Source organism: Nonomuraea gerenzanensis (genome assembly GCF_020215645.1).
GTDB classification, from domain to species: Bacteria; Actinomycetota; Actinomycetes; order Streptosporangiales; family Streptosporangiaceae; genus Nonomuraea; species Nonomuraea gerenzanensis.
On record NZ_CP084058.1, the window covers coordinates 10,532,501 to 10,759,678 of the forward strand.

Annotated in this window: 209 protein-coding genes, 3 tRNA genes and 2 pseudogenes (2 of these 214 only partly in view); 101 read left to right on the plus strand and 113 right to left on the minus strand. The window is 71.3% G+C overall.

What is annotated here, in order from left to right; all coding sequences use genetic code 11:
* Both LCN96_RS48995 and LCN96_RS49000 read left to right on the plus strand, forming a co-directional pair.
* A protein-coding gene (locus LCN96_RS48995; protein WP_225269251.1) for a hypothetical protein crosses the window boundary here: on the plus strand, window positions 1-99 show its final stretch. It extends 300 nt beyond the left edge of the window; 99 of the gene's 399 nt are visible here — the last part of the coding sequence; the start codon falls outside the window, past its left edge; it ends in the stop codon at window positions 97-99.
* 107 nt (window positions 100-206) lie between these two features.
* Window positions 207-395: a hypothetical protein gene (locus tag LCN96_RS49000; RefSeq protein ID WP_225269252.1), complete on the plus strand. Its 189-nt coding sequence runs from the start codon at window positions 207-209 to the stop codon at window positions 393-395.
* Between the two features lie 6 nt (window positions 396-401).
* On the opposite strand, the gene LCN96_RS49005 is transcribed toward LCN96_RS49000, so the two are convergent.
* From LCN96_RS49005 to LCN96_RS49045, 9 genes are all read right to left on the minus strand, one after another.
* Window positions 402-1,070 carry a response regulator gene (locus LCN96_RS49005; RefSeq protein WP_225269253.1) on the minus strand — a complete coding sequence of 223 codons (669 nt, stop codon included), beginning with the start codon at window positions 1,068-1,070 and terminating at the stop codon, window positions 402-404.
* Entirely contained in the window at window positions 1,067-3,694 is a 2,628-nt protein-coding gene (locus LCN96_RS49010) for a sensor histidine kinase (RefSeq protein ID WP_225269254.1), read from the minus strand. Before LCN96_RS49010 ends, LCN96_RS49005 begins: the two co-directional genes overlap by 4 nt.
* A gap of 9 nt (window positions 3,695-3,703) precedes the next feature.
* Complete coding sequence (locus LCN96_RS49015; protein ID WP_225269255.1) at window positions 3,704-4,171, minus strand: group II truncated hemoglobin; 468 nt, start codon at window positions 4,169-4,171, stop codon at window positions 3,704-3,706.
* A gap of 83 nt (window positions 4,172-4,254) precedes the next feature.
* Window positions 4,255-4,331 (minus strand) — tRNA-Met (locus tag LCN96_RS49020).
* A gap of 107 nt (window positions 4,332-4,438) precedes the next feature.
* Window positions 4,439-4,515 (minus strand) — tRNA-Met (locus LCN96_RS49025).
* Window positions 4,516-4,571: 56 nt separating this feature from the next.
* Complete coding sequence (locus LCN96_RS49030; RefSeq protein WP_225276224.1) at window positions 4,572-7,544, minus strand: UPF0182 family membrane protein; 2,973 nt, start codon at window positions 7,542-7,544, stop codon at window positions 4,572-4,574.
* A 127-nt stretch (window positions 7,545-7,671) separates the two neighbouring features.
* The gene (locus tag LCN96_RS49035; protein ID WP_225269256.1) at window positions 7,672-8,718 is read right to left on the minus strand and encodes a YlbL family protein; all 1,047 of its coding nucleotides are present in this window, start codon (window positions 8,716-8,718) and stop codon (window positions 7,672-7,674) included.
* 10 nt (window positions 8,719-8,728) lie between these two features.
* Window positions 8,729-9,154 (minus strand): molybdenum cofactor biosynthesis protein MoaE, encoded by a 426-nt coding sequence (locus LCN96_RS49040; RefSeq protein WP_225269257.1) that lies wholly within the window; start codon window positions 9,152-9,154, stop codon window positions 8,729-8,731.
* An 18-nt stretch (window positions 9,155-9,172) separates the two neighbouring features.
* A complete protein-coding gene (locus LCN96_RS49045; protein ID WP_225276225.1) occupies window positions 9,173-10,246 on the minus strand; it encodes an NAD-dependent epimerase/dehydratase family protein in 1,074 nt (357 codons plus the stop codon).
* Window positions 10,247-10,379: 133 nt separating this feature from the next.
* Here LCN96_RS49045 and LCN96_RS49050 point away from each other — a divergent pair, with 133 nt between their 5' ends.
* Genes LCN96_RS49050 through LCN96_RS49060 form a run of 3 tightly spaced genes read left to right on the plus strand, consistent with a single transcriptional unit; the run spans window position 10,380 to window position 13,169 of the window.
* The gene (locus LCN96_RS49050) at window positions 10,380-11,588 is read left to right on the plus strand and encodes a zinc-dependent metalloprotease (protein WP_225269258.1); all 1,209 of its coding nucleotides are present in this window, start codon (window positions 10,380-10,382) and stop codon (window positions 11,586-11,588) included.
* Window positions 11,585-12,148: an NUDIX hydrolase gene (locus LCN96_RS49055; RefSeq protein WP_397351823.1), complete on the plus strand. Its 564-nt coding sequence runs from the start codon at window positions 11,585-11,587 to the stop codon at window positions 12,146-12,148. The genes LCN96_RS49050 and LCN96_RS49055 overlap by 4 nt, the downstream gene beginning before the upstream one ends.
* A 34-nt stretch (window positions 12,149-12,182) precedes the next feature.
* Entirely contained in the window at window positions 12,183-13,169 is a 987-nt protein-coding gene (locus LCN96_RS49060; protein ID WP_225269259.1) for an endonuclease/exonuclease/phosphatase family protein, read from the plus strand.
* Here LCN96_RS49060 and LCN96_RS49065 read toward each other — a convergent pair.
* The 3 genes from LCN96_RS49065 to LCN96_RS49075 form a co-directional block, all read right to left on the minus strand.
* Window positions 13,156-13,749, minus strand: a complete 594-nt coding sequence (locus LCN96_RS49065; protein ID WP_225269260.1) for a DUF2064 domain-containing protein — start codon at window positions 13,747-13,749, stop codon at window positions 13,156-13,158. The two genes, LCN96_RS49060 and LCN96_RS49065, sit on opposite strands and share 14 nt — an antisense overlap.
* Window positions 13,746-14,261, minus strand: a complete 516-nt coding sequence (locus LCN96_RS49070; RefSeq protein ID WP_225269261.1) for a M48 metallopeptidase family protein — start codon at window positions 14,259-14,261, stop codon at window positions 13,746-13,748. Before LCN96_RS49070 ends, LCN96_RS49065 begins: the two co-directional genes overlap by 4 nt.
* Window positions 14,262-14,328: 67 nt before the next feature.
* Window positions 14,329-15,108, minus strand: coding sequence for an enoyl-CoA hydratase/isomerase family protein (locus LCN96_RS49075; protein WP_225269262.1), 780 nt, complete (start codon window positions 15,106-15,108; stop codon window positions 14,329-14,331).
* Window positions 15,109-15,300: 192 nt separating this feature from the next.
* Between LCN96_RS49075 and LCN96_RS49080 the strand changes: the two genes are divergently transcribed.
* Complete coding sequence (locus LCN96_RS49080; protein WP_225269263.1) at window positions 15,301-16,791, plus strand: ThiF family adenylyltransferase; 1,491 nt, start codon at window positions 15,301-15,303, stop codon at window positions 16,789-16,791.
* A 62-nt stretch (window positions 16,792-16,853) separates the two neighbouring features.
* Window positions 16,854-18,188 (plus strand): ABC1 kinase family protein, encoded by a 1,335-nt coding sequence (locus LCN96_RS49085; protein WP_225269264.1) that lies wholly within the window; start codon window positions 16,854-16,856, stop codon window positions 18,186-18,188.
* An 855-nt stretch (window positions 18,189-19,043) separates the two neighbouring features.
* Here LCN96_RS49085 and LCN96_RS49090 read toward each other — a convergent pair.
* A complete protein-coding gene (locus tag LCN96_RS49090) occupies window positions 19,044-19,673 on the minus strand; it encodes a TetR/AcrR family transcriptional regulator (RefSeq protein WP_225269265.1) in 630 nt (209 codons plus the stop codon).
* 199 nt (window positions 19,674-19,872) lie between these two features.
* On the opposite strand from LCN96_RS49090, the gene LCN96_RS49095 reads away from it, so the two are divergent.
* Window positions 19,873-20,394: a hypothetical protein gene (locus LCN96_RS49095; RefSeq protein ID WP_225269266.1), complete on the plus strand. Its 522-nt coding sequence runs from the start codon at window positions 19,873-19,875 to the stop codon at window positions 20,392-20,394.
* A 486-nt stretch (window positions 20,395-20,880) separates the two neighbouring features.
* Here LCN96_RS49095 and LCN96_RS49100 read toward each other — a convergent pair whose 3' ends face one another.
* The 5 genes from LCN96_RS49100 to LCN96_RS49120 all read right to left on the minus strand — a co-directional run bounded on the left by LCN96_RS49100 (window position 20,881) and on the right by LCN96_RS49120 (window position 24,952).
* Window positions 20,881-21,045, minus strand: coding sequence for a hypothetical protein (locus LCN96_RS49100; RefSeq protein ID WP_185100977.1), 165 nt, complete (start codon window positions 21,043-21,045; stop codon window positions 20,881-20,883).
* A gap of 76 nt (window positions 21,046-21,121) precedes the next feature.
* Complete coding sequence (locus LCN96_RS49105; protein WP_103964555.1) at window positions 21,122-21,391, minus strand: WhiB family transcriptional regulator; 270 nt, start codon at window positions 21,389-21,391, stop codon at window positions 21,122-21,124.
* Window positions 21,392-21,520: 129 nt separating this feature from the next.
* The gene (locus LCN96_RS49110) at window positions 21,521-21,793 is read right to left on the minus strand and encodes a hypothetical protein (protein WP_225269267.1); all 273 of its coding nucleotides are present in this window, start codon (window positions 21,791-21,793) and stop codon (window positions 21,521-21,523) included.
* Window positions 21,794-21,907: 114 nt separating this feature from the next.
* Window positions 21,908-22,777 (minus strand): acyl-CoA thioesterase II, encoded by an 870-nt coding sequence (tesB, locus tag LCN96_RS49115; RefSeq protein WP_225269268.1) that lies wholly within the window; start codon window positions 22,775-22,777, stop codon window positions 21,908-21,910.
* Between the two features lie 126 nt (window positions 22,778-22,903).
* Window positions 22,904-24,952, minus strand: a complete 2,049-nt coding sequence (locus tag LCN96_RS49120; protein WP_225269269.1) for an ATP-dependent DNA helicase UvrD2 — start codon at window positions 24,950-24,952, stop codon at window positions 22,904-22,906.
* Window positions 24,953-25,105: 153 nt separating this feature from the next.
* On the opposite strand from LCN96_RS49120, the gene LCN96_RS49125 reads away from it, so the two are divergent.
* On the plus strand, window positions 25,106-26,008 hold the full coding sequence (locus LCN96_RS49125) for an alpha/beta hydrolase (RefSeq protein ID WP_225269270.1): 903 nt from the start codon (window positions 25,106-25,108) through the stop codon (window positions 26,006-26,008).
* Window positions 26,009-26,080: 72 nt separating this feature from the next.
* Window positions 26,081-26,329: a mycoredoxin gene (locus LCN96_RS49130; protein ID WP_225269271.1), complete on the plus strand. Its 249-nt coding sequence runs from the start codon at window positions 26,081-26,083 to the stop codon at window positions 26,327-26,329.
* Between the two features lie 57 nt (window positions 26,330-26,386).
* On the opposite strand, the gene nudC is transcribed toward LCN96_RS49130, so the two are convergent.
* Window positions 26,387-27,358: an NAD(+) diphosphatase gene (gene nudC, locus LCN96_RS49135; RefSeq protein ID WP_225269272.1), complete on the minus strand. Its 972-nt coding sequence runs from the start codon at window positions 27,356-27,358 to the stop codon at window positions 26,387-26,389.
* Window positions 27,359-27,506: 148 nt separating this feature from the next.
* On the opposite strand from nudC, the gene LCN96_RS49140 reads away from it, so the two are divergent.
* The 4 genes from LCN96_RS49140 to LCN96_RS49155 are packed head-to-tail and all read left to right on the plus strand — an operon-like array spanning window position 27,507 to window position 32,774.
* Window positions 27,507-28,646, plus strand: a complete 1,140-nt coding sequence (locus tag LCN96_RS49140) for an ATP-grasp domain-containing protein (RefSeq protein ID WP_225269273.1) — start codon at window positions 27,507-27,509, stop codon at window positions 28,644-28,646.
* A complete protein-coding gene (locus LCN96_RS49145; protein ID WP_225269274.1) occupies window positions 28,643-30,157 on the plus strand; it encodes an IucA/IucC family protein in 1,515 nt (504 codons plus the stop codon). Before LCN96_RS49140 ends, LCN96_RS49145 begins: the two co-directional genes overlap by 4 nt.
* Before the next feature lie 2 nt (window positions 30,158-30,159).
* Window positions 30,160-31,710, plus strand: a complete 1,551-nt coding sequence (locus LCN96_RS49150) for an IucA/IucC family protein (protein WP_225269275.1) — start codon at window positions 30,160-30,162, stop codon at window positions 31,708-31,710.
* Window positions 31,707-32,774, plus strand: a complete 1,068-nt coding sequence (locus LCN96_RS49155; protein WP_225269276.1) for a type III PLP-dependent enzyme domain-containing protein — start codon at window positions 31,707-31,709, stop codon at window positions 32,772-32,774. Before LCN96_RS49150 ends, LCN96_RS49155 begins: the two co-directional genes overlap by 4 nt.
* Here the strand turns inward: LCN96_RS49155 and LCN96_RS49160 are convergent.
* On the minus strand, window positions 32,734-36,015 hold the full coding sequence (locus tag LCN96_RS49160; protein ID WP_225269277.1) for an ATP-dependent helicase: 3,282 nt from the start codon (window positions 36,013-36,015) through the stop codon (window positions 32,734-32,736). The genes LCN96_RS49155 and LCN96_RS49160 overlap by 41 nt on opposite strands.
* Window positions 36,009-39,512, minus strand: a complete 3,504-nt coding sequence (locus tag LCN96_RS49165) for an ATP-dependent helicase (protein WP_225269278.1) — start codon at window positions 39,510-39,512, stop codon at window positions 36,009-36,011. The genes LCN96_RS49160 and LCN96_RS49165 overlap by 7 nt, the downstream gene beginning before the upstream one ends.
* Before the next feature lie 249 nt (window positions 39,513-39,761).
* Here LCN96_RS49165 and LCN96_RS49170 point away from each other — a divergent pair, with 249 nt between their 5' ends.
* Together LCN96_RS49170 and LCN96_RS49175 are read left to right on the plus strand one after the other, a co-directional pair.
* Window positions 39,762-40,415, plus strand: coding sequence for a class I SAM-dependent methyltransferase (locus LCN96_RS49170; protein ID WP_225269279.1), 654 nt, complete (start codon window positions 39,762-39,764; stop codon window positions 40,413-40,415).
* Between the two features lie 77 nt (window positions 40,416-40,492).
* On the plus strand, window positions 40,493-41,119 hold the full coding sequence (locus tag LCN96_RS49175; protein WP_311132116.1) for an NUDIX domain-containing protein: 627 nt from the start codon (window positions 40,493-40,495) through the stop codon (window positions 41,117-41,119).
* 27 nt (window positions 41,120-41,146) lie between these two features.
* Here LCN96_RS49175 and LCN96_RS49180 read toward each other — a convergent pair whose 3' ends face one another.
* From LCN96_RS49180 to LCN96_RS49220, 9 genes are all read right to left on the minus strand, one after another.
* On the minus strand, window positions 41,147-43,894 hold the full coding sequence (locus tag LCN96_RS49180) for a CDP-glycerol glycerophosphotransferase family protein (RefSeq protein ID WP_225269280.1): 2,748 nt from the start codon (window positions 43,892-43,894) through the stop codon (window positions 41,147-41,149).
* A gap of 208 nt (window positions 43,895-44,102) precedes the next feature.
* A complete protein-coding gene (locus LCN96_RS49185; RefSeq protein WP_225269281.1) occupies window positions 44,103-44,417 on the minus strand; it encodes an MGMT family protein in 315 nt (104 codons plus the stop codon).
* A complete protein-coding gene (locus LCN96_RS49190; RefSeq protein ID WP_225269282.1) occupies window positions 44,405-44,764 on the minus strand; it encodes a hypothetical protein in 360 nt (119 codons plus the stop codon). The genes LCN96_RS49185 and LCN96_RS49190 overlap by 13 nt, the downstream gene beginning before the upstream one ends.
* Window positions 44,765-44,837: 73 nt before the next feature.
* Window positions 44,838-45,992, minus strand: a complete 1,155-nt coding sequence (locus tag LCN96_RS49195) for a S8 family serine peptidase (RefSeq protein WP_225269283.1) — start codon at window positions 45,990-45,992, stop codon at window positions 44,838-44,840.
* On the minus strand, window positions 45,986-46,888 hold the full coding sequence (locus LCN96_RS49200) for a hypothetical protein (RefSeq protein ID WP_225269284.1): 903 nt from the start codon (window positions 46,886-46,888) through the stop codon (window positions 45,986-45,988). The genes LCN96_RS49195 and LCN96_RS49200 overlap by 7 nt, the downstream gene beginning before the upstream one ends.
* 56 nt (window positions 46,889-46,944) lie before the next feature.
* Window positions 46,945-48,153, minus strand: a complete 1,209-nt coding sequence (locus LCN96_RS49205) for a S8 family serine peptidase (RefSeq protein WP_225269285.1) — start codon at window positions 48,151-48,153, stop codon at window positions 46,945-46,947.
* Window positions 48,147-48,866, minus strand: coding sequence for a hypothetical protein (locus LCN96_RS49210; RefSeq protein WP_225269286.1), 720 nt, complete (start codon window positions 48,864-48,866; stop codon window positions 48,147-48,149). The genes LCN96_RS49205 and LCN96_RS49210 overlap by 7 nt, the downstream gene beginning before the upstream one ends.
* A gap of 38 nt (window positions 48,867-48,904) precedes the next feature.
* On the minus strand, window positions 48,905-50,086 hold the full coding sequence (gene moeZ, locus LCN96_RS49215) for an adenylyltransferase/sulfurtransferase MoeZ (protein ID WP_225269287.1): 1,182 nt from the start codon (window positions 50,084-50,086) through the stop codon (window positions 48,905-48,907).
* A gap of 44 nt (window positions 50,087-50,130) precedes the next feature.
* Window positions 50,131-51,027 (minus strand): alpha/beta fold hydrolase, encoded by an 897-nt coding sequence (locus tag LCN96_RS49220; RefSeq protein ID WP_225269288.1) that lies wholly within the window; start codon window positions 51,025-51,027, stop codon window positions 50,131-50,133.
* Between the two features lie 148 nt (window positions 51,028-51,175).
* Between LCN96_RS49220 and LCN96_RS49225 the strand changes: the two genes are divergently transcribed.
* The 3 genes from LCN96_RS49225 to LCN96_RS49235 all read left to right on the plus strand — a co-directional run bounded on the left by LCN96_RS49225 (window position 51,176) and on the right by LCN96_RS49235 (window position 53,070).
* Window positions 51,176-51,484, plus strand: coding sequence for a hypothetical protein (locus LCN96_RS49225; RefSeq protein WP_225269289.1), 309 nt, complete (start codon window positions 51,176-51,178; stop codon window positions 51,482-51,484).
* 584 nt (window positions 51,485-52,068) lie between these two features.
* Window positions 52,069-52,407, plus strand: coding sequence for a hypothetical protein (locus LCN96_RS49230; protein WP_225269290.1), 339 nt, complete (start codon window positions 52,069-52,071; stop codon window positions 52,405-52,407).
* 342 nt (window positions 52,408-52,749) lie between these two features.
* Window positions 52,750-53,070, plus strand: a complete 321-nt coding sequence (locus LCN96_RS49235; RefSeq protein ID WP_225269291.1) for a hypothetical protein — start codon at window positions 52,750-52,752, stop codon at window positions 53,068-53,070.
* A gap of 863 nt (window positions 53,071-53,933) precedes the next feature.
* Here LCN96_RS49235 and LCN96_RS49240 read toward each other — a convergent pair.
* Window positions 53,934-54,248, minus strand: a complete 315-nt coding sequence (locus tag LCN96_RS49240; RefSeq protein WP_225269292.1) for a hypothetical protein — start codon at window positions 54,246-54,248, stop codon at window positions 53,934-53,936.
* Between the two features lie 268 nt (window positions 54,249-54,516).
* Here LCN96_RS49240 and LCN96_RS49245 point away from each other — a divergent pair, with 268 nt between their 5' ends.
* On the plus strand, window positions 54,517-55,317 hold the full coding sequence (locus LCN96_RS49245) for a hypothetical protein (RefSeq protein WP_225269293.1): 801 nt from the start codon (window positions 54,517-54,519) through the stop codon (window positions 55,315-55,317).
* Between the two features lie 11 nt (window positions 55,318-55,328).
* Here the strand turns inward: LCN96_RS49245 and ku are convergent, their stop codons facing one another.
* The gene (gene ku / locus LCN96_RS49250) at window positions 55,329-56,240 is read right to left on the minus strand and encodes a non-homologous end joining protein Ku (RefSeq protein WP_225269294.1); all 912 of its coding nucleotides are present in this window, start codon (window positions 56,238-56,240) and stop codon (window positions 55,329-55,331) included.
* A 61-nt stretch (window positions 56,241-56,301) separates the two neighbouring features.
* On the opposite strand from ku, the gene ligD (LCN96_RS49255) reads away from it, so the two are divergent.
* The 5 genes from ligD (LCN96_RS49255) (at window position 56,302) to LCN96_RS49275 (ending at window position 59,448) form a co-directional block, all read left to right on the plus strand.
* On the plus strand, window positions 56,302-57,204 hold the full coding sequence (gene ligD / locus LCN96_RS49255) for a non-homologous end-joining DNA ligase (RefSeq protein WP_225269295.1): 903 nt from the start codon (window positions 56,302-56,304) through the stop codon (window positions 57,202-57,204).
* Complete coding sequence (gene ligD / locus LCN96_RS49260; protein ID WP_225269296.1) at window positions 57,201-58,073, plus strand: non-homologous end-joining DNA ligase; 873 nt, start codon at window positions 57,201-57,203, stop codon at window positions 58,071-58,073. Before ligD (LCN96_RS49255) ends, ligD (LCN96_RS49260) begins: the two co-directional genes overlap by 4 nt.
* A gap of 44 nt (window positions 58,074-58,117) precedes the next feature.
* Complete coding sequence (locus tag LCN96_RS49265) at window positions 58,118-58,324, plus strand: hypothetical protein (RefSeq protein ID WP_225269297.1); 207 nt, start codon at window positions 58,118-58,120, stop codon at window positions 58,322-58,324.
* Window positions 58,325-58,504: 180 nt separating this feature from the next.
* Window positions 58,505-59,125 carry a TetR/AcrR family transcriptional regulator gene (locus tag LCN96_RS49270; protein ID WP_185100948.1) on the plus strand — a complete coding sequence of 207 codons (621 nt, stop codon included), beginning with the start codon at window positions 58,505-58,507 and terminating at the stop codon, window positions 59,123-59,125.
* Between the two features lie 89 nt (window positions 59,126-59,214).
* Window positions 59,215-59,448, plus strand: coding sequence for a DUF3107 domain-containing protein (locus LCN96_RS49275; protein WP_080045270.1), 234 nt, complete (start codon window positions 59,215-59,217; stop codon window positions 59,446-59,448).
* A 292-nt stretch (window positions 59,449-59,740) separates the two neighbouring features.
* Here LCN96_RS49275 and LCN96_RS49280 read toward each other — a convergent pair whose 3' ends face one another.
* On the minus strand, window positions 59,741-60,382 hold the full coding sequence (locus LCN96_RS49280; protein ID WP_225269298.1) for a ferritin-like fold-containing protein: 642 nt from the start codon (window positions 60,380-60,382) through the stop codon (window positions 59,741-59,743).
* A gap of 351 nt (window positions 60,383-60,733) precedes the next feature.
* Between LCN96_RS49280 and LCN96_RS57270 the strand changes: the two genes are divergently transcribed.
* A complete protein-coding gene (locus tag LCN96_RS57270) occupies window positions 60,734-62,737 on the plus strand; it encodes a DEAD/DEAH box helicase (RefSeq protein ID WP_311132118.1) in 2,004 nt (667 codons plus the stop codon).
* Between the two features lie 180 nt (window positions 62,738-62,917).
* Here LCN96_RS57270 and LCN96_RS49290 read toward each other — a convergent pair whose 3' ends face one another.
* A complete protein-coding gene (locus tag LCN96_RS49290) occupies window positions 62,918-63,484 on the minus strand; it encodes a GNAT family N-acetyltransferase (protein ID WP_225269299.1) in 567 nt (188 codons plus the stop codon).
* 82 nt (window positions 63,485-63,566) lie between these two features.
* On the opposite strand from LCN96_RS49290, the gene LCN96_RS49295 reads away from it, so the two are divergent.
* Together LCN96_RS49295 and LCN96_RS49300 are read left to right on the plus strand one after the other, a co-directional pair.
* Complete coding sequence (locus tag LCN96_RS49295; protein ID WP_225269300.1) at window positions 63,567-64,457, plus strand: alpha/beta fold hydrolase; 891 nt, start codon at window positions 63,567-63,569, stop codon at window positions 64,455-64,457.
* 13 nt (window positions 64,458-64,470) lie between these two features.
* Complete coding sequence (locus LCN96_RS49300; protein WP_225269301.1) at window positions 64,471-65,370, plus strand: oxygenase MpaB family protein; 900 nt, start codon at window positions 64,471-64,473, stop codon at window positions 65,368-65,370.
* On the opposite strand, the gene LCN96_RS49305 is transcribed toward LCN96_RS49300, so the two are convergent.
* The 4 genes from LCN96_RS49305 to LCN96_RS49320 form a co-directional block, all read right to left on the minus strand.
* Window positions 65,324-65,548, minus strand: a complete 225-nt coding sequence (locus tag LCN96_RS49305) for a hypothetical protein (protein ID WP_225269302.1) — start codon at window positions 65,546-65,548, stop codon at window positions 65,324-65,326. The two genes, LCN96_RS49300 and LCN96_RS49305, sit on opposite strands and share 47 nt — an antisense overlap.
* A 93-nt stretch (window positions 65,549-65,641) precedes the next feature.
* Window positions 65,642-66,517 carry a RecB family exonuclease gene (locus LCN96_RS49310; protein WP_225276227.1) on the minus strand — a complete coding sequence of 292 codons (876 nt, stop codon included), beginning with the start codon at window positions 66,515-66,517 and terminating at the stop codon, window positions 65,642-65,644.
* A 28-nt stretch (window positions 66,518-66,545) separates the two neighbouring features.
* Window positions 66,546-67,256, minus strand: coding sequence for an MBL fold metallo-hydrolase (locus tag LCN96_RS49315; protein WP_225269303.1), 711 nt, complete (start codon window positions 67,254-67,256; stop codon window positions 66,546-66,548).
* 40 nt (window positions 67,257-67,296) lie between these two features.
* Window positions 67,297-67,956 (minus strand): DUF6758 family protein, encoded by a 660-nt coding sequence (locus LCN96_RS49320; protein WP_311132119.1) that lies wholly within the window; start codon window positions 67,954-67,956, stop codon window positions 67,297-67,299.
* 41 nt (window positions 67,957-67,997) lie between these two features.
* Between LCN96_RS49320 and LCN96_RS49325 the strand changes: the two genes are divergently transcribed.
* Entirely contained in the window at window positions 67,998-68,417 is a 420-nt protein-coding gene (locus tag LCN96_RS49325) for an NUDIX hydrolase (RefSeq protein WP_225269304.1), read from the plus strand.
* Window positions 68,418-68,419: 2 nt separating this feature from the next.
* Here the strand turns inward: LCN96_RS49325 and LCN96_RS49330 are convergent, their stop codons facing one another.
* Window positions 68,420-71,491, minus strand: coding sequence for a hypothetical protein (locus tag LCN96_RS49330; RefSeq protein ID WP_225269305.1), 3,072 nt, complete (start codon window positions 71,489-71,491; stop codon window positions 68,420-68,422).
* 339 nt (window positions 71,492-71,830) lie between these two features.
* Entirely contained in the window at window positions 71,831-72,817 is a 987-nt protein-coding gene (locus LCN96_RS49335; protein ID WP_225269306.1) for a CPBP family intramembrane glutamic endopeptidase, read from the minus strand.
* A gap of 99 nt (window positions 72,818-72,916) precedes the next feature.
* Between LCN96_RS49335 and LCN96_RS49340 the strand changes: the two genes are divergently transcribed.
* The gene (locus tag LCN96_RS49340; RefSeq protein WP_225269307.1) at window positions 72,917-73,606 is read left to right on the plus strand and encodes a hypothetical protein; all 690 of its coding nucleotides are present in this window, start codon (window positions 72,917-72,919) and stop codon (window positions 73,604-73,606) included.
* Complete coding sequence (locus LCN96_RS49345; protein WP_225269308.1) at window positions 73,603-74,151, plus strand: DUF6529 family protein; 549 nt, start codon at window positions 73,603-73,605, stop codon at window positions 74,149-74,151. Before LCN96_RS49340 ends, LCN96_RS49345 begins: the two co-directional genes overlap by 4 nt.
* On the opposite strand, the gene LCN96_RS49350 is transcribed toward LCN96_RS49345, so the two are convergent.
* On the minus strand, window positions 74,141-75,073 hold the full coding sequence (locus LCN96_RS49350; RefSeq protein ID WP_225269309.1) for an HpcH/HpaI aldolase/citrate lyase family protein: 933 nt from the start codon (window positions 75,071-75,073) through the stop codon (window positions 74,141-74,143). The genes LCN96_RS49345 and LCN96_RS49350 overlap by 11 nt on opposite strands.
* Before the next feature lie 78 nt (window positions 75,074-75,151).
* Here LCN96_RS49350 and LCN96_RS49355 point away from each other — a divergent pair, with 78 nt between their 5' ends.
* From LCN96_RS49355 to LCN96_RS49370, 4 genes are all read left to right on the plus strand, one after another.
* Complete coding sequence (locus tag LCN96_RS49355) at window positions 75,152-76,420, plus strand: DUF3696 domain-containing protein (protein WP_225269310.1); 1,269 nt, start codon at window positions 75,152-75,154, stop codon at window positions 76,418-76,420.
* Window positions 76,410-77,375, plus strand: coding sequence for a hypothetical protein (locus LCN96_RS49360; protein ID WP_225269311.1), 966 nt, complete (start codon window positions 76,410-76,412; stop codon window positions 77,373-77,375). Before LCN96_RS49355 ends, LCN96_RS49360 begins: the two co-directional genes overlap by 11 nt.
* 10 nt (window positions 77,376-77,385) lie before the next feature.
* Window positions 77,386-79,116, plus strand: a complete 1,731-nt coding sequence (locus LCN96_RS49365) for a DUF262 domain-containing protein (protein ID WP_225269312.1) — start codon at window positions 77,386-77,388, stop codon at window positions 79,114-79,116.
* A 161-nt stretch (window positions 79,117-79,277) separates the two neighbouring features.
* Complete coding sequence (locus tag LCN96_RS49370; RefSeq protein ID WP_225269313.1) at window positions 79,278-79,646, plus strand: hypothetical protein; 369 nt, start codon at window positions 79,278-79,280, stop codon at window positions 79,644-79,646.
* Between the two features lie 37 nt (window positions 79,647-79,683).
* On the opposite strand, the gene LCN96_RS49375 is transcribed toward LCN96_RS49370, so the two are convergent.
* A complete protein-coding gene (locus LCN96_RS49375) occupies window positions 79,684-80,631 on the minus strand; it encodes an EamA family transporter (RefSeq protein WP_225269314.1) in 948 nt (315 codons plus the stop codon).
* A 96-nt stretch (window positions 80,632-80,727) separates the two neighbouring features.
* Between LCN96_RS49375 and LCN96_RS49380 the strand changes: the two genes are divergently transcribed.
* On the plus strand, window positions 80,728-81,939 hold the full coding sequence (locus LCN96_RS49380) for a magnesium transporter MgtE N-terminal domain-containing protein (RefSeq protein ID WP_225269315.1): 1,212 nt from the start codon (window positions 80,728-80,730) through the stop codon (window positions 81,937-81,939).
* Entirely contained in the window at window positions 81,929-82,411 is a 483-nt protein-coding gene (locus LCN96_RS49385; RefSeq protein WP_225269316.1) for a DUF1003 domain-containing protein, read from the plus strand. The genes LCN96_RS49380 and LCN96_RS49385 overlap by 11 nt, the downstream gene beginning before the upstream one ends.
* Here the strand turns inward: LCN96_RS49385 and LCN96_RS49390 are convergent.
* A complete protein-coding gene (locus LCN96_RS49390; RefSeq protein ID WP_225269317.1) occupies window positions 82,380-82,862 on the minus strand; it encodes a MarR family winged helix-turn-helix transcriptional regulator in 483 nt (160 codons plus the stop codon). The two genes, LCN96_RS49385 and LCN96_RS49390, sit on opposite strands and share 32 nt — an antisense overlap.
* Window positions 82,863-83,019: 157 nt before the next feature.
* Between LCN96_RS49390 and LCN96_RS49395 the strand changes: the two genes are divergently transcribed.
* The gene (locus LCN96_RS49395; RefSeq protein WP_225269318.1) at window positions 83,020-84,156 is read left to right on the plus strand and encodes an Mrp/NBP35 family ATP-binding protein; all 1,137 of its coding nucleotides are present in this window, start codon (window positions 83,020-83,022) and stop codon (window positions 84,154-84,156) included.
* A gap of 96 nt (window positions 84,157-84,252) precedes the next feature.
* On the opposite strand, the gene LCN96_RS49400 is transcribed toward LCN96_RS49395, so the two are convergent.
* The 5 genes and pseudogenes from LCN96_RS49400 to sigE all read right to left on the minus strand — a co-directional run bounded on the left by LCN96_RS49400 (window position 84,253) and on the right by sigE (window position 88,103).
* Window positions 84,253-84,621 (minus strand): sec-independent translocase, encoded by a 369-nt coding sequence (locus LCN96_RS49400; protein ID WP_225269319.1) that lies wholly within the window; start codon window positions 84,619-84,621, stop codon window positions 84,253-84,255.
* A gap of 187 nt (window positions 84,622-84,808) precedes the next feature.
* Window positions 84,809-86,776, minus strand: a complete 1,968-nt coding sequence (locus LCN96_RS49405) for a trypsin-like peptidase domain-containing protein (RefSeq protein WP_225269320.1) — start codon at window positions 86,774-86,776, stop codon at window positions 84,809-84,811.
* A gap of 165 nt (window positions 86,777-86,941) precedes the next feature.
* The gene (locus LCN96_RS49410) at window positions 86,942-87,358 is read right to left on the minus strand and encodes an anti-sigma factor (protein ID WP_225276291.1); all 417 of its coding nucleotides are present in this window, start codon (window positions 87,356-87,358) and stop codon (window positions 86,942-86,944) included.
* A gap of 18 nt (window positions 87,359-87,376) precedes the next feature.
* Window positions 87,377-87,469, minus strand: a pseudogene (locus LCN96_RS49415) (zf-HC2 domain-containing protein); the annotation flags it as partial.
* 1 nt (window position 87,470) lies between these two features.
* Window positions 87,471-88,103, minus strand: coding sequence for an RNA polymerase sigma factor SigE (gene sigE / locus LCN96_RS49420; RefSeq protein WP_225269321.1), 633 nt, complete (start codon window positions 88,101-88,103; stop codon window positions 87,471-87,473).
* A 173-nt stretch (window positions 88,104-88,276) separates the two neighbouring features.
* Here sigE and LCN96_RS49425 point away from each other — a divergent pair, with 173 nt between their 5' ends.
* On the plus strand, window positions 88,277-88,915 hold the full coding sequence (locus LCN96_RS49425) for an O-methyltransferase (protein ID WP_225269322.1): 639 nt from the start codon (window positions 88,277-88,279) through the stop codon (window positions 88,913-88,915).
* A gap of 1 nt (window position 88,916) precedes the next feature.
* Here the strand turns inward: LCN96_RS49425 and LCN96_RS49430 are convergent, their stop codons facing one another.
* On the minus strand, window positions 88,917-90,320 hold the full coding sequence (locus LCN96_RS49430; RefSeq protein ID WP_225269323.1) for a leucyl aminopeptidase: 1,404 nt from the start codon (window positions 90,318-90,320) through the stop codon (window positions 88,917-88,919).
* Window positions 90,321-90,401: 81 nt separating this feature from the next.
* A complete protein-coding gene (locus LCN96_RS49435; protein WP_020545024.1) occupies window positions 90,402-90,569 on the minus strand; it encodes a DUF3117 domain-containing protein in 168 nt (55 codons plus the stop codon).
* 159 nt (window positions 90,570-90,728) lie between these two features.
* On the opposite strand from LCN96_RS49435, the pseudogene LCN96_RS49440 reads away from it, so the two are divergent.
* From LCN96_RS49440 to LCN96_RS49450, 3 genes and pseudogenes are all read left to right on the plus strand, one after another.
* Window positions 90,729-90,944, plus strand: a pseudogene (locus LCN96_RS49440) (PaaX family transcriptional regulator C-terminal domain-containing protein); the annotation flags it as partial.
* 42 nt (window positions 90,945-90,986) lie between these two features.
* Window positions 90,987-91,523: a PaaX family transcriptional regulator gene (locus LCN96_RS49445; RefSeq protein ID WP_225276229.1), complete on the plus strand. Its 537-nt coding sequence runs from the start codon at window positions 90,987-90,989 to the stop codon at window positions 91,521-91,523.
* A gap of 78 nt (window positions 91,524-91,601) precedes the next feature.
* Window positions 91,602-93,893 carry a polysaccharide lyase 8 family protein gene (locus LCN96_RS49450; protein ID WP_225269324.1) on the plus strand — a complete coding sequence of 764 codons (2,292 nt, stop codon included), beginning with the start codon at window positions 91,602-91,604 and terminating at the stop codon, window positions 93,891-93,893.
* On the opposite strand, the gene LCN96_RS49455 is transcribed toward LCN96_RS49450, so the two are convergent.
* The 6 genes from LCN96_RS49455 to LCN96_RS49480 all read right to left on the minus strand — a co-directional run bounded on the left by LCN96_RS49455 (window position 93,850) and on the right by LCN96_RS49480 (window position 98,951).
* Window positions 93,850-94,371 (minus strand): DNA-3-methyladenine glycosylase I, encoded by a 522-nt coding sequence (locus LCN96_RS49455; protein WP_263657558.1) that lies wholly within the window; start codon window positions 94,369-94,371, stop codon window positions 93,850-93,852. The genes LCN96_RS49450 and LCN96_RS49455 overlap by 44 nt on opposite strands.
* A gap of 29 nt (window positions 94,372-94,400) precedes the next feature.
* Entirely contained in the window at window positions 94,401-95,318 is a 918-nt protein-coding gene (locus LCN96_RS49460) for a hypothetical protein (RefSeq protein ID WP_225269326.1), read from the minus strand.
* 94 nt (window positions 95,319-95,412) lie between these two features.
* The gene (locus LCN96_RS49465; protein WP_225269327.1) at window positions 95,413-95,997 is read right to left on the minus strand and encodes an LOG family protein; all 585 of its coding nucleotides are present in this window, start codon (window positions 95,995-95,997) and stop codon (window positions 95,413-95,415) included.
* Between the two features lie 11 nt (window positions 95,998-96,008).
* Window positions 96,009-96,806 carry an LOG family protein gene (locus LCN96_RS49470; protein ID WP_225269328.1) on the minus strand — a complete coding sequence of 266 codons (798 nt, stop codon included), beginning with the start codon at window positions 96,804-96,806 and terminating at the stop codon, window positions 96,009-96,011.
* 256 nt (window positions 96,807-97,062) lie between these two features.
* Entirely contained in the window at window positions 97,063-98,118 is a 1,056-nt protein-coding gene (dapE, locus tag LCN96_RS49475; RefSeq protein WP_225269329.1) for a succinyl-diaminopimelate desuccinylase, read from the minus strand.
* The gene (locus LCN96_RS49480) at window positions 98,118-98,951 is read right to left on the minus strand and encodes a 2,3,4,5-tetrahydropyridine-2,6-dicarboxylate N-succinyltransferase (RefSeq protein ID WP_225269330.1); all 834 of its coding nucleotides are present in this window, start codon (window positions 98,949-98,951) and stop codon (window positions 98,118-98,120) included. Before LCN96_RS49480 ends, dapE begins: the two co-directional genes overlap by 1 nt.
* 37 nt (window positions 98,952-98,988) lie before the next feature.
* On the opposite strand from LCN96_RS49480, the gene LCN96_RS49485 reads away from it, so the two are divergent.
* The gene (locus tag LCN96_RS49485) at window positions 98,989-99,807 is read left to right on the plus strand and encodes a hypothetical protein (RefSeq protein WP_225269331.1); all 819 of its coding nucleotides are present in this window, start codon (window positions 98,989-98,991) and stop codon (window positions 99,805-99,807) included.
* A 122-nt stretch (window positions 99,808-99,929) separates the two neighbouring features.
* Here the strand turns inward: LCN96_RS49485 and LCN96_RS49490 are convergent, their stop codons facing one another.
* From LCN96_RS49490 to fdxA, 3 genes are all read right to left on the minus strand, one after another.
* Window positions 99,930-100,589 carry a DUF4178 domain-containing protein gene (locus tag LCN96_RS49490; RefSeq protein WP_225269332.1) on the minus strand — a complete coding sequence of 220 codons (660 nt, stop codon included), beginning with the start codon at window positions 100,587-100,589 and terminating at the stop codon, window positions 99,930-99,932.
* A gap of 95 nt (window positions 100,590-100,684) precedes the next feature.
* Complete coding sequence (gene dapC / locus LCN96_RS49495; RefSeq protein WP_225269333.1) at window positions 100,685-101,755, minus strand: succinyldiaminopimelate transaminase; 1,071 nt, start codon at window positions 101,753-101,755, stop codon at window positions 100,685-100,687.
* Between the two features lie 167 nt (window positions 101,756-101,922).
* A complete protein-coding gene (gene fdxA, locus LCN96_RS49500) occupies window positions 101,923-102,249 on the minus strand; it encodes a ferredoxin (RefSeq protein ID WP_080047500.1) in 327 nt (108 codons plus the stop codon).
* Between the two features lie 106 nt (window positions 102,250-102,355).
* On the opposite strand from fdxA, the gene LCN96_RS49505 reads away from it, so the two are divergent.
* The 8 genes from LCN96_RS49505 to LCN96_RS49540 all read left to right on the plus strand — a co-directional run bounded on the left by LCN96_RS49505 (window position 102,356) and on the right by LCN96_RS49540 (window position 114,634).
* Window positions 102,356-102,592 carry a putative acetyltransferase gene (locus LCN96_RS49505; protein ID WP_225269334.1) on the plus strand — a complete coding sequence of 79 codons (237 nt, stop codon included), beginning with the start codon at window positions 102,356-102,358 and terminating at the stop codon, window positions 102,590-102,592.
* Between the two features lie 11 nt (window positions 102,593-102,603).
* A complete protein-coding gene (locus LCN96_RS49510) occupies window positions 102,604-103,674 on the plus strand; it encodes an ABC transporter substrate-binding protein (protein WP_225269335.1) in 1,071 nt (356 codons plus the stop codon).
* A 102-nt stretch (window positions 103,675-103,776) separates the two neighbouring features.
* Window positions 103,777-104,553 carry a class I SAM-dependent methyltransferase gene (locus LCN96_RS49515; protein WP_225269336.1) on the plus strand — a complete coding sequence of 259 codons (777 nt, stop codon included), beginning with the start codon at window positions 103,777-103,779 and terminating at the stop codon, window positions 104,551-104,553.
* A 226-nt stretch (window positions 104,554-104,779) separates the two neighbouring features.
* Window positions 104,780-106,936, plus strand: a complete 2,157-nt coding sequence (locus tag LCN96_RS56995; protein WP_263657405.1) for a prolipoprotein diacylglyceryl transferase — start codon at window positions 104,780-104,782, stop codon at window positions 106,934-106,936.
* A 4-nt stretch (window positions 106,937-106,940) separates the two neighbouring features.
* A complete protein-coding gene (locus LCN96_RS49525; protein WP_225269337.1) occupies window positions 106,941-108,761 on the plus strand; it encodes a UvrD-helicase domain-containing protein in 1,821 nt (606 codons plus the stop codon).
* Window positions 108,762-108,809: 48 nt separating this feature from the next.
* A complete protein-coding gene (locus tag LCN96_RS49530) occupies window positions 108,810-110,654 on the plus strand; it encodes a sigma factor-like helix-turn-helix DNA-binding protein (protein WP_225269338.1) in 1,845 nt (614 codons plus the stop codon).
* 20 nt (window positions 110,655-110,674) lie between these two features.
* Window positions 110,675-112,048, plus strand: coding sequence for a cysteine--tRNA ligase (gene cysS / locus LCN96_RS49535; protein ID WP_225269339.1), 1,374 nt, complete (start codon window positions 110,675-110,677; stop codon window positions 112,046-112,048).
* 84 nt (window positions 112,049-112,132) lie between these two features.
* Window positions 112,133-114,634 carry a penicillin acylase family protein gene (locus LCN96_RS49540; protein ID WP_225276230.1) on the plus strand — a complete coding sequence of 834 codons (2,502 nt, stop codon included), beginning with the start codon at window positions 112,133-112,135 and terminating at the stop codon, window positions 114,632-114,634.
* A gap of 9 nt (window positions 114,635-114,643) precedes the next feature.
* Here the strand turns inward: LCN96_RS49540 and LCN96_RS49545 are convergent, their stop codons facing one another.
* Complete coding sequence (locus tag LCN96_RS49545) at window positions 114,644-115,060, minus strand: hypothetical protein (RefSeq protein WP_225269340.1); 417 nt, start codon at window positions 115,058-115,060, stop codon at window positions 114,644-114,646.
* A gap of 75 nt (window positions 115,061-115,135) precedes the next feature.
* On the opposite strand from LCN96_RS49545, the gene LCN96_RS49550 reads away from it, so the two are divergent.
* Window positions 115,136-116,068 (plus strand): hypothetical protein, encoded by a 933-nt coding sequence (locus LCN96_RS49550; RefSeq protein WP_225269341.1) that lies wholly within the window; start codon window positions 115,136-115,138, stop codon window positions 116,066-116,068.
* A gap of 60 nt (window positions 116,069-116,128) precedes the next feature.
* Here LCN96_RS49550 and LCN96_RS49555 read toward each other — a convergent pair whose 3' ends face one another.
* Genes LCN96_RS49555 through mshB form a run of 3 tightly spaced genes read right to left on the minus strand, consistent with a single transcriptional unit; the run spans window position 116,129 to window position 117,975 of the window.
* Window positions 116,129-116,623 carry a flavin reductase family protein gene (locus LCN96_RS49555; RefSeq protein WP_225269342.1) on the minus strand — a complete coding sequence of 165 codons (495 nt, stop codon included), beginning with the start codon at window positions 116,621-116,623 and terminating at the stop codon, window positions 116,129-116,131.
* A 9-nt stretch (window positions 116,624-116,632) separates the two neighbouring features.
* On the minus strand, window positions 116,633-117,058 hold the full coding sequence (locus LCN96_RS49560) for a DUF6113 family protein (protein WP_225269343.1): 426 nt from the start codon (window positions 117,056-117,058) through the stop codon (window positions 116,633-116,635).
* Between the two features lie 11 nt (window positions 117,059-117,069).
* Complete coding sequence (mshB, locus tag LCN96_RS49565; protein ID WP_225269344.1) at window positions 117,070-117,975, minus strand: N-acetyl-1-D-myo-inositol-2-amino-2-deoxy-alpha-D-glucopyranoside deacetylase; 906 nt, start codon at window positions 117,973-117,975, stop codon at window positions 117,070-117,072.
* Window positions 117,976-118,008: 33 nt separating this feature from the next.
* Between mshB and LCN96_RS49570 the strand changes: the two genes are divergently transcribed.
* From LCN96_RS49570 to LCN96_RS49590, 5 genes are all read left to right on the plus strand, one after another.
* Window positions 118,009-120,072, plus strand: coding sequence for a S9 family peptidase (locus LCN96_RS49570; RefSeq protein ID WP_225269345.1), 2,064 nt, complete (start codon window positions 118,009-118,011; stop codon window positions 120,070-120,072).
* 314 nt (window positions 120,073-120,386) lie between these two features.
* The gene (locus tag LCN96_RS49575; RefSeq protein WP_225269346.1) at window positions 120,387-121,241 is read left to right on the plus strand and encodes a helix-turn-helix domain-containing protein; all 855 of its coding nucleotides are present in this window, start codon (window positions 120,387-120,389) and stop codon (window positions 121,239-121,241) included.
* 186 nt (window positions 121,242-121,427) lie between these two features.
* Window positions 121,428-122,372 carry an NADP-dependent oxidoreductase gene (locus tag LCN96_RS49580; protein ID WP_225269347.1) on the plus strand — a complete coding sequence of 315 codons (945 nt, stop codon included), beginning with the start codon at window positions 121,428-121,430 and terminating at the stop codon, window positions 122,370-122,372.
* 23 nt (window positions 122,373-122,395) lie between these two features.
* On the plus strand, window positions 122,396-123,358 hold the full coding sequence (locus tag LCN96_RS49585; RefSeq protein WP_225269348.1) for an alpha/beta hydrolase: 963 nt from the start codon (window positions 122,396-122,398) through the stop codon (window positions 123,356-123,358).
* A 47-nt stretch (window positions 123,359-123,405) separates the two neighbouring features.
* Window positions 123,406-123,564 carry a hypothetical protein gene (locus LCN96_RS49590; protein ID WP_225269349.1) on the plus strand — a complete coding sequence of 53 codons (159 nt, stop codon included), beginning with the start codon at window positions 123,406-123,408 and terminating at the stop codon, window positions 123,562-123,564.
* A 185-nt stretch (window positions 123,565-123,749) separates the two neighbouring features.
* Here LCN96_RS49590 and LCN96_RS49595 read toward each other — a convergent pair whose 3' ends face one another.
* From LCN96_RS49595 to LCN96_RS49605, 3 genes are all read right to left on the minus strand, one after another.
* On the minus strand, window positions 123,750-124,586 hold the full coding sequence (locus tag LCN96_RS49595) for a class I SAM-dependent methyltransferase (RefSeq protein WP_225269350.1): 837 nt from the start codon (window positions 124,584-124,586) through the stop codon (window positions 123,750-123,752).
* 95 nt (window positions 124,587-124,681) lie between these two features.
* Complete coding sequence (locus LCN96_RS49600) at window positions 124,682-126,130, minus strand: alpha/beta fold hydrolase (RefSeq protein ID WP_225269351.1); 1,449 nt, start codon at window positions 126,128-126,130, stop codon at window positions 124,682-124,684.
* Between the two features lie 341 nt (window positions 126,131-126,471).
* Window positions 126,472-127,095 carry a LysE family translocator gene (locus tag LCN96_RS49605; RefSeq protein ID WP_225269352.1) on the minus strand — a complete coding sequence of 208 codons (624 nt, stop codon included), beginning with the start codon at window positions 127,093-127,095 and terminating at the stop codon, window positions 126,472-126,474.
* A gap of 82 nt (window positions 127,096-127,177) precedes the next feature.
* Between LCN96_RS49605 and LCN96_RS49610 the strand changes: the two genes are divergently transcribed.
* The gene (locus LCN96_RS49610) at window positions 127,178-128,515 is read left to right on the plus strand and encodes an aminotransferase-like domain-containing protein (protein ID WP_225269353.1); all 1,338 of its coding nucleotides are present in this window, start codon (window positions 127,178-127,180) and stop codon (window positions 128,513-128,515) included.
* A gap of 107 nt (window positions 128,516-128,622) precedes the next feature.
* Here LCN96_RS49610 and LCN96_RS49615 read toward each other — a convergent pair whose 3' ends face one another.
* Genes LCN96_RS49615 through LCN96_RS49625 form a run of 3 tightly spaced genes read right to left on the minus strand, consistent with a single transcriptional unit; the run spans window position 128,623 to window position 133,296 of the window.
* Complete coding sequence (locus tag LCN96_RS49615) at window positions 128,623-130,377, minus strand: ABC transporter ATP-binding protein (RefSeq protein ID WP_225269354.1); 1,755 nt, start codon at window positions 130,375-130,377, stop codon at window positions 128,623-128,625.
* On the minus strand, window positions 130,377-132,065 hold the full coding sequence (locus LCN96_RS49620) for an ABC transporter ATP-binding protein (protein ID WP_225269355.1): 1,689 nt from the start codon (window positions 132,063-132,065) through the stop codon (window positions 130,377-130,379). Before LCN96_RS49620 ends, LCN96_RS49615 begins: the two co-directional genes overlap by 1 nt.
* A gap of 49 nt (window positions 132,066-132,114) precedes the next feature.
* Window positions 132,115-133,296, minus strand: coding sequence for an MFS transporter (locus LCN96_RS49625; RefSeq protein ID WP_225269356.1), 1,182 nt, complete (start codon window positions 133,294-133,296; stop codon window positions 132,115-132,117).
* A gap of 45 nt (window positions 133,297-133,341) precedes the next feature.
* Here LCN96_RS49625 and LCN96_RS49630 point away from each other — a divergent pair, with 45 nt between their 5' ends.
* The 6 genes from LCN96_RS49630 (at window position 133,342) to LCN96_RS49655 (ending at window position 141,185) form a co-directional block, all read left to right on the plus strand.
* Window positions 133,342-136,806, plus strand: coding sequence for a nitrate reductase subunit alpha (locus LCN96_RS49630; protein WP_225269357.1), 3,465 nt, complete (start codon window positions 133,342-133,344; stop codon window positions 136,804-136,806).
* Window positions 136,806-138,389 (plus strand): nitrate reductase subunit beta, encoded by a 1,584-nt coding sequence (gene narH, locus LCN96_RS49635; protein WP_225269358.1) that lies wholly within the window; start codon window positions 136,806-136,808, stop codon window positions 138,387-138,389. Before LCN96_RS49630 ends, narH begins: the two co-directional genes overlap by 1 nt.
* Window positions 138,386-138,940 (plus strand): nitrate reductase molybdenum cofactor assembly chaperone, encoded by a 555-nt coding sequence (gene narJ, locus LCN96_RS49640; protein ID WP_225269359.1) that lies wholly within the window; start codon window positions 138,386-138,388, stop codon window positions 138,938-138,940. The genes narH and narJ overlap by 4 nt, the downstream gene beginning before the upstream one ends.
* On the plus strand, window positions 138,937-139,668 hold the full coding sequence (gene narI, locus LCN96_RS49645) for a respiratory nitrate reductase subunit gamma (RefSeq protein ID WP_225269360.1): 732 nt from the start codon (window positions 138,937-138,939) through the stop codon (window positions 139,666-139,668). The genes narJ and narI overlap by 4 nt, the downstream gene beginning before the upstream one ends.
* Window positions 139,665-140,285: a phosphotransferase gene (locus LCN96_RS49650; protein WP_225269361.1), complete on the plus strand. Its 621-nt coding sequence runs from the start codon at window positions 139,665-139,667 to the stop codon at window positions 140,283-140,285. The genes narI and LCN96_RS49650 overlap by 4 nt, the downstream gene beginning before the upstream one ends.
* 93 nt (window positions 140,286-140,378) lie before the next feature.
* Window positions 140,379-141,185 (plus strand): NAD(P)H-binding protein, encoded by an 807-nt coding sequence (locus tag LCN96_RS49655; RefSeq protein WP_225269362.1) that lies wholly within the window; start codon window positions 140,379-140,381, stop codon window positions 141,183-141,185.
* Between the two features lie 6 nt (window positions 141,186-141,191).
* Here LCN96_RS49655 and LCN96_RS49660 read toward each other — a convergent pair whose 3' ends face one another.
* The 4 genes from LCN96_RS49660 to LCN96_RS49675 are packed head-to-tail and all read right to left on the minus strand — an operon-like array spanning window position 141,192 to window position 145,048.
* Window positions 141,192-141,872 (minus strand): phosphotransferase, encoded by a 681-nt coding sequence (locus LCN96_RS49660; RefSeq protein WP_225269363.1) that lies wholly within the window; start codon window positions 141,870-141,872, stop codon window positions 141,192-141,194.
* Window positions 141,873-141,881: 9 nt separating this feature from the next.
* Window positions 141,882-142,439 (minus strand): DUF305 domain-containing protein, encoded by a 558-nt coding sequence (locus LCN96_RS49665; protein WP_225269364.1) that lies wholly within the window; start codon window positions 142,437-142,439, stop codon window positions 141,882-141,884.
* A gap of 60 nt (window positions 142,440-142,499) precedes the next feature.
* Window positions 142,500-143,336: a DUF1996 domain-containing protein gene (locus LCN96_RS49670; RefSeq protein ID WP_225269365.1), complete on the minus strand. Its 837-nt coding sequence runs from the start codon at window positions 143,334-143,336 to the stop codon at window positions 142,500-142,502.
* A gap of 20 nt (window positions 143,337-143,356) precedes the next feature.
* Window positions 143,357-145,048: a discoidin domain-containing protein gene (locus tag LCN96_RS49675; protein WP_225269366.1), complete on the minus strand. Its 1,692-nt coding sequence runs from the start codon at window positions 145,046-145,048 to the stop codon at window positions 143,357-143,359.
* A gap of 289 nt (window positions 145,049-145,337) precedes the next feature.
* Here LCN96_RS49675 and LCN96_RS49680 point away from each other — a divergent pair, with 289 nt between their 5' ends.
* On the plus strand, window positions 145,338-146,327 hold the full coding sequence (locus LCN96_RS49680; RefSeq protein WP_225269367.1) for a LacI family DNA-binding transcriptional regulator: 990 nt from the start codon (window positions 145,338-145,340) through the stop codon (window positions 146,325-146,327).
* 121 nt (window positions 146,328-146,448) lie between these two features.
* Complete coding sequence (locus tag LCN96_RS49685) at window positions 146,449-147,435, plus strand: YncE family protein (RefSeq protein ID WP_225269368.1); 987 nt, start codon at window positions 146,449-146,451, stop codon at window positions 147,433-147,435.
* A gap of 60 nt (window positions 147,436-147,495) precedes the next feature.
* Here LCN96_RS49685 and LCN96_RS49690 read toward each other — a convergent pair whose 3' ends face one another.
* The 3 genes from LCN96_RS49690 to LCN96_RS49700 all read right to left on the minus strand — a co-directional run bounded on the left by LCN96_RS49690 (window position 147,496) and on the right by LCN96_RS49700 (window position 150,604).
* Complete coding sequence (locus LCN96_RS49690) at window positions 147,496-148,683, minus strand: RtcB family protein (RefSeq protein WP_225269369.1); 1,188 nt, start codon at window positions 148,681-148,683, stop codon at window positions 147,496-147,498.
* 81 nt (window positions 148,684-148,764) lie between these two features.
* Window positions 148,765-149,088, minus strand: a complete 324-nt coding sequence (locus tag LCN96_RS49695) for a cupin domain-containing protein (RefSeq protein ID WP_225269370.1) — start codon at window positions 149,086-149,088, stop codon at window positions 148,765-148,767.
* 106 nt (window positions 149,089-149,194) lie between these two features.
* The gene (locus LCN96_RS49700; protein WP_225269371.1) at window positions 149,195-150,604 is read right to left on the minus strand and encodes a DHA2 family efflux MFS transporter permease subunit; all 1,410 of its coding nucleotides are present in this window, start codon (window positions 150,602-150,604) and stop codon (window positions 149,195-149,197) included.
* Between the two features lie 57 nt (window positions 150,605-150,661).
* Between LCN96_RS49700 and LCN96_RS49705 the strand changes: the two genes are divergently transcribed.
* From LCN96_RS49705 to LCN96_RS49715, 3 genes are all read left to right on the plus strand, one after another.
* Window positions 150,662-151,279: a TetR/AcrR family transcriptional regulator gene (locus LCN96_RS49705; RefSeq protein WP_225269372.1), complete on the plus strand. Its 618-nt coding sequence runs from the start codon at window positions 150,662-150,664 to the stop codon at window positions 151,277-151,279.
* Window positions 151,280-151,370: 91 nt separating this feature from the next.
* Complete coding sequence (locus LCN96_RS49710; RefSeq protein ID WP_225269373.1) at window positions 151,371-151,616, plus strand: hypothetical protein; 246 nt, start codon at window positions 151,371-151,373, stop codon at window positions 151,614-151,616.
* A gap of 11 nt (window positions 151,617-151,627) precedes the next feature.
* A complete protein-coding gene (locus LCN96_RS49715) occupies window positions 151,628-152,035 on the plus strand; it encodes a hypothetical protein (protein ID WP_225269374.1) in 408 nt (135 codons plus the stop codon).
* 14 nt (window positions 152,036-152,049) lie between these two features.
* Here the strand turns inward: LCN96_RS49715 and LCN96_RS49720 are convergent, their stop codons facing one another.
* The 4 genes from LCN96_RS49720 to LCN96_RS49735 form a co-directional block, all read right to left on the minus strand.
* Window positions 152,050-153,201 carry a CU044_5270 family protein gene (locus tag LCN96_RS49720; protein WP_225269375.1) on the minus strand — a complete coding sequence of 384 codons (1,152 nt, stop codon included), beginning with the start codon at window positions 153,199-153,201 and terminating at the stop codon, window positions 152,050-152,052.
* Window positions 153,198-153,737 carry an RNA polymerase sigma factor gene (locus LCN96_RS49725; RefSeq protein ID WP_225269376.1) on the minus strand — a complete coding sequence of 180 codons (540 nt, stop codon included), beginning with the start codon at window positions 153,735-153,737 and terminating at the stop codon, window positions 153,198-153,200. The genes LCN96_RS49720 and LCN96_RS49725 overlap by 4 nt, the downstream gene beginning before the upstream one ends.
* Window positions 153,727-154,086 (minus strand): hypothetical protein, encoded by a 360-nt coding sequence (locus LCN96_RS49730; RefSeq protein WP_225269377.1) that lies wholly within the window; start codon window positions 154,084-154,086, stop codon window positions 153,727-153,729. The genes LCN96_RS49725 and LCN96_RS49730 overlap by 11 nt, the downstream gene beginning before the upstream one ends.
* A 367-nt stretch (window positions 154,087-154,453) precedes the next feature.
* Entirely contained in the window at window positions 154,454-154,726 is a 273-nt protein-coding gene (locus LCN96_RS49735) for a glutaredoxin domain-containing protein (RefSeq protein ID WP_225276231.1), read from the minus strand.
* 97 nt (window positions 154,727-154,823) lie between these two features.
* Here LCN96_RS49735 and LCN96_RS49740 point away from each other — a divergent pair.
* The 5 genes from LCN96_RS49740 to LCN96_RS49760 all read left to right on the plus strand — a co-directional run bounded on the left by LCN96_RS49740 (window position 154,824) and on the right by LCN96_RS49760 (window position 159,763).
* Window positions 154,824-154,900: transfer RNA gene (locus LCN96_RS49740), tRNA-Pro, on the plus strand.
* 458 nt (window positions 154,901-155,358) lie between these two features.
* On the plus strand, window positions 155,359-155,952 hold the full coding sequence (locus LCN96_RS49745) for a PadR family transcriptional regulator (protein ID WP_225269378.1): 594 nt from the start codon (window positions 155,359-155,361) through the stop codon (window positions 155,950-155,952).
* Window positions 155,949-156,689: an ABC transporter ATP-binding protein gene (locus LCN96_RS49750; RefSeq protein WP_225269379.1), complete on the plus strand. Its 741-nt coding sequence runs from the start codon at window positions 155,949-155,951 to the stop codon at window positions 156,687-156,689. The genes LCN96_RS49745 and LCN96_RS49750 overlap by 4 nt, the downstream gene beginning before the upstream one ends.
* Window positions 156,690-156,724: 35 nt before the next feature.
* Window positions 156,725-158,515, plus strand: a complete 1,791-nt coding sequence (locus LCN96_RS57000; RefSeq protein WP_263657406.1) for an FtsX-like permease family protein — start codon at window positions 156,725-156,727, stop codon at window positions 158,513-158,515.
* A 66-nt stretch (window positions 158,516-158,581) separates the two neighbouring features.
* Window positions 158,582-159,763 (plus strand): low temperature requirement protein A, encoded by a 1,182-nt coding sequence (locus LCN96_RS49760; protein ID WP_225269380.1) that lies wholly within the window; start codon window positions 158,582-158,584, stop codon window positions 159,761-159,763.
* Window position 159,764: 1 nt separating this feature from the next.
* Here LCN96_RS49760 and LCN96_RS49765 read toward each other — a convergent pair whose 3' ends face one another.
* A complete protein-coding gene (locus tag LCN96_RS49765) occupies window positions 159,765-160,205 on the minus strand; it encodes a VOC family protein (RefSeq protein WP_225269381.1) in 441 nt (146 codons plus the stop codon).
* A 184-nt stretch (window positions 160,206-160,389) separates the two neighbouring features.
* Here LCN96_RS49765 and LCN96_RS49770 point away from each other — a divergent pair, with 184 nt between their 5' ends.
* Together LCN96_RS49770 and LCN96_RS49775 are read left to right on the plus strand one after the other, a co-directional pair.
* Window positions 160,390-160,698, plus strand: coding sequence for a hypothetical protein (locus LCN96_RS49770; protein ID WP_225269382.1), 309 nt, complete (start codon window positions 160,390-160,392; stop codon window positions 160,696-160,698).
* A 35-nt stretch (window positions 160,699-160,733) separates the two neighbouring features.
* Entirely contained in the window at window positions 160,734-161,420 is a 687-nt protein-coding gene (locus LCN96_RS49775) for a hypothetical protein (RefSeq protein WP_225269383.1), read from the plus strand.
* A gap of 17 nt (window positions 161,421-161,437) precedes the next feature.
* Here LCN96_RS49775 and LCN96_RS49780 read toward each other — a convergent pair whose 3' ends face one another.
* Entirely contained in the window at window positions 161,438-162,043 is a 606-nt protein-coding gene (locus tag LCN96_RS49780) for a response regulator transcription factor (protein ID WP_225269384.1), read from the minus strand.
* Window positions 162,040-163,137 carry a sensor histidine kinase gene (locus LCN96_RS49785; protein ID WP_225269385.1) on the minus strand — a complete coding sequence of 366 codons (1,098 nt, stop codon included), beginning with the start codon at window positions 163,135-163,137 and terminating at the stop codon, window positions 162,040-162,042. Before LCN96_RS49785 ends, LCN96_RS49780 begins: the two co-directional genes overlap by 4 nt.
* Window positions 163,138-163,476: 339 nt before the next feature.
* Here LCN96_RS49785 and LCN96_RS49790 point away from each other — a divergent pair, with 339 nt between their 5' ends.
* Window positions 163,477-164,190: a CPBP family intramembrane glutamic endopeptidase gene (locus LCN96_RS49790; protein WP_225269386.1), complete on the plus strand. Its 714-nt coding sequence runs from the start codon at window positions 163,477-163,479 to the stop codon at window positions 164,188-164,190.
* A 16-nt stretch (window positions 164,191-164,206) separates the two neighbouring features.
* Here the strand turns inward: LCN96_RS49790 and LCN96_RS49795 are convergent, their stop codons facing one another.
* From LCN96_RS49795 to LCN96_RS49820, 6 genes are all read right to left on the minus strand, one after another.
* The gene (locus LCN96_RS49795) at window positions 164,207-165,805 is read right to left on the minus strand and encodes an ATP-binding protein (RefSeq protein ID WP_225269387.1); all 1,599 of its coding nucleotides are present in this window, start codon (window positions 165,803-165,805) and stop codon (window positions 164,207-164,209) included.
* Window positions 165,806-165,946: 141 nt separating this feature from the next.
* On the minus strand, window positions 165,947-167,596 hold the full coding sequence (locus tag LCN96_RS49800; protein ID WP_225269388.1) for an SGNH/GDSL hydrolase family protein: 1,650 nt from the start codon (window positions 167,594-167,596) through the stop codon (window positions 165,947-165,949).
* A gap of 197 nt (window positions 167,597-167,793) precedes the next feature.
* Window positions 167,794-170,841, minus strand: a complete 3,048-nt coding sequence (locus LCN96_RS49805) for a helix-turn-helix transcriptional regulator (protein ID WP_311132125.1) — start codon at window positions 170,839-170,841, stop codon at window positions 167,794-167,796.
* Window positions 170,842-171,144: 303 nt separating this feature from the next.
* A complete protein-coding gene (locus LCN96_RS49810) occupies window positions 171,145-171,885 on the minus strand; it encodes a succinate dehydrogenase/fumarate reductase iron-sulfur subunit (protein WP_225269389.1) in 741 nt (246 codons plus the stop codon).
* Window positions 171,882-173,804: a fumarate reductase/succinate dehydrogenase flavoprotein subunit gene (locus LCN96_RS49815; RefSeq protein WP_225269390.1), complete on the minus strand. Its 1,923-nt coding sequence runs from the start codon at window positions 173,802-173,804 to the stop codon at window positions 171,882-171,884. The genes LCN96_RS49810 and LCN96_RS49815 overlap by 4 nt, the downstream gene beginning before the upstream one ends.
* Entirely contained in the window at window positions 173,801-174,556 is a 756-nt protein-coding gene (locus LCN96_RS49820) for a succinate dehydrogenase cytochrome b subunit (protein ID WP_225269391.1), read from the minus strand. Before LCN96_RS49820 ends, LCN96_RS49815 begins: the two co-directional genes overlap by 4 nt.
* Before the next feature lie 132 nt (window positions 174,557-174,688).
* On the opposite strand from LCN96_RS49820, the gene LCN96_RS49825 reads away from it, so the two are divergent.
* From LCN96_RS49825 to LCN96_RS49855, 7 genes are all read left to right on the plus strand, one after another.
* Window positions 174,689-175,618, plus strand: a complete 930-nt coding sequence (locus tag LCN96_RS49825) for a LysR family transcriptional regulator (RefSeq protein ID WP_225269392.1) — start codon at window positions 174,689-174,691, stop codon at window positions 175,616-175,618.
* 31 nt (window positions 175,619-175,649) lie between these two features.
* Window positions 175,650-176,786 carry a PP2C family protein-serine/threonine phosphatase gene (locus LCN96_RS49830; protein WP_225269393.1) on the plus strand — a complete coding sequence of 379 codons (1,137 nt, stop codon included), beginning with the start codon at window positions 175,650-175,652 and terminating at the stop codon, window positions 176,784-176,786.
* Window positions 176,783-177,922: a sensor histidine kinase gene (locus LCN96_RS49835; RefSeq protein WP_225269394.1), complete on the plus strand. Its 1,140-nt coding sequence runs from the start codon at window positions 176,783-176,785 to the stop codon at window positions 177,920-177,922. The genes LCN96_RS49830 and LCN96_RS49835 overlap by 4 nt, the downstream gene beginning before the upstream one ends.
* Window positions 177,923-177,925: 3 nt before the next feature.
* A complete protein-coding gene (locus LCN96_RS49840; RefSeq protein ID WP_225269395.1) occupies window positions 177,926-178,366 on the plus strand; it encodes a response regulator in 441 nt (146 codons plus the stop codon).
* 201 nt (window positions 178,367-178,567) lie between these two features.
* Window positions 178,568-179,353 (plus strand): hypothetical protein, encoded by a 786-nt coding sequence (locus LCN96_RS49845; protein ID WP_225269396.1) that lies wholly within the window; start codon window positions 178,568-178,570, stop codon window positions 179,351-179,353.
* 12 nt (window positions 179,354-179,365) lie between these two features.
* A complete protein-coding gene (locus LCN96_RS49850) occupies window positions 179,366-181,267 on the plus strand; it encodes a fumarate reductase/succinate dehydrogenase flavoprotein subunit (RefSeq protein WP_225269397.1) in 1,902 nt (633 codons plus the stop codon).
* Entirely contained in the window at window positions 181,264-182,013 is a 750-nt protein-coding gene (locus LCN96_RS49855; RefSeq protein ID WP_225269398.1) for a succinate dehydrogenase/fumarate reductase iron-sulfur subunit, read from the plus strand. The genes LCN96_RS49850 and LCN96_RS49855 overlap by 4 nt, the downstream gene beginning before the upstream one ends.
* Before the next feature lie 61 nt (window positions 182,014-182,074).
* Here LCN96_RS49855 and LCN96_RS49860 read toward each other — a convergent pair whose 3' ends face one another.
* The gene (locus LCN96_RS49860; RefSeq protein ID WP_225269399.1) at window positions 182,075-183,559 is read right to left on the minus strand and encodes a hypothetical protein; all 1,485 of its coding nucleotides are present in this window, start codon (window positions 183,557-183,559) and stop codon (window positions 182,075-182,077) included.
* A gap of 1,462 nt (window positions 183,560-185,021) precedes the next feature.
* On the opposite strand from LCN96_RS49860, the gene LCN96_RS49865 reads away from it, so the two are divergent.
* Window positions 185,022-185,510, plus strand: coding sequence for a hypothetical protein (locus LCN96_RS49865; RefSeq protein ID WP_225276292.1), 489 nt, complete (start codon window positions 185,022-185,024; stop codon window positions 185,508-185,510).
* A 25-nt stretch (window positions 185,511-185,535) separates the two neighbouring features.
* Here LCN96_RS49865 and LCN96_RS49870 read toward each other — a convergent pair whose 3' ends face one another.
* The 11 genes from LCN96_RS49870 to LCN96_RS49920 all read right to left on the minus strand — a co-directional run bounded on the left by LCN96_RS49870 (window position 185,536) and on the right by LCN96_RS49920 (window position 199,336).
* Window positions 185,536-185,928, minus strand: a complete 393-nt coding sequence (locus LCN96_RS49870) for a (deoxy)nucleoside triphosphate pyrophosphohydrolase (protein WP_225269400.1) — start codon at window positions 185,926-185,928, stop codon at window positions 185,536-185,538.
* Window positions 185,925-187,019 (minus strand): C40 family peptidase, encoded by a 1,095-nt coding sequence (locus LCN96_RS49875; RefSeq protein ID WP_225269401.1) that lies wholly within the window; start codon window positions 187,017-187,019, stop codon window positions 185,925-185,927. The genes LCN96_RS49870 and LCN96_RS49875 overlap by 4 nt, the downstream gene beginning before the upstream one ends.
* The gene (locus LCN96_RS49880) at window positions 187,016-187,636 is read right to left on the minus strand and encodes a hypothetical protein (RefSeq protein ID WP_225269402.1); all 621 of its coding nucleotides are present in this window, start codon (window positions 187,634-187,636) and stop codon (window positions 187,016-187,018) included. Before LCN96_RS49880 ends, LCN96_RS49875 begins: the two co-directional genes overlap by 4 nt.
* A gap of 2 nt (window positions 187,637-187,638) precedes the next feature.
* Window positions 187,639-190,053, minus strand: a complete 2,415-nt coding sequence (locus LCN96_RS49885; RefSeq protein WP_225269403.1) for a type IV secretion system protein — start codon at window positions 190,051-190,053, stop codon at window positions 187,639-187,641.
* Window positions 190,050-192,527 (minus strand): ATP-binding protein, encoded by a 2,478-nt coding sequence (locus LCN96_RS49890; protein WP_225269404.1) that lies wholly within the window; start codon window positions 192,525-192,527, stop codon window positions 190,050-190,052. Before LCN96_RS49890 ends, LCN96_RS49885 begins: the two co-directional genes overlap by 4 nt.
* A 47-nt stretch (window positions 192,528-192,574) precedes the next feature.
* Window positions 192,575-195,274, minus strand: coding sequence for a TcpE family conjugal transfer membrane protein (locus LCN96_RS49895; RefSeq protein WP_225269405.1), 2,700 nt, complete (start codon window positions 195,272-195,274; stop codon window positions 192,575-192,577).
* 54 nt (window positions 195,275-195,328) lie between these two features.
* Window positions 195,329-195,580, minus strand: coding sequence for a hypothetical protein (locus LCN96_RS49900; protein ID WP_225276234.1), 252 nt, complete (start codon window positions 195,578-195,580; stop codon window positions 195,329-195,331).
* A gap of 81 nt (window positions 195,581-195,661) precedes the next feature.
* Window positions 195,662-196,381: a conjugal transfer protein gene (locus tag LCN96_RS49905; protein WP_225269406.1), complete on the minus strand. Its 720-nt coding sequence runs from the start codon at window positions 196,379-196,381 to the stop codon at window positions 195,662-195,664.
* 627 nt (window positions 196,382-197,008) lie between these two features.
* On the minus strand, window positions 197,009-197,308 hold the full coding sequence (locus tag LCN96_RS49910) for a hypothetical protein (RefSeq protein WP_225269407.1): 300 nt from the start codon (window positions 197,306-197,308) through the stop codon (window positions 197,009-197,011).
* A 223-nt stretch (window positions 197,309-197,531) separates the two neighbouring features.
* The gene (gene ychF, locus LCN96_RS49915; RefSeq protein WP_225269408.1) at window positions 197,532-198,608 is read right to left on the minus strand and encodes a redox-regulated ATPase YchF; all 1,077 of its coding nucleotides are present in this window, start codon (window positions 198,606-198,608) and stop codon (window positions 197,532-197,534) included.
* An 11-nt stretch (window positions 198,609-198,619) separates the two neighbouring features.
* A complete protein-coding gene (locus LCN96_RS49920) occupies window positions 198,620-199,336 on the minus strand; it encodes a hypothetical protein (protein WP_225269409.1) in 717 nt (238 codons plus the stop codon).
* Window positions 199,337-199,422: 86 nt separating this feature from the next.
* Here LCN96_RS49920 and rmuC point away from each other — a divergent pair, with 86 nt between their 5' ends.
* Window positions 199,423-200,688: a DNA recombination protein RmuC gene (rmuC, locus tag LCN96_RS49925; RefSeq protein ID WP_225276235.1), complete on the plus strand. Its 1,266-nt coding sequence runs from the start codon at window positions 199,423-199,425 to the stop codon at window positions 200,686-200,688.
* A 14-nt stretch (window positions 200,689-200,702) separates the two neighbouring features.
* A complete protein-coding gene (locus LCN96_RS49930) occupies window positions 200,703-201,215 on the plus strand; it encodes a DUF6542 domain-containing protein (protein WP_225269410.1) in 513 nt (170 codons plus the stop codon).
* Window positions 201,216-201,240: 25 nt separating this feature from the next.
* Here the strand turns inward: LCN96_RS49930 and LCN96_RS49935 are convergent, their stop codons facing one another.
* The gene (locus tag LCN96_RS49935; protein ID WP_225269411.1) at window positions 201,241-202,206 is read right to left on the minus strand and encodes a 4-hydroxy-3-methylbut-2-enyl diphosphate reductase; all 966 of its coding nucleotides are present in this window, start codon (window positions 202,204-202,206) and stop codon (window positions 201,241-201,243) included.
* A gap of 101 nt (window positions 202,207-202,307) precedes the next feature.
* Between LCN96_RS49935 and LCN96_RS57005 the strand changes: the two genes are divergently transcribed.
* The 3 genes from LCN96_RS57005 to LCN96_RS49950 are packed head-to-tail and all read left to right on the plus strand — an operon-like array spanning window position 202,308 to window position 204,971.
* A complete protein-coding gene (locus tag LCN96_RS57005; protein WP_263657407.1) occupies window positions 202,308-203,309 on the plus strand; it encodes a hypothetical protein in 1,002 nt (333 codons plus the stop codon).
* Window positions 203,310-203,336: 27 nt separating this feature from the next.
* A complete protein-coding gene (xseA, locus tag LCN96_RS49945; RefSeq protein WP_225269412.1) occupies window positions 203,337-204,560 on the plus strand; it encodes an exodeoxyribonuclease VII large subunit in 1,224 nt (407 codons plus the stop codon).
* 54 nt (window positions 204,561-204,614) lie between these two features.
* Window positions 204,615-204,971: a VOC family protein gene (locus LCN96_RS49950; protein WP_225269413.1), complete on the plus strand. Its 357-nt coding sequence runs from the start codon at window positions 204,615-204,617 to the stop codon at window positions 204,969-204,971.
* Here LCN96_RS49950 and LCN96_RS49955 read toward each other — a convergent pair.
* Window positions 204,961-205,569: a TetR/AcrR family transcriptional regulator gene (locus tag LCN96_RS49955; RefSeq protein ID WP_225269414.1), complete on the minus strand. Its 609-nt coding sequence runs from the start codon at window positions 205,567-205,569 to the stop codon at window positions 204,961-204,963. The two genes, LCN96_RS49950 and LCN96_RS49955, sit on opposite strands and share 11 nt — an antisense overlap.
* Window positions 205,570-205,656: 87 nt before the next feature.
* Here LCN96_RS49955 and LCN96_RS49960 point away from each other — a divergent pair, with 87 nt between their 5' ends.
* Entirely contained in the window at window positions 205,657-206,070 is a 414-nt protein-coding gene (locus LCN96_RS49960; RefSeq protein ID WP_225269415.1) for a nitroreductase family deazaflavin-dependent oxidoreductase, read from the plus strand.
* A 392-nt stretch (window positions 206,071-206,462) separates the two neighbouring features.
* On the opposite strand, the gene LCN96_RS49965 is transcribed toward LCN96_RS49960, so the two are convergent.
* The 3 genes from LCN96_RS49965 to LCN96_RS49975 are packed head-to-tail and all read right to left on the minus strand — an operon-like array spanning window position 206,463 to window position 207,894.
* Complete coding sequence (locus tag LCN96_RS49965; protein ID WP_225269416.1) at window positions 206,463-206,708, minus strand: exodeoxyribonuclease VII small subunit; 246 nt, start codon at window positions 206,706-206,708, stop codon at window positions 206,463-206,465.
* A 32-nt stretch (window positions 206,709-206,740) separates the two neighbouring features.
* A complete protein-coding gene (locus LCN96_RS49970; RefSeq protein WP_225269417.1) occupies window positions 206,741-207,271 on the minus strand; it encodes a DUF4245 domain-containing protein in 531 nt (176 codons plus the stop codon).
* Window positions 207,272-207,282: 11 nt separating this feature from the next.
* Window positions 207,283-207,894, minus strand: coding sequence for a TetR/AcrR family transcriptional regulator (locus tag LCN96_RS49975; protein ID WP_225269418.1), 612 nt, complete (start codon window positions 207,892-207,894; stop codon window positions 207,283-207,285).
* A gap of 172 nt (window positions 207,895-208,066) precedes the next feature.
* Between LCN96_RS49975 and glpX the strand changes: the two genes are divergently transcribed.
* The gene (glpX, locus tag LCN96_RS49980) at window positions 208,067-209,101 is read left to right on the plus strand and encodes a class II fructose-bisphosphatase (protein ID WP_225269419.1); all 1,035 of its coding nucleotides are present in this window, start codon (window positions 208,067-208,069) and stop codon (window positions 209,099-209,101) included.
* Window positions 209,102-209,191: 90 nt separating this feature from the next.
* On the opposite strand, the gene LCN96_RS49985 is transcribed toward glpX, so the two are convergent.
* A complete protein-coding gene (locus LCN96_RS49985) occupies window positions 209,192-209,842 on the minus strand; it encodes a DUF1707 SHOCT-like domain-containing protein (protein ID WP_225269420.1) in 651 nt (216 codons plus the stop codon).
* Between the two features lie 246 nt (window positions 209,843-210,088).
* On the opposite strand from LCN96_RS49985, the gene LCN96_RS49990 reads away from it, so the two are divergent.
* Window positions 210,089-210,763, plus strand: coding sequence for a DUF998 domain-containing protein (locus tag LCN96_RS49990; RefSeq protein ID WP_225269421.1), 675 nt, complete (start codon window positions 210,089-210,091; stop codon window positions 210,761-210,763).
* Here the strand turns inward: LCN96_RS49990 and LCN96_RS49995 are convergent.
* Entirely contained in the window at window positions 210,727-211,317 is a 591-nt protein-coding gene (locus tag LCN96_RS49995) for a TetR/AcrR family transcriptional regulator (RefSeq protein ID WP_225269422.1), read from the minus strand. The two genes, LCN96_RS49990 and LCN96_RS49995, sit on opposite strands and share 37 nt — an antisense overlap.
* A gap of 94 nt (window positions 211,318-211,411) precedes the next feature.
* Here LCN96_RS49995 and LCN96_RS50000 point away from each other — a divergent pair, with 94 nt between their 5' ends.
* Complete coding sequence (locus LCN96_RS50000) at window positions 211,412-212,572, plus strand: MFS transporter (protein ID WP_225269423.1); 1,161 nt, start codon at window positions 211,412-211,414, stop codon at window positions 212,570-212,572.
* Window positions 212,573-212,673: 101 nt separating this feature from the next.
* Here LCN96_RS50000 and LCN96_RS50005 read toward each other — a convergent pair whose 3' ends face one another.
* Window positions 212,674-213,612, minus strand: a complete 939-nt coding sequence (locus LCN96_RS50005; protein ID WP_225269424.1) for a Gfo/Idh/MocA family protein — start codon at window positions 213,610-213,612, stop codon at window positions 212,674-212,676.
* A 51-nt stretch (window positions 213,613-213,663) separates the two neighbouring features.
* Window positions 213,664-215,151 (minus strand): MocR-like pyridoxine biosynthesis transcription factor PdxR, encoded by a 1,488-nt coding sequence (gene pdxR / locus LCN96_RS50010; protein ID WP_225269425.1) that lies wholly within the window; start codon window positions 215,149-215,151, stop codon window positions 213,664-213,666.
* 68 nt (window positions 215,152-215,219) lie between these two features.
* On the opposite strand from pdxR, the gene LCN96_RS50015 reads away from it, so the two are divergent.
* Together LCN96_RS50015 and LCN96_RS50020 are read left to right on the plus strand one after the other, a co-directional pair.
* Entirely contained in the window at window positions 215,220-216,107 is an 888-nt protein-coding gene (locus LCN96_RS50015; RefSeq protein ID WP_225269426.1) for a DMT family transporter, read from the plus strand.
* 55 nt (window positions 216,108-216,162) lie between these two features.
* Window positions 216,163-217,815 carry a fumarate hydratase gene (locus LCN96_RS50020; RefSeq protein WP_225269427.1) on the plus strand — a complete coding sequence of 551 codons (1,653 nt, stop codon included), beginning with the start codon at window positions 216,163-216,165 and terminating at the stop codon, window positions 217,813-217,815.
* A gap of 65 nt (window positions 217,816-217,880) precedes the next feature.
* Here LCN96_RS50020 and LCN96_RS50025 read toward each other — a convergent pair whose 3' ends face one another.
* Window positions 217,881-218,039, minus strand: coding sequence for a hypothetical protein (locus LCN96_RS50025; RefSeq protein WP_225269428.1), 159 nt, complete (start codon window positions 218,037-218,039; stop codon window positions 217,881-217,883).
* Window positions 218,040-218,401: 362 nt separating this feature from the next.
* Window positions 218,402-218,590, minus strand: a complete 189-nt coding sequence (locus tag LCN96_RS50030; RefSeq protein WP_225269429.1) for a DUF5999 family protein — start codon at window positions 218,588-218,590, stop codon at window positions 218,402-218,404.
* Between the two features lie 734 nt (window positions 218,591-219,324).
* Between LCN96_RS50030 and LCN96_RS50035 the strand changes: the two genes are divergently transcribed.
* From LCN96_RS50035 to LCN96_RS50045, 3 genes are read left to right on the plus strand one after another with little or no spacing between them, the layout of a single operon-like run.
* Window positions 219,325-220,440: a serine/threonine-protein kinase gene (locus tag LCN96_RS50035; protein ID WP_225269430.1), complete on the plus strand. Its 1,116-nt coding sequence runs from the start codon at window positions 219,325-219,327 to the stop codon at window positions 220,438-220,440.
* 35 nt (window positions 220,441-220,475) lie between these two features.
* Window positions 220,476-222,482, plus strand: a complete 2,007-nt coding sequence (locus tag LCN96_RS50040; protein WP_225269431.1) for a serine/threonine-protein kinase — start codon at window positions 220,476-220,478, stop codon at window positions 222,480-222,482.
* 53 nt (window positions 222,483-222,535) lie between these two features.
* A complete protein-coding gene (locus tag LCN96_RS50045) occupies window positions 222,536-223,921 on the plus strand; it encodes a class II fumarate hydratase (RefSeq protein ID WP_225269432.1) in 1,386 nt (461 codons plus the stop codon).
* Here the strand turns inward: LCN96_RS50045 and trpD are convergent.
* Window positions 223,911-224,954, minus strand: a complete 1,044-nt coding sequence (trpD, locus tag LCN96_RS50050; RefSeq protein WP_225269433.1) for an anthranilate phosphoribosyltransferase — start codon at window positions 224,952-224,954, stop codon at window positions 223,911-223,913. The genes LCN96_RS50045 and trpD overlap by 11 nt on opposite strands.
* A 241-nt stretch (window positions 224,955-225,195) precedes the next feature.
* Between trpD and LCN96_RS50055 the strand changes: the two genes are divergently transcribed.
* Together LCN96_RS50055 and LCN96_RS50060 are read left to right on the plus strand one after the other, a co-directional pair.
* The gene (locus tag LCN96_RS50055; RefSeq protein WP_225269434.1) at window positions 225,196-225,948 is read left to right on the plus strand and encodes a 3-hydroxybutyrate dehydrogenase; all 753 of its coding nucleotides are present in this window, start codon (window positions 225,196-225,198) and stop codon (window positions 225,946-225,948) included.
* A protein-coding gene (locus tag LCN96_RS50060) for a helix-turn-helix domain-containing protein (RefSeq protein ID WP_225269435.1) crosses the window boundary here: on the plus strand, window positions 225,948-227,178 show its 5' portion. Its footprint extends 653 nt past the window's final position; the window shows 1,231 of its 1,884 coding nt (coding positions 1-1,231); the start codon lies at window positions 225,948-225,950; its stop codon lies beyond the right edge, outside the window. The genes LCN96_RS50055 and LCN96_RS50060 overlap by 1 nt, the downstream gene beginning before the upstream one ends.

Below are 227,178 nucleotides of genomic sequence, written 5' to 3' on the forward strand. Positions count from 1 at the left end.
GCCGCGTTGCTCGCCTGCCTGGAGGAGACGCCGAAGCCGCGCCCTCGCGGCATGCGGCTGCGCCGCTGCGTCGGCACCGGCCGCGCGCTCCCCCGCTGACAAGAACAAGAGCTGACGAGAACAAAAGGGACGAAGTTGTCGGCCGCTGACGTGGTGACAACTTCGGGCATACCCACCCTTGGCGGGCCACCTGTAAGACTCCGCATATGTGGCAGCGGGGGCTGAACTGGACAGCAATCGTCGTGGTCGGGATATTCGGCCTGATGTGGGTCGGCATCGTGATTTATGCCGACCAAGGCTCGCCCTTGTGGATGCGCGTCGTCCAGGTCATCTTCGGCCTGATGCTGCTGGCCTGGGCCGTACGGAAAGCACTGCACCTGGCCGGCAGGACATAGCGCGCCCTACGGCTGGAACCGGTATCCCATCCCCGGCTCGGTCAGCAGGTGCACCGGATGCGCCGGGTCCCGTTCGAGCTTGCGCCGCAGCTGGGCCAGGTACTGACGTAGGTAGTGCGTCTCCTTCAGGTAGGCGTCGCCCCAGACCTCGGTCAGCAGCTGGCGCTGGCTGATCAGCTTGCCGGGGTTGCGCAGCATGATCTCCAGGATGTGCCACTCCGTCGGCGTGAGGCGTACCCCACCGGAGATCGTCTTGTCGGCGAGGTCCACGACGTGCTCCCCCACCCGCACCGTGGCGTTCTCCTCGCCGTGCTGCGCCGTGCGGCGGGTCACGGCGCGCACCCGCGCGAGCAACTCGTCGATGCTGAACGGCTTGGTCACGTAGTCGTCGGCGCCGGCGTCGAGCGCGTCCACCTTGTCGGTGCTGTCGGCGCGGCCGGAGAGCACGATGATCGGGATCGAGGTCCAGCCGCGCAGCCCCTGGATGACCTCCACCCCGTCGAGGTCCGGCAGGCCCAGGTCGAGGATGACCAGGTCGGGGTGCCAGTCGGCGGCCTGGCGCAGCGCCGTGCCGCCGTCGGGGGCGACCGCGACCTCGTACTGCCTCGCCGCCAGGTTGACGCGCAGGGCGCGCAGAAGCTGGGGCTCGTCGTCCACCACGAGCACGCGGGTCATGGGGCCCGCCGCAGTGAGACGGTCATCGTCAGTCCTCCTCCGGGCGTGTCCTCGGGGACGAGCGTGCCGCCCATCGCCTCGGTCAGCCCGCGCGAGAGCGCCAGCCCGAGCCCCACGCCCGTGTGGTTGTCACGGTCGCCGAGCCGCTGGAATGGCAGGAACACCCTTTCATGCGCTTCGGGCGGAATGCCGGGGCCCCTGTCGATGACGCGGATCTCCACGTGCTCTCCGTGCCAGCTCGCGCCGACCAGCACGGGACGGCCGGGCGGGCTGTAGCGGACGGCGTTCGCCACCAGGTTGCCGAGCACCCGCTCCAGCAGCGCCGGGTCGGCCATGATCTCCGGCGTCCCCGGCGGGATGTCGGTCGCGACGCGGCCGGCCGGTGGGCCGAGGTCGTCCACGGCGTGCGGCAGGACGTCCTCGATGGCCACCGGCTCCAGCTTGACGCCGAGCACGCCGGCCTGGAGGCGGCTCATGTCGAGCAGGTTCGACACGAGCCTGTTCAGCTTGATCAGCGACTCGTCGGCGGTGGCGAGCAGTTCGGCGCGGTCTTCCTCGGACCAGATGACGTCGGTGCCGCGCAGGCTCTCCACCGCGGCAATCGCCGAGGCGAGCGGTGTGCGCAGGTCGTGCCCCACGGCGGCGAGCAGCGCCGTACGCATCCTGTCGGCCTCGGCGAGCGGCCCGGCGCGGTCGGCGGCGGCGCGCAGCCGCTGCTGGCGCAGCGCCACCGCGGCCTCCGCCGCGAACGCCTCCAGCACCCGCCGGTCGCCGGCCTCCAGCGGGCGCCCGCGCGCGGCGAGCACCAGCCGGTCGTCGATCACGACGTCGTGGTCGGCCGTGCCCGGGCACGTGGCCGGCACACCGCCCACCGTGGCCACGACCCGCCAGCCACCACCGTTCCCCGCATCCAAGCCACCACCGTTCCCCGCGTCCAAACCGCCGCCGTTCCCCGCGTCCAAACCGCCGCCGTTCCCGGCATCCCGGGCGCCGGCCACCGTGTCCCGGCCACCGCCGCCTTCCGCGTCCCACCCGCCGCCGCCCGCGTCCTCCCGTTCGAGCAGCGTCACCGCCGTCAGGCCGAACGTCTCGCGCATCCGCGCCAGCAGCGACGGCAGCGCCGACTCGCCCCGCAGCACGTGACCCGCCAGCGTGGACAGCACCTCGGCGTCGGCCCGCGAGCGCGCCGCCTCCCTGCTGCGCCGGGCGGCCAGGTCGACGACCGTGCTCACCATGGCCGCCACCAGCACGAAGATGACCAGCGCGAGCACGTTCTCCGGCTCCGCGATCGTCAGCGTGTGCAGCGGCGGCGTGAAGAACCAGTTGAGCAGCGCGAACCCGAGCACCGCCGCCGTCAGCGCGGGCCACATGCCGCCGGTCAGCGCGACGGCCACGACGAGCAGCAGGAAGAGCAGGATCTCGCTGGGCAGCGTCAGGCCGGCGGGCAGCAGCGCGGCCGCGAGCAGCGGCATGCCGAGCAGCGCCAGCGCCCAGCCGGCCGAGCGCCGCCCGCGGGTCAGCGCGGCCCCCGGCCTGGCGGGGAACCGGCCCTGCCCGGTGGCCTCGTGCGGCACGATGTGCACGTCGATCGAGCCTGCCAGCGCGGCCGTCGTCACGCCCACGCCGCGTGTGAGGGGCCGCCGTCTCCTGGACGCGCCGAGCACGAGCTGGGTGGCGTTCGCGCCGCGGGCGAAGTCGAGCAGCGCCCGTGGCACGTCGTGCCCGACCACCTGGTGGTACGTGCCGCCCAGGCCCTCGACGAGGGCGCGCTGGCGTACGAGCCGGGCCGGGTCCGCCTTCGTGGTCAGCCCGTCGGCGCTGGTGATGTGCACGGCGAGCAGGTCGGCGCCCTTGCTCCTGGCCGCGATGCGCGCGGCCCGCCGGACGAGCGTGTCGCCCTCAGGGCCGCCCGTGAGCGCGACGACCACCCGCTCGCGCGTCTCCCAGGTGCGGGCGATCGCGTGGTCGCTGCGGTAGCGGCCGAGCTGCTCGTCCACCTTGTCGGCGACCCAGAGCAGGGCGAGCTCCCGCAGGGCGGTCAGGTTGCCGACACGGAAGTAGTTGGCGAGCGCGGCGTCGACCCGTTCGGGCAGGTACACGTTGCCGTGGGCCAGTCGGCGGCGCAGCGCCTCGGGCGCCATGTCGACCAGCTCGATCTGCTCGGCCGCGCGCACCACCTCGTCGGGCACGGTCTCGCGCTGAGGCACGCCGGTGATCTGCTCGACGACGTCGTTCAGCGACTCCAGGTGCTGGATGTTGACGGTGGAGACGACGTCGATGCCGGCGTCGAGGATCTCCTCGACGTCCTGCCAGCGCTTGGCGTTGCGGGAGCCGGGGACGTTCGTGTGGGCCAGCTCGTCGATCAGCGCGAGCGCGGGGGCCCGCTCGATGACGGCGTCGGTGTCGAGCTCGGTGAACGTCGTGCCGCGGTACGTCGTGGTGCGCCTCGGGACGGTGTCGAGCCCGTCGAGCAGGGCGGCGGTGCGGGCGCGGCCGTGGGTCTCGACGAAGCCCACGACCACGTCCTTGCCGCGCTCCCTGGCCCGCCGGGCCTCGCTCAGCATGGCGTACGTCTTGCCCACCCCGGGCGCCGCACCGAGGTAGACGCGCAGCCGCCCTCTCATTCCTCCAGGTTACGGCTGGTACGGCGGCGCGACTCCCCACCCCCAGTGCGGCACCGGAGCCTCCTGCGGAGGTGTCGCCCCGGGCTGCGAGTTGAGCCTGGCCAGCCTGGTGCCCCATTCGAGGTAACCGGCGAACGCCGCCCTGAACTCGGGGTCGTCGGGCAGCCCCACCTCGTCGGCGGCGTCCATGAGCAGGTTCACCCAGCGGCGGCGCTGCGGCTCGGTGATCGCCTTGCCGAGGTGGTGGCGGAGCATGTGGGGGTAGCCGCCGCGCTCGGTCGTGTAACGGTCGGGTCCGCCGAAGACCTCGCTCAACCACATCGCCACATATTTGGGGTGCTCGGGGTCCATGTGCGCGAACAGCGGCCCGATCAGGTCGTCCTTGACGACACTGCGGTAGAACACCTCGGTCAGCCGCTCGAATGCCTCGGTGCCGCCTGCCCAGGCGTACAGCGTGGGCACTGCCTCATCGGTCATGTAATGATGTAATCATCGAAGAGGGCTCCTGGACAACAAAAAATCCCCGGCCGCCGGATGAACCGGCGACCGGGGATCTCTCTTGGTAGCGGGGACAGGATTTGAACCTGCGACCTCTGGGTTATGAGCCCAGCGAGCTACCGAACTGCTCCACCCCGCGTCGGTGTGTCAGTACTTACTATACAGGCTGCTCAGCAGTGCGCGAACCACTTACCCGCCCACTCACGCGAAGACCCGATCTCCGTTTCCGAAGACCGGGCCTCAACCTGGTAGCGGGGGCAGGATTTGAACCTGCGACCTCTGGGTTATGAGCCCAGCGAGCTACCGAACTGCTCCACCCCGCGTCGCTTGTGCCTGCTTAGACTACCGGGCGGCGCGGGGTGGGCGCAAATCGAATGCGTCAGGACGTCGTGCCCGTCGGCGACGGCGATGGTGACGCCGCTGGTGTGGCCGCCGGCGAGGCGGCCGGTGAACCGGTCGGTGAAGCGCTCGGCGACGCCGACGGTGAGGCCGTCGGAGAGGCCGTGGGGGCGGGCTGCTGGGCGTTGGCCCCCTCCAGCGCCTGCAGCGCCTCCTCCAGCCGCTTCTGGGCGTCGCCGTAGGCGTCCCAGTCGGGCGGGCTGGCCTGCAGCGCCTTCTGCGCGTCCGAGTAGGCCTTCTTGGCGTTGGCGATCGCCGAGTTGAGAGCCGAGTTGGCCGTGTTCGGCTGGGCCTGTTGCTGCTGATCGCTGGGTTGCTGCTGCTGTTGCTGCTGCTCGCCGCCGAAGACCTCGGCGAGTGCCTCCTCCAGCGTGCGCGCCACACCGATCTTGCTGCCGAACGACACCAGGACGCGCTGCAGGATCGGGTACGGCTCCTGCCCGCCGCCCGCGGTCACCTGGACGTACACCGGCTCGATGTAGACCAGCCCGCCCGCGTACGGAAGCGTCAGGAGGTTGCCGTAACGGACCGCCGAGGCACCCACACCGAGCAGGTTGAGCTCACCGGCGAAGCGGCTCTGGAAGGCGTTCTGCGCCTGCCCGGGGCCTGGGATGGGCGTGCTCGACGGCGGCATCCGCAGGATCCGCATCCGCCCGTAGTCGGGCCCGGCCGTGGAGTTGACCGCCATGAACGCCGCCAGGTTGGGCCCCTGCCGAGGCACGAACGTCGTGGTCAGCGAGAACGCCGGCGTGCTGCTGCCCGGCATCGTGGTGGTCAGGTAGTAGGGCGGCTGCTTGATGTTCTTGTCGCCCTGGGTCGGGTCGCCGGGGACGTTCCACACGTCCTGGCCGCCGTAGAAGGCGCCCGGGTCGGTGATGTGGTAGCGCGACAGGGTGAAGCGCTGCACCTTGAACAGGTCCTCGGGGTAGCGCACGTGCTGGCGCAGGTCGGCGCTCATCTGCGAGGCCGGGCTGATGACGCCGGGGAACGCGTTGCTCCAGGTCTTGAGCAGCGGGTCGTTGGCGTCCCACGCGTAGAGCTTCACCGTGCCGTCGTAGGCGTCGACCGTGGCCTTGACGGAGTTGCGGATGTAGTTGATCTTGTCGCTCGGCTGCTGGGCGATGACGCGGCGGTCGGTGGACGTGTCGCGCGTCATGTCGCCGAGGCTCTGGCTCTGCGAGTACGGGTAGTCGTTGGACGTCGTGTACCCGTCGACGATCCACTGCACGCGCCCGTCGACGATGGCCGGGTAGGGGTTGCCGTCGAGCGTGAGGAACGGCGCCACCTTCTGCACCCTGTCACGCGGGTTGCGGACGTACAGGATCTTGGAGCTGTCGTTGACGTCGCCCGACAGCAGGATGTTCGCCTCGCTGTACTTGGCGGCGTACAGGAGCCGGTTGAAGAACGAGCCGACGGGCACGCCGCCCTTGCCGGTGTAGGTGCTGTTCTTCTGGCCCGTGCCGCCCGTCTCCGGGTAGTCGAGCTCCTGCGGGTTGTTGGGGTCGCCGCCCGCGATCACGTACTCGGAGGCCGACTCGTCCTCGCCGAAGTAGATGCGCGATTCCTTGAGCTTGGTGCTCTCCACCAGCGGGCCGGTGACCGGCATGTCCTTGGCGTCGTACGCGGGCAGACCGCCGGAGTCGACCTGGTTGCCCGGCGCGGCGACGAAGCCGTAGCCGTGGGTGTACTTCAGTACGCGGTTGATCCAGTTGTTCTGCTCGGTCGGCGGGCCGGTCAGCTCACGCACGCCGACGATGTGGTCCACCAGCTTGCCCGTGCTGTCGGGGTAGCGGTCGACGTCGAGCGGATCGGCGAAGCTGTAGAAACCCCTGATGCGCTGCGTCTGCTCGTACGTCGAGCCGAGCAGCGCCGGGTCCAGCAGGCGCACGCCGGAGACGGAGGTGTCGCCGTTGGCCTGCGCCGCGGCGGGGTCGGACTTCGCGTTGTAGGTCTCGACCTCGACCTTGTCGATGTTGTACGCCTCGCGCGTGGCCTCGATGTTGCGCTGGATGTAGGCCGCCTCCTTGCCCTGCTGGTTCGGCTTGACCTGGAACTGCTCGACCAGCGCCGGGTAGACGCCGCCGATCAGGATGGCCGAGAGCACGAGCAGGCCGAAGGAGACGCCCGGCAGCATCCCGCCGGGGCGGAACACGCCGGCGAAGAAGAGCGCGGCGCAGATCAGCGCGATGATCGCGAGGATGGTCTTGGCCGGCAGCACCGCGTTGACGTCGGTGTAGGAAGCGCCGTGCACGTAGCCGCGGTCGGAGAAGACCAGGCCGAAGCGGTCGACCCAGTAGGCGACGGCCTTGAGCAGCACGAAGATGCCCAGCAGCACCGACAGGTGGATCCGGGCCGCCCTGGAGGCGTGCACGCCGGGCGACTGCAGGCGGAAGCCGCCGTACAGGTAGTGCGTGATCGCCGCCAGGACGATCGAGATGATCACGGCGGTGAACAGGAAGTTCAGCACCATCCGGATGAACGGATAGTCGAACATGTAGAACGAGATGTCCATCCCGAACAACTTGTCCGTCTTGCCGAACGACGCGCCGTTGCTGAACTCCAGCCACGTCTTCCACTGGCCCGCGAACGAGGAGCCGGAGAAGATCGCGAGCAGCCCCATGCCGACGATGAAGATCAGCTTTCGGTGGGGATCGAGCGCCATGCGATAGCGGTCGGCGCCGCTGCCGCCACCGAAGATGGCGGGCCCGAACATCGGGCGGGTCTTGAACGCCAGCAGCATGTTGCCGCCGGCGATGCCGACCATGAGCACCGCTCCTACCAGGAACAGCACGATTTGCGTGAGCACCATACCGCTGAAGATCGCCGTGAAACCGGTCGAGTCGTACCAGAGGTAGTCGGTATAGATGCCCGAGAAGAGAAAGAACAGCGCCACGATCGCCACGAGAGCGATCGCCACAGGCAGAAGCAGTCGCGGACGGCGGGGCATGCGCATCGCCCTGCCGGCTCCTGGGGTCCGGAAGCTCAAGGCCAACCCCTCGTCGTAATGAAAACGGTCCGTGTCTGGCAACCTACACCGCTGTGCCAGCCCTACGACTAACGCATGGCGATCGCCAGAAGTTTCATCCGGCCGCGCACGAGGGCACATCGCCCTTGCCCGTGCGCAACGCGTCGAGTGCGAGCACCGCCTGGTGCAGCGTTTCGGCCTTGACCAGGCGCAGGCCGTCGGGCGCGGCGTTCAGCGCCTCGGCGCAGTTGCCGGGAGGGGTCAGGAAGACGGTGGCGCCGGCGTCCTTGGCGCCGATCATCTTCTGCGCGATGCCGCCGATGGCGCCCACCTCGCCCGTCGGCTGGATGGTGCCGGTGCCGGCGATCTTCTTGCCACCGGTCAGCTCGCCGGGCGTCAGCTTGTCGAAGATGCCGAGCGAGAACATCAGGCCGGCGCTCGGCCCGCCGACGTCGCCCACGTTGATGTCCACGTCGAACGGGAAGTTGAACTTGGGCCCCATCGTCAGGCCCACGATGGTCTGGCCCTTGGGGCCGGCCACGGTCTGCAGGGTGACGTCGAGCTTCTTGCCGCCGCGCACGATGCCGAACACGACGCTCTCGCCCGGCTTGTGCGCCTTGACCGCCTTCTGGACGGCGTCGGAGTCCTTGGTCGGCTTGCCGTCGACGGAGGTGATCTCGTCGTCCTTCTGCACCTTGCCGTCGGCGGGCTTGCCCTTCTCCGTGGACAGCACCCCCACGCCCACGGTGTAAGGGATCTTCAGCTCGGTCAGCGCGGCGGCGGTCGCGGAGTCCTGGGAACTGGTCATCTCCACGACGTTCTCCTCCTCGACCTCCTCCGCGTCGCGGCCGGGGGCGAAGATGGTCTCCTGCGGGACCACCGCCACCGTCGGGTCGAGCCAGCCGCGCAGCGCGGTCAGCAGGTCGATCTGGGCGGCGGGGCCGCCCTGGTAGGCCACCGTGACCAGGCTGAGCGCGCCCGAGGTCGGGTAGGTCTGCCTGCCCTGGATGGAGATCACCGGCTTCTTGTCGACCTCGCCGATCGTGTTCTCCGTCGGGCCGGGGCTCAGCACGACGTACGGCACCGGGCGGAACGCGCCGATCACCCCGAGCGCGAGCACGAGGAATCCCGCGAGCAGCAGGGTCAGGGCACGTCGTGACATGTCGATGAGCTTATTCGCCGGCGCCGACCCACTCGGTCTCGCCATCGGCGAACACCTGGTGCTTCCAGATGGGGACCTGCGCCTTGAGGTCGTCGATCAGGCGGCGGGCCGCCTTGAACGCCTCGTCCCTGTGCGGCGCGGCCACGGCGACGATCACGGCGGTGTCGCCCAGCTCCAGCTCGCCCACCCGGTGCACGGCGGCGATCGCCGTCACGGGGAAGTCGGCCGCCACCTTCTCGGCGACCTGGCGCAGCCCGGCCTCCGCCGAGGGGTGAGCGGAGTAGGAGAGCTTGGTGACCGGCTTTCCGTGGTCCTGCTCACGGACGGTGCCCACGAAGAACGCGGTGCCGCCCGCGGCGTGGTCGGCCACGGCTGCCAGCACCTCGTCAACGGAGAGCGAGGTGTCGCGAATGCCGAGCAAGCGGATGACGTCCACGAGAAAGACTCTAACCGTTCAACCGCGCCGCTTCTTACGTACTTGACGGACGATCGCGGCGGTGCCGATCACGGCCACCGTGGCGCCGGCGGCGGTGAGTGTGGCCTCCTTGACGGGCAGGCGCCTGCCGACCACCGTCGTGCGGTTCTCCCGCAGCTCCAGGAGCTGCTCGAAGGCGGCCTCGTTGGTCCACGACGGCTTCCAGCCCGCCTCGCGCAGCGCCGCGCAGTCGACCACCCACGGGTAGACGACATAGTGCAGATCGGTCGCGGGCGCCGGGGTGATGCCGAGGCGGTGCAGGCGCTGCGCCGTGCCGAACGTCAGGCCAGCCGGGAGCTCCAGGCTCCGGATGCCGGACAGCTCCTCGACCTGCTCCTGCTCCAGCCAGCCGTCGCAGCCGACCGCCACCACGCCGCTGACCGCGCCGCGCGCCGCCAGCTCCAGCGCCGAGACCAGGTCGTCGATGTGGCAGAACTGCCAGTGCGGGCTGCAGCCCTTGACGGTCAGCAGCCGCGGCGACTCGAAGTGGCGGGTGATCACCGTGTCGACGCCGGGGCCGACGACGGCGGCCGGGCGCAGCACGGTCAGCTCCAGGCCCGGATGGCTGCGCAGCGACCTGCGCACCAGGGACTCGATCTCCAGGAAGTCGCCCACGACGCCCGTGTCCGGCTCGGCCGCCACGGGGGCGTCCTCGGGCAGCGGCACCTCGTTCTCGGGCGCGGCGCCGTACACCATCGCGCTCGTGACCAGCACCACCCGCCGCACGCGCGCGGCGGCGCAGGCCGTCAGCACGGTCTGGGCGGCCCGCAGGTTGTACGCCCGCCGCTCGGCGGGGTCGGAGTCGACGGCGTAGTCACCGGCCAGATGGACCAGGACGTCGATGTCGGAGATCCGGTTCGCCAAGAGCGGATCTCGTACGTCGATCACTCTCCACGTGGCTTCCTGGACGTCACCGCGTTCCTCGTCGATGGCCACCACTCTGCGGAAATCCGCGGAGGTCACGAGTCTCGCGAGCACCTCCCGGCCGAGGCCGGAGGCCGCCCCCGTTACGGCGACGACGGGTTGACGCGGGCGTTTCGAGGTAGGCACCAGGTCCTCACTTTGCACTGATCCGCCGTCGGACGACTAACGTGGCGGATGTGGATTCCTCCTCCATCCTGCATGAGGTAGACCGGTGACTGACCTGCCAGGTCGCGAAAACGACCCTAACGAGAACCCGTTCGCCATGTTCGGCAACCCTGAGCAGATGGCTCAGGCGATGCGCCAGTTCGCCGACATGTTGTCGGCGCCGCAGGGCTCCGGCCCTGTCAACTGGGACATGGCGAAGAACATCGCCAGGCACGCCGTGGTCGCCGAGGGCGACCCGAGCGTCATGGAAGGCGAGCGCCGCCAGATCGTCGACGCGCTCAGCCTGGCCGACCTGTGGCTCAACGAGGCGACGACGCTGCCCAGCGGCGTGTCGACCCCGCAGGCCTGGAGCCGGTCCGAGTGGATCGAGAACACGATCCCGATTTGGCGCAAGCTTTGCGAACCGATCGCGGAGCGCATGGTCGACACCATGGGCGGCGCGCTCGGCGGCTCGGGGCTGCCCCCCGAGGCCCAGCAGATGGCCGGGCCGCTGATGGGCATGCTGAAGCAGATGGGCGGCATGATGGTCGGCCAGCAGATCGGGCAGGCGCTCGGCTCGCTGGCCCGCGAGGTCGTCGGCACGACCGACATCGGCCTGCCGCTCTCCGACACGGCCGCGCTGCTGCCCGGCGGCATCGCGCACTTCAGCGAGGGCCTGGAGATCCCGGCCGACGAGATCAGGCTGTACCTCGCGCTGCGTGAGGCCGCGCACCACCGCCTGTTCCAGCACGTCCCGTGGCTGCGCTCGCATCTGCTGGGCGCGGTCGAGGAGTACGCCAAGGGCATCACGGTCGACACCTCCGCCCTCGAGGAGCAGATCCGCGGCCTCGACATCAACAACCCCCAGGCCATCCAGGAGGCGCTGAGCGGGGGCAACCTGCTCAAGCCCGAGGAGACCGAGCGGCAGAAGGCCGCGCTGGCCCGGCTGGAGAGGATGCTCGCCCTGGTCGAGGGGTGGGTGGCCACCGTGGTCGACAAGGCCGCGCAGGGCAAGCTGCCCTCCGCAGTGGCGCTCGGGGAGACCGTACGCCGCCGCCGGGCCACCGGCGGGCCGGCCGAGCTGACGTTCGGCACGCTGGTCGGGCTGGAGCTGCGGCCCAGGCGGCTGCGCGAGGCCGCCGCGCTCTGGCAGGCGCTGGAGAGCGCGCGCGGGCTCGACGGCCGCGACGCGGTGTGGGGCCACCCCGACCTCATGCCGACGGCCGAGGACCTCGACGCCCCTGACGCGTTCGTCCGCGGCGAGGCGGCGTGGGACATCTCACAGCTCGACAAGGGTCCCGACGACGACAAGGGCGACGAAGGTTGAGCCTGCTGCACGACGACGCGGTCGAGGTGCTGTCCGCCTGGAGCGCGCCGACACCCGAGGAGGAGGCGCTGCGCGCCGAGTTCCTCGAGCACCTGCGTACGCACGACGACGCGATGCTGCGCGAGTGCGTGCCGGGGCATCTGACGGCGACCACGGCGGTGCTGTCGCACGACGGCTCCAAGGTGCTGCTCACGCTGCATCCGAAGGCCAAGATGTGGCTGCCGATGGGCGGCCACTGCGAGATCTCCGACACGTCACTCGCGGCGGTCGCGCTGCGGGAGGCGTGGGAGGAGTCGGGGATCTCGGGCCTGGAGCTGCTGCCCGGCCCGCTCGCGGTGGACAAGCACGTCGTGTGGTGCCATCCGCCGCACAGCTGGCATCTCGACGTCGAGTACGCCGCCGTGGCGCCCGCCGGAGCTGAGGCCGTGATGAGCGAGGAGTCGCTCGACCTGCGCTGGTTCCCCGTGGACGAGATCCCCGAGCTGTCCGACGAGGCGACACGGAGATTGGCCGCACGCGGACAGGCCGCCCTCGGCTCGGGTTCGCGCATGCTTGGCTAGAGTCTTTTTGCGTCGTTCCAAAAAGGGGGCATGCGTGGAGACCTCTGCCGTCGGCGGCACGATCGTGACACCCGTACGCAAACGGAGGAAGTTTCCCGCAACGGCCCTGACCTGGGTCGCGGTGACACCGTTCGCCGCCTGGGCGGTGGCCAGGGTGGCCGGGCTGGAGCGCGGCTCGCTGCCCACGCAGCTCATGACCGCGACCCCGTACGCGGCGGCGGGCTCGCTCGTCCCCCTCCTGATCGCCGCGGTCGGGCGCAGGCGCGCCGCGACCGCCGTCGCGCTGCTGTCGGCGACGGCGCTCGGCTTCAGCGTGCTGCCCAGGGCCCTGGGCACGGCGGACGCCGCGACCGGCAGGCCGCTCAGGGTCATGACGATCAACATGCTGTACGGCCGCGCCGACATCGCGACGATCATGCAGCTCGTCCGGGAGTTCAGGCCGGACGTGCTGAGCACGCAGGAGCTGACCCCCGGAGCGGTCGCCGACCTCGACGCGGCCGGGCTCAAGGAGATCATGCCGCACCGCGTGCTGCAGGACGAGTGGAGCGCCGGCGGCAGCGGCATCTACTCCGTGCATCCGGCGGAGGCGCTCTGGGACGTCATGCCGCCCGTCGGGCACCAGATGCCCGCGGCGACGATCTCGCTGCCCGGGGGCAAGCCGATCGAGTTCATCGACGCGCATCCGTTCCCGCCGCTGGGGCCGCAGGTGAGCGACTGGAACGCGGCACTCGACGCCTTCCCGTCGGCCTCGGCCGACCGGATCAGGATCATCGCGGGCGACTTCAACGCCTCGCTGGACCACGCCGCCATGCGGGGGCTGCTGTCACGGGGTTACAAGGACGCGGCCGACCAGGTCGGGGCCGGACTGATCCCCACGTGGCCGGCGAACAAGCGGGTGCCGCCGCTCATCACCATCGACCACGTGCTGGTGGATCAGCGGGTCGGGGTGCGGGAGGTCAGCGTGCGCGACGTGCCCGGCACCGACCACCGGGCCGTGCTGGCCGAGCTCACCGTGCCCTGACCAGGGCCCTGGTGTTGTCCCAGCCTTCGAGGCCGGGGTCGAGGCGTTCGACGTCCTGAGGGGTGCGCAGGCGGTGCCAGCCCGGGGTGGTGGCGACCCTGCGGGGGCCGGGGGCCTGGGTGCGCAGCTCCTTGACCACGTCGTGGGCGTCGAGGTCGGGGTCGGCCCAGGTGGGCGGGGGGAGGGCGCAGGCCATGGCGACGGCGCCGCCGTTCTCGGAGGGGCAGATCGTGATCTCGGCCCTGCCGAGTTCTCTGAACAGTTTGCCGATGAGCAGGGGCGGCAGGTCGGGGGCGTCGGCGTTGACGACGGCGACCTGATCGGCCTCATGGTCGTGGAGCCGGGTGAGGACCTGCTTGAGCGGCTCGTCCTCGGCGATGACGATGATCTCGGTACCAGGCCAGACGAGGTCGTCCAGGCCGGGGACGCTGGTGATCAGGACGGGGGTGACGAGCTCCAGGCCCGCGACGACCTCGTAGGTGTCCTCGGCCATCGCCTCCAGGAACCGCTCCGGATCCACGCCGGGGGGCGCGGCCTGCGCCATGCGCTGTCGTACCAGGACCGCGGCGATGCGCGTCAACACTCCTCCGGTGCCGTGTGGGCCGCTGCGGAGAACCCTTCCAGGAAACCGCGGGCCCGCTCCGCCTTCGGATACTGTTCTACCAGCGCCCAGAACTTGGCCCCGTGGCTGGGCACCAGCAGGTGCACCAGCTCATGGATGATCACATAGTTGATGACCCACTCCGGCAGGCCCTTGAGCCTGGTGGAGATCCGGATGGTACCGGTCTCCGGCGTGCACGAGCCCCAGCGGTGCTGCTGGTTGTCGACCCACCGCACGCTCACGGGGTCGGGCTCGCCGCCCAGATACTTCGCCGAAAGCTCCTTGGCCCGCTCCAGCAACGCCTCGTCGGTCGGCCGGCGCCGACGCTCCTTGGCGGCCAGGCGATCCAGCATCCGGCTCACCCATTCATCCGCGTCTTCGCCGCTCAGCCAGGCGGGCAGGAGCACGATCGTCTTGTCGCCGTCGCGGTATGCGGACACCGTACGCCGGCGACGAGAACTGCGACGAACCTCGACTGTCTCGGGGGGCACATATGCACGGTAGCCGAGACTGGCGAAATTCCACAGAGGGTGGACGTTGTTTCTGCTGGTCAGATGATTAAGAGCCGGTGAATTTGGGCATGCGCCTTTCCCGATGTGCGGTCAGGCCCTCGATCATGTCCGGTGAGGCCATGGTCACGGGCTGAGCCAAGGATTCCCACCTCAGAGCGGCTTCCAGGTCTTGATGGTCTTGGTTCAGGGCCACTTTCGTGAGCCTTGTGGCAATCGGTGCGTTCTGGGCGATCTTCGAGGCGATGCCGCTCGCTTCCGACATTAGGTCATTTTTCGGGAAACTTTGATTTACCAGCCCTTTCTCGGCCGCTTCCCGGCCGGACACGGTGCGGCCCACCAGCAGCATCTCCCGCGCGAGGCCGGGCGCCCTCCTGGGCAGCAGGTACGTGGCCGCCATGCCGGGGTGCAGGCCCAGGGACGTGAACGGGGCCAGCAGCTTGGCGTCATCGGCGGCGTACACGAGGTCGCAGGCCAGCGCCACGCACAGGCCCGCCCCCACCGCCGGGCCGTTGACGGCTGCGATGGTGGGCATCTCAAGCTCCGCGATCATCAGCCAGGTGCGGTAGAAGGCCAGCATGCGCTCGCGCAGCCGCGGGACGGTCTCGGTGCCGCGCTCACCGATCCACGACAGGTCGCCACCGGAGGAGAAAGCCGTTCCCGCACCCGTCACGACGACGCAGCGGGCGTCGCGGTCGGTGGCCAGGGCGGTCATGGTTTCGCGCCATTCGGCCGTCATGGTGTCGGTCATGGCGTTGCGCATGTCGGGGCGATTGAGGGTGATGAGTACGACTCCGTCGTCTTTGCGATCAACCGAGAGCTCGTTCATGCGGGGAAGCGTAACGCGCACGCCTTCTTGCCGGCCGGGCATCCGGCGATCACTTGATTCACCCGCGTTTCCCTATTGATCATCACTCCATCCACAGGACAACCAGTCAATTCCGAAGTTGTCCACAGCCACCATCGAACCCGCTCGGGATCTTGCTTCGGCATGGAAGCCTTTCCCGCCATGAGGCCACGTGTGAAGCCCACCCTGCGACGCATCCTCCGCGACGAGCGCACCCTGCAGCTCGGCGTCCATCCTTTCCGGGCGGTCATGCTGAGTGGCCTGACCCAGCCCGTCCTGGAGTGGGTCGAGGGCCTCGACGGCACCCGCGACCTGGAGACCGTCCTGCGTGAGGCGGCCCTCGCCGGCCTCGACGAGCTCCGCGCCCGCTCGTTGCTCGACCAGTTGGCCGCCCAGGGCGCGCTGCACGACGCCGCCACCGGCCCGGGCTCCCTCCGTGACCTCCCCCTGGCGGAACGAGACCGCCTCAAACCGGAGCTCAGCGCCCTCGACCTCGCCTCCACCTCCCCCGACGGCATGATCGCCCTGTTCGAGCGCCGTAGGAGAGCGCGCGTGCGGGTGTACGGCGCCGGTCGCGTCGGCGCCCAGATCGTCGCCCTGCTCGCCGCCGCCGGCGTGGGGCATCTCCGCGTTCTCGACCCGGGCGAGACCCGTCCTCAGGACCTCACTCCTGGGGGTCTCACCTGGGCGGAGGTCGGCCTTTCTCGCGAGGTCGGCGCCGTGGCGGTCGCCCGGCGGTTCACCTCGGCCGGTCATCGGCCTCTGGAGAGCGACGAGCCGACCGCCGCCGAGTACAGGGAAGCTCTCGACGCGGCCGGCGTACCACCCAACCCTCCGGCCCTTCCCGACCCGCCGAGGCCTCCCAGGGTTCCCACCCGTTCCAGCCGGACCGCCGCCAGACCACCCGCGAGAGTCACCGGCACAGCGGCGACCAGCGCCACCCCTCCCCGGCCCTCCCCCGTCCCGCCCGGCACCGGCGCCCGCACCGCTTCGCCACCGAACCCACGCACGCCTTCGCCACCGAACGCCCGCACCACTCCCTCACCGAACCCGCGCGCGCCCTCCCAGCCGAACGCCCGCACCGCTCCTCCCCCGAACGACGCACGTGCGCTGCCCTCACCAGGCGCCGGCACCACCGAGGAGCGATGCCGGCCGACCGTCAAGGCGGTGGCCGGTGGCACCTTCCTCGGGGACAGGTCCGACCGGCCGGACCTCGTCATCCTCGCCCCGGTAGACCCGATGGACCTGCTGCTGGTCAACGACCTCAACTCCCTGCGCATCCCCCACCTCCTGGTCTCCGCCTTCGAAGGGCACGGCACCGTGGGCCCGCTCGTCCTGCCGGGAGACACGGCGTGCCTGCACTGCCTCGACCTCACCCGGCGCGACCGCGACCCGTACTGGCCGATCGTCACGGCCCGGCTGGGCGGGTATCCGCCGGGAGAGATCGCCTGCGACGTCGCCCTCGCGACCGTCGTCGCAGCCCAGGCGACCGGGCACGCGCTGGCGTTCATCGACGGCAAGGAGCCGGCTGTGACCAACGGCACAATGGACGTAACCCCTGATTGGCGCTGGAGAAGGCGGCCGTGGAAGGCCCACCCGCAATGTCGTTGTATGCGAAACAATCCATATTCGCTAAGAATGGTCATGGCACCTGACCGCGACTGACGTGCTCAGAGAACGACCACGAAGGGGGGAAGCGGTATCTCGCCGAGGTTCCGCGCATCAGTGTGAGCGATCTTCCACGCCGTGCTGTCACGCGTTCGGCCAAGCTGGCCACCCTTCCCATCAGCTTCGCAGGTCGCGCCGCCCTGGGGCTGGGCAAGCGCATCGGCGGCAAGTCCGCGGAAATGGTGGCCCAGGAGGTCCAGCAGCGCACCGCCGAGCAGGTCTTCAAGGTCCTCGGCGAGCTCAAGGGCGGCGCCATGAAGCTGGGCCAGGCGCTGTCCATCTTCGAGGCCGCGCTGCCTCAGGAGATCGCCGGCCCCTATCGCGCCACCCTGACCAAGCTCCAGGAAGCGGCCCCGCCGCTGCCCGTCTCGACGGTGCACAAGGTTCTGACGGAGCAGCTGGGCGACGGCTGGCGCGAGCACTTCCTGTCGTTCGACGACCAGCCGACGGCGGCCGCCTCCATCGGCCAGGTGCACAGGGCCGTGTGGCACGACGGCCGGGAGGTGGCCGTCAAGATCCAGTATCCGGGGGCGGGCAAGGCGCTGCTCGGCGACTTCTCCCAGCTCGCCCGCCTCGGCAAGCTCTTCGGCGTGCTGCTGCCGGGCCTCGACATGAAGGCCCTGCTGGGCGAGCTGCGCGAGCGGATCGCGGAGGAGCTCGACTACCTGAGGGAGGCCGAGGCCCAGCACGCCTTCGCCCTCGAGTTCGACGAGGATCCCGACTTCCACGTCCCGGACGTGGTGGCGGCGAACGAGATGGTGCTCGTCACCGAGTGGATGGAGGGCACACCGCTGTCGCGCATCATCTCCGACGGCACCCAGGAGGAGCGCGACCACGCCGGCCTGCTCTTCGTCCGCTTCCTGTTCTGCTCTCCCGCCCGCGTCGGCATGCTCCACGCCGACCCGCACCCGGGCAACTTCCGCATGTTGCCCAACGGCAAGCTGGGCGTGCTCGACTTCGGCGCCGTCAACCGCCTGCCCGACGGCTACCCCAAAGCCTTCGGCCAGCTCACGCGCATCTTCAACCAGGGCGACATGCAGACCGTCATGTCGGGCCTGCGCCAGGAAGGCTTCATCCGCGAGGACATCGACATCGACCCCGACGCCCTGCGCGCCTTCCTCGCGCCGTACGTGGAGCCGACGGCGGTGGAGGAGTTCACGTTCAGCCGGGAGTGGCTCCAGGCCCAGGCCGCCAGCGTCGCCGACCTCCGCCCCACCAACGTCGTGCGCCAGCTCAACCTGCCGCCCTCGTACGTCCTCATCCACCGCGTCCACGCGGCCGGCATCGGCGTGCTCTGCCAACTCGGCACCACGGCCCGCTTCCGCGACGAGGTCATCCGCTGGGTGCCCGGCTTCGCCGACGACCCCGACGACCAGCCCTTGCCGATCGGGTGAACCCACCGGCGCTCCCTGCTGGCGTGGGAGGGCCGGGCACGAGGGCCGGATACGAGGGCCTGCGCGGGATGGCCCGAGTGCGGGGGCTTTGGGGAAGAGCCAGGGCCGGGAGGTCTGCGCAAGGGCGTGCGCGCGGCCGGATGCGAGGACCAGGGCGAGAGGCCAGGGCGAGAGGCCAGGGCGAGAGGCCAGGGCGAGAGGCCAGGGCGGAAGCAGCTGCGTGAGGCATGGGCGCGAGGGAGGGCCAGGGCGAGAGGCATGCGCGAAGCCCGAGCGAGAGGATCTGCGTCCGAGGGACTGGGTGGTGGTGGACGGAGGGAGTTCAAGAAGCCCCTGTCGAGCCATGACTACTCTGTGTAATTATACGAGTGCAAACTGTTACTCTCTCTTGGGAGGATGCTGATGCACCGATCCGTGCGACTGTTGACGGTCGCTGCCCTGGTCACCGCAGGGGTGCTCGCGGCCGCGTCCGCTGCGAGTGCCGTCGTCGATCCGGCTCGGGCCGGGGAGTGCCTGGCCTCCCAGGCGGGCTCCGTGGCGACCACGGTGGATCCGTCGCTCAAGGGGGCGCCTGTTGCGATCACTGCCATGAGCTGCCTCACTTCGCCCTGAGTGCATGCCGCCGTCATGCAATGCGGCCGAATGGTCATGGGTCCTGTGGTGCGATCCGGGGTCGGCCGCGCATGATCGGTGGGTCGGCAGAGCTGTCCGTCCGGCTGGGTGCCCGTCGGGTTTTTGATCTTCCGCACGAGCCTGGTAGGTGACAGGCGGTGGGCGGCTCGTTGGCTGGCTGGCAGGGCTCTGCTCGCACGGGCCCTGCCAGCCAGCGTAGTTTCCGAGGGCGCCTGGCGTTGATCAGGTGAGGCCTGAGAGGAGGGAGTGGAGGCCGTCGGTGAGGATGCGCTCGCCCTCCTCCCGTGAGTTCAGGAACCAGCCCGGTAGCGGGGTGCGGAGTGAGCACGTCAGCTCGATGCTCACGAGGCCGTGGATTGTGGTCCAGATGAGGTAGGCCGAGCGTTCCGGGTTCGAGGAGCGGATCTGGCCGGCCTCGGCGGCTGCCGTGGTGGCTTCGACGAGGAGGCCGAAGCAGCGGCGGAGGGCGTCGTGGCGCTGCTCCGGTGAAGGGTCGAAGTCGGGGAGCGGGCGCTCGAACATCAGGGCGTACAGGGCCGGGTCGGTGAGGGCGAAGCCTCTGTAGCCGTAGGCCACCGCCATGATTCTCGAGAGCGGGTCCGTGTGGCCGCCGAGGGAGCTTGTCATCGCCTCGTGGAGGAGGTGGAAGCCATGCTCGTAGATCGCCTCCAGCAGGCCGGCTCGGCCACCGAAGCAGGTGTAGATGCCCATGGTGGAGGTGGTGGCGGCGTCTGCCACGCGGCGGAGCGTGAGGGAGGGCGCGCCCTGGTCACGCAGGAGGCGCATGGCGGCGTCCAGGAGGTCCTGGCGCAGTGCGCCGAGTTCTTTCGAGGTGCTTACGGCTCTCGGCACCCTCTCACTTTATCGGGCTATAACGCGCATCATAACGAGCGTTATAGGCGTACGGCGCCACCGGGTGGAGGTCGTGGGCCGAGGAAGGCGAGACAGCGAGGAAGGGGTTCCGTTCATGAGTGTGCAACGGGTTGCTGCGGTGGCGGGGTTAGCCTGCGCCGTGTTGCTCGTCGTCAACGCCGCCCGGCGGGGTGGGCTGTTGGCTGAGACAGCGTTCACGCATGCCATCGCGCCGTTCGCGGCGCTGACCGGGCTGCTCGCGATCACCGGCATCTACCTGCACATCCGCGCCCGGGCCGGGACGCTCGGGCTGGTGGGGTACGTGCTCAACTCGGCCGGGCTGGCCGGGGCGTTCGCGGTCGAGTACACGCTGCACTTCGTCTTTCCCTACCTGGGGGGCGGCGTCGTGCGCGGGCTGCTGGCCGGTGGGACGGGGCGGGCGTTTCTGGTGACGTCGGTCGTTCTGCTGATGGGGGTGCTGACGTTCAGCGCGGCGGCGATCAGGAGCGGGGGCATGCCGGTGGTGGGCGTGGTGCTGTACGCGGTGGGCATGGTGCCCGGGTCGTTGCGGAACGCGGTGCCGGAGCCGGTCTATCTGGGTGGGCTGGTGATGGCGGGGGTCGGGGTCGCCTGGATGGCGGTGCGGCTCTGGACGGCGGAGGAAGGTGGCGAGCCGGTGGTGGGGGTTGGGCGGCGGCGAGGGGTGCGGCCCGCCGGGTAGTGAGGTGGGACAACACGGTCGCTCGCGTGGGTGTGTCCGTCGCGGGTCGGCCCGCGAGGGTAAGCCCGTCGGCTCGTGGAGGTAGGACAACGCGGTCGGTCGTGTGGGTATGTCCGTCGGCTCGTGAGGGTGGGCACATCGGGACCGTGAGGGGTGGGCGCATGGCCTGCGGGAGTGGGCGCATGGCTCACCGCAGCAGGCAAACGGCTGGCGAAGGCAGGCACACGACTCACCGCAGCAGGCAAACGGCTGGCGAAGGCGGGCACACGACTCACCGCAGCAGGCAAACGGCTGGCGAGGGTGAGGCGCGTGGCTCGCGGTGGTGGCGCGTCGGCTGCCAGGGCTCATCGGCTGGGGACCGTCCCCTTGCGAGTGGAGTCCGCTGGGCAGCGAGGTGGAAAGCGAAAGAGCCGGGCGCTGGGTGCGCCCGGCTCCAAGGAAGGGATCCGGTCAGGAGATCCTGCGCCGGCGGCAGAATCTCCAGGATCAGATCTGACGGCTCAAGGCCTGGCGAAGGCGGTCGTTCGCCCGCTTGACCTCCCGCCGCGCCCGCTGCACGCGCGTGACGCGCAGGATGAGGCGCTGCTCCTCCGCTTCGCGGTGGAGGGTTTGTATTCGGTCATTGACCAGGTCATGGATGAGATCCGGCACTGCTCGGCTCCTGCTCGGTCGAGTGATCATTGTCTGGTTTCGCTTTCTGATTCGTCGGTGAACGCGGTGGTGGTGGTCAGGCAGCGACCGGGTGCTTGCGGGGACGCCCGCGCGGACGCTTGCGGGGAACAACGGTCCCCCTGAGGATCAGCTCGCCGCCCCAGACGCCCCACGGCTCCTCGCGCTCGAGCGCGCGGGCCAGGCAGGCCTTCTGGATCGGGCAGCCGCCGCAGAGTGCCTTGGCGAACTCGACGTCCTCCGGCGACTCGGCGAACCACAGGTCAGGGTCGGTACGACAGGGGATCTTGGCTTCGTCGATCAGGTCCATGATCGTCTTCGCCCCCATCTGCTTTCTCCTTCGATCGATCTTTTGATCTTTGGTCGGGCACCTCGTAGGTGGTCGGGGATCACGGACAAACAAGAAGGCCGCGGATCCTGTGTGCGGATCCGCGGCCTGGGGGCTGCTATGTGCCGGTCAGGTTATGACCGGAGCATCCCTCCAGGGTTGCGGACCGCACAGTCCACCCTTGGTGAGCTGGTTGGCCGGCAATTCGATACGTCCCGGGTAGACAGGAGCGCCTGCTGCTTCGGCCACACCCGCGTGGACGGGCAGGAAGAAAGCGGCGGCGGCGGCCTGGCTACGGGCAGACTTCTCCTGCCGCAGCTTGGCGAGCCCATCGGCGAGTCTCACCGAGTCACGGCATGCGGAGGCGAGCCACTGCGTGGCCGACATCTGAATGCTGATCACCGGGACTCACCTCCACTCTCTGGATCGTCGGAACAGGGCGCTCCGACTCGCTTGACCATGACCCTAAACCGGGAAGCCGGGAAGGGGCAACATATTTTCTACCTGCGATTTCGCCTATTTCGTGAGGCGAATCATGGCTTCCTGGACGACTGAGACCACGAGGTCACCCGACGCGGTGTACATCTCACCGCGTGCGAGCCCGCGGGCCCCCGCCGACCACGGCGACTCCTGAGCATAGAGGAGCCAGTCGTCGGCCCTGAAGGGGCGGTGGAACCACATGGCGTGGTCGAGGGAGGCGCCCATGACGTTCGAGGCGCCCCAGGCCATGCCGTGGGCCAGCAGTATCGTGTCGACCAGCGTGAAGTCGGAGGCGTAGGCGGCCAGCACCACGTGCAGGAGCGGGTCGTCGGGCAGGTCGGCGTGGTAGCGGAACCACACGTTGGTCTGGGCGCTGCGCAGCTCGGGGTTCTGGAAGGCCTCCCAGGTGAGCGGCGAGGCGTAGCGCGCGTCCACGGGCCGGGGGCGGGTGAACCACTCGCGCAGCTCCGGGTGGTCGCCGACGAGCTCGTACATGCGGTCCTGGAACGTCGGCAGCGTCTCGGGGTCGGGCACCGAGGGCATCACCGACGCCTGGTGCGAGACGCCTTCCTCGAAGACGTGGAAGGAGGCGGACATCGTGAAGATGGCCTTGCCGTGCTGGACCGCCACCACCCGCCGCGTGGTGAAGGAGCGGCCGTCGCGCAGGCGCTCGACGTTGTAGACGATGGGGATGGCCGGGTCGCCCGGCCGGATGAAGTAGGCGTGCAGCGAGTGCACGTTCCGGTCCTTGGGGACCGTGCGGCCGGCCGCCACCAGGGCCTGCGCCGCGACCTGGCCGCCGAAGACGCGCTGGATGCGCTCTTCCGGGCTCCTGCCGCGGAAGATGTCGAGCTCGATCTGCTCCAGGTCGAGCAGGTCGAGCAGCTCCTTCAGCGCCGAGTTCACGTGTCCATCCCCTCCGTGGTCACCATCCCCAGGACGGGCCCCTGGGACAAGTTTGACGTGTCGCCCATTTCACCCCATATGGGGGTCTGGTGTGTCCGATGATGCCCCGGCGCGGTTTCGCCTTCGTTACGACCCTCGGCACAAGCCCAGCACGGCTTCGCCGTACCGGTCGAGCTTGACCCTGCCGACGCCCGCGATCGACAGCAGCTCCTGCTCGGTGACCGGCGCGCGCTCGGCGATGGCCTGCAGCGTCACGTCGGTGAAGACGACGTACGGCGGCAGCTTGGCCTCCTTGGCCGTGGCCGTGCGCCACGCCTTCAGCCGTTCGAGCAGCGCCTCGTCGTAGTCGGCGGGGCAGGTGGAGCAGCGGCCCAGCTTCTGCTCGGTGGCGTTGACCAGCGTCTTGGCGCACACGCGGCAGCTCACCGGCGTGGCCACCTGGCGGCGCTCCCGCGAGGGGGACGGCGCCAGGCGGGGCGGCGCGGAGGCGCGGCCGGTGAGTCCGTCGAGGAAGCGGGACGGGCGGCGGCTCTTGCGGCCCCCCGGCGCGCGGGCCAGGGCCCAGGAGAGCGACAGGTGCTCCCTGGCGCGGGTGACGCCGACGTAGAGCAGGCGGCGCTCCTCCTCGATCTGCTCGGGGCTCTCGGCGTAGATGATCGGCAGCATGCCGTCGGTGACGCCGACGAGGAAGACGGCGTCCCACTCCAGGCCCTTGGCGGCGTGCAGCGAGGCCAGCGTGACGCCCTCGACGGGCGGCGCGTGCTGCTCGGAGGCGCGGCGCTCCAGCTCGGTCACGAACGCGGGCAGGTCGGCCCCCTCGGCCGCCATGTCCTCGGCCAGGTCGGCCAGCGCCTTGAGCGACTCCCACTTCTCCCTGGCCTTGCCGCCGCCGGGCGGGGCCGGGGTCAGGCCGATGCCGCCCAGGATGTGGTGCACCTCGGAGGCCAGCGGCTCGCCCGCGGCGGAGCGGGCCGCGCCGCGCAGCAGGACGACCGCCTGGCGCACCTCCGGCCGCTCGAAGAAACGCTCGGCGCCGCGCAGCACGTACGGGATCTCCGCCTTGGTCAGGGCCTCTTCGTACGCCTCCGACTGGGAGTTGACCCGGAACAGCACGGCGATCTCGCGCGACGGCACCCCCTTGTCGAGGAGCTTCCTGATGCTCCGGGCCACCCCGGCGGCCTCGGCGGGCTCGTCGTCGTACTCGGTGAAGGCCGGCTTGGGCCCGTCGGGCCGCTGGGCGACCAGCTCCAGGCGGTGTGGGGAGCGGCCCTTGGCGATCACCAGGTTGGCCAGGTCGACGACCTGGGGGGTGGAGCGGTAGTCGCGGACCAGCTTGATGACGGCCGCGTCGGGATGCTCGACCCCGAACCCGGTCAGGTAGCGCGGGCTGGCGCCGGTGAAGGAGTAGATCGTCTGATTGGGGTCGCCGACCACGCAGAGGTCGTCGCGCCCGCCGAGCCAGGTGTCGAGCAGCAGCTTCTGCAGCGGGTTGACGTCCTGGTACTCGTCCACCACGAAGTAGCGGTACTGCTGGCGGATCTGCGCCGCCACCTCCTGGTGCTCGGTCATCACGGCCGCGGTCAGCTCCAGGATGGTCTCGAAGTCGACCAGGTGGCGCTCACGCCTGATCCGCTCGTACGCCTCGTAGACGCGGCTCACCTGCTCGGCCGGCATCGGCGGCGTGCGGTGGTACTTGGCGGCGGCGGCCACGTAGTCCTCGGGGGCGATCTGCGTGACCTTGGCCCATTCGACCTCGGAGGCGAGGTCGCGCAGCTCGGAGCGCTCGGGGGTGAGCCGCAGGCTGCGGCACGCCTCGCCCAGGACGGGCAGCTTGGACTCGATGACCGACGGGGCCGCGCCGCCGATCACCCGCGGCCAGAAGAACGTGAGCTGGCGCAGCGCCGCGGCGTGGAAGGTGCGGGCCTGCACGCCGGGCGCGCCGAGCGCGCGCAGGCGCTGGCGCAGCTCACCCGCCGCGCGCGTGGTGAACGTCACAGCGAGCACGCTCTGCGCGTCGACCACCCCGCTGCGCACCGCGTACGCGATGCGGTGCGTGATCGCCCTGGTCTTGCCCGTCCCCGCGCCGGCCAGCACGCACACCGGCCCGCGCACGGCCTCGGCGACAGCGCGCTGCTCGGGGTCGAGTCCGATCAGTACGTCGTCCGCGTCGTTCACCTGTGTATCCTCCCAGCCGCTGGCGGAGAACCACTTTATTCTGGCAACATGCGGGCCGACGTATGCTCGTCAAGGCTGCGTCATGAAGATGCAAAGGACTGGTCTTTTCCCCCACAATGGGGCCCGACCATGTACATGGGGGAAAGGAAGGCCGTGCGAACTGCGGTTTCCGTGAGCGCTCTGGCGCTCGCTGCCGTCGCGCTCACACCTGTCGCCGCGAGCGCGGCCATGGAGCCGACCCCAGCCCCCACGGTGGACACCCCCGTCGACTCCGACGGGCTCAGCGGGTTGTCGGTGGAGACCGTCCAGTACGGCACGCACAAGCGGCAGAGCATGGACGTCTGGTGGACACCCGACGGGCAGCAGCGGCCCGGCATCTTCCTCATCCACGGCGGCTGGTGGTCCAGCGGCGACAAGAGGTACATGAAGGAGATCACCCGCAGCTACGCCGAGCTGGGGTACACCGTCTTCAACCTCAACTACCGCCTGTCCGGCGACGCGGCCTGGCCCGCGCAGCGCACCGACGCGCTGGCCGCCATCGCGCTGGCCCGCAAGCACGCCGACCGCTACGCCTTCGACCCGAACAACTACGTGCTCATGGGCTTCTCCGCCGGTGGGCACATCGCGGCGGCCGTGGGCACGTACGGCGACGGGGTCGGCGGGCTCAAGGGCGTGGTGGGGCTCTCGCCGATCATCTCGCCGCTGCGCGCGTACTCCGACGGCGAGAAGAGCCCCAACGCCCACAAGCGCAAGCTGCGCACGGCCGCGATGAAGCTGGCCGGCGGCTGCGCGCCGAAGGGCAAGTGCTCGCGCGTGTGGGCGAGCATGGAGGTGGCCTGGCACGCCAGCCGCAACGACGCGCCGATGCTGACCATCCACTCCGAGAACGAGTTCGTGCCGCCGGTGCAGAGCCAGTTGCTCAAGCAGATGCTCGGGCAGGTGGGGGTGCAGGTGTCGGTGTTCACCCAGCCGGGCACCAACCACAGCTCGCCGCTCTACCGGGAGCCGGGCGTGGCCGAGCGGGTGCAGGCGTGGATCGCCTCTCGAATCGGGTAATCCGGGATTAGACGGGCACTGCGCGTTGTTGCACGGATCGCCTGTTTCCTGACCTTGGAGGGATGTCCGAAGATGGCGCTCACGGTCTACAGCACCACGTGGTGCGGCCCTTGTAAGCGGCTCAAGGCCCAGCTCACGCGCGAGGGCATCAGCTTCGACGACGTCGACATCGAGCGTGACCCGGCGGCGGCTGAGTTCGTGATGAGCGTCAACAACGGCAACCAGGTCGTGCCGACGGTGGTCATCGAGACGCCCAAGGGGCGCTTCGTCCGGACGAACCCCTCCGCCCGCGAGGTCAAGGCCCTGCTCGAAGCCGCCTGACCGACCGATCGGGCCTGCCTCTCACCGGCGGGCCCGCCGTCTTCCCGGCCTTCTGGTCTACCAGTCGCCGACGAGCTCGCCGCCGTACCAGGTCTCGATCAGACGGCGGGCGATCGAGACGGGCGGCGGCAGGCGCAGCTCACCCGACTCCAGCGCCCGCGCCAGCTCCTCCCGCGAGAACCAGTGCGCCTCGGCGATCTCCTCGGCGTCGGGCGTCAGCGTGGTGGTCGTGGCCTCGGCGAAGAAGCCCAGCATGAGACTGCGCGGGAACGGCCACGGCTGGCTGCCCAGGTAACGCGGATTGTGGACGGCGACGCCGACCTCCTCGGCCACCTCGCGCACGACGGCCGCCTCCAGCGACTCCCCCGGCTCCACGAACCCGGCCAGGATCGACAGCCGCCCCTCCGGCCACTGCGGGCCGCGGGCCAGCAGGCAGCGGTCGGCCTCGTCGCGGACCAGCATGATCACTGCGGGGTCGACGCGCGGGAAGTGCTGGCTGGAGTCCTTCGGGCAGACCCGGATGTGCCCGCCGGCCTGCACCACCGTGTGCGCGCCGCACCGCGGGCAGAACTCGTGCGTGGCGTGCCAGGCCTCCAGCGCCACCGCGTAGACCAGCAGGCCCGCGTCACGGTCGCCGAGCAGGCCGCCGACCTGGCGCAGCCCCGCCGCCACCGGCTCGCCCTCGGGCGCGTCGCGCAGGGACATGGGGATGGTGACGCGGCCGTTGACGTCGCCCTTGGGGATGCCGGGCAGCGCCGCGGCGACCGCGAAGTAGGCGACGCCGTCCTCCACGCCGAGCAGGTAGCGCTGGCCGGCGGGCGCGCCGTCGGGCGTGAACAGCACCGCGTGCACCTCGTCACCCACCCGGCGCACCAGCGTGTGACCGTTGTCGATGACCAGCACCCTGGTCGCGGGATCCGCCCAGGCCCGCTCCAGCCACCGCTCGTCGGCGCGCAGGGCCGAGGAACGGTCGATGGTCCCCCGCGCAAGCAGTAGCGGGCCGATGAGTTGCTCTTGCGCGGTCTCCACTGGTGCCGCCCCCTCCCAAGTCCCATGTCATCCTATGACCTCGCAGTTAGCCGGTGATTACGGTATCCGGGCACCGCGGTGATCTCTCTGGGGTTAAGATTCGTCGGGTTAGGTTAGCCTTACCTGATTCTTCGGGGGTGCCTTCGCGTTGCGGCTCTACCTGACCGCGCTCAAACCAACCGATTCCGTGACGGACGGCTTCCTGCCGGCGGCGCGGGCGCTCGGGTGCGAGGTGACGATCCTGACCGACCGGCCGGAGCGGCATCCGTCGGCGGTGTTGTGCGACGTACGGGACCCGCGCGCGTTGATCGACACCATCGAGCACCTCGGCAGGCCGGACGCGATCTTCTCCAACTCCGACCACCTTCAGACCGAGACGGCGCTGGCCGCGGCCTACTTCGGGCTGCCGGGCAAGGACTGGCGGGCGTGCGCGGCGGCCAAGAACAAGTTCCTGATGCGGCGCGGGCTCAAGGAGGCCGGGGTCGAGCAGGTCTTCTCCGTACGGCTCGGGCCGCTCGATCCGGTGCCCGCGCGGGTGCCGTACCCCGTGGTGCTCAAGCCGCGCGAGGGGGTCGCCAGCGAGGACGTCATGCTGGTCGACGGCGACCTGGAACGTGCCGTGGCCGAGGTCAGGCGGCGGCGGCCTGGCGAGGCGCTGGTCGTGGAGGAGTACCTCGAAGGGCCGTTGCGGACGCTGGAGACGCTGGGGGACGCGGACGGGACGCGGGTGCTCGGCGGGTTCGAGACGACGCTGGGGGCGTTGCCGTACTTCGTCGAGGAGCGGCTCGACTGGGCGCCCGCCGACGACTCCCACGAGCATGTGCTGGCGGCGCTGCGGGCGCTCGGGGTGGGCTTCGGGGCGTGCCACACCGAGTACGTGGTCACCGCCGGCGGGCCGAGGATCGTGGAGGTCAACTACCGGGTGATCGGGGACCACTGCGACTTCCTGCTGGGCGACCTGCTCGGGGTGCCGGTGTTCGAGTGGATCCTGGGGGTGCATCTCGGGGCGCGCGTGCCCGCGCCGCCGGAGACCTCCCGGTTCGGGACGGCGGTCAGCGTGGTCGCGGACCGGGCCGGGGTGATCAAGGACGCGCCGGGGCACGAGTCCGTGACCATCGGCGACGTGCGGCTGTGGCACCGGCCGCTGCGGGCCGTCGGCGAGGTCGTCACGCTGACCCGGACGAACCGTGACTATCTGGGCGTGATCAGGGCCGTGGGGCCCGGCAGGGAGCGGGTGGCCGCCGCCGTCGAGGAGTACCGGGTCGCGCGGCCGTGGGTGGTCGAATGAGCTCCAGGGAGGCCTACCTGGCCGCCCGGGTGCTGGACGCCCTGCTGCGCGAGGACTACGGCGGCCTGGCCTCCCGCGTCACCCGCACCAAGGACGGGGTGGGGATGCTGCTCGCCGACGGGCGGTGGGTGCGGCTCTCACCCGGGGTGCTGTTCCAGGACTTCGTGGTGGCGGCCGACGAGCGGCTGGGGCTGGAGCAGGTGCTGGAGACGATCGTGGAGGTCGCGGCGCCCGAGGACGCCGAGGGGGTGGCGGCCTTCTTCGAGGAGTGCGTGGCGGCGCTCGCCGCGCTGGAGCTGCATGACGAGCGCGGGGGTGTCCCGCGGGCACCGTCGTACGAGACGCTGGCCGCGTCGGTGGACCATCCGGTCTATCCGACCTCGCGGGCCCGGGTGGGGCTGTCGGAGAGCGAGCTGCTGGCCTACGCGCCGGAGTTCGGGCCCTCGTTCGAGCTGCGGTGGGCCGTGGTCCCGCGCCGTGCGCTGGCGCCGGGCTCCGCCGCGCGCCTGCCCGCCGGCCTGGTGCCGGACTGGCCGGGCCACGCGGACGAAGCGCTCCTTTCCGCGCCGGACCATCCGGACGAGGTGCTCTTTCCCGTGCATCCGCTGACCGTGGACGAGGTGCGGAAGATCGACGGGGTGCGGGTGCTGGACGAGGCGGCCGTGACCGTGCGGCCCACGCTGTCCATGCGGACCGTCGAGGTCTTTCCGCGCCTGCATCTGAAGCTGCCGCTGCCGATCAGCACCCTGGGCGCCAGGAACCGGCGCTCGATCAAGGCCGGCACGCTGGCCGACGGCGCCAGGGCGGAGCTGCTGCTGCGGGAGCTGGCCGGCCCCGGCGTGGTGCTCGCCGACGAGCAGACGTGGGCGCACGCCGGGCACGAGCACCTGGCCTGGATGGTACGGCGGCTGCCCGAAGGCGAGATCGTCCCCGTCGCCGCGCTGGGCGCCCCCGGCGTGCTCGAGGAGCTGGGCGACGTGCTGCCCGGCTACCTGCGGCTGCTGCTGCGGTGGAACGTGCGGCTCTTCGTCCGCTACGGCGTCGCGCTGGAGGCGCACCAGCAGAACCTGGCCCTGCTGTTCCGCGGCGACGGGCTCGAACTGCTGGTCAAGGACAACGACGGGCTGCTGGCCTCGCCGTCCAGGCTGCGGGCCGCCGGGGTGGCGGTGCCGGAGTTCGCCGACGAGCGCATGCTGAACGACGACCCGCACGCCCTGGCCGACGTCTTCGTGACCATCACGCTGCACCTGGCCTGCGCCGCCGTGGTGTTCGGCGCGCTGCCGCACGACCGGGCGGCGGCGCTGCTGCGCGACACGCTCGCCGAGGCACTGGACGAGTACGGCGACGACCCCATGGCCAGGCTCCTGCGCGCCAGGACGCTCGACGCGGCCAGGCTGACCGGCAAGTCCATGATCACCGCCGGCACGCTCGTCTCGAAGCGACGTTCGGGGGCGCGCGACGTCAACAAGTTCTACGGCACCAGCGGGCCGAACTACCTGAGGAGAGCCTGAACATGCACGGACTGGCCATCGACGCGTCTGCCGGCTCTGCCGAGCGGGCGACGCTGGCGGCCCTGCTGCGCTGCTGCGTGCGGGAGGTGGCCGGGCCGCGCGGGCTGGTGTGGCCGGCGCCGCCGTACGTGCTGCTGCGGGTGGCGGGCACGCTGCTGCGGGCCCGCACCCACGGCGGGGCGGCGCTGCGCTTCGAGGGCCCGCCCGAGCGGCTGGAGTCGGGCGCCTGGCGGCCGCTGGCGAGCGACGAGCTGGTCCGGTTGGTGGAGACCGAGCTGCAGGGACGGGGCGGGGTGCGGGGGCGCAACGGGGAGTTCGGCGAGCAGGTGGCGGCCAGCAGGGACGCGGTGGCGGCCATCCTGCGGGCCAGGGCCTCGGCCGTGCCGCCCGCCGATCCTTGGCTCGCCTCGGAGCAGGCGCTGGTGTACGGGCATCCGTTCCACCCCAGCCCCAAGGCGCGGGGCGGCGCGGGCTGGCTGGCGTACGCGCCCGAGGCGCACGCCCGCTTCCCCGTCAGGCTGCTCGGCGTGCGCGAGGACGCGCTGGCGCAGGGCGGCGACGCCTCGGTGCTGGACACGATGGGGCGCGCGCCGGACGGCTACCGGGTGCTGCCCGCGCATCCGTGGCAGCTCGACCTGCTCGGGCCGGTGCTCGGCCGCGAGCTGATCGACCTGGGGCCCGGGCCGGTCGTGGTGCCGACCTCGTCCGTGCGGACGGTGTACGTGCCGGAGGCGGAGGTCTGCCTGAAGTTCTCCCTGGACGTGCGGATCACCAACTGCGTACGCAGGCACGCCTGGTACGAGCTGGCCGGAGCCGTGGAGCTGACCGAGCGGCTCACCCCGGTCTTCGACGAGCTGTCGGCTAGGCACCCCGCGACCCGCTGGCTGCCCGAGCCGGGATACCGCTCGGTCTCCCTGGGCAGCGGGCTGCACGAGGGCCTCGGCGTGATCGTCAGGCGCAGCCCCTGGGCCGCCTGCTCCCCCGGCGTCACCCCGATCCTGGCCGGCGCGCTGGCCCAGGAGACGAAGGCGCACGACCCGGTCGCGTGGTGGCGCTCGTACGTGACGGTGGTCGCGCTGCCGGTCCTGGACCTGTACTTCACGCACGGCGTGGTGCTGGAGCCCCACCTGCAGAACGTGCTGGCGGGGCTGGACGGCGACGGCCTGCCCGTCGAGGCCGTCTTCCGCGACCTGGAGGGCACCAAGCTCGTCGCGGGCCGCCACGACCTCGGCGGGCTGCACCCCGAGGTGGCCCGCGCCCTCACCTACGACGCCGAACGCGGCTGGGCCCGCGTGGTCTACTGCCTGCTCGTCAACCACCTCACCGAGATCGCCGCGACGCTCGCGGGCACGGACGACGACCTGCTGCGCGAGCTGTGGCGGACGGCCAGGGACCTGTTCGACCGGCAGTCGGCGCGCCTGGGCCGGCCGCTGCCGCTGCAGGACCTGCTGGCCGGCGCGCCGCTGCCCGCGAAGGCGAACCTGGGCGTGCGCTGGGCCAGGGCGGCCGACCGGGCCGCCGGTTACGTGCCGATCGCGAACCCGCTCGCATGATCGGCTCCCGCGTCCTGGCCGCCGCCGAGGCCCTTCCCCAGGTCCCGGCCTACCTCTACGACCTGCCCGCCCTGGACGAGCACGTCGCGTCCGTACGGCGCGCGCTGGGCCCCGTCGAGCTGTACTACGCGGTCAAGGCCAACCCCGACGCCGAGCTGCTGCGGGTGCTGGCCGGGCACGTGGACGGGTTCGAGGTGTCGTCGGCGGGCGAGCACGCGCACGTCACGAGCCTGTTCCCGGGCGCGCGGGTGGCGCTGGGCGGGCCCGGCAAGACCGACGCCGAGCTGCGGCTGCCGCACCACCGCCTGCACGTCGAGTCGCCGAACGAGCTGCGCCGCCTGCTCGGCACGGGCCTGGAGGCGGACGTGCTGCTCAGGCTCAACCCCGATCTGCCGGTGGAGGGCGCGGCGCTGACGATGAGCGGGCCGTTCGGGATGGACGAGGACGGGATCGCGCGGTGCCTGCCGCTGTTCGGCGACCGGGTACGGCTGCGCGGCCTGCACGCCCACCTGGCCAGCGGGCTCGACGCCGGGCAGTTGCTGGGGCTGGCGCGGCGGCTGCTGGACGGCGACTGGGAGGAGGTCAACCTCGGTGGCGGGATGGCGGTGTCGTACGCGTCGCCGGAGTCGCGCTTCGACTGGGCCGCGTACGGGCAGGGGCTGGCCGGCCTGGCCCGGGGCAGGCGGCTGCGGATCGAGCCCGGCCGGGCGCTGACCGTCTACTGCGGCTACTACGTGACCAGGGTGGTGGACGTGAAGCGGGTGCGCGGCCAGGCGTACGCGATCCTGCTGGGCGGCACCCACCACCTGCGTACGCCGGCGACCAAGGGGCACGACCAGCCGTTCACCGTCCTGCCGGCCGGCAAGCCGGACGTGGCCGACGAACCGGTCACGCTCGTCGGTCAGCTATGCACCCCGAAAGACGTTTTCGCCCGAAATATCGTTACTTCGGTGGGGGTGGGAGACACGGTGGTGTTCGAGCTGGCCGGAGCCTACGCCTGGAACATCTCCCACCACGACTTCCTCATGCACCCGAAGCCGGCTTTCCACCATCTACGAGCCTGACGCTCTCGATCAGCGCCACCAGGCCGTCGGCGTCGAGCAGGTCCACCGGGCGCACGGTGCGGTTGGCGCGGACGTAGTGGAAGGCCGCCCCGACCTCCTCCAGCGGCACCTGCGCCAGGTGCGACCAGGCCAGCCGGTACGCGGCGAGCTGCACGGAGGCGGCCCTGGCTGCCTTCTTGCCCCGCGGCGGCTGCCCGGTCTTCCAGTCGACGACCTCGTAGCCGCCGCCGTCCCGCTCGAAGACGGCGTCCATCCGCCCACGCACCAGCCGGTCGGCGATCATGGTCTCGAACGGGACCTCCAGGTCGACCGGCCGCCGGTCGGCCCACTCGCTCTGCTCGAACCGCTCCTGCAGCTCCGCCAGCCGCACGTCGGCCTCTTCCAGCTCCTCGTCGTACAGCTCCAGGTCGTCGATCAGCCGCTGCTGGTCCCAGCGGGTCTCCAGCCACTTGTGGAAGGAGGTGCCCCGGCGGGCCAGCGGCGCGGGCTTCTTCGGCACGGGGCGGCGGATCCTGCGGGCCAGCTCGCGCGGGTCGGCGGCCAGCGTGACCAGCGCGGACACGGTCAGCTTGGCCGGCAGCTCGACCGTGGTGGCGGGCTTGCGCCGGTGCAGCTCCCGCTCGCGCAGCAGCAGGTCGGTGTCGCGCTGCCAGGCCCGCAGGCGCTCCTCCTCGAACGCCTTGATCGGCTCGTCCTCGTACGGGCCCAGCGTGCCCGCCAGCGCGTCCTCGACCAGGCGGGCGCCGTCGAGCACGGACTCGTAGCGCAGCCCCTCGGGCTCGACCGGCCAGGTGGCCTCGGCCGGCTCGGCCAGCAGCGGGTTCGTGGCGCCCTCCGCGAGGTCGTCGGCCCAGAACGAGATCCGGTCGGCGGTGTCGCGGATCTCCAGCAGGAAGTCGGACGGCTCCAGCGGCTTGGTGGCGCTGCCCCAGCGGTAGCCGGAGGCGATCAGGTGGTAGTGGGCCCGGGTCACGGCCACGTACGCGAGCCTGCGCTCCTCCATCAGGTCCCGCTCGCGGCAGTGCTCGTCGAAGGCCGCCAGCTCCTCCTTGCTCAGCCCGCCCAGCCGGGGCAGGTCGGCGGCGTCGCCACGCAGCGCGTACGGGAGCTTGCGCGGGTTCTCCGTCCACCGGCTGTTCATCACCGGCGTGGCGGGGAAGATGCTGCCCGTCGCGATCGTCCCCTTCGTGCTCACGAGCTGCGACAGGCCGGGCACCACGACGACCGGCCACTCCAGGCCCTTCGAGGCGTGCACGGTCATCAGCTTGACGCTGTTGCTCTCGCCGACCCGGCCCGCCTCCAGGCCGAACTCCTCGCTCTCCGCCGCCTGAAGGTAGGCCAGGAACGCGCCCAGCGTCGGGTCCTCCGCGTCGCCCGCGAACCTGGACGCAGCGTCGAGGAACGCGTCGAGGTCGGCCCGCGCCGCGAACGCCCCCACCGTGCCGCTGCGCGCCGCCACCTCGATGTCCAGGCCGAGCCTGCGCTCCACCTCGCTGATCAGGTCGGGCAGCGGCTGCGCGGTGTGCGCGCGCAGGTGGCGCAGCTCCTGGGCGAGCGCCACCAGCCTGGTGCGGGCCAGCGGCGAGTACGGCTCCAGCCACTCCTCCCGGTCGGGCAGCTCGTCCAGGGCGTCCACCAGGCTGCCGCGCTCCTCGGCCAGGTCGGCCACCACCTGGTCGAGCGGGTCGTCCTCGCGGTGGCTCTCGCTCAGCTCGCGGGCCAGCGTGCGGGCCTGCTCGCCGAGCACCCGCAGGTCAGCGGGGCCGATCCGCCAGCGGGGGCCCGCCAGCAGCCTGGCCAGCGCGTCGCCCGCCGTGGGGTCGTACAGCACGCGCAGAGTGGCCACGATGTCGCTCACCTCGGGCACGGTCAGCAGGCCGCCCAGGCCCACCACCTCGACCGGGATGTCACGCTCCTCCAGCGCCCTGCGCAGCGCGGGGAACTGCGAGCGCTTACGGGCCAGGATGGCGACGTCCTGGGGCTGCAGGGCGAGCGTCTTCTTGCGCTCCTTCTCGCCCCAGGGCAGGCCGTCGGGGGCCGTCTCCTGGCCGAGGAGCCTGGCGACGCCGTCGGCGATCCACTTGGCCTCGTCCTCGGCGGTCTCGTGGAAGGCGCAGGTGACGCGGCCGCGCTCGATCCGGTTCGGGCCGGGGACCAGCACGGGCACCTCGCGGGCCTCCATGCGCAGCGGGAGCTGGACGCGGGCGGCCACGTCGAGCACGCGGTCGCCGTTGCGGAAGCTGACGCTGAGCTGGCGCACCGGGGCCTGGTCGCCGGTGGCCGTGCGGAAGTCCTTGGGGAAGCGGCGCAGGTTGCCCGCCGAGGCGCCGCGCCAGCCGTAGATGGACTGGCACGGGTCGCCCACGGCGGTGACCGGATGGCCGCCGCCGTAGAGCGAGCGCAGCAGGACGAGCTGGGCGTGGCTGGTGTCCTGGTACTCGTCGAGCAGGACCACCGAGTAGCGGCCCCGCTCGATCTCGCCGACCTCCTTGTGGTTGGCGGCGATCCTGGCGGCCAGCGACATCTGGTCGCCGTAGTCGATGACCTCGCGGGCGCGCTTGAGCCGCTCGTACCGCTCCACCAGGGGCAGGAGCTGCTCCCTGGCCGCGTGCACGCTCAGCGGCTTGCGCTGGGCCAGTGTCGTGCGGCCCGGCAGGACGGCGTGCCTGGCCGCCAGCCACTCCCCCACGCCCCGCACGTCGGCGGGCGAGCGCAGGTGCTCCGAGAGCTCGCCTGCCAGCTCCAGCAGGGCGGCCGTGACCGAGGGCGGGCCCAGCTCGATCCTGTCCATCGGCCCGTCGTACATCGCCACCACCCGCGAGGCGAGCTGCCACGACACGGCGGGCCTGACCAGGCGCATGGTCGGCTCCAGCCCCTCGCGCAGCGCGTGGTCGGTGACCAGGCGGGCGGCGTAGGCGTGGTAGGTGGACACGGTGGGCTCGTTGTCGAGCGCGCCCGGCTCGACCAGCCCGGCCTCCGCCAGGCCGTTGAGCCGCTCCCTGACCCGGGTGGCCAGCTCGGCGGCGGCCTTGCGGGTGAACGTCAGGCCCAGCACGTTCTCCGGCTTGACCAGGCCGTTGGCGACCAGCCAGACCACGCGGCCGGCCATGGTCTCGCTCTTGCCGGAGCCGGCGCCCGCCATGACGACCATCGGCTCCAGCGGGGCCTCGATGACCGTCGCCTGCTCGGGGGTGGGCGGGAGGATGCCGAGCTTGCCGGCGAGTTCGGCGGGGGTCAGCACACCTGGCCCCCGTTGTCGTTGACCGGGCAGCTCGCCCTGGCCGCGCAGGTGCGGCAGCCGTCGTTCACCTTGGCCTGGAAGAACGGGCCGGACATGCCGATCGCCACGGTGTCGACCAGGTCCTTGGCCCAGCCCGGGTCCTTGTCGTCGGCCAGCGCGCCCTGCGACTGCTCCAGCGCGTCGTGCTTGCCCGCCGCCTTGCCGAGCTGCACCAGCGCCGCGCCGCCCGGCTCGGTCATGCCGTGCCTGGCGAACGCACCCAGCAGCGCGGCGAGCTGGTAGACGCCGAGCTGCGGGTGACGGTCGAGGTCGCCCGCCTTGGGCTTGGAGCCGCCCGTCTTCAGGTCGATGATCACCGCGCGGTTGTCGGAGTCGCGCTCGACCCGGTCGACGCGGCCCTTGATCTGGACGCCCTCCGACACCATCGCCGTGAACGCCTCCTCCAAAGCCACCAGCTCGCGCGGGTTCTCCTTGTGCCAGCGCAGGAACTTGCCGATCATCTGCTCGGCCACCTGGCGCTGCTTGCGGTTGTACCAGACGCCGCCGAAGTCGAGGTCGTTCCAGATCTGGTCGAGGCGGTCGCCCAGCAGGTCCTCGCTGGGCAGGTCGGTGGCCGCCAGGACGGCCAGGGCGTGGATGATGTTGCCCAGGCCCTGGGCGGTGCTGGTGCCCGCCGCGCCAACCGCCGTCTCCAGCAGCCAGCGCAGGCCGCACTTGGTGAAGCTCTCCACCGCCGACGGGGAGATGCTCACGATCCCGTCCGGCCAGCTCAGGGGGCGGTCGTCGGAGATGGGCGTGAGCGCGTACCAGTCGTTGGGGTGGGCGCCCTGCACCCCGGCGGCGGCCAGCCTGGCGAGCTGCCGCGCCGCCTCGTGCCTGACCCGGCGCGGCTTGGTGGGGTCGGTCACCGCGCTGCGCAGGTCCGCCACCAGGGCGGACAGGTTCAGCCAGCGGGCCCTGTCGTCGACCGTGGCCGACTCGACCGCGCCCGGCATCAGCTCCGACAGGAACCTGGACGGGCGCTCGTCGGTGTCCTCGCCGCCCACGGCCGTGACCACGAGCCTGCGCCTGGCCCGGGTGGCGGCCACGTAGAAGAGCCTGCGCTCCTCGGCCAGCATCTTGGAGACCAGCGAGGTCTTGTTCGGCTCGCCGCCCTCGACCGTCTCGATGAGGTCCTCCACGCCCAGCAGCGAGCCGCGCAGGCGCAGGTCCGGCCAGACGCCCTCCTGGACGCCCGCCACGACCACCACGTCCCATTCGAGGCCCTTGGCGCGGTGCGCGGTCAGCACGCGCACGGCGTCGCCGTCGGGGGCGCGGTCGGCCAGCGTGTCGCCGGGGATCTCCTGGGCGGCCAGGTCGTCGATGAACACCTCCGGGCCCGCCATCGGCATCCGGTCCACGAACCTGGCCGCGTGGTCGAACAGCGCCACCACGGCGTCGAGGTCGCGGTCGGCCTGCGCGCCCCTGGGGCCGCCCGACACGCTCAGCTCGCTCCAGCGGGGGGCCAGGCCGCTGGCGTCCCAGATCGTCCACAGGAGGTCTTCCGCGGTGCCGTCCTGGCGCACGGCGTCGCGGGCGGCGGACAGGAGCTTGGCCACGCGTTCGGCGGGGAGGGCGATGTGCGGTTCTATACGGGTCAGCTCGCGGATGTCCTTGATGGCGGCGACCAGGAGCTCGCCGGACGAGCGCGCCTTGAACGGCAGCCCCTCGACCTCCTCGGCGATCCTGCCGCCGCCCGGCTCCTCGGCCGCGCCCGAGCCGGCGGCCTCGGACGCACTGCCGGACGCGGCCTCGGACGCACTGCCGGACGCCACCTCGGACGCGGCCTCAGGCGCGCTGCCGAACGCGGCCTCGGTCGCAGCCCCGGCACCGGCCTCCGTGACGGCCCCCGCGCCCGCATCCACGGCTCGGTCGCCCGGCTCCACGTCCGGGTCGGCGGTCCGGTCACCCGGCTTTGCGTCCGGGTCGGCGGCGCCCGAGCCAGTGGCGGCGCCCGGGTCGGCGGTGGCGTCCGGGTCGGCGGCCTCGGTGGCGGCCACGCCCATGGCCTCGTTCTCGGCGATTTTGAGGGCGCGCCGCAGGCGCCGCACGCCGATCATGTCGGTGCCCCCCAGCGGCCCCGTCAGCAGCTCCTCCGCCGTCCCCTCGTCGAGCTCGGACGGATCCAGCGCCATCCGCAACATCGTCAGCAGCGGCCGCACCCCCGGCTCCTGCGCGATGGGCACCTCATCACCGGCGATCATCGTCGGCACGCCGGCGTTGGTCAGCGCCCGCCGCAGCAGCGGCACCTGCCGCCTGGCCGAGCGGACCAGCACCGCCATCCGGTGCCAGGGCACCCCGTCGATCAGGTGGGCGCGGCGCAGCGTGTCGGCCACGATCGCGGCCTCCTGGCTGGTGCTGTCGGCCAGCAGCACGCGCACCTCGCCCGGCTCGGTGTCGGGCGGCGCGACGAGGTCACGGTGGCCATGCCGATGATCGGGCCGATCATCGGGCCGATGCTCCGGCCACTCGTCGGAAGCCTGGCCGGGCTCCTGCGTCGGCGCCGGGGCGACGGGCAGCTTGGCGGCCACCCGGCGCGAGGCCTCCAGCAGGTCGGCCCCGCTCCTGCGGCACACGCGCAGCGCCAGCACGGGTGCCTCGCGGCCGTCGAGAGTGCGGAAGCGCTCGGGGAACTTCATGATGCCCTGCACGTCGGCGCCCCTGAACCCGTAGATCGACTGGTCGGGGTCGCCCACCGCGATCAGGTCGCGGCCGTCGCCCGCGAGCTGGGACAGCAGCAGCTCCTGCGCGGGGTCGGTGTCCTGGTACTCGTCGACGAACACCACGTCGTAGGCCGCCCGCTCGCGCTCGCGCACGTCGGCCCCGGCCAGCAGCGCGGTGGCGGCGCCGACCAGCTCGGCGTAGTCGTAGGTCTCCTCGGGGGCCAGGTCGAACCTGTCCTGGTAGCGCTCGGAGAAGCGGCCGGCCGCCACCCAGTCGGCGCGCCCGTGCAGCCGGCCGAGGGCGATCAGCCGCTCGGCGTCGAGGCCGCGCTCGTTGGCGCGGGACAGGAAGTCGCGCAGCTCCTCGGCGAAACCGCGCGTCTTGAGCGGCTCGCGCAGCGACTGGGGCCAGTCGGGCGCGCCGCCCTCCAGCTCGCCGTGCAGCAGCCGCCGGATCTCCAGCAGCTGCTCGGGGCCGGTGAGCAGGCGTGGCGGGGCCTTGCCTGCCAGCACGCACTCGCGGCGCAGCAGCGCGTACGCGTAGGAGTGGAAGGTCATCGCCACCGGCGTGCGCGTGGTGCGGCGCAGCCGGCTGGTCACGCGGCGGCGCAGCTCCTCGGCGGCCTTGCGGCTGAAGGTGAGGATGAGCACGCGCTCGGGGTCGGCACCGCGCCGCTCGATCCTGTCGACCACGCTCTCCACGATCGTGGTGGTCTTGCCGGTGCCTGGACCTGCGAGAACGAGGAGGGGGCCGCGCCGGTGCCCGACGACGGCACGCTGATGCTCATCGAGCACAGGAGGCACATCGGGCCCCCCGCTGCCTCGCCGCACCAACCGCCAGGTCTGAGCACTCACAGCACTAGATTCCACCAGACCACAGGGGTAGATCGTGCCGACTTGCCCGGTCCACCCGAGCGATCCGCCTACCGTATCGAGGCAAAAGTCAGATTTTCCTGCGACACGCCGGACACTTTGTTCGCCAGGAGCTTCACCCGTAGCGCGATATATCTTGACTTCGCAATGACGCGATATATCGTGACTGTCATGACAAAAGGCTACAGAGGCGTCGGCATGGAGGGCGCGATCGCCCGCTGGTACGACGCCAGCAACGGCAAGGCCGCCTCCCGCCACGAGGAGCAGGTCGCCAAGGTCCGGCAGTACGCCAGCAAGGGCGCCAGGATCCTGGAGGTGGCCCCAGGCCCCGGCTACCTGTCGATCGCCCTGGCCGCGACGGGCGACTACACGGTCACGGGGCTCGACATCAGCGAGACGTTCGTCGCGATCGCCCGGGGCAAGGCCCTCGACGCCGGCGTCCCGGTGGACTTCCGGCTCGGCAACGCCTCGGCCATGCCGTTCGACGACGACACCTTCGACTTCCTCGTCTGCTTCGCCGCGTTCAAGAACTTCGCCGACCCGGCGGGCGCGCTGCGCGAGATGCGGCGGGTGCTGCGGCCCGGCGCGACCGGCCTGATCGTCGATCTACGCAGGGACGTGTCCAAGCAGGCCGTGGACGACGACGTGGCGCGGATGCGGATGGGCGTGCTGTCCAGGATGTTCACCAGGTTCGCGCTGCGCTCGTTCCTGCCTCGGCGGGCCTACACCAGGGCCGAGTTCGACGCGCTCGTCCAGGGGGCCGGCTTCGGCTCGTACGAGATCAGGCAGACGCCGCTGACGCTGGAGGCCGAGCTGCGCAAGTGACTTCGGGGATCCGGCCACGTACGGAACGTGCGGGCTTGTAACGTAGGGTCAACGTTCCCTGTGCGGGGGTTGGTCGCATGCGCTGGCAGGTCCACTCCGAGAGGTCGGTCTACCTCGACCCGTGGCTCGACGTGCGGATCGCGGACGTGGAGCTGCCCGACGGGCGCCGGCTCGACCACCGCCTCGTCCGTACGGCGCCGGGCGCGGGCGCCGTCGTCACCGACGACCAGGACCGGGTCCTGCTGATCTGGCGGCATCGCTTCATCACCGACAGCTGGGGGTGGGAGATCCCGCTCGGGCAGGTGGACGAGGGCGAGCCGCCGATGGCCGCGGCGGCGCGGGAGGTCGAGGAGGAGACCGGCTGGCGCCCTGGAGCCCTGCGGCCGCTGCTGGCGGTGCACCCCAGCAACGGGTTCTCCGACGGGCTGAACCACATCTACCGGGCCGACTCCGCCACCCGCATCGGGGCGCCGTCCGACCCCTGGGAGGCCGAGCGGGTCGACTGGGTCCCGCTCGCCACCGTGCGCGAGCTGATCGCGACCGGCGACATCGTCTGCGGCACCAGCATCTCGGCGCTGCTGCACGCCTACGTCGAGAGCCTGCCCGACGGCCTCGCACCGCGCACCATGGATCTGGGCTTCCTGTACGAGTACGACCCGGGCAGGACCTACCCGCTGCCGGGAAACCTGCCCGACCTCTTCTGACCCCGCGAGGCCAGAAGAGGTCGTAGGTCAGGAGAAGAGCCGGTCCACCACGCGGGCCGTGGCCTTGCCGTCGTCCCTGGGCGCGAACGTGGCCCGGAAGGCGTCGTAGCGGTCGGCGTGCGCCGCCGCCACCTCCTCGATCGAGCGCAGCGCCTCCACCACCTCGGCCGACGTCGAGAGCAGCGGCCCCGGCGCCTGCTCGGGCAGGTCGATGTAGAGGCCGCGCTTGCTGGCGTACTTGGCCAGGTCGTAGCCGTACAGGACGATCGGCTTGCCGGTGGCGGCGAAGTCGAACATGACCGAGGAGTAGTCGGTCACCAGGACGTCGGCCACCAGCAGCAGCTCCGCGATGTCGGGATAAGTCGTGACGTCGCGGGCGATGTCGGGGACGGCGGGCATGGCCTGCATCGGGTGCGCGCGGACCAGGATCTCGTGGTCGGCGCCCAGCGCCTCGCGGGCCTTGGCCAGGTCCAGCTTGACCATGGCGTTCTTGCGGTCGTAGTCGCGCCAGGTGGGCGCGTACAGGACCACGCGCTTGCCTTCGGCCAGCCCCAGCCGCTCGCGCACCGCCGCCGCGAGGGCGTCGCGGTCGGGTGAGTTGAGCACGTCGTTGCGGGGCAGGCCGCTCTCCAGGATCTCGCCCTTGTAGCCGAACGCCTTGCGCAGCACCGGCGTGGCCCACGGCGACTGCGACAGCAGCAGGTCCCAGCCGCGCACCTCGGCCGCCTGGCGGTGCCAGATCGGCGGGCGGGGGTCGCGCTGCATGTGCGGCTGGTCGTTGCCGATGAGCTTGGCCGGGGTGCCGTGCCAGGTCTGCAGCACCACCTGGTCCTCGCGCGCCCGGAACCAGGCGGGCAGGAAGGAGTTGGTGACGATGTGGCGGGAGCGGGCCAGCGCCTCGTGGTGCTCGCGGCTGCCGGCGCGCACCACGGTGGCGCCGCCGGGCGGCACGAAGGCGCCGTCCTTGACGATCCAGATGTGCTCACGGTCGTCGCCCCTGCGCAGCCGCTCCTCGTAGATGGCGCGGACGCTGTCGGCGTAGTGGCGGCCGTCGTTGACGACGTAGACGGTCGTGTCGCGCAGCGGCTCGGTGCGCTGGGCCGGGTAGAAGACGCGGCGCAGGACGTGCGTGCCCGCGACACCGCGCTCCTGCGCGGGCCGGTCCTCCTCCACGGTGATCACCGGCACGTCGAAGCGGGTGGAGATCATGCGGAAGACGTGCCCGGCGAGCGTGCGCGGCTCCTCGTCGAGACCGGCCAGGGCCGCGTGGTCCATGCGCAGCGGGACGATCTCGCCGGAGGGGTGCCGCAGCGACAGGTTCCAGGTGCCGGAGGACAGCGGCACGGACTCGCCGAAGCGGTCCATGGCGCCGGGCTCCACCCGTACGGAGAACTCCTCGCCGGAGCGCTCCATGGGCACCCAGTAGGACAACCCGGACCGGTGCCGCAGCGTGAGCGTGCGGGGGCCGGGAGCGTCGGGGTAGTGACCGCGCAGGACCAGCGCCGAGCCCTCCCACACCGCGGAGGTGATCACGGGGCGGATGCGGTGGGCGGAGACGACCACGCGGTCGCGGCGGTCGCCGAGCACGGTGATCTCGCGGTCGCCCACAGGCGTGCGGGTCTCGACCAGGTCGGCCAGCATGACGGAGGCCGCCGGGTCGCCCTTGGGCTCGACCCAGAGCCGCCGGCCGTCCTTCTCCTGCAGCAGGGCGGGCACGGCCAGGCTCACCACGACCTCGGTGCCGCCGCCCGCCGGGGTGAACTCGGCGGCGATGCGGTGACCGCCCAGCCGGGCGTGCCCCTTGGTGACCTGCCGGCCGGGCAGGAAGATCTTCAGCTCCAGCCGCTCGCCGTCGAGCGTCACGCCGGTCAGCTCGGCCCTGTTGGGCTGCAGCACGACCTGCAGCGCGCGGTCGGAGGTCCAGACGGGACGCACCCACCAGCCGGGCTTCAGCTTGAGCCCGGCGGGCCGCTCCGGGCGGCCGATCGAGGAGCCGCGCAGCAGGCCCGTGGCCCGCGCGCCCCGGCTCCAGAAGACGATCTCGGCCCGCCACGTCGTGGCGTCGGGCACGGAGGGGCGGTGCCGCATCCGGCGGCGCACGCCGGACACCACGCCGCGCACGGCGCCGCGCCAGCGCAGCGGCCACGGGCTCAGCTCGGCCGTGAAGCCCGACCAGTCGTAGTTGCAGCCCGGCTCGCGCGCGCCGTGGGTGGCCTCGGGGGCCAGGACGCGGCGGGTGCGCAGGCGGATCGGCGGCAGCCAGCGGGGCCCGCGCAGCACGACGGTGGCCCGGTTGAACCTGCGGCTGCGCACCGACAGGCCGGCGAGGTAGGCGAAGCCGCTGACGCGCAGCTTGCCGCCGACCCAGACGATGTCGTCGATGTGGGTCACCGGCACCAGGTCGGAGCGGCGCAGGCGGTAGAGGTCGGGTGGCAGCTCGTCGCGGAAGGGCAGGTCGGCGTACCAGCTCAGGCCCTTGCGGATGCGCTTGGACGGCTCCGCCGCCGCGGTGACCACCTTGGTGAGCGTCTCGCCCTCGACGAGCTCCTCGTCGGGACGGTGCTCGATCAGGTGGCAGATGACGCGGCGCGCGACCGGCAGGTCGCGTTTGACGCGCGCGTCGACGCCCTTGAGGTAGGGGCGCACGAGGTCGAGCATTTCCCGCCGTCGCGCGGCGCCACGCTTGACCGCGAGGTCGATGCGGGCCCCGAGGGGGCCGCTGAGCACCTCGCTGTCGAACGCCGCGTCGCGACCGCCGGGACCGACCGCTCGCATGACCGCTTCGAAGGGCTCGCCACGATCGCAGAGATCCTGGACAGCCTTCAGGCGGTCGGCGAGCGAATCGCCGCCCTGGCTCTGGGCTGTGACGCCGGTTGCCATAGGGGAGGCACCGCCTTTCGGGCCGCCATCAGTGTTCTGCCCATGGTAATGGGCGTCACATGTCACAGAATCGCCCGTTCGGTGAAACCGCAGGTCAACCGGGTTACTGAAAATCCCCTGAACGCCCGTCCCAGCGAGCGTGGCGCATGTCCACCCGTTCGCCGCGCAGCGGGGTGCCCTCCTCGCGCCAGTGATCGAGGCATCGTCGCAGGTGGTCGGGGGCGGCGGCGGTGCCGTCCGCGTGGACCACGCGCCACCACGGCACGCCGCCTCCCCACGTGCTCATGACCTTGCCGACCTGCCGGGGGCCGCCCTCGCCGAGGTACTCGGCGATGTCGCCGTACGCCATGACCTTGCCGGGCGGGATGCGCTCGACCAGGTCGAGCACCCGCTCGGCGAACGGGTTCACGGGCTCCATGCGGCGGGGCCCGCGTCGATGATCTCCTCGAACTTGCCGATCTCGACCACGCCACCGGCCGCGGAGACCTCGATGACACCCTCGTTCAGCAGGTACTCCTCACCGTCCTCGCCCACCAGCCGGCCGCCGAGCGCGGTGGACAGGCGCAGGAGCTGCGCGACCTGCCAGTCGGAGCCGGGCTCGCCGACGAGCTGGCCCTGCCAGCGGGCCACGGCGTGCGTGCCGCCCGCGTGACCGGCCACGATCTCCTCGGATCCGCGCAGCTCGAAACCGGCCGGCGCGATGGCCTTCGCGAGCTCCGCGAAGGCGAGTGGCGACTCGCGCACCACCCGCAGCTCGTATCCCATGGAGCGGGACCATAGCGGATCTTCCCGCTGGAGGAGAATCGACGTGGTCACTCCTGCTCGCCCTGGTCGGAGGTCACTCTTGCCGGTGCTGGTTGAGCACGATGATCGCGCCGCAGAAGGCGACCAGCGCCACCAGCACCCCGCCCCCGTACAACCACAGCCGCAGCGGGTCGGGCCCGGGGCGCGACGGCACGGGAGAGTCCTCGCCCTGGCCGAAGTGCTCCATGCCGGGCGCGATGCTGCGCTTGGCGCCGGTCAGCCGCTCGGCGGCGTTCAGCGCGGCGACGGCGTCCACGACCCCGAAGCCGGTCTGGTCGTCGTACCCGGCGGCCGGCCTGCCCCTGGCGCTGGACGCCAGGGCCTGGGCGACCTGCTCGGGCGCCAGGCTCGGGTAACGCGACTTGATCAGCGCGGCCACGCCCGCCACCAGCGCGGCGGCCGAGCTGGTGCCCTCCGACAGCTCGTAGCCGCTGTCGCGCTTGAGCACGGGCACCTCGACGCCGGGCGCCGCGACCAGCACCGACAGGTTGTCGCTGCTGAACGTGGCGCGCCTGCCCTGCTTGTCGGTGGCCGCCACGCCGATGACTCCCGGGTAGCCGGCCGGGAAGCTCCAGTAGGAGGTGCCCTTCTCCTTGGCGTACTGGGTCAGGCCGTCGTTGCCCACGGCGGCGACGAGCACGACGCCCTTGCCCAGCGCGTACGAGACGGCCTCGCGCTCCGACCGCAGCGGCCCGTAGGAGCCGATCGACATGCTGACCACCTGCGCGCCGTGGTTGGCGGCGTAGCGCAGGGCGCGCGCGAGCGGGCTCTCCGCCGTCATCCCCTCCCCCTCGACCGGCGGCACGGCGAAGCCGGGCTCGTCGTCGATGACCATGGGCAGCGACAGGATCCGCGCGCCCGGCGCGACACCGATGAGGCCGTCGTCCTCGCCGGACGCCGCGATCAGCCCCGCCATGGCGGTGCCGTGCCTGCCCGGCGGCAGCTCGCGCTCGATCGTGCTGGAGGTCATGTCGGGCCCGCTGGTCACGCGGCCCTTGAGCTCCTTGACGCCGGTGTCCACGGCGCTGTCGACGACGGCGACGGTCACGCCCTCGCCCTTGGTGACCGACCAGGCCTGCTCCACGTTGAGCGCGTCGAGGACCCACTGCTGCTGGTCCCTGACGGGGTCGGGGGCGGTTCCCGAGAACGCGAGTACCGCGGCGGTGAGCACGCGTACGACGGTCAGCACACGTTCCCCTGGGTACAGGGCGGCACCTTGGGCGGGTCCGCCAGGAAGTAGGCGATCTGGTTGCCGATGGACTTGGCCGCCGGCCACAGCTCGCTGTGCAGGATCTCCTCGGGCGGGATCGCGGCCCTGGTGCGCCCGTCGGCGTAGCCGCCCGTGGAGAACACGAGGTACGGCCCCGCGCCCACCCAGCCGGTGCGCTGACGCTGGTCGGGGCCGAAGCGTTCGCTCACCGTGCCGGGGAAGGCCACCGGCAGCACGCCCACGCGGTCGTCCTGGGTGAGCTCCTCGCCCGCCGAGATCCGCGCCGCCTCGTCCTTCAGCACGGCCACGCCGACCGTGAACACGAAGGAGGCCGTCTGGTCCATGTACGTGGCCCGCAACATCGTCACGCAGCCGTGGCTCTGCAGCACCCCGGCCACCGAGGCGTCGGCGGCCTTGCCGCAGTCGGTCTCCGGGGCGATGCCGATCCGCCTGGCGTACTGCTGGGCGCGGTCGAGCCCGAGGTACTTGACCTCTTCGGGGAAGACGCCGGTGGCCGGCCACGCCTGCCAGCGCCGGGCGATCTCCTCCTGCTTGTACTGGTTCTGCTCGTCGGCCGTCAGCGGGCGCGAGCGGGTCTCGGCGAACAGGCCGACGGTGCCGAGCAGCACGACGACGGCCGAGACGGCGATGATGACGCCGAGCAGCGCCACGAACATGCGGCGGTAGCGGATGCCCTGCCGCAGGGCGAGCAGCTCCGCCCGCTCCTTGGCGGCCGTCCGCCTGCGCGAGTTCGCCGCCGGCCACGAGCGCACGCGTGATCGGCGGCCGGTGGAGGCGCCGAGCGGGTTGCTCCGCCCCTGCGTGGCTTCTCCCCCGGCGCGCGGTAGCCCTGAGGTCGACCTACGTGCCTTCACCACCGCCTCGTTCCCGCAATCGCTTCGTGTCTATTTCGTCCCCCTAAGGAGACGGATCATGCCTCTTGTGCGGAGTGCGCCCGTCGTACGCGTCTGACCAGGATGAATATCACCGCCAGAGCGGCGAGCGCGCCCGCGGCGGCTCCGCCGGCGATCGCCGCGTACACCGTGATCCGCCGCTCGTCCCTGGAGACGACCTTGACCGGGCCCGCCGGCCCGCCCGCCACCGGCAGGGCCGGATCCTGGGCCTGGGCGCCCGCGGCGGTCTCGGTGTGCCCGGCCAGCCTGGACGCCTCGGTGAGGGCCCTGGCGGCGTTCACGACGCCGAACCCGGTGGCGGTGTCGTAGCCGCCGGGCGGCCGGTCGGTGGCGCCGGCGGCCAGGGCCCGCGCCACGAGCGGCGGCGACATGCTGGGATATCTCGCCTTGATGAGGGCGGCGACCCCCGACACCAGCGCGGTCGCCTGCGAGGTGCCCCTGCCGACCCAGTACTCGTCACCGGGGCCCGCGCCCATGATGTCCACGCCCGGGGCGGCCACCAGCACCGAGGAGTTCCAGTTGGAGAACGAGGCCCGCCGCAACCGCCGGTCGGTCGCCCCGACCGAGACCACGCCGGGGAAGGCGGCCGGGTAGGAATAGGGCGCGAACTCGCGGTCGATCTGCCGGTCGCCCTCGTTGCCCGCGGCGGCGACGAGCACCACGCCCTTGGAGATGGCGTAGCGGATGGCCGCCCGCTCCTCCCTGGTCGCCAGCTCCTTGGAGATCGACATGTTGATCACGTCCGCCCCCTCGTCCACCGCGTAACGAATGCCCCGGGCCACCACGTCCTCGAAGCGCTCGGCCGAGTTGAACTCGCGGAAACCCGGCTCCTCGTCCTCGAGGATGACCCTTACAGACAGTACGTCCGCCGCGGGCGCGACGCCGATGATCCCCCGTTTTCTCCCGGGGCCGTGGCCGTGGCCGGCGATCAGCGAGGCCATGTACGTGCCGTGCAACCTGCTGGGAGGCGTGCCAGGCGGGTTGGCGCCCTCGGTGAAATCCCTGCCCTCGCGCACCGAGCCAGTCAGGTCGCGATGGCCCGGGTCCACGCCCGAGTCGAGCACGGCCACCGTCACGCCGGCGCCCGTGCTGGTCCGCCACGCCTCGGTCAGCGCCAGCGTCTCGATCACCGCCTCCTGGCCGCCGCGTACGTCGTCGGCCCGCGCGGCAGGCACCGTGAACAGCAGCATCACCGTCACCGCGACCGCCGCGCCGGCTCTCAGCACCGCCACTCCCCTGAGTCGCAGTCGGGCACCGTGGGCGTGCTCAGCTCGGTCAGCACGTGCTCGGCCAGCTCGGTGGCGAAGGCGAAGATGGCCGGGCGCTGCTCGCCGGCCGCCTGCGCCGGCCGGCCGTCCACCTGTCCTGCCGTGGTCAGGACGAGGTACGGGCCCGCCTGCCGTACGGAGCCCGCCTGTCGTACGGCGGCTGTGAACCGGTCGGAAAGCGTGCCCCGGAAGGCCAGCGGACGCAGGCCGGGCTCGGGTTTGCCGGTGTCGGCGAAGGCGGACTTGGCGCGTACGGCGCCCAGCTCGTCGCGCAGCGCGACCACGCCGACGGTGACGAGCACGCCGCGCAGGGCGTCGATGTAGGTGGCCCGCAGCACGCCCCGGCAGCCGGCCTTGCGCAGCGTCTTGACCGCCTTGGTGTCCACCGAACCGGCGCACGAGGTGCGCGGCGAGATGCCGATCCGGCTGGCACGTTCCCGCCCGCCCTGCTCGGCGGAGTACGGCAATGTGGCGGGGAAGATACGGCCGGTGGGCCAGGTGCGCCAGCGGTCGGCCACCTCGCGCTCGGCCGCGGCCCGCAGCTCCGCCGCCGTCGGGCCGCGCGTCAGTTCCGTGCCCGCCGCGCTGCCCGCCACCCCGGCGGCCACCGCGCAGATCAACGTCAGCGCGGAGGCCACCACGAGTGTCGGCCACGGGCGGGCGGAATTCACGGCATCGACCTTAACCGGGAGGTCCCGGCGCAAACCCCTTAATAGCTGGGCAGGCTGGGGTCGACGGTCTTGACCCAGCTCAGCACGCCGCCGCCGACGTGCACGGCGTCGGCGAAGCCCGCGCTCTTGACGACCGCGAGCGCCTCGGCGGAGCGCGCACCGGACTTGCAGTGCAGCACGATCTTCTTGTCCTGCGGCAGCTTCTCCAGGGCGGAGCCATTGAGGAACTCGCCCTTCGGGATCAGCGTGGCGCCGGGAATCGAGACGATCTCGTACTCGTTGGGCTCGCGGACGTCCACGACGTAGATGTTCTCGCCGCGGTCCATCATGCCCTTGAGCTCCAGCGCGGTGATCGTGGAGCCGCTGGCGGCCTCGGCGGCCTCGTCGGAGATCGCGCCGCAGAACGCCTCGTAGTCCTCGAGCAGCTCGGTGACCGTCGGGTTCTTGCCGCACAGCACGCACTCGGGGTCCTTGCGGACCTTGACGTCGCGGTACTTCATCTCCAGGGCGTCGTAGATCATCAGGCGGCCGACCAGCGGGTCACCGATGCCGGTGAGCAGCTTGATGGCCTCGTTCACCTGGATCGAGCCGATCGAGGCGCACAGCACGCCGAGCACGCCGCCCTCGGCGCACGACGGCACCATGCCGGGAGGCGGGGGCTCCGGGTAGAGGCAGCGGTAGCAGGGGCCGTGCTCGGCCCAGAACACGCTCGCCTGGCCGTCGAAGCGGTAGATCGAACCCCAGACGTACGGCTTGCCGAGCAGCACCGCCGCGTCGTTCACCATGTAACGCGTGGCGAAGTTGTCCGTGCCGTCGACGATGAGGTCGTAGCCGGAGAAGATCTCCATCACGTTCTCGGTGGTCAGCGCCGTGTTGTGGATCACGACGTCGACCAGCGGGTTGATCTCGCGGACCGACGCCGCGGCGCTCTCGGCCTTCAGCCTGCCCACGTCGGACTGGCCGTGAATGATCTGGCGCTGCAGGTTGGACTCATCGACCACGTCGAAGTCGATGATGCCGAGGGTGCCGACGCCCGCCGCCGCGAGGTACATCAGCGCGGGCGAGCCCAGGCCCCCGGCGCCCACACACAGCACCTTGGCGTTCTTCAGCCGCTTCTGCCCCGCCATGCCCACGTCGGGAATGATCAGGTGGCGTGAGTAGCGGCGCACTTCGTCGACGGTCAGCTCATCGGCCGGCTCGACCAGCGGTGGCAACGACACTTTTCTACGCTCCCGTTTCAGGGGGTCTCATCTCACAGTGAAACCTAGCTGGGCAGTGGGGCATTCCCCAATCGAGTCTCACCGATCAGACGGCGTGCTTCGGCCGCCACGACCTGGGGCATCTCCATCATCGCCACGTGTCCGGCCGTCGGCAGCAGGACCAGTCTCACCTGCCGGAACGTACGGTACGCCTTCCTGGCCATGGCCGGGCGGACCAGGCGGTCGTGGCGTCCGTGAATGATCAGGGTGCGCGCCCGCACCTTCGCCGCCTGCTCCCAGAGTGTCTGCTTGCGCCGGAAGTACTCGGCCACGATGCCCCGGGCCGAGCGGATCATGGCCTCGCCTGCGTACGGGAGGTCGTCGCGGCGGCGCTGCTCCTCGATGGCGTCGCGCAGGCGTACGGGGTGCACGGAGTCCATGTTCGCCCAGACCACGGCCATGGAGGCGGTGATGCGCTGCTCGGCGGGGATCAGGCGCAGCCGGGAGGCCACCCACTCGCCCAGGACGGGCACGGCGGCCGCGGCCACGCGCAGCGGGCCGTACCTCGGCAGCAGGTCGGGCAGTGCCGGGGAGATGAGCGTGAGTGACCGGACCAGCTCGGGACAGGTGGCGGCGACCTTGACGGCGATGGCGCCGCCGAGCGAGTTGCCGAACAGGTGCGCCGGGCCCGTGTGCTCCAGCAGCCCGATCACGGCCCTTGAGTGGCCCTCCACCGAGTAGTCGCCGTCGGCGGGCGCGGGCGAGAACCCGGCGCCGGGCAGGTCGATGGCGTGGCCGGTGACGGTGTCCTTGAGCTCGCCCATGAGATCGGTCCAGTTGGTGGCGGAGCCCGCCAGCCCGTGCACGAACACCGCCTGGTCGGCGGGGCCGTCCGGGGTGGAACGAACGTGCACCGAGCCGATCGTCCTCCCTGGCCAGTGCGGGATCGGCTCCCCGGTCATCTCGTCTCCTCCTCCATCGCTTTCTTCCCGATCCATCAACGATAACCATCGGCCCCAGAGGGGGTCTGGATTCCGTACAGAGGGTTATTTACCGGAGTTTTCAGGCAGCACGGGATATACGTCTCAAACGAGTACAGGGGGTATCGCCATGCTCACGACCCGTATCGCCGGCGGCCTCCTGGCCGCGGCGCTCGCCGCGGCCGGGCTGATCGCGACCGCTCCCGCTCCCGCCTCGGCTGACGCCCGGCCGGGGTGCACGTATCGCGTCGTGCGGGTGAAGACCCGACTCAACATCAGGACGGAGCCGCAGGGGCGCGTCGTGGACAAGCTGTATCCGGGGGATCGCACCTGGGGCAGTTGCAGGAAGTCCGGGGCGTGGCGGCGGGTCCACGGGACGGAGATCGGCCGTGGCGGGTTCGCCTTCGCGCACTACCTCAAGAAGATCGGCAGGCGATGACGCCCGGAGTCGGCATATGACACCCCAAGAGTGGGACAAAAGGCTTTCTTGATCGTTTAACGTCATCACCCTGGGAAATCAACAGGGCACCTAGCGTGACAACTCCGCTCTTCCGCCGACCGAGGCGGCGAGCCGGCAATTCGTCACCGACGGAAATCACCGCGATGCGGCTCGGGAGCGTCGGCCCTTTTCTGTGATGGCCGCAGCATTTCGCGCGGAAATTCCAGGCGGCTCATTCCGCCCTGCCATTTCCACGCCGGGACACCGCGCCACCGCATGCGCATCGCACCGCCGACACCACCCTGGGCAGCACCCGGATACGGCCGGCGAGCCGGTCATGACCACCCGCGCTCGCCACTCCAAATGCGACACAATCGGACATATCCTCTCATTTCATTTGATAAATGTTTAATGCGAGCAATAAGATTGTTAATGCAGAGCAAAATGGAGTCGTATCTGTTTGCCCGCGCACCGCCCCGGAAATGACTTTCGGTGGATGAGCCTTCAGCAGCCGTCCAAGATCTGTTTCCTGGCAATCCGGAAACGCCGAGAACGGGGCAATCGATCCTTTAGGGGGAAACACAATGCCCAAGCTCAAGAGTGTTATCGCAGGCCTCGCCATCAGCACGGCGCTGACCGGCGGCATGGTGGGCGCGGGCGCGGCGACGACCGCGGCCAGCGCGACCACCCAGTTCAGCACCGGCACGTCCCTTCGCACGGACGACGGCTGGGGCTGGGGCCGTCGTCATCACCACCACCACCGTCACCACAACCACCGCTGCGGCCGGGGTCACCACCACGGCGGCGGCTGGGGCTGGGGCTGGGGCGGCCGGCGTCACCACCGCGGCCACGTCTGCATCGTCATCCGCAACGACAACCACAACGACAACGGCCCTCGGCACCACGAGGACCGGCGCTGGTAATTAACCGTGCGTCAATGGCGCAAGGAGTTCTCGGGGGCGGCCTGATTTTCCGTCGCGGCTGGGCCTGAGGTTCATTTCTCCTCGTCTCCACGGCAACCTTGGTGAGGGCTCTCCCGGCATCGTCCGGGGGGCCCTCGCTGCGTCTTTCTCCCGGCTCGCTCGCGGGCCGGGATTTCGACGTCCGCCGGTGGGGCCGGGGCCTGTCTTATGCGCCGACCTAGTATCGGGAAAAAACGGACAATTCCGGTTTGTCGCCCTTTAGGGAGGAAATATGCACTGTGCGGATGACTTGCTACTCGTTATCCGTAACGGGGCAATCGAATCCTTTAGGGGGAAAACGCAATGCCCAAGCTCAAAAGTGTCATCGCAGGCCTCGCCATCAGCACCGCGCTGACCGGCGGCGTGGTGAGCGCGGGAGCGGCCACCACCGCTGCCAGCGCAGACGCCGCCACACAGGTCAGCACCGGCACATCCACCCTGACCGGGAACCACTGCGGTTGGGGCTGGCGTCGCAGCCGCTGCGGCGGAGGCTGGGGATGGGGCTGGAACCGCGGTAAGCGGTGGGGCCACCGCCACCACGGCCACGGCCGCATCAGGATCGTCATCGTCAACAGGAACTACAACAACAACGGTCACCATCACCGTGATCGCGATCGGTGGTAGAACCTCTGGCTGACGAGCCCGCCGTTGGGCGATGAGCTCGGGCCGTAGCTAGGCGAGTGCCCGTGGTCGCCGGGGAGCGGCATCCGTCCTCTTGTCGAGAACGGAGGTCGTACCGGGGGACACGGGCACTTCGCATGCCCGCCCACTTCCGACCCCGCACTCTTCGACCCCCGCGCTCGCCGGCTCCCACGGATTTGGATCCCGCTCTCCGCCCCCCGCATTCCTTGCCCCAGCGCTCTCCGCCCCCCGCATTCCTTGCCCCAGCGCTCTCCGCTCCCCGCGCTCCTTGCCCCAGCGCTCTCCGGCCCTCGCCCTCTCCGGCCCCGGCGCTGCCCCGCCCTCGCGCTCTGCCGCCTTCGCGCTCTGCCGCCCTCGCGCTCTTCCGCCTCCGCCCCTCCCGTCACCGCATTTTCACGCCCGCCCCAGCCACCACGCGCCAGAGCGCCGTCCGGCAACACGCCCACCGCGCACGATGCACCCACGCCGCCACTGAGCCGCCCGCCACGCCGCGACCGCCATGCCATGCCGCAGTTCCCGCAGCCTGCGACACGCCCACGCCAACTCGCCGCACCGCCGGGCACCGCACGGCACCACGCCACCTGCGCCGGCTACCTCGCCTCGCCTCGCCGCACCCACGCACCGCCCTGCCCACGCCACCGGCCTGCCCACGCCGCGCCCCACGTCACTCCGCCGCGCCCACCACGCGGCCGCCCCGCCCCGGATCCCAGCGCATGCCGCCCCTTTACCCACCACTCAAAAGTCAGCAACGACACAACGAGGGCTCCCCGGAACAAAACCGGAGAGCCCTCGCCGAAAGCGCCATGAGACGAGGAGAAATCCTGCGCCATCAACGCCCGGTCATATCAGTCCGTCCTGGTGTCGTCGGTGTGACGACGCTCCGACCGCGGCTCGTGGTGGTGGTTGCGGTTGTAGTTCCTGTTGTAGACCTTGATCTTCACCCGCATACGCTGGTGGTGGTGACGCCGGTTACCCCAGCCCCAGCCACAGCGGCGCCAGCCCCAACCGCAGTGGTTCCCGGCAAGGACGGAGGCACCGGTGCTGACCTGGGTGGCGGCGTCGGCGCTGGCCGCGGTCGTGGCGGCACCCGCACTCACCACACCACCCGTCAGGGCCGTGCTGATGGCGAGACCGGCGATAACACTTTTGAGCTTGGGCATTGCGTTTTCCCCCTAAAGGATCGATTGCCCCGTTCTCGCGTTTCCGGATTACCCGAAAACAGCTCCCGGATGGCCCCTGAGGGCTCATCCACAATGTGTCATTTCCGGCGGATGGACGGACAAACAGGCACGACTCCATTTTGCACTGCATTAACAATCTTATTGCTCGCATTAAAGATTTATCCAATGAAAAAACACCACTTATCCGCATATGTCCCATTCGGCCGCCACCCCTGCGACACCGGACCCCTGGCTACGATGCACGATCATGGGGACGGACCGGGTGCCTGCGGCCGTGCGTGATCACGCCGATCCCGCCGACCTCGCCCTCCTGGTACGCGCCCACGCCCACCTGTCCCACACCCTCGGCCTCACCCTCCGCACCGACCCCCCACCGGACAAGCTCGACCCCGCCACAGCCCTGCACCGGTGGCAACACCTCGACACCCGCCTGCGCACCCTGCTGACCCTCGCCCCGGAGACCTCCCACCCCAGCCACCGAGTGGCCGTCATCGGCGCCAACCGCCTCTTCCCGCCCGAATGGCGCCAGGCGGCCTGGACGACGCTCCTCCCCGACGACCTCACCGAATGGTCATCCCGCTGGCGCCGCTGGTACGCCGCCATCACCACCGGCCGGTTCCACCACTACCTGGCCCGCCTCCGTACCTGGGACACCGCCCACGACCTCGCCGCAGCCCAAGCCGACCTCACAGCCGCGGCACACGCCACCGAGGCCCGTACGAACGCCTGGACCCGCGAACCGGCCTTCATCCAGGCCCGCCACCTCGTACACACCCTCCCCCCGCCCCCATCACCCCCCGCACCGGGCCCACCCCCGGCCGACGACGCGCCGCCCCCCGGGCAACGAACGGACGAAGAGGCCGTAGCCGGGCACCTGGCGCTGCTGCGGCAAACGGCACGCGAGTTCAGCCGCACAGTGCCGGCCCCGTTCAAGCGCACGATCCGCCCGCCACAGGGCCACCCCTTACCGGACCCGTGGCTGGAGAGCTTCTTCGACTGGCTGGAGCCCGTCGTACGCTCCCGCCACGCCCTCTACCTTTGGGCCTGACCAGGCAAGCCTCAGGCGGACTTGCGAGTCTTCCGCTTGGGCGCGGCCTTCTCCTCGTCCTTGGAGTCCTTGGAGGAGTCCCTGGAGTCCTTGGAATCCTTGGCCGCCGTCTTCCCCGCCGCCTTCTTGGGCCTGGCAGGCTCGCCACCGCGCTCCCGCTTGGCCGCCTCCACGCTCGCCCGCAGCGCCGCCATGAGGTCCACCGCCGGACCGGCCTCTTCCTCCTCGCGGGCCGGGATGACCTCCTTGCCCGCCACCTTGGCCTCGATCACCTGCTGCAGCGCCTCGCGGTAGGTGTCGTGGTACTCGGCGGGGTCGAAGTCGGACTCCATGGTGGTGATCAGCGACTCGGCCATCTTGAGCTCCTGGGCGCGGACCTCGATGTCCTCCTCCAGGAAGGCGAAGTCGGGCGTGCGGATCTCGTCCGGCCAGAGCATGGTCTCCAGGACGAACACGCCGTCCCTGACCCGCAGCGTGGCCAGCGACTCGCGTTGCCGCAGCGCCACCTTGACCACCGCGACCTGCCCCGAGCTCTCCAGCGCGTTGCGCAGCAGCACGTACGGCTTGGCGCCCTGCGCGTCGGGCTCCAGGTAGTACGACTTGGCGAAGTAGATGGGGTCGATCTGCTCGGCAGGGGCGAACTGCAGCACGTCGATCCGCCGGGAGGTGCTCAGCGGCAGGTCCTCGAAGTCCTCGTCGGTGAGCACCACCATCTCGCCCGAGGCCAGCTCGTAGCCCTTGGCGATGTCGGCGTAGGCGACCTCCTCGCCGTCCTGGGTGCACACCCGCTTGTAGCGGATCCGGCCGCCGTCCTCGCGGTGGACCTGGTGGAACGTCACGTCCTTCTGCTCGGTCGCGGAGTAGAGCTTGACCGGGATCGTGACCAGCCCGAAGGAGATCGCACCTTTCCAGATGCTGCGCATGGGGCACCCCTCAGCTCTCAACCAGCCCGGCAATGGGCACATACCCGTCATGGGGCAACCAATGCCATACCCGATCGAACCGATGCTGGCCGTACCTGGGGAACTACCGTCCGATCGGGAGCTGTACGGCTTGGAGGTCAAGTGGGACGGCATCCGTGCCCTCCTCCATCTTGACGGCGGGATGAGGGTGACGGGGAGGCACGGAGCCGAATACACGCGGAGGTATCCGGAAATTTCCGGGTTCGGGCTGAAGAACGCGGTCATAGACGGGGAGGTCGTGGCACTCGACGAGCACGGCAGGCCCAGCTTCGAACGGCTCCAGCGGCGCATGCACCTCACCGACCCCGAGCCGATCTTCCTGGAGCTGTACCCGATCACGTACCTGCCGTTCGACCTGCTCTTCCTCGACGGCACCCCGCTGTTCGACCTGTCCTACCGCGACCGCAGGGCGCTGCTGGACGAGCTGGACATCGGCGCGCCCCCGTACTTCCCCGGCGAGTCGGACCTGCTCTCGGCCACGCACGAGCAGGGACTCGAAGGCGTGATCGCCAAGCGGCTCGACTCCCCCTACCGCTCGGGCGTCCGGTCCCCCTGGTGGATCAAGGTCAAGAACCTGGCCACGCGGGAGGTCGTCATCGGGGGCTGGAAACCCGGCAAGGGGCGGCGGGCGGGCGGGGTCGGCTCGCTGGTCATGGGCGTGTTCACGGGCTCGGGGCTGACGTACGTCGGCCACGTCGGCACGGGCTTCACCGACGCGGTGCTGGACGAGCTGTACCAGCTGCTGCGCCCTCTGGAGATCCCGCGCAGCCCGTTCTGCAACGACGTCCCGTGGAGGAATCGGTGGGTTAGGCCCGATCTGGTCGGGGAGGTGGCCTACACGATGTGGACCGACGAGCAACGGCTGCGGCACCCCGTGTGGCGCGGTCTGCGCCCCGACAAGCTCCCCGCGGAGGTGACGCGATGAAAGTGCCGGTCAAGGTGGACGGGCGCGAGCTCACCCTGAGCAACCTGGACAAGGTCCTCTACCCCGACTACGGCTTCACCAAGGCCGAGGTCATCGACTACTACAGCCGCATCGCGCCCGTCCTGCTGCCTCACCTGCGGGGGCGTCCCCTGACCGTCAAGCGTTACCCGAACGGCGTGACCGGCCAGTCCTTCTTCGAGAAGAACGCCCCCGAGCACACCCCCGGCTGGGTCAGGCGGGTCACCCTGCCCGCCCCCGGCAGCACCAAGAACCGCGAGACCATCGACTTCGCCGTCGTGGAGGACCTGCCCACGCTCGTCTACTACGCGAACCTGGCCGCCCTGGAGCTGCACGTGCCGCAGTGGCGCGTGGACGAGGACGGCCAGGCGCTGCCGCCGGACACGCTCGTGTTCGACCTCGATCCTGGGCCGCCCGCGACGATCGTCGAGTGCACCCGCGTGGCCGTCCTGCTGCGGGACGTGCTCAAGCAGGAGGGCCTGAAGGCCCTGCCGAAGACCAGCGGGAGCAAGGGCATGCAGCTGTACGCGGACTGGGACTGCCGCGAGGAGCCCTCCGTGTACGCCAAGAGGCTGGCCCAGCTCCTGGAGAAGGAGCATCCCGGCCAGATCGTCAGCGTGATGACGAAGAAGCTGCGCCCTGGCAAGGTGTTCATCGACTGGAGCCAGAACAACCCGGCCAAGACCACCGTCGCCCCGTATTCCCTGCGGGCCAGGGAGCAGCCGACGGTCTCGACCCCGCTGACGTGGAAGGAGGTCGAGAGCTGTGAACACCCCGAGGACCTCGTGTTCACCGCGCCCGACGCCCTGGCCAGAGTGGAGAAGCGCGGCGACCTTTTCGGCCGGGCGTAGGCTGGGTTCGTCCGCACCGAGAGGGGGACCTGAACATGTCGGAGATGGACATACGCGGGGACGAAGGCCCGTTCGCCGACGACGAGGGGGAGAGGTCGATCGAGACGCCCGAGGCCGACGCGGCCGAGCAGCAGCGCGAGGTGCTCCAGAGCGTGGGGCGGCTGCGCCGCGAGCTGCCTCTGGACGTCGATCCGGCCGACGCGGCCGACCAGGACCGGGTGGTGGATCTCGACGACGACGACTACCGCTGAGCCTGCCCGGCGCCGGTCCGGTGCCGGGCCAGGCCATGCCGACCTGCGCAGAGGCAACCCTTAGTCGGCGACTGCCGCCGCCACGTAACCTACTCACACGTAGGATTGCCGCTGCGTGCACCGCACAGCCACCGCTGGGCGCGAACGCAAGGCCCGCCTGAGAGAGCAATGGAGACCCGCGTGACCGCAACCCCGGACGCCAAGCCCCGGGGCACCCGGCTGCCCCGACTGGCCCGACGCCGGCAGCTCCTGAGCGCCGCGCAGGAAGTGTTCGTGGAGAACGGCTATCACGCGGCCGCCATGGACGAGATCGCCGAGCGGGCCGGGGTCAGCAAGCCGGTGCTCTACCAGCACTTCCCGGGCAAGCTGGAGCTCTATCTGGCGCTGCTCGACCTGCACGTCGACGACATGGTCAACCGCTGTCGCGAGGCGCTGGCCTCGACCCACGAGAACAAGCTGCGCGTGCAGGCCACCTTCAGCGCGTTCTTCGACTTCGTCTCCTCCCAGGGGGAGGCGTTCCGCCTGGTGTTCGAGTCCGACCTGCGTAACGTCGCGCCGGTGCGGCAGCGGGTGGAGCGCTCGCTGCGCGAGTGCGCCGAGATGGTCAGCGAGCTCATCCAGGAGGACACCGGGTGCACCAGTGACGAGGCGCACCTGCTCGGGGTCGGGCTGGTCGGCATGGCCGAGGTGAGTGCCCGCTACTGGGTCACCACGCAGGGCTCGATCCCGAAGGACGCGGCCGAGCAGCTGATGGCCCGGCTGGCGTGGCGGGGCATCAGCGGTTTTCCGCGTACGGCATAACCCGTTCGCTGGGCGCGATCATTCGCCCCGTTGCGACGTCCGACCGGGGACGATGGGGAGTGAGCCAGCCCGTCGACTAGGGAGCCACCATGGAAGTCAAGATCGGCGTACGCTCCGTACACCGCGAACTCGTTGTCGAGACCGACCTCAGCGCCGAGCAGGTCGAAGAGGAGATCAGAAACGCCCTGTCGGTCGATCGCGGCGGCGTGTTCGCGATCACCGATGTGAAGGGCAGGCGGGTCGTGGTGCCGGTGGCCGCGCTCGGGTTCGTCGAGATCGGCGAGGACGAGGCCAGGCCGGTCGGGTTCGGCGGCACGCTCTAGAGCTCAGCCGGGCGGGGGGTACGGCTGCCGCGTCGTACCCTTCACGAGCCCGCCCTCCCGGGTCAGGGGCGAGATCTCACCAGGTGGCAGCCGCGGGGCCGCCGCGGCCGGTGCACGGCGTCACACCTCGGGTCGGAGGCCGGGCAGCGTGCGCTCTCCCTCCGCAGCACGGCCCGGGTGGTCCAGCGATTCGGTCCACATCTGGTCAAGGAACTGCCGTAGCGGCGCGAGGCCCTCATGTCGGCACGCTACAACCGTTCCGTGCCCGCGCGCCGCCCGATGGCCGGACCGGTCAGATGCCCATCGCGGCCATGCGCTTGTTGTGCGCCTCGGTCAGCTTGGCGAACAGGCGGGAGATGTCCGCGTGGCCCTCGTGCGACTCGATCAGCAGCAGCGCCAGCTCCGGCCGCGCCGAGGCCACCTGCTGGCCCTGGCTGAGCGCCTCCCCCACCAGCCGCCGCGCCCACAGCGCCAGCCGCCCGGCCGCCGCCGGCTCGGCCTCGATCCCGGCCCTGACCCGCTCGACGGCGAACTGCGAACGCTCCTCGTCCACCAGCACCTCGTCCACCAGCTTGACGATCGACGGGTCCAGCAGCCTGGCCGCCTCCCGGTAGAAGTCGAGCGCGATGCCGTCACCCACGTACGTCTTGACCAGCGCCTGGAGCCAGTCGGTCGGCTTCGTCTGCGTGTGCCAGGCGTCCAGCGCGGCCACGAACGGCGACATCGCCTCGTCGGGATCGGCGCCCAGCTCGGCCAGCCGGTCGCGCAGGAGGCGGAAATGGGCGTACTCGGTGACGGCCAGCTCGCTCAGGGCCGCCCTGTCGGCCAGGGAGGGCGCCAGCGTGGCCGCGTCCTCCGTCATGCGCGCGTACGCGCTGAGCTCCGCGTAGGCCAGCACACCGAGCAGGTCGACGACTCCAGGAGACTCCTTCATGACAGGCAGCGTACTTCGCGGAAACTTCGGGAACATACGCAAGCTCGGTCAGCGTTGTGGTATCGAGTACACTGCTCTGTGAAAGTGCGACCGCACTGTGTTAATTCGGGGGAATCCCCCGATTACCCCCCGATTCCCCGGGTGCGCGGTCGCTGATGACGCGAGAGGGCTGGCTCTACCGCGAGGACCCACGAAACGGGGGCGTTTTCCGCCCGTCGGTCCCGGCAGGCCCGCCTTCATTTGAGACTGAGGCAGGCCACGCTGACGACTTTCCGAGACCTCGGAGTCACACCAGAGATCGCCGATGCCCTCGAGACCGAGGGTATCGTCACACCGTTCCCCATCCAGGAGATGGCGCTCCCGCTCGCGCTGAGCGGCCAGGACCTGATCGGCCAGGCGCGCACGGGCACGGGCAAGACCTACGCGTTCGGCATCGCCATGCTGCAGAGCATCGGCAAGCCGCGCAAGAACCGTAAGAAGCCCCGCGGGCTGGTCGTCGTGCCGACCCGCGAGCTGGCCACGCAGGTCAGCGAGGACCTCGTGACCGCGGCGGGCAAGCTCGGCTCGCGGGTCCTCACCGTGTACGGCGGGCGCGCGTACGAACCGCAGGTCGAGGCGCTCAAGGCCGGGGTCGACGTCATCGTCGGCACCCCGGGCCGCCTGCTCGACCTGGTCAAGCAGAAGCACCTCGACCTGAGCCAGATCACCACGCTCGTGCTCGACGAGGCCGACAGGATGCTCGACCTGGGCTTCCTGCCCGACATCGAGCGGATCTTCAGGCTGATCCCCGAGCAGCGGCAGACGATGTTGTTCTCGGCGACCATGCCGGGCGAGATCGTCGCGCTGTCGCGCAAGTACCTCAACCGGCCGACGCACGTCCGCGCCGAGCACGAGAGCGGCGAGGGCGAGACCACGCCGCAGGTGCGCCAGATCGTGTGGCGCACCCACCGCATGGACAAGATCGAGATCCTCGGCCGGCTGCTGCAGGCCGACGGCCGCGGGCTCACCATGGTCTTCTGCGAGACCAAGCGGGCCTGCGACATGGTCGCCGAGCAGCTCGACACGCGCGGCTTCGCCGTCGCGGCCGTGCACGGCGACCTCGGGCAGGGCCAGCGCGAGCAGGCGCTGCGGGCCTTCCGCAACGGCAAGATCGACGTGCTGGTGGCCACCGACGTGGCCGCCCGCGGCATCGACATCGACGACGTCACCCACGTGGTCAACTACGACTGCCCCACCGACGACAAGACCTACGTGCACCGCATCGGCCGCACCGGCCGGGCCGGGCGCACGGGCATCTCGGTCACGTTCGTGGAGTGGGAGGAGCTGACCCGCTGGAAGATGATCAACCAGATGCTCGGGCTCGACTTCGCCGAGCCGGAGGAGACCTACTCCACCTCGCCGCACGTCTACTCCGAGCTGAGCATCCCCGAGGGCACCAAGGGCGTGCTGCCGCACGCCGCGCGTTCGCGCGCGGGCCTGTCGGCGGAGCGCATCGAGGACCTCGGCGAGACCGGCCGCACCCGCACGCGTGGCGGGCGACGCCGTGACGAGCGCGAGGAGCGCCCTGCCCGCACGCCCCGCCAGCGCCGCCGCACCCGCGGCGGGAAGGAGCTGGCGGAGTCCGCATCTGCCGAGAGGCCGGAGGTCGAGCTCGTGGATACCCAGACGGAGGAGACTCCGGCGATCTTCACTACGGACGAGATCCAGGCGGCCGAGTCCCGGCGCACCCGCACCCGGAGGGGCGCCGCCTCCTCGGCCATCGAGCAGGCACTCGCCGACGCCCCCGAGGCGCCGGTCAAGCGCACCCGCTCGCGGCGGGCCGAGGCTTCGCTGGAGGAGGGCGCCGAGACCGGGGCCACCACGCGTACCCGTACGCGGCGGGCCGCGGCTTCCGTCGTCACGGAGGCCGAGTCGATCGGCGAGTCGACCGGCGAGTCGACCGGGGCGGACGCCGGGGTGGACGCCGGTGAGGAGGCAGCGCCGGTGAAGCGCACGCGTACGACGCGCAGGGCCGCGGCGCCTGCCGAGGTGGAGAGCGTCGAGACGGTCGTGAAGCCGTCCGCCGCGCCTGCCGTGCCCGCTTTCGAGCGTCAGACCGCGCCGGCCGCTCAGCCGGTCGCCCAGCCCGCCGCTCAGCCGGTGCCCGAGCCGAGCTTCCTCGCGACGCCGCCTCCGCCGGTGCGCAGGGAGCCGGAGCGGATCATCCCGCCCAGCCCGTTCACGGTGATCTTCCAGTCACCGGACCTGGCCACGGACGACGACGACATCGCGCCGTCGGCGGCCACCGAGCGCAAGCAGCAGCGCCGGCAGCCCCGTGGTGGCGGGGGTGGCGGCAACCGCCGCCGCACCGGCTGATCGTCTGCCGGGCGTAGGCACGTCCTGAGGCGCGCACCCATGCCAGGGTGCGCGCCTTTCGCATGCCCGCCGCAGGCCGGCGCCACGGCGTCAGGTCGGCGGCGTGCGTGCTGCGCCGCGCCGCGCCCTGCCGCGCTGCGCCGGGCTGCTCCGTGCCGTCACGTCACGTCACGTGTCACCTCACGTCAGCGTGCGGCGCATGATCGGCCGGGTGGGTGAGCGGCGTTCGACCTCCTCGAACCCCGCCCCCTCGAAGAGCCCCCGCCACCCGTAATACAGCTCCTCGGCCTTCACCCGCTTGTCCGAGTCCTTCGGATACCCCTCGACCACCCGCGCCCCCTGCGAAGCCGCGTACGAGACGGCCCCTTCGAGCAGGGCGGCGGCCACGCCGTGCCCGCGGCCTTCGCGCCGCACGTAGAAGCACGTCACCGACCACACCCCGGCCTCCTCAGGGGAGGCGGGCCGGACGGCGGGGGACCGGAGCAGCCGTGCGTGCTCCTCACGCGGCGCCACGGCGCACCACCCCACCGGACTGCCCGACAGGTACGCCAGCACCCCAGGCGCCCTCTCAGGGCTCTCCACGAGCCTCTGGAGGCGCTTCCTGCGTCCCTCCGGCGGGGTTTCCCGGAATTCGGGCCCGGCGAGCCGGAACCACATGCACCAGCACCCGGAAGCGGCGCCCCGTGGCCCGAAGACCGTCTGCATGTCGTCCCACGAGGTGGCGGGCCGGATCTCTAGATCGCGCATACCTCACAACTCCTCAGAACTCGCACCAGCGTAGTCGACATGCCGGTGTCGAGGCGCTGACCTCTGGGTATTGTTGCCCCACGTGAGTACGCCGCGATTCCTCGACCTGCCTCCTGGCGTCACACCACAGAAGATCGAGACGGCACAGGGCACGTTCGCGGCCCTGGAGGCCGTTCCGGTCAGTGGTGTGGTTGAGCGCTGGCCCGCGCTCCTGATCCCCGGCCTGACGGGCAGCAAGGAAGACTTCATCGCGGTCCTGATGACCCTGGCCCAGTCGGGCCGCCGGGTGGTGGCGATCGACCTGCGCGGCCAGTACGAGACCCCGGGCCCCGACGACCCCGCCGCCTACACGTGCGCGGCCCTCGGGGCGGATGTGGACCTGCTGTCCCAGGTCATCGGCGCCGGCGACCCCGTTCACCTGGTGGGGCACTCGTTCGGCGGGCTGGTGGGCAGGGAGGCGGTGATCGACGGGCGCACGCGGTTCGCCTCGTTCACGCTGATGGGCTCGGGTCCGGGGGCGATCGAGGGCAGGCGGGCCGGCAACGGCAGGAAGATCATGCAGGAGGTGCCGGAGCTGGGGCTGGAGGCCGTCTGGCACGCCAGGTTCGAGCCTGAGGCGCTGGCCCAGGACGTGTCCGACGAGATCATGGAGTTCCTGCACAGGCGCCTGCTCGCCAACTCCCCCACGGGCCTGTCGTGCATGGCCGAGCAGGTGCTGTCGATGCACGACCGTACCGACGAGTTGCGCGAGATCGAGGTGCCCACCCTCGTGCTGTACGGCGAGCACGACGACGGCTGGCCGCCGGAGGCGCAGTCGGAGATGGCCGCCAGGCTCGGTGCCGACTGCGTGGTCGTGCCCGGTGCGGTGCACTCCCCCGCCGTGGAGGCGCCGGAGACGACCGCTGCGGCGCTGGTGCGGTTCTGGAACGCGGCCGAGAAACACTTCTTGGACATCCGATCCAATACGGTGTAACTCTGTACTTACCATGGAAGACATCGTCGTCCAGCCGCCGCAGACCGTGACCTGGCAGGTGCACCTCGACCGCTCGATGTGGGTGGGCGGGGTGCGCGGCCTCATGCTGCAGGCGCTGCACCCGCTCGCCATGCTGGGTGTCTGGCAGAACTCCGACTTCCAGCGAGACCCGTTCGGCCGCCTGCGCCGCACCGCCGACTTCGTGGGGCGGGTGACGTTCGGCAGCCCCAAGGAGGCCGACGAGATCGGCAGGCGGGTGCGCGCCATCCACCGGGCGCTGCGCGTCCGCGACCCCGAGACCGGCAGGACGCACCGGGTGGACGATCCGGAGCTGCTGCTGTGGGTGCACTGCGCGGAGGTGTCGTCGTACCTGGAGGTGGCCAGGCGCGGCGGGCTGGGGCTGAGTGAGCGCCAGGCCGACCGCTACCTGTACGAGCAGCGCAGGAGTGCCACCTACGTCGGCCTGCACCTCGACGACGTGCCCGGCTCGTGTGCCGAGATGGACGCCTACTTCAAGCAGGTGCGGCCCGTCCTGCGCGTGACGCCCGAGGCGGCCTCGACCGTGCGGTTCCTGCTGTGGCCGCGGCTGCCGCGTGAGCTGCGGATGTTGTCGGCGGGCAAGCCCGCCTACTTCCCGTTCGGCGCGCTGTGCTACTACACGCTGCCCGACTGGGCCAGGCGCATGTACGGCGTGCTGCCCGAGGTGCCGGGCACGGCCGTCACCGCCGGGCTGAAGGCGTTCAGGCTCAGCCTCAACTCGCTGCCCGAGCCCGTGCACGACCGGGCCTTCATGCCCGCCACCCGGCAGATGCTGCGGGCGGCCAGGGAGCGGCTGGGCGCGGCGGGCTACGACGTCGGCAAGGGGCTCAAGGGCCTGAAGGATCCTCGCCGCTGGCCCCGGCGGGCCGCCTGACCGGCAGCAGCACGGCGGCGGCGAGCACGGGCCAGGCCGTACGCGCCGCCAGCATCGTGCAGGAGCCGGCGAGCAGCAGGGCCGAGCCCGACACCAGCACCACGCGCATCCCGGCCCGCCTGGCCAGCGTCACGGCGAGCGGCGTGACGACGATGCCGAGCCCGGCGAGCGGCAGCACGAGCAGCCCCGCGACGTGCGCGGGTTGAACAGCGCACCCAGCGCCACCACAGCCGGTAACCGGCCCACATGCTTCACACAGGGTGCATAACCGCTATTCGGCCAGGCCATCCCAAGGCTGGCGATCGGGACCGGCCGCCTGGCCCTCGGGGCAGTGGCGGCGGAAGTCGCACCAGGAGCAGATCGGCCCGGGGCTGGGCGCGAACAACTTGTCGACGTCGGCGGGGACCTCGGCGGGGCCGATGGCCTGCCGGTCGCCGGCGGGGCGGCGCGGCCCGGGCCGCTCGCCCACGGCGGCCCGGTAGCGGTCGTCGGCCTCCGACGCCTCCATCGCGACCTCTTCGGCGCGGGCCAGGTGACGGGCCAGGGACTCCTCGGTGTGCCGCCACTCGACGACCTCGCCGGTGGGCAGGTGGTGCAGCTCGACCGTGCGGCACGGGGTGCGCATCATGGCCGAGGCCGCCACCGCGTACACCGCCAGGGCCAGCGAGGAGCGGGCGTCGTCCTGCGTGAGCGGGCGGCGGCCGGTCTTGTAGTCGACCACGACCAGCTCGTCGCCGCGCCGGTCGAGCCGGTCGATGCGGCCGGACAGGGCGATGACCCTGGTGCGGGTGGCGACCGTGCGCTCGACGCCGACCGGGTCGTCGGACGGATCCAAAGTCGCGACATATCCGGACACGAGGTCGCGGGCGCGGCCCAGCCAGCGTGCCGACTGCTCGGCGTCCCTGAACCCCTCGGTGATCCACCCGTTCGTCAGGAGGATGGCCGCCGTCAGCGGGGTCCTGCGCTCGTACGGCTCCCGCCACCAGCCCGCCAGCGCGTTGTGCACGCTCGCACCCACGCTGTTGTGCGCCCAGGCGGGCCCCTTGGACGGCTGCGGCCGGTCGAGGTAGGTGAACCGGTAGCGGCGCCGGCAGTCGAGCCAGGTGTTCAACCGCGACGGCGTGCACGAATAGAGCCGCCGCGGCATCCCGTCCAGCGGTAGCTGGCCCTGCACCTCAGTCGTCGCCCAGCTTGATCCCGGAGATCCTGGTGCCGTCGGTCAGCGGGCCCTCGCTCGCCGGCTCCGTCTCGACCCGGGTCAGCGAGCCGGACACCCAGTCGTCGAAGTGCGGCTCCAGGTCGCCGACCGTCACCTCGTCGCCGTGCGCGGCCAGCACCCGTGTGTCGCCGGGGAGCGTGAACAGCCGCCCGCCGATCGAGGTGAGCTGGTCGGCCAGGGCCGGATACTCGCCGCCCAGCTTGCCGGGGCCGTCGGCCTGCAGGGCCTTGCCCGTGAACACGGCCCCGAGCGCCTCGCAGTAGAGCGACACGCCGCCGGGCGTGACGCCGGGCGTCTCCATGACGTCGAGCTGGACGTCGGCCACGCCGAAGATGCCGTCGTCCTCCATGTCGATGTCGGGCCAGGTCTCGCGCCAGGTCTCCCGCCACAGGGGCTTGTCCTTGGGATGCAGGGCGACGACGGCCTCGTCCCGGCTGGCCACCTCGATGGCGGCCCCGACGTGGTCGGGCAGGCCCGCCGTGCAGATGACGGCCAGCACCTCCCGCTCGCCGACCTGCTCCAGGATCTTGTCGGCGTCACGCGAGGCGTCGATGACGATCACCTCGTCGTCGTCACCCACGATCCAGGTGTTGTTCTCGACCTTGTGCTCGGTGCCGTCGATGTCGACGACCCCTTCGGTCACCACTCGCTCGATACGCGCTGTCACGCCTCCGCACTCTAGTCCGTTCGCCTGACAGCGCGAATCGCTAATCTTCGAGTCTCGGTGAAAAGGCCCCGAACGGGACGTCCAGCTCGTGATCACGGGCGTCGAGCAGCGACAGCTCGGCGAGCGCGATCACGCAGCCCGCGTCGGCCGGCCAGGCGATCGCCCACAGCCAGTTGCCCATCGCCTCGCCCGCGTAGACGGCCCGGTCGTCCTGGCCGTCCACGCACCACAGGGCGGTGGGATGGCCCAGCACGGTGATCTTCGCGTTCGGCGGGCCCGAGTCGAAGCCCTCGCCCGGATCGGGCCCGTCGAGCCCGGCGAACGCCGCGCCCAGCCCGATGCCCGGTTCCTCGGCGATCAGCAGCAGGTCCGCCGGCCCCTCCATCAGCGACGGCCCGGTCAGCGCGACCAGGCTGGCGCGCGCGCCGGTGCGCTGGTCGCCCACCTCGCCGAAGCCGGTCACCAGCCAGCCGACGGGCAGCGGCCATGGCAGCCACACGGGCACGACGGAGCTCTTGCGTATCGCATGCAGCGCGGTGCTGGTCGGCGGCCACGGAGGCTGATACGGCAGGACATCTCCGTGCGTGTCACATCGAAACGCACTCGACCAGGCGCTCGGCCCGTGAAGCGGGCCAAAGCACCGTGGACAGGTTGGAGCCGCTCTCACAACTACCCACGGTGCTTTCTCCGGCACGGCCACGTCAAGGCCAGTGTCCGTTATCCCGTCGTAATCTTGGTCACGTGCGCGTAAATTGTGTGGGCGCGATCATCTTCGACGCCGCCGGCCGGCTGCTGCTCGTCCAGCGCGGTCGCCCGCCGGGCCAGGGCCTGTGGTCCGTTCCGGGCGGGCGGCTGGAGCCCGGCGAGAGCGACGAGGCGGGGGTGCGCCGCGAGGTGCTGGAGGAGACCGGGCTGCACGTCGTGGTCGGCCGCCTGGCCGGCACGGTGGACCGGCCGGGGCCCGGCGGGGTCACGTACGTGATCCGCGACTACCTCGCCACCGTGTCCACCGCGTCGTCCCCTGCGTCCGGCGGAGCCCCCGCCGCAGGGGACGACGCGGCGGACGTGCGCTGGTGCGACCGCGAAGACCTCGCCCGGCTGCCCGTGACGGAGGGCCTGCTGGAGGCCCTGGCCGAGTGGGGCGTGCTGCCCGCGCGGTAGTCCTACCGGCTGGAGGTGAGGCTGGACGTCCACAGGATCAGATGGTCGGCGCTGTACGTCGTGGACCGGCCGAGCGCCACGACCTCCGCCCCGTCCACGGCCACCGCCGACAACCACTGCGTGCCCTGGCCCGCCAGGCGGTCCTTGGTGAGCGCCATGCGGTTCCACAACAGGCCGTCCTGGGACGTCCAGGCCGCGCTGTCGCCCTCGCCGGGCACGCCGTGCCAGCCGACCGCCACCAGGCCCTCCTGGGCCGCCGCCAGGTCGTACACGGCCGCCGCCCGGTCCGCGGGCAGCCAGGCCGTCTCCCAGCTCTGGCCGTCGTCCTCCGAGACGGCGGCGAACGCGCGCCGCGCCCCGTTCGTCAGCGCCGTGCCGATGGCCACGAGCTTGCCCTGGTACGTGGTGATCCGCCGCAGCCCTGCCGACGTGGCGTCCGGCGGGGCCACGCTCTCGCGGGCGGCCCAGTTCACGCCGTCCGCCGAGTGCCAGACCACCGTGCGCTCCTGGTCGGCGGTGCCCGAGCCGCCCACGGCCACGTACCCCTCGCCGGCGGCGATCGCGTCGTGCACCCGCACGCCCACGCCGCCCTGCGGCAGCTTGTTGGAGCGGGTGTACTTGCGCATGTCGGGCGTGAACCACATGGCGGCGCTGACGGTGCCCGCCTGGTCCCGCGACTCGCCGGCCAGCACGTAGCCCTCCCGGCCCGCGGTCACCACGTCGGTGCGCAGGTAGGGCTGATCGGGCCGGCGCGCCAGGTCGCCGGTGACGTTGACCCGCTTCCAGCTCTCGCCGTCGGCGGAGGTGACGAGCAGGGGGTCGGTGACGCCGGCGTTCGGCGCGGTGCCGCCGACCGCGAGCCAGCCCCGGCCCCCGTGCGCGACGTCCTCCAGCGTCTGCCTGCCGGTGCCGCCCAGGCTCATGGACTTCCAGCTCTGCCAGTTCTTGATCGTCCACAGGCCGGCGTCGCCCGAGGCGGAGCCGACGGCCACGTACCGGCCGTCGTGGCTGGCCAGCGCGTTCGTCTCGCGGGCCATCCTGGTCAGCCCCTCGACCTCGCCGAGCTGCACCCGCGCGGCGTCACCGCGCGGCGGCGCGGCCATGAGCACGAGCTGGTTGTCCACGTCGGAGGCCGCCTGGTCGCCACCGGCGAACAGGGTGCCGCCGTCGGAGATCGTGAACCCGCGCAGCGTGGCGCCCGTCAGGTTGCCCAGATCGGCGCGCTTGGCCCACGAACGCCCGTCCGTGGTGGTCAGCACCGTGTACGAGCCCATCCCGCCGGGGCTGATCGCGGCCACCCCCGACGGATAGGAGATCATCGACTCCACGCCCACGCTCTCGGGGGCCAGGCCGCCGATGGACCCGCACTGCGACCACTGCGCCCCGGTCGGGGAGCAGTAGACCCGCACGTCGCCCTCGACCGTGCGGCGCCGCGTCGGCACCAGCACGAACTGCTTGGGCAGCACCGCCACCGTCCCCGCGCGCGGGTCGGTGGCCTCGGGGAGCTGGAAGCCGGTCGCCTGCCAGTCGCGCCCGCCGTTCGCCGAGCGCAGCACCCGCGATCCCTCGCCGTCCGCGGGGACTCCGATGGCCACGACCGTGTCGCCCTTGGCGACCACGGCCTTCAGCTCCCGTACTCCCAGCTCCCTGGTCTCGACGCGTTCCCAGGCCCGGCCCTCGTCCGAGCGCCAGGCCGCCGGGCCCGTGCCGCCGTCGTCGCCCGTCGTCCGTCCGACCGCGACGAACCCCGAGCCCGTCCGCGCGATGTCCTCGATGCGGTCACCGGCACGGAACGCGGCCAGCCCCGACGCCTCCACCGCCGTCCAGCTGTAACCGTCGGTGCTGGTCCACAGGCCGCGCTCCCCCGTGCTCTCGTCGCCGCCGCTGGCCAGCCACCTGCCCTCGCCGCCGACCACGCGCCGCACGATGGCCGTGGAGGCGCCGTTGACCTGGCCGAGCCGCCAGGTCTTGCCGCCGTTCGGGGAGAACAGGAAGAGCGGGCGCGGGGTCGGGCTGGTCGTGTCGCTGCCGACCGCCACCACGGCGCGGCCCACCGAGGTCATGTCGTTGAGCTTCTGGTCGGTGCCGACGCCGGCGGCGGGGATCGTGAACAGCTCGTCCCCCGAACGTCCGGTGCCCGCCTCCAGGCGCAGGCCGGTGGCGTCCTCGTCGTTCCACTGCCAGACGAGCACGCCGGTGGCCACCAGGACGGCCGCGGCTACTGTCAGGACGATCGGGATGGCTCTGGTGCCGCGGCGGGCGGGGGTGGATCTGCGGACGGCGGCGGGGGCCGGACCCCTGTGGTGGCGGCCGCCCTGGGTGGCGGGGGTGCTCGCGGCCAGCAGGTCGGGCCTGGTGGGGCGGCCCGCCGGGGGGCGACCGACCCGCCGCACCTCGGGCTCGTCGCCGTCGGGGGCGTCGAGGGCGTCCGGCTCCGGCTCGGGCGCGCGGGGCTCGGCGGCCGGCAAGGGATACACCAGCTTGTACGGCGGCGTGCGGTCCTTGCGCTCCCCGTTGCCGGTCGTGGCGCCTTCGCCCGCCTCGTCGCGCGCTACAGCGTCGCCCTCGGGCCGTGGGCGGGGCACGCGCGGCACGTCGGCCTGCGACGCGGCCACGGCTTCGGAGCCAGGAGCCTCGCCGCGCAGTGCCTCGCCACGGACGGCCTCAGCGCGGGCGGCCTCGCTGCGCGCCGCCTCCGAGCGCGCCGCATCGCTGCGGGCATCCTCGCTGCGGACAGCCTCCGAGCGCGCCGCCTCGGAGCGGGCAGCGTCGGAGCGGGCAGCGTCGGAGCGGGCGGCCTCACTACGGGCGGCCTCGGCTTCGGCGGCTTGGAGTGGCGCGTCAGGCCGGCCCGCCGTGGACGCGGCGGCCTCCGGCCGGGGGTCGCCCGGGGGCGGGCCGCTGTCCGGGCGGGGCGGGCCGCCGGCGACGAGCTTGTCGGGCCGGTTCACCACGCGCCGGGGCCTGCGCCGCGGCTCGTCCTCGGCCTCCGCCGTCGGCGAGCTGTATGGCCTGCGCCCCTTGGGCGGCTCCTGCGGCTCCTCGTCGGGGATCGGGGCGGCGAACGGCGGCATCCCCCACGGGGAGACCAGCGGTAAGCCGCGGGCCCGGTCGTCGGTGGGACCGGGTGGCGAGTGGCTGATCCTGGGCTCTTCAGAAGGGGAATGGGGTTCGGATGCGCCCTCGGGTCGAGGGTCGTCTTCCGGCGGTCGCCGTGGCGGTTCGCTGGGGCCGGAGGCCACGCGCCGTACCTCCTAGTCGAGCTCGTCGTACAGGTCGTTCCCGGCCGCGTACGCGGACCGTTCCAGGGCGGCGCGGAGGGACCCGCGCCGTCCCGACAGCATCCAGACCAGCATGACTCGGCCGGAAATACGAGACCTCTCTAGCGAGATTCCCCCCACCTCACGCCGGTTTTATTCCGAAATAGTCCTGATTGACTGCTTTTTAGCTAGATACATCACACCAAACGCATACACCCCGAGCTGCACCACGGTCCCGGCCAGCGCCTGCCACGGCACCGGCGTCTTCGCCTGATCCAGCGCGTCCTCCAACTCGCCCGCCGCCGCACTGAGCCCGAAGGCCACCACGTTGTTGACCACGTGCAGCGCGATCGGCGCCTCCAGCCCGCCGGTGCGCACCGCCAGCCACGCCATCACGGCCCCGAACGCGAACACGTCCACCAGCCCCGCCCACGAGTACCCGTGCAACGACGCGAACAGCGCGGAGCCGATGAGGATGGACCAGACGGGGTTGCGCACGTGCGCCCCGACGGCCTGCATGAACCAGCCGCGGAAGACGTACTCCTCGGCCGCCGCCTGGAACGGCACCAGCAGCAGGATCACGATGATCAGCGGCAGGAAGGCCGACCACCCGGCCCAGCCGAACATGCCCGAGTCCTGGCCGGAGACCGACAGGGCGAGCCACTGCGCCACCTGCCCGAGCACCAGCGCCAGCACGGCCACCGCCGCGCACCGGGCCATCCAGGACCAGCGCAGCCGCCCCACCACGGACGAGAGCGTCCCCGGGCGGCGCCGCTGGACGAGCGCCGTCGTCCCCCACACGACCAGCAGCACGGGCGCGATGGACAGCAGCGTCATGGCCAGCCCGTACGCGTTGCCCCTGGGCAGCCCCGTCTCCGGGTCCACCGCCTCGGGCAGGCCGAAGAGCTCCGTCCCGAGCATGAACAGGATCACGACCACGATGCCGACCGCCAGGAAGCCGGCGCCGACGATCAGCGTGCCGACGATCGCCCGCCACGGCCGCACCCCGGGGATCGCGGCGAGGTGGTCGAACCGGGCCCCGCGCGGGACGGCCACGAACCACGGCGGCGGCTGCCGCGGGTACGGATACCCGGCCGCCTGCGCGCCGGAAGGAAATTGGGGCCCCGGATTTTCCTGCATATCTCCATTCTGTCCGCTTGATGCGCATTAGTTCACAGACGGTCCACCGTTTTAGGCGGATGCTCGTGGTCGTAGGCAATTCGACCCTGGGAGCAGTCCATGTCAAGGCTGGGACCTGTCATCACCCTCGCGGCGGGAGCAGTGCTCGCCCTGGGGCTCGGTGTCGCCAGCACCATCGCGACGCCGGCGGCCGAGGAAACGGCCGCCAACACCGCTGCGGAAGCACCACCTGTGGAGGAGAACACCGCGGCCGCATCACCCTCCCCCTCTCAGACGGCGCCCAAGAAGATCGCCAAGGCCGACTACGGCGGCCGGGTGAAGGGCAACGGCGCCCTCATCGCCATCTCGATCAGGAACGGCAAGGCCGTCGGCTACTTCTGCGACGGCAGGACCGAGGCCTGGTTCAAGGGCTCGGAGTCCGACGGCCGGCTCCAGCTCAAGGGCGTGGCGAACGCCGGTTCCAAGGTGACGGCCGAGCTGGGCGGCGGCCGGGCCGAGGGCTGGGTCTCCGTCGGCGGCAAGAGGTGGGACTTCACGGCGCCCACCGTGGTCAAGCCGTCCGGCCTGTACCGCGCCACCGCCATGGTCAGGGGCGCCAGGCTGCGCGCCGGCTGGATCGTGATCAAGAACCCGAACGGCGGCTACTACCAGGTCGGCGCCGCCTTCGCCGGAGAGGAGCAGCTCGACATCCCGCAGCTGAACAGCGAGCAGCCCACCGCCCCCGTGACCGTGGACGGCACCACCGTCAACCCCGAGGACGTCGACGGCTTCATCGAGGAGATGCAATGACCGCCACCCACCAGCAGCACCGCTCCCCCAGCGTGACCTCGTTACTGGTGCCGCTGCTCGTCGGCGGGCTCGTGGTGCTCGCGCTCGGCGTGTACGGCCGGGCGCACACGCCGACGGGGTTCGCCGTCGGCGTGGCGGGCTTCTCCGCGGCGCTGCCGATGAAGGTCTGGCTGACCACCGGCGCGTTCGTGCTGGCGTTCGTGCAGGTGGTCTCGGCCCTGTCGATGTGGGGCAAGCTCGGGATCGACATCCCGCCCGCCGTGCACCGCTGGTCGGGCCGGCTGGCGTTCGTGCTCACGATCCCGGTCGCCTTCCACTGCCTGTACGCCCTCGGCCTGCAGTACGACGTCCCGCGCGTGCTCGCGCACTCGTTGCTCGGCTGCTTCTTCTACGGCGTGTTCACCGCGAAGATGCTGGCCCTGCCCAAGCGCGACACGCCGGGCTGGACGCTGCCCGTGCTCGGCGGGCTGGCGTTCACGGCGCTCGTCGGGCTCTGGCTGACCTCGTCGTTCTGGTTCTTCACCGCCGTCGGCTTCAAGGTGTGAAGCTCTTCGTCCTGCTCAGCCCGGCCGCCCGTCCCTTGGCGGCCACGACGAGCGCCATCTTCCTGGAGGCCTCGTCGATCATCTCGTCGCCCAGCATGACCGCGCCGCGCTTCTCGACGGTGGTGTAGTGCTCGTACGCCTCCAGGATGAGCTCGGCGTGGTCATAGTCCTCCTGCGCCGGCGAGAACACCTCGTTGGCGGCGTCCACCTGCGCCGGATGCAGCACCCACTTGCCGTCGAACCCCAGCGCCGCCGCCCGCCGCGCGACCCTCGTGAAGCCCTCGACGTCCTTGATCTGCAGGTAGGGCCCGTCGATCACCTGGAGGTCGTGCATCCTGGCCGCCATGAGCAGCCGCATGAGGATGTAGTGGTAGGCGTCGCCCTCGACGTAGCCGGGCGGCTGCTCGCCGACGACCAGCGTGCGCATGTTGATGGAGGCCATGAAGTCGGCGGGGCCGAACACGAGCGTCTCCAGCCGCTTCGACGACCCGGCGATGGCGTCGGCGTTCACCAGGCCGCGGGCGTTCTCGATCTGCGCCTCGATGCCGATGCGGCCCACCTCGTACCCCATGGTCTTCTCGATCTGCGTGAGCAGCGTGTCGAGCCAGACCACCTCGGTCGGGTCCTGCACCTTGGGCAGCATGAGGCAGTCGAGGAACGCTCCCGCCCCCTCGACGATCTCGATCACGTCGCGGTACGTCCACTGCGTCGTCAGGTCGTTCACCCTGACCACGCGGGTCTTGCCCGTCCAGTCGCCCTCGCGCAGGGCGGTCACGATGTTGGCCCGCGCCTCCTGCTTGGCCAGCGGCGCGACGGAGTCCTCCAGGTCGAGGAAGACCTCGTCCACGGGCAGGGTCTGGGCCTTCTCCAGGAACCGGGGGTTGCTGCCGGGCACGGCCAGCACTGAACGTCGTGAGCGCATGCGGACACGCTACTGGACCAGGCAATGGCGCTTTCCGAAACCCGACGGCACCAGTCGGGACCCAGCTAGAGTTGCGCCATGGTCCTGCTGCGCATGGCGGTTGACAACTATCGTTGCTTCAAGGAGCGGCAGGAAATCGAGCTTCGTCCCATCACCGTGGTGCTCGGCAAGAACAACTCCGGTAAGAGCGCACTCACGCGGCTGCCGCTCCTGCTGGAGACCGGGATTCGCACGGGTTCCACCCTTCCGCTCGATGTCGACGCTCTCGGCGACGACCCGCCCGATTTCCTCGACCTCGTCTACGGCCGGAATGTGCATCGCGCACTGAGACTGGAGTTCGCAGCGGGAGACCTCCGTCATGAGGTACGAGTGAAGGCGACGATCCAGAACATCGCCGAGCGGCGGACTCAGTTCGTCAGTGAACTGGAGATCGACTTTCGGGGCAGACGGGTGAATCTGGAGTGGCTCGGGGCCGACGTCGCGACGTACTCGATGACCGTGAACGACGGCCCCTCAGTCGAGACGCATGTCACCTTCCGCGGGCTGCTCCCCCTCAGAGCCGACCACCCCGATCTCCCCGATGGCGGGCGCGACTGGCTCCAATCGCTCCGCTTCAGCATCAGGCAAGACATCGAGAGCACTCGCTATCTGAGCGCCTACAGGCAACGTCCGGCCAGGCTCACGCGCTTGCCGTCGCGGATGGCGGCAGAGGTCGGCGCTGCCGGCGAGAATGCCACGGGCATGCTGGTCAACGATCACGTCCGCGGGGATCGGACCTTGCTGGGATGCGTCAACGAGCTCCTCGGGGACAGTCTCGCCGGTTGGCGGCTTGAGATCGAGGCGCAGGGGCCGATGTACTCGGTCAACCTCCGGTCGGTGGCCGATCCCGCCCTCAGCGTCAATCTGCTCGATTCAGGCACCGGTGTCGCACAGGTTCTGCCCCTGCTCGTGCAACTGGCGGCCGACAGGAACGCCACGCCTCCTTACCGACGGTTACTGCATGTGATCGAAGAACCCGAACTCCACCTTCATCCGGCCTTTCACGCACTGCTGGCGGACCTGTTCATCGGGGGGGCGAAGCGCGGCAGGGGCCGCTTCCTGATCGAGACCCACAGCGAGACCATGTTGCTGCGGCTCCGCCGCCGCATCGCCGAAGGACGGATATCGTCGGACGACGTGGCCATCCACTTCGTGGATCACAGCGCGGGGTCATCCCAGGTGCGGCGCATCAACATCGATGATCTCGGCAATCTCGACTACTGGCCCAGTGGTGTCTTCTCGGAGGATTTCGAGGAGACCAAGAAGCTGGCGGAGGCCCAGTTCGCCCGCGAGCGCCATGAGAGTTGAGCTGACGAGCGAGGCGTTCACCACCGAGGGCTTCGGCCTGATCGTCACGCTCATGCAGTACTTCGTCGAGAGCCGCCACGATTGGGTGGTGGATCCGGGCCAGCTCGGGGGGGTCGATGACTACTTCCGGGATCACGCGCCGAAGATGGCCCAGACCTACGGTTTGCTCGCGAGCAAGGGCCTGGTCAGCCAGGCATGGACGGGCACGGCGGCGCCACGTTCCCGCCTGGTGTCCATAGGCCGCGAGAGCTTGTCCGACCATGTGTGGGATCTGGGTCGATCGGCGCGGTTCGTCGTGGAGAACCAGGAGGGCGACCGGGCGTTCGTTCTCGCCCTCGCCCACGTCTTCGGCGCCAAGGACATCGTGGAGGCCTGCGAGAAGGGATGGCTCGAGTTCGTCCAGGGCGGCGGCAGCGGCGAGGTGCCCAAGGTCGTCAGACACGAGGAAGCAGCCTTCAGGCAGGTCAAGCGCGTGGCTTTTCTCCTGGACAGTGATCGGCTGATACCCGGCGAGCGCTCCAAGCACGAGGCGGCGGTGACCGAACTGCGGGCACTCGGGATATCCGGCCACATCCTGGACTTCCGCGAGGCGGAGAACTACGTCCCCAACCGTATTTTAGCCGCGATCATCGAACACCCGGAAAGACTGACGGAAAAAATTCGTCATTTGAAAACGCTCACGCCGCCACAGCGAGCCCACTTCGACATCAAAAACGGGTTCTGGGATCGCAAGAAATTCTGTGCGGCCGTCCCTGCCGCGCAGCAGGACCTCTACGGCGATCTGGCCGAAAGCGTTAGGGTCGGACTGCGGCACGGCTTCGGGCATGGCCTCACCTTGGTCCTCCATCGGGAGGCAGAGGCGGGCAACGTGAAGGAAACCGATTTCGCCGCGCTCGGCCCCACGGTGGCCGAAGAACTGAAGACGCTGCTCGCACTGGTACGAGAGATCATCTAGGAACTCAGGCATGGCTGACAGGCAAGACGAACAAGGGCTGAACGGCCCCGAGGAGTACGCGGGGTCCGCCAATGAGATAGGAGTGCGCCCGGATGTCAACCTCCTGGAGACCTTCCTGGAGAACGTCCGCAAGGGTCAGCTTCGGGTTCCGAAGTTCCAGCGCCCTTTCGTCTGGCGCCCCGATCAGATGCTGGACCTGTTCGACAGCATCGAGCGAGGTTATCCCATTGGCAGCATGCTGCTCTGGGAAACTCCCGCAGCGCTCGAAAGCCTGGAGCACGTCGGCGGCCTCGCGATACCGGACGTGCCGCCCGGCCAGAGTGCGACCTACATCCTCGACGGGCACCAGCGCCTGTCCACTCTGTACGCCAGCCTCTATCGTCCCGCCGCCTCCGATCCCAGTGATTCCACGGACTGGATCTGGCACATTTACCGGGCGCTGGGCCAGCGTGACTCCCGCGCCAATCGTTATGTGCATTGGAAACATCCGAGCACACCGCCGGCACACTATCTCCCGATACGCTCGGTGCTCAGAACCCTGGACTTTCTCGCCTACGCCCGCAACCTGGCCAAGACCATGGGCGACGATCCTTTCTATGACGAACTGATCGAGGAGGCGGAGCAGGTCGCGCAACGAATCAAGTCGTACAAGGTCTCGGTCGTGACTCTCCTCGGCGGTAATCTCGCCCAGGCCGTCGAGGTCTTCTCCCGGGTGAACAGCAAGGGCCAGTCGATGAGCCCTGACCAGATGGTGTCCGCCCTCACCTACAAAGGCAGCGGCGAGGAAAGCCTCGCGAACAGCATCGCGGCCATCCTCGACCGGGTCGCGGCCGAAGGGTTCGGGGAGATCAACTCCACGACCGGATTCCGTGCCCTGCTCGCCGTGGCCGGCGAAGAGGAGGTGACCGGTGCCCGATGGGACGTCCTCGCCAGGCGGATGGAGGGGAAGGTCTCCCAAGCGGTTCAGGACACGGACGTCGCCCTGTCCAGAGCGGTCGCCTTCCTCCGCGACGACCTCGGGGTCCCGCTCGCCCGGCTCATCCCCTACAACAACCAGCTCATGCTGCTCACACTGTTCTTCCATCTCCGTCCTGAGCCCTCCGCTGAACAGGTCGAGGTGCTGACCCGATGGTTCTGGATCACAGCATGGTCCGGACGCTTCGCCAGTGTGAACTCGACCACCAGCAGGCAGTCCATCCAGGACATGCGGGCGTTCGCCGACGGGGAGAAGAGCCTGCCCGAGTTCGCCGGGACTCAGGGCATGTTCGACTTCGCCGATCAGCGGGCTCGCCCTTACCCCGACAGGTTCGACCTACGCAGTGCACGCGTCCGGGCCTACCTTCTGTGGGAACTCACGGAATTTCCGCTGAGAACAACTCCCGGAGGAAGGCAGTACTCGGCTGTCGAAGCCATCCGGCGCCTGGACTCTGCGGCGTTCCGGAGAATCTCCAACAAGACCGGCCTGCCCAATGGATCCAATCCCGCGAACCGGTTGGTCCTGGAGGTCAATCCGGGCCTCACGGCGCGCTCGTATCTGCATGACCTGCGCCATTCGCCCTCGGGCCTCGGTGATCTGGGCATACCCGATATGGCCTTCGACTTGCTGGCGGCAGGAGACGACGAAAGGTTCATCGATCTGCGGGCGGCCGAGCTCGCCCGCAGGGAGCGCCGGTTCATCGAGTCAGTGGGCGCCATCGTGCCGCGGACCTACACCGGCGAGGCGGAAATCGATACCGAATGATCCGTCGTGCCTCGCACACGGAGCCGTACGGCTCGGCCCAGCCGGGCACTCGGGGGTGCCGAGCGCTCGGCGGCCCAAGCGGACGGGGCTGCGAGCAATCTTCCGCATGCCCCTCATGACAGGATCGTGGTGGCGGTGCTTCGCGGGCTACAGTCGGATCCGTGAGCGATAACACCACCGCCATCGAGGAGGGCGCCAAGAAGTCCGGCATCCTCTGGCTCACCCTCGACCGTCCCCGCCTGGCCTGGCATGCCTGGCACGACGGCGCGATCTACCTCGTGACGGGCGGCGAGGAGCAGGCCCTGCCCGGGCTCGACGCGCTCGACCGGGTGCGCGTGACGCTGCGCAGCAAGGACAACGGGGCCAGGCTGGTGGAGTTCGAGGCCGCCGTGTCGGCCGTCGACCAGGCCGCGGCGCCCGAGGCCGTGGCGGTGCTGGCCAAGGAGCGGCTCAACGCCCGCGACAGCGAGCACCTGCCCGAGCGCTGGGCCCGCGAGTCCACCGTGTGGCGCCTCGTCCCGCAGCGATGACCTCCTGCGGTCGCCCCGCGGCGATGACCTCCTGCGGTCATCCCGCGGCGGTGACCGCCTCCGGCTGCTCCGCCGCCTGCGGCTGATCGCCGGAGGTGGCGGTCTGGGCGAGCAGCGCGCCCGAGAGCACGAGCAGGCCGCCCACGATCTGGAAGACGCCGAGCGTCTCGCCGACCAGGGCCCAGGCGACGATGGCGCCGCCGATGACCTCCAGCGACGCGACGGTGGCGCCCACCGCGGCCGACAGCCGCCGCACCGCGTTGACCCCCAGGATGTACGCGATCACGGTGGCGATCAGCACCATCCACAGGTAGGCCCCCAGCACCGGCAGCCGCAGCCCGCCCTCCGGCGCGGCGGTGACCGTGAAGGCGTCCCACGGGATGTTCCACGGCCGGGCGAACGGGATCAGCACCACGGCCGCCCCCGCCATGCCCCAGGCGATCAGGCCGAGGGGATCGACGTCGTCGCCGAAGCTATCGTTCATCAGGAAATATCCGGCGCAACACGCTCCGGCCAGCAGCCCGAGCAGCAGGCCCAGCGCGTCCAGGCGGAGGCCCTGCCAGGCCTCCACGACGATGCCGAGGCCGAGGACCGCGACGACGGCGCCCACGTACGCGGCGCGCGCGAGCCGTACCTTGCGGATGACCCGCACCCAGGCCACCACCATCACCGGCGCCATGAACTCCAGCAGCAACGCGATCCCCACCGGCAGCCGCGTGATCGCCACGAAGTACAGCGCCTGCACCCCGGCCACGGCCATGACCGCGTACAGCGCGAAGAACGGCAGCCTGGGCCCGGGGATGCGCAGCGCCCGCGGCCTGACGACGGCCAGCACGGCCAGGAGCAGCAGCCCCGCGCCCGCCATCCGCGTCCAGACGGCCTCGATCGGCGCCAGCCCGGCGGCGATGAGGTACTTGGCCATCGGGCCGGAGAACGCGAAACAACACGAGGAGACGAACGCCAGCGCGAGCCCCGCATACCTCATCGCACACCATCCGTAACGTAATCACCGTTTAGCGGGTTTGATACTGACACGCCGGACGTCCAAGGTGCAATGCCGGGGCACTGTTAGCCTGGCCAGGTGAAGATCTTCGTGGCCCGGCTCCCCGGGACCCCGGTCTTCGACCCGGCGGGAGACCAGATCGGCCGGGTCAGAGACGTCGTGGTCGGGCTGCGCATCGGCGGGCGCCCCCGGGTGCACGGCCTCGTGGTGGAGGTGCAGCCGCGCCGCCGGGTGTTCCTGCCCATCACCCGGGTACGCCGCATCGAGGCGGGATCCGTGGTCTTCACCGGGCGGCTGAACATGCGCAGGTTCGAGCAGCGAGGCACCGAGACGCTGGTCATCGGCCAGATGCTCGACCTCACCGTGAGCGTCGGCGGCGAGCCCATGACGGTCTACGACGTGGCCATGGAGGAGCTGAAGCCGTCCGCCTGGGAGATCACCAAGGTCGCCGTCTACAAGGGCAGGCGGCGCGAGCCGCGCACGGTGTCGTGGGCGGAGGTGTCGGGGTTCGACACGCTGCAGAAGGACCAGGGGGCGGCCGGGCTGATCGCCGCGTTCGAGTCGCTGCGCGCCGCCGACATGGCCAGCGCGCTGCACGACCTGCCGACCAAGCGGCGCATCGAGATCGCCCGCGCGCTGCACGACGACCGGCTGGCCGACGTGCTGGAGGAGCTGCCGCCCGACGACCAGATCGGCATCCTGGGCACGCTGGAGCCCGAGCGGGCGGCCGACGTGCTGGAGGAGATGGGGCCCGACGACGCCGCCGACCTGCTGCACGACCTGCCGGCGGAGCAGGCGGCGAAGCTGCTGGCACTGATGGAGCCCGGGGAGGCGGCGCCGGTGCGGCGGCTGCTGACCTACCCGGAGACCAGCGCGGGCGGCGTGATGACCAGCGAGCCGGTGATCCTGCCGCCCACGGCCACCGTGGCCGAGGCGCTGGCGCACATCAGGCAGCAGGACCTGACGCCCGCCGTGGCCTCGCAGGTCTACGTGACCCGGCCGCCGACCGAGACGCCGACGGGGGCCTACCTGGGGGTCACGCACTTCCAGCGGCTGCTGCGCGAGCCGCCGTCCACGCTGCTCGGCGGCGTGCTCGACCCCTCGATCGACCCGATCAGGCCGGACTTCACGCTGCGGCAGGTGACCTACTACCTGGCCAACTACAACCTCGTCGCCGCCCCCGTCGTGGACGAGCTGGGCCGCCTCGTCGGCGCCGTGACGGTGGACGACGTGCTGGACCACATGCTGCCCGAGGACTGGCGGGAGAGGGCCGACGACCGTGACGACTGACCGTCTCGACCAACCCAGGGACCTGCGCCGCACGCTGCGCCCGCACTACGACCCGGAGGCGTTCGGCCGGCTGTCGGAGCGGATCGCCCGGTTCCTCGGCACCGCCAGGTTCCTGGTCTACATGACCGTGTTCGTCGTGGTCTGGGTCGTCTGGAACGCGACGGTGCCGGAGGGGTGGAAGTTCGACCCGTACCCGTTCATCTTCCTGACGCTGATGCTGTCGCTGCAGGCCAGCTATGCCGCGCCGCTGATCCTGCTGGCCCAGAACCGGCAGGACGACCGCGACCGCATCCAGTACGAGCAGGACCGCGAGGCCGCCGAGCGCAACCAGGCCGAGATCGAGTATCTGACCCGCGAGATCGCGGGCCTGCGCCTGGCGCTGAACGAGGTGGCCACCCGCGACTACCTGCGTGCCGAGCTGGGCCGGCTGCTGGAGGAGCTCAGGGAGCCGGGGCGCGACGCGGCGCGCTGAGCTCGTCCTCCAGTCTGGTCAGCAGGCGGCGCACCTGGGCCAGCTCCCCCGCGCCGAGCATGTCGAGGAACTGCCTCCTGATGCCGCGCAGGTAGGTCGGCGTGGCCTCGGCCAGCCGGGCCGCGCCGCGCTCCGTCAGCACCGCGAACAGGCCGCGGGCGTCGTCGGCGCACGCCTCGCGCGCCGCCAGGCCGTCGCGCTGGAGCCGGTCGATGAGCCTGGTCAGGCCGCTGCGCGAGAGCAGGACGCGGTCGGCCAGGTCGTTCATGCGCAGCCGCCGGTGCGGGGCCTCGGCGAGCTGCATGAGCACCTCGTACGAGGCCAGCGGCAGGTCGTGCGCGACGAGCAGCTCGCTCTCCAGATGGCGCGTGACGCGCACCTGCGCACGCTGCACCATGCGCCAGACCGCCAGTTCCTCGGCGGTCAGGCTCTCGTCGCGCAGAAGAGTCACGGAGTAACCTTAGACGTTGTTGCACAGACATCTAACAGTGCGGATTAACCCAGCGCGGGCTCTGGTTCATACCATGGAGGGGCATCCTCGCTGGCGCTCAGCGCCTGTCACACACATAGACAAAGGAGGGACGGCACTCCCTCGTGCCGAGACTTCGATGGCACCAACCCAGGAACTCGTGACGGCGGCACTGTCCACCGTCATCGACCCCGAGATCCGTCGTCCTATCACGGACCTCGACATGGTCAAGAACATCGAGATCGCTCCCGACGGGGCGGTGCGCGTAGGCGTCTACCTCACCGTGGCCGGGTGTCCGATGAAAGACACCATCAGCCGCGACGTCACCACCGCCGTCTCCAAGGTGGAAGGTGTGACGGGCGTCCAGATCGAGCTCGACGTCATGAGTGCCGAGCAGCGCAAGACGCTGCAGACGAAGCTCCGTGGCGACCGCGGGCCCGAGAAGGAGATCCCGTTCAACCAGCCGGGCTCGCTGACCCGCGTCTTCGCGGTGGCCAGCGGCAAGGGCGGGGTCGGCAAGTCCTCCGTCACGGTCAACCTGGCCGCCGCCATGGCCGCCAGTGGCCTGAAGGTGGGCATCGTCGACGCCGACATCTACGGTCACAGCATCCCTCGCATGCTGGGCGCCGCCGAGCGCCCCACCAAGGTCGAGGACATGATCATGCCGCCGGTGGCGCACGACATCAAGGTCATCTCGGTGGGCATGTTCAAGCCGCCGGGCAACACGCCGGTGGTCTGGCGCGGGCCCATGCTCGACCGGGCGCTGCACCAGTTCCTGGCCGACGTCTACTGGGGCGATCTCGACGTGCTGCTGCTCGACCTGCCGCCGGGCACGGGCGACATCGCCATCTCGGTGGCGCAGCGGCTGCCGGGCGCGGAGATCCTCGTGGTGACCACGCCGCAGATGGCCGCCGCCGAGGTGGCCGAGCGGGCGGGCTCGATCGCCGCCCAGACCCACCAGCAGATCGCCGGCGTCATCGAGAACATGGCCTGGCTGCCCTGCCCGCACTGCGACGAGCGCATCGCCGTCTTCGGCGAGGGCGGCGGCCAGACGGTGGCCGACGCGCTGACCCGCACGCTCGGCGCGCGCGTGCCGCTGCTCGGCCAGGTGCCGATCGACATGCGCCTGCGCGAGGGCGGCGACGAGGGCAAGCCGCTGGTCCTCACCGACCCCGACTCGCCGGCCGCCGCGGAGCTCAGGAACATCGCGGCCGGGCTGAGCAAGCGCTCCTCCAGCCTGAAGGGCCTCCAGCTCGGCCTGGCGCCGCGCCGCTGACCTTCCGGCACACTTCCGGCAGTTCCGGCGCTTCCGGCACGCGAAAGCCCCCTCCGCACCCGGAGGGGGCTTTTCCAGGCCCGCTGTACGGCTTCGTCAGGTGGCTTCGGAGTCGTAGGGCGGCAGCTCCCCGTAACTCAGCTCGTCGACGGGCTCAGGCGGATACGGGGCCGCGGCGACGGGCTCCAGCTCGCGCGGCTTGCCGTTGTCGTTCCAGTCGTCCTCGAGGTCGTCCAGCAGGTGCTTGCGGACGAAGTTACGCGGGTTGAGGTCGGCCGGGTCGAAGTTCTGGAACTCGGGGCCCAGGCCCGCCCGCAGGTCGTCACGCGCGTTGTTGGCCATCCGGCGCAGGTTGCGCAGGGTCTTGCCCGCCTGCGCAGCGGCCTGCGGCAGCCTTTCCGGACCGAAGACGAGCAGCGCGATGACGATCAGCGCTCCGATCTCCATCCACCCGAGTCCGAACACCGTGAGCTCCTACGCAGTCAAACCTCTCCGAGGACAACCCCGGCCTATCCACAGACTAAGGGCTCCATCGGGTAGGTCGGTCGTCTCCCCCGGGTCATATCATCCGCGAACCCCGGAAAAAGCAGCCGCGCCGCGCGGGACCCGAGGGCCCCGCCGCGGCGCGGCGGGCGAGGAACCGGACGCAGGGTCAGGAGGGCGAGGGGGTGGGCTCGTCCTCGGCGACCACGGTGAGCGTGGCGGTGCGCTCCTGACCGGCGCGCTGGTACTTGATGTTGATCTTCGAGCCGGGCGTCTTGCTGCGGATCAGGGCGATCAGCTCGTTCCCGTCCTGCAACGCCAGCCCGTCGATCTCCAGGATCACGTCACCGGCCTGCAGCCCGGCCTGGTCGGCGGGCCCGCCCTTGGTGACCGGCTGCTGGCCGCCGGCGGGCTCGGAGGCGATGCGGACGCCCTGGCCCTTGTAGTCCTTGTCCAGCACGATGCCGATCTTGGGCCGCTTGGCCTTGCCGGTCGTGATCAGCTCTTCCGCCACCCGCCGCGTCTGGTTGACCGGGATGGCGAAGCCGAGGCCGATGCTGCCGCTCTGGCTGCTCATCGAACGGCCCAGGGTGGCGATGGCCGAGTTCACGCCCACGACCTCGCCCCTGCCGTTCACCAGCGGGCCGCCGGAGTTGCCCGGGTTGATGGCGGCGTCGGTCTGGATGGCGCTGATGTAGGCCGGCTCCTCCGAGCTCGTGCCCGTCTCGTCGCCGGCGATGACCGGGCGGTTGAGCGAGCTGACGATGCCGGTCGTCACCGTGCCGGTCAGGCCCAGCGGGGAGCCGATCGCGATGACGGGGTCGCCGACCACCACCTGGTCGGAGTTGCCGAGGGTGATCTCCGGCGTGCCGAACGTCTCCTCCGGCTTGACCACCGCCAGGTCCGAGCCGGGGTCGCGGCCGATGATGCGGGCTGTGGTGGTCTTGCGGTTGTTGAACATGATCCGGATCTCGCCGCCGTTGGCCGCCAGCGCGACCACGTGGTTGTTCGTGACCACGTAGCCGTTCTTGATCAGAAAGCCGGAGCCGGACGCGCCCTCGGTGTTGCTGCCGTTGCCGACCTCCAGCGAGACGACGCTGGGCAGCACCCGGGCGGCCACGCCCGCGACCGAGTCGGGCTCGCGGTTGGTGGCTCCCGTCGGGAGCGGGCCGAGGCTGTAGGAGGGGTCGTTGCCGCTGCTGGGCCTGGTCAGCAGGTACGTGCCCACGCTGCCGAACAGGGAGGCCACCAGGGCGATGACCACGGCCATGGCGACCAGGAGACCGGTGCTCGGCCCCCGCTTGGCGGCACCCGCGCCACCGGGGGGCGGCGGCGCCCAGCCGGGGCCCATCCCGAGCGCCTGGCGCGGGGGCGGCGGCTGCGCGGGACCGCCCGCCTGGCCGCCGGTCGGGCCGCCGGTCGGGCCGCCGTAGCCCGGCGAGCCGCCGAACGGCGGGCCTTCGTAGGAGCGGGCGCCGCTGTCCGGCGCGCCGAAGAACGGGCTGTCGTAGACGCGCGTGCCGTTGTCGGGCCGCGCCCCGCCCTCGGGCGGGCCGAAGGAGGGGCCGCTGTCGTGCGAGCGGGCCGCCGCATCGGGCGGGCCGAAGGAAGGGCCGCTGTCGTACGAGCGCGTCCCCGTGTCAGGCGGGCCGAAGGAAGGGCCGCTGTCGTACGAGCGCGTCGCCGCCTCCGGCGCCCCGAAGGCGGGCCGGCCGTCGGGCGGGCCGAACGAGGGCGTGCCGTACTGGGGGCCGGTCTGCGTGGGGTTGTCCTGGCCGGGACCAGGCGCGCCGTAGGAGCCGTTGCGCGGCGAGGACTCCCCGGATGCGGGACCGGGCGATGTGCCTTGCGAGGAGCCCTGTGGAGAGCCCTGGGGAGAGCCCGGTGAGGAGCCCTGTGACGGGCCGTACGGGGAGCCGTACGGCGACTCGTACGAGCGGGACTCGTAAGGCGGCGAGCCATAGCCCTCGGCACGCCCGGACGGGTCGCCCCACGTGGTGCCGAACGAGGCGGGCGGCTCGGGCCGCCTGCCGTCCTGTTCGGGCCTGTCGTCAGCGGGTAGGAAATCCGGCCGCCCCTGTGGCTCGGGGGAGTCCGACGGTGTGCGTCCTTCGGTGGACCGCGTCTCGTCGGTCATCTAAGTCTCACCACTCCTTGGCTCGGCCACCGCAATCCTCGCTCTTGCGGCATACGAGGGTTATAAAGGTTTTGTCAGGACTTGCTTGTGACAATTCCCGAACCCAGATCGTATGCCCCACGCGCCGCCGACTACGCCAACCGTTCGCCCCCCGGCATGAGCCGGTCAAGGAGTGGCGGTCGACGAGCCGTTCGTAGGCGTAGTACGGGCTTGCTGCTGGAAGAGTTCGACCGGCGGGGCCGGATTGTTCTGCCCGATGCCGGTGGTCGCGAAGAAGGTGCCGATCGCCACGGCCGCCGAGACCACCCCGACCGCCACGTACGCCGATCGCCTCCTACCACCGCGACCAGGGCCCGAGGCTCCACCGGAGGAGTCCCGGCGCGGGCGGTTGTCGAGGGGAGCGATCGTGTGCGGCCCGGGGATGGGCACTCCCCCGAAGGTACGGCTGGGGAAAGGGCGCTCCCTCGGCGGCAGCGGCCCGCCCGGCTCCGCCATCCGGAGCAGGGACATCGTCAGGTCCGCCGGCATCGCCGGGGTGTCGAGCGAGCGCAGGCGCGACTTCAGCGCCCGAACCGACTCCACCTCGCGCCTGCAGTCAGCGCAGAATGTCAGATGCGCGAGCGCACGCTCCCGCTCTGTGTGGTTGAGCTCTCCATCGACCAGCGCGGAAACACGCTCTCCAAGATGGGACATATCAGACTTCCTCCCCACGGATCACGGTCGGGGGGAGTTGAGTATTACGGGGTGCTCTGTGGTCGAGAGCCTCCCGCAACTGCGCCCGGCCACGGTGAATACGGCTTCGGACCGTACCCAGCTTGACGCCGAGCGTGGCCGCGATCTCCTCGTAAGACAGGCCCTCGATGTCACACAGCACGATCGCGGCCCGGAACTCGGGGGCGAGCGCGTCGAGGGCGGCCTGGATGTCGGGCTCCAGGTGGGCGTCGTCGAACGCCTGCGCCGGAGACGGCTCACGGCCGCGCAGCCGCTCGGCCGCGTCGTCAGCGAGCCCCTCGAACCTGATGCGCTGCTTGCGCCGCGCCATGTCGAGGAACAAGTTGGTCGTGATCCGGTGCAGCCACCCCTCGAACGTGCCGGGGGTGTAGCTCGACAGCGACCTGAAAACCCGGACGAAGACCTCCTGTGTGAGGTCCTCGGCATCGTGGACATTGCCGGTCAGCCGGTACGCCAGCCGATACACACGTGCGGAGTGCGTCCGCACGACCTCCTCCCACGTCGGAGGAGTCCAATCAGACGACACGGGAGTATCGGTCTGGTGGTCGCTTTCGTCCACCAGAACTCCTCTCTCTGGGACCACCGCTACCGTCATAGTGCCTGGTTTCGTCCCTTCGTGCGCACTGCCTGCCTTCCGGACCGGCAAAGCCCGTTTAAACCTGCAACGCCTTAGGTCCCTCCTGAGTTCCCGTCCTGGCGTGTCTCCCCTAGGCTGCGATCGGTGCCTATCTCGCGGACCAATCGCACGAAAGTGGGGGGAGGAGGCCGATGACCCATCCGGTGGAGGCCACTCTGGCCTATGCGGAGCAGTTCCATCACGAGGATGAGATCCTGCACGCGGCGCGGCAGCGCGGGCTGGAGATGGGTGCGACGCCCGTCCTTCCCGGCGCAGGGGCGGCCTTGTGCTTCCTCGCGACCGCCGTCAACGCCAAGTCCGTCGTCGAGATCGGCACGGGCTGCGGCGTCTCGGGGCTGTGGCTGCTGCGCGGCATGCGTACGGACGGCACGCTGACGAGCGTGGACGTCGAGCCCGAGCACCAGCGGCTGGCCAGACAGGCGTTCACGGAGGCCGGCTTCTCCGGCAGCCGGGTGCGGCTGATCTCCGGCCGGGCGCTCGACGTGCTGCCCCGGCTGTCCGACGGCGGCTACGACATGGTCTTCGCCGACGGCTCCAAGCACGAGTACGCCGACTACCTGGCCGAGGCGGTGCGCCTGCTGCGCGTGGGCGGTGTCGTGGCCTTCGACAACATGTTGTGGCACAACCGCGTGGCCGACCCCGCGCAGCGCGACCCGGAGACGGTGGCGCTGCGCGAGGTGGGCAAGCTGGTGCAGTCGGACGAGCGGCTGCGCTCGGTGCTGATGCCGCTGGGCGACGGCCTGCTGGCCGCCGTCAAGATCGGCTCCTGACTCAGCCGGTGGCCAGCCACTCCAGGAGCAGGCGTACGCCGAAACCGGTGGCGCCCTTGGTCAGCACGCCCTCGTCGACCGTGCTGCGCCCGACCCCGGCGATGTCGAGGTGCGCCCACGGCCGCTCGCCCGCGAACTCCCGCAGGAACAGCGCCGCCGTGATCGAGCCCGCCCCGAACGTGTTGCCGGTCTCCACGTTGGCCAGATCGGCGACCGACGACTCCAGCGCGGGCGTGTAGTCCTCGATCAGCGGCATCCGCCACAGCCGGTCGTCCGCCGCCTGACCCGCCTCCACGAGCTGCTTGGCCAGCAGGTCGTCGGAGGAGTAGACGGCGCCGACGTTGCGCCCGAGCGCCACCGTGATCGCCCCGGTGAGCGTGGCGATGTCCACGACCGCGTCGGGGTCGAGCCGGGCGTCGGCGTAGGCGAGCGCGTCGGCCAGCACGAGGCGGCCCTCCGCGTCGGTGTTGAGCACCTCGACCGTGCGCCCGCCGTAGTGGGTGATCACGTCGCTGGGCCGCTGCGAGGTGCCCGAGGGCATGTTCTCGGCCGCCGCGATCAGGCCGGTGACGCGTACGGGCGCCTTCAGCGCGGCCAGCGCGCCGAGCACGGCGATGACGACGGCCCCGCCCGCCATGTCGGTCTTCTGGAACTTCATGTTGGCCGTCGGCTTGAGCGACAGCCCGCCCGAGTCGAACGTGATGCCCTTGCCCACCAGCACGACGTGCCGATCGGCCGGCCCCTCCGGCGTGTAGGAGAGCTGGATGAGCCGGGGCGGGCTCACCGAGCCCCTGCCCACGGCGAGGATGCCGCCGAACCCCTCGGCCCGCAGCTCCTCCTCGTCCCACACCTTGACCGGCAGGCCGCTCTCCGCGGCCCGCTCGGCCAGCCAGGCGGGGTTCTTGACGGAGGAGGGCGTGTTGGCCAGGTCGCGGGCGAGCGCCACCGCCCGCGCCACGGTCTCCGCCCGCCGCACCCGCTCCTCGTCGGCACCCGCGAACACCAGCTCCCGCACGGGCTTCCTGCCCGCGCCGCCGATCCTGAACGTGTACGCCGCCAGCAGCGCCGCCTCCACGAACGGGGCGAGGTCGGCGTCGGGCGGCACCACGGTCAGCGTGTCGCGGCCCCTGGCCCGCCTGGTCAGCCCCGCGGCCGCGGTGCGCAGAGCCTTGGGCGAGCCGTCGCCCACGCCGTACAGCAGGACCCGGCCCACGCCGCCGGCCCGTGCCACCGGAACCTCGACGATCTCGCCGGCCTCGCCCTTGGCCTCGTAGTGAGCCAGCAGGCCGGACACCGGCAGGGGCAGCTCGACCCCCGGGCTCAGGTCGGCGGCATAGGGAACGGCCAGCAGCTCGGCGTCGTCGGGAACCTCGGCGACCACCGTCGCAGTGGTCTCAATCGGCACGGGAATCTCACCTCTAACGTCAGCGACCCTGGCGTCGGTCTACGCCAGGGTCGTGGAACAAAGTGTCTGTCTCGGGAGCGCTCAGCCGACGACGTTCTTCAACGCCTCGCCGAGCGCCTTTGCCTCGTCGGCGGAGATCTCCACGACGAGCCGGCCGCCACCCTCCAGGGGGACCCGCATGACAATGCCGCGCCCTTCCTTGGTGACCTCGAGCGGACCATCGCCGGTCCGCGGCTTCATCGCCGCCATGCGTGCATCCCTTCCTGCCTTGGGCTCCCGCGGCCCGCGATTTCCGACCTCCCGAGGGGGTGGTCGGCGCATTCACGTCTTCTGTGATGTCCTATTCTCCCGCATCGAGAGCCCTCATGGGTAACGATCTCCTCCCAGAATGCGTTGTCGAGGCGTGCGATGACGTCCAAACTGGACTTCGTGCACGCTCGCGCCGCTCTGTTCGATCTCTACGGAGACCACCTGCGCTCGCGCGGTGGCCAGGCGTCCGTCGCCGCGCTCGTCCGGCTGATGAAACCCCTGGAAATCGCCGCTCCAGCGGTCCGCACGGCGGTTTCGCGCATGGTCCGGCAGGGCTGGTTGCAGCCGCTGAGACTCCCTCAGGGGGCCGGTTACGGGCTGACGCCCAAGTGCGTCAGGCGGCTGGATGAGGCCGCGTTGAGAATTTACCGAGCCGGGACGATCACCTGGCACGGCCGCTGGCACGTGATCGTCTTCGAGCCGGTCAAGGAGCGCCCGCGCAGGGAGCGGCTGAGGGCGGATCTGACGTTCCTGGGCTACGCGTCGCTGTCGGAGACCACCTGGATCGGCCCGCGCTCGTCGATCGAGCTGGACAACCTGCTGGAAGGCGAGGGGGTGCGGGCCGACAGGTTCGACGCGGCGCTGGAGGGCGACCCCCGCGAGCTGGTCGCCAGGGCGTGGGACCTGGCCTCGATCGGCGAGGCGTACGAGCACTGGCACACCGAGGCCGTCACGCTGATCAGCACGTTGCCCGAGGGGGCGCCACCCGACCAGGTGTTCGCCACGCGCAGCCGGCTGGTGCACGGCTGGCGCAACTTCCTGTTCCGCGACCCGGGGCTGCCGCCCGAGCTGCTGCCCGCCGGCTGGCCGGGCGAGAAGGCCAGGGCGTACTTCGAGCAGGAGGCCGCCAGGCTGCTGCCGGCGGCCGCGTCCTTCGTCGACCGGGTGTTGTGAGGCGAGCGCGGAAAAGAGATGACGACTATCGACGGTGAGTAACTGATCGGCCACGCTCCCATGAGACATGCTGGCGCCATGCGCTCTTCCGACGCCTCCTCGCCCGCCACGCATGACGCCTCCCCCGCCGCGCCCGACTTCGGGGCACTGCGTGCGACGGCCATGACCCTGCTCACCGGCGGCGACCTCGACCTCGCCGACCCGGCCTACGAGCGGCCGCTGGCCGCGCTGAGCGAGCGGGCCGGCACCTGGCTGGCCGAGATGGTGCCCGGCCTGATCTGGCCCGACCTCCCGCTCGAAGGCCGCCCCGGGCACGTCACAGGGAGTTACGGAAGGCTGCGTACCATCGCGACCGCCTGGGCGACGGCGGGCACCGCCCAGCACGGTGACGACGCCGTGGCGGCGAAGGTGATCGAGGCGCTCGACCTGCTCTACGAGCGGCACTACAACGAACGCCTGCCCGAGACGGGCAACTGGTGGTTCTGGGAGATCGGCACGCCCGCCGAGCTGAGCCGCTCTTGCGTGCTGCTCGGCGACCGGCTCGACGCGGGCAGGCTGGCGGCCTACCTCGGCGCCATCGACCGCTTCTGCCCCGACCCCGACCGCCGCGCCGGCTGGCCCGACGCCAGCGAGAGCGGCGCCAACCGGGCCGACAAGGCCGCCATCGTGGCCTTCCGCGGCGTGGCGGGGCGCAGCGCGGACAAGCTGGCGCTGGCCCGCGACGGGCTCTCCGACGTGCGGGACGGCGGGCGGCACAGCGTGTTCGGCTACGTGGACTCGGGCGACGGCTTCCACCGCGACGGCTCGTTCATCCAGCACGCCGTGGTCGCCTACACGGGCTCGTACGGCCTGTCCCTGCTCATCGCGGTCGCCGAGTGCGTGGCGCTGCTGCACGGCTCCCCGTGGCAGGTCCAGGATCCGGGGCAGCGGGTCGTGCTGGACGCCGTGGAACGTTCCTTCGCGCCGTTCATGCACGACGGGCTGCTCATGGACACCGTCAGGGGCCGGGCGACCAGCAGGCAGGCGTTCTCCGACCGGGTGGCGGGGCACGGGGCGATCGGCGCCGTGCTGCTGCTCGCGCAGAGCGCGCCCGAGCCGTACAGGAGCCGCTTCAGGGAGCTGGCCAAGGGCTGGATCGAGCGCGGCGGCGCGTCCTGCGAGGTGCCGCCCTACCTGGAGCAGGCGAGCGTGGCCGAGACCCGGCGGGCCGTGGCGGTGCTCGACGACAAGACGATCGAGGCCGCGCCCGAGCCTGAGGGGCACTTCGTGTTCCCCTCGATGGACCGGGTCGTGCACCGGCGGGCCGGGTGGTCGGTGGCGATCAGCATGTCGTCGCACAGGACCGCCGCCTACGAGGCCATCAACGGCGAGAACCGGCACGGCTGGTACACCGGCGACGGCATGACCTATCTCTACACGGGCGACCCAGGCCACTACGGGCAGGACTTCTGGCCGACGGTGGACCCGTACCGGCTGCCGGGGACCACCGTGGACCCGCGCCCGCGCGCGGACCTCGACTTCCGCGTGCACCGCCCGCCCAGCCCGTGGGCGGGCGGCGTGGTGCTCGACGGCCAGTACGGGGTCAGCGCCATGGAGCTGATCGGCGACGGCGTGAGCCTGCGGGCGCGCAAGTCGTGGTTCTGCTTCGACACGGCCGTGGTGGCGCTCGGCAGCGGCATCACCAGCTTCGACGGCCGCGCCGTCGAGACCGTGATCGAGAGCCGCGCGACCGACCAGGACCCGCACGTCGGCGACGGCTGGATACACCTGCCCGGGGTGGCGGGCTACGTCTTCGAGGGCGCCAGGACGCTCGTGGAGACGCGTACGGGCCGCTGGCGCGACATCAACACGGGCGACGACACCGCGGGCGCCTTCGAGCCCGTCACGCGCCGCTACGTGACCTTCTGGTTCGACCACGGCGTGAACCCGTTCGACGCCCGCTACGCGTACGTGCTGCTGCCGAACGCCACCCGCGGACGCACCCGCTTCTTCCGCGGCGCCCAGCCCGCGCGCGTGTTGTGCAACACCACCGCGCTGCAGGCGGTGCAGACGCGGACGCTGTTCGGGGCCGTGTTCTGGACGGCGGGCACCGCCTGGATCGTGAGCGTGGACAAGCCGTGCGTGCTGATGGTGCGCCGGTCGAGCGGGCGGCTCCTGCTGGCCGTGGCCGACCCCACCAGGACGGCGGACGTCCTCAGGATCACGCTCGACCGCAGCATGGGCGGGGTCATCCGCGCCGACGACACCGTCACCGTGAGCACCGGCAGAAGGCCCGCCATCGTGGTCGAGGTCGGCGGGTCGCTGGGGCGCTCCCACAGCGTGGAGCTCAGCGACTTCGGCGGGCCACGCAGCCTTCGATGTGATCGTTGACCAGCCCGATGGCCTGCATCAGCGCGTACGCCGTGGTCGGGCCGACGAACTTGAAGCCGTGCTTCCTCAGCTCCTTGGCCAGCGCCTTCGAGCCGGGGGTGACGGCGGGCACGTCGGCCATCGTGCGCGGCACCGGCGCGTCGGGGTCGGCGTGCCGCCACACCAGCTCCGACAGGCCCGTGGGCAGGTCGAGGGCGGCCCTGGCGTTGCTGATCGTGGCCTCGATCTTGGCGCGGTTGCGGATGATGCCCGCGTCGGCCAGCAGGCGCTCGACGTCCTGCTCGGTGTACGCGGCGACCTTCGGGATCGAGAAGTGGTCGAAGGCGGCGCGGAAGTTCTCCCGCTTGCGCAGGATCGTCAGCCACGACAGGCCCGACTGGAACGCCTCCAGCGACACCCGCTCGAAGACCGCGTCGTCGCCCTGGACCGGGCGGCCCCACTCCTCGTCGTGGTAGGTCACGTACATCGGGTCGGCCATGCCCGTCCAGGTGCAGCGGATCGGGTCGGTCACCGGTGCTCGTCACCCTCCTTGGCGGCCACGGCCGGCACGTCCTCGGCCTTCGCCGCCTCCGCCTCCGCCTCCGCCTCCGCCTCCGCCTCCGCCGCGGGCGGGTCGGCAGGCGTGTCGGCGGCCTGCTCCTCCGCCTTCGCCTCCTCGGCGGTGGCGTCAGCGGGCGCGTCGGCAGGCGTGTCGGCGGGCATGTCGGCGGGCATGTCGGCGGGCTGCTCCCCGCCCTTGCTCTCGGCCGGGCCGTCCGGCGCGGGCTCGCGATCGGCGGACGCGGCGGACGCGGGCTCGCGATCGGCGGACGCCGCGGACGCGGGCTCGCGGACCGCCTGGTCGTCCGGCGCGGTCTCGCCGTCCGCAGGCGCGGCGGGCGCGGTGCGGGCGTCGGCCTTGCCGTTGGCGGTCGGTGCGGCGGCGCCGGGCCGGGGCACGCGCCACTCCGGCTCCTCCGGCAGGTGCTTCAGCTCAGCCGCCCCACCGTCCCAGTCGACCGAGGCCCCGCTGACCGACACCGGGTCACCGGAGTCGGGCAGCTCGCGCGGCGCGGCCGGCGCCTCGGGCGTGTGCTCGGTGCGCGGCCCCGCCCCGGGCGCGGCGTAGATCTCCTGGCGCGCGTGCAGCCGGCTGGACAGCAGCTCGGAGACGCGCTGCTCCAGCACCGCGATGCGGGTGTCGCGCGCGCTGATGGCGGTGGCTGCGCGGCGCAGGGTCTCGTCGACGCTCTGCGTGTGGTAGCCGACCAGGTTGACCGGCAGTTGCAGCGCCATGAAGTCGACCGCCGTGAGATGACCGGCCTCGGGCAGGTCGAGCGGCGGCACGTCGGGCGGGAACTCGGTCAGCTCACCGCCCCTGCCCAGGGAGACCAGGACCACGCAGGCCAAGATGGCGATGGCGGCGATGGCGAGTATGACCAGCACATTGGCATCGTACTCACACGGTGGACCACATTCTTGCGGTCCACCGCAAGTCGCGCATTCCACGCGTACCGCCTGGACCCGGCCGTGTCGCGGGTCAGCCGGTGGCCTCGCCCAGCTCGGCGACGCTGGGCCGGACGGGCTGCGTGCGCGATTCGAGCGCGGCGAACGCCTCCTCGACGGTCGTCGTCCACGAGATCGCGTCGAAGACGTCGGCCCGGGTGAAGCCCTGCTCGTACATGCCGTCGATGAGCTGCCGCAGCGGGTCGTACAGGCCCCACGGGTCGAGCAGCACCAGGGGGCGGTCGTGCAGGCCGAGCACCCGCGCCGTCCAGATCTCGAACAGCTCCTCCAGCGTGCCGAGGCCGCCGGGCAGCACCAGGAACGCGTCGGAGCGGGCGTCCATGATGCCCTTGCGCTCGCGCATGTCGGAGGTGACGATCAGCTCGTCGGCCTCCTCGTCCGCCACCTCCATGTCCACCAGGGCCTGGGGGATCACGCCGACGGTGTGGCCGCCGGCCGCGCGGGCCGCCGCGGCGACGGCGCCCATGCAGGAGACCGAGCCGCCGCCGCTCACGAGGGAATGGCCGCGCTTGACCAGCTCCGTGCCCACGGTCGCGGCCAGCTCCAGATACTTCTTGTCGATCTTCAGGCTTGAGGCGCAGTAGACGCAGATGTTCACGTCGCAGAAGCCTATTGGGGCTCCGCCGTCTGGGCCGCGGTGGCCTCGATCTCCTCCTCGCGCTGCTTGGAGCGGGCCAGGTCGGCGTCCACGATGATGCGTACGGCCTCGTCCACGTCGTCGGTGAGACTGATCAGGTCGAGGTCCTGCGGCGCGATCTTCCCGCCGCTCAGCAGCGAGCCCTTGATCCAGTCGAGCAGCCCGCCCCAGAACTCCGAGCCCATCAGCACCACGGGGAACGAGGTGACCTTGTGGGTCTGCACCAGCGTGAGCGCCTCGAACAGCTCGTCCAGCGTGCCGAAGCCGCCGGGCAGGGCGATGAAGCCGCAGGAGTACTTGACGAACATCGTCTTGCGCACGAAGAAGTAGCGGAACTCGATGCCGAGATCGACGTAGTCGTTCATGCGCTGCTCGAAGGGCAGCTCGATGCCGAGCCCGACCGACACCGCGCCCTCGACGTCGCGCGAGCCTCGGTTCGCCGCCTCCATCACGCCCGGACCGCCGCCGGTGATCACGGCGTAGCCCGCCTCGGCCAGTGACCGGCCGAGGGCCCGGCCCATCTCGTACTCGGGGGAGTCGGGCCTGGTGCGGGCCGAGCCGAAGACCGTGACGGCCTGCGGCAGCTCGGCGAGCTGGCCGAACCCCTCGACGAACTCCGCCTGGATGCGCAGCACCCGCCACGGGTCCATGTGCACCCAGTCGGAGGGCCCCTGGCGGGCCAGCAGGCGCTGGTCGTGGGTGGAGCTGGGGACGAGGCTCCCCCTGACGACGGCCTGGCCCTGGCGGCGTTCGCGACGATTCTGTTCCATGCGGATCACGCTAGTCCCTCTCTCGGACGGCCGTTCTGCGCCCGTCCTCCTGCCCGTCCGGGTGTCCAGGCTGCCTCCTCCCGGAGAATCCGCAGGTAGCACGGGCAGAACAGCGGCCTAAAAAATCTTGAAAGAAGCGTGGAACCGAATTTCGACTCCCTCGCGTCTAACCGCATGAGGGTGCTGCTCGGGACTGAAAGTGGTCTTCCCCGCCAAATGGCCGGCGAGGAGGGCCACTTTCATTTTGTCCGGGCTTTCACTTGGTGAGCCAGTCGAGCATCGCGCGCTCGCTCTCTGCGATCTTCGGCAGCGACACGTACTCGCCCTGCTGGTGCGCGAGGTTCGGATCCCCCGGGCCGTAGTTCACGGCGGGGACGCCCAGCGCGGAGAAGCGGGCCACGTCCGTCCAACCGAGCTTGGCGCGCGGGGTGCCGCCGACGGCCGCGGTGAAGGCCGCCGCCACCGGGTGCGTCAGCCCGGGCCTGGCGGCGGGGGCGGCGTCCACGAAGCTCACCGCGAACCCGGCGAACACCTCACGTACGTACTCCTCGGCGTCCTCGATCGACAGGTCGGGCGCGAAGCGGTAGTTGACCGTCACCACGCACAGGTCGGGGATGACGTTGCCGGCGACCCCGCCGCGCACGCCGACCGCGTTCAGCCCCTCGTGGTACTCCAGCCCGTCGACCACCGGCCGCCGCGGCTCGTAGGCGTTCAGCCTGGCCAGCACCGGCTCGATCCCGTGGATGGCGTTGACCCCGAACCACGAGCGCGCGCTGTGGGCCCGCTTGCCGCTCACTGTGACCTCGGCGCGCAGCGTGCCCTGGCAGCCGCCCTCGATCACGCCGTCCGTGGGCTCCATGAGCACCGCGAAGTCGGCCGCCAGCCACTCGGGGTGCTCCCTGGCGACCCTGGTCAGGCCGTTGCGCTCGGCCTCGACCTCCTCGCAGTCGTAGAAGACGTAGGTGACGTCCCTGTTGGGCGCGGGCACGGTGGCGGCCAGCTTGAGCGCGACCGCCACGCCCGCCTTCATGTCGGAGGTGCCGCAGCCGTACAGCAGGTCGCCCTCCACCCTGCTGGGCAGGTTGCCCGCCGTGGGCACGGTGTCGAGGTGGCCGGCGATCAGCACCCGCTCGGGATGCCCCTGATCGGTGCGGGCCACGACCGTCTGGCCCGACCGGGTCACCGTGAGGTGCGGCAGCGCCGACAGCGCCCGCTCGACCTCGCCGGCCAGCGCCTGCTCGTTCCCGCTCACCGACTCGATGTCCACGATGGCGGCGGTCAGGTCGCGTACGTCCTGGGTCAGGTCCAGCATCAGGTGCTCACTCCATGTGCGCGCAGCAGGTCGTTGATCGAGGATTTGCCGTGCCGCCGTCCCGGCTCCAGGCGCTTGATCACCAGCACGCAGGGCAGGCCGAACGTGCCGCCGGCGAACTCCTTCGCCCGCGTGCCGGTCACGGCCACGCACCACGGCGGGATCCGGCCGCGGGACAACTCCTCGCCCGTCTCGGTGTCGATCACCGGGATGGACGCGGACAGGATCGTCCCGGCGCCCACCACCGCGCCCTGACCGACCCGGGCGCCCTCGACGATCATCGCCCGGCTGCCGATCAGCACGTCGTCCTCGATCACCACCGGCGCGGCGTTGGGCGGCTCCAGCACCCCTCCGACGCCGACGCCGCCGGACAGGTGCACGTTCCTGCCGATCTGGGCGCACGAGCCCACCGTGGCCCACGTGTCGACCATCGTCCCCGCGCCCACGTACGCGCCGATGTTGGTGAAGGACGGCATGAGCACCACGCCCGGCGCCAGGTACGAGCCCCAGCGCGCGATCGCCCCCGGCACCACCCGCACGCCGTCGAACGAGCTCTTCAGCGGATGCCTGTCGTGGTGCTGGAAGTCGCCCACCTGGGAACGTGCCAGGCCGAGCACCTGGAAGCTGAGCAGGATCGCCCGTTTGGCCCGCTCGTCCACGACCACCTCGTCGCCCACCACCGTGGCGGCCCTGGCCTCGCCCCTGTCGAGCAGGTCGACCGCGCCGACCACCAAGTGCCGCGCTTCGGCGTCGGCCGGCGACAGCTCCGCGCGGCGCTCCCACAACTCGTCCACCACGGAGGGGATCGGTGACGAGGTGCTCACTTGACTCATGGCCACGGAGCTTATCCGGCCGGGTAGGTTTTTCAGGGTGCGCCTGCGCTTCTCACGTGGAGTCATCACCATCGCGATCATCGTCGTCGTGCTCGCCGTGGGCGTCTCCGTGGGCCTGTACCAGTTGCTGAAGCGGACACCCCTCGCCGAGCCGCCCGAGGCGTTCTGCTCGGTGACCACGCCCGACGGCGCGCGTACGCTCTCGCCCGAGCAGGCCCAGATCGCCGCCACCATCGCGGCCGTCGCGGCGCGCCGCGGGCTGCCTGAGCGGGCCGTGGTGATCGCGTACGCCACGGCGATGCAGGAGTCGAAGATCCAGAACCTCGACCACGGCGACCGCGACTCGGTCGGCGTGTTCCAGCAGCGCGAGTCGCAGGGCTGGGGCACCAAGAAGCAGATCATGGACCCCGTCTACGCCACGAACAAGTTCTTCGCCGCGCTGGTCAAGGTCAAGAACTACCGGAAGATCCCGCTGGCGGAGGCGGCACAGGCCGTGCAGCGCTCGGCGGGCGGGTACGCGTACGCGCCGCACGAGACGGAGGCCAAGATCCTCGCCGCCGCGTTCACCGGGCGGGTCCCCAAGTCGGTGCACTGCTGGTACCCGCCGGCCAAGACCACTCCCGCTCCGCAGCCGCGCACCGCCGAGGCGCGCAAGCAGCTCGCCAGGGCGATGGGCAGCACGGCGATCACCACGAAGAAGCGCGGCTGGCTGGTGGCCGCCTGGTCGGTGGCGCACGCCGAGCGGTACGCGCTGAGCAAGGTCGGCTACAACGGCGCCACCTGGGTCAACGACCCGAAGGCCGACGGCTGGCGGCAGGGCGGCGCGGCCGGCGCGCGCAAGGTGGAGCTGGCGTAAGGGCGTCCGGGGCGGGCGCGAACCGGACAGGGCGGCCGGCGGGCGCGAACCGGACAGGGCGGCCGGCGGGCGCGAACCGGACGGCGGGCGAGCGGCCGGCGGACGGCCGGCAGGTGCGGCCGCTACGAGGCGCGGCGGACGATCGAGATGGAGCCGGGCGGGAGGGGCTGGGCGTAGCTGGCGGTCCAGGAGCCGCCCTGGATGCGCTCGAACGACAGCAGCCGCCCGTCGGAGGCCCGGTAGTCGGCGAAGTCGAGCAGCCCCCTGTCGGGATTGCCGGTGTCGCCCTCGCTGCGGAAGGCGGCCGTGCCCCGGTCCATCGGGAAGAACTCCACGCCCTCCATGATGAGCATGCTCTTGGCCGGCACCATGCCCTGCGTGGGCACGTCGTTCCAGAGCTGCACCTCCAGGTGCGGCGGGTCACCCGCGCGCACCTCGACCGAGAGCCACTGGAACCGCCGCGAGGCGTCACGCAGCAGGAACTCGGTCCACTGCTGCCCCTGCCAGGAGATGTACATGGCGCCGAGCACGCGGGCGGGAGCTCCGAGCACCTCGATCCGGTCGCCGATCCGGATCGTGCGGGGGTCGGTGTAGTCGGTGCCGACCTGGCCGGCGGCGCTCACCGGCGCCGCCAGCGGGGCCTCGACCGCAGCGACCTCGGCAGGCGCCGCACTCGTACGGCGGCCCTTCCTGTCTTGCCGCAACGTGGCCCAGAAGGCCCCGAGCAGCAGCAGGACGGTGGCGACGCTCAGCCCGAGTACGACCATGGAGGTCACGCTCATCGATCAGCTCGCTCCACTCGCGGTCTGCCTCGGCGTTAGCCGTTATTGATGTATGCGTGTCAAGCCGGCGCTGCGGCTCGCTATGACGGGCGATCCTACTGGAGGCGGCGCACCGCCGCACCGATCCGTTCGTCGGTCGCGGTGACGGCGATGCGGATGTGCCGTCCACCTGCCGATCCGTAGAACTCGCCCGGCGCGACCAAAATCCCGATTTCGGAAAGCTTGCCTACCTGATCCCAGGCGCTCTGCCCGTTGGAGGCCCAGAAGTACAGACCCGCCGTGGAATGGTCGATGCTCCAGCCGGCCCTCTCCAGCGCGGGGCGCAGCACGGTGCGGCGGGCGGCGTACAGCTCGCGCTGGCGGTCGGCGTGCTCGTCGTCGGAGAACGCCGCCGTCATGGCCGCCTGGACGGGCTGGGGCATCAGCATGCCCGCGTGCTTGCGTGTCTCCAGCAGCCTCTTGACCAGGGCGGGGTCGCCGGTCACGAACCCGGCGCGGTAGCCCGCCAGGTTGGAGCGCTTGGAGAGCGAGTGGACGGCGAGCAGCCCCTCGTGGGAGCCGCCGCAGACGTCGGGATGCAGGATCGAGATCGGCTGTTCCTCCCAGCCCAGCTCGATGTAGCACTCGTCGGAGGCCACGACGGCGCCGCGCTCGCGGGCCCAGGCCACGACCTTGCGCAGGTGCTCGGCGGGCAGCACCCGGCCCGTGGGGTTGCCGGGTGAGTTCACCCAGATGAGGTCCACCGGCTCGGGGCCGAGCGCGAGCGTGCTGTCGGAGGCGGTGCCGACCGCCCCCGCGAGCCGGGCGCCCACGTCGTAGGTGGGGTAGGCCAGCTCGGGGAAGACCACCCGCTTGGCGCCCAGGTAGGTGGGCAGCCACGCGACGAACTCCTTGGACCCGATCAGCGGCAGCACGTCCTGCTGGTCGACCGTGACACCGTGCCTGCGGCCCAGCCACCCGGCGGCGGCCTCGCGCAACGCCTTGGTGCCGTGGGTGAAGGGGTAGCCGGGGCTGTCGGACGCCTGCGTGAGCGCGTCCTGGACGAGCCGGGGCACGGGGTCGACCGGCGTGCCGATCGACAGGTCGACGATCCCGTCGGGATGCGCCAGCGCGCGCTCCTTGTACGGCTCCAGCCGATCCCAGGGGAAGTCAGGCAGCTTGTTCACGATTCTCCAGGGTGTTGCGTTGCCGTACCGATGCGCGGGCACGCGTGCGGACGGGGCGCATCCACCTGGCGCCGGATGCCCCCGTGCGCGGCGTGACAGAACTCGCCGAGCGGCCCTGTAGGAGCGGCCCTGTCAGTGGCCTCTCAGTGGCCCTCTCAGTGGCCCTCTTAGTGGTCCTCGCCCTGCGGCGGCAGCGCCGCCACGACCGGGTGGTCCTTGTCGATCTTGCCGACCTTCGAGGCCCCACCGGGCGAGCCGAGGTCCTCGAAGAAGTCCACGTTCGCCTTGTAGAAGTCCTTCCACTGCTCGGGAAGGTCGTCCTCGTAGAAAATCGCCTCGACGGGGCACACAGGCTCGCACGCGCCGCAGTCCACGCACTCGTCGGGGTGGATGTAAAGCATGCGCTCGCCCTCGTAGATGCAATCGACGGGGCACTCCTCGATGCACGCCTTGTCCAGGACGTCCACGCAAGGCTGCGCGATGACGTAGGTCACCTCGAGCTCCTTCTTCTCCAGCACCATGGCATGACTCTGACCGCGGTTTGCTACGCCCTAGTATTGCCGTGCTTGCCAGCTGGCCGAAACGGAGGGTGGCAAACTCGTGGTCGCACGCCTCGTGATCGCCATCACAAGTCAGGACATCGGCGCACGGATCACCACCCGAAGACGCGTTCCCGGCGGGTTTCGCGACGCGGTGGGCATCCTCGTGTCGTGGGCGGATGGAGTGCTCGAAGTACGCAAGAAGGACGGCACCCTGGTGACGATCCCGGAGGAGAGCCTGGTGGCCGCCATGGTCGTTCCGGCCGCGCCTCCTCGACCTGGGCGAATGCAACAGTAAGTATTCGTTGTGTGACTGTACGTACCTGCGCCGCCGCAGCAGCCATCCTCGCCAGCGCCGGATGCGGCGCGTCGTCCACCGAGTCCACCACCACAGAGACCAAGAACCTGCCGCCGGTCAACGCCCAGGCCGCCTCGATGAAGGCCGGCTTCGGCACCATGGAGCGCCTGGCCGAGGCCGCCCGGCGCGAGGGCGAGCTGAACGTGATCGCCCTGCCCCGCGACTGGGTCAACTACGGCGAGATCATCGACACCTTCGCCGACAAGTACGAGATCAAGGTCAACCAGCTCGAACCCGGGGCCAGCAGCGCGCGAGAGCTGGAGATCGCCTCGAAGCTCAAGCCCGACGTCTTCGACCTGACCATGGACGTGGCGGTGTCGGGGGCCGACCGCTTCGCCCCGTACAAGGTGCAGGGCTGGCAGGACCTGCCCGACCACGTCAAGGACCCGTCCGGCGCCTGGTACGCCGCCTACGGCGGCTACATGTCCATCGGGTACGACCCCCGCGAGGTCAAGCCGCCCGCCTCGTTCGCCGACCTGCTCAAGCCCGGCCACCGGGTCGCGCTCGACGGCGACCCGCTGCGCTCGGCCGCCGCGTTCGACGGCGTGATGGCGGCCTCCCTGCGCGCCGGGGTGCCGCGGCCCGAGCAGGGCGTGGCGCTGTTCGCCAAGCTGAAGCAGGAGGGGCGGCTCACCGACCCGGCCAAGGCCAACGTCATCGTCGCCTGGGACCACCTGAACGCGGCGCGCGGCGCCCACTCCCCCGACCGCTGGAAGGTCGCGATCCCGCGCGACAGTGCACTCGGCGGCTACCACGTGCAGGCCGTCAGCAAAGCGGCCCCGCACCCGGCGGCGGCCCGGCTGTGGCAGGAGTTCCTGTTCTCCGACGAGGGCCAGAACCTGCTCCAGAAGGGCTTCGCCCGCCCGGCGCGCGGCGAGGCGATGCTCATGAAGGGCACGCTCGACACCGAGCAGGCCGCGAAACTGCCCAGGCCGCCCGGGCCGCCCGTGCTCATGACGATCCCCCAGGCGGACGCCGCGAAGGCGTACCTGAGGAAGGAGTGGGCGAAGAGCGTGGGATGAGTCCGAAGTGACTTGATATGTCGTAGGGACGATCAGGCTCTAAAGTGAACAGACAGCACGGCCACGGGGGCCCGATGTCTGATCGAATGTGAGCTGATCGTCTTGCGATACGACGCACCGAGCTTGGAGCGGTGGAACAGTCGCGCCTACGACAGCAGCTTCGGCTACGTCTCCACGCAGGGTGCGCCACTGGTCGACCTGCTGGACCCGCGGCCCGGCGAGCGCGTGCTCGACCTCGGTTGCGGCACCGGGGTGCTGACCGCGCAGATCGCCTTCAGAGGGGCCGAGGTCCTCGGCATCGACGGCTCCGCCGCGATGATCGAGAAGGCACTCGCCCAGTATCCCGGCCTCGACTTCATCATCGGCGACGGGCACGACTTCACGGTCGTGGACCCGTACGACGCGGTGTTCTCCAACGCCGCGCTGCACTGGATGAGCCGCGAGCCCGGCGCCGTGATCGCCAGCGTCCGCGAGGCACTCAAGCCTGGCGGGCGCTTCGTCGCGGAGATGGGCGGCGCGGGCAACTGCGCCGAGCTGACCACCGCGATGCTGACCGCCTGGCGCGAGTACGGCCTGCGCGAGCCCGAGCTGCCGTGGTACTTTCCCACGCCTGCCGAGTACGCCCGCCGCCTCGAGCAGGAGGGGTTCGTGGTCAGGTTGCTGGAGTACTTCGACCGGCCCACTCCCCTGGACGAGTGCCCCGGCGGGGCCGCCGACTGGGTGCGCATGTTCGCCGCCTCGGTGCTCGAAGGGCTTCCCCCCGAGATCGTGGAACCCCTGCTCCGACGCGTGAACGAGCTCGCCGCGCCCGCGCTTCGCAGGGAGACTGGCTGGATGGCCGACTACGTGCGTCTACGCTTTGCCGCTGTTCGGCGTTGATGCGTCGAGCATGATGCGTAGGGCTGATTTGCCGGACTATGGTCTGTTCCGTGGGCGGCGAGATTATGGCTGCACCGCTGCGGCGGCGTGAGGGGCTGGTGAACGGAACGGGATGAACTTCTGCCTGAGCGACCTCGTACCACCGTTGAGGTGGAGCGACTCGTCGACGATCACGCTACTCACCGGGCAGCCGGACCTGCCGGATGCGTGGTGGCGCAGTTTGCCCATGCCGCGGGTGCTGGCCGCGATCGGCCCCGAGTCCCTGGGCGAGCTGCTGACGGAGATCGCCCTTGAGCACTGGCCCGCGGCGGCGGTGGGCGACGTCCTGCCTGCGCTGCACGTCCTGGACCCGGAGGAGGCTGACGAGCCCGCCGTCGCGATCGCGCTCGACCGCGCCGGGTCGTGGGCCGGGCTGCTCGCGCTGACCAGCCGGGAGCTGGTGGACCAGCCGTTCATCCAGGCCCGGCCGGTGCTGAACACGTTGTTCTCCGCCGTTCTGGTGCGGCTGGCGCATCCGCACGGCGAGGACGTGTCCGCGCACGTGCACGTGTCCCGCGAGGTGGCGCTCGGTCATGCGCCGGTGGAGCTTGAGCCGGGGGCCGCCGTCGGGCGCTCGTACGTCGCCGATGAGGCTGAGTCGGCCGCTGCGGCGCCGGAGCGGGCCGGGGTGGGTGAGGAATCGGTTCCGGGGGCGGTCGGCGCGCAGCACGGCGCTGAGGGCGTCGAGGGGCGTGATGCCGACGGCGAGGGCGAGCGCGAGCCCGCCGACGCGGCTCACTTCGCCGAGGAGCCGGCCGCCGAGGCCGAGCGTGCCCCCGAGGACGCCTATGCCGAGGACGCCTACGCCGGAAACGACTACGCCGGCGATGCGCTCGCCGGGGACGCCCTCGACGCCGGGCACGGCGAGCCGCACGAGGCCGACGCACACGAGGCCGACGCACACGAGGCCGACGCACACGAGGCCGACGCACACGAGGCCGACGCGCACGAGGCCGACGCGCACGACGAAAGCGCCGAGCACCATGAGGCCGCTGGGCAGGAGGAGCGCGCCGGGCACCAGGAGAGCGCCACGCTCGACGAGGAGCTCGACGGCGAGGAGCAGGACGCGGCCGAGCGGGTCGTGGACGCCGACGCGGAGCCGGTCTCCGACGAGGCCCACGAGCCGGAGCCCGAGCCGGTGCTGGACGCCGCCGACGAGCCCGCCCCCGACCCGGCGGCCCACGAGGCCGAGGCCCTCCAGGCGGAGGCCGCCCACGAGGGCGCCGCTCACGAGGACGCGGAAAGCCAGGAGCTACCCCAGCTCATCGAGGCCGCATTCGCCGGCCTCGACGACAAGAGCTGGGCCGTCGCCCAGAACCGGGTCTTCACCGACGAGCCCTCCGCCGTCGACCAGCTGGCCAAACTGTTCGCCGTCCCCCCGGCCGAGATCTCCGCCACCGAGGAAGAGCTGCGCGCCCGCCTAGACCGCTGGCTGTCGAGCGACGAAGCCGCCCCGTACCGGGCACACCTGGACGAGCTGGTCAGAACGCTAGGCCCGGCAGCCCCCAAGGAGCAGCTGATCAACGCGGCCGACTGGCACACCGTGGAGATCCAGGCGCTGGAGGTCCCCGCGTGGCAGTTCGTGCTGACCACGCTGGCCCCGCCCCCACCGCCGCCTCCTCCGCAGCCGGAGCTCCCACCGCCACCGCTGCCGCAGCGCAAGCCGTACCAGCAGCAGCCGCCGCCGGTGGAGCTGGTGCCGTCGGCGTTCGGCCCGGTCGGGATCACCCCGCCGCCTCCGGGACCGCCGCAGTTCCAGGCGTTCACCCCGGCCGCCCCGCCCGTCCAGCCGATGCAGGAGGCCAACGGCGAGCAGGACAAGCCGTACCAGCCGCTGAAGGACGTCTCTCAGACGCGGCGCTGCTTCAGACAGCCCGACGGCCGCTGGTGGCTGCGCATCGACGTGACGGCCGAGCAGCTCGCGGGCGGCGAGTGCGTGCTGCCGACGGGGTTCGCCTCGTACCTGGGGCTGTCGCCGGGCGAGAGCAGGACGGTCAGGAGCGCCGCGGGCGAGCTGACCATGGTCTGGCACGGCAAGCCGATCCTGCAGAGCATCGAGCGGCTCCTGGTGGACGTGGGCGCCCGGGAGGGCGGCCACCTGTTCCTGACGCTGTCGGACGAGGGGGTGCTGCGCGCCAGGCACCTGCCGGTCGCCGCCCAGGGCGCCGAGAAGATCACCAAGGCGCTGCGCCTAGTGGGCTACACCGCCCCGGGAGGCACCCGCGACCAGGCGGCCAGGGTGATCGCCACCAGGATCGGCATGACGGGGCCCGTCGCCCTGCCCGACCTGCTCAACAGGCTCCGCGAACGCGGGGATCGCGACCTGCTCGAACTCCTGGACTGAGCCGGTGCCGCGGCTCGCGATCGGCCCTGAGTTTCCCAGGGAGCTCAGCGCACTGGCCCAGCCGGTGCGCAGGGACGCCGTGGTCGCGCTGCGCCGGTTCCTGCTGAACGTGTCCGGCGCCCCGCACCCCGAGCGGGTCAGGGGCGCCAGGGACCCGAGGGTCGCGACCCTGCGCCTGGCCGAGGGCCATCGCGGGGTGGTGGTGCGGCAGCGGGACGTGTACTGGCTGCGCACGCTGCTGCCGGACCCCGAGGCCTGGTCGTACGCCCGCCGCCACCGCTACGGCGTCAACCCGGCGATCGGCGTCGTCGAGGAGTGGGACGCCGAGGCGCTGGACAGGGTGGAGCCCGCGTTACGCCGATCGGCCAGGTCGGCGCGGCTGTTCGCGCCGATCTGCGACGGCGACCTGCTGGGGCTGGGCCTGGACCTCGCCGCGCTGCCGCTGTTCCGCCTGATCACGACCGAGGCCGACGTGGCCGCGCTGGAGCCGCTGCTGCCGCCCACCCAGTACGTCCCGCTGGCGGTGCTGGCCAGGGGCGGCTCGCTGTCGGAGGCGTGGCGGGAGCTGGACGCCTGGCGCGCGACCGACAGCGAGCCGGGCCCGATCGACCCCGAGGACCTGTACGCGGCGCTGCGCCGCAGCCCGGACCGGGCGGTGTTCGTCTCCGACAAGGTCACGCTGGACCGGGTGCTGGAGGCGCCGGGCTGGTGCACGTTCCTGTACCCGCCGCAGCACCGGCTGGCCAGGGCGGCCAGGTACGAGCACCCGGTGCTGGTCGTGGGCGGCGCGGGCACCGGCAAGACCGTGGTCGCGCTGCACCGGGCGGCCCACCTGGCGGCGCGGGGCGCGGGTCCCGTGCTGCTGGTGACGTTCTCGCAGAGCCTGGCGGAGGACCTGGCGGCGCGGCTGGACGTGCTGATCGAGGACGAGGTGGTGCGCAAGCGGGTCGAGGTGGACAACGCCGAACGCCTCGCCGTGCGCATCGTGGCCGGCGCGGAGGGCAGGCGTCCCCCGCTGGTCGGCCCGGGGGCCCGATCGCTGGCCCAGCTCACGGAGGACGCGTTCCGGTTGCTGTCGATCTCGACAGGTGATCTGCTCGACGATGTGGATCCGGGGCGCAAGCCGTACCGTCACATGGTTGTGGACGAGGCACAGGACATCAGCCCCGCGCAGTGGCGGCTGCTCAGGGCGGCCGTGCCGCGGGCGCGGGACGATCTGTTCATCGTGGGTGATCCGCACCAGCGCGTCACCGACACGAAGGTGGCGCTCGGCGCGGTGGGCATCCCCGCCGACCAGCACTCGCTCGACCGCTCCCACCGGCTGCCGCAGGAGCTGCTGTCCTTCTCCGTACGGCTGCGCGGCGGCAGCCCGTCCCCCGGCCTGGTCAAGGGCGTGACCGACCTGGCGGCCTTCAGCGCGACGCGGCACGGCGAGCGGCCGGTGGTCAGGGCGTACGACACGCAGGAGGCGGAGCTGGCGGGGCTGCGCGGCACCGTCGACGGGTGGCTGGCCGACGGCGTGCCCGCCGGCGAGATCGCCGTGGGCGCCCGCAACCAGCGGCTGGTCCGCGCCGCCAAGCGGGCGCTGACCGGCCTGGACGTGCGGGCCTCGACCTTCCAGCAGCTGAAGGGGCTCGAGTTCGAGCGGGTGGCGCTCATCGGCGTGGCGGAGGGCGTGGTGCCCGAGCCGCCGCCGGAGGAGCCTTACGCGCGGGCTCGTGCCCTGCAGCGCGAACGGAGCATACTGTTCGTCGCCTGCACCCGGGCGCGTTCGATGCTCTATATCTCCCATTCCGGAAGAGGCAGCCCGTTTCTACCCCTCTGATCACATAGTCTGAACTGCGGATATCTTCCCTTTGCCGGTTGGACCTCAATGAACCTCAGCCTGAGCGACCTCGCGCCACCCCTGCGCTGGACCTCCCCTGGTCAGATAGCGCCGATCGTGGAGGAGCCCCAGCTGCCCGAGGCCTGGTGGCAGGCGATCCCCCTCGACCGCGCGTGCGCCATCGTCGGCGCGCAGACCGTCGCGGGCCACCTGGCCGACCTGGCCGTGGCCTGCTGGGGGCATCTCATGCTCGGCGACATCCTGCCGCTGCTGCGCTTCTCCGACCCCGCCGAGGCCGAGCGGACGCCGGAGACGCTGGGCAAGGACGTGGTGCAGAAGCTGTTCAGCGGCGTGTTCGAGCGGTTGCTGGAGCCCGCGCCCGAGGCCGTGCCCGCGCCGTCCAGGCCGGACAGGCCGCTGCCCGAGCTGATCGACGAGCTGTTCGGCGCGCTGGACGACCGGCAGCGCGCCATCGCCCGCGACCGCCTGTACGCCACGCAGCGGGCCACGCTGGACGAGCTGGCGCAGCGGTTCTCGGTGACGCGGGAGCGGATCAGGCAGATCGAGCGCGACCTGCGCGACCACGTGGAGTCCTGGCTGAGCAGGCCGGAGGCCGCCCCCCTGGTCGCGCACGTGACCTGGCTGCGCGGCCGGCTGGGCTCGGCGGCGCCGGCCGACGACCTTCAGGCCACCGTGCCGTGGCACCGGACCGAGCTGCGCACGCTGGGGATCCCGGCGTGGCGGTTCGTGCGCACGCTGCTGACCGGCTACGAGCAGGCCGACGGCTGGCTGGTGGCGGGCGGCGCCGACGAGCTGAGGGAGAAGACGCGCCAGCTCTTCGCCGACGGGCCGCACCCGCTCGGCGAGGCCGTGTCCATGGTGTCCCAGCTCGGCGTGCGCGAGGACGTGGCCGAGCGGTGGATCCTGGCCGTGCCGCAGCTACGGGTGCTGGGCCAGCACGTGGTGCCGTGGCCGCGCAGCATCAACGAGAAGGCCGAGGCGGTGCTGGCGGTGGCGGGCGCGCCGCTGTCGCCGGAGGAGATCCAGGAGCGCATCGGCGAGGACTACAGCCTGGTCGGCATCCGCAACCAGCTCACCGCCGACGAGCGCTTCCGCCGGGTCGACCGCAACAAGTACGGGCTGACCAGGTGGGGCGGCGACGAGTACCTGGGGATCAGGGAGATGATCGCCAGGGAGATCGAGCGGGCCGGCGGCGAGGCCTCGGTCAGCACGATCGTGGCCAACCTGACCTCCCGTTACGACGTGAGCGAGAGCTCGGTGCGCGCGTACTCCGGCGGGCCGGGGTTCGAGCGCACGCAGCGGGGCTGGATCAGGGTGGCGGGCACCGCGCCCGGCGGGGAGGCGGAGCCGTACCAGCCGCGCAAGGACGTCTCTGAGACGCGGCGCAGCTTCCGCTCCCGCGACGGCCGCTGGTGGCACCGGGTGGACGTCAACGCCGAGCACCTGCGCGGCTCCGGGTCGCCGCTGCCGACGGGGTTCGCGGCGTACCTGGGGATGGCGCCGGGCGGGCAGCTCACGGCGTCCGCGCCGTCCGGCGACGTGGTGATCAGCTGGCACAACCAGCCGACGATGGGCTCGATCCGCAACGTGCTGGCCGAGTACAAGGCGCAGGAGGGCGACCACGTCTTCCTGACCGTGTCCGACGGCGGGGAGCTGCTGACCCGCTACCTGCCGGCCGCGCCCGTGGGCATGCCGCCCATCAACCGGGCGCTCTACCTGTTCGGCTACACCGCGCCCGTCAGCTCGGAGATCGAGGGCCTGCGGCTGATCGGGGCCAGGATCGGGCTGCCCGACACGGCCACCCGCGAGGAGATCCTCGGCAGGCTCCGCGAGCGCGGCGACAGGGACATACTCGGTTTCCTGGGCGGATGACCCCGGGCTAAGCTCGGGAGATGTTGCGGATCTACGACACGCGTGCCAGGCAGGTCGAGGAGATCGCCGCCGGGCGCGCGGTGCGGATGTACACGTGCGGGCCGACGGTCTACCGGCACGCGCACGTGGGCAACCTGCGCACGTACCTGCTGTCCGACCTGATCAGACGGGTCCTGGAGCGGCGGCGGGTGCGGGTCGTGGCCTGTCAGAACATCACCGACGTCGGCCACCTCGCCGATGACGCAGGGGCCGAGGCCGAGGGCGAGGACAAGGTCCTCGCCCAGGCGCGCGCCGAGGGGCGCTCGCCGCTGGAGCTGGCGCGCCACTACGAGGACGCCTTCAGGGCCGACACGGCCGCGCTCAACCTCCGGCCGCCCGAGCACCTGCCCAGGGCCAGCGAGAGCGTCGAGCTGATGGTGGAGCTGATCGCCAAGCTGGTCGAGCAGGGGCACGCCTACGCCGTGCCCGACGGCTCGGTCTTCTTCGACGTACGGACGTTCCCCTCCTACGGGGAGATCTCCGGCAACCGGCTCGACGCACTCAAGCCCGCCCACCGCATCGAGACCGTCGATCCCCGCAAGCGCTTCCACGCCGACTGGGCGCTGTGGAAGCCCGGCGAGGGCGAGCTGACCTGGGAGACTCCGTGGGGGCGCGGCTTCCCCGGCTGGCACGTGGAGTGCTCGGCCATGTCCCTGCGCTTCCTCGGGCCGCGCTTCGAGATCCACACCGCCGGCATCGACCTGCGCTTCCCGCACCACGAGGACGAGCGCGCGCAGTCGAACGCGGCGACCGGCCACGAGGTGGTCGACCACTGGGTGCACGGGGAGCACCTGCTCTTCGACGGGCAGAAGATGGCCAAGTCCACGGGGAACGTGGTGCTGCTGTCCGACGTGGTCTCGGCCGGGCTCGACCCGCTGGCCGTGCGGATGGCGTTCCTGGAGCACCGCTACCGCCAGCAGCTCAACCTCACGTGGGACACGCTGAGGGCCGCCGACCGCACGGTGCGCAGGTGGCGCTCGCGGGTGGCCGATTGGGCCGAGTCGGTCAGCGCGCCCCTGTCGCAGGAGCACGTGGACCGGGCGGAGGCCGCCTTCGACGACGACCTCGACACTCCGGCGGCCCTGCGGGTGCTGCGGGAGCTGGAGCGGGACGAGTCGGTGGCGCCGGGGGCGAAGTTCGAGACGTTCCTGCACCTGGACCAGGTGCTGGGGCTGGACCTGTCCATCGACATCGGCAAGCCCAAGGTGCTGCCGCCCGGGGCAGCCGAGCTGCTGGAGGCGCGGGCCAGGGCCAGGGAGTCCGGCGACTGGGCCGCCTCCGACCGGTTGCGGGAGGAGCTGGCGGAGCTGGGTGTACGCGTTTCCGACACGGCCGAGGGTCAGACCTGGGTCTGAGGCCCGTCCGGAGGAGTGATCACGAACTGCCAGACTTGATGCCAGTTCGGCATGAAGGAGGTGGCGGTGAGGCCCTATGCGTGGATGCCGTGGCCGTTGCGGTGGTCCGCTCGGGTGTTGACCGTGCTTCTCGCACTGGTTCTGGTGCTGGCAGGGGTCCTCGTCTACACGGTGCGCAAGTCGTTCCCGCAGGTGGACGGATCGCTGCGGCTCCCCGGCTTGACCGGGACCGTGGAGATTTATCGGGATAAATCGGGGATCCCCCACATTTATGCCGACAGCGCTGCGGACCTGTTCCTGGCCCAGGGGTTCGTGCACGCCCAGGACCGCTTCTACGAGATGGACTTCCGCCGCCACATGACCGCCGGGCGCCTGTCGGAGCTCTACGGCGCCGCCACCCTCGACACCGACAAGGCCCTGCGGACCATGGGCTGGCGCAGGGTGGCCGAGCGGGAGGTGCCCGAGCTGGCCCAGGAGACGAAGGGCTACCTCGACGCGTACGCCAAGGGCGTCAACGCCTGGCTCAGCGCCAACCCGAACGCCTCCGACCGCAGCCTCGAGTACTCCATCCTGAAGCTCCAGGGCGGCGGCGGCACACCGGAGAAGTGGACCCCGGTCGACTCCGTGGCCTGGCTCAAGGCCATGGCGTGGGACCTGCGCTCCAACGTCGAGGACGAGATCGACCGCGCCCTGGCGCTGACCGAGCTGCCCAGGGAGCGGGTGGAGCAGCTCTACCCCGGCTACCCGTACGACCGTCACCTGCCGATCGTCAACGAGGGCGCCGTCGTCCAGGGCCGCTTCGACCAGCGGGCCGAGCCGCGGCTGCGCGGCAACCGGGCGCTCGCCGACGCCGCCGACACGCTCGGCGACCTGCCGGACACGCTGGGCACGGGCTCCCCCGGCACCGGCGACCGGTCGGGGCTCGGGTCGAACTCGTGGGTGATCTCCGGCGAGTACACCACCGGCGGCAAGCCGCTGCTGGCCAACGACCCGCACCTGTCGCCGGGGCTGCCGTCCGTCTGGTACCAGGCGGGGCTGCACTGCCGCAAGCTCACCGCCGAGTGCCCGTACGACGTGACAGGGTTCACCTTCTCCGGCGTGCCCGGTGTGATCATCGGGCAGACGGACAAGATCGCGTGGGGCTTCACGAACCTCGGCCCCGACGTGGCCGACCTCTTCCTGGAGCAGGTCGACGGCGACACCTACCTCTACAAGGGCTCGCGGCTGCCGCTGGAGACCCGGCAGGAGAAGATCAAGGTGGCGGGGGGCGCGACCGTCACGCTCACCGTCAGGGCCACCCGGCACGGCCCGCTGATCAACCAGGTCATCCCCACCGCCAAGCCCAGCGGCGAGGCCAACGCGGTGGCGCTGCAGTGGACGGCGCTGACGCCCGGCAGGACGGTGGACGCGATCTTCGCGCTGAACAAGGCCGCCGACTGGCAGGAGTTCAAGGCGGCGGCGGCCCTGTTCGACGTCCCGGCGCAGAACCTCGTCTACGCCGACACCTCCGGCAAGATCGGCTACCAGGCGCCCGGCCGCATCCCCGTGCGCGCGAACGGCGACGGCACCTGGCCGGTCCCCGGCTGGACCGGCGAGTACGAGTGGAACGCCGCCCCCATCCCCTACGACCAGCTCCCCTCGGTCGAGGACCCGGCGGACGGCTTCATCGTCACCGCCAACAACGCCGTCATCGACCCCGAGCGCTACAAGCCGCTGCTCACCAAGGACTGGTCGTACGGCTACCGCTCCGAGCGCATCCGCACCCTGCTCAAGGAGGCCATCAAGAAGGGCCCGATCGACACGGGCACCATGGCGCGGATCCAGCAGGACACCTACAACGGCTTCGCCGACACGCTGGTCCCGGCCCTGATGGAGGTGGACCTGGCGGGCCCGTCCGTCCAGGCCAGGGACCTGCTCAAGACGTGGGACCGCATGCAGGGCGTCGACTCGGCCCCCGCCGCGTACTTCAACGCCGTCTGGCGGCACGTGCTCACGCTGACCTTCAACGACGACCTGCCCGCGGCGGCCCGCCCCGCCGGAGGCGACCGCTGGTACGAGGTCGTCAGGCGGCTGCTGGAGGCGCCGGAGGACCCGTTCTGGGACGACGTGACCACCCGCGAGGTCGCGGAGACCCGCGACGACATCCTGCGCCAGGCCATGGCCTCGGCCCACCAGGAGCTCGCCGACCGGCTCGGCACGGACGTCAAGGCATGGCGCTGGGGCGACCTGCACCGGCTCGAACTCGTCAACGGCTCGCTCGGGACCTCGGGGATCGGGCCGGTGGAGGCGCTGTTCAACCGGGGTCCGCTGCCGGTGGCCGGCGGCAAGGACGCGGTGAACGCCACGGGCTGGAACGTTCAGAACGACTACGCGATCACGGCGGTGCCGTCGATGCGGATGATCGCCGACCTGTCGGACCTGAACCAGTCCCGGTGGATCAACCTGACGGGCGCCTCGGGGCACGCCTTCCACGACAACTACTGGGACCAGGCCGAGGCGTGGGCGCGGGGCGAGCTGCTGCCGATGCGCTCCAAGCCGGAGTCGGTCAGGAAGGCCGCCGTGCACACGCTCAAGCTGACCCCCTGACGGGCGGCGTCAACCCCTGGTCCGGCGCCACCACAGCCGCTGGTGCGGATAGCCGCCGTCGTCCAGGCCCGCCAGGCGTTCGAAGACGTTGTACGAGGCCTGATGACCGCAGACGATCACCGAGCCGAGCATGGCCAGCAGGTAGAGCGGCAACATCGGCAGCCCCAGGCACCACGCCCACTGGGTGGCGTGCCGCCCCTCGTGCAGGATGAGCCGCTCGTCCAGCGCGTCGCGCCTGGTCAGGACCACGTTCCCGACCGTGAACGCGCCCGCGATCGGGAAGCGGTAGCGGTAGCCGAAGGCCAGGACGAGCCCGTCGGGGCCGGGCGTCCTGGACGTGCCGCCCACGACGGCGAGCAGCAGGCCGAGCGGCGTGGAGAGGTTGGCGTAGTTCACGGCACGCCGGAACCGGAGGCGCCTGTTCATGCGTCTGAGTCTTGACTCATCTTGACAAGTCGGAATAATGATCCCCGTCCTGAAATCTCCCACAAGAGCAGGATTATGAGATTCTCCATCCTGGGCGCGCTGCTCGGCACCGTCGCACTAGCAGGAGCCGGCGGAGTCGCGATCACCCAGACGTCAGCGACCGATTCCCTACGATTCACCGACACTCCTCTCAACGCACAGGTGGCGTTAGCCGGCGACCCCTCCACGTCGCCTCCCCCCACGACGTCGCCGACCCCGACCGAGACCACCAGCCCCCCTACTGAGGGGGAGTACACCGCCGAGACGCGGGTGGTCAAGAGGAGAGGCGTCTCCTACCTCAACGTCTCGGTCACCTACGAAGGGGCGGCGTTCTTCGACGTCGAACAACGAGTGTGCAAGAGGACAGCGTGTAAGACCGCGAGCGTGGAGCTCATGGTCGTCGGGGGCGAAGGAAGCGCCACCACCCGGCTGGGCCGGGGCACGTACAAGAAGCGAGGGCAGGCCGGTGTCAGCATGGCGCCCCTGCCGACCGTCACGGTCCGCGAGACGGTCACGGTGACCGAACCAGGTCCCACGGTCACCGTCACCGAGCCGGGACCGACGGTCACGGAGACGTTCACCTGCCAGCCGTACGTCGAGCCGACGGACACCGTTCCGCCCGCGGAGGACCCCACGAGCACCGTCTCCCCGACGGTGAGCGTGACCCCCACCGTCTCGGACACCCCGACGCCGACACCGACCGTCTCGGAGACCCCGACGGTCACTCCTCCGACGGACACCGCGTCTCCCACGGTCAGCCCCACCGAGACCGTAACCGAGACCCCGACCGAAACTCCCACAGAAACCCCGACCGAGATCCCGACCTGTCCGCCGCCGTCCGAGCCTCCCACCGAGGAGCCTCCCACCGAGGAGCCGACGGTCAGTCCCATCCCGACGGACACCAGCGTCCCCACCGACACCGCGACGACCTCGCCGTCGGAGTCGGTGAGCGCACCCGCCGCCCAGTAGCAGGGCAGCCGCACGACCGTTGACCGGGCCAGGCGCCAGGCGCCTGGCCCGATCCGTGCCTCAGAGGGACTTGTAGCGGCCTTCGTGGTAGATCAGCGGAGCCCCGTCGGACGGCGTGCCCAGCCCGGTCACCCCGCCCACCACGATCGAGTGGTCACCGCCGTCGTGCACCGCCGTGGTCGCGCACTCCACGGTGGCGATGGCCCCGTCGAACAGCGCCACCCCCGACTCCCCCCGGTGGTGCGGCCACCTGGCGAGCTGCCCGTTCAGCGGCCGGCCCCGGTGGGCGAAGAACCGCGAGGCGTCCTCCATGGACGCCGGCAGGACCGACACGCCCCACACCCCGGCCTCCAGCACCGCGTCGTGGAAGCGCGCCACCTTCTCCGCGCAGAACAGCACCAGCAGGGGATCGAGGGAGACGGAGGTGAAGGAGTTGATCGTCATCGCGTGATCGACCTCGCCCAGCCTGGTCGTCACGATCGCGACTCCGGTGGCGAAGCGGCCGACGACCTGGCGGTACGCCCCCGGGTCCACGTGCCGCTCGATGGAATGCACCTAGCTACTTTATGCTTCTACGTCTGTTTTTTCGGAGGGGTAACCCCGCAAAAGCCACGAACCGCCTTGCGACGAGGGTGACATCAGATAGGCCACGACGAGGCCCGCCAGCCCCCCGTACAGGTAGACGTACCCGGAAGGGCCTGACGCGATCACCAGGTCGCCCATCCCCAGCTCCAGCGTGAACGGCATGGTCACCAGCAGCCAGCCGAGCGCCGTCGCCATCGCCCCGAGCCTGGCGCGCATCAGCTTGCCCGCCCCCAGGCAGACCCCGAACAGCGCCAGCACCCACACGACCGCCGACGCGGGGACGACGCCCCACTGCCACGTGGGATGCGTGAAGCCGCCCACGACGGCCATGACGACCCCGAGCACGAACAGCATGCCGTACGCCGCCCCGCCCAACGCCGACTCGGCCTGGCTGCGATGTTCCATGTCGAATGAGGTTAGTGGATGCCCGCGAAGAGATCGTTCTCGCGGTTGTGCGGCTCACCGAGGCCGCCCGCCTCGACCGGCGGACCCGGCACCGCGGGGCCGGGCACGCCGATGGCCAGCGTGTAGTGCTCGACCGCCAGCACCTCCTGGCCGATGTTGTTCGACAGGGCGAACCAGGGGGCCCGCACGCTGATCTGCGTGGCGTGCGCGCGCAGCGCCTCCAGCTTGTCGCCGACCCAGGCGCGGGCGTCGATCTCGGTGGTGATGTCCTCGTCGGGGCTGCCGAACGGCATGTCGTCCACGTTCTCCAGCAGGAAGCCGACGTCGGCCTCGCTCATCGCCTCGGCGCCGCGCCGCATCACGGACCTGGCGACGGCCGTGTGGTAGAACTTCGCGATCTGCCACGGCTCGCCCTCGCCGAAGCCCGGCTTGGCCGCCAGCTCGAACGCCCTGCGCGAGACCCGGTGCGCCTGGATGTGGTCGGGGTGGCCGTAGAAGCCGTTGGCGTCGTAGGTGACGAGGACCTGCGGGCGTACCTCACGGATGACCTTCACCAGCTCCCCCGCGGCCTCGTCGAGGTCGGCGCCCCAGAACGCGCGCGGGTGCTCGTTGGAGGCCACGCCCATCATCCCCGAGTCGCGCCAGCGGCCGGGGCCGCCCAGGAAGCGGTGGTCCTCCACGCCGAGCGCCTGGCAGGCGGCGGCCAGCTCGCCGATCCGGTACTGGCCCAGGGCGTCGTCGCGATCGGCCGCCAGGTGCGCGAGGTCCGGGGGGATGATCTCCCCCTCCTCGCCGAGCGTGCAGGTCACGAGCGTGACGTGGGCGCCCTCGGCGACGTACTTGGCCATGGTCGCGCCGGTGCCGATCGACTCGTCGTCCGGGTGGGCGTGCACGAGCAGGAGCCGTCGATCAGTCATGTCCACGAGCGTAGCAATGGCAGGATTGAACCCATGAGCGAGAGCTTCCCGCGCCTGTCCGCCAGGACCCGCCGCTTCACCCTGGGCGTCCCCCGCGGCTTCACGATCTCCCCGGACGGCGGCCGGGTGGTGTTCCTGCGCACCAAGTCGGGCACCGACCCGGTGACCTGCCTGTGGGAGCTCGACACCGAGACTCACGTCGAGCGCCTGGTCGTCGATCCGCGCGCGCTCGACGCCGGCGAGGAGAACCTGCCGCCCGAGGAGCGCGCCAGGCGCGAGCGCAGCCGCGAGGCCGCGGGCGGCGTGGTCGCCTACGCCGCCGACGCCGCGCTGACCAGGGCCTGCTTCGCGCTGTCCGGCGCGCTGTACGTGGTGGAGCTGGCGAGCGGCCAGACCCGCGCGCTCTCCACCTCCGGCCGGGTCATCGACCCCCGCCTGTCCCCCGACGGCCGGCAGGTCGCCTACGTCTCCGACGGCGCCCTGCGCGTGCAGAGCCTGTCCACCGGCGAGGACCGCGCGCTGGCCACGCCGGAGCTGGAGACGGTGACGTACGGCCTGGCCGAGTTCATCGCCGCCGAGGAGATGGACCGCATGCGCGGCTACTGGTGGTCGCCGTCGAGCGACGCCCTCCTGGTCGAGCGCGCCGACGAGGCCCCCGTCCGGGTGTGGCACATCGCCGACCCGGCCAACCCCGACCGCACGCCGGTGGCCCAGCGCTACCCGGCGGCGGGCACGCCCAACGCGCGCACCGAGCTGTTCGTGCTGGGGCTCGACGGGTCTCGGGTGGCGGTGCCGTACGACGAGGAGTACCTCGCCACGGCGGCGTGGGACAGTCACGCCCTGTCGATCGTGACGCTGACCCGCGACCAGCGGACGATGCGGCTGTTCTCGGTGGACCCGGCGACCGGCGCCTCCACCCTGGTGCGCGAGGACACCGACCCGGCCTGGGTCGACATCGTCGGCGGCGTGCCCGCGCACCTCGACGACGGCTCCCTGGTCTGGGTGGCCAACGCCGAGGGCGGTCACCGGCTGTTCGTCGGCGACCGCGCCGTCACCCCGCCGACGCTGCAGGTGCGGGCCGTGCTCGACGTCGATCACGACAGCGTGCTGTTCAGCGCGAGCGGCGACCCGACCGAGATCCACCTGTGGACCTGGGACGGCCACTCCCTGCTGCCCGTCTCCACCCGTTCCGGGGTGTTCTCGGGGCGGATGTCCGGCGGGGTCGGCGTGCTCAGCGAGCAGAGCATCGACGACGAGGGCGTCTCCACCACGGTCGTCCGCCGCGACGGCATGGCCGTGCCGATCCCGTCCTTCGCCGAACGCCCCGGCCTCGACCTGCGCGTCTCCCTCGGCCGTTCCGGCCGCCGCGAGCTGGCCACCGCCGTGGTGCTGCCCTCCTGGTACGAGCAGGGCTCGGGCAAGCTGCCCGTGCTGATGGACCCGTACGGCGGGCCGCACGCGCAGCGGGTGCTCAACCGGCGCGGCGCCTTCCTGGAGAGCCAGTGGTTCGCCGAGCAGGGCTTCGCCGTCATCGTCGCCGACGGCCGCGGCACCCCCGGCCGGGGCACCGAGTGGGAGCGCGCCGTCCTGAACGACCTGGCCACCCCCGCCCTGGAGGACCAGATCGACGCCCTCCAGGGTGTCGCCGAGCAGTACCCGGACGATCTCGACCTGACCCGGGTCGCCATCCGCGGCTGGTCGTTCGGCGGCTACCTCGCGGCGCTCGCGGTCCTGCGCCGACCCGACGTCTTCCACGCCGCCGTGGCGGGGGCGCCGGTTACGGACTGGCGGCTGTACGACACCTGCTACACCGAGCGGTACCTGGGGGATCCCGGGGAGCAGCCGGACGTGTATGACAAGTCGTCGTTGTTCGGGGACGCGGGCAAGCTGGAGCGGCCGTTGTTGCTGATCCACGGGCTGGCGGATGACAACGTCGTGGCTGCGCACACTCTGCGGTTGTCTTCTGCGTTGCTTGCGGCTGGGCGGCAGCACAGTGTGTTGCCGTTGTCGGGGGTTACGCATATGACGCCGCAGGAGGTTGTGGCGGAGAACTTGTTGTTGCTGCAGGTGGACTTCTTGAAGAAGTCGCTCGGCTGAGGGGTCGAGGCCTCAGTCTGAGGGCTGGGGCTGGGGCTGGGGTCCGACGTTTGAGCTTGGCGCGGAGTTCTGGATGTCGTCGCGCGTCAGGGGCAGGTCCAGGGCCATGGCCACGTCACGGGCGCGCAGGGAGCCGCCGGCTTCGCCGATGACCGCCGGCGGCGCGAACGGTTCGACCGGGCGGGGTCCTCCTCGGCCGGGCAGGTGCGGATCCGCGGCAAGGGCGACCGGAGGGACGTGTTGCCGCTGCCGGGCGGTGTCGGTGCGGCCGGGCCCGCTACCTGCTGCCTGGACAATCCGGGCACTATGGGCCTGTGGAACGTTACGAGTTTGGTGCCGCGGTGCGCCAGTTGCGGGAGAGTACGGCGCCTGCGGCTGTCGGGCTACCGATCGGACGTCGGCGCGTGCGAGGGTTGCGGCGGGAAGAGCTCGGCGAGCTCGCGGGGATGTCCGCGGACTACGTACGCCGGCTGGAGCAGGGGCGCAGCCATCCGTCGGCCGGGGTGGTGAACGCCATCGCCCGAGCGTTGCGGATCGGACGGGCGGAGTACGAACGGCTCTGCGCGCTGGCCGGGTACGCCGCCGCGGACGGGCAGGTGCCGAACGAAGTCGGTCCGGGTGCGATGCGACTGCTGGAGCGGTTCACGGACACTCCGATGTTCGTCTCCGACGCGGCGATGAATCTCGTCGCCGTGAACAGTGCGTTCATGGCTCTGGGGCATTGGGAGCTCACCGGGGACCCGTGGGAGTGGAACATCGCCTGGCGTACGTTCTGCGACCCGTTCAGTGGTTTCAAGCAGTCTGCGGATGACGCGACCGACCATCAGGCGGTCCTGGTCGCCCGCCTGACGAGCGCGCTGTTGCGCTACCCCGCCGACGCGTCGCTTGCCGCGCTGGTGGACGAGATGCGGAGCCGAAGCCGCCTGTTCGACACCTTGTGGCGGGCGCCGCGACCGGTGGCGGCCTACGAGAGCAGTGCCGCGTTCATCCATCCGGACGGCGGCTCCGTCACGCTCGTCGGCAACCTGCTCGCCATCCCGGGCGACGATCTGGCGGCTCTGATGCTCACCGCGGCGCCGGGCTCGGCCGATGCGGCGCGCCTGGCTGAGATCGTCTCCGACGGCGGGGAGCCGGCCATCATCAAGGTGGGCCAGCCTGGCCCAGGCTAGCCGTGCCGGATCCTGCGAGATTGAGTGACGTCTCCAGCGACCGCGGACTCAGTGGCTGCCTCCGGGCAGCTCTGGTGACGCGGGGCTGGACGCCTTCGCAACGCGAAGCGGGCCGCAGGGTCACTCTGCGCCGGAATCGCTTCACGTTCGAAGCACGTGGCGGCACTCACAGAGGCAGGTTCTGCAATGAAGGCAGTACGTTTTCACGAGTTCGGCGGTCCTGAGGTCCTGCGGTACGAGGACGTGGCCCAGCCCACCCCTGGACCCGGCCAGGTCCGCATTCGCGTCGCCGCGACGTCCTTCAACGGCGTCGACGGCAACATCCGCGCGGGCTACATGCAGGGCCCGATCCCGGTCGAGCTTCCCCACACCCCCGGCATCGACGTCGCCGGCACGGTGGACGCGCTCGGTGACGACGTGCACGACGTCGCGGTCGGCGACCAGGTCGTCGGCCTGCTGCCGATGACGCAACCCGGCGCGGCCGCGGAGTATGTGATCGCGCCGGCGGAGATCTTGACGGGGGCGCCCAAGAACATCCCGCTGGCCGACTCGGCAGTGTTGCCGCTGGTGGGTCTGACCGCGTGGCAGGCGCTGTTCGACCACGGCAAGCTGACCGCCGGTCAGCGGGTGCTGATCAACGGCGCCGGCGGAGCGGTCGGCGGATACGCGGTGCAGCTGGCCAAGGAGGTCCGTGCCCACGTGATCGCCACGGCGAGTCCACGCAGCGCCGAGCGGGTCAAGGCCGTCGGCGCCGACGAGGTGATCGACCACACCACCACCGACGTGACGGCGGCGGTGACCGAGCCGGTCGATCTCGTCCTGAACCTCGCGCCGGTCGCCCCGGAACGGCTGGCCGCACTGGTCACGCTGGTCCGTGACGGCGGCACCCTGGTCAACACCACCGTCTGGATGCCCGCCCCGTCCGACGAGGAGCGCAGTGTGCGCGGCATCGACCTGTTCGTCCGCAGCGACGCCGACCAGCTCGCCGACCTGGTCGCTCGCGTCAGCACCGGCGAGTTGCGCGTCGACGTCGCCCAGCGGGTGGCGCTGGCCGATCTGCCCGCACTCCACGCCCGGGCCGGCGCGGGCGAGCTGCCGGGCAAGACCGCCGTCCTCGCGCCCTCGGCCTGACCCGCTCGGAAGGAGAAACAGTCATGTCTTTGTCTTTGGATCCCGAGATCGCCGAAGCGCTGGCCCTGATGGCCGATGCGACGGCCGGGGCGACGGCCGGGACCGCGCGGCCGGAAGTGGGCGACATCGAGGGGCGTCGCGCCTTCTGGGAACCGATCATCGGTGCCGCGAGCAACGCCCAGCCCATGCCGGCCGATGTCACGATGACCGACCACACCGTGACCGCCGCCGATGGCGCGCAGATCACAGTGCGCTGGTACGTCAAGGACGGCGCGACGCCGGGCTCGGCCGTGGTCTTCTTCCACGGCGGCGGATACATCTTCGGTCACATCGACCTGTTCGACGGCCCGGTCGCCCGTTACGTGGCGGCCTCAGGCGTGCCGATGTTGTCGGTGGAGTATCGCCGCGCGCCCGAGTTCCCGTTTCCGACGCCACTCGAGGACGCCTATGCCGCGCTGCGCTGGCTGCACGACCGTGCTCCCGAGCTGGGCGTCGACCGCGACCGGATCGCGGTGATGGGCGACAGCGCCGGCGGCGGCGTGGCAGCGGCGCTGGCGATCCTGACCCGCGAGCGCGGCGGCCCGAAGATAGCCCACCAGATTCTGATCATGCCGATGCTCGATGACCGTCCCACCACCCCCGACCCCCACATCGAGCCGTACGCATTGTGGTCCTACGACGACAGCCGCACCGCGTGGCCGGCGCTGCTCGGCGAGGCTGCCGGCGGACCCGGCGTCCCGCCCACCGCCGCTCCGGCCCGGCTTGAAGACGCCACCGGCCTTCCGCCTGCCTACATCGAGGTGGGCCAGCTCGACGTCTTCCGCGATGAGGACCTCGCGTACGCGGCCAAACTCAGCCGCGCGGGCGTCCCGGTCGAGTTTCACCTGCATCCCGGAGCCCCGCACGAGTTCGACTCGATCGCCTTCAAGGCCGACGTCGCTCAACGCGCCACCGCCGACCGCGTCCGCGTCCTCACGTCACTGTGAAGCCGTGGCTTGCATGATGACTCCCTGGACTCCTCACCACCAACGCAGTGCACGCCACCGGTGGTCGCATCGTCGTCCAGCTCATGCACACCACGACGCCCACACGCTTCATCCGGCGCTGGTCGCCGCCCTGGCCCCGCTCCACCTCCACCACGGCGCCGACCAACCCCGGCCTGCAGGTGCGCCTGCGAACCGGCGGCCGCTGAACGCGCCGGAGCAGGCCACGTTCTACGGCGGCGCCCAGCGCCGCCACACCGGCTACCCCACCCTCGGCACAAGCGCGAACCGACCTGGTGCCGTCCGGTTCAGCGGACCGGCCGGCACCCGCCGTCCCGACGGACCGATCGTGCCTGCCCGGCCATCACCAGGACCGTGGCTGGAAGGCGCTCCGTCAAGGGCGGGTGGCGGTGGTCAGGCGGACCCTGGCGCGTAGCTGTACGCCCTCCGGGGTTTCGTAGGGGCGTAGCCCTTCGCGCACCTCATCGCGAATGGTGGCGATGGCCGGTTCGTCGAGGTGGGAGAGGTTGAAGCGGACCGGGCCCATGGCGCAGATGTTGGTGGCCGCCTCGTCGGCGGTGCGGCCGAGGCTCTCCATGGCTTCGATGATCGTCATGTCGATGGCGGTGTAGCCGGCGTCGGCCAGCACCTGGTGGATACGGGCGGGGTCGATCATGGACATCATGCCCTGGGCGGCGGGGGAAGGGCCCCGCATGTGGTCGCGCAGGGCGGCGGTGGCGCGGGCGTAGTCGCCGTCCGGGGATCCGGGGACCGAGGTGATGATCGCCAGGCGGCCGCCTGGGCGTAGGGCGCGGGCGATGTTGGTGAAGCCGGCGACGAGGTCGGCGAAGAACATCACGCCGCCGCGGCTGATGACGACGTCGTACTTGCCTTCGGCGAAGGCGTGGACCTGGGCGTCCCCCTGCTCGAAGACGGCGTTGGTCACGCCCTGCGCGGCGGCGTCGGCGCGGGCGCGCTCCAGCATCGGGGCCGACAGGTCGATGCCCAGGGCGGTGCCCCGTGCCGCCCTGCCGGCCGCCAGCAGCGTGGTGCGGCCGGTGCCGCAGCCGATGTCCAGCACCTGGTCGTCCGGCTGGATCGCGGCGGCGGTGAAGAGGGCCTCGTTGAAGCCGTCGAGCATGCCGTTGTAGTAGCCCGGGTTGTCGGCCCAGTGCTGACCCTCCCAACCGTTCCAGGCCTCGGCTTGTTGGGTGTTGGCGATGTTGAGCATAGTGCACACCTCTCACGGCGAGCGGGTCGCTGTAGTTAAACTCTAGTAACAGTTACTAGAGTTAGACTATGGCTAAGTGTGCGTCAAGGGGGTGCTCAGCAGTGAGTGGCGCGGGCCGGCAGGGTGCGGTCCGTGAAGTAGCGGTTGATGTGGTCGCGGGCGCAGGTGTTCGCGCCGTAGAGGGTGTGGCCGGGGCCGTCGTGGTGGATCGTGACGCTGTCTGGGACCTGGGCGAGGATGCGTTCCGTGGCCTCCGACTCGCCCCATGCGCCTGCGGCGAGCAGCGGGGGGAGGTTGTCGGGCAGGGCCGCGGGCGGGTTGGTGACGGGGACGGGCCAGCCGATGCAGTTGAGGGTGCTCGTGGCGAAGGTGTTGGCGGCGCCGGCGTTCGGAGCGAGCTTGCGGAGGCGGGCGACCGTGGTGGTCAGCTGCTTGAGGCTGGTGAAACGGGGCCAGTCCGTGCATTCCGTGACGGGGGTGGCCTGGTCGGGGTAGCGGGAGCCCTTGGCGGGGACGAAGTCGGAGGCGTCGCCCTTGCTCGCCTTGCGGATCGCGGCGGCCAGCTTGGGCCAGACCGGGGCGCCCTGGCGGGCCAGGCCGACGGCGAAGGACTGGAGGTCGCCGGCCTTGTAGGCGACGTTCGGTGTCTTGGTGGGGACGGGGGTGTCGGTCGATCGGGTGATCAGCTTGCGCCAGAGGGCCGGTACGTCCTTGCAGCCGTTGGTGGCGCACCAGGTGAAGAAGCGCCGCAGGGACTGCTCGTTCGTGGCGGCCATGGCTTCGAGCTCTCGGGACCAGTCGGCGGCGCTGTGGTTCCAGGTGCCGTCCAGGACCATCGTGCGGAGGTTGCCCGGGAAGAGGCGGGCGTAGGCCTGGCCGAAGAAGCCGGCGTAGGAGGCGCCGTAGTAGTTGAGCTTGTCGGTGCCCAGCGCCTTCCGGATGGCCTCCATGTCTCTGGCGTGGTCGGCCGAGCTCATGTTGGCGAACAGCTCGGGGTCCTTCAGGCGGCAGGCCTCGGCGTAGCCGCGGTTGGTGTCGGACAGGCGGCCGAAGTCGGCGTCGTCGCGCGGGAGGTCGGCGATGGGGATGCGGGTCCAGGTGCAAGGGAGGCCTGTGCTGAGGCCCTGGAACTGGTCGCTGCCGTAGCCGCGGGTGTCCCACGTGATGATGTCCATGCTTTTGCGTAGGTCGGTCCACCAGCTCTGGACTGATCGGGTCATGGCGATGCCCGGGGCGCCCGGGCCGCCGTAGGAGACCAGGACGGAGCCCTTCGCGGTGCCGGTGGCCTGCAGGCGGCCGAGCTTGAGGGTGATCTTGCGGCCTTCGGGTTTCTGCCAGTCGGCGGGGACGGGGAGGTCGGTGCATTCCATGCCGGTGGTCTGGTCTTGGGGGCATGGTTGCCAGGTGAGTGGGCTTGTGCCGGTGGTGGGGGTGATGGTCTGCCACGGGTGTAGGGCTGTGGTGAGCAGGGCGAGGGTGAGGGTGAGGGGCTTGAGCATGGCGTTCACGATGCCGGAGTAGGTGGGCGGATCGCGTCGGACCACGGTTTGGTCTTTGGGGTGAGGTGTCGGACTACGGGTTGATGGACTGTGGGCGGATTGCGTCGGGCTTGGCTCGTGCGAACGTGGTTCGGGAGGGAGGAGGGCGGGCCAGGTGTGGGGGTGCCGGGTGTGGAGGTGCCGGCGCGAGAGGTGCCGGCGCAGGCGGTGTGAGAGCAAGGGATGTCCGACGAGACATGCGCAGGCGGTGGCCAGTGCAGGGGCGCGAGGTGCGGGAGGTGGCTGGGCGCGGGAGGCGGCCTGGCGCAGGAGACGGCCGGGCGCAGGAGACGGCTGGCGCAAGAGGGGTGCCGGGATGGAATGTGCGGGGTGCAGAGGTGGGGTGGTCAGGAGAAGGCGAGGGTTAGGGCGAGGACGGCGAGGAGGGAGCCCATGGTGAGGCGTTGGAGGCGGAGCCAGGAAGGGCGGGTGGCGAGGAAGCCCGCGATGCCTCCCGCCGCCACCACGATCGAGAGGTTGACCAGGAGGGCGACCGTTACCTGGACACAGCCCAGGATGATGCCCTGGAGCAGCACGTCCCCCCGGTCGAGATCGACGAACTGCGGAATGATCGAGATGTAGAGAAGGGCGATCTTCGGGTTGAGGAGGTTGGTCATCAGCCCCATCAGGAAGAGCCTGCGGGGCGAGTCGGGCGGCAGCTCCCGGGCGGCGAAGACCGACTGGCCGCCGGGCTTGAGCGTCTTCCAGGCCAGCCACAGCAGGTACAGGGCACCCGCGATACGGATGACGGTCAGGAGCTCCGGGAACGCGGCGAACAGGACCGCCAGGCCCAGGTTGGCGCCCACCAGGTAGACGAGGAAGCCGGCTGCGACGCCGGCCAGGGAGATGACGCCTGCCCGCCGGCCTTGGCTGGTGCTGCGGGAGACGAGATAGAGCATGTTCGGGCCCGGGGACAGCACCATGCCGAGGGCCACGAGCACCACGCCGAGCACCGCACTTTGTTCGACCATGGCAGCGAAGCTATCGAGGGGGCAATCTCGGTGCAATAGGAAGGATTGCACTCGGGTCAATGTTGTGTTTGGATGAGGAGGCATGGAGGATTTTCGGCGGATCGCGGATGAGGTGGCCGCCGACATCGCGGCCGGAAGGTTGCGGGCCGGGGATCGGTTGCCGCCGCAGCGGGTGTTCGCGCGGCGGCATGGCATCGCCGATTCCACCGCCGCTCGCGTCTATCGGGAGCTGGCCGGACGTGGGCTGACCGTCGGGGAGGTGGGGCGCGGCACGTTCGTACGGGCCGCCGCCCCGCAGCCCGGCCCGGCGCTGGTCGAGCCCACCAGCAGCCGGATCGACCTGGAGCTGAACTATCCCGTCGTCCCCGAGCAGTCGAAGCTGCTGGCCGACGGCATCAGCCCGTTGCTGCGTGCCGACGTGCTGGAGTCGTCCATGAAGCCCGTCGGCGCGGCGGGCACCCCCGCGGCGCGGCGCGGCGTCGCGGACCTGCTCGCTCGCGCGCAGTGGCGGCCGGACCCCGAGCAGGTGCTGTTCGCGGGCAACGGTCGCCAGGCGATCGCGGCGGCACTGGCCGCGTTGGTTCCCGCCGGAGCGCGGCTCGGGGTGGAGGAGCTGACCTATCCGGTGCTCAAGGGGCTGGCGGCGCGGGCCGGGGTGACGCTCGTCCCGCTGCGGGTGGACGAGGGCGGGCTGGATCCGGCTGCTGTGGAGGCGGCGGCGCGCAAGGCTCCGCTCAAGGCGATCTACGTGCAGCCGACGATGCACAACCCGTTGTCGATCAGCATGCCGGTGGAGCGCCGGGCCGAGCTGGCGCGGCTGCTCGCCCGGCTGGACGTGCCCGCGATCGAGGACTCCATCTGGTCGTTCCTGCATGACGACCTGCCGCCTCTGGCGGCGTTCGCCCCGGAGCGCACCGTCCTCGTCGACAGCCTGTCCAAGCGGCTCGCGCCCGGCCTGTCGCTCGGGTTCGCCGTCATGCCCGGCGCCGCCGTCCCGCGCGTGGCGGCGGCGCTGCGCTCCGGCGGGTGGACGCCGATGCGGTTCGCGCTGGAGGCGGCCACCCGGTGGCTCACGGACGACACCGCGCGGTCGATCGCCCGGGCCAAGCGGCGGGACGCGGCCATGCGTCAGGAGATCGCCGCCCGGTGTCTGGCCGGGTTCGCCGTGCGTAGTGATCCGCGCTCGTACTACTGCTGGTGGGAGTTGCCGCCGCCGTGGCGGGCCGACACGTTCGTGGCCGCCGCCGCCCGTTACGGCATAGGTGTCACTCCGGCCGCCGCCTTCGCCGTCGGGCGCAACAGCGCGCCGAACGCCGTCCGGCTCGGGCTGGCCTCTCCTCCGCCGGACGTCCTGACCCGCGCCTTGAGCACGCTGGCCGACCTCGCCCGAGCCGCCCCGGAGGACCTGGTCGCCGAGTGAAGGCGCCGGGTGAGAGCACCAAGGGCTGAGGTCCGAAGCGGGAGGCCGGAAGCGGGAGGCCGGAAGCGGGAAGCCGGAAGCGGGAGGCCGGGGCTGACCTCGAAGGCTCAGGACGTCCTGCTCGGGCTGCCGTGCCAGCTGCTCCACAACGCCGCGTACGACCCGCCCTCCGCCACCAATTCCTCATGCGACCCCAGCTCACTGATCCGCCCATCCTCCACCACAGCCACCCGATCAGCGTCATGCGCCGTATACAGCCGATGCGCGATGGCGATCACCGTCCGCCCCTCCAGCACGGCCGCCAGCGACCGCTCCAGATGCCGCGCCGCACGCGGATCGATGAGCGACGTGGCCTCGTCGAGGACGAGCGTGTGCGGATCGGCCAGGACCAGCCGGGCGAGGGCGAGCTGCTGCGCCTGGGCGGGCGGCACCGCGAGCCCGCCCGAGCCCACCTCGGTGTCGAGCCCGTCGGGCAGCCCGCGCACCCAGTCGAGCGCGTCCACCGCCTCCAGGGCCTTGAGCACGGCGGCGTCGGTGGAGTCGGGGCGGGCGATGAGCAGGTTGTCGCGCAGCGTGCCCTTGAACACGTGGTGCTCCTGGGTGACGAGCGCGACGTGCCCGCGCAGGTCGTCCAGCGGCAGGTGCACCAGCGGCACGCCGCCCACGGTGACGGAGCCGGTGCGCGGCCCGTGGATGCCCGCCAGCAGCCGCCCGAGGGTGGACTTGCCGGCGCCCGACGGCCCGACCATGGCCAGCCGCTCGCCGGGCTGGACGGTCAGCGACACGTCGTGCAGCACGTCGCGCCCCTCGCGGTAGGCGTAGCGGACCCCGGACGCCTCCAGCAGCTCACCCGAGGGCCGCGCGGAGGTCACCGTACGGTCGTCGGAGACGTTGGCCACCCCCAGCAGCCGCGCCATCGACGCCGCGCCCACCTGCAGCTCGTCCACCCACATCAGGAACCGGTCGAGCGGGTCGATGAGCTGCTGGGCGAGCAGGGTGGCGGTGACGACCTGGTCCAGCGTCACCCACGAGTTGGTGTAGAACAGGCCGCCGACCAGCAGGGCGGCCACCACGGGGATGACGTAGCCCAGCTCCACGGCGGGGTACCAGGTGGTGCGCAGGCCGAGCGTGTAGCGCTCGGCCGCGTAGGAGCGGGCGATGTCCCGGTCCGTACGCTCCCTGCGCCGCTCCCGCAGCCCCAGCGCCTCCACGGCCCTGGCGCCCTCGACCGTCTCGGCCAGCCCCTCGGTCACGTCGGCGTAGGCGGCGTTCTCGCGCAGGTAGCCGTCGCGGGCCCGCCGCAGGTACCACCGGGTGGCGATCCACAACACCGGCCCCGCCGCCAGCATCGGCAGCATGAGCAGCGGGCTGACCAGCATCAGCGCCCCGATGGTGATCACGAACGTGACGATGGCGATCAGCGTCTCCGGCACGGCGTGCCGCACGGTGCGCGACAGGGCGTCCACGTCGCGGGAGGTACGGGTGATCAGGTCGCCGGACCCGGCCCGCTCGACGGTGGACAGCGGCAGGCCGAGCACCTGGTCCACGAACTCCTCGCGCAGCTCGGCCAGCACCTTCTCGCCGAGCCTGGCGGAGGCCAGCACCGCGTACCGGATCAGGACGCCCTGCAGCAGCAGGAAGGCGCCGATGGCGGCGGCCACGACGGCGACGTTCACCTCGTGGCCGTACTGGATCCTCTCCACCAGCGCGCCGAGCTGCCACGGGACGACCAGCCCGGCGACGGCGGCCAGGCCGTGCAGGACGAGGGCGAGCGCGAGCCGGCGCGGGTACTTGAGCGTGAGCCGCCTGGCGTAGGCGCGCACCTGCCGGCGATCGGCGATCGGCAGGATCTCCCGGGCCATCAGTCCTCCCCTCGGGTGACGGTCGCGGTGTACTCGGGGCAGCCGTCCAGCAGTTGCCGGTGGGTGCCCTCGGCCAGGACGCGGCCGTGCTGGACGTAGATCACGTGCTCGGCCCGGTCGAGCACGAGCGGGCTGGTGGTGCAGACCATGGTGGTGCGCCCGGAGCGCGCCTTGGCCAGGCGTTCGGCGATGCGGGCCTCGCTGTGGGCGTCGACGGCGCTGGTGGGCTCGACCAGGATGAGCACCTCGGGGTCGGTCACCAGCGCCCTGGCCAGCCGCAGCCGCTGCTGCTGCCCGCCGGAGAACTCGCGCCCCGCCTCGGCCACCTGGGCGTCGAGCCCGTCGGGCAGGGCCTCGACGATGTCGGTGGCGCAGGCGGCCTCCAGGGCCTCGCGCAGCTGCGCGTCGGTGGCGGTGCCGCGCACGTCCAGCTCGTCGCGCAGCCGGCCGTTGAACAGCCGGGCGCCGTTGTCGGCGACCAGGATCCGTGAGCGCACCTGCTCCAGCGGCAGCGTACGCAGCTCCACCGCGCCGAACGTGACGTCGCCCTCGGTGTAGCGGCCGAGCCGGTCGGCGATGGCGATGGCGTCGCCGGGCACGTCGGCGGCGACGGCGGTGAGCGTGCCGGGTTGGAGCGTTACACCGCTGTAGGAGTCGCGCAGCACGCCGCCCTCGCCGAGGCCGGTGCCGCCGGTGATCTCGGGCTCGAGTGACAGGATCCTGATCACCCGCCCGGCGGCCACGTGCCCCTTGGTGAGTTTGTCGGCGGCCTCGGTCAGGGTGCGCATGGGCCCGATGAGGAACACCGCGTACAGGTAGAAGGCGACGAGCTGCCCGGTGGGGATGTCGCCGGCGACGGCGAAGGAGGCACCGACGCCGGTGACGATCGCGATGAGCAGGCCGGGCAGCACGATCTGGGCGCCTTCGAGCACCGACTCGACACCGGCGACGCCCACCCCGGCCCGGCGCACGCGCTGCGACTCGGTGCGGTAGCGCGCGGCGAAGACCTGCTCGCCGCCGATGCCGCGCAGCACGCGCAGCCCGGCCACGATGTCGGCGGCGCGGGTGGACAGCTCGCCTGCCAGCTCCCGCTGCGCCTGCTGCCGCCGGTGCAGGGGACGCAGCAGCGGCCCGACGGCGACGGCCATGAGCGGCACGCCGAACAGCACGAGCAGCCCGAGCGGCAGCGAGGTGGAGATGAGGATCACAGTGACGGTGACGATGGCCAGGATCGAGCCGACGCCGCGCAGCAGGATGTCCATGGAGCTGCCGATGTGTGCGATGTCGGAGTTGCCGACGCTGACGACCTCGCCGGTGGTCAGCCGTTTCGGCAGCGTGGCGCCGAGCCTGGCGGCCTGTCTGGAGGTGAGCTGCACGGTGCGGTAGGCGGCGGCCAGCCAGTTGTAGACGGCGCTCCGGTGCCGCATGATCCCGGTGAACGCCTGCACCAGCCCGAGCCCGAACAGGATCGCCGACCACACCAGCAGCGCGCGGGTGTCCTTGGCGGTGACGGCGTCGATGCCCTTCCCGAGCACGGTCGGCATGAGGGCCTGCACCAGCCACCACAGGCTGGCGTAGCCGATGCCCGCGAGCAGGGGGACAGCCTGCCGCCGCGCGTTCCACCACAGGTAGCGGAGCGGGCTGCGGATGTCGGGCACGCCGGGATCGGCCTCAGGAAGGGAGCGCATAACCTCACAACCTTGACAAGGTGTCCCCCGGCCCGGCAAATGATTTTCGTCACCGTGGGAACGCCCGCAAGGTGTACACCAGCGCCACCACCGCCGTGACGGCCAGCAGGACGTAACCCACGGTGTACGCCCCGGTGGCGGCGTAGACGACCCCCATCACCAGGGGCGGGAAGTACCCGCCGAGCCCGCCCGCCGCGCCGACCAGCCCGGTCACGGTGCCCACCCTGGACGCGTCCACCACCTGGGCCACCAGCGCGAACACCCCGCCGGTGCCCAGCCCGAGGAAGAACGCCATGAGCACGAAGCTCAGCCCGGCGGGCACCTCGAGCGGCGGCCGCAGCACCAGCACGAGCGCCATCAGCGCGGTCCCCGCGAACGAGATCGCCAGCACCTTGACGGGCCCGATCCGGTCGGCGACCGTCCCGCCGAGCGGCCTGGACAGCACGGCGGCGATGGAGAACCCAGCAGTACGCAGCCCGGCGTCGGTCTGGGCGAAGTGGTAGACGTTCTGCAGCAGCGTCGGCAGGTAGGTGGAGAACGCCACGAACCCACCGAAGGCGACCGCGTAGAGGAACGCGCACTGCCAGGTCGCCTTGATCTTCATGGCCTCCCGCATGCGCGGCAGCGCCGAGCCGGTGGCGGGCGACCAGCGGGGCGAGTCGCGGCTGCCGCCCAGCATGACGATGCCCATCAGGGCCAGCACCGCCGCGACGAGCAGGTGCGCCTGCGCCCGGCCGAAGTCCTCGACCAGGCGCGGGGTGAAGAACGCCGACAGCGCGGTGCCGCCCATGCCGGCCCCGAACACGCCGGTCGCGAAACCCCGGCGCTCGGGCTCGTACCAGGCGTTGACGAACGGGATCCCGATCGCGAACGAGGTGCCGGGGATGCCCAGCAGGAACCCCCAGAACAGCAGCCACCCGTACGAGTCGGACCAGCCCACGAAGAGCACGGGCACGATCGAGACGAAACAGATGATCGCGAACATGCGCCGCCCGCCGAGCCGGTCGGCCAGCATCCCCATCGGGATCCGCCCCAGCGAGCCGACCAGCACCGGGATCGCCACCAGCAGCGAGGTCTGGGTGGGCGACAGGTCCAGCATCCGGTTGTAGCTGCCGGACAGCGGCCCGATGAGGTTCCACGCCCAGAACGTCACCGCGAACGCCACCGTGGCCAGAGCCAGGTTCCGCACCTGTCCCCTGCGCAGCTCGGAACCTTTACGAAGCTCAGACATACACCCTGTGTAACAGAGGGTCACTATCTGTGATGAAGTGGGGGTATGACCGCCGAGGAACTCCTGCTGAAGACCGGCCGCTTCCTACGCCGGTCGACCACCAGCGGCGACCTGCACACCCTCTTCCTGAAGGGCGGCACCGAGGGCGACGCGTTCTACCGCGACCGCTGGAGCCACGACAAGGTGGTCAGGTCCACGCACGGCGTGAACTGCACGGGCTCCTGCTCGTGGAAGGTGTACGTCAAGGACGGCATCATCACGTGGGAGACGCAGGAGACCGACTACCCGAGCGTCGGCCCCGACCGCCCCGAGTACGAGCCGCGCGGCTGCCCGCGCGGCGCCGCCTTCTCCTGGTACACCTACTCGCCGACCCGGGTCCGCTTCCCGTACGCCAGGGGCGTGCTGGTCGAGATGTACGCCGAGGCGAGGCAGCGCCTGGGCGACCCGGTCGCCGCCTGGGCAGAAATCACGACAAATCCGGAAAAGCGGGAAAAATACCAATCCGCCCGGGGTCGCGGCGGCCTCGTCCGCGTCTCCTGGGAGCTGGCCACCGAGCTGATCGCCGCCGCCCACGTGCACACCATCAAGGCGTACGGCCCCGACCGGGTCGCCGGGTTCTCCCCCATCCCGGCCATGTCCATGGTCTCCCACGCCACCGGCGCCCGCTTCGTGTCGCTGATCGGCGGCGCCATGCTCTCCTTCTACGACTGGTACGCCGACCTCCCGGTCGCCTCCCCCCAGGTGTTCGGCGACCAGACCGACGTCCCGGAGTCGGCGGACTGGTGGGACGCCGCGTACCTGGTGATGTGGGGCTCCAACGTGCCGGTCACCCGCACGCCGGACGCCCACTGGATGGCCGAGGCCCGCTACCGGGGCCAGAAGGTCGTGGTGGTCTCCCCCGACTACAGCGACGCGGCCAAGTTCGCCGACGAGTTCCTCGCGGTGCGGCCCGGCACGGACGGGGCCCTGGCCATGGCGATGGGGCACGTGCTGCTCAGGGAGTTCTTCGTCGATCGCGAGACGCCGTACTTCACCGACTACGTCAAGCGCTTCACCGACCTGCCGTTCCTGGTCACGCTGGAGGAGCGCGACGGCGCGTACGTGCCCGGCAGGTTCCTCACGGCCCGCGACCTCGGCTCGGCGGAGGAGGCGGCCGAGTGGAAGACCGTGCTCATGGCGGAGACCGGCGAGCCGGTGGTGCCGAACGGCTCGGCCGGGTTCCGCTGGACCGACTCCGGCCTGGGCCGCTGGAACCTGGACCTGGACACGTCCCCGAAGCTCAGCCTGCGCGGCGGCGAGGAGGCGGAGGTGCTGCTGCCCCGCTTCGACGGCGGCCACTCCACGCGCAGGAGCGTCCCCACCGCCCGGGTGGGCGGCAGGCTGGTCACCACGGTCTTCGATCTCCTGCTGGCCCAGTACGGCGTCGGCAGCGACTACGACGACCCCGCCGAGCCGTACACGCCGGCCTGGCAGGAGCCCATCACGGGCGTCCCCGCCGCCAGAGCGGTCAAGATCGCCAGGGAGTTCGCCAGGACGGCCGAGGCCACCCGGGGCCGCTGCATGATCATCCTGGGGGCGGGCACCACCCAGTGGTTCCACGGCGACACGATCTACCGCGCGTTCCTGTCGCTGCTCCTGCTGACCGGCTGCCAGGGCCGCAACGGCGGCGGCTGGGCGCACTACGTCGGCCAGGAGAAGTGCCGCCCGCTGGCCGGCTGGCAGCTCATGGCGGGCGCGCTCGACTGGGCCAGGCCGCCGAGGCAGGTCCCCGGCACCACGTTCTGGTACCTGCACACCGATCAGTGGCGCTACGACCACTTCGACGCCGGCGACCTGACCAGCCCGCTGGCCAGGGGCGACTTCCGCGGCAAGCACACCGCCGACCTGGTGACGGAGTCGGTGCGCAACGGCTGGATGCCGATGGCGCCCACCTTCGACCGCAACCCGCTCGACCTCGGCGACGCCGCGGATCCCATCGCCGCCACCAGGGCCGAGCTGGCAGCGGGCACGCTCAGGCTCGCCGCGCAGGACCCTGACGACCCGCGCAACTGGCCCCGCGTGCTCACCCTGTGGCGCTCGAACCTGTTCGGCTCCTCCGCCAAGGGCAACGAGTACTTCCTGCACCATCTGCTCGGCGCGCAGTCCAACCTGGAGCACCCGGACCCTCAGGCCCCGAAGGGCAAGCTGGACCTCCTGGTCACCCTGGACTTCAGGATGACCAGCTCCACCGTCTTCTCCGACGTCGTGCTGCCCGCCGCCACCTGGTACGAGAAGTACGACCTCTCCTCGACGGACATGCACCCGTTCGTGCACGCCTTCAACCCGGCCATCAACCCGCCCTGGGAGACCAGGACGGACTTCGCCGTCTTCCACGCCATCGCCCGCTCCTTCAGCGAGCTGGCCAGGGACCACCTGGGCGTGCGCAGGGACGTCGTGGCGGTGGCGCACCAGCACGACACCCCCACCGAGCTGGCGGGCAGCGCGGCCTTCGGCCTGAAGGTGGTGGAGCGCGACTACGGCGCCACGGCCGAGAAGCTCGCCGCGCTCGGCCCGCTCACGGAGCAGCTCGGCATCCCGGTCAAGGGCGTGACGTTCCTGCCCGACGAGGAGGTGACCTGGCTGGGCCAGCGCTGCGGCCTGGTGCCGCGCGGCGTGGCCAAGGGCAGGCCGGAGCTGGACACCGCGACCAAGGCGTGCGAGACGATCCTCGCCCTGTCGGGCGTCAGCAACGGCAGGCTGGCCGCGCAGGGCTTCCGCCAGCTCGCCCAGCGGACGGGCGCCAGCTTCGAGGAGCTGATCCACGAGGACCACCGCATCGTCTTCGGCGACACGCAGGCCAGGCCCGTCCACGTCGCCGCCAGCCCCGAGTGGTCGGGCAAGGAGTCGCACAGGCGCCGCTACTCCCCCTTCACGATCAACGTCGAGCAGGGCAAGCCCTGGCACACGCTGACCGGCCGCATGCACTTCTTCCTCGACCACGACTGGATGCACGAGTACGGCGAGGCGCTGCCGATCTACCGCCCCCCGCTGGACCTGGCCGCGCTGTACGGCGAGAGCGGCACCCTGCGCTACCTCACCCCGCACAGCAAGTGGTCGATCCACTCCGAGTACCAGGACAACCTGCTGATGCTCTCGCTCTCCCGGGGCGGCCCGACGATCTGGATCTCCACCGAGGACGCCGCCGGCCTAGGCATCGCCGACAACGACTGGGTCGAGGCGGTCAACCGCAACGGCGTGGTCGTGGCCAGGGCGATCGTCACCCACCGCATGCCGAAGGGCACCGTGTACATGTACCACGCCCAGGACCGCCTGATCGACGTGCCGAAGTCGGAGGCGACGGGCCGGCGCGGCGGCATCCACAACGCGCTCACCAGGGTCCTGATCAAGCCCACGCACCTGATCGGCGGCCACGCCCAGCTCTCGTACGGCTTCAACTACCTGGGCCCCACCGGCAACCAACGCGACGAGATCACCGCCATCCGGCGCAGGTCACAGGAGGTGCGGTACTGATGAGGCCGATGGCCCAGATCGCCATGGTGATGAACCTGGACAAGTGCATCGGCTGCCACACCTGCTCCGTCACCTGCAAGCAGACCTGGACGAACAGGCCGGGAGTCGAGTACGTCTGGTTCAACAACGTCGAGACCCGCCCCGGCCAGGGCTACCCCAGGCGCTACGAGGACCAGGAGCGCTGGCAGGGCGGCTGGAAGCTGACCCGAGGGGGCAGGCTCAAGCCACGCGCCGGAGGCCGGCTGCGCAAGCTGATGACCATCTTCGCCAACCCCCTCATGCCCTCCATCCAGGACTACTACGAGCCCTGGACCTACGACTACGAGAACCTCACCGACGCCCCGCTCTCCGGCGACGTCCCGGTCGCGCCGCCGAGGTCGCTGATCAGCGGCGAGCCGGTGAAGATCGGCTGGAGCGCCAACTGGGACGACAACCTCGGCGGCGACCCGAGCCCCGACCCGGTGCTGCAGAAGGTCTCGGAGGATGTCAGGCTGTCGTTCGAGCAGGCGTACATGTTCTACCTGCCGCGCATCTGCGAGCACTGCCTGAACCCGTCGTGCGTGGCCTCCTGCCCGTCGGGCGCCCTGTACAAGCGGGCCGAGGACGGCATCGTGCTGGTGGACCAGGACCGGTGCAGGGGCTGGCGGATGTGCGTGACCGGCTGCCCGTACAAGAAGGTGTACTTCAACCACAAGACCGGCAAGGCGGAGAAGTGCACGTTCTGCTACCCCCGGGTGGAGGTGGGGCTGCCGACGGTCTGCTCGGAGACGTGCGTGGGGCGCCTGCGCTACCTCGGCGTGCTGCTGTACGACGCCGACCGCGTCACGGAGGCGGCCTCCGTCGCCGACGAGCGCGACCTGTACGAGGCGCAGCTCGACCTGTTCATCGACCCGCACAGCGCGGACGCCGAGGCCGCGGGGCTGCCGGCCGACTGGCTGGAGGCGGCCCGCAGGTCGCCCGTCTACGACCTGATCAAGCGCTACCGCATCGCGCTCCCGCTGCACCCGGAGTACCGCACGCTGCCCATGGTCTGGTACGTCCCGCCGCTCTCCCCCGTCGTGGACGCCCTGTCCGGCACCGGCCACGACGGCGAGGACGCCACCAACCTGTTCGCCGCCATCGACGCCCTGCGCATCCCCATCGAGTACCTGGCCGAGCTGTTCACGGCGGGCGACCCGGAGCCGGTGACGTTCGCGCTGCGCCGCCTGGCCGAGATGCGCTCGTACATGCGGGCGGTCAACCTCGGCGAGCGGCCGCCGGAGGATCCGGAGCTGGAGGCCATGTACCGGCTGCTGGCCGTGGCCAAGTACGAGGACCGCTACGTGATCCCGACCGCGTACGGCAACGTGCCGGGCGTCGTCGAGGAGGGCGGCTGCAGCCTCGACTACGACGGCGGGCCCGGCATGCAGCAGCCGTTCGGCGAGGCGTCGGGCCGGCCGGTGCCCGTCTCGATCGAGACCTTCCACGGCCTCAAGGAGCGCCAGACCAGCAACGAGGTCACCCACGACCGGGTGAACCTGCTCAACTGGGACGGCCGGGGCACCCCAGCGGGGCTCTTCCCGCCGAAGCGGAGGCACCCATGACGCGCCCGGTGATCTGGCAGGCCGCCGCCCACCTGCTCGCCTATCCCGACGAACGCTTCTGGCGCCGCCTCCCGCTGATCAGGCAGGCCGCCGAGCCGCACTTCACCGCGTTCCTCGCGCTGGTCGCCGACCTGGGCCAGGGCGAGCTGGCCGGGCACTACGTGGACACGTTCGACCTGCAGCGGCGCTGCTGCCTGTACCTGACGTACTACACCGACGGCGACACCCGCCGCCGGGGCGAGTCGCTGGCCGCGCTGAAGCAGCGCTACCGCGCGGCCGGTTGGGAGCTGATGGACGACGAGCTGCCCGACTTCCTGCCCGTCATGCTGGAGTTCGCCGCGTGCGACCCGTCGGGCGCCGCGCTGCTGCAGGAGCACCGGGCGGGGCTGGAGCTCCTGCTCGCCGCGCTGACCGAGCGTGACTCGCCGTACCGGCACGTGATCGGCACGGTCTGCGCCGCGCTCCCGCCGCTCAGCGCCGCCGACCGGGCCACGGCGGCCCGCCTGGCGGCCGGCGGGCCGCCTGCCGAGAGCGTGGGTGGTTACCGGTGAGCTGGGGGGAGAGCGTGCTCTGGATCGTCTCCCCGTACGTCACCCTGGTGATCTTCGTGGGCGGCCTGATCTGGCGCTACAGGTACGACAAGTTCGGCTGGACCACCCGCTCCTCGCAGCTCTACGAGAGCCCGCTGCTGCGCGTGGCCAGCCCGCTGTTCCACTACGGACTGCTGGTGGTGATCGTCGGGCACGTGACCGGCCTGCTGATCCCGCTGTCGTGGACCGACGCCATCGGCCTGTCGAACGAGGCCTACCACGCCAACGCGCTCATCTGGGGCGGCCTGGCGGGCATCGCCACGCTGGTCGCGCTCGCCCTGCTGATCTACCGCCGCCGCACCACCGGCCCGGTGTTCCTGGCGACCACGGTCAACGACAAGGTGATGTACGTGGTGCTCGCGGCCTCGATCGTCGCCGGGGTGGTGACCACGGTGGCGGGGTTCGTACCCACCGAGGTGAGCTACCGGACCACGGTCGCGCCCTGGTTCCGCGGCATCTTCGTGCTGCGGCCCGACCCGGCGGCGATGGGGCAGGCGAGTGTTCTTTACAAGGTGCACACGTTGATCGGGATGGCGCTGTTCGTACTTTTCCCGTTCAGCCGCTTGGTGCACGCGGTTTCCGCCCCGTTGGGCTATTTGTTCCGTCCTTACATCGTGTATCGGAGCCGCGCGGATGGCGCGCCGAGGCGCCCGGCAGCGGTGCGGATGCGTCAGAATCGTCCCTTGTGAAGCACGGGTACACCAACAGCACGTTCGGCGACGGCGCCCTGGTCGTGAAGTGCTACGAGGGGCCCGAAGCGGCGTTCAGGCTGAGCACGGAGAGCCGCTACCTGCGGCGCCTGCGTGGCCGGCTCCCGGTCCCCCGGGTGCACCAGGTCACCTCGACCAGCCTGACCACTCGCTTCGTCGACGGCTCCCACGGCCAGGACCTCCTCGACGAGGGCCGGGCGGTGGAGGTGTTCACCGAGTGCGGGCGCATGCTGGCGCGCATCCACCGGCTCGGCATCGTGCACGGCGACTACGGGCCGCAGAACATGCTGTTCCACCCCGACACCTTCGAGACCACCGCGATCCTCGACTGGGAGTGGGCCCACCCCGGGCGGCCGGTGGAGGACCTGGCGTGGGTGGAGTGGATCGTCCGCAGCCACCACCCCGAGCACGTGGCGCTGCTGCCGCACTTCTTCGCCGCGTACGGGGAGCCCGTCCCGTCCTGGGCCGAGCGGCACGCGACCATGATCGAGCGCTGCCGCGGGCTGCTCGACTTCTGCGCGCGCTGGGAGCCGGGCGGGGGCGGGGAGAAGTTGTGGCGCGAACGCCTCGACGTCACGGCGGGCTGGACGCAGTAACCGCCGGTGCGGATCTGAGGCGTTTCGTCGCCGTGCGTGCCGGGCGAGGTGGCTTTGACCCGTTCTGTCGGTGCGCTTTGCTTGGCTGGGGGCATGACACGCGATGTGATGATCCTCGTCCTCGGTGCCACGGGCTCCACCGGCCGCCGCGTCGTGGAGCAGCTTCGCTCCGCCGGCCACAGCGTGCGGGGCGCCTCCAGGAGCGGCCAGGCCACCTTCGACTGGTCCGAGCCCGCCACGTGGGAGCCGGCCGTGGCCGGCGCGTCGGCCCTCTACCTGATGGCGCCCGACGGAGTCCCCGTCGATCCCGCGTTCGTGTCGCTGGCCGTGGCCCGCGGTGTCGAGCGCATCGTGCTGCTGTCGAGCGGCGCCATCGAGGCCATGGGTGACGAGCGTCTGCTGGCGGCCGAGCGCACGGTGCGCGACAGCGGGGCCGACTGGACGATCCTGCGGCCGAGCTGGTTCAACCAGAACTTCGACGAGGGCTTCTTCAAGCCGGCCATCATGGCGGGCGAGGTGCTGATGCCGCTCGGCGACGTGCGGCAGGCGTTCGTGGACGCCGACGACATCGCCGCCGTCGCCGTCGCGGCCCTCACCCAGGACGGGCACGCCGGCCGCGCGTACGACCTCACGGGGCCGGGCTCGCTGGCCTTCGGGGAGGCCGTGGACATCATCGGCCGGGCCATCGGCCGTGAGGTGCGCTACCTGGGCGGCGACGAGGACTACATCGCCGCCAACGGCTTCTCCGGCGAGTCGATCCACGCCGCCAAGGCCTTCGGCGCCCTGCGCGCCCTCGGCGACCAGCCGGTGGCCGACACGGTGAGCGAGGTGACGGGCCGCGCGCCGAAGCCGTTCGAGACGTTCGCCCAGGAGGCCGCCGCCAGAGGCGCCTGGCGCTGACCCGCCCTATGAGGCACGGACGGCCAGCCGTCTGATCAGCGCCACCGCCTCATCCAGCAAGCTCAGCTCATACGCGCTGAGCCCCCGATCGGCGGCCCGCCGGGCCCGGGCCTCGTCGAGCGGCCCGGACGGGTCGAGGTCCGCGCCCAGCTCGGCCACCAGCACGCCGACCAGCCCGGTGGCCGGCGCCGCCAGCTCGCTCTCCCCGTCCACGGCAACCTGCGCGAGGATCACCGCCGACAGCGCGCAGTCGAGCGCGGGCCGCCCTTCCCTGGCGTTGCTCCAGTCGATCACCACGGGCCCGTCGGCCGTCAGCATCACGTTGTCCGGATGCAGGTCCAGGTGCAGGATCCGGTCGCGGGGGTCGCGGGACCCCCGGGCCGGGATCCGGTGCAGCCGCCGCAGCAGCGCGGCGAGCGTCCGGCCCGCCTCCTCGGCCCCGATCCGCCCGTCGAGCAGCGCGTGCAGCATCGTCGGCCCCGACACCCGCCGCATCACCAGGTCGGTGGCGCTGCTGTCGCCGGGGAAGACCTCGGGCACCGGGAACCCGTGCGCCGCCACGTGGGCCATGACCTCCAGCTCGCGCCGGGCGTCCAGGTCCACCCGGTAACGGCGCAGCACCCGCCCGTCGCCGAGCGCGTACACGTCGGCGCTGCGTCCGGCGCCGACCAGCTCCCCGATCTCCATGCTCCCAAGCTACGCGGCGACGGCCCGATCCAGCTCGGCGAGATCGCCGGTGTGCTCGCGGGCCAGGTCCTCCGCCAGCCGCCGCGCCCCGGCCGCGCCGCCCGCGTCCCGTTCACCGTTCGCGACCAGCACGAGCTGCTCCAGATGCGCGCGCAGCAACGCGGCGAAGCGCCGGTCGAAGGCGCTCTTGCGCAGCCCCGCCAGGTCCTTCAGGTCCTGGGCCGTGGGCATGCCGGGCATGTCGTGCAGGGTGTGCGGGTTCTCACCGGTGATCCCCGCCTCGGCCAGCAGGGCACGCAGCCGGCCGCGGCCCGCCTCGTGCGCCTTGCCGAGCCGTACGGCCAGATCGGCCAGCGCCCGGCTGGACGCCCGCTCGGGTGCCAGCTCCAGCAACGGCAGGGCCCGCGTGTGCAGGGCGTCGGTGAGCTGCAGCCACGCCACATCGGTCACGGTGTACTCCGGGGCCGGGGCGGGTTCCCGTACGACAGGAGAACAGCCCGCCACCACGACGACCAGCACCATCCCCACGAACCGCCGCCACACCGCCACGTCCGCTGTCCTTCCCATCACCGCGACCGGAGCGGCCGGGCGGGGCGCACGCGCACCCGCCCGGACCGGAGGAAACACCTACGAAGGCCGCCCGTCGGCGCCGCACTTGATGATCGGCCGGATGCAGTCACGCACCCGCCGCTCCATCTCGGCCGCCGGCCAGGCGTTGAAGAAGTCGCCGTGCATCGTGAACCCGCCGCCCGACGACAGCCGGATGCGCGACGGGTCGCCGCTCACCGGGTAACGGATCACCTGCCGCAGCTTGGGCACCGGCACGGGATGCGTGCTCGGGCAGGCCCCCGCCACCGGGTAGGCCATGTGGCTCTTGTGGTCGGCGGAGTCCAGGTCCCGCCCGTTCCAGCACTGCGGGAAGTCCAGGTACGACTCCAGCATGGTGCCGGACGGGCAGTTCACGAAGTCCTTGGAGGCTCCGACGTGCCCGGCGTGCAGGCACGACCAGCGGGAGATCGTGGTGTTGTCGGGCCCGGTCGCCCTGGCGTTGCCGGCGACGATCCGCAACCCCAGCGGGAGCGGCTGGATGCGGGCGATGATGTCGTCGCGCACCCCCTCCCCGAGGTAGTAGAACGTGACGATGGCCGGCTCGACGGGCGCGCCGTCGCGGTAGAGGGTCGGCACCCAGTACGACGACTTGTCCACGGCCGGGTTGCAGTTGGTGGCGCCGTTGAGCAGGTCGTTGAGCTGGGTGTGGGCGTTGGTGACCCGGCTGCCGAAGAAGCTGTGCATGTGCGAGGCGCCGGGCAGCCCGGGGAAGACGATCGGGTCGTCGGGCAGCCGGTGGCTGAACGGGCAGTCGGCGAGGAACTCCGCCACCCGTACGGGCGCGGCCGAGGCGGGCGCCGGAGCGGCCACCACGAACGTGCCGAGCAGCAGGGACAACAGGGCTAAGAGGCGCATGGCGGCTCCCTTGACGGGGGTCATTGGTAGACCCGCACGTAGTCGACGAGCATCCGTGACGGGAACGGCGTGGCGGCGTTCGGCGGCCCCGGCCAGTCGCCGCCCACCGCGAGGTTCAGGATGATGTAGTAGGGGTGGTCGAAGATCCACGGGCCGCGGGTCTGCTCCACCTGGTCCTTGCTGATCGCGAACACCGTCCGCCCGTCGAGCGTGTAGACGATGCCCTTGCTGTCCCAGTTCGCGGCCCAGACGTGGAAGTCGTCGGAGTAGTCGGCGCCGTTCGGCAGCGTGTACGGCGACCCGACGCCGCCGCCCCCGTTGTACGCGGGCGCGTGCACGGTCGAGTAGGACGTCTTCACGTCCTTGCCGAGGACCTCCATGATGTCGATCTCGCCGTTGTACGGCCACGGCCGCCCCGTCAGGAAGTCGGCGCCCATCATCCAGAACGCCGGCCACAGCCCGTCGCCCTTGGGCACCTTGATCCGGGCCTCGACGCGGCCGTAGGTGAAGTGGAACTTCGTGCCGGTGTTCATCCGGGCCGAGGTGTACTGGCAGGTGGTGCTGCCGGTGAGCGGGTCGGGCGGGCAGGCGGAGCCCGGGGTGGCCTGCTTGCGGGCCTCCATGACGAGGTGGCCCTGGCCGTCCATGGCGGCGTTGGCGTGGTCGGTGTAGTACTCAAGCTCGTTGTTCGGGCCGGTGCCGGGGTCGGCGCGCCACTTGGCGGGGTCGGGCCTGGCTCCCGCGGCGCCGTTGAACTCGTCGCTCCACACCAGGGCCGGCGGGTTGGCCGGGTCCCTGGGCGGGGCCGGCGGGTCGGTGGGGTTGCCGCCGGTGCCGTACACCTGGAACTCCCACAGGCTGTAGCCGTAGGCGCCGGACCGCTGGGTGCCGTACATGCGGACGTACCGGCCGGTGCCGCTGACGCTCAGCGTCTGCTTGAAGCCGGTGCCGGTGGTGGTGCTGTAGACGGTGGTCCAGGTGTTCGCGTCAGGGGAGGTCTGGAGCTGGAACGACCTGGCGTAGGCCGGGTCCCACTGCAGCACGACCCTGCTGATCCGGGCGGTCGCGCCGAGGTCCACGTAGATCCAGCCCGGGTCCGCCCAGGCCGCGGTGGCCCACCTGCTGGCGGGGTCGAGGTCGAACGCCCTGGCCGGGGTGCATTCCCAGCAGTTCCCGTCGTGCTGGGAGCTGGAGGCCACGCCGGGCTTGCCGTACGACAGCAGCCGCTCGCCGCTGGAGCCGCCTGCCCCGTAGACCTTGAACTCCCAGAGGCTGTAGCCCCAAGCCGTGGCGCGCTGGGTGCCGAGGACGCGCACGTACCGGCCGCTGCCGGACACGGCCAGGCTCTGGTTGCCGCCCGTGCCGGCGGCGGTGGAGTAGAGGTTGCTCCAGGAGCTGCCGTCGGTGGACGCCTGCACCTGGAAGGCGGTGGCGTGGGCGGTCTCCCAGCTCAGCTCGACCTGGCTGATGGTGGCGGTCGCGCCGAGGTCCACCTGGATCCACTGCGGGTCGGAGAACGCGCTGGACCAGCGGGTGCCGGGGTCGCCGTCCACGGCGGCGGAGGCGGGGAAGGCGGCGGCGCTCTCGGTGGAGGAGGCGGTGGCGGGCTTGCCCTGCGACAGCAGAGGGTCGGCGGCGTGGGCGGGCAGGGCTGACAGCAGGGGGGTCAGCAGGGCGGCGAGAGCCGCGAGACGGCGTAAGAGTGCGGTCACAACGTCTCCGTCAAACTGGGGGGAAGGTTCGAGGGAGCGCTCCCTGAGTAGGAGACTGCTCGCGACCGTAATCTCTGTCAAGGCCGGGGTTAACCTCTCCGACACTGAAGAGAGCGCTCTCTGAAACACTTCCGGCCAGCCCCGTCCACCCCGCTACCTGCTGTTTCCCGCCGCGCCCCGGGACCGGTACCCGGACGCCGAGAAACATTGCCCTTCCCTGCCGCCTTGACTCTCCCGCACCCCGGACCCCACCCTCATGGGGAAGCGCTCTCTCGTACGGAGGAGGGAAGTGAACAGACCCACCCTGGAAGCCGTGGCCGCCCGGGCCGGCGTCTCCAAGTCCAGCGTCTCCCGAGTGATCAACGGCGCCACCACCGTCGCCCCGTCCATCCGCGAGGTCGTGCTGCGCGCCGTCAGGGAGCTGGGCTACGTCCCGCACGCCGCCGCCCGCAACCTCGCCACCCGCCGCACGAACGCCGTCGCCCTCGTCGTCTCCGACCCGCCCAAGGGCCTGGTCTCCGACGACCCGATGTTCTCCGCCGTGGTCCGCCAGGCCAGCAGGAAGCTGGAGGCGGCGGGCAAGCAGGTGGTGCTCATGCTGGCCGGCTCTCAGGACAGCCGCGCCCGGGTCGCCCAGTACGTGGCGGCCGGCCATGTGGACGGCGTCCTGCTCGTCTCCATGCACGGCGCCGACTCGCTGCCCGCCACGCTGGCCCGCAAGGGCATCCCGATCGTCTCGCTGGGCCGCACGAACCCCGCCGTCCCCTACGTGGACAACGACAACCCCGGCGGCGCCGACCTCGCCGTACGCCATCTCCTGCGGCAGGGCAGGCGCAGGGTGGCCACCATCACGGGCCCGCTGGACATGACCGCCTCCCAGGAGCGCCTCACCGGTTACACCGACGTCATGCGCGAAACCTGCCATCGCTCCATCGTCGCCATCGGCGACTTCACCCGCGTCTCGGGCGCCGACGCCATGCGCCAGCTCCTCCAGGACGACCCCGGCCTGGACGCCGTCTTCGCCGCCAACGACCTCATGGCCATCGGCGCCCTGCGCACCCTGCGGGAGGCGGGGCGCAGGGTGCCGGACGACGTGGCGGTGGTCGGCTTCGACGACATCGAGGCCGCCCTCTACACCGCCCCCGCGTTGACCACGGTCCACAGCCCGATGACCGACTGGGCCGGCGCGACGGTGGAGCTGCTGCTGGGGTTGTTCGAGGGCGGGCCCGAGGAGCCGGTGCTGCTCCCGGCCGAGCTGGTGGTACGGGAGTCGGCTTGATCATAATGGCGGGGATTCGTTTTTCGCTCGGAGCGGAGTACACGTGCGCTTATCCCCCTCAGAACGGCTGAGCATTGTCCGGCCCTTTCGCCGCCTAGCTGCCTCGCTGAGCGCCTTGACCATGACGATCGGCCTGCTCCTCGCCGGAGCACCCGCGGCCTCGGCAGCGGATTCGATCACTTACCTCGGCCTGACCCCCTCCACGTCCTCGTCGGAAGTCGAGATCGTCACGGGCAGCGGCAGGCTGTTCGCGTCCGCCCGCGATCGAATCGTGGTGACGGACACCGACGGCACACTGATCGGCTACATCACCGACCTGTCATACGTGGTGGGCCTCACGGTGACACCCGACGGAACCCGGCTGTACGCGGCACTGCGTGATTCGAACGAGGTCGTTGAGATCGACACCTCGACTCTCGCGATCACCCGGCGGTTCGACTTCGCGGCGTACACGTGCCCGTACCGCTTGTCGCTGTCCGGCAACATGCTGTGGACGGGGCACGGGTGTGGACCGGGGAATGGCGGGGTTGCAAGCCTCGACCTGTCGGCCCCGGCCCCGCAGCCCGTCACCGCCTTGACGGGGCTGGCCTACGCGCCCATGCTCGCCGCCGCGCAGAACACACTCGTGCTCGGCTACTCCCGCGTCTCCCCGTCCACGCTGATGTCCTACGACGTGAGCACAGGTTCTCCGCAGCTTCTCGGCGAGATCGACGGCCTGCCCTACCTCTCCGACTTGTCCATCACACCGGACGGCTCGACGGCACTGGCGGCGTTCCCGACCCGGCTGGAAGGCTGGGACACCTCAAGCCTCACAATGGTCCGCCAATACGGCGAGAACGCCGCGGCCCAGGGCAGTGCCGTGGCCGTGGCCGTCACCCCGGACGGCACCAAGGTCGTCGGCGGCTGGACCGTCCGGGGCGTCGAGGTGTACGACCTGGTGACGGGCGTGATGACCTACGCGAAGACGAGTCCCACCGGTTGGTCGAGCCCCATGGTCGACACCGGCGCCATCACCACCGTCGGCGACGAGGTCTTCAGCGTGCTGCGGACCAGGGGTTCCACTGTCCTGCGCCTGTGGAAACTGGAAGACGCCACTCTGACACCATGACGTGCCCCGGATGGACGTAGGCCACCCCTGCCTTCAAGGGGCGGCCTACGGCCCCATGGTTCAGCCCTTGATGCAGATGAGCTGCCGCAGGTGCGCGACCACCTGCACGAGATCCGTCTGAGCCGCCATCACCGACTCCAGATCCTTGTACGCCCCCGGGATCTCATCCAGCACCCCGGAGTCCTTACGGCACTCCACCCCCGCCGTCTGCGCCTCCAGATCCTTCACCGTGAACGTCTTCTTCGCCTTGTTCCGGCTCATCTTCCGGCCGGCCCCGTGCGAGGCCGAGTTGAACGCCGCCGCGTTGCCCAGCCCCTTCACGATGTACGTCCCGGTGGCCATCGAGCCGGGGATGATCCCCAGCTCCCCCGCCCCGGCCCGGATCGCGCCCTTGCGGGTGACGAGCACGTCCACCCCGTCGTACCGCTCCTCGGCCACGTAGTTGTGGTGGCAGGAGATCGGCTGCTCGAAGGTGATCTCGGGCAGGTGCCGCCGCAGCACGTCGCACACCAGCCCCATCATCAGCGCCCGGTTGCGCCGCGCGTAGTCCTGCGCCCAGAACAGGTCGCGCCGGTAGGCGTCCATCTCCGGCGTGTGGCCGAGGAAGACCGCCAGGTCCCGGTCCACCAGCCCCTGGTTGTGCGTCAGCCCGCGGGCCACCCCGATGTGGTGCTCCGCCAGCTCCTTGCCGATGTTGCGCGAGCCGGAGTGCAGCACGACCCACACCCAGCCCTCGTCGTCGGCGCACACCTCGAGGAAGTGGTTACCGCCGCCGAGCGTGCCCATCTGGACCTCCGCCCGCTCGCGCCGCGCCATCACGGCCGGCGCCAGTTCTTCGAAGCCCTTCCAGAACTCCGCCCATCCGGCCTGCTTGACCCCCTGCACCTTGGCCGGGTCGACCGGCAGCTTGTGGTGCCCGAACCCGACCGGCACCGCCTGCTCCAGCCGCCGGCGCAGGTAGGCCAGGTTGTCGGGGAGCTGCGCGGCCTGGTAGGACGTCTTCACCGCGGTCATCCCGCACCCGATGTCCACCCCGACGGCCGCCGGCGAGACCGCGTCCCGCATCGCGATGACCGAGCCCACCGTCGCGCCCTTGCCGTGGTGCACGTCCGGCATGACGGCGACACCGTGGACCCACTCCAGGTTCGCCACGTTACGCAGCTGCTGCATCGCCTGCGGCTCGACCGTCTCCGGCTCCGCCCACATCCGCAGCGGTCGCCGCGTTCCTGTCACCTCGTTGTACGTCATCTCGTATCGCCTCCTCCCGGTCACACTCCGAACACGATCTATCAGGCCAGAGTTCTCATACCCCCCGCAACCGATTTAGCCTCAGTTGCCGTACTGCTTGGTCTCGGGCTTCTCCACCATGAGCACGTGCGCGGGCTCGTCCGCCACCGGCCGGTGCCGCAGCCCGCGCGGGACGACGAAGATCGAGCCGGGCGTCATGACGACCGGCTCCCGCCCCTCCAGCTCCAGCCGGAACGTCCCGTCCCAGCACAGGAACAGCTCGTCCTCGTCGTGGTAGTGCCAGGGGAACTCGCCGTGGAGCTGGGCCAGCCGGACCACGGCGTCGTTCACCTCGGCGAGCCGGCGCTGCTGCCAGGGGCCGGGCAGCGTCCCGATGGCCTCGGGGACCGATACTGCACCTGTCATGGTTCTGCCTCCTTGATGCGTTGGACGCGTCCCATCACATCGGCAGGAATGGCCCGCTTACAGAGCCAATCTCATCGAATTGGTCCGCCGATCGGTCCAATCGGCTTCACGGCGTGCTCGGCGCTCCTTCCCGTACGGCGGGCTCAGGCGCGCCCGCCCTGCCGCCGGGCAGCAGCGGGACGAGGGCCAGGACGACCAGGTTCGAGGCCACGGCCAGCCAGAACACGCCGCGCAGCCCGTCGATCGCGCTCTCCGCGGTCTGGACGACGAGCGTAACCAGGGCGACACCGAGCGCGGCGCCGAGCTGGTTCAGCATGTAGAGCACCGAGCTGCCCTGCGCCACCATCGGGCCGGGCAGCGTACGGTAGAGGGAGCCCATCGTCGGCGCGCTGAAGCACCCGCTGCCCAGCCCGAACGTCAGCGCGGCCAGCGCCGGCCACATCTCCGGCGTGTCGGGGCCGATCCGCGTGAGGGCCAGCACGCTCGCCACCGCCACCACCGCCCCGCCGGCGGCCAGCCGGCGCGCGCCGAAGCGGTCCGACAGGCGCCCGGCCAGCGGCATCGCGATGGAGCCGCCGAGCCCGAGCGGGGCCATGAGCAGCCCGGCCGCCAGCACGTCGTGGCCATGGGCCTGCTGGTAGTACAGGGGCAGCGCGAACAGCCCCGCGAACAGGCCCATGCCGCCGAGTCCCATGATGGCGACGCTGGCGCTGAAGCTCCGGCTGCGGAACAGCCCGAGGTCGATCAGCGGGCCGGGACGGCGGGCGTGCGTGGCGTACCCGATCAGCAGCACCAGCCCGAGCCCCAGCGGCGCCAGCACCTGCCACACCGCGAACGCCCCCTGCTCGGCCGTCTGCGACAGAGCCAGCACCACGGCGGCGAACCCGGGCCCGAGCAACGCCAGCCCCACCACGTCCAGCCTCGGCACGCGCGCCGGCGCCGGCCCGTCGGCGGGGATCACCCGCAGCGCCAGCACCAGCGCCACGACCCCGACGACCATGCTGATCAGGAACATCGCCCGCCACGACAGCGCACCGAGTATCGCCCCGCCCGCGATCGGCCCGAGCACGGGGCCAAGCGACAGGACCACGCCCATCAGCCCCATCACCCGCCCGGCCCGCTGCGGCCCCGCCGCCCTGGCCAGCAGGATCAGGACGAGCGGATCGAGCAGCCCCGCCCCGGCGCCCTGCACCACCCGGAACGCGATCAGGCTGCCCACGTCCCAGGCCAGCCCGGCGGCCAGCGAGCCCGCCAGGAACAGCACCAGCCCCGCCACCCACAGCCGCTTGCCGCCGTACCGGTCCACGGCCCAGGTCGTGAACGGGATCGTGGCCGTCACCGCCAGCAGGAACCCGGTGGACGCCCAGCCGATCGTGCTCAGTGAGGTGTCGAAGGCGGTGGCCAGGGTGTCCGTGGCGACGGCGGCCATCGTGCTGTTGAGGATGCCCAGCAAGCCGCCGAGCAGGATCACGACGATCAGCCAGAGCAACCGGCCGTCCAATTTTTCTGAACTCATGAGTTCAACATAGACCAGCTCATCCATGAAAGTGAACCAGCGAGTACAATCGGGGCCATGACGACCACACGGGGGCGCATCGACAAGCGGCGGGCGATCCTGGAGGGCGCGTTCACCGTGTTCGCGCGGGAGGGCTACGCCCAGTCCTGCGTGCAGGAGATCGCCCGGGAGGCGGGCGTGGCCAAGCCGACGGTCTACAACCACATGACCGACAAGGCCACACTGTTCCGGCATGCCATGGAGGCCGCCGCCCGCGCCATCCTGGAGCAGCGGATCGCCGCCCTGGAGCCGCTCGGCACCCCCGGCGACGACCTTCGCGCCACGCTGGAGGAGGTCGCGCACACCCTGCTCCGCCTGCACACCGACGGCCGCTCGTGCGCGCTGCGCCGCCTCCTCTACTCGGAGATCACCCACTTCCCCGACATCCTGGACATCGTCAAGGAGAGCGGCCCCGACCGGCTCACCCGGGCGCTCGCCGACCGCCTGGCGCGCCTCGCGCTGGCGGGCCGCCTGCGCGCGGCCGACCCCGACCTGGCGGCCGAGCAGTTCCTGGCACTGCTCCTGGGCCCGCTGGAGGCACGCACACAGCTCGGCACCCGCCAACTGGAGGACGCGCAACTGCGGACGATGGCCGTCGCCACCGTGGACGCCTTCCTCCGAGCATGGAGCGCCTGACAAAGAGAGCGCGGCCTAACCAACACGCATGACGAAATCATGCCGACAAGACCCGTTGTCGATGGTAGCCAAGGGATATAGTCTGCCGCGTGTGGTAGAACGAGACGACTACGCGGCCATCCGCGATCGGATCATCGGGCTCTCCCACCACCACGGCCTGCGCTGCGACTGGGCCGAGACGACCCGGCGGCAGCGGTTCCTGCTGCTGTGGGACGCCGAGGGCCGGGTCGCCGCCCGCGCGATCGTCCCGCTCTACCCCGGGGAGACACCGCACCTGGTGGACTCCCTCGAACGAGGGCTGGCACACCTGTTCGGCGAGGGCTGGCTGAAGGACTGACTGGAGCACCGATGACCGCAGACCGCGTCGACGTCCACGTCACCATGGCCGGCAACCTGTGGCTGGCCCAGGTGGACGGCGTGGCGGGCGGCATGTCCGCGCGGACGCTGCGCGAGCTGCACGCGGACGTGGCCGAGGGGCTCCCGTTCCTGTTCGCCGATCGCGACCGGCCGCCGTCGCCGGTCTTCCACTACACGCTGCCCGGCCTGTCCGAGCAGGACCTCGACGACTTCGCCGCCCTCCAGCGCCAGGCGGCCGCGATCGCCGAGGACTACACGCGGACGCTGAAGAAGCGGGTCAAGCACATGCACGAGCTGGGGCTGTCCGACAGTGACATCGGCGAGCTGCTCGGGCTGACCAAGCAGCGCATCCAGCAGATCCGTACGAACGCCAACGACGAGGCCCGCCAGAGCGGCTGACGGGCCCGCCCGCTTCACGGCCTGTCGTCGGTCCAGCCCGCCTCGATCAGCGCGGTGGAGCTCCAGACGGCGCCCGGCTCGAACCCGGCCTGCAGCCCGCCCGGCTCGACCACCACGTACTCGTGGGCCAGCGCCCGCCCGGTCGCCTCGTCGAAGACCAGCCGGTTCTCGGAGACTCCGCCCCGGTCGTAGCGCTCCCGCATCGACACGGCCGTGCCCTGCCGCCCCTCGGCGTCCGTCACGCTGGCGGTGACCTTGACGTCGTCCAGCTCGGCCAGCATGCGGAACGCCGCCCCCCGCACCTCGGGCGTCACCGGCATGTCCATGATCAGGCCGACGCTGACCCGGAACAGCCACGCGTCCCCCGACAGCTCCTCGCTCGTGGACTCGGTGCCGTGCCCGGCGTAGGAGGCCATCAGCCACTTCTTCAGCTTGCCCGGGTCGCTCGGCAGCGTCCGCAGATCCTTCATGGTGACGTTCTTGCCGAGCCAGAAGACCTTGTCACCGTCCACCAGCGGGGTGTGGCTGGTCCTGGCCTCACCCTCGGCCGTGGACAGGGCCAGCCTCCCCCGCCCCTTGCCCGGCACGAGGACCTCGATCTCGGACGGCGCCCCCGCCTGCTCCCATGCCCTCCGGTCCGCCTCCGTGGCCGGCTCGGCCCCGAGCCGCTGGTCGCCGGCCCACTGCTCGCCTCCGGTGGCGGCGGGCGTCCAGCCCTCGTTCCGCGTCCGGTCCACGACCAGGTAGCCGCCGGTCCTGGCCGCGTACAGGTGCCTGTTCACCGTCACGCTGTGCCACCAGTCGCCGCTCCCGTCGGCCTGACGGTCGGCCTTCTCGGCCGCGGCCAGCAGCACGTCCCGAGCCGACAGCGTCACCCGGGGAGCCGCCGTGGCGGGGCTCGCCGCCGCCTGAGCGCCGTCGGGGGCCCGCGGCGTCGTGGGCGCCGCGCCGCCGCCCGACACGACCACCGCCACCGCCGTCACCGCCGCGGCCGCCGCCCCTGCCAGCCCCAGCCCCCACACGGGCCTGCCCCGCCGTCGCCGCGCGGGGCCCCGCCGGGGTCCGGACATGGCGCGGGCCAGCTCCGCGGCCCTCGTCCCCTCGTCCACCGGCCGGTCGCCGAGGTGCGCGGGCCTGGCGGCCCGAAGTTCGTCGATGGGGTTCATGACCACTCCTCGCTGAGGTTCCGTACGGGGGTCCTGGACCGCTCGGGGGCGCGCCACTCCGGCTCCGCCTCCATGGCCTGTCTGAGCCGCTTGCGCGCCCGATGCAGCCGTACGCGGTACGCCGCCGACGAGCAGCCGATGACCCCGGCGGCCTCCTTGGGCGTCAGCCCGTGCCAGGCGACGAGGATGAGGATCTCCCGGTCGTCCTCCTGCAACGCGGCCAGCGCGCGCAGCACCCCCATCCGCTCCGTCACCTGATCGGCCACGTCCCCCTCGGTCCAGGCTCGCAGCTCGGCGGCCATCGCCTCCCGCCGCAGCTCCGCGCGTACGTTGTCACGCAGCACGTTCCTGGCGACCCCGAGCAACCACGGCAGCGCCGGCTCCGGCACGTCGTCCAGCCGCCGCCAGGCGATCGCGAACGTCTCGCTCACCACCTCGTCGGCCACCTGCCGCCCGGCGCGACTGACCACGTAGGCCCAGACGCGTTGCCGGCATTCGTCGTACATGCCGGTGAACCGGTGCGCATCATCCGTCACCGCCCAGCCCCTTCGTTCGGGATGCGTCGTTCTTCTGACACCAGGAAGTGGTCCGAGCCTTCCCGTTGTTACGCATCACCCGAGATTTCCAGAGGCGGGGCGCCACCACCGGCTCTTCGTTCCCCAGCAGGGACGGCAGGTCCACCAGCAGCACGGCGGACGCGGCCCCATGCCCGTGTTCCGCCAGCAACCCCCTGAGCCGCTCCAGCCGCTCGAGATCGGCCACGCTCCGCCGGGTGTCCGTCGCCTTGGCCTCCCCGAGCACGCCGACGACCGTCCGCCCCGCCTTCTTGTCCAGCGCGATGACGTCGATCTCGTGCTTGGCCTGCCCCTTCCGGTCGTTGACCACGGTCGCCGACACCGTGCCCGCGTTCCCGCACAGCGCCGGGCGGTCTCGCAGCCACTCCCGCGCACACACCCCGAAGTGCGGCCCGAGCGCGCCCGCGACGAAGGCCGGCCGGGAACGACGTCACGCCTCCGCCGATCGCCCCGCATCGACGAGATCGCGCTGCGGCACGGTGATCAGGTTGTGGAAGCGCACGACGGGGTCGGCGACGGTGATCACCGGCCGCCGCTCCCACAGCGGGTCGCTGTCGTAGCGCAGGTATCCGGCGAGCTGGGGTCTGAGATCGACGGCTCCTCACGCAGCGGCAGCCCGCCCTCGCGGAACATCGCCGAGGCCGGGTTGGGCCGACTCCTCCCATTCACCTGAGAATTCACTCCTTGAGCCGCTGAGGCGCATACGTCCTGACAGCGTCCAGCAGCTCACGCCGCGACGGATTCACCATCGGCCTGCCCGCCACCGTCACCGTCGGCACCGTCTCGAAGCCGTTCGCCACCGAGCGCACGAACGCGGCCGCGTCCGGATCCTTCCAGATGTTGACCTTGCGGTAGCGGAGGCCGGTGAACAGCAGGCTGACCCGCAGCTTCATACAGAACGTGCACATCGGCCGCCAGTACATGACGACCTCGTCGCCGCCGTCTCGCATCGTTCCCACCCCAATCTTGATACGTGATGAGTCCGGCTCCTCCTGTAGGGTGGTTGCCGGTCGGACGTCCTTCAAGTCGGGGGGCGGCCGGCGTGACCGGGACGTAGCGCAGCTTGGTAGCGCACTTGACTGGGGGTCAAGGGGTCGCAGGTTCAAATCCTGTCGTCCCGACCAGGTTCTTGCTGGTCGTTGAGGGTGTCACTCTTCCGGGTGGCACCCCTTCGCGTTGATGAGTGACCAACGGGCGAAGAGCGGGTCCATCACCGCAGCTCGATGCGGTCGGCGGCCGAGCAGGTTCGTCGCAGGAGTGCCAGGCGGCCACGCCGCAGCCGGCGTGCACGTCTGCGGGCACACCCTGAGCGGCCAGGGCATCGGCCAAGGCGATGTCGTCCGCATCCATCGTCTGCGCATGCACCAGCCAGGAAGAGCCGCCTCGCCGTAGCGCCGCACCTGCGCGACCAGTCCCTCCGCCGAGCTGCCGGCGACGGCGGCCGGCTCCGCCAGGGTACAGGCCGGCCCTCCAGGCCCGGTTCCGACGACGACGATCCCATCCAGGCCATCCGCCGCCTCCGGTGCGTTTGACAGCTCGCCGGGCCAGCCGCTAGCTATTAGCTAACCGTTAGGGGGATGCCGTGCAGGACGCAGTGCTGGCGATGCTCGCCAAGGAGCAGTCGCATGGGTACGGCCTGCGCGCCCGGCTGCGCCAGAGCCTGGGCCCGCTGGGCGAGTCGATGAACCCCGGCCAGATCTACGTGACCCTGTCCCGCCTGGAGAAGGCCGGGCTGGTCGTCTGCGAGCGGGCCGACGGCCTGCCGGAGCGGCCGGACCGCAAGGTCTACGCGCTGACGCCGGCCGGGCAGCAGCGGGTGGCCGCGTGGCTGGCCGAGGTGGGCTGGCCCAAGCCGGACCTGGCGGAGTTCCATCTCAAGCTCGTCGCGGCGTCGGCCGCCCGGCTGGCCGATCCGATCGAGCTGGTGGCGGCGCAGCGGCGGGAGCTGTTGCGCCGCCTGCGCGAGGCGCAGCAGGCGATCATGGCCGAGCCGGCGGGCTCGAAGGCGGTGCTGCTGCTGGAGGGGGTCGTGCTGCGGCTGCAGGCGGACCTGCGGTGGCTGGAGGCCTGCGAGCGGGCCTGGTCCAGGACGGGCGGGTTCCCGGACGACGACAGACCGGACGACGACAGACCGGACGACGACAGACCGGACGACGACAGAGTTGAGGGTGTGTGAGCGAGTCGAGTGCCGTCGTCCGGATTCGTGACCTGGTGAAGGAGCACGGTCAAGGGGAGAGCCGGGTGCGGGCGGTCGACGAGGTCGACCTGGAGGTGCCCGAGGGGCAGACCGTCGCGGTGATGGGCCCGAGCGGCTGTGGGAAGTCGACCCTGCTGCACCTGCTCGGTGGCCTGGAGCGGCCGTCACGCGGGGAGGTGTGGCTGGCCGGGCGGCGCATCGACAACCTGAGCGAGCGGGCGCTGGCCCGCATGCGGCGCCAGTCGGTGGGGTTCATCTTCCAGGCGTTCCACCTGGTGGAGGAGCTGTCGGCGGCGGAGAACGTGGAGCTGCCCGCGCTGCTGGCCGGCCGTTCGCCGCGGCAGGCCAGGCGCCGCGCGAGCGCCCTGCTCGAACGGGTCGGGCTCGCGGCGCGGGCCCGGCACCTGCCGTCGCAGCTGTCGGGCGGGCAGCGCCAGCGGGTCGCCGTCGCCCGGGCGCTGGCCAACGAGCCGCTGGTCGTGCTGGCCGACGAGCCCACCGGCAACCTCGACAGCGCGGCGACGCTCGACGTGCTGCGGATCTTCGCGGAGCTGCGGTCCGCCGGGCAGACGCTGGTGATCGTCACGCATGACGAGCGCGTCGCGGCCACCGCGGACCGGCTGGTCTCGATGCGCGACGGGATGTTCGTCGACGACACCCGGCTGGCGGGTTCCCAACCGCGCGGGCTCGGCGGGCTGATCGGGCTGGAGTGCTGAAGCACCATGCTCATGGGATCGGAGGGCTGAGCGCCGTGGGCTCCATCGTGCTCGTCGCGCGCCTCGTGCTGGCCGACGTCCGCCGGCACCGGGCCCAGGCCGTGATGCTCCTGCTCGCGGTCACCGTGGCCACCGCCACGCTGGCCCTGGGCCTGTCCCTGCGCGGCGCGACCGACGCCCTGTACGCGCAGACCCGCGCGGCCACCGCCGGCCCCGACGTGGTGGCGCTGTCCGGCGACACGGGCCCGGCCGTGACCTCGGCCCTGACCTCGCTGGCCGAGGATCCCGAGGTGGTCGGCCACCACGGCCCGTACCGCATCGTCTACGCGAACCTCACCGCGCGCGGCTCCGTGACGTCCGCGGTGGTGGTGCACGGCTTCGCCGAGCGGCTCGGCGCGCTCAACCGCCCGCTGGTGACCTCGGGCCAGTGGGTACGCCCCGGCGGCACGGTCCTCGAACGCGGCTTCGCCACCGCGCTGGACGTGGGCGTCGGCGACCGGGTCAGCATCGCCGGCCAGTCCTACCCCGTCGTCGGCATCGCCGTCACCGCGGCCACCTCCGTCTACCCGGGCGCGGCGCAGGTCGGCCCGGGCGGCGGCCCCACCGACTACACCGGCCTGGCCTGGATGACCCGCTCCGACGCCCGCGCCCTGGCCGGCTCCCACGACCTGCCGGTGACCCTGGCCATGGACCTCAAGCTGCGCGACCCCGCCACGGCCGACGCCTTCGCCGAGGCCCACCGCAGCACCGAGGCCCGGGTGAACGAGCACAGCTGGCAGTTCAAGGCCGAGCAGGACGCCCGCATCCTCAAGGACAGCCAGCCGATCCTCGTCGTCGGCAGCTGGCTGCTCAGCTTCCTGGCCGTCATCGGCGTGGCGGCGCTGGCGGCCGGCCGCGCCATCGAGCAGACCCGCCGGGCCGGGCTGCTCAAGGCCGTCGGCGCCGGGCCGGGGCTGATCGCGACCGTCCTGCTCACCGAGTACCTGGCGCTGGCGCTGCTCGGCGACGCGCTGGGCCTGCTGATCGCCCGCCTGGCCGTGCCCGTCATCGCCAGCCCGACCGCCAGCCGGATCGGCGACGTGCCGGGGCCGGACGCCGCCACCGTGATCACCGCGACCGTGCTCGCCGTGGTCGTGGCGGTGCTGTCCACGCTGCGTCCCACCCTGCGGGCGATGCGCACGGCGACCGTCACGGCGCTGTCCGCCACCGTGCGTCAGCCCCGGCACCGCCCCTGGCTCACCGCACTGTCCGCGCTGCTGCCCACGCCGCTCCTGCTCGGGCTGCGGCTGACCGCCCGCCGCCCCGGCCGCGCCGTGCTGCAGGCGTGCTCCACCGCCACCACGCTGGTCGGGCTCATCGCCCTGCTGGCCCAGCACGCCCAGCCGGAGCGCGGCTATGGCCTGAACGGCTCCTTCGTCCTGCCCAACCTGCGCGGCGAGCACGACCGGCGGCTGCTGCTCGCCGTCACCGTCCTGCTGATCGTCCTCGCCCTCGTGAACACCGTCACCTTCACCTGGACCACCGCCGTCGAGGCCCGCGCGAACATGGCCATCGCCCGCGCCCTCGGCGCCACCCCCGGGCAGGTGTCCGCGGGGCTGTCCACCGCCCAGCTCCTGCCCACCCTGGCCGGCGTCCTCATCGGCCTGCCGCTCAGCGCCGGCGTCGTAGCGATCTTCAGCGCCCCGAACGCGGTCGATCCACCCACCTCCTGGATCGTCACCGCCGTGCTCGCGACCCTGCTGGTGACGGCGGCGCTCACCGCCCTGCCCGCCCGCCTGGCGGCCCGCCGCCCGGTCGCCCAGACCCTCAGCGCCGAGGCCACCTGACCCCGCCCGCCAGGTCGGCATCCTCCACACCTCCCCCAGCTCGCGGCCCGGTTCTATCCTCAAGCCGTGAGCGAAGCCGAAGAGCGTCACGCAAGCTGGCTCGAGCTGTTCTTCGATCTCGTGGTGGTCGTGGCGGTGGCGCAGCTCGCCCAGCGGCTGCGGCACCCCACGTGGGCGGGCGTCGCCCTGTTCGTGCTGATGTACTACGCCGTCTGGAGCATCTGGACGACGCTCACGCTGTACTCCAACGTGCGCGCCGAACGCACCAGGACCCGCAGCATGCTCATCGGCATGTTCTGCATCGCCGTCATGGCCGCCGCCATCCCGGACGTCGCCAGGGACGGCGGCCTGCACGAAGGCTGGTTCATCGCCGCCTACATCATCTGCCGCATCGGCGCCTCGCAGACGTTGCAGCAGTCGGGGACGATCATGACGGCGTGGCCGGCCGCCCAGCTCGGCGCGGGGCTGCTGCCCTGGCTCGTCTCCATCTGGGCCGACCAGCCGCTGCGTTACCTGCTGTGGGGCCTCGGCCTGGCGCTCGACATGGCCTTCTCCGTCCTGCGGAGCCGGGACCCGCAGCGGCTGATCGCCGTGATGGAGCGGCAGGCCCGCCGGTTCTACGCGCGCGCACGGCGCTGGGAGGGCGCGGACAGGCAGGCGTCACCTGCCCCCAAGGTCGCCGCGGCCGTGCTCGACCCGGCGCACCTGTCGGAGCGGCTGGGCCTGTTCGTGATCATCGTGCTCGGCGAGGCGGTCGCGCAGGTCATCCTGTCCTCGTCGGGCATGGCCTGGGACTGGCGGTTCGCGCTGGCGGCACTGGCCGCCTTCGGGCTGATCGTCGCGTTATGGTGGCTCACGGTCCGGTTCGGCATCAACACCGTCGTGGGTCCCAGCGATCGCCCGATGAAGGCGTACGTGGCCCTGCCCGCGCACTTCGCCATGACGGCGGGCCTCACCGCGACGGCGGCCGGGCTGGGCGTGGCCGTCACACAACCGGCGGCGCCGCTGCAGGGCGGGATCGAGTGGGTGCTCGGGGGCGGGCTGGCCTGCTACTTCGCCGCCTCCACCGTGCTCGGCGCCGCGGCCAGGGCCGAGCGGCGGTGGTTGTGGTCGTGGGGCATACCGTGCGTGGTCGCGCCGTTGGTGGTGGCGGCCGTGGCGGGGGTGGTGCCGGGCTGGGTGGTGGTCGCCTCGTCGCTGGGGGTGGCTCTGTGGCGGGTCGCCTATCGGCCCAGGGAAGGCTTGTAGTTCAGGTCAGCTGTTCCGCCAGCCCGACGATGATCCCCTCAGGACCACGGAGGTAGCACAGCAGGTAGCTGTCCCCGAACCGCGCCACCTCCCCGACGAGCTCGGCACCGTGGGCGCACAGCCGGGCGACCGTGCCCTCGACGTCATCGACGGCGAACATGATCCGGCGGATCCCCAGCGTGTTCACCGGCGCCTGCGCAGGTCCCGCGCTGACCGCCTCCGGCGTGTGGAACTTCGCCAGCTCCACCCGGCCGTGACCGTCCGGCGTGCGCAGCATGGCCACGTCCTGCCTGACGTCGTCGATCCCGATGATCCGCTCCACCCAGCGCCCCTCGACCGGCCCCTTGCCCTCCAGCTCCATGCCGAGCTCGACGAAAAACGCGATGACGGCATCGAGGTTCTCGACCACGATGAGTACGTTGTCCATCCGCTGGATCGTCATGCCGGGTCTCCTTCGTGTCGCGCGGCCCCGGTGGCCGCGTCCACATCTGGGACGAAGCTGACGGGCCGTTCTCGACATCAACCCGCAAGCTCTTCAGGAGGTGGTCATGACCCCGGACGGCACAGCACCTGAGACACGGCCGGCCGCTCCTCCCCCGCCGCCGAGCCCCCAGCAACTCGCCGACATGACAGCCGTCGCCCGCAGCCTGGCCGCCGCGCACCAGGAGCAGGATCCCCTCGATCTCCGCTACATCGCCTCGACCCGGCAGGCGGTCCTGCGGGCCACCACGCCCTCACGCCCCGTGGGGGACGCGGGTGTCTACGTGATCCAGTTGGAGGGGAACTTCCGGCGGCAGGTCCGGCATAGGGAGAAGACGTTGCACGGCACGTCCATGATCATCATCATTGACGCCGAGACCGGGCAGGTCACGGACTTGAGCATCTCGCCCCAGCCCTTCGACCTGCGAGGGCTGGGACGGGCAGTTCCGCTGTGAGCCCCGGTCCTGCCATGAACCTGAGGACAGCGGCGATGAAGAGAGTCGTGTTCGTGGACTGGCACGGCGTGCTGTCCTGCGACCCCTTCTGGGCGTCCATCCGGGACGACCCCCGGCACCCGCTGCACACCCCGCTCGTGCAGAGCCTGGCCCCGGTCTTCGCCGGTGAGCGGGCGCACGCCTGGATGCGGGGCGAGCTGTCCTACGCCCAGATCATCTCCGGCCTCGGCATCAAGCTGGACCGCCGGTTCCGCGCCGACTTCCTGCACCGGCGGCTGCTCGCCGACTGCGCCAGGATGCGGGTCAACGTCCCGTTGCTAGAACTGCTCCTCGAAATCAGGACGCTCGCGTCGATCGTCGTGGCCACCGACAACATGGACTGCTTCGCCGAGACCTTCAGGCGGCTGCGCGCGGCACGGCGCCCCACAGGCCGCCGCTCGACGGAGACGCTGGCCACCTGGGCCCCCGTCTGTGACGACCTCATCTCCTCCAGCGACGTCGCGGTGCTCAAGGACGAGGACGCCGCCAGGTTCTTCGGGCCCTGGCTGAGCCGGCACGGCATGACGTTCCGGGACGCGCTGCTCATCGACGACTCCACCAGCGACTGCGCCGCCTTCCGCGAGCAGGGCGGGACCGCTCTGCGCTGGAGGATGGGCGACGACGACCTCAGCGAGGTCGCAGCCGTCCTGAGCCGATGGCTCGGCCACGCCTCGAAGCCATGAGGGCCGCCCGGCCCGGCTCACAACAGCCAGTCGTGCTCACGCGCGTACCGCGCCGCCTCGTGCCGGGTCCGGGTCTGGGTCTTCTGCATCGCGCTGGACAGGTAGTTGCGCACCGTACCCTCCGCCAGGTGGACCCGGGCGGCGATGTCGGCGATCGAGTAGCCTTCGCCGGCCACCCGCAGCACGTCGAGCTCGCGGTCCGTGAGCGGGCAGTCGTCGATGATGGCCAGGGCGGAGACGTCCGAGTCGATCCATCGCCTGCCCTCGTGCAGGGTCCTGATGACCGAGACGATGTGCGCAGGCTCGGCCGACTTGCTGACGAACCCCTGCACCCCGAGCTTCAGCGCCCTGCGCAGCACGCCCGGCCTGGCATGGCGGGTCAGCATGAGGATCACCTGCTCCGGCAGCTCCCGCCGGATCCGCGCGACGGCGCCGAGCCCGTCCGTCCCGGGCATCTCCAGGTCGATGACCAGCACGTCCGGACGGTGCCGCAGCGTCGCCTGGACGGCCGCCTCGCCGTCCTCGGCCTCGGCGAGCACGGTGATCTCGCCCTCCAGCGGGAGCAACGACGCCAGCGCCTTACGCAGGAGGGCCTCGTCGTCGGCGAGCACCACGGTGGTCATCGGTCGTCCTTCCAGGAACCGGAGGCTTGCCGGTGGGCGGGATTCGAGGGGCCGCGCGGGAAGGTGGCGGCGGTCAGGAACCGGCCGTCCTCCTGCTCCGCCGTCAGCTCGCCTCCGTCGGCCGCCACGCGCTCCCTGAGCGTGGCGAGACCCCCCAGCTCGGGCGCCGGGGAGTCCTGCGCGCCGTCGTTGACGATGGTGATGCCCGTCGCCGACAGGGTGATGCGCACCCACGTGGCCTGCGCGTGCCGCAAAATGTTCGTCGTGGTCTCGCGCAGGACCTGGCCGAGCAGCTCGCCCGTGCGGGCCTCGGCCTCGCCCTCGCGCTCGACGCGCACGTTGATGTCGGCGGCCTCGAAGAGGTTCTTGGCGTTCTCCAGCTCCGCCGACAGGTTCAGCCGCCGCTGCGCGTAGGCGAGCTGCTTGGTCTGGGCGATGGTCTCGCCGACCAGGGCGTGGATCTCGCGCAGCTCCTGCTCGGCCCGTTCCGCGTCGGTACGCACCAGCTTCTGCGCCAGCGCGGCCTTGAGCTTCACGACGTGCAGCGTGTGGCCCTGGATGTCGTGCAGGTCGCTGGCGAACCGCATGCGTTCGCGGACGACGGCCAGCTCCGCCTCACGCTCCCGGGCCTCCTCCAGGTCCGCGACGACGGCGTAGAACCTCTGGTTGGGGAACATCAGCCCGGTCAGGACGGCCGTGATGCCCGCCGGGATGATGACATAGCGCACCAGAACGCCGGAGGGATCGTCCTGCGTCACCAGCAGTCTCGCCAGGCCCACCGCGGCGACGTAGGCGGTCAGGCCCAGCGCCGCCGCTCCCCGGTGACGGCGCAGCTGGGAGACGACGAGCGGCCCCACGATCGAGAGGCCGTAGAACGCGACGCTGCCGTCCATCGCCAGCGCGCCGAACGCCCACACGGCCGCCGCGACGATCAGGCACGGCAACGCGACGCGGGCGAGGTCCCGCGCCGCCCACCGCACGAACGTCACCAGGGCCGCGACCACGCCCAGCGCCAGGACCACGGCCTCCCACCAGGCCCGGGCATCGACGGCCACCACCAGCGCGCCCATCGCGGCGAGAAGCGGGAGGAACATGATCAGGTTGAGCTCCCGCAACCGTCCCCACGCCCTCGGGGCGCGCTCCGGCCTGGCGTCCGGCGCTCCCTCTGAGCGGGCTCGCCTCATCCGCTTCGTCCGGGAACGTACGTCGCCGGGCGGCGTAGCGTGAGGACGGCGGCAGGGGCGGCGCTCAGCGGGACGGATCGCATGCGGATGGCTTCTCCGGGACGGAACGGCAGAGTCTGACCATTGTTTTCCCCGTTCCCGTGCCGGCACCAGTGACACCGTGTCATGGGTTCGGCCGCGGGGGTGTCATGGGAGGTCGTGACGCGGCGCCACTGACGGACGAGCGCGGCGACGGGTGGGATGGGCCGCATGACCTTCCGCGCTCCTGACCCCGCTACCGCTGAGGTCGCACCGCCGGTGCGGCCGGGCCGGCCCGAAATCGTGGCCGGCCTGCTCGCGTTCACCGCCGCCGGAGCTGTGGCCGTGCTCTTCGGCCGGCTGGGGCTGGATCCGGTGGTGTACGGGCTGGTCCTGGCCGCCTGGTCGGGCCTGGCCGCTCTCGTCGGGTTCGCCGTGGCGGTGCTCGTACGCATCCGGTCGCTCAGCGCGTTCGGGGTGCGGCGCACCACCTGGCGCTGGATGCTCGTGGGCGCGGGCGTGGGGGTGATCGCCCTCGTGCTCAAGGGCCTGGTGAACTACGCCGTCATCGCCCTGACCGGGCTCGACTCCGACCCGCAGGGCATGTACTACGACGCGGCCGGCGGCGGGGTGCTGCCCCTGATCCTGACGATGCTGTTCCTGGCCGTGCTCACCCCCATCGGGGAGGAGTTCCTCTTCCGCGGGGTGCTGGCCAACGCCCTGCTGCGTTACGGGCCTGTCGTCGGCGTTCTGGGCAGTTCGGTGGTGTTCGCCCTCTTCCACGGCGTCAACATCGTCCTGCCGTCGGCGCTCGTGGTGGGCCTGGCCGCCGCCGAGGTGATGCGGCGCAGTGGGTCGATCTGGCCGGCGGTGGCCGTGCACAGCGTCAACAATTTGGCGTTGCCACTGCTGGTGTTCTTCACCGGGACGGCTGGGCCGGGCTGATCCTTTTGCGAGGTTCTCATATCCGCAGGACGGTGACCTGGCGGCCGGACGGGGTGGTCGCCTGCTCGAAGCCGCCGCGTTCCCGCCACGGCGGGGCCTCGGGGCGGCGGTCGAAGATCACCAGTACGCCGGTGGTGAGGGTGAGGCGGTCGAGATAGCGGTCGAGCCGGGCCAGGCCGTCGGGCATCGGGTCGTTCTCGCCGGCCCGCCAGACCTTCAGCTCCATGGCCTCGCGCTGCATCAGCCGCTCGCCGCCGGGGCCGGGGTAGGGCCAGCGGACGAATACGTCCAGGCGTTTGGTGCCTGCGGCGTACTCGCGGTCGAGGTAGCCGCCGCCGTTGACCAGGCGGTGCAGGAAGGCCATCAGGATGATCTGGCAGGCGGCCTCGTGGTAGCCCTCCTGTCGGATGAGCACCTCGCCGTGCTCCCGCCAGAACACCACGAACTCCTCAAGCAGGCGCGGCAGGTCGAAGCGACCGTCCGGCAGCACGAAGCTGTGCGGCTCGGCCATCACAAACCGCTCCGCGCGAGCGCCAAGGACCCGCAGCAGAACCTCTCGATAGATCGGATTGGCGATCTCCAGCCTCCTCGTGTCAGAGATGAGGCCCAGATCGTGGACGTAGGAGGCGTCGTCGTCGATGCTGTCGTCCGTGCTCGGCATCGTGCCGGCAAGGATGGGTTCGATCACTCGCGTGACCCGGGGCTCGTACAGCCGGGCCGTCAGGGCGTCCAGGTGGGTGGCGCGCGCCCGGATAAGCCGTTCCTTGGCTTCCTCCACCTGCTCGGTGGCGATGTGGCCGGTCACCCCCATCTTGAAGGTGATCTCATGAGCGACGGCATTGACCAGCCAGGGCTGCCCCTGGGTCAGCTCGAAGACCCGGTCCACGGCGTCCTTGGTGAACTTCTGGCCGGTCGCCTGGGTGTGCTGATCGTACAGCTCGGCGATCTGGTCGGTGGTGAAGTCGCTCAGGCGCAGCGACTCGGCGATGATGTTGAACGGGCTGGCCGCGTTGTGGCGGTCGGCTGCGCCTCCGGATGCGACCTTGTAGTCACGCACGTCGCGCAGCCCGCACAGCACCACGGACGCGGGAAACGACTGGCTACCATGCCGTGCGTTGTGGCCCTCGCGGAGCTGGCTGAGGATGCTCACCAGGCTGTTGCCCTGCAAGGCGTCGATCTCGTCCATGAACAGCACCACCCGGCGCGGGCAGCGAAGGCACCACTCGGTCAGCGCCGAGATGAACCGGCCGCCCGGCGTGCCCTGCGGCCAGGGATCCGGCGGCAGCAGCTCCGGCGGCCATCCCGCCCCTTCTGCGGCGCGGCGAAGAGATTCCAGCAGAAGCGACTCAGCTGCGGCGTAGTCGTCACCGGCCGACTTGGCGCGCTCGCAGGAGAACATCACCGCGGCGATGTCACCCTCGGCGGTCAGCTCGGAAGCCAGGGCGTTGAGCGTGGTCGTCTTACCGGTCTGCCGGGGCGCGTGCAGCACGAAGTAGCGATCCATCTCGATCAGCACCCGCGCGTCGGGAAGCCGTGGCGCGGGAGGCAGCATGTAGTGGCGCCGCGGATCGCAGGGGCCGGTGGTGTTGAACGACCTCGCCAAGGGTTGCCGCATGATCACACTCTGTCACAGTTGAGAACTGTGCGCCTGGCACAACGGATCACCCGACCTCGCAGCCGTCCCCGGCCGACGTTCGACGGCCCACCACCTACAGGAGCAGGGGTGGGCCGAGTCGCCGAAGGGCGTGGGTCGCGATCAGTAATCGAAAATCAGCCCGATGCCCGGGACGCACTTGGGCGACTTGGGAGCCACGAGCAGCTCGTGCACGGACCTCGGAGGCTGCAACGGCCCGTCCTGGATCTGCACCCTCGCGTAGTACTCGGAGAAGACCGGCCGGAAGATGTCACACGGATCCTTGGGCACGTACTGGGCCGGGATCCAGGTGGACTCCCCACCGCCGCCTCCCCCACCGGGTGTGCCGGTGTCGGGGCCGCCCGGGGTGGGCGGGCCGGGGAACGGCCGGACCCGGTTCGGGTCGAACCAGAGCTCCTTGGACAGCACGATGCCGTCCGGGGTGATGGAGCGGCACAGGCTGTCGATGTCGGTGTCCTCGCAGAGCTGCGCCCCGTTGGTGACCGCCCAGTCCAGCACCGCCTGCCTGTCCTCGGGCACCGCGGCCAGCGGCTTCGGGTCCATGGTCAGGGCGTCGAACTTCGGCCCGTTCGGGAAGAGGGCCGGCATCTTGGCGGCCAGGAAGGTCGCCAGCGCCTTGCCGATGGCCACCGCGCCGAGCTCGTTGGGGTGGAAGCTCTCCTGGTAGGACTGGAACGGCTTGCTCAGCAGCAGGTTCGGGCGGTGGACGAGGCCCTGGAAGTACGAGTCGGGCTCGCCGAGCTCATGCCCGGCGACCACGCTCGTGCCGTTCGGCCCGGCCGTGTTCGGGTCGAAGATGTGCACCTTGGTCTGCGGGTGGTTGGCCTGGAACTGCGCCACCCCGTCCCGGATGGCCTGGTTCACCCTGGCCGCGAACGGATACATCAGGTCCATGGTCCGGCCGGTGATCTCCGTGATGCCGGTGTTGCCCGACGGCTTGATCCCCAGCGGGTAGAGCGCCACCACGATCTCGGCCACCGGGTGCGTCTCCCGGACACTCCACAGCCCCTGGGCGACCTTGTTCTTCAGGTCGTTGATGCGCGGCTCCAGCCGGCTGAGCTCCATGCTGACCGACACCTCCTGGTCGGTCTCCCACGTCAGCGATCCCATGAGGGCTCCGTTGGGCCGGAACAGGAACGCCGTGGCCGCGGTGCTGACCAGGTCGGCGAAGCCGGCGTCGTTGCCGCCGAGCCCGAAGTAAGCGATCTTGGCCATGGTCGGGACGTCGTGGGCCTGCGGCGGGTTCCGGACGGCCGTTCCGCCCTTCTTCTCCTTCTGCTCCTCGTCGAGGTGCTTGATCCACGCGCCGGACGAGGCCTTGAAGAAGAGCCGGTCCTTGCCGATCGCCTGCTCCATCTTGTCCGAGGTGAGCGTCATCCTGCGCAGCGGATTGCGGCCCATCTCCAGTGCCGCCCAGGCGACGTAGAAGGGGGCCAGGCCGCTCCTGTGCCTGAAGTCCTCCGAGCCGTCGGCGTTCGGCACGTACGTGTGGTTGTGGCTGGCGCCCTCGCCGCTGGTGTAGCTGTCGCCGTAGACGACCGAGTCGTACGGCTCCGGATCCGGCCCCTGGAGACAGGTGGGCGCGCACGGTAACACGATCGGTGGCGTCGGCCCGAGCGTCGGGAACGGAACCCCGGGCGGCGGCACCGGCGTGACCGGCCCCGGCGGGGGCAACGTGGGCCGGGGCGGCACCGGTACCAGATCGGCGCCGGCCGGAGCCGCCGACAGGACCAGCCCCAGAACGGCGAGCAACGCCGTCACCACGACGCGTGCCCTGACGCGCCCTCCAGCCCTCGCACGTCTTTCGACCCGGAAAGGTGACACGTGAACCTCCCTCGCTGATCGCGTGACTTGCCGCAGCAGCATGCTCCGCGAGGGCCCGCGCTAGCATCGGGCGGTTCCCTAACCCCACCCCCTACATCAGCCCCGCGGCGGGGCCGGCGGGCGGCTCAATCGTCCTGGTCCTGCGCGTCCGCGGCCAGGTGCTGGGTGAGCGTGACGCGCGACTGGACGCCGAGCTTGGCGAAGGTACGGGAGAGGTGCGCCTCCACCGTCTTGGGGCTCAGGTACAGCCGCTCCGCGATCTGCTGGTTCGTCAGCCCGCCCACCGCCAGGTCGGCGATCTGCCGTTCGCGGGTGGTGAGCGTGGACAGCGGACCGGCCGACTGCCGGTGCCTCCGTGGCGCCCGGGCGGCCAGCCGCCGCTCGTCACGCGCCAGCGCGGCCGACAACCAGGCGGCCCCGGCGGCGGCGTACAGCGACTTGGCCCGCCCGATCTCCTCACGCACCCGCACCACCGAGCCCAGAACGGCATACAGCTCGGCGGCGAGTTGCCGCGTGAGCCCCTCCTCGACCGGCGACCCCGCGGCGGCGAAGTGGTCGGCAGCCTGTGCCGCGTGTGCGGCGGCCTCCTGCGCGCGCCCGGCGAGCATGAACACCTTCGCCTGGGCCCGATGTGCGAACCCCAGTTGATGGGACAGACCCGACTCCATGGCCCGGGACAGGGCGAGGTCGGCGAGCGAACCGGCTTCGGCCCGCGCCCGCTCGCCACCGCCGCCACCGCCACCGCCACCGCCACCGCCACCGCCACCGCCACCGCCAAGGGTCCCTGCGGTGGTCACCGCCTGCAAGGACAGGCTGTACGTCCTGATCAGCTCGTCGGCCGGCTCCTCCTCCGTCAACACGGCCAGAGCGTGCTCCGGCTGCCCGGCCTCGGCGTGGACCAGCGCGAGATCCAGCCGCGCCAGGTCGGACCACCAGCCCGACCTGGGCCGAGCCCCGGAGATGCGCTCGGCCAGCTCCAGCGCGGCCCGCGGCCCGTCCCGCCACAGCAGCGGACGCAACAGCAGGATGCTGGACATGGCCAGGGTCTCCCGGCTGTGGATCAGCCGGGACGCCTCGCGCGCCTCCTCGGCGGCGCTCACCGCCTCGGACAGCCGCCCCTGCCGCTCGTGCAGCGCGGACCAGGCGATGAGCAGGTACGGCACGCTGTGGCTACGCCCGGCACGATAGGCGATGTCCAGCCCGCGACGCAGGTGCCGCGCAGCGTCGTCGTAGCGCCGCAGGTGCAGCTCGACCCAGCCCAGCGGCGCGATCAGTTCCAGGTGCGGTGCCAGCACGTCGTCGGTCATGGCATCCGTCAGCCACGCCGCCCGATCGGTCTCGTCACGGCTCAGCGCCACACGGCCGTCACGCAGGCTGGCCAGCGCGTGTATCGTCCGGGCGGCCGCTTCCAGCGGCCCATCACCCGCACCCCTCCCGGACCGAGCCGCATCCGGCACCTCCCCGCCCGCGTCTCTCACTGACGAGACCTCCCAGCCCGAAGCACTCCCGGGCTGAGCTGCTTCGGCCTCACCACCCGCACCCCGCAGAGACTGGATCGCGACGGCAGCCGCCAGCCGTGCCTTCCCCGGATCCCGCCCCATCAGCTCGACCGCCGCCAGCCCCACCTGGGCCAGGCTGGTCGACCGGTCACGCGTGTGCGGCCGGGTCAGCTCGGTGGTGAGCAGCGCCTTCGCCTCGTCCAGGTCCCCGAGCAGGCGATAGACCATCGAGGAGAAGCTGACCGCCGCGATCCGCAACGGCCCGGGCGCCCGCATCACCTCTTGGAGGATCCGCCGGCTGGCCGCCAGCTCGCCGGTGACCCCCAGCGCCCGCCCCAGCGCCCACTGCAGCTGCACCCGCCACGCGGCCTGATCCTCCTCGTCCGGCAACAACCGGATCGCCGTCCGCAACAACCGGACGGCGGTGGACGGGGCGGCGTCCAGGGCCGCCGCGGCCGCGGCCTCCAGCGTCCGCACCGCCCGCACGTCACCGTGCTGCGCCGACCGCGCGGTGTGGTGCGCCAGCAGTTGCAGCGGCCCTCCGTTGGTACGCAGGTACCCGGCTGCCCGGTCGTGCGCCCGCAACCGCCAGGCCGCCCCCGCCATCCAGTACGCCGCGGCCCGCACCAGGGGGTGCCGGAACCGGAAGGAGGCGTCGGCCTCGACCACCGGCCCCACCCCGACCAGGTGATCGAAGGCCCGGTCGAGGGCGGGCTCCGGCAGCCCGGTGATGGCCGCGACGAGGTCCAGCGAGATCGGCTCACCGGCCACCGCCGCCGCGCACGCCACCTGCCGGACCTCCGGCGTCAGGGCGGTCAGCTCCGTGCTGAGCACGTCGAGCAGGGCCCGCTCCGGCGCCCCGGTCGCCGCGTCCCCCGCCTCGGCGAGGGCGTTGAGCGTGTCGGCACCGGCGTTGGCGAGCACCTGAAGGTAGAGCGGGTTGCCGCGGGTGGTCCGGTACAGCAGCCGCCGCCGCCCCCGATCCGCCTCCGGCAACAGCGCCGCCACGTCGCTCTCCTCCAGCGGCGCGAGACTGATGTGCACCGTCGCGTCACCGAGCTGCGCGACGGCCCGGGCGAGACCGGCCGGCACCTGAGCCGCGCGATACGCCGTGGCCAGCAGCAACGGCGCCCGCGGCGGGCGCCGTAACAGGTACTCGGTCAGCTCCACGGACGACTGATCCGCCCAGTGCAGGTCGTCCAGCACGATGGCGACCGGACCGGCGGCCCCCTGATCCTCGATGAGCCGCCGCGCCCGCTGGAAGAGCCGGTAACGGTCGAGCCCCGCCCGCCGGGCCTCGGACGGCCCGGTGGCGTCCAGCAGCAGCTCGGTCAGCGCGCGCTGCGCGTCGCGGCTGCGTTCGCCCGGCTGAGGCTCGAACGCGGCGAGGTAGACACCGAACGGCACGTCGCGCTCGAACTCGGTCGCCTGACCGTGATGCACGGAGAAGCCCTGCGCCCGGGCCAGATCGGCGAGTTCGGCGAGCAGCCGGGTCTTCCCCATCCCCGGATCACCCCGCACCGCGACGGCCCGTAGCTCTCCGTCGGCCGCGGCTGACACGGCGTTCGCGAGGAGGCTGAGCTCAGCGTCGCGGCCGATCGGCCTGCTGTGTGTCGCTCTGTTGGCCATCTCGCCCTGAACATCCAGTCCGGTGAGTGAGGACAGCAGCTCCATTCAGCCTAGTCGGATGATCGACAGTTGGGAACATGTCGGTCCCGGCGTTGGTGTGGTCGAGCGAGAGGCTCGTCCCGGCAGCGGAGGCGATGCACACTACGCGGCGAGCAGAGAGACCATCGGTTGGGCTGCCGCCCGCGCCGGTGGCCGGACGGGCGGTTCAGTCGAAGGGCTGAAGGCGTGGGGTGCGCCGAAAGGCGCCTAGAAACAGAACAGCCTGATGCCCGCCCGCGCGAAGCGCTTCCCATGGCGAAGCCCTTTGTGCGGGACGGGGCATCAGGCGATGAACTGCTGAAGCTTGCCCTACTTGGCGTTGGCCTTGAGGTAGTCGCTGTTCATCTGGGCGATCGTGTCCAGCGGAATCCCCTTCGGGCACACCGCCGTGCACTCCCCCGTGTTCGTGCAGCCGCCGAAGCCCTCAGCGTCCATCTGGTCCACCATCGCCTTGGCCCGCGACAGCCGCTCCGGCTGCCCCTGCGGCAACAAGCTGAGGTGGGTGATCTTGGCGGCCGTGAACAGGGAGGCGGAGCCGTTCGGGCAGGCGGCCACGCACGCGCCGCACCCGATGCAGGTGGCGGCGTCGAAGGCCGCGTCCGCGTCCTCCTTGCGCACCGGGACGCTGTGGGCGTCCGGCGCCGAGCCGGCCGGCACGGAGACGAAGCCCCCCGCCTGGATGATCCGGTCGAACGAGCTGCGGTCCACCACCAGGTCCTTGACCACCGGGAACGGGGCCGCGCGCCACGGCTCGATGGTGATCTCGGCGCCGTCCTCGAAGTGGCGCATGTGCAGCTGGCAGGTGGTCGTGGCGCGCTGCTCGCCGTGGGCGACGCCGTTGATGACCATGCCGCACATGCCGCAGATGCCCTCGCGGCAGTCGTGGTCGAAGGCGATCGGGTCGTCGCCCTCCAGGATGAGCTTCTCGTTCAGGACGTCCAGCATCTCCAGGAACGACATGTCCGGGGAGACGTCCTCAACCTTGTACGTCACCATGCGGCCCTTGTCCGAGGGTCCGCTCTGACGCCAAACGCGCAGGGTCAGATTCACTTGTAGCTCCGCTGGGTCATCTTGACGTACTCGTACTCGAGCGCTTCCTTGTGCAGCACCGGCCCCTCCGGGGAGTGCTCCCAGGCCGACACGTGCGCGAAGTTCTCGTCGTCGCGCAGGGCCTCGCCGTCGGCGTCCTGGGACTCGGCGCGGAAGTGGCCGCCGCAGGACTCCGTGCGGACGAGGGCGTCCAGGCACATCAGCTCGGCCAGGTCGAAGAAGTCGGCGACGCGGCCGGCCTTCTCCAGCACCTGGTTCAGCTCCTCGGCGGTGCCGGACACCTTGACGTTCTGCCAGAACTCCTCGCGCAGCTCGGGGATGCGCTCCAGCGCCTTGCGCAGCGACTCCTCGGTGCGCTCCATGCCGCAGTAGTCCCACATGAGCTTGCCCAGCTCGCGGTGGAAGGAGTCGGGCGTGCGGGTGCCGTTGACGGCGAGCAGGCGGTCGATCCTGGTGCGGACCTTGATCTCGGCCTCGGCCACGGCCTCCTCGTCCACGTCCCCGTAGGGGCCGTTGGCGAGGTAGTCGCCGATGGTGGTCGGCAGCACGAAGTAGCCGTCGGCCAGGCCCTGCATCAGCGCGGACGCGCCGAGGCGGTTGGCGCCGTGGTCGGAGAAGTTGGCCTCGCCGATGACGAACAGGCCGGGGATCGTGGACTGCAGGTCGTAGTCCACCCACAGGCCGCCCATCGTGTAGTGCACGGCGGGGTAGATGCGCATCGGCACGTCGTAGGGGTTCTCGCCGGTGATGCGCTCGTACATCTCGAAGAGGTTGCCGTACTTCTTCTCGACGGCGTCGCGGCCGAGGCGGTTGATCGCGTCCCGGAAGTCCAGGTACACGCCCAGGCCGCCGGGGCCGACACCGCGACCCTCGTCGCAGACGTTCTTGGCGGCGCGGGAGGCGATGTCGCGCGGCACCAGGTTGCCGAAGCTCGGGTAGATGCGCTCCAGGTAGTAGTCGCGCTCGTCCTCGGGGATGTCGCCGGGGGCGCGCTCGTCGTTCTTGCGCAGCGGCACCCAGACGCGGCCGTCGTTGCGCAGCGACTCCGACATCAGCGTCAGCTTCGACTGGTACTCGCCCGACACCGGGATGCAGGTCGGGTGGATCTGCGTGTAGCAGGGGTTGGCGAAGTACGCGCCGCGCTCGTGCGCCCGCCAGATGGCGGTGGTGTTGCAACCCTTGGCGTTCGTGGACAGGAAGAACACGTTCCCGTAGCCGCCGGTGGCCAGCACCACGGCGTCGGCCAGGTGGCGCTCGATCTCGCCGGTGACCATGTCGCGCACGATGACGCCGCGCGCCCGCCCGTCGGAGACGATCAGGTCGAGCATCTCGTGCCGGGTGTGCATCTCGACGGTCCCGGCCGCGACCTGCCGCTCCAGCGCCTGGTACGCGCCCAGCAGGAGCTGCTGCCCCGTCTGGCCACGGGCGTAGAAGGTACGGGAGACCTGGGCGCCGCCGAAGGAGCGGGTGTCGAGCAGGCCGCCGTACTCGCGGGCGAACGGCACGCCCTGGGCCACGGCCTGGTCGATGATGTTCACCGAGACCTGGGCGAGGCGGTAGACGTTCGACTCGCGGGCGCGGAAGTCGCCGCCCTTCACGGTGTCGTAGAACAGGCGGTAGATCGAGTCGCCGTCGCCGCGGTAGTTCTTGGCGGCGTTGATGCCGCCCTGCGCGGCGATGGAGTGGGCGCGGCGCGGGGAGTCCTGGTAGCAGAAGGACTTGACGTTGTAGCCCAGCTCGCCCAGGGTCGCCGCCGCGGAGCCGCCCGCCAGGCCGGTGCCGACGACGATCACGTTGAGCTTGCGCTTGTTGGCCGGGTTGACCAGCTTGGCGCTGAACTTGCGCTTCTCCCAGCGCTCCTCGATCGGGCCCTCGGGCGCCTTGGTGTCCCGGATCTCGGGGCCTTCGGTGAACTTCACTTGACAACTCCGAACATGATCGCGAGGGGCGGGACCAGGAAGCCGATCACCAGGACGGCGGAGAGCAGCCCGGCGGTGGCGCGCAGCGCCTTGTTGCGGTCCTTGTTGGCCCAGCCGAGGGTCTGGAAGGCGCTCCAGACGCCGTGGCGCAGGTGCAGGCCGACCATGACGACGGCCACGACGTAGATGAGCGTGACCCACCAGCGGGACGGGTCGAAGCCGTCGATCATCCGGTCGGCCGCGGACGAGGCGGTGCCCGCCGGGTTGACGACGCCGAAGGTCAGGTCGAGCAGGTGCCAGACCACGAAGAGCACGATCGTCACGCCGCCCCAGCGCATGATGTGCGTGGCGTAGCCGTTCGCCTGCGACTTCTTGGCCACGTACTTGACGGGCCTGGCCTTGCCCGCGCGGCGGGACAGCGAGATCGCGGCCCACATGTGCAGGACGACCGAGACGACGAGGCCGATCTCCAGGATCGTCAGAACCGTGCGGTACGGCGCGAACGGCTCAAGCAGCGTGCGCAGCCAGTGGGCGTAGTCGTTGAAGGACTCACGGCCGAAGAAGATCTTCAGGTTGCCCAGCATGTGGAGCACGAGGAAGCTCACCATCACGGCGCCCGTGACGGCCATGACGACTTTCTTGCCGTTGGACGAGCCGAGGAACCCGCCCGGCCGCTTCGGCGTTGGAGTCTTCTTGGAAGCAGGGGTGTTAACAGGCGCGGTGGCGGAGCCGCGCTCTATCGTGGCAGTCACGTTTGAACGCTAGGTATCCAGCGATGATCCGTCCAAGTCATGATGGGCTTGGTTTCGATAGCCCAAGGCTATGATGTGGGTGGGCGCGGCTTTTACTCACCGCTTACACCGCGCCGGTGCGAGGAAAATCACATGCAGTTGCAGCAGCTCGCGTACTTCGTGGCGGTGGCGGAGACCCGGCACTTCACCCAGGCGGCCGAGCGCATGCGGGTCGCCCAGCCGTCGCTCAGCAAGCAGATCAAGGCGCTGGAGGACGATCTCGGCGCGCGCCTGTTCTCGCGGGCGCGCGGCAACGTCACGCTGACCGCCGCCGGTGAGGCGCTGCTGCCGCTGGCCCGCCGCATCCTGGCCGACGCCGACACCGCCAGGCAGGAGGTGGCCCAGCTCGCCGGGCTGCGCCGGGGCCGGGTGCGCCTGGGCGCCACGCCGTCGCTGTGCGCGGGGCTGCTGGCCGACGCGCTGGCCCGCTTCCACCGCGCCTACCCGGGCATCGAGTTGCTGGTGGAGGAGGGCGGCTCGCGCGACCTGATCAGGGCGCTGGCCAGGGGGCAGCTCGACCTGTCGCTGATCATCATGCCGCTGCAGAGCGACGACCCCGCGCTGGTCACCGAGGAGATCCTGCGCGAGAACCTCGTGGTCGTCTCACCGTCCCACGAGCAGATCAAGGGCCCCTACCTGCACATCGAGGACCTGCGCGGCAGACCGATGGTGATGTTCAGGCGCGGCTACGACCTGCGGGAGGCCACGCTGGCGGCGTGCCGGCAGGCCGGGTTCGAGCCCAGGTTCGCGGTGCAGGGCGGGGAGATGGACGCGGTGCTGCGGTTCGTGGAGGCCGGGCTGGGGGTGGCGGTGGTGCCGTCGATGGTGCTCGACGGCAGGCCGGGGCTGCTCGGCACGCCGCTGGCGCCGCCGGGGCTGAGCCGTACGATCGCGCTGGCCCACCGCAAGGATGTCGAGCCGACCAGGGCCGCACAGGCGTTCAGGGAGACGCTGCTGGCCTTCGTGGTCGAGGCCGGTCACGAAGGCACGCTTCCACAAGGGGTGGCGCTCATCGCAGAATGAGCAGCAAGAGCCCGACTCCCGGAGAGGCGTTTTGACGGCAAATCTCACGGAAACGCTGACGCTGCTCCTCATCGAGGACGACGACGGAGACGCCTTCCTCGTCGAGGAGCTGCTGAAGCAGGCCGTGGCCCCGCCCAGGATCTTCCGGGCGCGGAGCCTGAGGGAGGCCAGGTCGAAGCTGACCTCCCAGATCCAGTGCGTGCTCGTGGACCTCTCGCTGCCCGACGCCAGCCGCCTGGAGGCGCTGGACGAGGTGCTGGCGGTGGCCTCACCGCACACGGCCGTGCTGGTGCTCACCGGGCTCAGGGACGTGCACGTGGGCGTCTCCGCCGTGCAGTCGGGCGCCCAGGACTACCTGGTCAAGGGCGACGTGGACGCGCGGCTGCTGGCCCGCTCCATCAGGTACGCGATGGAGCGCAAGCGCGCCGACCTGGCCCAGCTCAAGCTCGTCCAGGCGGAGCTGACGGCCAAGGAGAACGCCCGGCTGGAGGGCGCCCTGCTGCCCGACCCGCTGCTGCGTACCGCGGCGATCGAGCACATGACCCGCTACCTGCCGGGCAGCGGCGGCACGCTGGCCGGTGACTTCTTCGACACCGTGCAGACGCCCGACGGCTCGGTGCACGTCATGGTCGGCGACGTGTGCGGGCACGGGCCCGACGAGGCCGCGCTGGGGGTGGCGCTGCGCATCGCCTGGCGCACGCTGGTGCTGGCCGGGCAGACGGGCGACACGCTGCTGCGTACGCTCGACATGCTGCTGCGGGCCGAGCGCAAGGCCCCCGAGATCTTCACCACCCTGTGCATGGCCACCATCAGCCCCGACCTGGGCTCGGCCAGGATGCGCGTGGTCGGCCACCCGCCTCCCGTGCTGGTGCGCGACGGCGCCGTCGAGGTGGTGCAGGGCACCCCGTCGGGCCCGCCGCTGGGGATCTTCCCCGACGCGGAGTGGGCGGTGCTCGACGTGCCGCTCGGCGCCGAGTGGTCGATGATGCTCTACACCGACGGCCTGATCGAGGCCGCCGTGGGCGAGCCCAGCCGGTTCCTCGGCGTCGACGGCCTGGTGGAGCTGGTCCGCGAGCACGGCGCCATCGACCTCGACCGGCTCATCACCCATGTGGGCACCCTGAGCGACGACCTGGCAGTGGTCATGCTGCGGAGGAGACAAGGATGAGCATCCACCCGCTTCCGCCGCCCAAGGCGCCCACCGGGCTGGGCAGGCTGCCGGTCGCCCGCTGGTTCGTGCTCCTCGGGGTGCTGGCGGGCGTCACGTTCGCCGCCGGAGTCGTGATCATCATGACGATGAGCACGCAGGCCGAGGCGCTGCACCCACCTCCCGCGCTGGCCGCCCAGCTCGACCGCCTCAACGCGGCGCTCATCGCGGTCTTCGCCCTGCTGGTGGCGCTGGGCGTCGGGCTGGCGTTCATGGTCCGGTACGCGGTGCTCAAGCCCATCGACCAGCTCACCGCCCAGGTCCGCACGGTCGCCGGCGGCGACTTCGACCACGACCTGCACGTGGACCGGCCGGCCGAGCTGGCGGAGCTGTCCAGCCACATCGACTCCATGCGCGCCCGCATCGTCTCGGCCTGGCGGGTGGCCACCGACCAGGCGGAGGAGCTGCGCAGGTCGAACGGGGAGCTGGAGCAGTTCGCGTACGTGGCCAGCCACGACCTCCAGGAGCCGCTGCGCAAGGTCGCCAGCTTCACCCAGATGCTGGAGCAGCGCTACGGCCCGGAGCTCGACGAGCGGGCCAGGCAGTACATCCACTACGCGGTCGACGGCGCCAAGCGCATGCAACTGCTGATCAACGACCTGCTCGACTTCTCCAGGGTGGGCCGGGTGACCGGCGAGAAGAGCGACATCGACTCCGGCGCGGCGCTGGACCGGGCGCTGGAGAACCTCTCGGCCACGGTCGAGGACGCCGGCGCCACCGTCACCCGCGACGAGCTGCCCCGGCTGCGCGCCAACGAGCTGCAGCTCACCCAGCTCTTCCAGAACCTGATCGAGAACGCCGTCAAGTTCCGCTCCGAGGCGCCCCCGCGCGTGCACATCGGGGTCAGGCGGGACGGTGAGATGTGGGAGTTCAGCTGCGCCGACAACGGCATCGGGGTCGAGCCCAAGTACGCCGACCGCATCTTCCTCATCTTCCAGCGGCTGCACGCGCGTGACGTGTACCCGGGGACCGGCATCGGGCTGGCCCTGTGCAGGAAGATCGTCGAGTACCACGGCGGGCAGCTCTGGCTGGACGGTGACTCCGACGGCCATGGCGCCACGTTCCGCTGGACGCTGCCCGCGGCTGGAGGCGAGTGACCGATGAACGGCTGGCGCCCGATCGAGGTGCTCCTGGTGGAGGACGACCAGGGCGACATCCTGCTCACCAAGGAGGCCTTCGACCTCAACAAGGTGCGCAACCGGCTGCACGTGGTCAACGACGGCGAGCAGGCGATGGCGTTCCTGCGCCAGGACGAGGGCTACGCCGGCGCGCCGCGGCCCGACCTGATCCTGCTCGACCTCAACCTGCCGCGGATGGGCGGGATGGAGGTGCTGCGCGAGGTGAAGGCGGACGTCATGCTCCGCACGATCCCGGTGGTGATCCTGACGACGTCGGAGGCGGAGGAGGACATCCTGCACAGCTACCGCCTGCACGCCAACGCATATGTCTCAAAACCGGTGGATTTCGAGCAATTTATCCGAGTTGTCCGGCAAATCGATGATTTTTTCGTCACTGTGGTGAAGTTGCCGGTGCAGGGGTAGCGGTCTGACGCGCGTACGTGACAGGAATCACAGTCAGTCATCGAAAAAGTGAGTGACCCCGCTCACAAATTTCGATCCTGTCGTCGTAACGTATCCCCCACCAACGCGCGCCCGAGCGGATCCCGCCGTGTGAGCGCGCCCAGTGAATCGAACCACGGACCCCCTGCGCAGAAGGGTCCGCGGGAGGTGGAGAGGTCCGCGATGACCCAGACGACGCCCGACGCTCCGGTCCGACGGCAGCGTGCGCAAGTCAAGGTGCGCACCCTGCGCACAGACCGATGGTGGCTGGTCCCGCTACTGACATTCCTCGGGCTCAGCTCGTTCCTCATCTACGGTGTATGGGCGATCATCGACAACAGTTACTTCGTCGATCCCTACATCGCCCCGTTCGCCTCGCCCTGCCTGGCGACCTCCTGCGAGGAGGGCGCCCGCTTCCTGGGGTGGGCTCCGATCGGCGACTGGTACGCCCTGCCGCCCGGCCTGATCATCCTCGGCCTGCCCGGCGGCTTCCGGTTGACCTGCTACTACTACCGCAAGTCCTACTACCGCTCGTTCTGGCTGTCCCCGCCGGCGTGCGCGGTGCAGGAGCCGCACGGCAAGTACACCGGTGAGCGGCGCTTCCCGCTCATCCTGCAGAACGTGCACCGGTACTTCTTCTACGCGGCCATCGTGATCGGCCTGATCCTGGCCTACGACGCCGTCCTGGCACTCGTGCACAAGCCGCTGGGCCTGGGCTCCTGGGTCCTGATCGCCAACGCGATCCTGATCAACGCCTACACGCTGTCGTGCCACTCCTGCCGGCACATCACGGCGGGACGGCTCAACCACTTCTCCCGCCACCCGCTGCGGTACCGGGCCTGGACGTTCGTCTCCAAGCTCAACGCCAAGCACCAACCCCTCGCGTGGGCCTCGATGTTCTCCGTCATGGGTGCCGACCTGTACGTCCGCCTGGTGGCCAAGGGCATCATCGCCTTCCCGTACGCGTAAGGACAGCTTTCAGTGGAAAACACCTACAACACAGAGCGCCACGAGTACGACGTCGTCGTCATCGGCGCGGGCGGCGCCGGCCTGCGAGCCGCCATCGAGGCCCGCCAGCAGGGCAAACGGACGGCGATCGTCTGCAAGTCGCTGTTCGGCAAGGCGCACACGGTCATGGCCGAGGGCGGCGCCGCCGCCGCGATGGGCAACGTCAACCCCGACGACAACTGGATGGTGCACTTCCGTGACACCATGCGGGGCGGCAAGTTCCTCAACAACTGGCGGATGGCCGAGCTGCACGCCAAGGAGGCCCCCGACCGCGTGTGGGAGCTGGAGGCGTGGGGCGCGCTGTTCGACCGCACCAAGGACGGCAAGATCAGCCAGCGGAACTTCGGCGGGCACGAGTACCCACGGCTCGCACACGTGGGCGACCGTACCGGGCTGGAGCTGATCCGCACCCTGCAGCAGCGCGTCGTCGCGCTCCAGCAGGAGGACTACGAGACGCACGGCGACTACGAGGCCTACATCAAGGTCTTCGCCGAGTGCACGGTGACCCGGCTGCTCAAGGACGGCGACGCGATCTCCGGCGCGTTCGGCTACTGGCGCGAGACCGGCAACTTCGTGCTCTTCGACGCCCCCGCCGTGGTCCTGGCCACCGGTGGCATCGGCAAGTCGTACGTGGTGACCTCCAACTCCTGGGAGTACACCGGCGACGGCCACGCCCTGGCCCTGCTCGCCGGCGCGAACCTGATCAACATGGAGTTCATCCAGTTCCACCCGACCGGGATGGTCTGGCCGCCCTCCGTGCGCGGCATCCTCGTCACCGAGTCCGTCCGCGGTGACGGCGGGGTGCTGCGCAACTCCGAGGGCAAGCGCTTCATGTTCGACTACATCCCCGAGGTGTTCAAGGACAAGTACGCCACCACGGAGGAGGAGGGCGACCGCTGGTACACCGACCAGGCCAACAACCGGCGCCCGCCGGAGCTGCTGCCGCGTGACGAGGTGGCCCGCGCGATCAACGCCGAGGTGAAGGCCGGGCGCGGCTCGCCCCAGGGCGGCGTGTTCCTCGACGTCTCCACCCGGCTGCCCGCCGAGGAGATCAAGAAGCGGCTGCCGTCGATGCACCACCAGTTCAAGGAGCTGGCCGACGTCGACATCACCGCCGAGCCCATGCAGGTGGGCCCGACCTGCCATTACATCATGGGCGGCGTCGAGGTCGACGCCGACAGCGGCGCGGCGGCCGTGCCAGGGCTGTTCGCGGCCGGTGAGGTCTCCGGCGGCATGCACGGCTCCAACCGGCTGGGCGGCAACTCGCTGTCCGACCTGCTGGTCTTCGGCCGCCGGGCGGGCGCGGGCGCGGCGGCCTACATCGACTCGCTCCCGTCCCGGCCCAAGGTGCTGCCCGAGCAGGTGGACGCCGCCAGGGACGAGGCGCTGGCACCGCTGGGCCGCAGCGGCGAGAACCCGTACGAGGTGCACCACGAGCTGCAGCGCACGATGAACGACCTGGTCGGCATCATCCGCAAGGCCGAGGAGATCAGCGAGGCACTCGGCGTGGTGGAGAAGCTCAAGGAGCGCGTGCGCATGGTCGGCGCGGCCGGCTCGCGCATCTACAACCCCGGCTGGCACCTGGCGATCGACCTGCGCAACATGGTGCTGGTCTCGGAGTGCGTGGCGCGCGCCGCGCTCAAGCGCGAGGAGAGCCGCGGCGGGCACACCCGCGACGACTTCCCCGGCATGAACCCCGACTGGCGCCGCAAGCTGCTCGTCTGCTCCACCCAGGACGGCTCCACCGTCCAGGTCGAGGAGCAGGCGCAGCCGCCGATGCGCGACGACCTGATCACCCTGTTCGACCGGGACGAGCTGAAGAAGTACCTCACCGACGAAGAGATGGCCGAGTTCGACGGGATAGCGAAGTCATGAGCTACAAGGCAAAGTTCAAGGTCTGGCGCGGTGAGGGCGGCGAGGGCAGGCTCGAGGACTTCACGGTGGAGGTGAACGAGGGCGAGGTCGTCCTCGACATCATCCACCGCCTCCAGGCCACGCAGGCCCCCGACCTGGCCGTCCGGTGGAACTGCAAGGCCGGCAAGTGCGGCTCGTGCAGCATGGAGATCAACGGCAAGCCCCGGCTGGGCTGCATGACCCGGATGTCCACCTTCTCCGAGGACGAGACCATCACGGTCACGCCGATGCGCACGTTCCCGGTGATCAAGGACCTCGTCACCGACGTCTCGTACAACTACCAGAAGGCCAGGGAGGTGCCCTCGTTCACGCCGCCGAGCGGGGTGCAGCCCGGCGAGTACCGGATGAAGCAGATCGACGTCGAGCGCTCTCAGGAGTTCCGCAAGTGCATCGAGTGCTTCATGTGCAACAACGTCTGCCACGTGATCCGTGACCACGAGGAGAACAAGAGCAACTTCTCCGGTCCCCGCTTCCTCATGCGGATCGCCGAGCTGGACATGCACCCGTACGACGTGGCGGACCGGCAGGAGGCGGCCCAGGAGGAGCACGGGCTCGGCTACTGCAACATCACCAAGTGCTGCACCGAGGTCTGCCCCGAGCACATCAAGATCACCGACAACGCGCTGATCCCGATGAAGGAGCGCGTGGTGGATCGCAAGTACGACCCGCTGGTGTGGCTGGGCAACAAGATCCTCAGGCGCAAGTAGCTCCTCTCACGCGAAGGAGGGGGCCGGTTTCTCCGGCCCCCTCCTTCTCTTTGCTCGTGCGCTACTTCTTCTTCCTGCCGAACCGCCTGCGCGTGGAGTCGGGCAGCTCCTTGGTGGGCTCCTGCGGCTGCGGCTCCTGCGGCTGGCCGGACGGGGGCTGAGCGGACGGGGGCAGCGGCTGGACGGCCGTCACGTCGCCGTCTGCGGGCAGGTAGGGCGGCGGGTCGTAGTCGCCGGGACCGCGCTCGCGACCTTGCTGCTCGTATCCTGCCTGGCCGCGCTCGCGAGCTGACGGGTCGAGATGATCCGCCGGGCCCTGATCTCGCGCCGACGGGTCGAGGTCGGCCGGGCCGCGCTCACTCGCCGGCTGGAACAGCGAACCGGGCCGCTCCTGCTCCCACGGCATCGCGTCGCCCGGCTCGGCGGCCGAGGCCGGGCCGAGGGGCTGCTCGACGCCGCCGTCGTACGGGCCGGCGCCGCCCGGCGGGATGTCCGTCGGCACGGGCGCGGGCGGGACCAGCGGCTCGAACAGGTCCCGCTCGCGCGACCTGGGCGGCTCGCTGTAGGAGTCGAACTCGTCCGGGTGCAGCACCACGGGCTCGGGCTCCGTGGCAGGCGGCTCCTGCATGTAGCCCTGCGGCGGATACGGGTGGTTCGGGTCCTGGTAGCCGTACTGGGGCGGGCCGCTCGGATAGGTCTGCACCGGCACGAAGCTGATGATCGGCGCGTACGCCGTGCCGCCCGGGTAGGCGGGCGCCGGGGCGGGGAAACCTCCGGCGGTCGCGGCGTAGCCGGGCCCGGCCGGGTAACCGCCGGTCGCATGCATCTCGGGCCCACCCATCGGGCCACCCATCGGGCCACCCATCGGGCCACCCATCGGGGTGGTCACCGGCGGCGGCCCGGCCTTGCGTACGGCCGCCGCGTGCGCCATCCTGCGCAGCCTGCCCTCGAAGATCAGCACCGCGAACAGCGCCAGCAGCACCATCACCAGCGCCGGGATGCTCAGCTTGCGCGTCAGGTCGGTCTGGTCGAACTCCGGCGCCGCCCTGCGCAGCTCCAGCGGCACCTCCTCGGTGGAGGCGGCCTGAGTCTGGCTCGGCAGCGGGGTGGTCACGCTCTCCGTCGGCGCGATGGCCGGCATCTCGACCGACTGCTCGGGCGTGGGCGTGGTGGAGGTGACCGGCGGAACCTCGGCGGTCTGCGTGGGCAGGGGCTGCGGGTTCTCCGCCGGCGGGGTGGGCGCGGCCGTGGTCGTGGGCGCGCTGGTGGTCTTCGTGGGGGTCGGCGACTTGCTCGGCTTGGGCGGAGTCGCGGTGACGGTCTTGGTGACCGTCGTCTCCGGCGCCTCCTCCGGCCCCGTGGGACTCGGCGAGCCTAACGTGGTGGTGACCGTGATCGTGGTCTCGGGTGTGACGTCGCCGCACAGGGTCACGTCGGGATCGCAGGGCTCCACCGGATCGAACGCCACGGAGGCGCTCGCGCTCTGCATGATGAACGGCGTCGCACCCGCGCCCGTCAGCCCGAGCGCCAGGACGATAGCGGACACGGCTGTCGCTCGCGTGCGTGCCACCGGTGCCCTCCGCGTGGTCCCTGGAACCATGGTCAAGGGAATACTAGCCGGGTAAAAGTAACAGTAAAGACGGAATTACAACACCTTTCTACGGTTACGACCGCGTTGTACCGTGACAACGGCCCACAGGGCCGCCATCAGTACCCCGATACCCCCGGCCGCCATCGGCAAAGCCTTCGGACCGTCGATCGGGCTGTCCCATCTGACAGGCTCAACGGGCCGCGCGGACACGGCCATCCCCCACGGCAACGGCGCCTCACCGGCGGCCGCCTCGGGCTGGAACGAGCCAACCGCACCGGGCAGGGTGGGCGAGGCGCCGGGGAGGGTGGGCAAGGGCTGCGGGATCGCACCGGCCGTTCCTAGCGGGGCAGGCACAGCGGGCGCCGGCACGGCACCACTGACCGACACCTGCGGCACGCCACCGGCAGGTGCCGTCACGGATCCGCCCACCGGCGCCTGCGCGGCAGCAGAGGCGGTCGCCTGCGCGGCCGAGGCGGTCGCCTGCGCGGCCGAGGCGGTCGCCTGCGCGGCACCTGAGGCGGCTGCCTGCACGCCACCACCCGCGGGTGCCGGCGCGCCACCGCCGACCGGCGCCTGCACGCCGCCTGCGGGCACCGGCCTGGCACCACCGCCCCGCACCTGCGCGGCACCCGCGGCGGGTGCTTGCACGCCACCGCCGACCTGCGCTCGCGGAACGCGGCCGGCGGGTGCCTGAGCGGCGGTGCCTGTGGGCGTCTTCGAGACGGCGCTGGCGGAAGGGCGCGGCGCCGCGCTCGCGACCGCCCCCGGCAGCGCACCCTGCGCCCCTGCCCTCGGCACCACGCGAGGGCTCGCCCCCGAGGCGGCACCCTGCGGCGCACCACCCGACACAGCACCCCGCGACACGCCGCCGGACACAGCACTCTGCGACACACCGCCGGACACAGCACCCTGGGACGCACCACTCGGCCTAACGCTGGGGATCACGCTCGGAGTGGCAAGAGGACCGCCGGGCACCGTCGCCGTCGCAGCCCGGCTCCGCCGTATCGCGGCCCGCGCCTCACGCGTCACGACGCGCGCCCGCCGCGGCACCGCCTGCGCACCTGCGCCCGCGCCTTCCGCCCGCGCCGTCCCTTGCGCCCGCACCTGCCCGCCTCGCGCACGAGCGGTCGCCTGCTCCTGAACCGGCCTGCCACCCCCCAGCACCGCCACAGCCCCAGCCGGCGCCCCGGCAGCCCCCGGCACCACCGCAGCCCCTTCCACCCCCACACCCCACGACGGCGACGGCTGGATGCGATGCGCAGGCCCGTAGAACGTCGCCGACTCCCCCGGAATCACCTTCCCCGCCCGCACAGCAGCCGTCCTGCTCATCGTCGTGAGCCCACCGCTGTCCACGTCCCGCACCCGAGCCACAGCCGCCAGCACCACCTCCCGCGCCCCCGCAGGCGCCTTGAGCGTGATGTCCACAGCGCGCTCCCCGGCCACCTTCCCCAACGCGCACACCCGCGTCCCAGGCACCGCGACCCCCTTCGGAGCCGACCGCCCGACCACGGACAACGCCCGCATGGCCAGCACCCCCGCCGTGGCCTCCCCACCGGCCTGCGACGCCTTCGGCGCCGTACCGACCCGACCGGCCGCAGGCACAGCAGCCGCGCCAGAAACGGCAGGACCGCAGGCCACCTCGGTCAACGCCTCCACCGGACTGGCCGCCACCGCGACCCGAGCCCCCCGGGCCATCCCGTTCAACCGCACCCGGAACCGCTGCATGTCCCCGGTCCTGACCCACTTACCGACCCCGTCGGCCCCGCTCACCCGCTCCAGCACCAGCGACACCCCGGCCGCCGCCACCGGCACGGAGGGCACCACCACCAGGATCAGCACCCCGCCGACGACCCAGCTCCTCCGCATCGCTCCCCACTCCCCCACCGCGACAAATTACGCACAGTAATCATTGTGTCACAGAGAGGGATGTCCTAATCACCGAGGAGCAGATTCTCCACGGTCTTCATGATGGGCAGGTCGGCCCCCAGCCACTCCACGTCGTAGTACTCCCCCGGCCCGAGCCACCGCAGCGCCAGATGCTCCCTGGCCTCGGGGCTCCCCGACACCACCGAGCAGAGCCAGACGCGCATGACGTACCCCTCGGCCAGCGGCCAGTCGCCGCCCACGCGCTCGCCCACGGCGACCTCGACGCCGAGCTCCTCGCGGCACTCGCGCACCAGCGCCTGCGTCTCGCTCTCGCCCGGATCCACCTTGCCGCCGGGGAACTCCCAGCCGCCCGCCAGCGCGGCGGGCTCGGCGCGCTGGGCGGCCAGCACGCGCCCGCCGGGACCGACGATCACCGCGGCAACGACCACAATGCTCATAGGGAAGGATTCTGCAGCTTCTTGATCTGCTCGAGGACGTCGGGGTTCTGCAGGGGACGGGTGAAGCCCACGCGGTTGTCACGCGCCTGGTAGCTGGTGACCTTGATGGGCCCGCACAACCGGCACCTGGCCTCCAGCATCTTGCCCTTCGACACGACGAGTCCCACGTGCCCGGGGTTGTCGGGCGAGGTGCCCGGTCCCGCGTTGAAGAACACCAGGTCCCCCGGCTGCTCCTCACCCTCTAACACCTTCACCCCGAACGGCCACTGCGTGAACGTCGTGCGCGGGATCGACAGCCCCGCCGCCTTGTAGGCCGCGTAGATGACGCCCGAGCAGTCGAAGGAGTCGGGGCCGGTGCCGCCCCACAGGTACGGCTTGCCGCGCTGCGCCAGCGCGTACTGCAAAATCTTCGCCACGAGGTCGCTCGGCGCGGCTTCGACCAGCGGCTCGTCGCACTCCTCCGACGCCTGCGGCGGCACCTTGACCTCGCCGGACTTGGCGTACTTCCTGGCGATCTCCTCGACCTGGTCGACGTACCACCAGGCCCGGTTGTAGACGAACAGCGCCTGCCGGACGTTCTCCGGGGCGCCGTTGCGCTTGAGCATCTTGGCGGCCCCCAGGATGGCGTCCGCCGGGTTGTAGACGTCCGCGACGCCGTCCTCGTCGCCGTCGGAGGCGTACCCGTTGAACTGCGCCGACGTCGGGATCCTGGCCTTGCCGCCCCACGTGGAGATGAGGAACTGCATCGGCCCCGCCGCACCCGCGGCGTTGGTGCCGCTCTGGACGCCCGGCAGGGTGGAGCGGCCGTGGTCGGTCTCGCGCTTGCCGACGGCGGCCAGGATGTTCCACTGGACGCCGATCTTCTTGCCGTACTCCTTGTAGAGCTCCAGGTACTCGGGCGGGATGTCGGAGGCGGCCGAGTCGGAGGCGTCCTCCACCTGCGCCGTGTCCTCGCAGTCGACGCTGGTGCCGCCGTCGGACAGGAACGACGGCATCGACATCAGCAGCAGCGGCGACACGAGGACCGCCACCAGGAGCAGCAGCCCCGCCGCGCCGATGATCAGGGCGAGCCGTGCCCGGGAGAGCTTCACTGGTCACCCTCCTGGCCCTCGGTGGACGGCAGGATGTCGTAGACGCGCCAGTCGGTGCCGAGCTGGCTGACCGTGACCGCGTACTCCTCCGTCGCCAGCTTGTTGCCGCTCTTGGCGGTGACCTGCCTGCTCGCGGTGACGAGGAACACGATGGAGGTCTTCTCGACCTGCCTGATCTCCTTCAGGTGGGCGGTGGCCGTGGAGACGGTCTCGTCGCTGCGGTTCTGCTCCACGAACCCCGCCGAGGTGACCGTCCTGGTCAGGGTGCCGGCGAGCTCCGGCGTCGTGTACGCCTTCAGCCGCTCCGCGTACACCGCCGGGTCCTCGTCGTACCGGAAGGTGCCGTACGCGGCGGTGAACCGCTGCGCCAGGTCCGCCGCCGCGGCGAGCTGCTCCTTCTGCATCGGCAGGAACGCGTAGATGTCGAACGGGGCGGCGCTCGCGGTCGCCAGCGGCGTGCTGGAGGCCACGGCGGAGCTGGTGGCGAAGCTGGTCGCCGGCTCCGGCGTGGCCTGGTCGGACGAGTCCGGCCACATCGTCAGGTAGATGCCGACCGCTGCGATGACCACGACGATGGCGGCGAAGGCCACCCCCCGCCTGTCACCCGGCTGCGCCATGTTCAGTCCTTGTCGGGGTTGTTCGGCTTGAGCCAGAAGGGCACGTCGGTGCTGTCACCTCCGGAGCCGCCGCCGTTGCGGCTGCGCAGCCAGAGCGGGGGCGCCTCTGAGGTGCGGGACGACGGCTCGTCGGAGCCGAAGATCCGCGGGCCGGACGAGCCGCCGCCCGACCTGGACCCGTTGCCGGACCCGCCGCCGAACAGGCCGCCGCCCGAGCCGCGCGCGTTGCGCGGGCCGTTGGAGCCGTTCGAGCCGTTGGAGCCGCCGCCGAACAGGCCGCCACCTGAGCCGCCTGAGCCGCCCGAGCCGCGTGAGCCGCCGCCGCCGAACAGGCCGCCACCGGAGCCGCCGCGCGAGCGGGTGCCGCCCGTACGGGAGCCGCCGGAACCGCCGGAGCCGCCGAAGCGCGAGGTGCGCGCTCCCGAGCTGCGCCCGCCGCCCGCAGAGCCACCTGAAGAGCCACCTGAAGCGCCGCCGGCGGAGCCGCCGCGCCGCGCCCAGCCACCGCCGGACGCCCCGCCGAACCAGCCACCGCCCGAGCCCGAGCCGCCCGACGCCGAACCACCCGAGACCGAGCCGCCGGAACCACCTGCGCCACCTGAGCCGCCCGTCGTCGGTGAGACGGCGCCCACCCTGGGGCCGCCCGCCGCTCCGCCACGGGTGCGGGCCGGGCTGCCGTTGAGGTTGAGCGGGGGCGCGGTGCCCCTGCGCGGTTCGAGCGTGGTCCGACCTGCCGCCTTGCCACCCGCCGGGTCGGTGTCGAGCGGGGCCGCCGTGGCCGGGATGCGGGTGCCGGAAGCGGCGCCCTCGCCTTCCTCACCGCGTACGCGCACCTGCCCGGCCGCCGCCGACGCCGCCGCGCCCACCGGGTTGGCCGCTCCGGCCGCCCTGATGAGCGGCTCGGCCTTGCGCAGGCCCCAGCGGCCGATCCTGGCCGAGGCGACCGGCGGCAGCGCGCCCGCCGACCGTTCGAGCACGGACGAGCTGGCGGCCTCGCCGAGCATGCGGGTGGTGACCGTGTGCCCGCTCATCGAGGCGAACAGGTGCTGGAACGGCCGCCGGTAGAAGAACACCGCGATCGTCAGCAACGCCATGAACAACACCTGCATGCCCCACGGCATGGCCGTCGAGATGATCAGCGCGTACCCGTACACGAGAACGCTGAGCACGATCGTCAGCACGGCCTGCCGCAGCAGCGTGCCGACGAGCATCTCCACCCAGCGCATGGCGATGATCCGCCCGCTGCCCGGATGCACGCCGATCAGCAGGAAGATCGGCCCCAGGATGAGCAGCAGCAGGAAGCCCACCTTCAGCACCAGCAGCGAGACCGCCACGAGGAAGATGAGCAGCCCCGCCACCAGGGCCGCGATGAACGCTCCGACGGCCACGCCGAGGCGGTTGGACCAGTCGCGGCCGGAGAAGGTGGCGTAGCGGGGGTCGTTCCTGAGCTTCTCGGCCAGCGAGGCGTACTCCGACTGCCTGGCCCCCACGTCGGGCGCGGGCTGGCCCGCCTGCGGCGGCGGGACCGACTGCATCTCCAGCACCTTGCGGCCCCAGTCGCGCACGACGGGCTGCTGCGGGTCGGCGGTGCCGAACAGGCCCACCAGCCACGGCTTGCAGACCAGGGTGGACCACAGCGCATCGGCGTTCTGGTCCACGCCGGGCGTGCCGGTCTGGGCGTACCCGCCGGACTTGACCTGCGGAGCGGCGGTGCCGGGCGGCGGCAGGCAGGACGCGCCGCCGGCGCCCGGCAGGCCGGAGAAGGCGGAGTTGACCACCTCGCCCGTCTTGTCGGTGACGACCTTGCCCAGGCCGGTGAAGTCGCCGGGACGGCTGAAGAACCAGACCGCCACGGTGACCGCCAGCACCATCCAGATCACGCCTTCGGCGGTCGTGGTGGCGCGCTTGCGGATCAGCCCGTACCAGGCCAGCCAGATGGCGCCGAGGATGACGATCGGGCGGAGATAGGGCCAGTACATGGCGTTGGACAGGTTCGTGACGATGTCGTCGACGACGTCCTTGATGGACTGGAGCGGCCCTTCCGTCGCCGCCGCCTGGTACGTGGTGATCGTCAGCCGGTCGACCGCCTTGGCCGCGGTGAAGATGCCGTTGGCCCACATGTTGCCGAGCACGGCCACGTAGTCGGAGCAGGTCAGGTCGTGCGTGTGCCAGAACTGGCCGCTCATGCCGAACTGGCCGTAGTTGGTGGTGGGCGCCTGCGGGCCGCCCGCGGGGGCCGGCGCCTGGATCAGGCCGTCGACGCCGCTGCCGACCATCTCGACGTTCAGCGGGCCGGACAGGTCGCAAGGGGCCGCGGCGGCCGGGGTGGTGGCGGCGCCCAGCACGAGCGGCACCGCCAGGACGGTGCCGACGAGCGCGAGCACGAACGCCGTTCGTCGGGATAGCCGGATCTTCATGACCGTACCTCCTGCGCCCTGCCCACGCCCCCTTGGTGATCATCATGCCCGGCGCCGCCGGGTTTGTCGTGTGTCGGGTTCGTGTCGAGCCAACGGAGAAGCTCCTCGGAGATCAGGTCTACTCCGATCCGGCCCGCCCTGCCATCCAGATCGCGGAATACGCATTCGCCGTTTCCCAGCGAGCGCAGCACGGCCTTGTGCTCCTCCGACGGCTCCACCCCGAGCAGGGACATGACGTGGTCCACCTCCACCCGTTCGGTGGACCTGAACGCGAACACGGACGACAGGCAGTTGGTCACCTGCTCGTTGAGCAGGTCTCCCGCGTTCTGCGAGACCAGCACGAGAGCGGTGTTGCGGGAGCGGCCCATCCGGCTGACCTCGGGCACCAGCTTGGCGCCCTCGGGCGTGGAGGTGATCGCCCACGCCTCGTCCAGGAAGATCGCCTTGGGGGCGCGCCGGTCGAGGCCGTTCATCAGCCTGCGCGCGAACTGGGACACCAGGTACAGCAGGGCCACGGACAGCCGCTGCTCGTAGGAGTAGTCCTCCCTGCTCGTGGCCACGTCAGGCAGGGTCAGGCCGCCGAGCGTGAACACGGTCGTCCAGCCCTCGGTGTCGATCTGGTCGCCGCCGGAGGGGTCGAAGCAGAGCCTGGCCAGGTGCATCTCGGACATCGAGCGCAGCACCGCGCCGAGGTTCTTGGAGGCCGGGTCGTCGGCCTGCTCCAGATGGTCGACGACCTTGCCCAGCGAGGGGTCCTCGCCGTTGGACACCGCCGCGACCGCCTGGATCATCGCCGACTCGCGCTCCTCCGACATGCGGGGCAGCAGCAGCCGCAGCGTCTCCGTGGCCATGGTCTTCTTCGCCGCGATGTCGTCGCCGAACGAGAACGGGTCGAGCAGCCCGGGCGCGGCCGAGCCCAGCGGGATCACGCGGGCCTTGCGCCCCCGCTTCTCCAGCAGCTGCACCAGCGACTCCGCGTCGCCCTTCGGGTCGATCACCGCGACCGTCACGCCGCGCAGCGCCATCTGGTAGATCATCAGCAGCGCGAGCGTCGTCTTGCCGCCGCCAGGCTCGCCGGTGATCGCGATCGCGGTCGGCCGGTTGCGGGTGGCCGCCACCAGCGGGTCGAAGTGCACGATGCTGCGCGCCCTGCCGACGGTCTCGCCGATGTACGGGCCCAGCCAGCCCTCGCTGGAGTCGTCGAGCCGGTCGCCCAGGTCGACCGTGGCCGTGGCCATGCCGCCGGCGATCGTGCGCAGGGGCTGGCGCTGGGCGTAGGCGTTGAGCCGCACCTTCTCGCCCGGCAGCGACTCGCAGAACAGCGAGAACTGGTCGCCGGTCGAGTTCACGACGTCGATGCCCATGTCGCGGTAGTGCTCGACCACCGCCTCCACCCGCTGCACGCAGATGTCCTCGGTCGGGGCCGAGACGATCAGGCGGTGCCAGCCGTACACGAAGGGCAGGCGCTCCTTGGTGATGCCGTGCTCCAGCATGCGGGCCGCGTCGATCTGCTCCGCCAGCGCCAGCGGCGCCTCCGCGCCCGCCTCGCGGATGTGGTGGTCCATGTCGCGCGCGTGCGCGAGCTTGCGCGCCACGTCCTTGGACGCCTTCACCGGCGGGATCAGCCGCATCCGCGAGGAGACCTCCACCGGGAACGGCAACTGGTCGGCGAAGTGCAGCCACGGCTCACCGTCGGGGAACGGCATCAGGTCGGGGAACCGGCCGAACGACAGGTAGGCCACGTACGAGTCGCCCTGGGGCTGCACGATCCGCAGCAGCGACCTGCCGTTGTGGATCTCACCCTCGACCAGCGACTCGATCTCGCCCCTGCCCCAGCGCCTGCGCGGGGACGCCGACGGCGGCGGATCCCCCACCGAGCCGGCCGCCGCGTGCTGGAACAACCACGCCACCTCGACGGAGGTGGCGTGACGGGCGTACAGAGCGCTCGACGCGAGCGCCCTGCCGAGCCGTTCGGCGTGCTCGGTCCACCGCCCGATCTCGCTGTCGGGCACGTGGTCGTCCTCCATGCCCAGCACCTTCTCCGTCTTCTGGTAGAAGCCGAAGAGCTGGGCCAGCACGCCGCTGCCGAGCTGCTTGCCGCGCGGGCCGAGCCGCACGCCCAGGTAGACCTCCTTGGTCCAGAAGTCCTTGGCCCAGACGTGCCGGTACATCTCCTCCAGGTAGTCGCGCCAGCCGGGCCCCTCGTCGGACGTGGCGTTCAGCGCCATGGCCCACTCCGCGGCGGGATACGTGCGGTGCGCCACCCTCAGGTGGACCTCGGCGTCGGGCATCCTGATCGCCGCCAGCGCGATCGTGATGTTGGTGGCCAGCGCCTCGCGCTCTTCCGGCGTGACGAACTCGTAGCTGACCGTCGGAAGCCGGAAATACGCCCATGCGCAGGTGTCTGTGAGCAGGATGCGGTCGTCGAAGTAGCGGACCGCGAGGCGCTGGTGCGCTCGGGACGCCCTGCTCATGCCGCCCCCTCGGCGCATGAACGGGCCAGACCTGCTCGCTTGTTCACTTATCGCTCACCGATTCTCGTGCCCGGGGGGTCACTCGCCAACTCCTCTTCGCTCGCTGCTCGTACGGTCTGTGCCGCGAAGCCCGCGACCACGACACCAGCGAGGGCCAGATAGGCCCGCCGCCCGGTCGCGCGCAACTGCCCGGGATCGACCATCCCGGCGCCGCCCGGCGCCAGATCGTCCTCCCAGGGGACCCTGACGATGGCCCGGCACCTGCCTCTGGCCACCGACTCCGCCTGCTCGACGTCGGTCATCGAGCGCCTGCTGACGCCGTTGACCACCATCACCGCCCGCCTGCGCAGCTCCGCGCAGCCGTGCCCGTCGAGCCACTCGTACGTCATCGCCACCGCCTCCGGCGCCTCCTCGCTCGCCGGAACCACCAGCACGAGCTGGTCCGCGTACGGCAGCAACCTGGCCGCCAGGGCGGCGGCCGGGTCGATGACGGCCAGCTTGTAGTGGCGGTCGAGCAAGCGCATGGATTCGCCGAGCCGGTAGTCGGAGAAGAAGGACCGGTCCGCGAGCCGCTGCTCCGCGCCCGCGTCGGTGTCCGCGCTGATCACCTCCAGCCCGGAGGAGGTCCGCGTGGTGTAACCCCGCATCGTGAGATAGCCGCTGACCCGGTCGAGCCCTGACAGCAGCGAGGTCAGGGTCTCGGGGGTCTCCGGCTCGATCTTGCTGGTGAGCGTGCCGCCGCCGGTGTTGGCGTCGACGGCCACGATCCTGTCGTCACGTACCTGCGCGAGGGTGTGTCCGAGCATGAGCGCCGTCGTGGTCTGCCCGGCTCCGCCGGTGCAGCCCAGCACGACGATCCTCCTGCCGCCGCCGAACACGGCCCTGGCCCTCGCCTCGTCGATCTCCGAACCGTCCGTACGGACTCCGCCGCCGCCGACGACGACCTGGGCGATCCGCCGCCAGCCGCCGGAGTCCCTGCCCACTACCGATTCGATCCTGCGCACCTTGCCCTCGCCCGGCCTGGGGACCGGGACGGGGGTGGGGAGGTCTTGGGGGAGTGTCGGGGGTTCGGGTGTGGGCTTCTGCACCACGTCTTCGCCCGGCGTCGCCGCACCGTGGGCGTCCGGCGCTTCCTGACCCGCGCCGTCACTGCGCGCCGCCGTATCGCGAGCGCTCGCCACCTCACGGCCTGGGCCATCGCCAGGCGCCGTCGCCTCGCGGGCGCTCGCCACCTCACGCTCGCCGGCGGACAGCTCGTCACCCTCGTGCTCGCCCACCGCAGGGGCCCCGTGCTCGTGCACCACGCCGGGCACCTCGGCCGCCGCTTGGGCTTCGGCCGGTGTCTCCGGAGCCGCGTGCTGGGCCTGGGTCAGCCGCTCGTCATCACCCGCGCCGGCCGCCGGCTCATGCGCGGCCGGCCGGGGCACGGGCTTGGCGTTCGGGTTGAGCGGCGGCCAGACGCGCTGAGTGCCGGGCAGCAGCCCCTGCGACAGCCGCGGCGGCTGCCCCTTCCTGTGCTGATCCCTGGCGACCTCGTCCTCGCCCCGCTCCTCGGCCCCCCGGCGCACACCACTCTCGCCCCGCCCAGCGTCGGCGGCGGCGGGAGCGTCCGCGCTCGCCGCGAGCCGCCGCAACCGGCGCAGCGCCTCGGTGTCGATGGGCTTGCCCGCCGCGGGCTTGCGGCTCTCCGCCGTCCGGATCGGCACGCTCGCCTCACGAGCGGCCACCGCCTCCGCGCTCGTCTCCACATGGGCGTCCCCGGGCACCGCATCCGGCTCCGTCGCGGGCCGCGCACGGACGGCGTCCCGCGCCTCGCCGTCACGCTCGTCATCAGCGGCAGCCGCCTCCGACGCGGCATCCGCGCGGGCGGCCTCCGACGCGACGTCCGCACGGGCAGCCTCCGACGCGACGTCCGCACGGGCAGCCTTCGGCCCGGCATCCGTACGGAAAGCCTCGCCGGCGCCCACTGGTGAACGCTCGCCCGACTCCGGCTCCGTACCCACGAAGCCAGGCTCAGCAGGAGCCTGCGGGCGATCGCCCCGATTGGCCCCCACAGCCTCGTCCAGAAGCGACACCGGCCGCTCCTGACGCCCCCCAGCGCCCCCTGAGAGCCCCTCCTCACGCCACCCCGCCCCCGCCGGGGCCCCAGGTGCCGGGGACGCCGTTTCCTGCCACACCCTGCCCTTGAGGGCGGGCGCGGTGCCGCGGCGGGTGCCCCAGCCCGTACGGGAGGAAGGCTCGGCGACGGGGGCCTGTGCGGCGGCGGCAGCGGCGGCGGCGACGGCGGGGCGCACCTGGCGGGGCCCGGTGAGCCGCTGGGCCTCGCGCCTGCGCTGCGGCTGGCGGGCCTTGCGGGGCGCCTTGGACTTGGCGCGGGCCGGGCCGGTGCGCCAGACGCGGCCGGAGAACACGACGGTCTCGGGCTCGGCGCTGGGCGCCATGCGGTACCAGGCCTTGGGCTGGCCGAGGTAGCGCAGCTGGGACTCGAGCAGCTCGGTGAGCCGCTTGCCCTCGATGACGGGACGGGTGGACAACCACGTCACGATGCCCGGTGGCACCAGGAACAGCACGTGCCAGGGCATCTGCACCGGCACGCCCACCAGGACCAGCAGGAGCGACCACGGGACGAACACCCCGACGAACACGCCGATCCACACGATGGGCAGCGGCATCGGCAGCCGGAGGTCGTACAGCTTGTACAGCCGCTTCTCTATCCGCCAGATGTTCGTATACGTGGGCAGGTCCACACGGTCCTCCTCTCCACCCGCTCGTTCATGACCGCCGTGAAGCGGTCTCAACCCTTATCTGATGCCCAGTGCGCCCGCGATCGCCCGCGCTGTCACCTCGATGATGTTGGGAACGTAGAAGATCACTCCGATGGCCACGGCAAGTATCAGGAACTGCACGAAACGCGTGATCTCACGGGTGAAGAGGAAGAAGAGCGCGACCACGGAGACGACAACGAGGAACAACGGGGCGAAGAAGGCGCGCAGGAAGTTGGCGAGCCCTCCGGTGTCGATGCCGGTGGACACCGGGGTCGGTGTCGGCGACATCTCGATCAAGGTGAGCACTACGGTCTTCAAGGTCACTTCTTGTCCTCCCGGGGGGTACCGATCAGCGGCGCGGCCGTGCCTCTATCCAACGACCCGGCCGCCACCGCGGATGTCAGCGACGAACCACTTGTCGCCCTGCTTTTCCACGGTCAGGCGGTAGACCTGCTCCAGCGTGCCGCCGACCACCGCGGGGTCGGTGGCGTTGGGAGTGGGCGGGGCGTCGCCGCTGGGCACCGCCCACACCACGACCGCCTGAATCTCTCTGGTGGCACCCCCCACAGGCACCACGACTTCCTTGAGCTGCGAGAAGGTGAACGCGCCGCCGAAGCTGGGCAGGCTCTTGCCTGCGGCGACGTACCGCTGGAGGCCGGCCGCGTCGCCCAGCGCGTACTCCTTGAAGAAGCCCTCCAACTGGGGCTTCAGCTCGGCGGCAGCGGCGTCGTCGGTCTCCGGCGCGGCCACCTGGGGCAGGTCGGCCGGGGCGGGGGCGGGCAGGATCGCCGGGCGGCCCGCCACCACGAAGCGCCCTCCGGCGTCGTCGCCGGAGTAGTAGATCGGCACCGACAGGATCATCCGGCGCGGGCCCGACTGGAACGCCACGCTGACCACGGCGTTGTGGGCGTCGGTCGCCTCGATGTCGTACGGCTGGATGGCGACGGCCGCCAGCTTGCCGTAACCGTCCCAGCCCATCTGCGGGTCCATGCCCTCGGCCAGGAACGCCGCCAGCTTGTTCGACCTGCTGGCCGCGTCTTCCGGGCTGAAATTCAGATAGACCCCCGCGAACTGGGCGGCGAAAGCCATGCCCCCGTCCGAGGGGAATCCCTTGTCGGCCTGCGCGGCGACATTGGACGCAGCAGGCTCTTGCTGGGTAAACCGCTCAAATGGGGCACGAATCCCATTCACCACGATAACCACGATAAGCGCCCAGAGAATGATGCGGCCGGTCCACACCAGCCACCGTCCGCCGCCACCCGACCAACCGCCGCGCCGCGGCCTGCGTGGCGGCGGCGCCTCGAAGTCGGCCGTGTCGAGGGTTGCGGAAAGCCCGGGCCCGTCAGCGATCCGAGGATCGTGCTGGACGGTAGACCTACGAGCCATCACGCCTCCGCTCGCGCCGATCCCCCCGGCTGGCGCGGTGTCGTCCGTTGCCGATCCCCATCATCCGCGGTGAAGTAGTCACCCTATCCGGTCTCCGCCATTGTTCCGAGAAAGCCACGCCCATGCTGCGGCATGACCCTCCCCACCGGCAAACCGGGCCCGTATGACAGGCCACAGTGCCGATTCCTATCAGTCCCCGTTCGAATCGGCTTTTGACCAGGCCAGACGCCTAAAATCGCGTAGCTCGGCAGCCACGGATTCCTGTCCAAAATAGGCATGGACCTGTCGTGACCTGCGCAATCGGCATGGGTCGGAATCAGCGGAGGTTCGTCAGGCGGGCTCCGGATCCTGGCTCGTCCGGGCCTGGCGCCTGCTGTGGAGGTCCACCACGGTCGGCCGCACCGAGCGCTCCAGTGAGCCACGGAGATCGGCCAGCATCTCGGCGGGCTCGCGCTCCCGCATGCGCGTCGTCATCTCGATGCGCTCGTCGACCTTCCTGCGGAGGTAGGCCTCGCGGTTGACGCGCAGGCCGTACATCAGCTCGACCCTGATGAGGGCCAGCTCCTCCTCGAGGCTGATGCCCGCGAGCGTGGGCGCCGAGCGCCGCTTCCTGATGATGCGACGGAACATGAGGGCCTCCCGAGTCAGCGTGAACGCCGTGACGATTCGACGCGCGGGGGCCCAAAGTGGTTGACGCATCGACTGTCCCGGCATCAAACACACGGTCACATCCGGGCAGCCGTCCTTGGGGGCGCTTCGCCGCCGTCCGCCGTCGGTAACCTACCGTAGCCAAGCCTCGCCGTACGTGATTGCGCGCACGGCAAGCCCTGATTCGCGGCGGCGAGCGGCCCCGTCAGACGTTGAAGCGGAACTCCACGACGTCACCGTCGCGCATCACGTAGTCCTTGCCCTCGATCCGCGCCTTGCCCGCCGAGCGGGCGTTGGCGATCGAGCCGGCCTCCACCAGGTCGCCGAAGGAGACGACCTCAGCCTTGATGAAGCCGCGCTGGAAGTCGGTGTGGATGACGCCGGCCGCCTCGGGGGCCGTGGCGCCCTTGCGGATCGTCCAGGCCCTGGTCTCCTTGGGCCCGGCCGTCAGGTACGTCTGCAGGCCCAGCGTCTCGAACCCGACCCTGGCGAGCTGACGCAGCCCCGACTCCTCCTGGCCCACCGACTGCAGCAGCTCCAGCGCCTCCTCCTCGTCGAGCTCCACCAGCTCCGACTCGATCTTGGCGTCCAGGAACACGGCCTCGGCCGGGGCGACCAGCGTCGAGAGCTGCTCCCTGAGCGCGGTGTCGGTCAGCTCGTCGGCGTCGAGGTTGAACACGTACAGGAACGGCTTGGCCGTCAGCAGGTGCAGCTCGCGCAGCTCCTCGCGGTCGAGGCCGCTCTCGAAGACGGTCTTGCCGGTCTCCAGGACGGCCAGGGCGGCCTCTGCGGCCTCCAGCGCGGCCTTCTTGTCCTTGTTGTTGCGCGCCTCCTTCTGCAGGCGCGGCACGGCCTTCTCGACCGTCTGCAGGTCGGCCATGATCAGCTCGGTGTTGATCGTCTCGATGTCGCGCTTGGGCGAGATCTCGCCGTCCACGTGCGTGACGTCGGGGTCGCTGAAGACGCGGATGACCTGGCAGATCGCGTCGGTGTCGCGGATGTTGGCGAGGAACTGGTTACCCCTGCCCTGCCCCTCCGAGGCCCCCTTGACCAGGCCCGCGATGTCCACGAACTCGACCTTGGCGGGCAGGATGCGGGCCGAGCCGAAGATCTCGGCCAGCACGGGCAGCCGGTCGTCGGGCACGCCGACGATGCCCACGTTGGGCTCGATGGTGGCGAACGGGTAGTTCGCCGCGAGCGCGTTGCCGGTCTTGGTCAGCGCGTTGAAGAGCGTGGACTTACCGACGTTGGGCAGGCCGACGATGCCGATGGAGAGACTCACGGACAGTGAGTTTACTGGCTGAGCACGGACAGACAGGTCACCGGACGGTAGCCCTCGTCGGCCCGCAGGTAGCGCTTGGAGCTCGGCGGGCAGCGCGCGGGCGTCACCTCGAACGACGACACCCTGGCCCAGGCGTGGGGCGAGTCGCAGGGCACCCGGGTGACGGCGGAGCGGGCGATCACGTCGGTGGCGGGCTCGGCCACGCACGCGCCGCGGTCGAGCACCTGCCCGCCCCGGCCCAGGCAGATGACGTGGGTGTCGCCGTCCAGGGTGTCGAGGGTGCCGGCGGAGCAGGCGGCGGGCTCGTCGGCGAAGGTGAGCACCCTGCCGTACCAGCCGGGCCGCGAGCAGGCCCGCTCGCGGCCGTCCAGCGTGACGCAGTCGCCCGGCCGCAGCAGGCCGCCGCCCCCGCCGGGAGCGCCGGGATGCGGCTCCAGGAAGTTGCGTACGCAGGCCGTACGGCCCACGCCCACCCGCAGCACCTCGTCGGTGTCCACCGGGCACTCGCCGGGCCGCGGCGGGTCGGCGGCCATCGCGACCACCTCGGAGTCGCCGCCGTTGCACGCCGTCAGCGCCAGCTCGCCCGTCACGCACGCGCCCGGTGTCCAGCGCAGCACCGGGCGGGGCCGCTCGGCGACCCCCGAGCCCGCGATGACCGCGCCGCACAGCGCGACCAGCGCCGCCGTCACGGCGAGCCCCGCCACGGCGAGCTTCGGTACCGTATCCATCCCAGTACTGTGCGTGACGTGTGACGAGCCGCACAAGCGGAACCGCCAAGCGTGTCGGGAAGAATCGCGCCCTCGATCCTGCGATCATCGATGGAGTGGACGTGGTGTCGCTGCTCATCGGTCTCGCCGTCGGCCTGCTCGTGGGATTCCTGGTCGCCAGGACCCGCGCGGCGGTGCGGGTGGCGGAGGCCGACGCCCGGGCCAGATCGTCGGCCGAGAAGCTGGTCTACGTCGAGGAGCAGCTCGCCGAGCGGTTCCAGGCGCTGTCCACGCGCGCCCTCGACGTCAACAACGTGCGCTTCCTGGAGCTGGCCGAGACCAGGCTCGCGGCCAGCCGCGCGGAGGCCGCCGGCGACCTCGACCAGCGCAGGCAGGCCGTCGAGCACCTGGTCGAGCCGCTGAAGGACGCGCTGGCCCGGGTCGAGTCGCAGCTGCGCGACACCGAGTCGGGGCAGCGGGCGGCGCGGGCGGAGCTGGCCAAGCAGATGGAGTTCGTCCGGCAGAGCAACGAGCAGCTCCGCTCCCAGACGACGGCCCTGGTCAGGGCGCTGCAACGGCCCGAGGCCCGCGGCCGGTGGGGCGAGCTGCAGCTGCGCAGGGTGGCCGAGATCGCCGGCATGCAGCGCTACTGCGACTTCGACGAGCAGGTCACCGAGGGCTCCATGCGGCCCGACATGGTCGTCAGGCTGGCCGGGGGCAAGAACATCGTGGTCGACTCCAAGGTCTCGCTCGCGGCCTACCTGGAGGCCGCCGAGGCCTCGGACGACTCGCTCGCCTCCGTACGCCTCGACGCCCACGCCCGGCACGTGCGCGAGCACATCGACCGGCTGGCGGCCAAGGCGTACTGGCAGGGGTTCAACCCGTCACCGGAGTTCGTGGTGCTGTTCATCCCCGGCGAGGCGTTCCTGGCGCCGGCGCTCGAACGCGACCCCGGGATGCTGGAGTACGCGATGACGCGGCGGGTGCACATCGCCACCCCGACCACGCTGATCACGATGCTGCGCACCGCGCACTACGCCTGGCAGCAGGCCGCGCTGAGCGAGAACGCGCGGGCGGTGTTCGAGCTGGGCAAGGAGCTGTACGAGCGGCTGTCGTCCCTGGGCAGGAACGTCGAGTCGCTGGGCAAGGCGCTCACCAGGGCCGTGGAGGCGTACAACAAGTCGGTCGGATCGCTCGAAAGCCGCGTCCTGGTCACGGCGCGCAAGTTGCACGATCTCGGCGTCGTGGACGGCGAGCTCGACTCCCCCGAGATGCTCGAAGGGCTGCCCAGACCGCTGGCCTCCCCCGAACTGCTCGAAACCTCCACTCTGATAACCCACGCGAACGGTAAGTTGGCAGGCGGGTCGCAGTAAAGGGGGGTGGGCAAGTGGTGGGTGAGAAGGGCAGGCGCTCCGCGGTCAGGCTGACGGCACGCGGCGCCATCGCGCTCGCCCTGGTCGCCACCCTGGCGGGCTACGTGCTGGCGGCCGTGTTCGGCGTGGAGCAGCTCGTGGGCGCGGCGTTCCTGCTGGCCAGCGTGCTCGGCGTGGTGCTGGTCAACCGGCGGGAGCTGCTGTCGCTGGTGGTGACGCCGCCGCTGGTGTTCTTCTGCGCCACGCTCTTCGTGGAGCTGGGCCGGGCGTTCGGCTCGGTGTCGATCGTGCAGTCGCTGGCGCTGGGCCTCTACACGTCGATGACGCAGGGGGCGCCGTGGCTGTTCGCGGGCTCGGCGCTGGTGCTGGGCGTCGCGTGGCGGCGCGGGCTGCGTGACAACGTACGGGAGCTGCGCGAGGAGCTGAAGGCGGGCACGGAGGTCACGCGCCCGCGCCAGCCGTTCGTGCCGGAGCCCGAGGGGTACTTCGAGCCCAAGGTGTACGGGACGCCGCGCGGCGAGGACTAACCGCGCGGTCGCCCGTGTGCGTGGCTCAGGAGGCGCGCAGGTCCTTGCGCAGCTCGTGGGGCAGGGCGAAGCGCATGCTCTCCTGCACCGGCTCGACCTCCGTCACGTCGCCGAAACCGTGCCCGGCCAGCTTCGCCAGCACCTCCTCGACCAGCTCCTCCGGCACCGAGGCGCCGCTGGTGACGCCGACCGTGGTGACGCCGTCGAGCCACTCGTCGCGAATGAAGTCGGCGTTGTCGACCAGGTACGACGCCTGCGCGCCGTAGTCCTTGGCCACCTCGACCAGCCGCTTGGAGTTGGAGGAGTTCTCGGAGCCGACCACGATGACGAGCTGCGACTCGGCCGCGATCTCCTTGACCGCGATCTGGCGGTTCTGGGTGGCGTAGCAGATGTCGTCGCTCGGCGGGTCGATCAGCGTGGGGAAGCGCTCCTTGAGCCGGGCCACGGTCTCGGTGGTCTCGTCGACCGAGAGCGTGGTCTGCGACAGCCACACCAGCCTGCTCGGGTCCTTGACCTGCACCTTGTCGACCGAGTCGAGCCCGTCGACGAGCTGGATGTGGTCGGGGGCCTCGCCGGAGGTGCCCTCCACCTCCTCGTGGCCCTCGTGCCCGATCAGCAGGATGTCGTAGTCCTTGGCCGCGAACCGCTTGGCCTCGTTGTGTACCTTCGTCACGAGCGGGCAGGTGGCGTCGATGGTGCGCAGGCCGCGCTGCCTGGCCTCCTCGTGCACCGCGGGAGAGACGCCGTGAGCCGAGAAGACCACGATCTCCCCTTCCGGCACCTCCTCGGTCTCGTCGACGAAGATGGCGCCCCTGGCCTCGAGCGTCTTCACGACGTGCGTGTTGTGGACGATCTGCTTGCGGACGTATATGGGCGCGCCGTACTGCTCCAGAGCCTTCTCGACCGCTACCACGGCTCGATCGACTCCGGCACAGTAGCCCCGCGGCTTGGCGACGAGGACTCTGCGGGAAGTGGGGGTCTGGGGCTCCATACTTTCTATGCTACGTGGAGCGGCCATCTGGCCCGCGCGTGCGTGGTCGCCCGCGGTGCGCCAGACTAGCCGTCCAATACTGACCTCCCAGGGAGACGTTCATGTCCCTCAGCGACGTGATACGCAACATCGCACGAACCGTCACCAACAAGGACGAACTCAAGGAGAAGGCCAAGGACCTGCCGCTTCTGGTCGTCCAGACCACGCTCGGCGCCGCGGGGCAGGCGCTGCTGCTCGTGGACCGCATGAAGAACTCCATCAAGGGGCTCGGCAACAAGGAGGAGCGCGAGGAGGAGTACGACTCCCGTCCCTCCGCCGCCGAGCAGGTGGCCGCCGCGCCCGCCGAGGCCGCGGAGGGCAAGGCGGAGGACAGACCGGCGCGTAAGGAGCCGGTCATCTTCGCGCCGCGCTCCGGTGCTGCCGAGCCGAACGGCGTCGCCAAGACCAAGCCGGACCCCGTCATCTTCGCGCCCGCCCCCAAGGCCGCCGAGCCGCAGACCGCCCCCGAGGCTGCTGCGCCGCAGGCCGAGGCCGCCCCCGAGGCCGCTGGGCCCGCCGCCAAGCCGGCCGACGAGAGCGCCGCCCCCGCGGCCACCGGGCCCAAGACCGCCACGGAGACCATCTCCGAGGCCGAGGCGCAGGTGGCGCCCGCCGCGCCCAAGGCCGTGGCCGAGCCCGCCGTCGAGGAGTCCGCGCCCGCCGCCAAGCCGAAGGCCACCGGGACCCGCAAGGCCGCCCCCAAGGCCGCCCCCAAGACCGCTGCCAAGGCGGAGCCGAAGGCCGCCGAGCCCGCCCCCGCGCCGGAGCCCACCGCCGCCACGGCCGAGCCCGTCACGGCCCCCGAGCCCGTCACGGCCCCCGAGCCCGTCGCGGCACCGGAGCCGGCCACCGCCCCCGAGCCGGTCACCGCCGCCCCCGTGGACCTGACCGAGCCTCTGCCCGGCTGGTCGGAGCTGACCGTCGCCTCCCTGCGCGCCAGGATGCGCGGCAAGACGGCCGAGCAGATCGGCGACTTCCTCGCCTACGAGCAAGCGACGAAGGCACGTCCCGAGGTCATCAAGATGTTCGAGAACCGTCTCGCCAAGCTGCAGGCCGGCGAATAGGTCACACTCACCCCGTAGTCTTCCGCCATGACCTCGAAGACCACGCCTGAGTCTCCCCTGCCGATCCGCACGGTCCTGCAGATGGTGGGCGGCTGGATCGGCAGACTCGGCACGGTCTGGGTCGAAGGAGAGATCACCGACCTGAGCGCGCGTGGCGGCACGGTGTTTCTGACCCTGCGTGACCCGGTCGCCAACGTGTCCGCCAGGGTCACCGCCCCGCGTGGCGTCTACGAGGCGACGGTGCCCCGGCCGGCCAACGGCGCCAGGGTGGTGTTGCACGTCAAGCCCGACTTCTGGGTCAACAGGGGCTCGTTCGCGTTCACCGCGCTGGAGATGCGCCCGGTCGGCGTGGGCGAGATGCTGGTCAGGCTGGAGCGGCTCAGGCAGCTGCTGGCCGCCGAGGGGTTGTTCAACGCCGACAGGAAGCGGCGGCTGCCGTTCCTGCCGGGCACGATCGGGCTCATCTGCGGCCGCGAGTCGGCGGCCGAGCGCGACGTGCTGGAGAACGCGCGGCGGCGCTGGCCGGCGGTGCGGTTCAAGGTCGAGGAAGTGGCCGTCCAGGGGCCGTACGCGGTGGCCGAGGTGACGGAGGCGCTGCGCAAGCTCGACGCCGACTCCTCGGTGGACGTGATCGTCGTCGCCCGTGGCGGCGGCTCCCTGGAGGACCTGCTGCCCTTCTCCGATGAGACGCTGGTGCGCGCGGTGGCGGCCTGCCGTACCCCTGTGGTGAGCGCGATCGGCCACGAGCAGGACAGCCCGCTGCTCGACCTGGTGGCCGACGTGCGCGCCTCCACCCCCACCGACGCCGCCAAGAAGGTGGTGCCCGACGTCGGCGAGCAGCTCAGCCTGGTGCGCCAGCTCCGCGACCGGGGCCGCAGGGTGCTGAACGGCTGGCTCGACCGTGAGCTGTCCTGGCTGACGTCCGTACGTTCGCGGCCCTCGCTGGCCGACCCCGTACGCGAGCTGGAGCGCCGGGCCGAGCAGGCCGACGCGCTGCGCGACCGGGCCAGGCGCTCGCTGACGGGCTCGCTCGACCGCGCCGCCGACGACCTCGCCCACCTGCGCGCCCGCCTGGTGGCCCTGTCGCCGGCGGCCACGCTGGAGCGCGGCTACGCCATCGTGCAGCACCCGTCGGGCGAGGTGGTCCGCCTGGCCAAGGACGTCGCGCCGGGCGCGCTGCTGACCGTCCGCCTGAGCGACGACCGCGTGACCGTACGCGCGCAGGAGCCCGGCGAGGCCGCGGAAGGCTGACCGCTTTCTCCTCATCCGTCCTCGAAGCACGCGCGAGGGGGCTACCGTTCGCCCATGAGAGGACTCGCGCAGGTCGCCCAGCACGCCGACGACCTCGACAGGGCCACCGCCTTCTACCGCGACGTGCTGGGCCTGCGGCACATCGCCACCTACCGGCCTCCCGGGCTGGCCTTCTTCGACCTCGACGGTGTCCGCCTGCTGATCGAGGAGAGCGCTCCTCCGGCCGTGCTCTACCTCGCCTCCGACGACCTGGAGGCGGACGTGGCGCGGCTGCGTACGCATGAGGTCGCGATCGTCGAGGAGCCGCACCTGATCTTCACCGACGACGGCACGTTCGGCACGCCGGGCAAGGAGATCCGCATGGCGGCCTTCCGCGACTCGGAGGGCAACCTGCTCTGCCTCATGACGTGACGCGCATGACGGCCGCGGCCAGGCCGGCCAGGCCGGCCTTGATCCGCTCGACCGTCATGCCGCGCTCACCCCGCTGCGCGCAGATCAGGTGCGCGTTGACGGGCGCGAGCAGCGCGTCGGCCAGGTAGGCGGTGTCGGCGCCCGGGCACGCCTGGGCGAGCAGCGTGGCGAGGTGGATGTGGTGCACCTGGTACGGCCCGGTGAGGCGGTTGCCCGTGCCCCCCTTCTCCAGCAGCAGGAACAGCACCTCGTTCGCCAGGATCAGATCGACCAGCGCGTGCAGGAACGCCACGATCCGCTCACCGGGGGGCGCGCCGGGCCCGAGCGGCGGCGGCCCGGACAGGAACGCCGCCTGGAAGCGCCGCTCCCGCTCGTCCATCAGCGCCAGCAGCAGCCCGGTACGGTCGCCGAACCGCCGGTAGACCGTGCCCACGCCGACGCACGCCTCGCGGGCCACCTCGTCCAGTGAAAGGTCGCCCGCGCCGCACTCGGCCACCATCCGCGCCGCCACCTCGATGATCTTCTGCCGGTTCCGGGCGGCGTCGGCCCGCTCCGGCTGGGGCTGCCCGACGATGGGCAGCGGACGACGTTCGCGCACGGGGGCAGCTTACCGGTTGTAAGCGGAGAACTCTCCGATTATGCTGGGCCAAGCGGAGAGTTCTCCGATTAGTCTGAGGAGCCGAGGATGCCCAGCGATTTCAACCAGCAGATCATCGAGGAGTTCCGGGCCAACGAGGGCCGGGTCGGCGGCATGTTCGAAGGCTCACCGCTGGTGCTGCTCACCACCACGGGTGCCAGGAGCGGCCGGTCCGTCACCACGCCGGTGATGTATCTGGCGGATGGGGAGCGGTACGTCGTGATCGCCTCCAACGCCGGGGCCGATCATCACCCGGCCTGGTATCACAACCTGCGGGCCACCCCTGAGGCGACGGTGGAGTTGGGGACGGAGCGGTTCGAGGCCAAGGCGGTGTTCGTCGAGGGTGCTGAGCGCGATGAGCTGTACGCCCGGATGGTGGCCCAGGCGCCGGGCTTCGCCGAATACGAGGCCAAGACCACCCGCCGCATCCCGGTCGTCGCCCTCCACCGCACAACCGCCTGACCACCGCCCCGCCCGGACGCGGTTCGGTGCGGGCGCGGCTCGGCCCGGCACGTGCGGCGAAGCTCAGCGCAGGGCGCGGCGCCGACTCGGCTCGGGCGCGATGCAGCTAGGCGTGGGCTCGGCCCGCGCGGCGTGGGCCCCGCCGACTCGGCGCGGGCCCGGCCCAGGTTGTGCGACGCGGCCGGATCGGCGCGGCCGACTCGGGTGCAGCTCGGGGCGCGGCAAGGCTCGGCGGAGCAGGGGCGCGACGCGGTCAGCGGGGCGGCTCGGCGGCACAGCTCGGCGACGTGCGGGCTCGGCGGCACAGCTCGGCGACGTGCGGGCTCGGTGGGCCCGGCGCGGCGGTGCGGGGGCACGGCGCGCCGGGCACCGGCAAGCCCGCGCCTGAAGCCCTAGAAGGGCGCGTCGTTCGGGTGCCCGGAGGCCGGGTCGGAGCGGCGGGCCATGGCGGCGGCCAGCTTCACCCGGGCCCCCTGGAGCCACTCCTCACAGACGGCAGCCAGCTTCTCCCCCCGCTCCCACAGCTCGATCGACTGCTCCAGCGTGAGCCCCCCGGTCTCCAGCCGCCGCACCACCTCGGTCAGCTCCTCACGGGCCTGCTCGTACGACGGAGTCTGCTCGCTAGATTCGTCTGCCACGGCCACCACCCTAGACGCGCCCGCCGACAACCTCAGCCTTTGGGCCGCTGCTGGAGCTGTGCCGCCAGCTCGCCCAGCTCGGCCCAGTCGGCCGTGCCGGTGACGACGAGGGTCACGTCGGGCAGCATGCGCACCAGCGTCCGCTGGTTCTTGTCCTCGCGGAAGCGCTGCTCCCAGGGCACGCCGCCGATCTGCAGCGTGCCCTGCGCCTGGTTGGTGTTGGCCATGCGGTTGGCGAAGCCGGCCGCCGGCTGCTCGTTGCTCTGGGCGAACATCGCGTGCTCGCGCTTGGCGGTGGCGTAGCCGAGGTAGAGGACCTGGGCGCCGTTCTCGCCCTTGGCGATCCGGTTGCTGTTGGGCACCCAGCCGGCGGGATCCTGGCGGGGGGCCCACACGCCGAAGGGGACCGAGTGGCCGAAGTTGGCGACGGTGATGGAGTAGTCGAGGCGCGGGATGTGCTCCTCGCGGCTCTGCGGGGTGACCAGCAGGAAGAGCCCGGCGCCCGCGAGGCAGACGAAGAGGGCTACCGCGTAGCCGTAGAAACCTTGGGTGAACCGTCGCACAGTTGGCGAGGTTACCCGTTGGAGGGCGTGGTCGCCGAAGTGGCCGGGCGGATCTGGCCGATGATGGCCAGCACCTCCTCCGCCAGCGCGCGGTCTCCTGAGCGCACCACCTCGGACACCGCCGCCGCCAGCGCCCCGGTGACCACCACGACGAGAGCGGGCTCGTCCTCGAACAGCGCAGCGTTGCGCTGCGCCCACACCCGCAGCCGGTCGCGCATCACCACGTCGAACCCAGGAGGCCCGTCGCCGCGCAGGAACAGCGCGGCCAGCTCGCGTTCCTCCAGGCAGCCGTCCAGGTACGCGCGGGCGGCGCCGACGAACACGCGCATCGGGTCGCTCTCGCCGTCGGCCCTGGAGGTGCGGACGGCCCGCTTGGTCCGCTGCGTCTGCCTGGCCTGGAACTCCTCCCACAGCGTGAGATAGAGGTCGGCCTTGCCGGAGAAGTGGTGGTAGAGGCTGCCCACGCTGGCGTCGGCCCTGGCCACCACGTCCGTCACGCCGGCCTCGGCGAAGCCCTTCGAGACGAAGATCTCCCGGGCGGCGGCGAGCAGCGAGCTGCGCGTGGCCGCGCCACGCTCGGACGTACGCGGCTGGGCGACCGCATTCTCCACATCAGGGCTCATACGGGATCTCCTCCACGGCGGGGGCGCCACGCTCCATGGTGGAGGCAAGATCCTTGGCGCGCACAGGGTATGACGCAAATTCCGGTCCAGGTGAGCAGATTATCCCCCTCCAACCGGGAAGAGACCGGCAACTACGATCGAGGGAGATGTCCCACGAGGAGGGCCAGCCATCATGTCCGACCAGACTTCCGTGCCACCGGCGCTCGCCACCAGCGAGCACGCCCCCGATCGAAACCTGGCGCTGGAGCTCGTCCGCGTCACGGAGGCCGCCGCGATGGCGGCCGCCCGCTGGGTCGGCAGAGGTGACAAGAACGGCGCGGACGGCGCGGCCGTGAACGCCATGCGCCAGCTCATCAACACCGTGTCGATGAACGGCGTGGTCGTCATCGGCGAGGGCGAGAAGGACCACGCCCCGATGTTGTTCAACGGCGAGCAGGTCGGCGACGGCAGCGGCCCCGACTGCGACGTCGCGGTGGACCCCATCGACGGCACGCGACTGACGGCGCTGGGCATGCCCGACGCGGTGTCGGTGATCGCGGTCAGCGAGCGCGGCTCGATGTACGACCCGTCGGCCGTGTTCTACATGGAGAAGCTGGTCACCGGCCCCGAGGCGGCCGACGTGGTGGACATCGAGGCCCCCGTGGCCGACAACGTCAACGCCGTGGCCAGGGCCAAGCACTGCTCGCCGTCCGACGTGACCGTGGTCGTGCTGGACCGGCCCAGGCACGAGCGGCTGGTCAAGGAGATCAGGGAGACGGGCGCGCGGATCAAGTTCATCACCGACGGCGACGTGGCCGGCGCGATCATGGCGGCCCGCGCGGGCACCGGCATCGACCTGATGATGGGCATCGGCGGCACGCCCGAGGGCATCGTGGCCGCGTGCGCGCTGAAGTGCCTGGGCGGGGTGATCCAGGGCCGGCTGTGGCCGCGCGACGACGCCGAGCGCGCCAAGGCGGTGGCGGCCGGGCACGACCTCGGCCAGGTGCTCACCACCAACGACCTGGTCAGGTCCGATGACGTGTTCTTCGCCGCGACCGGCATCACGCACGGTGAGCTGATGCAGGGCGTACGCTTCCGCGCGGGCTCGGCGGTGACGCAGTCGCTGGTGATGCGCGGGCGGTCGGGCACCATCCGCAAGATCGACAGCGAGCACCAGCTCTGGAAGCTGCGGGCCTACAGCGCGATCAACTTCGACACGGCGGGCTAGGAGCCGACGGCCGGGCGCCCCTGAAAAGCCAGGCGCCCCTGAAAGGCCGGGCGCCCTAAAGGCTGGGCACCCTTGGAAGGCTGGAGGGGCTCAGCGGCGGCGCTTGCGGCGGGGTGGCTCCTTGACCTTGACCTCGCCGGCGAAGTTCGTCGTGCGCACCTCCACGACCGGCGCCCCCGGCTCGGTGTGCTGCTTGGTGAGGCGGACCGTCTTGTCCTTGGCGACCCTGATCACCTCCAGCCCCTCCGGGACGTGGATCTCCAGCCCCCCGAAGACCAGGGTGGCGTTGATGATGATCCGCCGGTTCTGCAGGATCGCGTCGCGGAAGTCGAGCTTCGTCGTGCCGAACATGGCCGTCACACCCAGCTCGGCGGGCACCACCCAGCGCCCGCCGCGCTGCTCCTGCTTGAAGATGGCCGAGACCGGCCGGCCGTCGAGGTTGAGCGGCTGCTGGTCGGGGGGCAGCAGGTCGGTGGTGAGCGCGGCCAGCTCGCCGAGCGTGCGCGCGGAGTAGAGCACGCCGAGCCGCTCCTCCAGCTCGTCCAGCGTGAGCCGGCCGTCGGCGTGGGCGTCCTGGAGCACCTGCGCGATGCGTTCACGATCGGCGTCGGACGCGCGCAGCTCGTGCGGCTGCGGCACGTCGTCGGAGGCCGGGGGACGGCGAGCGGACACCCATTCCTCGGCCAGCCGCTCGCCGACTTCCTGCAGCTTGGGCAACCACGATCCCGCGCGTTCGTTCACACTTCTGACGATATCCGGCTCTCGCCCTGTTCGCTCGTGCCGATTGACCCGGTGTCACCGGATTCCGGCCAGCAGTCCGGCCATCTCCCGCGCGAGCTGCTCGTTTCGCCTCGGCGTGGCGGTCCGACCCGCCCGCCCAGGGTCACGGACGGCTGGGCCGAAGCCCGGTCGGCCGGTTTTCTCATGAATTTCTTAGGAATCTCCGCCCGCGCCTTCTTCGTTGATCCCGGCAAAAGGGAGGTGTGCGTGCATCAACCGGCGCGATGGGGTCTGGCTGCGGCGGGCGCGGGCAGCGTGGTGATCCTGGGCCTCGACCTGACGAGCCTCGACGAGATGAACCCGCTGCGAAGGACCATCAGCGAGCACGGCCTGGGCCCCGACGGATGGATCTTCGGGCTCGGGGTGGGGCTGCTGGCGGCGGGTTCGCTGGCCATCGGGGTGTCACTGGCGCGCAAGCGGCTGGCCGGGGTCTTCGGCATCGTCGCGCTGCTGGGCTGGAGCGTCGGGTTGCTCGTCACGGCCTGGTTCGAGAAGCACGACTGGTCGGTGGGGCCGAGTCTGAGCGGCAGCATCCACCGGGTGGGCAGCTTCGTGGCCTTCCTCAGCCTGCCGCTGGCCGCCCTGATCATCGCCAGACCGTGGCGGCACCGGGAGCGGTCGAAGGCCACGCTGGCGGCGTTCGGGCTGGGGATCTGCTCGGTGCTCTGGGTGGCGGGCATCGGCACGGCGATGCTCGTCGCGGCGGGCAACGGGACGCCGTGGTACCGGGTCATGCCGCTGGGGCTGGTGGAGCGGGGGCTGGCTGTCACCGAGGTGGCGGCGTTGCTGGCGCTCGGCGTGTGGGCCGCCGCCAAGCGGCTGGACGACGCGCCTGAGCCGGTCGGTCAGGGGCGCAGCGTGGCGATGAGGTCGTCGACGTAACCCTGGAACACGGCCGCCATGTCCACCTGGTCGGGATCGATGAGCCACTGCGTCTGCAGGCCGTCCATCATCGCGATCAGCCGGTCGGCGTGCGCCTCGGCGTCCAGGCCCGCCCTGAGCTCGCCGCGCTCGGCGCCCCTGCGCAGCGCGCCCGCCACCATCGCGCGCAGCCGGCGGTAGCGCCGCCTGGCCCAATCGTGCCCGGGATGGCCGGGGGTGACGGCCTCGCCGCTGATCACGGAGAAGAGCTGCACCAGGCCGGGCATCCGCGAGTTGTGCTCGACCACGCGGACCAGGGTCGTCAGCGCGTCGATCCCACTGGCCGGTTCGAGGTCGAACGTGCGCGCGTCCAGCTCGTCGCGGTAGTCCAGCACCGCGACGAGCAGCAGCTCCTTGGTCCTGAAGTGGTGCAGCAACCCCGCCTGGGACAGCTCGGCGCGCTCGGCGATGCGGGCCAGCGACGCGCCGCGGTAGCCGTGCTCGGCGAACTCCAGCAGCGCGGTGGCCAGGATGCGCTCCCTGCGCGCCGCACCGGTCGCGTAGCCCCGTCTCACTCGCGGCAGCCTATCTCGCCCTGGCGGAGGGCCTCGGGCAGCCGTTAACCTGACCGCGCCTCACGTTTGATTCCCCCCCGATCAGGAGGCCGCTGTGCCGTCCGCGCGTGATCGCCAGGCCCGGGTCGCCACGTACGTCGTCTACGCCGTGCAGGGCCTGTCCTTCGCCTCGTTGCTCATCCAGGTCGCCAACCTCCAGGCCAAGCACCGGCTCGACGAGGGCTCGCTCACGCTGTTGCTGCTGGTCGTGCCGGTCTTCGCCGGTGTCGGCAGCGTGGCGGCGGGCTCGTTCGCCGCCCGGTTCGGCAGCAAGCCGCTGTTGCGGATCGCCCAGCCGGTGGTGGCCGCCGCCGTGGTGCTGGCCGGGCTCGCGCCGAACGTGCCCATGCTGCTGCCGGTGCTGCTGCTGTTCGGAGTGGCGGTGGGCGCGGTGGACGCCGGCATGAACATGCAGGGCGTGGCCGTCGAGCGCAGGTACGGCGTGGAGGTGCTGAACGGGTTCCACTGCGTGTGGAGCGTGTTCAGCCTGGCGGCGGCGCTGTGGGCGTCGGGGGCCGCGGCACTGCCGCTGCCGGTGATCATGGCCGTGCCCATGGTCCTCGCGGTGGCCGGCTCGCTCTACGCCGGGCGGAGCCTGTGCACGCGCGAGGAGGAGACGGTCGAGGCGGCGGGCGCGGCCGTCACCGGCCGCTTCCCGTGGCGGCCGATCATCCCGCTCTGCCTGGCCATGGGCTTCCTGTACGTCGGCGACGCCGCCGTGTCCAACTTCAACACCGTCTACATGAAGGACGTGCTGGGCGCGAGCCCCGCCGTGATCCCGCTGGCCTACGCCGCCTACCAGGCCACCACGCTGGCCGTCAGGCTCGGCGGCGACTTCGCCGTCAGGCGGTACGGCCCCGCCGTCATCGTCAGGATCGGCGGGGTGATCGCCACGGCCGGGTTCCTGGGCGTGGTCCTGGCTCCGAACCAGCTGCTGGGCATCGTCGCGTTCGGGCTCACCGGGGTGGGGCTGGCGGTGGTGGCGCCGCAGTCGTTCTCGGCGGCGGGCAAGCTGGACCCGGCGGGCACCGGGGTGGCCATCGCCCGGGTGAACCTCTTCAACTACGTGGGCTTCATCGTCGGAGCCGCCCTGGTGGGCGGGATCGCGGACGCGGCCGGCATGCGGGTGGCGTTCGCGGCGCCGCTGGTGCTGGCCGCCGCGATCATCGCCCTGGCCCCGGGCTTCGCCCCGAAACGCGCCGCCGCCGCCACCTGACCACGCCCGACACCGCCACCTGACCGCGCCCGCCGCCGCCGCAGCCACACAGGCGACGCGGGCGCGCCCAGCTCCGCCGCCGCCACCTGCAGCGCGCGCGGCTATCGCCGTACTTCGGCGACCTCGACGGGACGGCCTTCGCGCAGCGACAGGTCGGCGGCCTCGGCCACGTAGAGCGCCTCCAGCGCGTCCTCGATCGAGCACAGGCTCTCGTCACCGCGCAGGAAGGCGTCCAGCTCGGCGCGGTAGGCGCTCTCGAAGCGCGCCACGAAGTCCGGCCACGGCTCCGCCATCCCGGGCAGCCCCTCGGTGGTGTGCAGCGGGGCGCGCGCGGCGAGGCCCACGACCTGGGTGCGCTTGGTGCCCGCCAGCTCCATCCGCACGTCGTAGCCGCCGCCGTTGTAACGCGAGCCCTGCAGGGTGGCCAGCGTGCCGTCGTCCAGCGTCAGCAGCGCCGCGCTGTTGTCGACGTCGCCCGCCTCGGCGAAGAACGCGGCACCGCGGTTGGCCCCCGTCGCGTAGACCGACACCACCTCCCGGCCGGTCACCCAGCGCAGGATGTCGAAGTCGTGGATGTGGCAGTCGCGGAAGATCCCGCCGGACAGCGGGACGTACGAGGCGGGCGGCGGCGCGGGGTCGGCCGTGACGAGATGCACACGGTGCAGCTCCCCCAGCTCACCGGCCCGCAACGCCCGCGCCGCCGCCACGTATCCGGGGTCGAACCTGCGCTGGAACCCGACCGCCACCCGGTTGCCCGCCCGAGCCTCCAGCACCTTGACGGTGTCGGCCACCGTGCCTGCCACCGGCTTCTCGCAGAAGACCGGGACGCCCAGCCGGCACGCCTTCATGATCAGCTCCGCGTGGGTGCTGGTCGGCGTGGCGACGACCACGGCGTCCGCCTCGAAAGCGTCACCCGGCCCGCCGTACGGCGAGGTGCGTACGGGATCGCTCACGATCAGCTCGTCCACCAGCGGATGCGCGGCCAGGGTCGCGGCGTGGAAGGCCCCGATCCTGCCCAGCCCCAGCAGTCCCACACGCATGGCGCCTCCTCCTCGCACGTCTGGTCTTCTTTCTAGGCGAGCGTTCCTCCCTCAGTCAACCTTTTGTCCTGACATGCTGACCTTCAACCCGCGCACGACCTCGGCCGCCTTGTGCGCCGGCAGCCGCGCGAACCCCACCACCACGGCCTCCGCCCCGGGCAGGTCCCGCATCGGCCCCACCGCCTCCGCCGACAGGCCCAGCCGGCGCGCGGCGGCCACGGTGCGCCCCTCGTCCCAGCCCGGCGGCAGCTCCAGGAACACGTGCAGCCCGGCCTCGATGCCCCTGACCCGCACCCGGGGCAGCTCCCGGGCCAGCGCCTCGACCAGGGCGTCCCGGCGGCGGCGGTACTCCCTGCGCATCCGCCGCAGGTGCTTGTCATAGCCTCCGGTACGCAGGAAGTGCGCCAGCGCGTACTGCTCGATCACCGGAGAGCCGAGGTCGAGCTCCCCCCGCGCCCGGCGGATGGCCTCTGCCAGGTCGGGCGGCGCGGCCACCCAGCCGAGCCGCAGACCGGGGGCCAGGGCCTTGCTCACACTGCCCGAGAGGACGACCCGGTCGGGCGCCAGCCCTTGCAGGCAGCCCACGGGGTCGCGGTCGAAGCGGAACTCAGCGTCGTAGTCGTCCTCCAGGACGACCCGGTGACCCGCGTACGCCCACTCCATCAGCGCCGCCCGGCGCGCCGGCGAGAGCACCACCCCGGTCGGGAACTGGTGGGCGGGCGTCACCAGCGCGGCGTCACCGCTCAGCTTGCGTACGTCGAGGCCCTGCTCGTCCACCGGCACCGGCACCAGGTGCGCACCGGCCCGGCGCAGCAGCGGCACCTGGCGGTGGCTGGTCGGATCCTCCACGGCCAGCCGCAGCGCCCTCTGCTGGGCCCGCTCCTGTGCCCGCTCCTGTGCCCGCTGCTGTGCCCGCTGCTGGGCCCGCTGCTGGGCCCGCTGCTGGGTCAGCACGTGCAGAGCCAGGCTCAGCCCCTGCGCCACGCCGCCCACGATGATCAGGTTCTCGGGGCGCACGTCGGCCGCCCTGACCCGCCGGAGGTAGGCGGCCAGCTCTTCGCGCAGCTCAGGCACGCCGCCGGGGTCCCCGTAATCGAGGGCGTCCGAGGGTACGGTGGTCAGGACGTGCCTGACGGCCGCGAGCCAGCGTTCACGGGGGAAGTGGCCGAGGTCGGGGGAGGTGGGGCGATGACCGTAGTACGACGGCGACGCCGGGGCGCTCGGCGTCCGGCGGGCCGGCCTGAGCCGCGGCGGGGCCGGGTCGCGCGGCCTGAGTGCCGTACGGGCGGCGGCGTTCTTGGGGGTGACCTGGGTGCCGACGCCCACCCTGGAGACCAGGAAGCCCTCGGCGACCAGTTGCTCGTACGCCTCCACGACGACTCCCCTGGAGACCTGGAGGTCGGTGGCGAGGTCGCGGGTGGCGGGCAGGCGGGTGCCCGGCGTGAGCCGCCCGCCGCGGATGGATTCGCGCAGCTCAGCCGCGATCTGCCCGGCAATGCCCCCCTTCCCGCGATTTATCTGGATATGGAGGTCGGCCATATTGGTCCTGTCTCCCGGTGGGGCATTGGACTGTTTGTGCGAACCATTGTCTCCCTAGCATCCTTCGCATGAGAAACGGCATGAAGAACGGCATCCTGGGCGCCGCCGCGGCCATGTTCCTGGTCGGGACGCTGGCGGGGGTCTCCGGTCTCGTCGGTGCATACCCCATATACGGCGGCCAGGCGGTTCGGTATCTCGTGGCTTCCGTCATCCTGCTTGTCATAACGAGAGTGCTCGGCCTTCGGTTCGTGCGATTGACGTGGCGCGAGACGCTCTGCCTGCTCGGGCTGACGCTGCTGGGCCTGGTGTTCTTCAACGTGGCCGTGGTGGAGTCCACCCGCGCCTCTGGGCCCGCGCTGGTGGGCACCGTGCTCGGCACCGTGCCGCTCGCCCTGGCGCTGGCCGGCGGCAGGCCCGCGCCCCGGGTGCTGATCGGGGCCGGGGTGGTGGTGACCGGGGCGACGCTGGCCACGGGGCTGGGCAGCGGCACCCCGGAGAGCCTGCTGTGGGCGCTGGGCGCGCTGGTGGGCGAGGTGAGCTTCTCCCTGCTGGCCATCCCGCTGCTGCCGAAGCTGGGGGCGATCCGGGTGTCGGCGTACTCGACCACGCTGGCCGTGCCCATGCTGGTCGTCGTCGGGCTGATCGACGCGGGGACGGGCATGCTCAGGGTGCCGACTCCGGCCGAGGCGCTCGGCTTCGCCTACCTGGCGGTCGTGGTGACCGTGGTGGCGTTCTTCCTCTGGTACAACTCGCTGCCCAAGCTGGGCCCTGGGCGGGCGGGGCTGTTCGCGGGGCTCATCCCGGTGGCGGCCATCGTCACGGGCGCGGTGCTCGGGGTCGCGATGCCCACGGCGTACGACCTCCTGGGAGCGGGGCTCGTGGTCGCCGGCATCCTGATCGGGCTCAGCGCCGAACGGTCGGGCGCCAAGGCGGCGGTGCGGCCGTCCGAGGCCTGACGGCCATCCCCTCCTTTCGGTACGCGTAATCTCTTGAGCGACCGAAAGGATGGACATGGGCGAGTTCGACTACACCGACCTGCTGCCGCTTGGAGCCGACGAGACGGAATATCGGCTGATCACCTCGGAGGGGGTGCGGAAGGTCGAGGCGGCCGGGCGTACGTTCCTCGAAGTCGCCCCCGAGGCGCTGCGCCTGCTCACCGAAACGGCCGTCCACGACATCTCCCACTTCCTGCGTGCCTCGCACCTCGCCCAGCTCAGGAAGATCGTCGATGACCCCGAGTCCAGCGGCAACGACCGCTTCGTCGCCCTCGACCTGCTGAAGAACGCCTCCATCTCGGCCGGCGGCGTGCTGCCGATGTGCCAGGACACCGGCACCGCCATCGTCATGGGCAAGCGCGGCCGCCACGTGCTGACCGACGGTCAGGACGCCGAGCACATCTCGCGCGGCGTGTACGACGCCTACACCAAGCTCAACCTGCGCTACTCCCAGATGGCCCCGCTGACCATGTGGGAGGAGAAGAACACCGGCAGCAACCTGCCGGCCCAGGTCGAGCTGTACGCCGAGGACCCCCACGGGCACCCCGACGAGTACAAGCTGCTGTTCATGGCCAAGGGCGGCGGCTCGGCCAACAAGTCGTTCCTGTACCAGGAGACCAAGGCCGTGCTCAACGAGAAGCGCATGATGGCCTTCCTGGAGGAGAAGATCCGCTCGCTCGGGACGGCGGCCTGCCCGCCGTACCACCTGGCCGTCGTCGTGGGCGGCACCTCCGCCGAGTACGCGCTCAAGACCGCCAAGTACGCCAGCGCCCGCTACCTCGACTCGATCCCCACCGAGGGCTCGCCCTCCGGGCACGGGTTCAGGGACCTGGAGGTGGAGGCCAAGGTCTTCGAGCTGACGCAGAAGCTGGGCATCGGGGCGCAGTTCGGCGGCAAGTACTTCTGCCACGACGTGCGCGTCATCCGCCTGCCCCGGCACGGCGCCTCCTGCCCGGTCGCCATCGCCGTCTCCTGCTCCGCCGACCGCCAGGCGCTCGCCAAGATCACGCCCGAGGGGGTCTTCCTGGAGAAGCTGGAGACCGACCCGGCCCGCTTCCTGCCCGAGACCACCGACGAGCACCTCTCCGACGACGTCGTCTCCATCGACCTCAACCGCCCGATGCCGGAGATCCTCGCCGAGCTCACCAAGTACCCCGTCAAGACCCGCCTGTCCCTCACCGGCCCCCTGGTCGTCGCCCGTGACATCGCGCACGCCAAGATCGCCGAGCTGCTGGACAACGGCGGCGAGATGCCCCAGTACCTCAAGGACCACGCCGTCTACTACGCCGGTCCGGCCAAGACCCCGCAGGGCTACGCCTCCGGCTCATTCGGGCCGACGACGGCGGGGCGCATGGACTCCTACGTGGAGCGCTTCCAGGCGGCGGGCGGGTCGATGGTGATGCTGGCCAAGGGGAACCGGTCCAAGCAGGTCACGCAGGCCTGTGAGCAGTACGGCGGGTTCTACCTGGGCTCCATCGGCGGGCCCGCGGCGCGGCTGGCGCAGGACTGCATCAAGAAGGTGGAGGTGCTGGAGTATCCCGAGCTGGGGATGGAGGCGGTGTGGAAGATCGAGGTGGTGGACTTCCCCGCGTTCATCGTCGTGGACGACAAGGGCGAGGACTTCTTCACCGACAAGACCGGGCCGGTCCTGTCCATCGGCCGCCGCTGACGTGACGCCCGCGCCGGGGGCTTGCCGGGCGCGGGGGGCGGGCCGGGGGGTTGGGCGCCGGGGAGTCAGGCGCCCTCGCACGCCGCCTGGGCGCTCGTGCCGCCGTGCACCAACGGCCCGCCACGCTCACGGGTGGCGGCACCGGTGCCCTCGTGCGCGGGCAGCACCTCCGCGCGGGCGGGAAGCGCGTCCGCAAGGGCCACGCGGGCGGTAAGCGCGGCCACACGCGCCACGCGGACGGTAGGCGCGACCGCGAAGGCCACGCGGACGGTAGGCGCGACCGTAAGGGCCACGCGGGCCGGAAGCGCAGCCGCGAAGGCCACGCCGGTCGTGCGAGCGGCCGGGATGGCCGCGCCGGTCATGCGAGCGGCCGGGATGGCCGCGCCGGTAGGCCGCGCGACCGGAACAACCGCGCAGGCAGGCCGGGCGGGCAGAACGGCCGGGCGAGCAGGCCGGGCGCGCAGAGCGCCCGCGTGGAGGGGCAGGGCGGCCAGAGCGGCCGCGCGAGTAAGCAAGGCGGCCTGACCAGCCGCGCCGGTCGCCGGCGCGTCTCGCCTGGGCTCGGGCCCGCTGACCCGAGAGACGCTCACGCGGCCACCGGGGCCCGGTGCGGCGCCACGACGGAGCCGTCGGGCAGCAGCAGACCGGTGTCCTCGAACAGCACGACGCCGTTGCAGAGAAGGCTCCACCCCTGGTCGGGATGGGACGAGATCACGTGCGACCGCTCACGGTCGAGGGAGTCGGCACTGGGGCAAACGGGCTTGTGACTGCACATGGCGCACCTCTCAGATTGCGCTCCGGGTTGCGGGTCTTCAAAAGGGCAACGTGCGCCCCGACGGCGTGCGAAGGTCCAGTGCGGCTCTGGTCGGCCTCTTCGGCCGGCGGCGAACCTGGGTCTGGCGCATCCTCATCACGTCCTTAGCGGTCTGTCTTCAACGGTTGTGGGACCTCGGGCGTTCTGCTCTCAGTCTGACCTTCGACACCGACACTTTCGTGGATGACGGTCAGCTGGGACGCTCGCCTTCTTTCCTGGTCCTAACCATGCCCCCGTCCCCTTACGGCACCCTTACAAGTCGCTGACGGCGCCCCGTGGTTCCTGTCAGTCAGCCTGCCGTACGCCTGAATGTCCCCTACCAGGCATCATGCACAACTATTCGGCAAGTCGTTGTGCCGATGGGCACAAATGGCAGGTGAGCTGCGAAAACGCCCCAGGAGTGGCCGCGCAGCGAGGGCGTCGGCGACGCCTTCTGAAGAGCCCGCCGGAGGCGCCGGCGGGCGTACCGGATCGGAAGCGTCAAGCCACAGGCTCGACGGGACGGAGCAACACGCACTACCTTCGGTATCGCACGTCCACCCGGGCCACACCAGGAAACTTCGGGGCCATCAACCGGGAGGATGCGGCCAGGTGGTTTGCTGACGTGACGAGTCAGGCGGGTTGACTTAAGTTCGCAACAAATTATCGGCCCCGCCTCTACTGGTCGGTTTACCCAAATAGGTAAGCTGCCTGGCATGCGTGCGCCATCCGGTTACCTACTCGCCGCGCGCTATCGGCTCGTGGAGCCGGTTGGTCGCGGCGGCATGGGCACCGTTTGGCGGGCACATGACGAGCTGCTCGACCGGGACGTGGCGGTCAAGGAAGTGCGGTTGCCGTCGGTGCTCGACGAGGAGCTGCGTGCCGAGCTGTGCGCGCGCACCGAGCGCGAGGGCCGGGCGACCGCCATGGTCGCGCACCCCTCGGTGATCACCGTCTTCGACGTGGTCACGGAGGACGACCGGCCGTGGATCGTGATGGAGCTGCTGCGGGCCAAGTCCCTTGAGCAGCTCATCCAGGAGGAAGGACCGCTCCACCCGCGCAAGGCCGCCGAGATCGGCCGGCAGATCCTGGGCGCGCTGCGGGCGGTGCACGCCAAGGGCATCCTGCACCGCGACGTCAAGCCCAGCAACGTGCTGGTGACCGAGGACCGCGCGGTGCTCACCGACTTCGGCCTGGCCGCCCTCGAAGGTGACGTTTCCATCACCCAGGCGGGCATCGTCCTCGGGTCCGCCGGATACATCGCTCCAGAGCGGGTGCTCGGCTCCAAGGCCAGCCCCGCCGCGGACCTGTGGTCGCTCGGCGCGACCCTCTACACCGCCGTCGAGGGCCGGGGTCTGCACGGCAGGCGTACGGCCGCCGCCGCCCTCGCGGCCCTGACCAGCGGCGAGCCGATCCCGATGACCAAGGCGGGCCCGCTGGCCCCCGTGCTCGACGCGCTGCTCAGGATCGACCCGGCGACCAGGCTCGACTCCGTGCGCGCCTCGCTCATGCTGACCAGGGTCGCCGCCGGCGGCTCCGCGGAGGAGCCGCTGACCCCGCGCAGGCCCGCGCGCCCCGCCTCGCCGATCCCCATCCCCCAGAGCCCTTTCGTCCGCAGGCCCGCGCACCGCGGGCTGCACCGGGCGGACCCGCCGGCGGGCACCGTGAACGTGCCCTCGCCGCGGCAGGAACGTAAACCGGGCGAGGGCGTGCACAGGAAGCGCGTGGAACCACGACCGGCGCCGTCGGCTTATGCCCGATTCAAAGCGACGGTGATAAAGTTGTGTCTTCCTCGGCGGTTCTGGCCAAGAGAACTTCGCAAGCGAGGGTAAAGCACTTCCCAAGCGAGAATCGATATCTTCTTCTCATGCCGGAACAGCAGACACGCCTGCTCGCGGAGCGCTACGAGCTCATCACCCCGCTCGGGCGGGGCACGATGGGCACCGTCTGGCGCGCCCGCGACCGCGCGCTCGGGCGCGAGGTGGCGGTCAAGGAAATCCGCCAGGACTCGGGTCTCACCGAGGAACAGCGGGCCGAGCTGCGCGAACGTATGGTGCGCGAGGGCCGCCTCGCCGCGAGGATCAACCACCCGTCGGTGGCCTCCATCCACGACGTGCTGATCCACGACAACAGCCCCTGGATCATCATGGAGCTCATCGAGGCCCGCTCGCTGGAGCAGGTGATCGAGGAGGAGGGGCCGCTGCCGCCACGCCTGGTGGCCGAGATCGGCGTGGACCTCCTCGGGGCGCTGCGCGCGGCGCACGCCCAGGGCATCACCCACCGCGACGTCAAGCCGGGCAACGTGCTCATCACCGAGAGCGGGCGCGTGGTGCTGACGGACTTCGGCATCGCCAAGGCCGAGGGCGACTCCCGGCTGACGAAGACCGGCATGGTGATCGGCTCACCCGGCTACACCGCGCCGGAACGTGCCAGGGGTGAGTACACCGGCCCCGAGTCCGACATCTGGTCGCTCGGCGCCACGCTCTACTTCGCCGTCGAGGGGCGGCCCGCCTACGAGCGGTCCACGATCGCGGAGACGCTGGCGGCGCTGCTCACCGAGAACGCCGACCCGCCGACGCAGGCGGGGCAGCTCAGGCCCGTGCTGAACGGGCTGCTGAACAAGGACTACCGGCAGCGGCTCAGCGCTGCCAAGGCGGAGACCCTGCTGCGCATGGTCGCCGACACCCCGACGAGCGAGATGCCGGTGCTGACGGCCGAGGCTCTTATGGCGCAGGAGGCCGCTATGCCCGATCCGTTCGCCGCTCCCAAGGATTCCTCAGGTCCCGCCCCGGGCGGGCAGGGCGGTCGCGGGCCTGCCGGTCAGCCGCCTTACGGTCAGCCCGGTCAGCGGCCCGGCGGCCAGAACGGGCCCCAGCCCGGTCAGGGGCCCGGCCAGAACGGGCCCCAGCCCGGCGGCCCGGTGCCCGCCGGGGCTGGAGGGCCCGGCGCCCAGGGACACGGCACGCAGGGACACGGCACGCAAGGGCACGGCGGGCCGGGTGGCTCCGGAGTGGGGCACGCGATGCAGGGCGTGGGCGGGCCTCAGGCGCCCACCGGGCCGAACGCCTTCAGCGGGCCGCCCGCCGCGTACAGCCCGCCCGGACAGCGCCCGCCCGGAGCCCAGGGCCCCGCGTCGGGGCCGGGCGCCCCGTCGGGGCCGCAGCCCGTCCCCGGACCGGGCGGCCGGCCGGGATCACAGCCCGTCGCAGGACGCGGCGGCCCGTCGGGCCCGCAGCCCGCCTCAGGCCCGCAGCCCGCTTCAGGGCCGCAGCCCGCCTCGGGGCGTCCCGGCTACGGCCCCGGCGCCCCGTCAGGACCGCACGCGCAGGGACCGCACGCGCAGGGACCGCACGCATCGGCGCCCGGCCCGAACGCGCCCACCGTGCCGCAGGCGTCCGGAGCCGGCTACCCGCAGGGACAGCAGAACTTCGCCTCCCAGCCCCCCGGCCAGGCCACCGGCCCGGAAAGCGACTACGACCCCGAGCGCACGGTGAGCATCTCCCGCCCCAAGGGCCCCTTCCCCGGCGCCCAGGAGCAGGGCGGCCAGCCGCGACGCCCGTCCGACGAGGGCTCCATGGCGACCACCCGCATCCCGAAGGGCTCCCCCGGTCAGCAGGTCTACCCGGTGCCCACACCCCCGCCGGGCCAGCCCCAGCAGAGCCAGCCCCAGCAGAGCCAGCAGCAACCGCCGCAACCTCAGCAGGGCCGGCAGCTGGGCGGGCACGGCCTGGGCACGGACCTGTTCGCGATCGCGGGCCCGCCGGAGGAGAAGCGCCCCGCGGCCAACCGCAACGGCATGCTGGTGCTCATGGCGGTGGCCGCCGCGGCCGCCGTGGTGATCGCCGTGCTGATCGTGGCCCTGTTCTCCAGCTGAGCCGCCGGGGGGCCTTCCGGCCGTTCACGCCGCCGTGGGTCAGACTGGAAGTCATGAGTGAGTTCCGGATCGAACATGACTCGATGGGCGAGGTACGCGTCCCGGCAGGCGCCAAGTGGCGTGCGCAGACCCAGCGGGCGGTGGAGAATTTCCCGATCTCCGGCAGGCCGCTGGAGCCGTCGCACATCGCCGCGCTCGGCCTGATCAAGGCGGTGGCGGCGGAGGTCAACGGCGAGCTGGGCGTGATCGACAAGGACCTGGCCGAGGCGATCGCGCAGGCCGCCGCCGACGTGGCGGAGAACGAGCACGACGGCGACTTCCCGATCGACGTCTTCCAGACCGGCTCGGGCACCTCGTCCAACATGAACGCCAACGAGGTGATCGCGACGCTGGCCGAGGAGCGGCTGGGCCGTCCCGTGCACCCCAACGACCACGTGAACGCCTCGCAGTCGTCCAACGACGTGTTCCCCACCTCGATCCACGTGGCGGCGGCCACCGAGGTGAGCTTCCACCTGCTGCCCTCGCTCAGGCACCTGGCGGAGGCGCTCAGGGAGAAGGCGATCGAGTTCGACGGCGTGGTGAAGTCGGGCCGCACGCACCTGATGGACGCCACGCCGGTGACCCTGGGCCAGGAGTTCGGCGGGTACGCCTCGCAGATCGAGCACGGTGTCGTCCGCGTCTCGGCGGCCCTGGAGCACGTGCTGGAGCTGCCGCTGGGCGGCACCGCCGTGGGCACGGGCATCAACACCCCGCAGGGCTTCGCCCAGGAGGCCATCGCGAAGCTGCGCGAGGCGACCGGCATCGCCTTCCAGGAGGCCCCCGACCACTTCGAGGCCCAGAGCGCCCAGGACTCGATCGTGGAGCTGTCGGGGCAGCTCAAGGTGGTCGCCGTGTCACTCACCAAGATCGCCAACGACCTGCGGTGGATGGGCTCGGGGCCGCGCGCGGGGCTCGGCGAGATCAACCTGCCCGACCTGCAGCCGGGCTCGTCGATCATGCCGGGCAAGGTCAACCCGGTGATCCCCGAGGCCACGGCCATGGTCGCGGCCCAGGTGATCGGGAACGACGCGGCGATCACGTTCGCCGGCGCGTCGGGCACCTTCGAGCTGAACGTGCAGCTCCCCCTCATCGCGCGCAACATCCTGGAGTCGATCAGGCTGCTGGCCAACGTCTCGCGCCTGCTCGCCGACCGCTGCGTCGCCGGCATCACGGCGAACGTGGAGCGCCTGCGCGAGTACGCCGAGTCGTCCCCGTCGATCGTCACCCCGCTGAACAAGTACGTCGGCTACGAGGAGGCGGCGAAGATCGCCAAGCAGGCCCTGGCGGAGCGCAAGACGATCAGGGAGGTCGTCATCGAGCGCGGCCACGTGGCCGACGGCAAGCTCACGGAGGAGCAGCTCGACGCCGCGCTCGACGTGCTCTCGATGACTAGGCCCTGACCGTCCGTGTGGCGTGCGCCCAGCGGGTGAGCAGCGAGAGCGCCGCACCGGAGTCCACGGCGTCGGCGGCCCGCTTGTGACCGGCCGCCAGCGCGGGCCCGAGCTCGGCCGCCGGCGGGGTGCCGTCGGCGGCCACCAGGGCGGCGGCGGCGTTGAGCAGCACGATGTCGCGCACGGGGCCCTGCTCGCCGGAGAGCACGGCACGGGCCACGGCGGCGTTGTGCCGGGCGTCGCCGCCGCGCAGGTCCTCGGGTCTGGCGCGGGGGATCGACAGGTCGAGCGGGTCGAAGCTCGTCTGCGTGACGCGTCCCCTGCGTACCACCCAGATCGTGGAGGGGCCGCAGGTCGTCAGCTCGTCGAGCCCGTCGTCGCCCCTGAAGACGAGCGCGGAGCAGCCGCGCTCGGCCAGCACGCCCGCCATGACCGGCGCCATGGTCGGGTGGTAGACGCCGACGGCCTGCGCGGGCGGCAGGGCGGGGTTGGCGAGCGGGCCGAGGAAGTTGAAGACGGTGGGGACACCCAGCTCGCGGCGCGGCTGGGAGGTGCGTCTCAGCGCCGGGTTGAAGGTGGCGGAGAAGCAGAACGTGATCCCCACCTCGTCCGCGACGCGCACCACGTCGGCGGGCGGCAGGTCGATGACCACGCCCAGCTCCTCCAGCACGTCGGCGGAGCCCGCCATGGAGGAGGCGGCCCTGCCGCCGTGCTTGACGACCTTGGCCCCGGCGGCGGCGGTCACGATGGCGGCCATGGTGGAGACGTTCACGGTGTTGGCCTGATCGCCGCCGGTGCCGACCAGGTCGACGGGGTCGCCGGACACCCGGATGGCCGCGGCCTTGGCCAGCATGCCGTCGGCCAGCCCCGACACCTCCGCCACGCTCTCGCCCTTGGCGCGCAGCGCGACGGCGAACGCGGCGATCTGGGCGTCGGTGGCCAGGCCGGACATGATCTGGTCCATGGCCCAGCCGGCCTGGCGCGCGGTGAGCGAGGTGCCGTCGAGCAGCGTGGTGAGGATCCGTGGCCAGGTGGTGGTCATTGAGTGCCCCTTCTGTCGTCTGTGCTCGACGGGGGGCACCCACTGCAACGGTGACGGCCGCCTCGTCGAGGCGGCCGTGCGCGTATCGCCGGAGGTCCGCCTAGGAGGCGGGCCACCACTGGGACGAGTACGCGATCATGCTCCCACCTTAGCAGACGCCCTTGATCCACATAGGGAGCCATCCAGCTATGTCGCCCGCACCCATGCGTGGCGCGACAGGTACCGCATAACCTGTCGAAGTATGGCGAAGGAGCTGACGGGGCGCACCGCGCTGGTGACGGGGGCCGGGGCCGGCATCGGGGCCGCGTGCGCCCGGCGGCTGGCCGCGGCGGGGGCCAGGGTGCTGGTCGTGGACCTGCGGGCCGAGCCCGCGGAGAAGGTGGCCGCCGAGGTGGGCGGCACCGCGGTGGTGGCCGACCTGAGCGAGCCCGGCTTCGTGGCGGCGCTGCCCGACGAGCCGGTGGACATCGTGGTCAACAACGCCGGGTTCCAGCACGTGGCGCCGATCGAGGAGTTCCCGCCCGAGGTGTTCGCCACCATGCTCAGGGTGATGGTCGAGGCGCCGTTCCTGATCGCGCGCAGGGTGCTGCCCGGCATGTACGCCAGGGGCTGGGGCCGGTTCGTGAACATCTCGTCCGTGCACGGGCTGCGGGCCTCGCCGTTCAAGTCGGCGTACACGACGGCCAAGCACGGGCTGGAGGGGTTCTCCAAGGTCGTGGCGCTCGAAGGGGCCCCGCACGGCGTCACCTCGGTCTGCGTCTGCCCCGCGTACGTGCGCACCGGGCTGGTCGAGGCGCAGATCGCCGACCAGGCCAAGGTGCACGGCATCGCCGAGGAGGAGGTCGTGCGGGACATCATGCTCGCGCCGGCCGCGATCAAGCGGCTGATCGAGCCCGAGGAGGTGGCCGAGCTGGTCGCCTACCTGTGCGGCCCGGCCGGATCGTTCGTCACGGGCGTGTCGCTGCCGGTGGACGGCGGCTGGACGGCGCGGTAGTGAGCAGGCGGTTCCTGGAGTTGCTGGCCAGGGAGGCGTCGGCGGTCGAGTTCGAGGGGCCGATCATCCAGGCCAGGGCCGCCGGCGCGGACCCGGCGGCGATCGAGGAGCTGGAGCGCGCCAAGATCGAGGCGCTCAAGGTGCGCGACCTGCTGAAACGGCGGGCCAGGCGCGAGGCGGAGCTGTCGGCGCTGTACGACACGGCGGGCGACCTGGCGGCGCTGCGCGACCTCGACGCCGTGCTGGAGGCCATCGTGCACCGGGCCAGGCAGCTGCTGGCCACCGACGTGGCGTACATGACGCTGCACGACCCCGAGCGGGGCGACACCTACATGCGGGTCACCGACGGGTCGATCTCGGCCAAGTTCCGGGCGTTGCGGCTGGCCATGGGGCACGGGCTGGGCGGGCTGGTGGCGCAGACGGCGGTGCCGTACGCGACGGCCGACTACTTCGCCGACGCCAGGTTCCGGCACAGGGAGCACATCGACGACGCCGTCAAGGAGGAGGGCCTGGTCGCCATCCTCGGGGTGCCGCTGCGGCTGGGGCAGCGGGTGATCGGCGTGCTGATGGCGGCCAACCGCAGCGCGCGGCCGTTCCACCAGGAGGAGGTGTCGCTGCTGGCCAGCCTGGCCGCGCACGCCGCCGTCGCGATCGACAACGCCAGGCTGCTGCAGGAGACCAGGAACGCGCTGGAGGAGCTGTCGCACGCCCACAGGACCGCCAGGGAGCACGGCGAGGCCGTGGAGCGGGCCGCCAAGGCGCACGACAGGATGACCTCGCTGGTGCTGCGCGGCGGCGGGATCGAGGACGTGGCGGCCGTGGTCACCGACGTGCTGGGCGGCTCGCTGGCCGTGCTGGACGACCTGGGCCGGGCCATCAGCGGTGACGTGGGCGAGCTGGACGCGGGGGTGTTCGAGGCCGCGCAGGCGTCCAGGGCGCTGGGCCGTACCGTGCGCAGGGGTGACCTGCTGATCGCGTCCGTGGACGTCGGCGGGGAGCCGGTGTGCACGCTGATCCTGCGCAGCGACGACGCCGACGAGCGCATCCTGGAGCGGGCGGCGCTGGTGTGCGCGTTGCTGCTGCTGTTCCGCAGGAGCGTGGCGGAGGCCGAGGGGCGGGTCAGGGGCGAGCTGCTCGACGACCTGATCTCGCGTCCCGGCGCGCCGGGGCTGGCCGACCGGGCCAGGCGGCTGGGCATGGACCTGGGCGCGCCGCACGTGGTGGTGGTCG

What these genes read in the sequence shown, in the direction of transcription:
- LCN96_RS49000 (WP_225269252.1), top strand. Translation starts at nt 207, where the DNA reads ATGTGGCAGCGGGGGCTGAACTGGACAGCAATCGTCGTGGTCGGGATA.
- LCN96_RS49005 (WP_225269253.1), bottom strand. Translation starts at nt 1,070, where the DNA reads ATGACCCGCGTGCTCGTGGTGGACGACGAGCCCCAGCTTCTGCGCGCC.
- LCN96_RS49010 (WP_225269254.1), bottom strand. Translation starts at nt 3,694, where the DNA reads ATGAGAGGGCGGCTGCGCGTCTACCTCGGTGCGGCGCCCGGGGTGGGC.
- LCN96_RS49015 (WP_225269255.1), bottom strand. Translation starts at nt 4,171, where the DNA reads ATGACCGATGAGGCAGTGCCCACGCTGTACGCCTGGGCAGGCGGCACC.
- LCN96_RS49030 (WP_225276224.1), bottom strand. Translation starts at nt 7,544, where the DNA reads ATGCGCATGCCCCGCCGTCCGCGACTGCTTCTGCCTGTGGCGATCGCT.
- LCN96_RS49035 (WP_225269256.1), bottom strand. Translation starts at nt 8,718, where the DNA reads ATGTCACGACGTGCCCTGACCCTGCTGCTCGCGGGATTCCTCGTGCTC.
- LCN96_RS49050 (WP_225269258.1), top strand. Translation starts at nt 10,380, where the DNA reads ATGTTCGGCAACCCTGAGCAGATGGCTCAGGCGATGCGCCAGTTCGCC.
- LCN96_RS49075 (WP_225269262.1), bottom strand. Translation starts at nt 15,108, where the DNA reads ATGAACGAGCTCTCGGTTGATCGCAAAGACGACGGAGTCGTACTCATC.
- LCN96_RS49105 (WP_103964555.1), bottom strand. Translation starts at nt 21,391, where the DNA reads ATGGGGGCGAAGACGATCATGGACCTGATCGACGAAGCCAAGATCCCC.
- LCN96_RS49130 (WP_225269271.1), top strand. Translation starts at nt 26,081, where the DNA reads ATGGCGCTCACGGTCTACAGCACCACGTGGTGCGGCCCTTGTAAGCGG.
- LCN96_RS49145 (WP_225269274.1), top strand. Translation starts at nt 28,643, where the DNA reads ATGAGCTCCAGGGAGGCCTACCTGGCCGCCCGGGTGCTGGACGCCCTG.
- LCN96_RS49150 (WP_225269275.1), top strand. Translation starts at nt 30,160, where the DNA reads ATGCACGGACTGGCCATCGACGCGTCTGCCGGCTCTGCCGAGCGGGCG.
- LCN96_RS49155 (WP_225269276.1), top strand. Translation starts at nt 31,707, where the DNA reads ATGATCGGCTCCCGCGTCCTGGCCGCCGCCGAGGCCCTTCCCCAGGTC.
- LCN96_RS49170 (WP_225269279.1), top strand. Translation starts at nt 39,762, where the DNA reads ATGACAAAAGGCTACAGAGGCGTCGGCATGGAGGGCGCGATCGCCCGC.
- LCN96_RS49175 (WP_311132116.1), top strand. Translation starts at nt 40,493, where the DNA reads ATGCGCTGGCAGGTCCACTCCGAGAGGTCGGTCTACCTCGACCCGTGG.
- LCN96_RS49180 (WP_225269280.1), bottom strand. Translation starts at nt 43,894, where the DNA reads ATGCGAGCGGTCGGTCCCGGCGGTCGCGACGCGGCGTTCGACAGCGAG.
- LCN96_RS49185 (WP_225269281.1), bottom strand. Translation starts at nt 44,417, where the DNA reads ATGGAGCCCGTGAACCCGTTCGCCGAGCGGGTGCTCGACCTGGTCGAG.
- LCN96_RS49190 (WP_225269282.1), bottom strand. Translation starts at nt 44,764, where the DNA reads ATGGGATACGAGCTGCGGGTGGTGCGCGAGTCGCCACTCGCCTTCGCG.
- LCN96_RS49220 (WP_225269288.1), bottom strand. Translation starts at nt 51,027, where the DNA reads ATGACCGGGGAGCCGATCCCGCACTGGCCAGGGAGGACGATCGGCTCG.
- LCN96_RS49225 (WP_225269289.1), top strand. Translation starts at nt 51,176, where the DNA reads ATGCTCACGACCCGTATCGCCGGCGGCCTCCTGGCCGCGGCGCTCGCC.
- LCN96_RS49230 (WP_225269290.1), top strand. Translation starts at nt 52,069, where the DNA reads ATGCCCAAGCTCAAGAGTGTTATCGCAGGCCTCGCCATCAGCACGGCG.
- LCN96_RS49235 (WP_225269291.1), top strand. Translation starts at nt 52,750, where the DNA reads ATGCCCAAGCTCAAAAGTGTCATCGCAGGCCTCGCCATCAGCACCGCG.
- LCN96_RS49240 (WP_225269292.1), bottom strand. Translation starts at nt 54,248, where the DNA reads ATGCCCAAGCTCAAAAGTGTTATCGCCGGTCTCGCCATCAGCACGGCC.
- LCN96_RS49245 (WP_225269293.1), top strand. Translation starts at nt 54,517, where the DNA reads ATGGGGACGGACCGGGTGCCTGCGGCCGTGCGTGATCACGCCGATCCC.
- ku (WP_225269294.1), bottom strand. Translation starts at nt 56,240, where the DNA reads ATGCGCAGCATCTGGAAAGGTGCGATCTCCTTCGGGCTGGTCACGATC.
- ligD (WP_225269295.1), top strand. Translation starts at nt 56,302, where the DNA reads ATGCCATACCCGATCGAACCGATGCTGGCCGTACCTGGGGAACTACCG.
- ligD (WP_225269296.1), top strand. Translation starts at nt 57,201, where the DNA reads ATGAAAGTGCCGGTCAAGGTGGACGGGCGCGAGCTCACCCTGAGCAAC.
- LCN96_RS49265 (WP_225269297.1), top strand. Translation starts at nt 58,118, where the DNA reads ATGGACATACGCGGGGACGAAGGCCCGTTCGCCGACGACGAGGGGGAG.
- LCN96_RS49275 (WP_080045270.1), top strand. Translation starts at nt 59,215, where the DNA reads ATGGAAGTCAAGATCGGCGTACGCTCCGTACACCGCGAACTCGTTGTC.
- LCN96_RS49280 (WP_225269298.1), bottom strand. Translation starts at nt 60,382, where the DNA reads ATGAAGGAGTCTCCTGGAGTCGTCGACCTGCTCGGTGTGCTGGCCTAC.
- LCN96_RS57270 (WP_311132118.1), top strand. Translation starts at nt 60,734, where the DNA reads ATGGCGCTCCCGCTCGCGCTGAGCGGCCAGGACCTGATCGGCCAGGCG.
- LCN96_RS49290 (WP_225269299.1), bottom strand. Translation starts at nt 63,484, where the DNA reads ATGCGCGATCTAGAGATCCGGCCCGCCACCTCGTGGGACGACATGCAG.
- LCN96_RS49300 (WP_225269301.1), top strand. Translation starts at nt 64,471, where the DNA reads ATGGAAGACATCGTCGTCCAGCCGCCGCAGACCGTGACCTGGCAGGTG.
- LCN96_RS49310 (WP_225276227.1), bottom strand. Translation starts at nt 66,517, where the DNA reads ATGCCGCGGCGGCTCTATTCGTGCACGCCGTCGCGGTTGAACACCTGG.
- LCN96_RS49330 (WP_225269305.1), bottom strand. Translation starts at nt 71,491, where the DNA reads ATGCCGCCGTTCGCCGCCCCGATCCCCGACGAGGAGCCGCAGGAGCCG.
- LCN96_RS49335 (WP_225269306.1), bottom strand. Translation starts at nt 72,817, where the DNA reads ATGCAGGAAAATCCGGGGCCCCAATTTCCTTCCGGCGCGCAGGCGGCC.
- LCN96_RS49340 (WP_225269307.1), top strand. Translation starts at nt 72,917, where the DNA reads ATGTCAAGGCTGGGACCTGTCATCACCCTCGCGGCGGGAGCAGTGCTC.
- LCN96_RS49345 (WP_225269308.1), top strand. Translation starts at nt 73,603, where the DNA reads ATGACCGCCACCCACCAGCAGCACCGCTCCCCCAGCGTGACCTCGTTA.
- LCN96_RS49350 (WP_225269309.1), bottom strand. Translation starts at nt 75,073, where the DNA reads ATGCGCTCACGACGTTCAGTGCTGGCCGTGCCCGGCAGCAACCCCCGG.
- LCN96_RS49355 (WP_225269310.1), top strand. Translation starts at nt 75,152, where the DNA reads ATGGTCCTGCTGCGCATGGCGGTTGACAACTATCGTTGCTTCAAGGAG.
- LCN96_RS49360 (WP_225269311.1), top strand. Translation starts at nt 76,410, where the DNA reads ATGAGAGTTGAGCTGACGAGCGAGGCGTTCACCACCGAGGGCTTCGGC.
- LCN96_RS49365 (WP_225269312.1), top strand. Translation starts at nt 77,386, where the DNA reads ATGGCTGACAGGCAAGACGAACAAGGGCTGAACGGCCCCGAGGAGTAC.
- LCN96_RS49375 (WP_225269314.1), bottom strand. Translation starts at nt 80,631, where the DNA reads ATGAGGTATGCGGGGCTCGCGCTGGCGTTCGTCTCCTCGTGTTGTTTC.
- LCN96_RS49395 (WP_225269318.1), top strand. Translation starts at nt 83,020, where the DNA reads ATGGCACCAACCCAGGAACTCGTGACGGCGGCACTGTCCACCGTCATC.
- LCN96_RS49405 (WP_225269320.1), bottom strand. Translation starts at nt 86,776, where the DNA reads ATGACCGACGAGACGCGGTCCACCGAAGGACGCACACCGTCGGACTCC.
- sigE (WP_225269321.1), bottom strand. Translation starts at nt 88,103, where the DNA reads ATGACGGTAGCGGTGGTCCCAGAGAGAGGAGTTCTGGTGGACGAAAGC.
- LCN96_RS49425 (WP_225269322.1), top strand. Translation starts at nt 88,277, where the DNA reads ATGACCCATCCGGTGGAGGCCACTCTGGCCTATGCGGAGCAGTTCCAT.
- LCN96_RS49435 (WP_020545024.1), bottom strand. Translation starts at nt 90,569, where the DNA reads ATGGCGGCGATGAAGCCGCGGACCGGCGATGGTCCGCTCGAGGTCACC.
- LCN96_RS49450 (WP_225269324.1), top strand. Translation starts at nt 91,602, where the DNA reads ATGCGCTCTTCCGACGCCTCCTCGCCCGCCACGCATGACGCCTCCCCC.
- LCN96_RS49455 (WP_263657558.1), bottom strand. Translation starts at nt 94,371, where the DNA reads ATGGCCGACCCGATGTACGTGACCTACCACGACGAGGAGTGGGGCCGC.
- LCN96_RS49470 (WP_225269328.1), bottom strand. Translation starts at nt 96,806, where the DNA reads ATGGAACAGAATCGTCGCGAACGCCGCCAGGGCCAGGCCGTCGTCAGG.
- dapE (WP_225269329.1), bottom strand. Translation starts at nt 98,118, where the DNA reads ATGCTGGACCTGACCCAGGACGTACGCGACCTGACCGCCGCCATCGTG.
- LCN96_RS49480 (WP_225269330.1), bottom strand. Translation starts at nt 98,951, where the DNA reads ATGAGTCAAGTGAGCACCTCGTCACCGATCCCCTCCGTGGTGGACGAG.
- LCN96_RS49490 (WP_225269332.1), bottom strand. Translation starts at nt 100,589, where the DNA reads ATGAGCGTGACCTCCATGGTCGTACTCGGGCTGAGCGTCGCCACCGTC.
- LCN96_RS56995 (WP_263657405.1), top strand. Translation starts at nt 104,780, where the DNA reads ATGCCGCGGGTGCTGGCCGCGATCGGCCCCGAGTCCCTGGGCGAGCTG.
- LCN96_RS49530 (WP_225269338.1), top strand. Translation starts at nt 108,810, where the DNA reads ATGAACCTCAGCCTGAGCGACCTCGCGCCACCCCTGCGCTGGACCTCC.
- cysS (WP_225269339.1), top strand. Translation starts at nt 110,675, where the DNA reads ATGTTGCGGATCTACGACACGCGTGCCAGGCAGGTCGAGGAGATCGCC.
- LCN96_RS49540 (WP_225276230.1), top strand. Translation starts at nt 112,133, where the DNA reads ATGCCGTGGCCGTTGCGGTGGTCCGCTCGGGTGTTGACCGTGCTTCTC.
- LCN96_RS49545 (WP_225269340.1), bottom strand. Translation starts at nt 115,060, where the DNA reads ATGAACAGGCGCCTCCGGTTCCGGCGTGCCGTGAACTACGCCAACCTC.
- LCN96_RS49550 (WP_225269341.1), top strand. Translation starts at nt 115,136, where the DNA reads ATGAGATTCTCCATCCTGGGCGCGCTGCTCGGCACCGTCGCACTAGCA.
- LCN96_RS49560 (WP_225269343.1), bottom strand. Translation starts at nt 117,058, where the DNA reads ATGGAACATCGCAGCCAGGCCGAGTCGGCGTTGGGCGGGGCGGCGTAC.
- mshB (WP_225269344.1), bottom strand. Translation starts at nt 117,975, where the DNA reads ATGACTGATCGACGGCTCCTGCTCGTGCACGCCCACCCGGACGACGAG.
- LCN96_RS49570 (WP_225269345.1), top strand. Translation starts at nt 118,009, where the DNA reads ATGAGCGAGAGCTTCCCGCGCCTGTCCGCCAGGACCCGCCGCTTCACC.
- LCN96_RS49580 (WP_225269347.1), top strand. Translation starts at nt 121,428, where the DNA reads ATGAAGGCAGTACGTTTTCACGAGTTCGGCGGTCCTGAGGTCCTGCGG.
- LCN96_RS49585 (WP_225269348.1), top strand. Translation starts at nt 122,396, where the DNA reads ATGTCTTTGTCTTTGGATCCCGAGATCGCCGAAGCGCTGGCCCTGATG.
- LCN96_RS49595 (WP_225269350.1), bottom strand. Translation starts at nt 124,586, where the DNA reads ATGCTCAACATCGCCAACACCCAACAAGCCGAGGCCTGGAACGGTTGG.
- LCN96_RS49605 (WP_225269352.1), bottom strand. Translation starts at nt 127,095, where the DNA reads ATGGTCGAACAAAGTGCGGTGCTCGGCGTGGTGCTCGTGGCCCTCGGC.
- LCN96_RS49610 (WP_225269353.1), top strand. Translation starts at nt 127,178, where the DNA reads ATGGAGGATTTTCGGCGGATCGCGGATGAGGTGGCCGCCGACATCGCG.
- LCN96_RS49615 (WP_225269354.1), bottom strand. Translation starts at nt 130,377, where the DNA reads ATGGCCCGGGAGATCCTGCCGATCGCCGATCGCCGGCAGGTGCGCGCC.
- LCN96_RS49620 (WP_225269355.1), bottom strand. Translation starts at nt 132,065, where the DNA reads ATGCGCTCCCTTCCTGAGGCCGATCCCGGCGTGCCCGACATCCGCAGC.
- LCN96_RS49625 (WP_225269356.1), bottom strand. Translation starts at nt 133,296, where the DNA reads ATGTCTGAGCTTCGTAAAGGTTCCGAGCTGCGCAGGGGACAGGTGCGG.
- LCN96_RS49630 (WP_225269357.1), top strand. Translation starts at nt 133,342, where the DNA reads ATGACCGCCGAGGAACTCCTGCTGAAGACCGGCCGCTTCCTACGCCGG.
- narH (WP_225269358.1), top strand. Translation starts at nt 136,806, where the DNA reads ATGAGGCCGATGGCCCAGATCGCCATGGTGATGAACCTGGACAAGTGC.
- narJ (WP_225269359.1), top strand. Translation starts at nt 138,386, where the DNA reads ATGACGCGCCCGGTGATCTGGCAGGCCGCCGCCCACCTGCTCGCCTAT.
- LCN96_RS49655 (WP_225269362.1), top strand. Translation starts at nt 140,379, where the DNA reads ATGACACGCGATGTGATGATCCTCGTCCTCGGTGCCACGGGCTCCACC.
- LCN96_RS49660 (WP_225269363.1), bottom strand. Translation starts at nt 141,872, where the DNA reads ATGGAGATCGGGGAGCTGGTCGGCGCCGGACGCAGCGCCGACGTGTAC.
- LCN96_RS49665 (WP_225269364.1), bottom strand. Translation starts at nt 142,439, where the DNA reads ATGGGAAGGACAGCGGACGTGGCGGTGTGGCGGCGGTTCGTGGGGATG.
- LCN96_RS49670 (WP_225269365.1), bottom strand. Translation starts at nt 143,336, where the DNA reads ATGCGCCTCTTAGCCCTGTTGTCCCTGCTGCTCGGCACGTTCGTGGTG.
- LCN96_RS49685 (WP_225269368.1), top strand. Translation starts at nt 146,449, where the DNA reads ATGACGATCGGCCTGCTCCTCGCCGGAGCACCCGCGGCCTCGGCAGCG.
- LCN96_RS49690 (WP_225269369.1), bottom strand. Translation starts at nt 148,683, where the DNA reads ATGACGTACAACGAGGTGACAGGAACGCGGCGACCGCTGCGGATGTGG.
- LCN96_RS49695 (WP_225269370.1), bottom strand. Translation starts at nt 149,088, where the DNA reads ATGACAGGTGCAGTATCGGTCCCCGAGGCCATCGGGACGCTGCCCGGC.
- LCN96_RS49700 (WP_225269371.1), bottom strand. Translation starts at nt 150,604, where the DNA reads ATGAGTTCAGAAAAATTGGACGGCCGGTTGCTCTGGCTGATCGTCGTG.
- LCN96_RS49705 (WP_225269372.1), top strand. Translation starts at nt 150,662, where the DNA reads ATGACGACCACACGGGGGCGCATCGACAAGCGGCGGGCGATCCTGGAG.
- LCN96_RS49715 (WP_225269374.1), top strand. Translation starts at nt 151,628, where the DNA reads ATGACCGCAGACCGCGTCGACGTCCACGTCACCATGGCCGGCAACCTG.
- LCN96_RS49720 (WP_225269375.1), bottom strand. Translation starts at nt 153,201, where the DNA reads ATGAACCCCATCGACGAACTTCGGGCCGCCAGGCCCGCGCACCTCGGC.
- LCN96_RS49735 (WP_225276231.1), bottom strand. Translation starts at nt 154,726, where the DNA reads ATGCGAGACGGCGGCGACGAGGTCGTCATGTACTGGCGGCCGATGTGC.
- LCN96_RS49765 (WP_225269381.1), bottom strand. Translation starts at nt 160,205, where the DNA reads ATGACGATCCAGCGGATGGACAACGTACTCATCGTGGTCGAGAACCTC.
- LCN96_RS49770 (WP_225269382.1), top strand. Translation starts at nt 160,390, where the DNA reads ATGACAGCCGTCGCCCGCAGCCTGGCCGCCGCGCACCAGGAGCAGGAT.
- LCN96_RS49775 (WP_225269383.1), top strand. Translation starts at nt 160,734, where the DNA reads ATGAAGAGAGTCGTGTTCGTGGACTGGCACGGCGTGCTGTCCTGCGAC.
- LCN96_RS49780 (WP_225269384.1), bottom strand. Translation starts at nt 162,043, where the DNA reads ATGACCACCGTGGTGCTCGCCGACGACGAGGCCCTCCTGCGTAAGGCG.
- LCN96_RS49785 (WP_225269385.1), bottom strand. Translation starts at nt 163,137, where the DNA reads ATGTTCCTCCCGCTTCTCGCCGCGATGGGCGCGCTGGTGGTGGCCGTC.
- LCN96_RS49790 (WP_225269386.1), top strand. Translation starts at nt 163,477, where the DNA reads ATGACCTTCCGCGCTCCTGACCCCGCTACCGCTGAGGTCGCACCGCCG.
- LCN96_RS49795 (WP_225269387.1), bottom strand. Translation starts at nt 165,805, where the DNA reads ATGCGGCAACCCTTGGCGAGGTCGTTCAACACCACCGGCCCCTGCGAT.
- LCN96_RS49805 (WP_311132125.1), bottom strand. Translation starts at nt 170,841, where the DNA reads ATGGAGCTGCTGTCCTCACTCACCGGACTGGATGTTCAGGGCGAGATG.
- LCN96_RS49825 (WP_225269392.1), top strand. Translation starts at nt 174,689, where the DNA reads ATGCAGTTGCAGCAGCTCGCGTACTTCGTGGCGGTGGCGGAGACCCGG.
- LCN96_RS49835 (WP_225269394.1), top strand. Translation starts at nt 176,783, where the DNA reads ATGAGCATCCACCCGCTTCCGCCGCCCAAGGCGCCCACCGGGCTGGGC.
- LCN96_RS49840 (WP_225269395.1), top strand. Translation starts at nt 177,926, where the DNA reads ATGAACGGCTGGCGCCCGATCGAGGTGCTCCTGGTGGAGGACGACCAG.
- LCN96_RS49845 (WP_225269396.1), top strand. Translation starts at nt 178,568, where the DNA reads ATGACCCAGACGACGCCCGACGCTCCGGTCCGACGGCAGCGTGCGCAA.
- LCN96_RS49855 (WP_225269398.1), top strand. Translation starts at nt 181,264, where the DNA reads ATGAGCTACAAGGCAAAGTTCAAGGTCTGGCGCGGTGAGGGCGGCGAG.
- LCN96_RS49865 (WP_225276292.1), top strand. Translation starts at nt 185,022, where the DNA reads ATGTCCACAGCGCGCTCCCCGGCCACCTTCCCCAACGCGCACACCCGC.
- LCN96_RS49870 (WP_225269400.1), bottom strand. Translation starts at nt 185,928, where the DNA reads ATGAGCATTGTGGTCGTTGCCGCGGTGATCGTCGGTCCCGGCGGGCGC.
- LCN96_RS49880 (WP_225269402.1), bottom strand. Translation starts at nt 187,636, where the DNA reads ATGGCGCAGCCGGGTGACAGGCGGGGGGTGGCCTTCGCCGCCATCGTC.
- LCN96_RS49885 (WP_225269403.1), bottom strand. Translation starts at nt 190,053, where the DNA reads ATGAAGATCCGGCTATCCCGACGAACGGCGTTCGTGCTCGCGCTCGTC.
- LCN96_RS49890 (WP_225269404.1), bottom strand. Translation starts at nt 192,527, where the DNA reads ATGAGCAGGGCGTCCCGAGCGCACCAGCGCCTCGCGGTCCGCTACTTC.
- LCN96_RS49900 (WP_225276234.1), bottom strand. Translation starts at nt 195,580, where the DNA reads ATGTCGCCGACACCGACCCCGGTGTCCACCGGCATCGACACCGGAGGG.
- LCN96_RS49905 (WP_225269406.1), bottom strand. Translation starts at nt 196,381, where the DNA reads ATGGCTTTCGCCGCCCAGTTCGCGGGGGTCTATCTGAATTTCAGCCCG.
- LCN96_RS49910 (WP_225269407.1), bottom strand. Translation starts at nt 197,308, where the DNA reads ATGTTCCGTCGCATCATCAGGAAGCGGCGCTCGGCGCCCACGCTCGCG.
- LCN96_RS49920 (WP_225269409.1), bottom strand. Translation starts at nt 199,336, where the DNA reads ATGGATACGGTACCGAAGCTCGCCGTGGCGGGGCTCGCCGTGACGGCG.
- LCN96_RS49935 (WP_225269411.1), bottom strand. Translation starts at nt 202,206, where the DNA reads ATGGAGCCCCAGACCCCCACTTCCCGCAGAGTCCTCGTCGCCAAGCCG.
- LCN96_RS57005 (WP_263657407.1), top strand. Translation starts at nt 202,308, where the DNA reads ATGTCCCTCAGCGACGTGATACGCAACATCGCACGAACCGTCACCAAC.
- xseA (WP_225269412.1), top strand. Translation starts at nt 203,337, where the DNA reads ATGACCTCGAAGACCACGCCTGAGTCTCCCCTGCCGATCCGCACGGTC.
- LCN96_RS49950 (WP_225269413.1), top strand. Translation starts at nt 204,615, where the DNA reads ATGAGAGGACTCGCGCAGGTCGCCCAGCACGCCGACGACCTCGACAGG.
- LCN96_RS49960 (WP_225269415.1), top strand. Translation starts at nt 205,657, where the DNA reads ATGCCCAGCGATTTCAACCAGCAGATCATCGAGGAGTTCCGGGCCAAC.
- LCN96_RS49975 (WP_225269418.1), bottom strand. Translation starts at nt 207,894, where the DNA reads ATGAGCCCTGATGTGGAGAATGCGGTCGCCCAGCCGCGTACGTCCGAG.
- glpX (WP_225269419.1), top strand. Translation starts at nt 208,067, where the DNA reads ATGTCCGACCAGACTTCCGTGCCACCGGCGCTCGCCACCAGCGAGCAC.
- LCN96_RS50005 (WP_225269424.1), bottom strand. Translation starts at nt 213,612, where the DNA reads ATGCGTGTGGGACTGCTGGGGCTGGGCAGGATCGGGGCCTTCCACGCC.
- pdxR (WP_225269425.1), bottom strand. Translation starts at nt 215,151, where the DNA reads ATGGCCGACCTCCATATCCAGATAAATCGCGGGAAGGGGGGCATTGCC.
- LCN96_RS50015 (WP_225269426.1), top strand. Translation starts at nt 215,220, where the DNA reads ATGAGAAACGGCATGAAGAACGGCATCCTGGGCGCCGCCGCGGCCATG.
- LCN96_RS50020 (WP_225269427.1), top strand. Translation starts at nt 216,163, where the DNA reads ATGGGCGAGTTCGACTACACCGACCTGCTGCCGCTTGGAGCCGACGAG.
- LCN96_RS50030 (WP_225269429.1), bottom strand. Translation starts at nt 218,590, where the DNA reads ATGTGCAGTCACAAGCCCGTTTGCCCCAGTGCCGACTCCCTCGACCGT.
- LCN96_RS50035 (WP_225269430.1), top strand. Translation starts at nt 219,325, where the DNA reads ATGCGTGCGCCATCCGGTTACCTACTCGCCGCGCGCTATCGGCTCGTG.
- LCN96_RS50040 (WP_225269431.1), top strand. Translation starts at nt 220,476, where the DNA reads ATGCCGGAACAGCAGACACGCCTGCTCGCGGAGCGCTACGAGCTCATC.
- LCN96_RS50045 (WP_225269432.1), top strand. Translation starts at nt 222,536, where the DNA reads ATGAGTGAGTTCCGGATCGAACATGACTCGATGGGCGAGGTACGCGTC.
- trpD (WP_225269433.1), bottom strand. Translation starts at nt 224,954, where the DNA reads ATGACCACCACCTGGCCACGGATCCTCACCACGCTGCTCGACGGCACC.
- LCN96_RS50055 (WP_225269434.1), top strand. Translation starts at nt 225,196, where the DNA reads ATGGCGAAGGAGCTGACGGGGCGCACCGCGCTGGTGACGGGGGCCGGG.